The 230,686-nt window shown below is 52.0% G+C and carries 179 protein-coding genes (1 of these 179 running past the window's edge); 86 read left to right on the top strand and 93 right to left on the bottom strand.

The annotated features are described in order from the left end of the window. Nucleotides 1-79 precede the first annotated feature (79 nt). Nucleotides 80-943, top strand: coding sequence for an AraC family transcriptional regulator (locus tag ACQ4MZ_RS19080; protein ID WP_430847381.1), 864 nt, complete (start codon nt 80-82; stop codon nt 941-943). Here the strand turns inward: ACQ4MZ_RS19080 and ACQ4MZ_RS19075 are convergent. After that, a complete protein-coding gene (locus ACQ4MZ_RS19075) occupies nt 940-4,992 on the bottom strand; it encodes a hybrid sensor histidine kinase/response regulator transcription factor (RefSeq protein ID WP_430847378.1) in 4,053 nt (1,350 codons plus the stop codon). The genes ACQ4MZ_RS19080 and ACQ4MZ_RS19075 overlap by 4 nt on opposite strands. Nucleotides 4,993-5,139: 147 nt before the next feature. On the opposite strand from ACQ4MZ_RS19075, the gene ACQ4MZ_RS19070 reads away from it, so the two are divergent. The 10 genes from ACQ4MZ_RS19070 to ACQ4MZ_RS19025 all read left to right on the top strand — a co-directional run bounded on the left by ACQ4MZ_RS19070 (nt 5,140) and on the right by ACQ4MZ_RS19025 (nt 26,301). Then, a complete protein-coding gene (locus ACQ4MZ_RS19070; protein ID WP_430847376.1) occupies nt 5,140-8,775 on the top strand; it encodes a right-handed parallel beta-helix repeat-containing protein in 3,636 nt (1,211 codons plus the stop codon). Nucleotides 8,776-8,889: 114 nt separating this feature from the next. Next, nucleotides 8,890-13,179, top strand: coding sequence for a T9SS type A sorting domain-containing protein (locus tag ACQ4MZ_RS19065; RefSeq protein WP_430847374.1), 4,290 nt, complete (start codon nt 8,890-8,892; stop codon nt 13,177-13,179). 45 nt (nt 13,180-13,224) lie between these two features. Then, a complete protein-coding gene (locus ACQ4MZ_RS19060) occupies nt 13,225-13,860 on the top strand; it encodes an NUDIX hydrolase (RefSeq protein ID WP_430847372.1) in 636 nt (211 codons plus the stop codon). Between the two features lie 194 nt (nt 13,861-14,054). Then, nucleotides 14,055-15,389 carry a sugar porter family MFS transporter gene (locus tag ACQ4MZ_RS19055; RefSeq protein ID WP_430847370.1) on the top strand — a complete coding sequence of 445 codons (1,335 nt, stop codon included), beginning with the start codon at nt 14,055-14,057 and terminating at the stop codon, nt 15,387-15,389. 24 nt (nt 15,390-15,413) lie between these two features. Then, entirely contained in the window at nt 15,414-16,328 is a 915-nt protein-coding gene (locus ACQ4MZ_RS19050) for a carbohydrate kinase family protein (protein WP_430847368.1), read from the top strand. Nucleotides 16,329-16,360: 32 nt separating this feature from the next. Next, a complete protein-coding gene (locus ACQ4MZ_RS19045) occupies nt 16,361-19,522 on the top strand; it encodes a SusC/RagA family TonB-linked outer membrane protein (RefSeq protein ID WP_430847366.1) in 3,162 nt (1,053 codons plus the stop codon). 20 nt (nt 19,523-19,542) lie between these two features. After that, nucleotides 19,543-21,255 (top strand): RagB/SusD family nutrient uptake outer membrane protein, encoded by a 1,713-nt coding sequence (locus tag ACQ4MZ_RS19040; RefSeq protein ID WP_430847364.1) that lies wholly within the window; start codon nt 19,543-19,545, stop codon nt 21,253-21,255. A 79-nt stretch (nt 21,256-21,334) separates the two neighbouring features. Beyond that, complete coding sequence (locus ACQ4MZ_RS19035; protein ID WP_430847362.1) at nt 21,335-22,837, top strand: glycoside hydrolase family 32 protein; 1,503 nt, start codon at nt 21,335-21,337, stop codon at nt 22,835-22,837. Between the two features lie 81 nt (nt 22,838-22,918). Further along, nucleotides 22,919-25,639, top strand: coding sequence for a substrate-binding domain-containing protein (locus tag ACQ4MZ_RS19030; protein WP_430847360.1), 2,721 nt, complete (start codon nt 22,919-22,921; stop codon nt 25,637-25,639). Between the two features lie 71 nt (nt 25,640-25,710). Continuing rightward, on the top strand, nt 25,711-26,301 hold the full coding sequence (locus ACQ4MZ_RS19025) for a hypothetical protein (protein ID WP_430847358.1): 591 nt from the start codon (nt 25,711-25,713) through the stop codon (nt 26,299-26,301). Between the two features lie 93 nt (nt 26,302-26,394). On the opposite strand, the gene ACQ4MZ_RS19020 is transcribed toward ACQ4MZ_RS19025, so the two are convergent. After that, entirely contained in the window at nt 26,395-27,273 is an 879-nt protein-coding gene (locus ACQ4MZ_RS19020) for a helix-turn-helix domain-containing protein (RefSeq protein ID WP_430847356.1), read from the bottom strand. A 280-nt stretch (nt 27,274-27,553) separates the two neighbouring features. On the opposite strand from ACQ4MZ_RS19020, the gene ACQ4MZ_RS19015 reads away from it, so the two are divergent. From ACQ4MZ_RS19015 to ACQ4MZ_RS18995, 5 genes are read left to right on the top strand one after another with little or no spacing between them, the layout of a single operon-like run. Continuing rightward, on the top strand, nt 27,554-28,780 hold the full coding sequence (locus tag ACQ4MZ_RS19015) for an enolase C-terminal domain-like protein (RefSeq protein ID WP_430847354.1): 1,227 nt from the start codon (nt 27,554-27,556) through the stop codon (nt 28,778-28,780). A gap of 16 nt (nt 28,781-28,796) precedes the next feature. Then, nucleotides 28,797-29,561 carry an SDR family NAD(P)-dependent oxidoreductase gene (locus ACQ4MZ_RS19010; protein WP_430847352.1) on the top strand — a complete coding sequence of 255 codons (765 nt, stop codon included), beginning with the start codon at nt 28,797-28,799 and terminating at the stop codon, nt 29,559-29,561. A 22-nt stretch (nt 29,562-29,583) separates the two neighbouring features. Further along, a complete protein-coding gene (locus ACQ4MZ_RS19005; protein WP_430847350.1) occupies nt 29,584-29,919 on the top strand; it encodes an L-rhamnose mutarotase in 336 nt (111 codons plus the stop codon). Continuing rightward, nucleotides 29,916-31,172, top strand: coding sequence for an L-fucose:H+ symporter permease (gene fucP, locus ACQ4MZ_RS19000; protein ID WP_430847348.1), 1,257 nt, complete (start codon nt 29,916-29,918; stop codon nt 31,170-31,172). The genes ACQ4MZ_RS19005 and fucP overlap by 4 nt, the downstream gene beginning before the upstream one ends. A gap of 24 nt (nt 31,173-31,196) precedes the next feature. Further along, nucleotides 31,197-32,930, top strand: coding sequence for an alpha-L-fucosidase (locus tag ACQ4MZ_RS18995; RefSeq protein ID WP_430847346.1), 1,734 nt, complete (start codon nt 31,197-31,199; stop codon nt 32,928-32,930). Nucleotides 32,931-33,009: 79 nt separating this feature from the next. Here the strand turns inward: ACQ4MZ_RS18995 and ACQ4MZ_RS18990 are convergent, their stop codons facing one another. From ACQ4MZ_RS18990 to ACQ4MZ_RS18935, 12 genes are all read right to left on the bottom strand, one after another. After that, the gene (locus ACQ4MZ_RS18990) at nt 33,010-33,951 is read right to left on the bottom strand and encodes a sugar phosphate isomerase/epimerase family protein (protein ID WP_430847344.1); all 942 of its coding nucleotides are present in this window, start codon (nt 33,949-33,951) and stop codon (nt 33,010-33,012) included. A gap of 18 nt (nt 33,952-33,969) precedes the next feature. Next, a complete protein-coding gene (locus ACQ4MZ_RS18985; protein WP_430847342.1) occupies nt 33,970-36,846 on the bottom strand; it encodes a PQQ-dependent sugar dehydrogenase in 2,877 nt (958 codons plus the stop codon). Nucleotides 36,847-36,953: 107 nt separating this feature from the next. Further along, on the bottom strand, nt 36,954-39,899 hold the full coding sequence (locus tag ACQ4MZ_RS18980; protein ID WP_430847340.1) for a TonB-dependent receptor domain-containing protein: 2,946 nt from the start codon (nt 39,897-39,899) through the stop codon (nt 36,954-36,956). 204 nt (nt 39,900-40,103) lie between these two features. Next, nucleotides 40,104-41,363 carry a FecR family protein gene (locus tag ACQ4MZ_RS18975; RefSeq protein WP_430847338.1) on the bottom strand — a complete coding sequence of 420 codons (1,260 nt, stop codon included), beginning with the start codon at nt 41,361-41,363 and terminating at the stop codon, nt 40,104-40,106. 221 nt (nt 41,364-41,584) lie between these two features. Next, nucleotides 41,585-42,145 (bottom strand): RNA polymerase sigma factor, encoded by a 561-nt coding sequence (locus ACQ4MZ_RS18970; protein ID WP_430847336.1) that lies wholly within the window; start codon nt 42,143-42,145, stop codon nt 41,585-41,587. 201 nt (nt 42,146-42,346) lie between these two features. Further along, the gene (locus tag ACQ4MZ_RS18965; protein ID WP_430847334.1) at nt 42,347-43,660 is read right to left on the bottom strand and encodes a hypothetical protein; all 1,314 of its coding nucleotides are present in this window, start codon (nt 43,658-43,660) and stop codon (nt 42,347-42,349) included. A gap of 53 nt (nt 43,661-43,713) precedes the next feature. Beyond that, nucleotides 43,714-45,657: a T9SS type A sorting domain-containing protein gene (locus tag ACQ4MZ_RS18960; RefSeq protein WP_430847332.1), complete on the bottom strand. Its 1,944-nt coding sequence runs from the start codon at nt 45,655-45,657 to the stop codon at nt 43,714-43,716. A 136-nt stretch (nt 45,658-45,793) separates the two neighbouring features. Then, nucleotides 45,794-47,353 (bottom strand): glycoside hydrolase family 30 protein, encoded by a 1,560-nt coding sequence (locus ACQ4MZ_RS18955; RefSeq protein ID WP_430847330.1) that lies wholly within the window; start codon nt 47,351-47,353, stop codon nt 45,794-45,796. 70 nt (nt 47,354-47,423) lie between these two features. Next, nucleotides 47,424-49,103 carry a RagB/SusD family nutrient uptake outer membrane protein gene (locus ACQ4MZ_RS18950; protein ID WP_430847328.1) on the bottom strand — a complete coding sequence of 560 codons (1,680 nt, stop codon included), beginning with the start codon at nt 49,101-49,103 and terminating at the stop codon, nt 47,424-47,426. A gap of 17 nt (nt 49,104-49,120) precedes the next feature. Continuing rightward, on the bottom strand, nt 49,121-52,348 hold the full coding sequence (locus ACQ4MZ_RS18945) for a SusC/RagA family TonB-linked outer membrane protein (protein ID WP_430847326.1): 3,228 nt from the start codon (nt 52,346-52,348) through the stop codon (nt 49,121-49,123). Between the two features lie 247 nt (nt 52,349-52,595). Beyond that, a complete protein-coding gene (locus ACQ4MZ_RS18940) occupies nt 52,596-56,810 on the bottom strand; it encodes a two-component regulator propeller domain-containing protein (RefSeq protein ID WP_430847324.1) in 4,215 nt (1,404 codons plus the stop codon). A 102-nt stretch (nt 56,811-56,912) separates the two neighbouring features. Continuing rightward, nucleotides 56,913-59,273, bottom strand: a complete 2,361-nt coding sequence (locus ACQ4MZ_RS18935) for a right-handed parallel beta-helix repeat-containing protein (protein WP_430847322.1) — start codon at nt 59,271-59,273, stop codon at nt 56,913-56,915. A gap of 439 nt (nt 59,274-59,712) precedes the next feature. Here ACQ4MZ_RS18935 and ACQ4MZ_RS18930 point away from each other — a divergent pair, with 439 nt between their 5' ends. Continuing rightward, on the top strand, nt 59,713-60,036 hold the full coding sequence (locus tag ACQ4MZ_RS18930; protein WP_430847320.1) for a hypothetical protein: 324 nt from the start codon (nt 59,713-59,715) through the stop codon (nt 60,034-60,036). Between the two features lie 194 nt (nt 60,037-60,230). Here the strand turns inward: ACQ4MZ_RS18930 and ACQ4MZ_RS18925 are convergent, their stop codons facing one another. The 3 genes from ACQ4MZ_RS18925 to ACQ4MZ_RS18915 are packed head-to-tail and all read right to left on the bottom strand — an operon-like array spanning nt 60,231 to nt 64,084. Beyond that, nucleotides 60,231-61,994: a flavin monoamine oxidase family protein gene (locus ACQ4MZ_RS18925; protein WP_430847319.1), complete on the bottom strand. Its 1,764-nt coding sequence runs from the start codon at nt 61,992-61,994 to the stop codon at nt 60,231-60,233. Between the two features lie 11 nt (nt 61,995-62,005). Further along, complete coding sequence (locus ACQ4MZ_RS18920) at nt 62,006-63,202, bottom strand: FAD-dependent oxidoreductase (RefSeq protein ID WP_430847317.1); 1,197 nt, start codon at nt 63,200-63,202, stop codon at nt 62,006-62,008. A gap of 36 nt (nt 63,203-63,238) precedes the next feature. After that, entirely contained in the window at nt 63,239-64,084 is an 846-nt protein-coding gene (locus tag ACQ4MZ_RS18915; protein WP_430847315.1) for a heme-binding protein, read from the bottom strand. 641 nt (nt 64,085-64,725) lie between these two features. On the opposite strand from ACQ4MZ_RS18915, the gene ACQ4MZ_RS18910 reads away from it, so the two are divergent. From ACQ4MZ_RS18910 to ACQ4MZ_RS18895, 4 genes are all read left to right on the top strand, one after another. Further along, nucleotides 64,726-65,424 (top strand): FadR/GntR family transcriptional regulator, encoded by a 699-nt coding sequence (locus ACQ4MZ_RS18910; RefSeq protein ID WP_430847313.1) that lies wholly within the window; start codon nt 64,726-64,728, stop codon nt 65,422-65,424. Between the two features lie 361 nt (nt 65,425-65,785). Continuing rightward, nucleotides 65,786-66,943, top strand: a complete 1,158-nt coding sequence (locus tag ACQ4MZ_RS18905) for a sialidase family protein (protein WP_430847311.1) — start codon at nt 65,786-65,788, stop codon at nt 66,941-66,943. 25 nt (nt 66,944-66,968) lie between these two features. After that, on the top strand, nt 66,969-67,910 hold the full coding sequence (locus ACQ4MZ_RS18900) for a dihydrodipicolinate synthase family protein (RefSeq protein WP_430847309.1): 942 nt from the start codon (nt 66,969-66,971) through the stop codon (nt 67,908-67,910). A gap of 57 nt (nt 67,911-67,967) precedes the next feature. Beyond that, nucleotides 67,968-70,481 carry a sodium:solute symporter family transporter gene (locus ACQ4MZ_RS18895; protein WP_430847307.1) on the top strand — a complete coding sequence of 838 codons (2,514 nt, stop codon included), beginning with the start codon at nt 67,968-67,970 and terminating at the stop codon, nt 70,479-70,481. Nucleotides 70,482-70,499: 18 nt separating this feature from the next. Here ACQ4MZ_RS18895 and ACQ4MZ_RS18890 read toward each other — a convergent pair whose 3' ends face one another. After that, complete coding sequence (locus ACQ4MZ_RS18890; RefSeq protein ID WP_430847305.1) at nt 70,500-71,822, bottom strand: Gfo/Idh/MocA family protein; 1,323 nt, start codon at nt 71,820-71,822, stop codon at nt 70,500-70,502. A gap of 193 nt (nt 71,823-72,015) precedes the next feature. Here ACQ4MZ_RS18890 and ACQ4MZ_RS18885 point away from each other — a divergent pair, with 193 nt between their 5' ends. Continuing rightward, entirely contained in the window at nt 72,016-72,339 is a 324-nt protein-coding gene (locus ACQ4MZ_RS18885) for a hypothetical protein (RefSeq protein ID WP_430847303.1), read from the top strand. Here ACQ4MZ_RS18885 and ACQ4MZ_RS18880 read toward each other — a convergent pair. From ACQ4MZ_RS18880 to ACQ4MZ_RS18870, 3 genes are all read right to left on the bottom strand, one after another. Beyond that, nucleotides 72,282-72,668, bottom strand: coding sequence for a hypothetical protein (locus ACQ4MZ_RS18880; protein ID WP_430847301.1), 387 nt, complete (start codon nt 72,666-72,668; stop codon nt 72,282-72,284). The genes ACQ4MZ_RS18885 and ACQ4MZ_RS18880 overlap by 58 nt on opposite strands. A 76-nt stretch (nt 72,669-72,744) precedes the next feature. After that, complete coding sequence (locus ACQ4MZ_RS18875) at nt 72,745-73,509, bottom strand: LytR/AlgR family response regulator transcription factor (protein ID WP_430847299.1); 765 nt, start codon at nt 73,507-73,509, stop codon at nt 72,745-72,747. A gap of 3 nt (nt 73,510-73,512) precedes the next feature. Beyond that, the gene (locus ACQ4MZ_RS18870; protein WP_430847297.1) at nt 73,513-77,121 is read right to left on the bottom strand and encodes a histidine kinase; all 3,609 of its coding nucleotides are present in this window, start codon (nt 77,119-77,121) and stop codon (nt 73,513-73,515) included. A 284-nt stretch (nt 77,122-77,405) separates the two neighbouring features. On the opposite strand from ACQ4MZ_RS18870, the gene ACQ4MZ_RS18865 reads away from it, so the two are divergent. Then, nucleotides 77,406-78,110 carry a DKNYY domain-containing protein gene (locus tag ACQ4MZ_RS18865; protein WP_430847295.1) on the top strand — a complete coding sequence of 235 codons (705 nt, stop codon included), beginning with the start codon at nt 77,406-77,408 and terminating at the stop codon, nt 78,108-78,110. 4 nt (nt 78,111-78,114) lie between these two features. Next, nucleotides 78,115-79,122, top strand: coding sequence for an ankyrin repeat domain-containing protein (locus ACQ4MZ_RS18860; protein WP_430847293.1), 1,008 nt, complete (start codon nt 78,115-78,117; stop codon nt 79,120-79,122). Nucleotides 79,123-79,132: 10 nt separating this feature from the next. On the opposite strand, the gene ACQ4MZ_RS18855 is transcribed toward ACQ4MZ_RS18860, so the two are convergent. Next, nucleotides 79,133-79,510 (bottom strand): hypothetical protein, encoded by a 378-nt coding sequence (locus ACQ4MZ_RS18855; RefSeq protein ID WP_430847291.1) that lies wholly within the window; start codon nt 79,508-79,510, stop codon nt 79,133-79,135. Nucleotides 79,511-79,776: 266 nt separating this feature from the next. On the opposite strand from ACQ4MZ_RS18855, the gene ACQ4MZ_RS18850 reads away from it, so the two are divergent. Beyond that, nucleotides 79,777-80,973 (top strand): MFS transporter, encoded by a 1,197-nt coding sequence (locus ACQ4MZ_RS18850; protein ID WP_430847289.1) that lies wholly within the window; start codon nt 79,777-79,779, stop codon nt 80,971-80,973. Nucleotides 80,974-81,032: 59 nt separating this feature from the next. On the opposite strand, the gene ACQ4MZ_RS18845 is transcribed toward ACQ4MZ_RS18850, so the two are convergent. Continuing rightward, entirely contained in the window at nt 81,033-81,482 is a 450-nt protein-coding gene (locus ACQ4MZ_RS18845) for a hypothetical protein (RefSeq protein WP_430847287.1), read from the bottom strand. Nucleotides 81,483-81,704: 222 nt separating this feature from the next. Between ACQ4MZ_RS18845 and ACQ4MZ_RS18840 the strand changes: the two genes are divergently transcribed. Further along, nucleotides 81,705-82,736: an SDR family NAD(P)-dependent oxidoreductase gene (locus tag ACQ4MZ_RS18840; protein WP_430847285.1), complete on the top strand. Its 1,032-nt coding sequence runs from the start codon at nt 81,705-81,707 to the stop codon at nt 82,734-82,736. 6 nt (nt 82,737-82,742) lie between these two features. After that, complete coding sequence (locus ACQ4MZ_RS18835) at nt 82,743-83,540, top strand: helix-turn-helix domain-containing protein (RefSeq protein WP_430847283.1); 798 nt, start codon at nt 82,743-82,745, stop codon at nt 83,538-83,540. Between the two features lie 162 nt (nt 83,541-83,702). On the opposite strand, the gene ACQ4MZ_RS18830 is transcribed toward ACQ4MZ_RS18835, so the two are convergent. Together ACQ4MZ_RS18830 and ACQ4MZ_RS18825 are read right to left on the bottom strand one after the other, a co-directional pair. Then, entirely contained in the window at nt 83,703-85,358 is a 1,656-nt protein-coding gene (locus ACQ4MZ_RS18830; protein WP_430847281.1) for an arylsulfatase, read from the bottom strand. 332 nt (nt 85,359-85,690) lie between these two features. Continuing rightward, on the bottom strand, nt 85,691-86,686 hold the full coding sequence (locus tag ACQ4MZ_RS18825; protein ID WP_430847279.1) for a glycoside hydrolase family 43 protein: 996 nt from the start codon (nt 86,684-86,686) through the stop codon (nt 85,691-85,693). A 78-nt stretch (nt 86,687-86,764) separates the two neighbouring features. Here ACQ4MZ_RS18825 and ACQ4MZ_RS18820 point away from each other — a divergent pair, with 78 nt between their 5' ends. The 3 genes from ACQ4MZ_RS18820 to ACQ4MZ_RS18810 all read left to right on the top strand — a co-directional run bounded on the left by ACQ4MZ_RS18820 (nt 86,765) and on the right by ACQ4MZ_RS18810 (nt 90,361). Next, entirely contained in the window at nt 86,765-87,175 is a 411-nt protein-coding gene (locus ACQ4MZ_RS18820) for a DoxX family protein (protein WP_430847277.1), read from the top strand. A gap of 128 nt (nt 87,176-87,303) precedes the next feature. Continuing rightward, nucleotides 87,304-87,537, top strand: a complete 234-nt coding sequence (locus tag ACQ4MZ_RS18815; RefSeq protein WP_430847275.1) for a thioredoxin family protein — start codon at nt 87,304-87,306, stop codon at nt 87,535-87,537. Between the two features lie 259 nt (nt 87,538-87,796). Next, a complete protein-coding gene (locus tag ACQ4MZ_RS18810; RefSeq protein ID WP_430847273.1) occupies nt 87,797-90,361 on the top strand; it encodes a TonB-dependent receptor in 2,565 nt (854 codons plus the stop codon). Between the two features lie 97 nt (nt 90,362-90,458). Here the strand turns inward: ACQ4MZ_RS18810 and ACQ4MZ_RS18805 are convergent, their stop codons facing one another. Both ACQ4MZ_RS18805 and ACQ4MZ_RS18800 read right to left on the bottom strand, forming a co-directional pair. Then, nucleotides 90,459-90,764, bottom strand: coding sequence for a helix-turn-helix domain-containing protein (locus ACQ4MZ_RS18805; protein WP_430847271.1), 306 nt, complete (start codon nt 90,762-90,764; stop codon nt 90,459-90,461). Between the two features lie 2 nt (nt 90,765-90,766). Next, complete coding sequence (locus ACQ4MZ_RS18800; RefSeq protein WP_430847269.1) at nt 90,767-91,228, bottom strand: hypothetical protein; 462 nt, start codon at nt 91,226-91,228, stop codon at nt 90,767-90,769. Between the two features lie 176 nt (nt 91,229-91,404). Between ACQ4MZ_RS18800 and ACQ4MZ_RS18795 the strand changes: the two genes are divergently transcribed. Continuing rightward, the gene (locus ACQ4MZ_RS18795) at nt 91,405-94,710 is read left to right on the top strand and encodes a glycosyl hydrolase (RefSeq protein WP_430847267.1); all 3,306 of its coding nucleotides are present in this window, start codon (nt 91,405-91,407) and stop codon (nt 94,708-94,710) included. A gap of 147 nt (nt 94,711-94,857) precedes the next feature. On the opposite strand, the gene ACQ4MZ_RS18790 is transcribed toward ACQ4MZ_RS18795, so the two are convergent. Continuing rightward, a complete protein-coding gene (locus ACQ4MZ_RS18790; protein WP_430847265.1) occupies nt 94,858-95,541 on the bottom strand; it encodes a hypothetical protein in 684 nt (227 codons plus the stop codon). A 576-nt stretch (nt 95,542-96,117) separates the two neighbouring features. Between ACQ4MZ_RS18790 and ACQ4MZ_RS18785 the strand changes: the two genes are divergently transcribed. Continuing rightward, complete coding sequence (locus tag ACQ4MZ_RS18785) at nt 96,118-97,692, top strand: glycoside hydrolase family 43 protein (protein ID WP_430847263.1); 1,575 nt, start codon at nt 96,118-96,120, stop codon at nt 97,690-97,692. Here ACQ4MZ_RS18785 and ACQ4MZ_RS18780 read toward each other — a convergent pair. Continuing rightward, nucleotides 97,689-98,609 carry a sugar phosphate isomerase/epimerase family protein gene (locus tag ACQ4MZ_RS18780; protein ID WP_430847261.1) on the bottom strand — a complete coding sequence of 307 codons (921 nt, stop codon included), beginning with the start codon at nt 98,607-98,609 and terminating at the stop codon, nt 97,689-97,691. The genes ACQ4MZ_RS18785 and ACQ4MZ_RS18780 overlap by 4 nt on opposite strands. 69 nt (nt 98,610-98,678) lie before the next feature. Further along, nucleotides 98,679-98,807: a hypothetical protein gene (locus ACQ4MZ_RS18775; RefSeq protein ID WP_430847259.1), complete on the bottom strand. Its 129-nt coding sequence runs from the start codon at nt 98,805-98,807 to the stop codon at nt 98,679-98,681. A 234-nt stretch (nt 98,808-99,041) separates the two neighbouring features. Between ACQ4MZ_RS18775 and ACQ4MZ_RS18770 the strand changes: the two genes are divergently transcribed. After that, nucleotides 99,042-100,286, top strand: coding sequence for a hypothetical protein (locus ACQ4MZ_RS18770; protein WP_430847257.1), 1,245 nt, complete (start codon nt 99,042-99,044; stop codon nt 100,284-100,286). A 392-nt stretch (nt 100,287-100,678) separates the two neighbouring features. After that, nucleotides 100,679-102,007 carry a rhamnogalacturonidase gene (locus ACQ4MZ_RS18765; RefSeq protein WP_430847255.1) on the top strand — a complete coding sequence of 443 codons (1,329 nt, stop codon included), beginning with the start codon at nt 100,679-100,681 and terminating at the stop codon, nt 102,005-102,007. Nucleotides 102,008-102,009: 2 nt separating this feature from the next. Here the strand turns inward: ACQ4MZ_RS18765 and ACQ4MZ_RS18760 are convergent, their stop codons facing one another. The 5 genes from ACQ4MZ_RS18760 to ACQ4MZ_RS18740 form a co-directional block, all read right to left on the bottom strand. Beyond that, on the bottom strand, nt 102,010-102,282 hold the full coding sequence (locus ACQ4MZ_RS18760) for a SemiSWEET transporter (RefSeq protein ID WP_430847253.1): 273 nt from the start codon (nt 102,280-102,282) through the stop codon (nt 102,010-102,012). Nucleotides 102,283-102,323: 41 nt separating this feature from the next. Further along, nucleotides 102,324-102,725, bottom strand: coding sequence for a response regulator (locus tag ACQ4MZ_RS18755; protein ID WP_430847251.1), 402 nt, complete (start codon nt 102,723-102,725; stop codon nt 102,324-102,326). Nucleotides 102,726-102,733: 8 nt separating this feature from the next. Continuing rightward, complete coding sequence (locus ACQ4MZ_RS18750; protein ID WP_430847249.1) at nt 102,734-104,233, bottom strand: sensor histidine kinase; 1,500 nt, start codon at nt 104,231-104,233, stop codon at nt 102,734-102,736. A gap of 113 nt (nt 104,234-104,346) precedes the next feature. Next, nucleotides 104,347-105,093, bottom strand: coding sequence for an SDR family NAD(P)-dependent oxidoreductase (locus ACQ4MZ_RS18745; protein WP_430847247.1), 747 nt, complete (start codon nt 105,091-105,093; stop codon nt 104,347-104,349). 13 nt (nt 105,094-105,106) lie between these two features. Continuing rightward, a complete protein-coding gene (locus ACQ4MZ_RS18740) occupies nt 105,107-105,328 on the bottom strand; it encodes a tautomerase family protein (protein WP_430847245.1) in 222 nt (73 codons plus the stop codon). 179 nt (nt 105,329-105,507) lie between these two features. Between ACQ4MZ_RS18740 and ACQ4MZ_RS18735 the strand changes: the two genes are divergently transcribed. The 3 genes from ACQ4MZ_RS18735 (at nt 105,508) to ACQ4MZ_RS18725 (ending at nt 109,019) form a co-directional block, all read left to right on the top strand. Next, nucleotides 105,508-106,767: an Hsp70 family protein gene (locus ACQ4MZ_RS18735; RefSeq protein ID WP_430847243.1), complete on the top strand. Its 1,260-nt coding sequence runs from the start codon at nt 105,508-105,510 to the stop codon at nt 106,765-106,767. Nucleotides 106,768-106,879: 112 nt separating this feature from the next. After that, complete coding sequence (locus ACQ4MZ_RS18730) at nt 106,880-108,109, top strand: Tm-1-like ATP-binding domain-containing protein (protein WP_430847241.1); 1,230 nt, start codon at nt 106,880-106,882, stop codon at nt 108,107-108,109. 43 nt (nt 108,110-108,152) lie between these two features. Beyond that, nucleotides 108,153-109,019 carry a phosphoenolpyruvate hydrolase family protein gene (locus tag ACQ4MZ_RS18725; protein ID WP_430847239.1) on the top strand — a complete coding sequence of 289 codons (867 nt, stop codon included), beginning with the start codon at nt 108,153-108,155 and terminating at the stop codon, nt 109,017-109,019. 55 nt (nt 109,020-109,074) lie between these two features. Here the strand turns inward: ACQ4MZ_RS18725 and ACQ4MZ_RS18720 are convergent, their stop codons facing one another. From ACQ4MZ_RS18720 to ACQ4MZ_RS18710, 3 genes are all read right to left on the bottom strand, one after another. Beyond that, nucleotides 109,075-110,454, bottom strand: a complete 1,380-nt coding sequence (locus ACQ4MZ_RS18720; protein WP_430847237.1) for a sulfatase-like hydrolase/transferase — start codon at nt 110,452-110,454, stop codon at nt 109,075-109,077. A gap of 114 nt (nt 110,455-110,568) precedes the next feature. After that, nucleotides 110,569-112,971: an ABC transporter permease gene (locus tag ACQ4MZ_RS18715; RefSeq protein WP_430847235.1), complete on the bottom strand. Its 2,403-nt coding sequence runs from the start codon at nt 112,969-112,971 to the stop codon at nt 110,569-110,571. A 208-nt stretch (nt 112,972-113,179) separates the two neighbouring features. After that, a complete protein-coding gene (locus ACQ4MZ_RS18710; RefSeq protein ID WP_430847233.1) occupies nt 113,180-113,611 on the bottom strand; it encodes a hypothetical protein in 432 nt (143 codons plus the stop codon). A gap of 162 nt (nt 113,612-113,773) precedes the next feature. Between ACQ4MZ_RS18710 and ACQ4MZ_RS18705 the strand changes: the two genes are divergently transcribed. Together ACQ4MZ_RS18705 and ACQ4MZ_RS18700 are read left to right on the top strand one after the other, a co-directional pair. Next, nucleotides 113,774-114,079 carry a hypothetical protein gene (locus tag ACQ4MZ_RS18705; protein ID WP_430847231.1) on the top strand — a complete coding sequence of 102 codons (306 nt, stop codon included), beginning with the start codon at nt 113,774-113,776 and terminating at the stop codon, nt 114,077-114,079. Between the two features lie 113 nt (nt 114,080-114,192). Next, complete coding sequence (locus ACQ4MZ_RS18700) at nt 114,193-114,375, top strand: hypothetical protein (protein ID WP_430847229.1); 183 nt, start codon at nt 114,193-114,195, stop codon at nt 114,373-114,375. Between the two features lie 63 nt (nt 114,376-114,438). Here ACQ4MZ_RS18700 and ACQ4MZ_RS18695 read toward each other — a convergent pair whose 3' ends face one another. From ACQ4MZ_RS18695 to ACQ4MZ_RS18670, 6 genes are all read right to left on the bottom strand, one after another. Continuing rightward, on the bottom strand, nt 114,439-115,626 hold the full coding sequence (locus ACQ4MZ_RS18695; protein ID WP_430847227.1) for a tail fiber domain-containing protein: 1,188 nt from the start codon (nt 115,624-115,626) through the stop codon (nt 114,439-114,441). A 30-nt stretch (nt 115,627-115,656) separates the two neighbouring features. Beyond that, nucleotides 115,657-117,093 (bottom strand): T9SS type A sorting domain-containing protein, encoded by a 1,437-nt coding sequence (locus tag ACQ4MZ_RS18690; RefSeq protein WP_430847224.1) that lies wholly within the window; start codon nt 117,091-117,093, stop codon nt 115,657-115,659. Nucleotides 117,094-117,153: 60 nt separating this feature from the next. After that, on the bottom strand, nt 117,154-118,314 hold the full coding sequence (locus ACQ4MZ_RS18685; protein ID WP_430847222.1) for a tail fiber domain-containing protein: 1,161 nt from the start codon (nt 118,312-118,314) through the stop codon (nt 117,154-117,156). Nucleotides 118,315-118,615: 301 nt separating this feature from the next. Further along, entirely contained in the window at nt 118,616-119,596 is a 981-nt protein-coding gene (locus ACQ4MZ_RS18680) for a ThuA domain-containing protein (RefSeq protein WP_430847220.1), read from the bottom strand. A gap of 67 nt (nt 119,597-119,663) precedes the next feature. After that, nucleotides 119,664-120,860: a cytochrome-c peroxidase gene (locus ACQ4MZ_RS18675; RefSeq protein ID WP_430847218.1), complete on the bottom strand. Its 1,197-nt coding sequence runs from the start codon at nt 120,858-120,860 to the stop codon at nt 119,664-119,666. A gap of 108 nt (nt 120,861-120,968) precedes the next feature. Continuing rightward, a complete protein-coding gene (locus ACQ4MZ_RS18670; RefSeq protein WP_430847216.1) occupies nt 120,969-123,383 on the bottom strand; it encodes an ABC transporter permease in 2,415 nt (804 codons plus the stop codon). A 277-nt stretch (nt 123,384-123,660) separates the two neighbouring features. Here ACQ4MZ_RS18670 and ACQ4MZ_RS18665 point away from each other — a divergent pair, with 277 nt between their 5' ends. Both ACQ4MZ_RS18665 and ACQ4MZ_RS18660 read left to right on the top strand, forming a co-directional pair. After that, nucleotides 123,661-124,563: a helix-turn-helix domain-containing protein gene (locus tag ACQ4MZ_RS18665; RefSeq protein ID WP_430847214.1), complete on the top strand. Its 903-nt coding sequence runs from the start codon at nt 123,661-123,663 to the stop codon at nt 124,561-124,563. 86 nt (nt 124,564-124,649) lie between these two features. Beyond that, nucleotides 124,650-125,885, top strand: coding sequence for an MFS transporter (locus ACQ4MZ_RS18660; protein ID WP_430847212.1), 1,236 nt, complete (start codon nt 124,650-124,652; stop codon nt 125,883-125,885). A 41-nt stretch (nt 125,886-125,926) separates the two neighbouring features. Here the strand turns inward: ACQ4MZ_RS18660 and ACQ4MZ_RS18655 are convergent, their stop codons facing one another. Both ACQ4MZ_RS18655 and ACQ4MZ_RS18650 read right to left on the bottom strand, forming a co-directional pair. Beyond that, the gene (locus tag ACQ4MZ_RS18655) at nt 125,927-126,784 is read right to left on the bottom strand and encodes an alpha/beta fold hydrolase (RefSeq protein WP_430847210.1); all 858 of its coding nucleotides are present in this window, start codon (nt 126,782-126,784) and stop codon (nt 125,927-125,929) included. Nucleotides 126,785-126,902: 118 nt separating this feature from the next. Then, nucleotides 126,903-127,049 carry a hypothetical protein gene (locus ACQ4MZ_RS18650; protein WP_430847208.1) on the bottom strand — a complete coding sequence of 49 codons (147 nt, stop codon included), beginning with the start codon at nt 127,047-127,049 and terminating at the stop codon, nt 126,903-126,905. A 790-nt stretch (nt 127,050-127,839) separates the two neighbouring features. Between ACQ4MZ_RS18650 and ACQ4MZ_RS18645 the strand changes: the two genes are divergently transcribed. The 3 genes from ACQ4MZ_RS18645 to ACQ4MZ_RS18635 are packed head-to-tail and all read left to right on the top strand — an operon-like array spanning nt 127,840 to nt 130,180. Beyond that, complete coding sequence (locus ACQ4MZ_RS18645) at nt 127,840-128,637, top strand: glycosyltransferase family 2 protein (RefSeq protein WP_430847206.1); 798 nt, start codon at nt 127,840-127,842, stop codon at nt 128,635-128,637. Beyond that, nucleotides 128,621-129,469, top strand: coding sequence for a glycosyltransferase family 2 protein (locus ACQ4MZ_RS18640; RefSeq protein WP_430847204.1), 849 nt, complete (start codon nt 128,621-128,623; stop codon nt 129,467-129,469). The genes ACQ4MZ_RS18645 and ACQ4MZ_RS18640 overlap by 17 nt, the downstream gene beginning before the upstream one ends. A 3-nt stretch (nt 129,470-129,472) precedes the next feature. Then, nucleotides 129,473-130,180 (top strand): glycosyltransferase family 2 protein, encoded by a 708-nt coding sequence (locus ACQ4MZ_RS18635; RefSeq protein WP_430847202.1) that lies wholly within the window; start codon nt 129,473-129,475, stop codon nt 130,178-130,180. Here the strand turns inward: ACQ4MZ_RS18635 and ACQ4MZ_RS18630 are convergent. From ACQ4MZ_RS18630 to ACQ4MZ_RS18620, 3 genes are read right to left on the bottom strand one after another with little or no spacing between them, the layout of a single operon-like run. Then, entirely contained in the window at nt 130,177-131,031 is an 855-nt protein-coding gene (locus ACQ4MZ_RS18630) for a glycosyltransferase family 2 protein (protein ID WP_430847200.1), read from the bottom strand. The two genes, ACQ4MZ_RS18635 and ACQ4MZ_RS18630, sit on opposite strands and share 4 nt — an antisense overlap. A 30-nt stretch (nt 131,032-131,061) precedes the next feature. Then, nucleotides 131,062-131,442, bottom strand: coding sequence for a sugar 3,4-ketoisomerase (locus ACQ4MZ_RS18625; RefSeq protein WP_430847198.1), 381 nt, complete (start codon nt 131,440-131,442; stop codon nt 131,062-131,064). 19 nt (nt 131,443-131,461) lie between these two features. Beyond that, nucleotides 131,462-132,451, bottom strand: coding sequence for a glycosyl transferase (locus ACQ4MZ_RS18620; protein WP_430847196.1), 990 nt, complete (start codon nt 132,449-132,451; stop codon nt 131,462-131,464). A 267-nt stretch (nt 132,452-132,718) separates the two neighbouring features. Here ACQ4MZ_RS18620 and ACQ4MZ_RS18615 point away from each other — a divergent pair, with 267 nt between their 5' ends. After that, complete coding sequence (locus tag ACQ4MZ_RS18615) at nt 132,719-133,501, top strand: methyltransferase, TIGR04325 family (protein ID WP_430847194.1); 783 nt, start codon at nt 132,719-132,721, stop codon at nt 133,499-133,501. A 4-nt stretch (nt 133,502-133,505) separates the two neighbouring features. On the opposite strand, the gene ACQ4MZ_RS18610 is transcribed toward ACQ4MZ_RS18615, so the two are convergent. The 3 genes from ACQ4MZ_RS18610 to ACQ4MZ_RS18600 are packed head-to-tail and all read right to left on the bottom strand — an operon-like array spanning nt 133,506 to nt 135,226. Continuing rightward, entirely contained in the window at nt 133,506-134,174 is a 669-nt protein-coding gene (locus ACQ4MZ_RS18610) for a DNA alkylation repair protein (protein WP_430847192.1), read from the bottom strand. Continuing rightward, nucleotides 134,171-134,620, bottom strand: coding sequence for a VOC family protein (locus ACQ4MZ_RS18605; protein WP_430847190.1), 450 nt, complete (start codon nt 134,618-134,620; stop codon nt 134,171-134,173). Before ACQ4MZ_RS18605 ends, ACQ4MZ_RS18610 begins: the two co-directional genes overlap by 4 nt. A gap of 60 nt (nt 134,621-134,680) precedes the next feature. Beyond that, the gene (locus tag ACQ4MZ_RS18600) at nt 134,681-135,226 is read right to left on the bottom strand and encodes a RidA family protein (RefSeq protein ID WP_430847188.1); all 546 of its coding nucleotides are present in this window, start codon (nt 135,224-135,226) and stop codon (nt 134,681-134,683) included. A 372-nt stretch (nt 135,227-135,598) separates the two neighbouring features. On the opposite strand from ACQ4MZ_RS18600, the gene ACQ4MZ_RS18595 reads away from it, so the two are divergent. From ACQ4MZ_RS18595 to ACQ4MZ_RS18570, 6 genes are all read left to right on the top strand, one after another. After that, a complete protein-coding gene (locus ACQ4MZ_RS18595) occupies nt 135,599-138,919 on the top strand; it encodes a SusC/RagA family TonB-linked outer membrane protein (protein WP_430847186.1) in 3,321 nt (1,106 codons plus the stop codon). A 7-nt stretch (nt 138,920-138,926) separates the two neighbouring features. After that, the gene (locus ACQ4MZ_RS18590; protein WP_430847184.1) at nt 138,927-140,696 is read left to right on the top strand and encodes a RagB/SusD family nutrient uptake outer membrane protein; all 1,770 of its coding nucleotides are present in this window, start codon (nt 138,927-138,929) and stop codon (nt 140,694-140,696) included. Between the two features lie 305 nt (nt 140,697-141,001). Next, nucleotides 141,002-141,337, top strand: a complete 336-nt coding sequence (locus ACQ4MZ_RS18585; protein ID WP_430847182.1) for a PadR family transcriptional regulator — start codon at nt 141,002-141,004, stop codon at nt 141,335-141,337. Continuing rightward, on the top strand, nt 141,334-143,970 hold the full coding sequence (locus tag ACQ4MZ_RS18580; protein WP_430847180.1) for an ABC transporter permease: 2,637 nt from the start codon (nt 141,334-141,336) through the stop codon (nt 143,968-143,970). Before ACQ4MZ_RS18585 ends, ACQ4MZ_RS18580 begins: the two co-directional genes overlap by 4 nt. A 173-nt stretch (nt 143,971-144,143) precedes the next feature. After that, complete coding sequence (locus ACQ4MZ_RS18575; RefSeq protein ID WP_430847178.1) at nt 144,144-144,866, top strand: DoxX family protein; 723 nt, start codon at nt 144,144-144,146, stop codon at nt 144,864-144,866. A gap of 151 nt (nt 144,867-145,017) precedes the next feature. Further along, nucleotides 145,018-145,584, top strand: a complete 567-nt coding sequence (locus ACQ4MZ_RS18570) for an ExbD/TolR family protein (RefSeq protein WP_430847176.1) — start codon at nt 145,018-145,020, stop codon at nt 145,582-145,584. A 39-nt stretch (nt 145,585-145,623) separates the two neighbouring features. Here the strand turns inward: ACQ4MZ_RS18570 and ACQ4MZ_RS18565 are convergent, their stop codons facing one another. Next, entirely contained in the window at nt 145,624-146,823 is a 1,200-nt protein-coding gene (locus tag ACQ4MZ_RS18565; RefSeq protein ID WP_430847174.1) for an MFS transporter, read from the bottom strand. A gap of 205 nt (nt 146,824-147,028) precedes the next feature. Between ACQ4MZ_RS18565 and ACQ4MZ_RS18560 the strand changes: the two genes are divergently transcribed. Next, nucleotides 147,029-147,367, top strand: coding sequence for a hypothetical protein (locus tag ACQ4MZ_RS18560; protein ID WP_430847172.1), 339 nt, complete (start codon nt 147,029-147,031; stop codon nt 147,365-147,367). Nucleotides 147,368-147,386: 19 nt separating this feature from the next. Here the strand turns inward: ACQ4MZ_RS18560 and ACQ4MZ_RS18555 are convergent, their stop codons facing one another. Beyond that, nucleotides 147,387-148,073 (bottom strand): porin family protein, encoded by a 687-nt coding sequence (locus ACQ4MZ_RS18555; RefSeq protein WP_430847170.1) that lies wholly within the window; start codon nt 148,071-148,073, stop codon nt 147,387-147,389. 140 nt (nt 148,074-148,213) lie between these two features. On the opposite strand from ACQ4MZ_RS18555, the gene ACQ4MZ_RS18550 reads away from it, so the two are divergent. Next, nucleotides 148,214-148,591, top strand: coding sequence for a TfoX/Sxy family protein (locus ACQ4MZ_RS18550; RefSeq protein ID WP_430847167.1), 378 nt, complete (start codon nt 148,214-148,216; stop codon nt 148,589-148,591). A gap of 96 nt (nt 148,592-148,687) precedes the next feature. Beyond that, complete coding sequence (locus tag ACQ4MZ_RS18545; protein WP_430847165.1) at nt 148,688-149,614, top strand: DUF3078 domain-containing protein; 927 nt, start codon at nt 148,688-148,690, stop codon at nt 149,612-149,614. On the opposite strand, the gene ACQ4MZ_RS18540 is transcribed toward ACQ4MZ_RS18545, so the two are convergent. Then, complete coding sequence (locus ACQ4MZ_RS18540; RefSeq protein WP_430847163.1) at nt 149,615-150,526, bottom strand: ClpXP adapter SpxH family protein; 912 nt, start codon at nt 150,524-150,526, stop codon at nt 149,615-149,617. Between the two features lie 119 nt (nt 150,527-150,645). On the opposite strand from ACQ4MZ_RS18540, the gene ACQ4MZ_RS18535 reads away from it, so the two are divergent. The 5 genes from ACQ4MZ_RS18535 to ACQ4MZ_RS18515 all read left to right on the top strand — a co-directional run bounded on the left by ACQ4MZ_RS18535 (nt 150,646) and on the right by ACQ4MZ_RS18515 (nt 156,789). Then, nucleotides 150,646-151,002 carry a winged helix-turn-helix transcriptional regulator gene (locus ACQ4MZ_RS18535; protein WP_430847161.1) on the top strand — a complete coding sequence of 119 codons (357 nt, stop codon included), beginning with the start codon at nt 150,646-150,648 and terminating at the stop codon, nt 151,000-151,002. Between the two features lie 78 nt (nt 151,003-151,080). Beyond that, entirely contained in the window at nt 151,081-151,818 is a 738-nt protein-coding gene (locus tag ACQ4MZ_RS18530) for a porin family protein (protein WP_430847159.1), read from the top strand. 6 nt (nt 151,819-151,824) lie between these two features. Next, nucleotides 151,825-153,228, top strand: a complete 1,404-nt coding sequence (locus ACQ4MZ_RS18525) for an AraC family transcriptional regulator (RefSeq protein ID WP_430847157.1) — start codon at nt 151,825-151,827, stop codon at nt 153,226-153,228. Between the two features lie 75 nt (nt 153,229-153,303). Then, entirely contained in the window at nt 153,304-153,495 is a 192-nt protein-coding gene (locus ACQ4MZ_RS18520; RefSeq protein ID WP_106593716.1) for a cold-shock protein, read from the top strand. 243 nt (nt 153,496-153,738) lie between these two features. After that, nucleotides 153,739-156,789, top strand: coding sequence for a ligand-binding sensor domain-containing protein (locus tag ACQ4MZ_RS18515; RefSeq protein WP_430847154.1), 3,051 nt, complete (start codon nt 153,739-153,741; stop codon nt 156,787-156,789). 9 nt (nt 156,790-156,798) lie between these two features. Here the strand turns inward: ACQ4MZ_RS18515 and ACQ4MZ_RS18510 are convergent, their stop codons facing one another. The 11 genes from ACQ4MZ_RS18510 to ACQ4MZ_RS18460 all read right to left on the bottom strand — a co-directional run bounded on the left by ACQ4MZ_RS18510 (nt 156,799) and on the right by ACQ4MZ_RS18460 (nt 167,456). After that, nucleotides 156,799-157,446, bottom strand: a complete 648-nt coding sequence (locus ACQ4MZ_RS18510; RefSeq protein WP_430847152.1) for a response regulator — start codon at nt 157,444-157,446, stop codon at nt 156,799-156,801. A 91-nt stretch (nt 157,447-157,537) separates the two neighbouring features. Beyond that, entirely contained in the window at nt 157,538-157,975 is a 438-nt protein-coding gene (locus ACQ4MZ_RS18505; protein WP_430847150.1) for a hypothetical protein, read from the bottom strand. Between the two features lie 88 nt (nt 157,976-158,063). After that, nucleotides 158,064-159,386, bottom strand: coding sequence for a T9SS type A sorting domain-containing protein (locus ACQ4MZ_RS18500; RefSeq protein WP_430847148.1), 1,323 nt, complete (start codon nt 159,384-159,386; stop codon nt 158,064-158,066). Nucleotides 159,387-159,471: 85 nt separating this feature from the next. Continuing rightward, the gene (locus ACQ4MZ_RS18495; protein ID WP_430847146.1) at nt 159,472-160,197 is read right to left on the bottom strand and encodes a hypothetical protein; all 726 of its coding nucleotides are present in this window, start codon (nt 160,195-160,197) and stop codon (nt 159,472-159,474) included. Nucleotides 160,198-160,287: 90 nt separating this feature from the next. After that, nucleotides 160,288-161,610 carry a T9SS type A sorting domain-containing protein gene (locus tag ACQ4MZ_RS18490; protein WP_430847144.1) on the bottom strand — a complete coding sequence of 441 codons (1,323 nt, stop codon included), beginning with the start codon at nt 161,608-161,610 and terminating at the stop codon, nt 160,288-160,290. Between the two features lie 77 nt (nt 161,611-161,687). Continuing rightward, entirely contained in the window at nt 161,688-162,887 is a 1,200-nt protein-coding gene (locus ACQ4MZ_RS18485) for a tail fiber domain-containing protein (RefSeq protein WP_430847142.1), read from the bottom strand. A gap of 77 nt (nt 162,888-162,964) precedes the next feature. After that, on the bottom strand, nt 162,965-163,690 hold the full coding sequence (locus ACQ4MZ_RS18480; RefSeq protein ID WP_430847140.1) for a hypothetical protein: 726 nt from the start codon (nt 163,688-163,690) through the stop codon (nt 162,965-162,967). 257 nt (nt 163,691-163,947) lie between these two features. After that, a complete protein-coding gene (locus ACQ4MZ_RS18475) occupies nt 163,948-165,075 on the bottom strand; it encodes a hypothetical protein (RefSeq protein ID WP_430847138.1) in 1,128 nt (375 codons plus the stop codon). Nucleotides 165,076-165,159: 84 nt separating this feature from the next. After that, nucleotides 165,160-166,365, bottom strand: coding sequence for a hypothetical protein (locus ACQ4MZ_RS18470; protein ID WP_430847136.1), 1,206 nt, complete (start codon nt 166,363-166,365; stop codon nt 165,160-165,162). A gap of 289 nt (nt 166,366-166,654) precedes the next feature. Then, nucleotides 166,655-167,059, bottom strand: a complete 405-nt coding sequence (locus tag ACQ4MZ_RS18465) for a DUF1801 domain-containing protein (RefSeq protein ID WP_430847134.1) — start codon at nt 167,057-167,059, stop codon at nt 166,655-166,657. Between the two features lie 28 nt (nt 167,060-167,087). Next, complete coding sequence (locus ACQ4MZ_RS18460; protein WP_430847132.1) at nt 167,088-167,456, bottom strand: VOC family protein; 369 nt, start codon at nt 167,454-167,456, stop codon at nt 167,088-167,090. Between the two features lie 86 nt (nt 167,457-167,542). On the opposite strand from ACQ4MZ_RS18460, the gene ACQ4MZ_RS18455 reads away from it, so the two are divergent. Next, a complete protein-coding gene (locus ACQ4MZ_RS18455; protein ID WP_430847130.1) occupies nt 167,543-168,031 on the top strand; it encodes an energy transducer TonB in 489 nt (162 codons plus the stop codon). A gap of 48 nt (nt 168,032-168,079) precedes the next feature. Here the strand turns inward: ACQ4MZ_RS18455 and ACQ4MZ_RS18450 are convergent, their stop codons facing one another. After that, nucleotides 168,080-168,529, bottom strand: a complete 450-nt coding sequence (locus ACQ4MZ_RS18450) for a carboxymuconolactone decarboxylase family protein (protein ID WP_430847128.1) — start codon at nt 168,527-168,529, stop codon at nt 168,080-168,082. Between the two features lie 67 nt (nt 168,530-168,596). Continuing rightward, nucleotides 168,597-169,169 carry a Crp/Fnr family transcriptional regulator gene (locus ACQ4MZ_RS18445; RefSeq protein WP_430847126.1) on the bottom strand — a complete coding sequence of 191 codons (573 nt, stop codon included), beginning with the start codon at nt 169,167-169,169 and terminating at the stop codon, nt 168,597-168,599. A 178-nt stretch (nt 169,170-169,347) separates the two neighbouring features. Between ACQ4MZ_RS18445 and ACQ4MZ_RS18440 the strand changes: the two genes are divergently transcribed. The 5 genes from ACQ4MZ_RS18440 (at nt 169,348) to ACQ4MZ_RS18420 (ending at nt 175,870) form a co-directional block, all read left to right on the top strand. Next, entirely contained in the window at nt 169,348-170,559 is a 1,212-nt protein-coding gene (locus ACQ4MZ_RS18440; protein ID WP_430847124.1) for a PQQ-dependent sugar dehydrogenase, read from the top strand. A gap of 175 nt (nt 170,560-170,734) precedes the next feature. Then, nucleotides 170,735-171,409 carry a response regulator transcription factor gene (locus ACQ4MZ_RS18435; RefSeq protein ID WP_430847122.1) on the top strand — a complete coding sequence of 225 codons (675 nt, stop codon included), beginning with the start codon at nt 170,735-170,737 and terminating at the stop codon, nt 171,407-171,409. Beyond that, a complete protein-coding gene (locus ACQ4MZ_RS18430; RefSeq protein ID WP_430847120.1) occupies nt 171,406-172,677 on the top strand; it encodes a sensor histidine kinase in 1,272 nt (423 codons plus the stop codon). The genes ACQ4MZ_RS18435 and ACQ4MZ_RS18430 overlap by 4 nt, the downstream gene beginning before the upstream one ends. A 63-nt stretch (nt 172,678-172,740) precedes the next feature. After that, complete coding sequence (locus ACQ4MZ_RS18425; RefSeq protein ID WP_430847118.1) at nt 172,741-175,179, top strand: TonB-dependent receptor domain-containing protein; 2,439 nt, start codon at nt 172,741-172,743, stop codon at nt 175,177-175,179. Nucleotides 175,180-175,192: 13 nt separating this feature from the next. Next, on the top strand, nt 175,193-175,870 hold the full coding sequence (locus ACQ4MZ_RS18420; protein ID WP_430847116.1) for a phosphatase PAP2 family protein: 678 nt from the start codon (nt 175,193-175,195) through the stop codon (nt 175,868-175,870). 5 nt (nt 175,871-175,875) lie between these two features. On the opposite strand, the gene ACQ4MZ_RS18415 is transcribed toward ACQ4MZ_RS18420, so the two are convergent. Beyond that, entirely contained in the window at nt 175,876-176,358 is a 483-nt protein-coding gene (locus ACQ4MZ_RS18415; RefSeq protein ID WP_430847114.1) for an MEKHLA domain-containing protein, read from the bottom strand. Nucleotides 176,359-176,361: 3 nt separating this feature from the next. Continuing rightward, entirely contained in the window at nt 176,362-178,191 is a 1,830-nt protein-coding gene (locus tag ACQ4MZ_RS18410) for a thiamine pyrophosphate-dependent enzyme (RefSeq protein WP_430847112.1), read from the bottom strand. A gap of 220 nt (nt 178,192-178,411) precedes the next feature. On the opposite strand from ACQ4MZ_RS18410, the gene ACQ4MZ_RS18405 reads away from it, so the two are divergent. Further along, nucleotides 178,412-179,269 (top strand): TylF/MycF/NovP-related O-methyltransferase, encoded by an 858-nt coding sequence (locus tag ACQ4MZ_RS18405; protein WP_430847110.1) that lies wholly within the window; start codon nt 178,412-178,414, stop codon nt 179,267-179,269. Between the two features lie 42 nt (nt 179,270-179,311). Here the strand turns inward: ACQ4MZ_RS18405 and ACQ4MZ_RS18400 are convergent, their stop codons facing one another. Further along, nucleotides 179,312-180,448: a glycosyltransferase gene (locus ACQ4MZ_RS18400; protein WP_430847108.1), complete on the bottom strand. Its 1,137-nt coding sequence runs from the start codon at nt 180,446-180,448 to the stop codon at nt 179,312-179,314. A gap of 201 nt (nt 180,449-180,649) precedes the next feature. On the opposite strand from ACQ4MZ_RS18400, the gene ACQ4MZ_RS18395 reads away from it, so the two are divergent. Together ACQ4MZ_RS18395 and ACQ4MZ_RS18390 are read left to right on the top strand one after the other, a co-directional pair. Then, nucleotides 180,650-181,420 (top strand): class I SAM-dependent methyltransferase, encoded by a 771-nt coding sequence (locus ACQ4MZ_RS18395; protein ID WP_430847716.1) that lies wholly within the window; start codon nt 180,650-180,652, stop codon nt 181,418-181,420. Nucleotides 181,421-181,468: 48 nt separating this feature from the next. Next, nucleotides 181,469-182,932: a lipopolysaccharide biosynthesis protein gene (locus ACQ4MZ_RS18390; RefSeq protein ID WP_430847106.1), complete on the top strand. Its 1,464-nt coding sequence runs from the start codon at nt 181,469-181,471 to the stop codon at nt 182,930-182,932. Here ACQ4MZ_RS18390 and ACQ4MZ_RS18385 read toward each other — a convergent pair. Further along, complete coding sequence (locus ACQ4MZ_RS18385; RefSeq protein WP_430847104.1) at nt 182,922-183,890, bottom strand: methylenetetrahydrofolate reductase; 969 nt, start codon at nt 183,888-183,890, stop codon at nt 182,922-182,924. The genes ACQ4MZ_RS18390 and ACQ4MZ_RS18385 overlap by 11 nt on opposite strands. 449 nt (nt 183,891-184,339) lie before the next feature. Here ACQ4MZ_RS18385 and ACQ4MZ_RS18380 point away from each other — a divergent pair, with 449 nt between their 5' ends. Continuing rightward, nucleotides 184,340-185,686 carry a Gfo/Idh/MocA family oxidoreductase gene (locus ACQ4MZ_RS18380; RefSeq protein WP_430847102.1) on the top strand — a complete coding sequence of 449 codons (1,347 nt, stop codon included), beginning with the start codon at nt 184,340-184,342 and terminating at the stop codon, nt 185,684-185,686. Nucleotides 185,687-185,746: 60 nt separating this feature from the next. Here the strand turns inward: ACQ4MZ_RS18380 and ACQ4MZ_RS18375 are convergent, their stop codons facing one another. Next, nucleotides 185,747-186,196, bottom strand: a complete 450-nt coding sequence (locus ACQ4MZ_RS18375) for a DoxX family protein (protein ID WP_430847100.1) — start codon at nt 186,194-186,196, stop codon at nt 185,747-185,749. Nucleotides 186,197-186,271: 75 nt separating this feature from the next. After that, entirely contained in the window at nt 186,272-186,853 is a 582-nt protein-coding gene (locus ACQ4MZ_RS18370) for a Crp/Fnr family transcriptional regulator (RefSeq protein ID WP_430847098.1), read from the bottom strand. A gap of 147 nt (nt 186,854-187,000) precedes the next feature. Here ACQ4MZ_RS18370 and ACQ4MZ_RS18365 point away from each other — a divergent pair, with 147 nt between their 5' ends. The 4 genes from ACQ4MZ_RS18365 to ACQ4MZ_RS18350 all read left to right on the top strand — a co-directional run bounded on the left by ACQ4MZ_RS18365 (nt 187,001) and on the right by ACQ4MZ_RS18350 (nt 194,921). After that, nucleotides 187,001-187,879, top strand: coding sequence for a tetratricopeptide repeat protein (locus ACQ4MZ_RS18365; RefSeq protein ID WP_430847096.1), 879 nt, complete (start codon nt 187,001-187,003; stop codon nt 187,877-187,879). A 362-nt stretch (nt 187,880-188,241) separates the two neighbouring features. Beyond that, nucleotides 188,242-191,373 carry a SusC/RagA family TonB-linked outer membrane protein gene (locus tag ACQ4MZ_RS18360; protein ID WP_430847094.1) on the top strand — a complete coding sequence of 1,044 codons (3,132 nt, stop codon included), beginning with the start codon at nt 188,242-188,244 and terminating at the stop codon, nt 191,371-191,373. 18 nt (nt 191,374-191,391) lie between these two features. Beyond that, nucleotides 191,392-192,900 (top strand): RagB/SusD family nutrient uptake outer membrane protein, encoded by a 1,509-nt coding sequence (locus ACQ4MZ_RS18355; protein ID WP_430847092.1) that lies wholly within the window; start codon nt 191,392-191,394, stop codon nt 192,898-192,900. A 233-nt stretch (nt 192,901-193,133) separates the two neighbouring features. Further along, a complete protein-coding gene (locus ACQ4MZ_RS18350) occupies nt 193,134-194,921 on the top strand; it encodes a M43 family zinc metalloprotease (protein WP_430847090.1) in 1,788 nt (595 codons plus the stop codon). Between the two features lie 93 nt (nt 194,922-195,014). Here ACQ4MZ_RS18350 and ACQ4MZ_RS18345 read toward each other — a convergent pair whose 3' ends face one another. Together ACQ4MZ_RS18345 and ACQ4MZ_RS18340 are read right to left on the bottom strand one after the other, a co-directional pair. Further along, a complete protein-coding gene (locus ACQ4MZ_RS18345) occupies nt 195,015-196,217 on the bottom strand; it encodes an epoxide hydrolase family protein (RefSeq protein ID WP_430847088.1) in 1,203 nt (400 codons plus the stop codon). Between the two features lie 99 nt (nt 196,218-196,316). Further along, nucleotides 196,317-197,198: a helix-turn-helix domain-containing protein gene (locus ACQ4MZ_RS18340; RefSeq protein ID WP_430847086.1), complete on the bottom strand. Its 882-nt coding sequence runs from the start codon at nt 197,196-197,198 to the stop codon at nt 196,317-196,319. Between the two features lie 392 nt (nt 197,199-197,590). Here ACQ4MZ_RS18340 and tnpA point away from each other — a divergent pair, with 392 nt between their 5' ends. Then, complete coding sequence (gene tnpA / locus ACQ4MZ_RS18335; RefSeq protein ID WP_430847084.1) at nt 197,591-198,058, top strand: IS200/IS605 family transposase; 468 nt, start codon at nt 197,591-197,593, stop codon at nt 198,056-198,058. 198 nt (nt 198,059-198,256) lie between these two features. Here the strand turns inward: tnpA and ACQ4MZ_RS18330 are convergent, their stop codons facing one another. Next, nucleotides 198,257-201,430, bottom strand: coding sequence for a metallophosphoesterase (locus ACQ4MZ_RS18330; protein WP_430847082.1), 3,174 nt, complete (start codon nt 201,428-201,430; stop codon nt 198,257-198,259). Nucleotides 201,431-201,763: 333 nt separating this feature from the next. Here ACQ4MZ_RS18330 and ACQ4MZ_RS18325 point away from each other — a divergent pair, with 333 nt between their 5' ends. Beyond that, complete coding sequence (locus ACQ4MZ_RS18325) at nt 201,764-202,273, top strand: hypothetical protein (protein WP_430847080.1); 510 nt, start codon at nt 201,764-201,766, stop codon at nt 202,271-202,273. Nucleotides 202,274-202,318: 45 nt separating this feature from the next. On the opposite strand, the gene ACQ4MZ_RS18320 is transcribed toward ACQ4MZ_RS18325, so the two are convergent. From ACQ4MZ_RS18320 to ACQ4MZ_RS18285, 8 genes are all read right to left on the bottom strand, one after another. Continuing rightward, on the bottom strand, nt 202,319-202,918 hold the full coding sequence (locus tag ACQ4MZ_RS18320) for a dihydrofolate reductase family protein (protein WP_430847078.1): 600 nt from the start codon (nt 202,916-202,918) through the stop codon (nt 202,319-202,321). Nucleotides 202,919-203,064: 146 nt separating this feature from the next. Further along, nucleotides 203,065-203,796, bottom strand: a complete 732-nt coding sequence (locus tag ACQ4MZ_RS18315) for a helix-turn-helix domain-containing protein (protein ID WP_430847076.1) — start codon at nt 203,794-203,796, stop codon at nt 203,065-203,067. Between the two features lie 120 nt (nt 203,797-203,916). Further along, nucleotides 203,917-204,888, bottom strand: a complete 972-nt coding sequence (locus ACQ4MZ_RS18310) for an aldo/keto reductase (protein WP_430847074.1) — start codon at nt 204,886-204,888, stop codon at nt 203,917-203,919. Between the two features lie 104 nt (nt 204,889-204,992). Then, nucleotides 204,993-207,122: a cation:proton antiporter gene (locus tag ACQ4MZ_RS18305; protein ID WP_430847072.1), complete on the bottom strand. Its 2,130-nt coding sequence runs from the start codon at nt 207,120-207,122 to the stop codon at nt 204,993-204,995. Next, nucleotides 207,123-207,698, bottom strand: a complete 576-nt coding sequence (locus ACQ4MZ_RS18300) for a hypothetical protein (RefSeq protein WP_430847070.1) — start codon at nt 207,696-207,698, stop codon at nt 207,123-207,125. It abuts the gene before it with no gap. Nucleotides 207,699-207,766: 68 nt separating this feature from the next. Beyond that, nucleotides 207,767-209,614 (bottom strand): chloride channel protein, encoded by a 1,848-nt coding sequence (locus ACQ4MZ_RS18295; RefSeq protein ID WP_430847068.1) that lies wholly within the window; start codon nt 209,612-209,614, stop codon nt 207,767-207,769. A gap of 183 nt (nt 209,615-209,797) precedes the next feature. Beyond that, nucleotides 209,798-211,264 carry a sensor histidine kinase gene (locus tag ACQ4MZ_RS18290; RefSeq protein WP_430847066.1) on the bottom strand — a complete coding sequence of 489 codons (1,467 nt, stop codon included), beginning with the start codon at nt 211,262-211,264 and terminating at the stop codon, nt 209,798-209,800. A gap of 1 nt (nt 211,265) precedes the next feature. Further along, nucleotides 211,266-211,970, bottom strand: coding sequence for a response regulator transcription factor (locus ACQ4MZ_RS18285; protein WP_430847064.1), 705 nt, complete (start codon nt 211,968-211,970; stop codon nt 211,266-211,268). A gap of 138 nt (nt 211,971-212,108) precedes the next feature. On the opposite strand from ACQ4MZ_RS18285, the gene ACQ4MZ_RS18280 reads away from it, so the two are divergent. The 8 genes from ACQ4MZ_RS18280 to ACQ4MZ_RS18245 all read left to right on the top strand — a co-directional run bounded on the left by ACQ4MZ_RS18280 (nt 212,109) and on the right by ACQ4MZ_RS18245 (nt 219,503). Then, nucleotides 212,109-213,395, top strand: coding sequence for a spondin domain-containing protein (locus ACQ4MZ_RS18280; RefSeq protein WP_430847062.1), 1,287 nt, complete (start codon nt 212,109-212,111; stop codon nt 213,393-213,395). 2 nt (nt 213,396-213,397) lie between these two features. Then, entirely contained in the window at nt 213,398-213,865 is a 468-nt protein-coding gene (locus tag ACQ4MZ_RS18275; protein WP_430847060.1) for a YHS domain-containing (seleno)protein, read from the top strand. Nucleotides 213,866-213,880: 15 nt separating this feature from the next. Further along, on the top strand, nt 213,881-214,321 hold the full coding sequence (locus ACQ4MZ_RS18270) for a YHS domain-containing (seleno)protein (protein ID WP_430847058.1): 441 nt from the start codon (nt 213,881-213,883) through the stop codon (nt 214,319-214,321). Then, the gene (locus ACQ4MZ_RS18265) at nt 214,321-214,716 is read left to right on the top strand and encodes a DoxX family protein (protein WP_430847056.1); all 396 of its coding nucleotides are present in this window, start codon (nt 214,321-214,323) and stop codon (nt 214,714-214,716) included. Before ACQ4MZ_RS18270 ends, ACQ4MZ_RS18265 begins: the two co-directional genes overlap by 1 nt. 63 nt (nt 214,717-214,779) lie before the next feature. Continuing rightward, nucleotides 214,780-215,286, top strand: coding sequence for a DinB family protein (locus ACQ4MZ_RS18260; protein WP_430847054.1), 507 nt, complete (start codon nt 214,780-214,782; stop codon nt 215,284-215,286). After that, entirely contained in the window at nt 215,274-217,052 is a 1,779-nt protein-coding gene (locus ACQ4MZ_RS18255; RefSeq protein WP_430847052.1) for an NRDE family protein, read from the top strand. The genes ACQ4MZ_RS18260 and ACQ4MZ_RS18255 overlap by 13 nt, the downstream gene beginning before the upstream one ends. Before the next feature lie 92 nt (nt 217,053-217,144). Continuing rightward, nucleotides 217,145-217,585 carry a hypothetical protein gene (locus ACQ4MZ_RS18250; RefSeq protein ID WP_430847050.1) on the top strand — a complete coding sequence of 147 codons (441 nt, stop codon included), beginning with the start codon at nt 217,145-217,147 and terminating at the stop codon, nt 217,583-217,585. A 184-nt stretch (nt 217,586-217,769) separates the two neighbouring features. Next, nucleotides 217,770-219,503 carry a tetratricopeptide repeat protein gene (locus ACQ4MZ_RS18245; RefSeq protein WP_430847048.1) on the top strand — a complete coding sequence of 578 codons (1,734 nt, stop codon included), beginning with the start codon at nt 217,770-217,772 and terminating at the stop codon, nt 219,501-219,503. A 23-nt stretch (nt 219,504-219,526) separates the two neighbouring features. Here the strand turns inward: ACQ4MZ_RS18245 and ACQ4MZ_RS18240 are convergent, their stop codons facing one another. The 3 genes from ACQ4MZ_RS18240 to ACQ4MZ_RS18230 form a co-directional block, all read right to left on the bottom strand. Beyond that, nucleotides 219,527-220,771, bottom strand: coding sequence for a hypothetical protein (locus ACQ4MZ_RS18240; protein ID WP_430847046.1), 1,245 nt, complete (start codon nt 220,769-220,771; stop codon nt 219,527-219,529). Between the two features lie 171 nt (nt 220,772-220,942). After that, a complete protein-coding gene (locus tag ACQ4MZ_RS18235) occupies nt 220,943-221,350 on the bottom strand; it encodes a Dabb family protein (protein ID WP_430847044.1) in 408 nt (135 codons plus the stop codon). Between the two features lie 243 nt (nt 221,351-221,593). Continuing rightward, nucleotides 221,594-222,028 carry a hypothetical protein gene (locus ACQ4MZ_RS18230; protein ID WP_430847042.1) on the bottom strand — a complete coding sequence of 145 codons (435 nt, stop codon included), beginning with the start codon at nt 222,026-222,028 and terminating at the stop codon, nt 221,594-221,596. A gap of 452 nt (nt 222,029-222,480) precedes the next feature. Here ACQ4MZ_RS18230 and ACQ4MZ_RS18225 point away from each other — a divergent pair, with 452 nt between their 5' ends. From ACQ4MZ_RS18225 to ACQ4MZ_RS18215, 3 genes are all read left to right on the top strand, one after another. Continuing rightward, a complete protein-coding gene (locus tag ACQ4MZ_RS18225) occupies nt 222,481-223,095 on the top strand; it encodes a hypothetical protein (protein ID WP_430847040.1) in 615 nt (204 codons plus the stop codon). Nucleotides 223,096-223,520: 425 nt separating this feature from the next. Beyond that, complete coding sequence (locus tag ACQ4MZ_RS18220) at nt 223,521-224,000, top strand: hypothetical protein (RefSeq protein WP_430847038.1); 480 nt, start codon at nt 223,521-223,523, stop codon at nt 223,998-224,000. A 165-nt stretch (nt 224,001-224,165) separates the two neighbouring features. Then, entirely contained in the window at nt 224,166-224,636 is a 471-nt protein-coding gene (locus ACQ4MZ_RS18215; RefSeq protein WP_430847036.1) for a hypothetical protein, read from the top strand. 124 nt (nt 224,637-224,760) lie between these two features. Here the strand turns inward: ACQ4MZ_RS18215 and ACQ4MZ_RS18210 are convergent, their stop codons facing one another. From ACQ4MZ_RS18210 to ACQ4MZ_RS18190, 5 genes are all read right to left on the bottom strand, one after another. Further along, on the bottom strand, nt 224,761-225,822 hold the full coding sequence (locus ACQ4MZ_RS18210; protein ID WP_430847034.1) for an endo-1,4-beta-xylanase: 1,062 nt from the start codon (nt 225,820-225,822) through the stop codon (nt 224,761-224,763). A gap of 2 nt (nt 225,823-225,824) precedes the next feature. Beyond that, the gene (locus ACQ4MZ_RS18205; protein ID WP_430847032.1) at nt 225,825-226,913 is read right to left on the bottom strand and encodes a Gfo/Idh/MocA family protein; all 1,089 of its coding nucleotides are present in this window, start codon (nt 226,911-226,913) and stop codon (nt 225,825-225,827) included. A 146-nt stretch (nt 226,914-227,059) separates the two neighbouring features. Continuing rightward, the gene (locus tag ACQ4MZ_RS18200; RefSeq protein WP_430847030.1) at nt 227,060-228,112 is read right to left on the bottom strand and encodes a glycoside hydrolase family 43 protein; all 1,053 of its coding nucleotides are present in this window, start codon (nt 228,110-228,112) and stop codon (nt 227,060-227,062) included. 23 nt (nt 228,113-228,135) lie between these two features. Beyond that, complete coding sequence (locus tag ACQ4MZ_RS18195) at nt 228,136-229,950, bottom strand: RagB/SusD family nutrient uptake outer membrane protein (protein ID WP_430847028.1); 1,815 nt, start codon at nt 229,948-229,950, stop codon at nt 228,136-228,138. 7 nt (nt 229,951-229,957) lie between these two features. Beyond that, nucleotides 229,958-230,686, bottom strand: the 3' end of a protein-coding gene (locus ACQ4MZ_RS18190; protein ID WP_430847026.1) for a SusC/RagA family TonB-linked outer membrane protein. The gene runs 2,508 nt beyond the window's last position; only the last 729 of its 3,237 coding nucleotides appear in the window; its start codon lies off the right edge, out of view; its stop codon occupies nt 229,958-229,960.

Below are 230,686 nucleotides of genomic sequence, written 5' to 3'. Positions count from 1 at the left end.
TTTTTTGAATACAAAACTATCTGTACCACCTGCGCCCGAACAGTGCTATTGCATGGTTTTTTCGGTATTTTTACAGGTTATGAAACAAAAGATACTGCATCAACCCTTCGAAGTGCACGTAGCCGACATGGATTGCTGGAACGAGCGGCCCTTGATCTACCACTTCTTCGAAATCGTGAGGATCATAGACGGAACGGGCACGCGCGAGATCAACCGCAACCGCTTCGAATATCGTCCGGGCAGCATTTTCCTCTTCACCCCACTGGATTGCCGCGGTTTCGACGTAGAGACGCCCACACGGTTCTGTTCCATCCGGTTTTCGGAAGCGTTTTTTTCCGAATACAAAACGGAGCTGGACAAAGAGCGGGTAACCGCGTGGCTGAAACAGCTTGAAACGATTTTCGCGCATCATAACCGTTTCGAAGAACTGCTGATCCGCAATGAAAGCGATTGCCAGATGATCGCGTCGCTGATCTCCCACCTCGTTACCGAATACGAGCAGCGGCAGGCAGGCCATGAAGAAAACCTGCGGCATTTAGTGACGCTGATCCTCAACATAATCACCCGAAACGTGCACGACGGCCGTATGGCTGACACCGCGGGTACCAGGGCCCTTATCAACCGCGTATTACTGCATATCCAAAGGCATATCGCCGATCCCGAAAAGCTCCGCATCGAATACCTGGCCAGCCAATTCAATCTGTCGCCGAACTATGTGGGTGAATATTTCCGCAAATACACGGGGGAAAGTCTCCAAAACTATGTCACTTCGTCGCGCATTAAACTCGTGGAACAGCGCCTCACACAGAGCAACCTGACAATCAGCGAAATAGCAAGCGAACTGGGGTATACCGACGAAAGCCACCTCAGCCGCCAGTTCCGCAAGCACCACGGCACCAGCCCGACGGCCTTCCGGAAAGGGCTCGTCACAGCGGCAGCTTAAAGAATGCCATTGGCCGCAAACTCCCGTGGCGTCATATTGTACAGATCCCGAAAGCATTTGGCGAAATAGGAAAGGTTATCAAACCCCACCGCGTAAGCTGCTTCGGACACGGCAATGCCATCGGAAAGCAATGCAGCCGCTTTTTTCAGCCGGTAGTTACGGATCAGCTCCACTGCCGAAAGGTCGATCAGTGTTTTCAGCTTGCGGTTCAGACTGCTGTTGCTCATTCCTATTTCGCGGATCAGCTCGGTCACACCGAAATCGGGGTCGTCGAGGCGGGAGTCAAGAATTTGGTATAACTTGTTCAGGAACGGGTCTGTGACTCCCTCCGGGCTCTCCGGCAGTGCCAACGGCTCCGCAAAGCTCGCCCGCAGACGCTCGTACAGGCGCGCCTGCCTGTCGAGCAGGTTACGTATGCGCAGGCGCAGCTCGGGCATATGGAACGGTTTGGTAATGTAATCGTCGGCACCGAGTTCCAACCCCTCCACCCTGCTTTCCAGGGCCGATTTAGCCGTCAACAACACCACCGGGATGTGGCTCGTTTCCATATTGGATTTAATGTGTTTACAAAAAACATAACCGTCCATAACGGGCATCATTACGTCGCTGATAATCAGGTCGGGCATAATTTCGGTGGCCATAGCGAGCCCTTCCTCGCCATTCCGGGCATGGTAGAACCGGTAATTTTCAGCCAGGCTATCGGAGACAAACTCTGCAAGGCCTGCATTGTCCTCCACCAGCAGGATTTTGGCTGACTGCCCCTCCTCGTGAACGGCCTGGCTATTTCCATTCATCTTCGGAACAACACTTTCCGTCGAATGCTGCGCCTCGCCGCGGCGGTAAGGCATAGTCACTGTGAAAACGGTATCGAACCCGTCGGCTCCGCTTTTTGCAGAAACAGTCCCGCCCTGCAATTCGACGAGCTCCTTCACGATCGCCAGGCCAATGCCGGTACCCTCGCGGTAGCCGGTCTGCCCGGCTTGATAAAACCGGTCGAAAATACGCCTTAGCTGCTCTTCAGGAATTTTTTCACCCGTATTGGCTACGACGATTTCCGCGCCTTCCGATTCAGTCGCATTCAATGTAACCCGTATCCGCCCGCCCTCATTGGCGAACTTCACCGCATTGGAAAGCAGGTTCGTCACGATCCTTTCCAGTTTTTCATGGTCAAACCAGAAATAACTGTTTTCGAGATGGTTTCTAAATTCCAGTGTCACATTTTTAGCCTTTGCCGCCATTTGGAAGGTGCCGGTAAGTGCTTCTATATAATCCCCCATGTCCGCCCAGGCTGCATCGACACGCGTAGTACCGGCTTCGAGTTTGGAAAGGTCGAGCAGCTGGTTGATCAGCCCGAGCAGTTGCCGCGCATTCCGTTCAATCAATGACAGGCGCTTGCTATCTTTTTCCGGTCGCTGCTCTTCGAGCATTTGGCCGGCAGGCCCAAGGATCAGCGTCAGCGGCGTCCTGAATTCGTGGGTAATGTTAGAGAAAAACTGCGTTTTCATTTCATCCAGCTCGCGCAGCTGCTGCGTTTCCCGCGCTTTAAGGTCTATTTCTTTTTGTTTGAACAAAATAGCCTGCTGCATTCGCACACGGTTGACATACATCTGCAACAGCCCGTAAACCGCTGCGAGAAAGACTACGCAATAAATCACATAAGCCCACCATGTCTGCCACCACGGCGGCTTGATGCGGATATGCAGTTCCCTGACCTCGTTGCTCCACATCCCGAGCGTGTTGGAAGCATTCAACCGCAGTACATAATGCCCAGGTCGGAGGTCGGTATACTTGGTGACAGGCGTTTCAGTCTCAATCCAATGCTCGTCGACGCCTTCGAGCTGGTACCGGTAACGGATTCTGTCGCTGCGGTTGTACTGCATCGCCGCAAATTCCACGGTGAGAAAATTCTGCCAATATGCCAGGTCAAGGCTCTGCATGGCCGTCACGGGTAATTCCCCGGCCGACAAGCGAGGTTCCAAGGGGGCGTTATTAATTGAAATACCCGTAACATAAACCGGCGGGCGGTAGTGGTCCTCGTGCGGTTGCTTTGCATCGAAAGCAGTGATTCCTTCTATCCCGCCCAGGAAAATGCGGTCGTCCGGCAATGCAAGTGCGTGAAACCGGTTGAATTCATCTGCCATCAGGCCATCCTCACGGGTGTAGGTACGCGTCTGCAAAGTCTTTTTGTTTACCTGGGACAGTCCCTGGTTGGTAGCCACCCACACATTGCCCTGCCGGTCGGGAATGGCGGCATATACTACGTTATTGGGCAGACCATTTTGCTTTGAAATGCGCTCACAATGCCCGGTGCATTTGTCGAAACGGCAGAGGCCACTACCAAATGTCCCTATCCAAAGCAGGTTCTCGTCTAGTGGGTCGGCGAAGAGACAATACAGATTATTACTGCTCAATGAGCCCGGTTCCTGTCCGTATCGGCTGATCGCGCCGGAGACCTTGTCGATCCGGTACAGCCCCCGCGCAGTTGTGGCTACCCAGAGATATTGGCTGTCCGCGACGATTTGGATAATACCCGATTCGACTCCTGATCGGCTCTCCCGGGGTTCCGTGAGGTTAAATTGGGCCGCACCCGGCTGGGCCGCACCCGCCGGCTGAGCGGCATTTACGCGAATCGCGTAGGGAAATTTCGTCCAGACACCATTTTTGTAAGAAAATAACAAGCTGTCATGCACAGCCCACATTCTTCCATCCGGATCCTTCGCCAGGCCGATCGCCAGCTCCGACCGCTTAATATCCTTGATTGTTACGGGGAACGGAATGATCCTGATCGTGCGGCTGCTCAAATCCAGTTCGAAAAGCGGCGTCCGCCCGGCACCGAACCACATTTTCTGCGGGCCGTCAAATGCGTAGCGGAAGTTGTAGGAAAAAAGATCGTCAGGCAGCTTGGCCATTTCAGTCGGCGGCACTTTCAGGAAGTCACGCAAAAGGTCGGAAATGAAATCGGAAGAATAGGGTTTGGTATTAAAATAACTGGCCATCAGATTGTACTTCCGGATGCCCCGCCCATTGGTACCCGCCCAAAGGACATCGGAACGATCGACAAAGAGGCTCTTGAATTCGTCCACATCCGCCTGGACGGGAAATTCATCAAGGCTGTCGTTCTTGCCCAGCCGGTACAAGTGGTTCATCCGAAAAAAATAAACATTGCCCTTGCTGTCGGTCACAATCGGGTGCCGGTACTGGGCCTGGGCGTCCAAAACCAGTGTGCGGGCTTGCCCCTGGCCAGTCATCGGGTCGAGCAGCGCCATTCCGGTGTTGTAGAGTACCAGTAAACGGCCGTCTTTCAGGTCGGTCAACGCATTCACTTTTTTGTCGGCGCCACCGGCAAGTATGGGTGAGTAGAATGGAATGAAACGGTCCGTGCCGTGTATTTGCAAAAAGATCCCCTGGTTGCTAACCGCCCATATATTCCCCGATCGATCCTCCTTCACGAACCGTACATGGGCCCGTGCAATGGCACTGGTGTCACCATTTGCGGTGTGATAGCCTTTAATTTTTTGGGTATTTAAATGAATATAATCCAATCCACCGCCGTCCGACATCAGCCAGAGCCGGTGTTGACGATCGACGTACATATCTCTGAGAAAGCGCTTTCCGAAATGCTTCTGGTAAAATACCTGACGCGAAAAGTTGACGAACGTCTCGCGCACGGGATCAAAAAGGTCGATCTGCCCCTCGTCGGTCGTGATCCAGATTTTGCCATCGACGGTGATCTGCAAATTTTCCAGTCCTAGTGAAGAAAGCGATAGCTCCTGCGTGTCCGACGGTTGAAATACCTTGAAAATTCTGCCGCTGCCACGGTGGCCGTCATACCGACACAACCCATCGCGTGTGGCGAGCCAGATAAACCCACGCTTGTCCTGCACAATACCGGGCACGAAACCCTGCGGCAGGCCCTCTTTGGCGGTAATGCTTTCGGGGACAGGAAAGCTTGCCGACTGCGCCAATGCTACCATCGGCAGACACCCGCTGGCAGCTAGCCCATGCAGCACACAAACGATTAACCAGCGGATCATGTAGAAGTTCTTCAAATGGCGGCGCTTTGAGGCTAATTTACAATAAAACAGCCTTGTATGACGAAAAATGAATAGTTTCTGATCAAAAATTGACAATCGCCGAGCGCTTCCATGTTCCATATTGCGGCCAAAAAGTGACTACTCATCATTCCGGACCGCGCTATGAATACACAACTACTACGACCCCTTTTCACACTGCTTTGCGCACTGATGATTGCGACCGTCGTCCATGCGGCGGTGATTTACAATCACAACTTCAACAATAAGAACTTCTCGGCACCTACCTCGATCAACGCCAACATGACTGCCGTGTGGAGCGGGATTGGAGATACTCCTTACAGCCGCAACGACGGCAGTGACCCGGGAATGGCTTTGAACGCGCATAACCACGTGTATGTCCTTACGATTACGATGAAGGAAGGCTTTCAGGCGGAAATCACCAGTATTTCGTTTCGGCGGTTTTCGGGCGACAATGCCACGATGCAGATCAAGGTTAATGAAGAAAATTACGGCACGTCATTCACCGCAACGAGCTCCCTGACACTCATTACCCGTACCAAAACGGTATCCGAGCTGCGGAATAAAATCGTGGTCAAGATTGCCGTTACAAACGGGGGTTATCCCAATTATTACTCGCACATCGACGATTTTACAATCAACGGTACTGTCTCCGCTTACGACCCCGCTGCCGAAGCGACGCCCGATGCCAACGGTATACTATATGTCGATGCCAATATCGGTACGCCGGGCGACGGCAGCAGCTGGAACAATGCACTTAAACGGATGTACTACGCCACGCGGGCAGCCGCAATGAAGCCGACCATCAAGCAAGTGTGGGTAGCAGGCGGTTCCTACGAAACCGAAGCAGCAAATACGCCTTTGACACTCACCAACGACGTCGCCTACTACGGTGGCTTTTCGGGCTATGAAAGCGATGTCCGGGAGAGAGCGACTGCTTCGAACGCGACGGTATTAACGGGACAGGGAGGCGCCGTCATAACCGTATCCGGTGCGGGCGCCACAACGCGGCTCGACGGCTTCGTGATTACCGGCGGCACCGGTGTGGCTGTCGGTGACGACCGACGGGGTGGAGGTCTGCACGCGACCAACTCTTCCCCGGTGATTGCCAACTGCCTTTTCGGCGATAATGCCACTGACCCTTCTGCCGCGGACGGAAAGGGAGGTGCGATTTACCTGCTCAATTCGAGTCCATTAATCGTCCAATGCCTTTTTGCTTCCAATTCGGCCCAAGGCGCTGCTTCCGGAAAAGGCGGGGCTATTTTTATCGACAATTCATCGCCTACGATAAGAAACTGCACATTTTCAGCCAATGAAGTAGGCGGCAACGCCACGCCGGGCAACGGTGGCGCATTGTATGCAATCGGCAGTTCATCGCCGGTTATTGAAAACAGCATTATCTGGAACAATACCGATGCTGCTTCGCCGGGAGGTGTCAGCAGCATCGGCGGCAGCGGAACACCAGCCGTCTCCTACTCGCTCATCCAGGGTGGTTTTGCCGGCGGAACCAGCATTCTCGATACCGATCCGCAGTTTGAAAATGCGGGCGAAGGCAATTTCCGACAGCTGAAAGGCAGTCCCGTCACCGATGCCGGCAACCCCGCCACCGATCTTTCGGTCTTCCCCAGAAATGCCGACGATACACCGGTCGCAATCGACGGTGAGAGAAGGCTTACCAGTACCGCCATAGACCTCGGACCCTACGAAGTGACCCCGAGCGCGATCTGGTATGTCAATGCCGCCAGCACCGTTACTGCCCCATCGGGCGACAGCTGGGCCAATGCATTTGCCGATCTTCATGCAGCTTTTAATAGCGCTTCGGACGGTGATCAGATCTGGGTAGCACGTGGAGAATACGAAACAGGCGGCATCCAGCTTGCATTTATTCATGGGGTAAAAGTTTACGGCAGTTTCACCGGTACAGAAACCACGCTCAGCGAACGTCCCCTGCCGATTGCACACGGAGACCCGGCTACGGCCACCGTGCTCACTTCTTCGGTTGGCCCGGCGATTATGAACTTCAACAACGGCCTCACCCATGACGACATTTTCGACGGGTTTACCATCAGCAATGTGATTGGCAACGACGGCGGCGCGATGCGCAACGTAGGTGTTTCGTTGACCATTTCAAACTGCGCGTTCCTGGATAATTATGCATCGAATGGCGGAGCTATCTACAATCACGGTGCTTCCGTACTGATTACCAACACGCTATTCAGAGGCAATGGCGCGTCGTTCGGCAACGGCGGTGCCATTGCCAATACCAATGGCTCGAACACCGTTTTGATCAATTGCCTGGTGACGAACAACTCAGGTCAGTTTGCCGGGGCCATTTTTAACGAGGGTTCCCAGTTAACGCTCCTTAACGCCACGGTTGCAGGCAACAGCCAGAGCAACGGCGGAACGATTAGCGGCTATAATGGCCCTGTAACCGTCCGCAACAGCATCATTTACGGCAATGGCAGCGGCATTACCAGCCAGGAAAGCACGATTTCGGTCACTTACAGCCTTGTGGAAGGCATGAATGCGAGCGATACCGACCATAATCTCGCTGGTACCATCAATCCTCAGTTCGCCGGAGAAACCGACTGGACGCTCCTGCCCTGCTCACCGGCCATTAACCGGGGTACCAACGAAGCTTTACCCGATCTGCTCAGCCCGCCAACGGACCTGGCCGGCAATGCGCGCATCTACAACTCGCAAACCGATATGGGTGCGTACGAGCTGCAAGCGGTCGTGGGCCCGGGTACACTACCCGCGAGCGGCGAGCAGGCTACGCTCCCGGTATATGCAGGCGTGACCGCCATTACCAGCGACTGCAAGACCTTCGGGCTCATCGAACCCACCGGTGGTCCCGGGACGCTCGGCAATGTAACGGTGAAGGCATTCCTGGCAGCAGGCAATACCGTGTCGGAAGGAGAAAAAGTGTTTGTCAAAAGGCATTACGACATTACCCCCTCCGGGACAGACGGCCCGGCCAAAGTGACCCTGTTCTTTTCCAAACAAGACTTTGACACCTACAACCAGGCTTACGGCAACGCCAACAATGCCTCCCTCCCCGCCAACCTGAAAGTGGTACAATACCATGGTACCAGCCCGTACGGCTTCCCAGGCACCTATTCCGGCCCTACGCAGCTGATCACGGACGTAACGGTAACCGAAAGCGAAGACCACACCATGTACCTCGTTTCGTTCGAGGTAACCGGGTTCAGCGGGTTCTTTGTTTCGGGCCAATCCGAAGCGGCGTTGCCCGTTACGCTCGTGTCCTTTCAGGCTAAAAAACGGGAGCATGAGGCGTATCTGCAATGGCAGACCAGCTCGGAAATCAACAGTGACCGCTTCGAGATCGAACGCAGCACCGACGGAAAGCACTGGCATTACCTGGGGCACGTGATGTCGAAAGGTGGAGAAGCAGTTCATACCGACTATTCCTATACCGATGCCCTTCCACTAGCCGGTACCAATATGTACCGGCTCAAAATGATCGATCGGGATGGCTCGATTGCCTATTCGCGCGTCGCCGCGCTGGAATTTGATGCGGAAAGAGTGGCGATTTATCCTAACCCGGCCTTAAATGTATCCGAGGTAAGTTTGAAAGGAGTAAAACCTGAAAAAGTCGGTGCAATCAGGCTGTTCGATACAGGCGGAAGGCTACTCTTGCATCCGGCATTCCGCCAGGGTAGCATCGAAATCGGCAAACTACCTTCCGGCATTTACGCGATTGAGATACAAATGACCGATGGCAGCCGCCGGAACTTCAAACTCTCAGTAACACACTAGTTTTACCAACGCTTATACTCAACGTTCATAACAGGGGCAGGCAGGATTGATTTCATACAAAAGTTTCAGATATTGCCGGTTACTTACCGAAACCGGCCCTCTGAATCACCTTGTATGAATAAATTCTACGCTTGCCTCTTCTTCCTTTTTCTGGGAACGGGCTCTTATGCCCAACAAATTGAAATCACGGCCACGTTTCCGACTATCTGTCTCAATGCGGCGTACGAGCTACCCGTGAACATTACCGGGCAATTCAATGCGAACAACGCCTTTAATATCGAACTCCAACCGGGCTACAACAACAGTACCATCACCTTACCGGCAATTTTCCAGGACGGCAAGATCAGGTTCACCGTTCCGGGGACAGCCATTGAGAAGCCTACGGCCGCGAAACTGAGGATAGTATCGACGTCCCCCGCCGTAGCCTCGGAATGGAACAACAGCACACGATTGCTCGACAAAGGCAATGTGACGCTTACCGTCGCGGGAGAAGACACGGTAAACCGGTACGACAATCTTGCGATCCGTCTTCAGGGCCGCAGCAATTCCTATTCCGAAATTGTATTGAGTAATGGAAAAATGTATGCGTCCTCCGGTGAACTTTCCCATCCTGTCCTGGATTTGGCCCCCGTGCTCCTGCCCGAAACGCCGGAAGTGCTGACGATCAAATCCGCCAAAAACGGGTGCGGCCTGATGGCCGCAGACGGTCAGGTGAGCATCGGGATCAACACGAACTCATTGAGAACGACATTCATAGGACCGGTTTACACTTGCCCCGGCACCGATATCAAATTGAATGCCTCGTTCGATGGCGGTGTGCTGCCGGCGACGATGCGTTACAAGATCCGGATCACGGAATCGAGCACAGAAGGCCAGGCTATCCCTGGCGCCCGGTATTACGATCTGCCAGCCACCATTGAAAATAACCAGCTCACCGCCCGCATACCGGACGATTTCAAAGTAAGTCGGCGCACGTTTTTTACTGCCAGGGTCGTTACCGAAAGCCCGTTCAATGTCGGCTCACCCGGAAGCGCGGTGTTTGCCATTACACCCAAACCGCTGGTCAAGCTGGCAGTCCCCGACCCGACAACCATTGAACCGGGAAAGCCCGTTTTCATTAAATACACCTACGCCGGCCCCTTCCCGGCGAGCATTACGCTCAGCGACGGCACCCAGATCTACGAGACAACGGTGTTCGATGACTCGATCAGTTCAACCATTGAAAGAATGCCCTCCAAAACCACCGACTATACGGCCGTTTCGGTCGAATCGGGTTGCGGCGTACATACAATGCAAAACCAGAAAGCCGCCCGCGTGAACGTTAAGGACGGATTGGTACTGAGCGGATTGAAGTCTCAGAAAATATATTGTGAAGGAGAAACCGTACGCCTGAAATATACTTCCAATGTTGCCATCCCTGAAAATGCGGTGTTTACAGTGATCTTTACCGACCGATCGAAAAGCGAGACAGTGGTAACCGCGCAGAGAACAGGCGGCGAATTAGCATTTAAAATACCCGCGTTCAACCTGGGAAATAGCTACCGCGGCGATGCTTTTTCGTTTCAGGTACATTGCAGTGCACCCGCATTGACATCCATTCCTGTCACTTCCGTTACAATTCAAACGAAACCGGATGTCTTGTGGACGTCGGCGGAAACCACTTCTTTTCCCATGCCTGCTAACCCTACTGTCCGGTTCTCCATACTGGGCGGACCGCCGTATTCGGTGGAATCTATGGATGGAAGCGTGCAGCATTACCTTTACGTCACTACCGGATACACCACGCTTTTTGTCCCAAAAACGGGGGATTACGGGATCAAATCGATTAGCAACTCCTGCTTCACGAACCCTTCACCAACGAAAGTCCGGCTGAATGTAGCGAACGAGTCGCCTGCAACGCCTTATATTTCCGTCAATGTAAAACAGCCTTACCATTGCGCAGCGGATACGCTCGAACTCGACATTCGCTCCGGCGGGGACTTCGGCGCTTCCAATGCATTTGTAGTGGAAGGTTCGGTGTACGGTTGCTGTGATTTTAAAACCCTGTCGGCGGCACCTGCTAACGGGAAATTGCGGTTTGTGATCCCCGGCCTTTCCCTGCGTAATCCGGAAGAGGAAATCACTCTCCGCGTTTCATCCACCAGCCCGGTGGTACACAGCCGGCTCTTTGTCCTCGACCTGGCCTACCCTATCAACGAGGTAAAACTCCGCTTCCCGGGTCAGATCGACACTGAGCCACTGATCACGCTGGCGCGTCCGGTAAGGGGTATTGTCGAGGTGAACGACCAATCGCTGAAATCGCTTGTGATTTCGGACGGGAAGAAAGATTCGACCGTTATATTCCCGGAACGTGCTTTCTATTACGACGTCTACGTTTCGCCAAAGGTGGGCGACAACGTTTATACCATTAAGTCTATCACATCGGTATGCGGCACGAAGCCGGTGAATGTTTCTCAAAACGTTCATATTATGCCCTACCGCATCGACTATCCGGTTTCCTACGACAGGCCTTATGTGTGCACGGGCAGCGACTTCTACGTGCCGTTCCTCGTAACCGAAGGCGCGCGTACCAATGCCACTTTCGAAGTACAGCTGCTAAAAGGGAATATTTTCGGCAAATACAGCGTACTGAGTCTTCCATCCCGCCCGGCTTCCGACGGTATTGTGGCCACGATCCCCGACACCGTAACCGCAGGCGATTACTTCATCAGGGTCGCATCCAGCGACGGCGCCCATTCGCTGGGGCGTGCGTTCCAAGTAAAATCGCCTCCCAGCGCGGTCATCACTGCACCTGGTTATCCGGAAAATCAACCCATAACCGTTACCGCGGGCGAACGGCTGGATCTCCGCATTCTCATTAAAGGCTCCACCCCCGTCCGTGTGATTGCAGACGGGCTCGATTACACCGAATATGACTACCCCGAGCTCGCCCCCTCCTATTATCCGACCCGGAACACCGATTATACGATCAAATCACTCAGCAACGGTTGCGGTGACGGAAAAATATCCGGTTCGGTCCGTATACTGGTGCCTCCCGTGCTTACTGGCAATGTGATCGGCAGCAATTTCTGTAAAGGCCCGACGCTTCCCATCCAGTACGCGCTGAAAGGTGAAGCCGACCTCGCAGACAGCTACATTTATTTCGAACTCAAAAACCAGGAAACGGGCGTTCGCTACGTACTCGACTCGACGAAAACCCTGTCTGGCACTACAAATATCCCGATGTTTCCCGGTGTCCGGGGCGGTTGGTACAAGTTCCGGGTAACGGCGCCGAAATATGGCCTTATAAGTGAGTCCGATTTCCTGGTAAAAGACATCCCGGAACTGGTGCTATCCGGAAGTACGACAATCAATCCGGGAACGGACGCCTACATTTCTTTGACCGCCGCCTTCGCCGACCATCAATGGGTCAATTACAAGCTCTCCGACGGGACATCCGGCCAGTTCTTCGCCATTAGCAGGGAGGCGGTCGTAAAAGTCTCGCCTAAGCAGACGACCACCTATTCCATCGTGTCCGCCAGCAACGCCTGTGGCACCGGCAAGGCCTCAGGGCAAGCAACGGTAACCGTCAATGCGCCAGCCGATCGGACCATCAATGTTACAGGCATCAACAATCTCTCCTACTATTCCACAGGCTGCGCAGGCGATTCGATCCAGGTTAATTTCTCGACTACTGGTGCATTTTCTGCCCAGAACAGGTTTACCGTTCAGCTATCCGATCCGGTGGGTACTACCTTTACGGACATTGGTTCGGGAACTCGGTCGCCCATTACGGCATATCTGCCGGCGAACCTCGCGAGCAGCAAAGACCGCCGCATCCGCATTGTCGCGGCGGAGCCCGGCACTGCCAGTAGCTACTCTCCTTATCCTGTGAGTATCCGTATCCGGGCTACCGCAAAATTCAATACAGATGTTATTTATTACCAGGCAGGAAGCACCCCCAAAGCGGTGATACTGCTTACCGGTGACGGGCCATGGCAATACAGATATGCCAAAGGCGGGAACCGGGTAAGTTTGTCGGGCGCGCTGCCACAGGACACGATCATGCTTGATGGGGCGAATGCGGGTGACGAATACAAGTTGGAATATGTCGGCAATGTGTGCGGCGACGGTAGCATACAATCCCCCTCGACGGTACGGATCGAAGTGATTTCAGCCGTTAAGAACGATCCGGTACCGGTTACCGTGTTTCCAAACCCCGCGAGCGACGCGATCATGATCACCAACACAGGCCAACGCGGGAAATTCGTTGAAATGTTTAATGCGGCGGGTACGTTGGTATTGAGAAAAGCCCTCCGCGGCGAAAGGGAAGTAATCGACATCCGCACTTTGCCGGCTGGCAATTACTTCCTCAAAATCGGGGATGGCAAACAGACAAGCAGTTTCAGGGTATTCAAATATTGATAGTACCTTAGAGGCGACTATTAACCCGGTAATTTTCAAAACACCATGTCCGCAAATCCCTGGCTGGCAGCTGTCAAACGCATTCTCGCATTATCTCAAACCGGCCTGGCCTTTCAGCCCGGCGAATACGACCGCGAACGTTACGAAGAAATCCGGCAGATCAGCATCGACCTGCTCGCCCATATCAGCAACGCACCCGTTGAACAGATTATCAGCCTCTTACCCCACGAAATCGGTTATGTGACGCCGAAAGTGGATATCCGCGCGGTGATTTTCCGGGGTACCGACGAGATCCTGATGGTGCAGGAAAAAATAGATAACGACCGCTGGACATTGCCCGGCGGCTGGGCGGATGTAGGCTACACGCCTTTTGAAGTGGCCGTGAAGGAAGTTTTCGAGGAAACAGGCCTGCACGTAGAAGCGGTACGGCTGCTGGCGGTATTTGACAAAAGCAAGCACGACCACCCCGAAGAACCCTGGTACGTTTACAAATTCTTCATCCTATGCCGGATTACCGGCGGTGAAATTCTCGAACAAACCAATGAAACTTCCGGCGTGAGCTGGATGAAGTTCGGGGAGCTGCCCGGACTGGACCTGTCGCTGAACCGGGTTACCTATACCCAGATCGCCGAGTTACTCCCCTTTGCCGCCGATCCGGGTTTGCCGGTTTTATGTGACTGAAAGGTGATGAAACATTTCCTGAAAACTTTGAAGCAAATTTAAAAACAGCTCCTTTTTCAATTGATATAAATACCTCAAAAACAAATAGTTAAAAACAAATCCGTTTTCATTTAAAATTTAAAAACATTTGGTACGGATTCTAAAATAGATCGCCCGGAGAGCCGGTAGCTTCGTCAGAAATTAATTCAACAATCATGACAAGCAAAAAGGTAATCTTCTGGGCATTCACAGTCGCGCTGGGCGGTTTTTTATTCGGTTTTGATACCGCGGTCATATCGGGCGCGGAGAAGTCGATCCAGCAATTGTGGGGCCTCACTACGGTGCAGCACGGGTTCACAGTTTCCATCGCATTGATCGGCACCGTCCTCGGGTCGCTCACCGGCGCCATCCCATCCGAGCGTTACGGGCGCAAGTACACGCTCTTCGCCATTGCTGTCCTTTACCTGTTGTCATCGATCGGTTCAGCACTCGCTTCCGACTGGATTTCCTTTCTCATTTTTCGCTTCCTCGGCGGCATCGGTGTCGGCATTTCGTCGGTTACCGCTCCATTATATATTTCCGAAATATCCCCCGCCAATTCCCGCGGCCGGCTGGTGGCCATGTTCCAGTTCAATGTCGTTCTGGGCATTCTCATCGCCTACCTGTCCAACTTCCTGCTCGTGGGCATAGGCGACAACGACTGGCGCTGGATGCTGGGCGTGCAGGCGTTCCCGTCGCTGGTTTTCCTGATCGCCATTCTTTTCGTCCCCGAAAGCCCCCGCTGGCTGATCGTGAAGCGCGGCAGAGTCGATGAAGCGCGGCAGATATTGTCCGTCGCCAATGGCGGTATCGACGTGAGCGGCATTGTGTCCGACATTCAGAATTCAGCTAACACGAGCACCCAGCCTAACAGCAGCGTTTCCATTTTTTCTTCCCAATACAAGTTACCCCTGGTACTGGCGCTGCTTTTTGCCTTTTTTAACCAGGTTTCGGGGATCAATGCCATCATCTATTACGCACCGCGCATTTTTGAAATGGCGGGTCTGGGTAAAAGCTCTGCCTTACTGTCGTCTGCTGGTGTGGGTTTGGTCAATTTCTGCTTCACATTCATCGCCATTAACCTCATCGATCGTTTCGGTCGCCGCACGCTGATGTTCATCGGGTCGTTCGGGTTGATCGCCACACTGGGGCTGGTAGCACAGGCATTTTATAGCGGTAACTTGGGCGGCTATGCAGTACCGGTATACCTGTTCATTTACATTGCTTTCTTCGCATTGTCGCAGGGCGCGGTGATATGGGTATTTATCTCAGAAATTTTCCCTAACCAGGTACGTGCTGCGGGCCAGTCGATGGGGAGCTTCATGCACTGGCTGCTGGCGGCGGTAATCGCATTCACATTCCCCTACATCGCCGAAACGCTCGGCGGCGGCAACACTTTCATGATCTTTTGCGGCATGATGGTACTCCAACTGCTGTTCGTGTGGAAGCTCATGCCCGAAACCAAGGGGACTTCCCTCGAACAGATCGAAAAGACATTAATCCTTCACTAAAATCTCCACTTTAAACAATACCATATGACACCGAAACTGACTGTTTTTGGAGAAGTGCTCTGGGACGTGCTACCTGATGCACGCCTGGCCGGCGGGGCTACCATGAACGTCGCCGCACACCTGCAGCGCTACGGCATGGACGTGGCCTTCATCAGTCGCGTCGGGCACGACGAGCTGGGCGCGGAGCTGCTCGCATTCATGGCTGAGCAGGGCCTCGATACCCGGTGGGTACAAACCGGCGAAACGCATCTGACCGGCATTGCCAAGGCCAATGTGTCAGACAGCAACGAGGTTACCTACAAAATCCTGCACCCGGTGGCCTGGGACTACATTCAGTTCGACGCCGCCGCTGCACAGCAGGTTTCCGAAAGTGATTTCTTCGTGTACGGCACGCTCGCCGCACGTGACCACACTTCGCGCGAGACACTACTGCGCTACCTGGGCTCCGCCCCTGTACGGGTATTCGACGTGAACCTGCGCCCTCCGCATTACTCGCGCGAACAAGTACTGGAACTGCTGGGCTTTGCCAGCATTGTCAAAATGAACGAGCATGAGCTGCGCGAAGTAACCGGCTGGCTCACGACCTTCGAAGATGAAAAGCAGGCCATGGCCTATATTCTCGACCGTTTCAAACTGGATATGTTCGTGCTGACCTGCGGGGCAGAAGGCGCCATGGTATTGACCGGCGGCGGCGAATTCCATCAGCATCGCGGCTTTACAGTGGAAGTGGCCGATACCATCGGCAGCGGCGACGCATTCCTCGGCGCTTTTCTGTACCAAACCGCCACGGGGCATCCACTCTCCGATTCCCTTGAATTTGCCTGCGCCGCCGGTGCGTTCGTAGCCGGTAAGGCTGGCGCCTTGCCCGCATTCTCGGAAACCGACATTCAGGATTTCATTCATGCTCAACAGCAGTCGATGCTGCCTATAATCCACTGATTACCAATTCACGCTCTTTAATCGAAAACATTATGAGAAAAATTTTACTGCTGGTGGCCCTCGCGGTCGCCTGCGTGATGCAACTGCCCGCCCACGCGCAAAACAGGGCGCAGATCAAGGGCGTCGTCAAGAGTATCGACGGCGAGCCGCTCCCCGGTGTGAACGTCCTCGAAAAAGGGACTTCCAATGGTGCCGTTACCGATGTTTCAGGAGCTTACAGCATCTCGCCTAATGCAAATGCCACATTAGTGTTCTCCTACATCGGCATGCAAACGAAGGAAGTAGCCGTGGGCAACCAGACGACTATTAACGTTACCCTCGATTACGACCAGAAAAGCCTCAACGAAGTGGTGGTAGTAGGTTATACTTCTTCCAAAAAAGAAGACCTGACCGGCGCCATTGCCGTGGTGGACATGGCCCCTTTGAAAAACATCAGCTCCGGTAACCCGATGCAGGCATTGCAGGGCCGCGTGCCGGGTTTGTATATTGAAAAAACCGGCTCGCCGAATGGTACCAACTCCCGCATTCTGATCCGCGGTGCGAATACCCTCGGCAATACCGACCCGCTCTACATCATCGACGGTGTGCCTACCAAGCGCCCGGAGGTGTTTCAGGGGCTGAACCCGAACTCGATCGAGTCGATCCAGGTGCTGAAAGATGCCTCGGCGTCATCCATCTACGGATCACGGGCTTCCAACGGGGTGATTATCATCACCACCAAAAACGGCGCGAACAGCAACGGCAAAATCAACATCGACTTCAATACTAGCATTTCGACGCAGTCGGAGAAATATGCGCGATTCAAAATGCTGAATGCGGTAGATCGCGGACGGGCATTGTGGCAGGCTTCGGTGAATGATAAAGTGAATCCCGAGGACGGTTACGGCGCATTGTACCAGTTCGACTGGAATAAAGACTTCACCAATCCCATATTAAATGGTGTAAAAGTACAGCCGCTCGTGGGTGGCAACGCCAACATGCCTGCCGGCGATACCGACTGGCAGAAAGTAATGTACAAGACCGGAATCGTGACCAACAACGAGCTCACGATCTCGGGCGGCAATGGTACTTCTTCATTGCAAATCAACCTGGGTTATTACAAAAACACCGGCATGCTCCGCTACACCGATTACGACAAGATCAGCGGGCGCATTAACGGGCTTACCAGCGCGTTCGACGGCAAACTGAAAATCGGGGCGAATATGCAGCTTGCCTCTTCCAACGAAACCCTCGCTTCGACCGACATTGGCGGGGCTGCCACGCCCGGCCTGGCGGTTACCCTGGCGCCCACCATTCCGGTATATGCCAAAGACGGCTCGTGGGGCGGTGCCATCGGCTCGGGTTACTCCGACCGCAACAACCCACTCCACATGCAGGAGATCAACAAATGGGACAATGCACACCGGCTTACGCTGTTCGGTAATGTGTTTGTGGAAATTCAGCCATTCAAAAACTTCTTCCTCAAAACGAGCCTCGGTGCCGATAATGCGGCCTACCGCTTCAAAAACATCGAACAATCCTTTGAAGAAGGCTCATTCGGCCGTGCCAACAACAGCCTGACGATTGACCAGAACCGCTACCTGAGCATTACCTGGTCCAACACGGCCCGCTACAACCTCGACCTGGGTAACAACCATTTCAAGTTCCTCGCGGGTATCGAAGCCATTAAAAACGACTCCGATTTTGAAATAGCCCGGAAAGAAGGCTTTGCCGTGCAAACCAAGGAGTATTTTGTATTGAATGCGGGTACTGGCAATACCAACGTGACCGGCTCCGGCTCGGGCAGCAGGCTGCTTTCGCAGTTCGCCCGCATCGACTATGGCTTTTCGGACCGCTACCTGGCCGCGATCACCATTCGCCGCGACGGCTCTTCCCGCTTCGGTTCCGCCAACGCGTACGGTATTTTCCCGGCGGCTTCGGTGGGCTGGCGCATCGATAAAGAGCAGTTTTTCAAAGGCGTAACCAAGATAAGCAATCTGAAACTGCGGGCCGGGGTCGGCAGGGTTGGTAACCAGGAAATCGGTGACCTCGCCCGCTTTGGATTGTACGATACACGTTACGGCGCACGGCAATCCCAGTTCCCGAACGGTCATAACAGCTTTTTCGACCAGTTCTATAATATCGGCACCGCCTACGACCTGAACGGCGCCAATACGGGCAATTTGCCTTCCGGCTTCGTGTCGATCCAGGGCGCTAATCCTAATTTGAAATGGGAAACGACCGATGAAGCGAACTTCGGGCTCGATTTCGGACTGTTCGACGGCATGATCCAGGGCTCGTTCGACTACTTTACCCGCAAAACCAGCGACATCCTGATCACTCCGCCGGTAGCTTCCGCCGTGGGCGAAGGCCAGCTGCGCGTATTGAACGGCGCGGCCAAGTCTAACAGAGGTTTTGAGTTCTCGGCAGGCTACTATGCCCGTCCGAAAGGCGATTTTACCTACAACGTGATGGCTGGTGTGAGCCGCTTCCGCGACAAGATCACCGCCCTGCCCGAAGAAGTGCGCGCTGCGTACCCGGGTAATGCGATCCAGACGATCCTCGGCCATTCGCAATTCGATTTGTTCGGTTATAAAACCAATGGCCTCTTCCAGAACCAGGCCGAAGTGGACGCCGCTCCCACGCAGGTAGGCGCAGGCCCGGGCCGCATCCGGTACGTGGATACCAACGGCGACAAGCGCATCGACGACCTCGACCGTGTGTTCTTCGGTACTACTCTGCCTGCATTCGAATACAATTTGAAAGTGGAGGCGTTTTACAAGTCGTTCGACTTCTCGATCTTCGGGTCGGGTATCGCGGGCCGGAAGGGTTTCGACATTTATACCTTCTATAACAACTTCATCCGCGGCCGCGAGAACGTAGGGCCGGGTGTGTTCGATGCCTGGTCGCCGACTAATACCGGTTCCAAAATTCCTGCATTGTCGCTTTCGGATGCCAACAACGAGACGCGTTCGTCGGATTATTTCAATGTGAATACTTCCTATTTCAAACTGCGCAACATCCAGCTGGGCTACGCGCTGAATCCGGAGCTGATCCAGAAGATCAAACTGCAACGCGTGCGGATGTACCTGATGGCCGAAAACCTGTTCCTGATCAAATCAAAGCAGTTCAGCGGCCCGGATCCTGAGCGGACGGACATCAACGCCATCCCAATACCACGGACTTTCACATTCGGTTTGAACATTTCTTTCTAATCCTGAAAAAGCGCATTGTTATGAAAAGCAAATACCTATTCGGTCTGATCGCCAGCGGCGCGTTGCTGATCACCACCTCCTGTAACGACTTCCTCGACTACCAGCCGCAAGGGTTGCTGTCGTCGGAGAATATCAAATCGGCCTCCGCAGCGGAATCGCTCGTGACGGCGGCTTATGCCGGCATCGGCAACGACGAAATGATCGGTCCCATGACGAGCATGTGGGTGTACGGCAGCGTGCGCTCGGATGACGCCTACAAGGGCGGCGGCGGTGTGTCCGACGTGGCGGAAATCGATTTTTATGAGCACTACAACCTCACCCGTCCCGACTTCGGCTGGATGCACCCCTACACCTGGGAGAATTTTTACAAAGCCATTTCCCGCGCCAATGCGGCGCTCACAAGCCTGAATGCATTGACCGACGCGGAATTCCCGCTGCGTGCCACCCGCATCGCCGAAATGCGTTTCCTGCGCGGCCACTCACATTTTATGCTTAAAATGCTGTTCAAAAATGTGCCTTACATCGATGAAAAACTGTCGAGCGACGACATTCTGAAAGAGTCGAACGTACGGTACAACAACGACGAGCTCTGGAACAAAATCGGGGAAGATTTCCAGTTTGCCATCGACAACCTGCCGCAGAAGCAGGCGCAGATCGGTCGGGCCAACAAGCTCTCAGCCTCCGCTTATCTGGCCAAATTGCGCCTTTTTCAGGCCTACGAGCAGGATGCCAACCACAAAGTGACAGGCATTAACAAAAACCGTTTGCAGGAGGTGGTAACCCTGACCCAGGCTGTAATCGCGTCGGGCCAGTATAGCCTGCAACCCGATTTCGCCGAGAACTTCATTGCCGAAACCGAAAACGGACCCGAATCCATTTTCGCGATCCAGTATTCGATCAACGACGGTACCGCCGCAGGCCGCCTCAGCTACGTTACCGGCCTCAATTACCCGCATGGCGCGCCGCAATACGGCTGCTGCGGCTTCCATCAGCCGAGCCAGAACCTTGCCAATGCTTACCGCACCGACGCCAACGGGTTGCCGCTTTTTGAGACATTCAATGACAAAAATGTGGATTTCAACACCGAGACCGTCGACCCGCGCGTGGACCATACCATCGGTATCGACGGCCACCCTTACAAATACGACGCAACCAAGCCATTCAGTAACAGCTGGGTACGTGACCCGGGCGTGTATGGCTTCTTTCACACCATGAAAGAGCAGCAGTTGGCCACCAGCAAGTCGTACCACAAGGAGGGGCCATTTATCGGCAGCTCCAAAAATATCGACGTTATCCGCTACGACGACGTGTTATTGATGCAGGCCGAGGCATATATCGAGCTAGGACAGCACGCGCTGGCGCTGCCACTCATCAACCAGATCCGCAAACGCGCGGCGGCAAGCACCGGACGGTTGAAAAAGACGGACGGCAGCTTTGCTTCGAAGTACAATATCAAAGAATATTCTGCTTCCGGGTGGACGCAGGATTATGCCAGAAAGGCGCTCCGCTGGGAAAGAAGGCTGGAATTCGCGACCGAAAGCCCGCGTTTCTTCGACCTCGTGCGCTGGGGCATTGCCGAGCAGACATTGAATGCTTATCTTGAAAAAGAGAAAGTAAGAAGGCCATTCCTCGCAACAGCCAAATTCACTGCGGGAAGAGATGAATACCTGCCCATTCCGCAGCGGGAGATCAGCTTTACGAAGGGGCTTTATGTTCAGAATCCTGGTTACTAAATTTAAATATGCCACGAAGACACGAAGATACACGAATGGCCTTCGTGCTAATTCGTGGCTTCGTGGCATAAAACAGACTATGAAAAAACTCTTAATACTCGCCGCCCTGCTAACTTCGCAGCTAACACAAGCTCAGGACGTCCCTGAAAAGTACCGTCCCCAGTTCCATTTCTCCCCGAAAGCGCACTGGATGAACGACCCCAACGGGATGCTGTTTCACAACGGCACCTACCATTTGTTCTATCAATATTATCCGGAGGCCAAAATCTGGGGCCCGATGCACTGGGGCCATGCCACGAGCAAGGATATGGTGCATTGGAAAGAGCAGCCCATTGCACTCTATCCCGACAGTCTCGGCTACATTTTCTCCGGCAGCGCCGTGGCCGACGTGAACAATACCTCCGGCTTCGGGAAGGATGGGAAAACGCCGCTGGTAGCGATTTTTACGCACCATAACCCTGTTTTGGAAAAGCAGAAAACCGGTCGCCACGAGTACCAGAGCATTGCATACAGCCTCGATGATGGTGCTACCTGGACCAAATACAGCGGCAACCCGGTACTACCCAACCCCGGCATTACCGATTTCCGCGACCCGAAAGTGCGCTGGTATGAGCCGCAGAAAAAGTGGGTAATGACACTCGCCACCAAAGACCGCATTACCTTCTACTCCTCTCCCGATCTCAAAAGCTGGTCGAAGGAAAGCGAGTTTGGCGCGGATGCAGGCGCGCACGGGGGCGTGTGGGAGTGCCCGGATTTGTTCCCGCTCACACACGAGGGCAAACAAGTGTGGGTGCTCATCGTGAATATCAACCCCGGCGGCCCCAATAAGGGCTCGGCAGGGCAGTATTTCCTCGGAGATTTCGATGGGAAAACATTCACCGCGTATTCCAAAGAAACCAAATGGCTCGACTGGGGTGCCGACAACTACGCCGCTGTAACCTTCTCCAACACAGGCAACCGCACGCTCCTGATGGGCTGGATGAGCAATTGGCAATATGCCAACCAGGTACCTACCGACCCCTGGCGCAGCGCCAATACCATTTCCCGCGAACTGGGCCTTAAAGCCGTGGGGAAAGAACTGTACCTGACTTCCATACCCGCCAAGGAACTGGAAGGCATCAAAGGCGAGGGTTATTCCAAAAAGAACCTGGCCGTGAAAGCGCCGGTCGACCTCGCGCCTAAGAGCGGAAATGCGTCGGGTCTGTTCTGGCTGGATCTGAAAACCGCAACGGCCAGCGATTTCCAACTCATACTTTCCAATAAGGAAGGGAATGAGCTCCTGATCGGTTACGACAAGGCAAGCAATCACTATTACATCGACCGTACCAAATCGGGTAAGATTGATTTTGAGGCAGGTTTCGGGCAAAAACACATCGCCCCGAGAATGTCGAAAGATGGCAAGATTGCATTGACGCTCGTTGCCGACGTAGCCTCCGTCGAACTTTTCGCGGACGGAGGACTGACTGTGATGACCGACATTTTCTTTGCCGACACCCCGCTTTCGGGGCTGAGTATCAAATCTGTAAAAGGCATTCAGATAGAGGAAGTACAATACAACACATTGAAACCCTCGATCGAGTAGCCCCGGGCAGTAAAATAGAGCTGTCGGGTGGCAATCCCCGGCAGCTCTATTTTGTATTATATTTGAAATACAATTTATTCTATGAGACTCGCGCTGATCGCTTTCCTGTTGCTGACGCTGTTTACCGGCTGTGCCGAAAAACAGGGAGATGCGTATGTCATCGGGTTCTCCCAATGCACCGGCGACGACGAATGGCGGCGTGCCATGCTCGACGGGATGCAGCGCGAGCTCGCATTTCACAACAATGCAAAGCTGATTTTCAAGGATGCGCATGCCAACAGCGCAGTGCAGGTAAAGCAGATCGAAGAATTGCTCCGGAGCGGCATTCAGCTACTGATCGTTTCACCCAACGAATCAGACCCGCTTACCCCGGTGATCGAAAAGGCCTACAAAAGAGGTATCCCCGTGGTGGTGGTTGACAGGCGCACTTCATCGCCTTACTATACCGCGTACGTCGGCGGCGACAATTACCAGGTCGGCAAAACCGTGGGTGAATATGCCAGTACATTGCTGGGCGGCAAGGGCAAAATGATCGAAATTACCGGCCTGCCCCGCTCCTCGCCCGCCTCCGACCGCCACCGCGGCCTCGTGGACGCGCTCGCGACCCGGCCCGGCATTCAGCGTGTGGCTACCTTGAATGGGCAATGGGAAAAGGATATTGCCAAAAAAGAACTGCGTAAAGCCCTTCCAAACTTCCCCGATCTCGACCTCATTTTCGCTCAGAACGAAGTAATGGCCATGGGTGCCCGGGAGGTTTGCAATGAAATTTTCCCAGAACGGAAGATCCGCGTGATCGGCGTCGACGGGCTGCCGGGGCAATTCGGGGATATTCAGATGGTGTATGACGGCCATATTACCGCCACCGCCTTATATCCCACCGGAGGCGAGGAAGCAGCGCGGGTAGCGATGAACATCCTGCAAAAACAGCCGTATCAGAAAGAAAACCTGCTTCAAACGGCCATTATCGATTCGTCGAATGTGCGGATGATCAAAATGCAGACCGACAAGATGATCTCCCAGCAGAACGACATCGAACGCCAGCAAGCGCGGATCGACGAACAGCTGGAAATTTACCAGACCCAGCGCGGGTTACTGTACGTTATGACTGGCCTGTTTATCGTTTCGATCATCCTCGGCTCGGTCGCATTGTATTCGTTAATCGAAAACAAGAAGATCAATAAAGAGCTGAATTCCAAAAACACCGAAATCCTCATCCAGCGCAACCGCATTCAGGACATCGCCGAAAAAGCGCAGGAAGCGACCGAATCCAAATTCAGGTTTTTTACCAATATTTCGCATGAATTCAGGACACCGCTGACGCTCATTCTGGCGCCGGTGGAAGAACTTCTCAGGCAGAAAAACGAGAGCCCGGCGGTTAAAAAGAACCTTTCCCTGGTTCAGAAGAATGCGAAGCGGCTGCTATGGCTCGTAAACCAGCTCATGGATTTCCGCAAGATCGAAAGCGGCAAGATCCGCTTGCAGGTTACGGAAAACGACATCGTCGCATTCATCAGCGAACTGATGCTGCCCTTTGAACAGGTGGCCAAAAAGCGAAGGATCGATTTCCGGCTGATCACCACGCTGAACCGGCTGAACGTCTGGTTCGACCGCGATATGATGGATAAAGTGTTGTTCAACCTGCTTTCGAATGCATTTAAATTTACCGCCGACTGGGGGCATATTTACATTCATATCAGCCATTCGGCCGATGAAGTGACATTCAAAGTAGAGGATAACGGCTCGGGACTCAGCGAGGCCGATATGGCTGGTGCATTTGAAATGTTTTACCAGGGCAAAAATTCCATCAAAGGTACGGGGCTCGGTTTGCCGCTTTCGCGCGAATTTGTGGAATTACACCAGGGCACCATCACCGCCGACGGCAAAAAAGGCGAGGGTGCCACTTTCACCGTTACATTACCGCTTGGGAACGCTCATTTCCAACCAGAAGATATCGCCGATCCTACGGTCGGAACCATCGAAAAATCGGTCGCCTGGACGGACACCGGCATGGAAACGGCCATTCAAACCGACCTCACAGAACATAAGGACCTCCCTACCCTGGTGGTGATCGAGGATAATGAAGATCTGCTCGGTTTCATGACAGGCCTTTTACAAAACCAATACGAAATCATCACCGCCACCGACGGTAAGGTTGGGTTGGATCAATGCTTCGACACCGTCCCCGACCTCGTCATCTGCGACGTAATGCTGCCCGGCATGGACGGCTTGCAGATCACCTCCGCCCTCAAAGCCGATATGCGCACCTCACACATTCCCGTGATCCTGCTTACCGCCAAAAATACGCCCGAGCAGCAGGTCGAGGGTATGCAAGCCCGTGCGGATATGTACATGACCAAGCCATTCAGCCCCCAATTCTTGCAGGAAAGCATGCGGAGCCTGCTGGCTAACAGACAATTGCTGCAATCCACACAAGTTGGCCGGAACATCGGCGACACCGAAACCGGATTATCCCGCCTGGACAAGAAGTTCGTCAACGAGCTCCGTGCGCTCATCGTCTCGCGCCTCGACGACCCCACTCTCACCGTGGAATCCATCGGCAAGGAAATGGGCCTGTCGCGGGTGCAGCTCTTCCGCAAAACCAAGGCATTGCTCGGCGGCGGCACCAACGACCTCATTCTTAATCTCCGCCTCGAAAAGGCCTGCGCCTTGCTTCGCAACCCCGATCTGACCGTCGCTGAGATCGCCGACCAGACCGGATTTACCTCGCAGAGCTATTTCTCCACGGTCTTCAAAACCCGCTTCGGGGTGTCACCGAAGGATTGGCGATTGGTGAAGAGTTGAAACGTACATGGTGGTATCGCAGATAAATACTATTTTGCCGCCCATTTAAACACATCTGTTATTAAACCACTATGAAACGTTTCCTCTTTTCTCTCGCAGCCACGTTATTTCTGTTTGCAGGAGCATCCAACGCCTTTGCGCAAGGCCTTTCAGTTGAAAGCCTGCTCGACAAGGCAGTATCACTAACACAAAAAGGAGACAAAGCCGGAACGGCTGACGCGCTTACCCAGGGAGTTTCCGCTTTGGAAAAAGAGGCCAAATCCTCCGACGGCAGCCTGAAAGACAAGCTACTGGGCAAGGCTGGCGACCTTAAAAGTATGATCCCGCTGGCTTCGTCGGGCAAACTGTCTGGCGGTGCGCTGGGCAAGGTGGTTAACGCCGTAAAAATGCTGATCGGCGCCAATAGGATCAGCGGATTGCTCGGAAAAGGCGAATCCGGCCTGTTAGGCAATGCGGCGGGGCTCACCAGCAGCCTTGGGCTGATCAAAGCGGGAAGCTCGATTTTGGGTGGCTCCAACCAAACCAAACTGAACGGGTTACTTGGCGAAGCTACCAAAACTGTTTCCGGTCTTGACAAAAAAGGCCCTGCGGCCAAGTTGGCGGCTGCGGCATCGTCGAAGCAGTTGGGCAGCATTGTAAGCCTCGTCAGTTCCGCGCTGTAATTTCGACGCTTGCTTCATGCAAGCCTGGGGCCAAGTAGTCTCGTAATGTTCCTGATAACGTTTATCGCTACCCGTCAATCCCTGGCGGGTAGCTTAGTTTTTAGCCATACTCCCGCTCCGGTATTCCTTCGGCGACATTTTGTTGATTTTCTTAAAACACCGGTTGAAATAGGAAATATTGGTGTAACCGCATTCCAGCGCAATTTGCGTTACCGGCAGGTCCGACTGCTGCAACAGCTTGCAGGCAAATCCGATACGCACCTCATTGAGAAAATCGGAGAAGGTACGGTTAGTCAGCGCTTTGAAAAACCGGCAAAAAGAGTGCAGCTGTAAACCTGCTACCGACGCGGCCTGTTGAAGGGTAATATCTTCCTTGAAATTCTGCTGGATAAAGTGCATCAGTTTCGGCACGCGACCGGACGTCTGGCTGGTGTAGCTGGCAATAGGGTCCGGGAGATTGAGCCAGACGAGCTCTTCCGGGTCGAGCAGCTGATCGAGGATTTGCAGGAACGACGCCAGCATGCCTACCTGGCGATTTTGCTGGGCCAGCATTTGCTTTAAAATGTGGATGATGAGCCCCTTTTTTTCTCCGCAAATGCGGATTCCCCGCTCCGATTCCCTGAAAAACTGGCGTAACTCCTGGGTATCGGTCAATGCGCTCAAATGCTCGCAGATCATCTCCGGGTTAATATAAAGTGCCAGTGAAATGGCCTCGGAAGCCGGTTGGTCCGGTTTCGATTCGCTATACCAAACGTGGGGCACATTTGGACCGACGAATGTGAGATCACCTTCCTCAAACCGTTCGATCGAATGACCGATGATGCGGGTACCCGAGCCGGAAAGCACGTACACCAGCTGGCATTCCTTATGGAAGTGAAAATCGGTCGAAAAATACGGCCTGACGATCTTCTTGACCACAAAAGGCTTCTGCGAGGGCGCAAATTCCGGCAGCAGCGTGTAAGTCGCTTTCATCGGTTGGGAAGTTTGAAAAGTTACGCAAACATAGTATTACAAGTTATCAACCCGCCATTAACTTACAGGACTTATCACTCATAATTTTGTACAAATTCAGCAACAAACCAAGTACGCAAAATGTTGGCATCCAAATTTCCTGAACCCTTTTTAACGTCAAATTAAAATATAACACCGATAAACGCTCTTTTTAAGCACTATTACAAGGATTTACCATTTCACTCTATCAGACCGGCCACTCCTAATCAATACTGGTATCATATTGACATTTCGAAAAAACATGTACATTACCTCCATTGAAGTAAAAGACAAGCGGTTCGACCTTCCCGACGGGGTCGGTTCGGATGCGACACACACTACCCCGCAATACGCCTACGCCGTTTGCTGCCTGCGTACCGACTCCCCAGTTACGGGCATTGGCCTGGCATTCACCCTCGGCGCAGGTACCGATCTGGTTTGCAAAGCCATTGAGTATATTTCTGTGGCATTAAAAGGCCGGGAAATCGAGGAACTGATGGCCGACTTCGGCACCGAATACCGCCGTATGGTCGATTCGCCTTCCCTTCGCTGGCTAGGGCCTCACAAAGGCGTGATACACCTTGCGTTGGCGGCCGTCGTAAATGCGTGTTACGACCTGTGGGCCAAATCGCGGCAAGTACCTTTATGGCAGTTACTGCTCGACCTCACGCCCGCGCAGCTCGTGAACACGCTCGACCTTAGCTATCTGGAAGAAGTCCTCACCCGCGACCAGGCCATTGCATTGCTCGAAAAGCATTTGCCGACACGAAACGAGCGCACCAACGTACTTTCGACCGGTTATAAGGGTTACGATACATCGGTGGGCTGGTTCAACTATCCGGATGAAAAGATCGTCGCGAATACCCGTAAGGCGATGGATAACGGTTTCAATGCCATGAAGCTCAAAGTAGGTTCCGACGATCCGGGGCGCGATATCCGCCGCGCGACGCTGATCCGCCGGACCGCAGGCGACGCTGCGACCATTATGGTCGATGCCAACCAGAAATGGAACCTGCCGCAGGCATTGCATGTCTGCGAAAAACTCGGCGATATTAACCCTTTCTGGATCGAAGAGCCCACCCACCCCGACGACGTGATAGGCCATCAGGCCATTGCACTCGCCATTGCGCCCTTCAAGGTGGCTGCGGGCGAGCATATTCCTAACAAAGTAATATTCAAAAACTTTTTACAGGCCAGGGCGATGGACTTCTGCCAGGTAGACGCGGTGCGTGTCGGCGGCGTGTCGGAATTCCTTACGGTCAGCCTGTTAGCACGTCAAATGGGTGTACCCGTGGTGCCGCATGTAGGCGATATGGGGCAGATCCACCAGCACCTGGTACTGTTCAATCACATCGGCATGGGGCACGAGCATTTGTTTTTAGAGCATATTCCCCATTTGCGACCGTATTTTGTAAACCCGGCAGCAATCGCCGGCGGCTATTACCAGGTGCCTCAGGTACCGGGCAGCAGCAGCGATTTGAAAAACTGACACAACCGACAGCATTATGAATCTGACCCATAAAACGATATTCATCACGGGCGGTGCTTCGGGCATCGGGCGCGAGTGCGTAATTGCCTACCTGCGTGCCGGCGCCCGCGTGAGCGTGCTCGACCGCGATGAAAACGCCTTAAACAAGCTGAAAGCGGAGTTTAGCAGCGACGTCCTGCTTGCACTGCCGGGCGATGTGCGGCAAAGGGAGGACATTAAATCTGCGATTGAAAAAACGATAGCCGCATTCGGTAGCCTCCACGTGATCCACAACAATGCCGGCGTTGCAAGCCCATCGAAGCCGCTGCATGAGACGTCGGAGGACGAATGGGACAGCCTTTTCGATATTAACCTGAAAAGTGTTTACTACACGACCAAATACGGCTTGCAATACCTCCGACAAACCCGGGGCAACATCCTAAATACCAGCAGCATGGTGGGCGAAATCGGCCAGAATAACCATGCCGCATATGTGGCAAGTAAAGGCGGAATGAACGCGCTGACTAAGGCTATGGCGCTGGATTATGCCCGCTTCGGCATTCGCGTGAATGCGGTGTGCCCTGCGGGCGTGTGGACGCCCATGCTGCGGCAATGGGCGGGCGAGCAGCCGAATGCGGGCGAAATAGAACAGTACCTCGACGACATCCATCCGCTGGGCCATTGCCCCGAAGGCGACGTGATCGCCGATGTGGCGGTATTCCTCGTTTCGGACGCGGCGCGGTTCATTACCGGATGCATTATGCCCGTAAGTGGCGGGGCAGAATTAGGTTATAGAAGATAGCATGGCAACAAAAAGAACCTGTATGGCCCTGGACCTGGTCGACGACGCCGATCTCATCGCGCTGTACGAGCACCATCACGCGCCCGGGAACATCTGGCCGGAAATCCCGGCCGGTATCCGCGACGCGGGCATTACCGATATGCAGATTTATCGCATCGGGCGGCATTTGTTTATGATCGTCGAGCACGACGACAGTACCGACCTTCCCACCGCATTCAACAAAATGGCTACCCTCCCACGGCAGGACGAATGGGCCGCGTGGATGGGTACCTTCCAGCAAAAACTGCCCGAAGCCGCAAACGGCGAGCATTGGGCCACGATGAAACCGGTGTTTTTACTCAACGACCATTTGCCATGAAAAACAGCAAAGCCGTAGTGGTCCCGCTCCTGGTCGTGATGAGCCTGATGTTTATCTGGAACCTCAGCCGGAATATCAACGATGTACTGATCCCGCATTTAAAACGCGCCTGCCAGCTCACCGACTTCCAGTCGTCGCTTGTGCAATCGGCGTTTTTCGGCGGCTATTTCCTGCTGGCATTGCCGGTGGGGCAGTTTATCGGACGGTTTGGCTACAAGGCAGGCATGGTTACCGGGCTGCTCACCGCGGCCGCCGGTGCATTCCTGTTCTTTCCCGCCGCCGACACCCGTTATTACCCGCTGTTCCTGGCCGCATTGTTCATCATGGCGGCCGGATTCACCTTCCTGGAAGTGACCGCAACGCCGTACATCTCCGTCCTTGGTGATCCGGACCGTGCTTCCAGCCGCCTGAGCCTTGCTTCGGCAGTCGGCTCGGTGGGTGCTACGTTGGGGCCCTTCATCGGCAGCCGCTTTTTGCTGCACGCGACGGAAATAGCTCCGGAGACCGTCGCCGGGTTCGATGCAGGGCAGTTGAGCAGCTATCTGAACGCCGAAGCCCAACTCGTCAAAACGCCCTATCTGAGCCTTGGTGGGCTGTTTCTGGCGATAGGCCTTTGGTTATATTTTATTAAACTACCCCATATAGAAGGCGAAGAAAGGCACGCAGGCGGCATCCGCGACATCTTTAAATTCCGCCACACCGTGCTCGGGGCGCTGGGGGTGTTCTGCTACCTCGGAGCCGAAGTGGGCATTGTGAGCTTTTTGATCCGCTACGCAAAAGTTTCGGGCATTCCGGGACTTACCGAGCAAAGCGCCGCCTTGTTTATCACATTGTATATGGCTTTGGTGCTCGCCGGACGACTGGCGGGAGCCTATCTGCTCCGCAAAGCCAACCCGCCGGCGATCCTGGCGTTCTGCTCGGTGGCAGCGCTGGCGTTGGTGGGCATTTCCATGACGAGTACGGGGTATATCTCGGTGTATGCATTGTCGCTGGTTGGGTTATTCACCTCCGTGATGTACCCTATCCTGTTCACGCTCAGCATTAAAAATTTAGGGATTTATACCAAAACAGGCTCCTCGCTGATCATTATGAGCATTGTAGGCGGGGCTGTGATCCCGCCTGTCATGGGACTGCTGTCCGATGGTTTTGGAATACAAAAGGCCTTTGTAGTGCCCGTACTATGTTACGCCTACCTCGTGTATTACGCACGCGTGGGCCACGTGACAGCGCAGGCAAGCGCAACGCAAGTTTGAAGCATGGATTTGAATTTTTAGATAATGAAAAAGAACATACTGACATTACTGCTATCGGCAGCACTAGCCCTGCCGGGATTCTCTCAAACCGAAATACCCAAAGCACAGCGCCTGAAATGGTGGCAGGATGCAAAAATGGGCCTTTTCATACACTGGGGACCGGTTTCGCGCATTGGGAAGGAGATCAGCTGGTCGCGGGAGGGATACGGCAAGGCTAAATACGACTCGCTTTACCGCGATTTCAATCCTACCCGTTTCAATGCCAAGGAATGGGTGGCTCTCGCGAAAGCTTCGGGCATGAAATACATGGTACTCACCGCGAAGCATCACGACGGCTTCTCGCTTTTTGACACTAAAACCAATAACTACAATATCATGCACACGCCATTCGGCCGCGATGTGTGCAAAGAGCTCGCCCAGGCCGCGCACGAGGCCAATATGCCCATCGGCTGGTACTTTTCCGTGGCCGACTGGAAAGATCCCGATTGTCGCAACCCGCAAACCAACGACGTTTTCGCCGCGCGTGTGCTCGAACAGGTGCGCGAACTCCTGAGCAATTACGGGAAAATCAGCCTGCTCTGGATCGATTACGAAGGCTGGCCGACGCCGGTGGAACCCAAAAAAGTGTACGACCTCGCACGTAAGCTCCAACCGGAGATCATTATCAACAACCGCCTCGAACCATTCACCCCCGACGAGTCACACGCCTACGTGGGCCAGTACGCCGATTACGCGACGCCCGAGGGTTTTGTAGCCGGCTATGGCAAAGTGCCCTGGGAAACCTGCACCAACATGGGCCATCAATGGGCATGGCGGTTCGGTGACACACCGCGCAGTTTGAAAGAATCGGTGCATACATTGCTGCGATGCGTGGGCGGAAACGGCAACCTGCTCTTCAATATCGGCCCCGACAGCACGGGCGTGTTCCCTCCCGATTTTGCGGCAAGAGCGCGCGAAATGGGCGACTGGATTGCTAAAAACCAGACAGCCATCTACAATACCAAAGGCGGTGTGTTTACTCCGGCTCCCGATTACGTGAGTTCCTATCGCGGCAAACAGGTATTCGTGCACTTGCTGAATGCGGATAAGACGACGCTCGCCTTACCGGCCATTCCAGCCAAAGTATTAAGCGCGAAGTTGCCGGACGGCACACCGGTTCAGTTTACCCAAAACAACAAAAGCATTAGCCTCAGTTATCCTTCCGGAAAGATCGACGCGGTTGCCACCATTGCCGTGCTGACGCTCGATAAAGACGCCTCGACCATCGCACCAACCGTGCCGTTGCCTGCCACCGGCTCTCTCGCTTACGCCCGTAAGGCCACAGCTTCCAGCTCGGTAAGCCAGTTCTACCACGATCCGGCAGCCGCATTTGACGACAATCCCAAAACGGCCTGGAAGATCGGGCGCCGGAAAGACGTCGATTTCTCGAAATATTATGGCAAAAACCTGCATTACCAGTCGCCCGAAATCATGGCATTGTACGAACCGGCGGGCTGGCTGGAAGTGGATCTGGGAAAGCCGGAAACGGTCGGGCGCATTAAACTTGGGGAGTCCCGATACGGGCAATCGGAAATCAGGAAGTTTGAGGTGTTGTATTTAAAAGGAAACGAATGGGTGCCGCTGGCACAGGACACCAAAATGGGTGATTGGGACAAGACCATCACCCCTGTAAAAGCGCAGAGATTCAGGCTGGCCATTCAGGAATACCACGGCTATTTCGGAGTGAACGAGTTTCAGTTGTTCCCTCCTGCTCCATAATCGAAATATCGGGTCCTGGACGCAAAAAAGCACACGTCCAACGAAGCGACGTGTGCTCAGGATTCCTGGTCTGAAATCGTCAGGCCAGGATTTTTTGCAGGTTTTTATAACAAGTTTCCACCGTTTCGATGCCCGGTGCGAGGTCGTATTCCACGAAGAAATGTTTCAACCCGGCAATTTGCGCGGATTCGAAAATGCGCTTGAACTCGACTACGCCGGTTCCGACGACAGTAATGGTCGACAAATCGGCCTTGATATCTTTCACGTGCCAAAGCGGGAAGCGGCCCGGGTGTTCCTTGAACAGCGCGACCGGATCTTTTTTAGCTTTCGTAGCCCAGGCGAGGTCGAGTTCCATTTTCACAAGGTCCTTATCGGTTTGTGACAGAACCAGTTCGTAAGGCGTTTTGCCGCCATCCACGGGATCGAATTCGGTGGCGTGGTTATGGTAGGCGAATTGAAGGCCCGCTTTTTTTGCAGCTTCCCCGGTTTTCTGGAACACTTCAATGGAACTCTTAATTTCGTCGGTCGTGCCCACGGGCGTGCTGGCGCATACGAGGTAGCTCAGGCCAGCCGAGGCCGCATCGTCCACCAGCTCCTGGTAGTTGTCCCGAAGATTTTTCATCGGCGGAATGGTAATGGGCTTGCCATCGGAGCCAGTGGGCAACTTGCGTCCGGGAGGCATTTTGAACGGTGCGCCCAGCGCGTGGTGCGCACGCCAGGTCATACCAAGACCTTCCACCAACGCTTTAAACTCCTTCGGCTCATAGCCATAATACTTACCCCGCGTGCTGAATGCGGATTCGATCTCCTTATACCCGATTTTGGCGATTTGCTCCAAAGTACCTTTCGGATCGGTATTCATTTTTTCAAAAACTGTGAAAAGCTGGATACCAGCCGGCTTTTCGGCGAGTATGATACCTGCCTGGCGGGCTGCTTCTACAAGCGAAGGCAACATGAAAGTACCGGCGGCCAATGCGCCCGCGCGGCTGAGGAAGTTTCTTCTGTTTATGTTATTGCTCATTGTTTCAATGTTTTATAATTAATTCTTAAACTTGATTCTGGAGAAAGACATCAACGGCTCGATGGGCTTGGCCTCTGCGTTTCTGAACACGAAATAGACATCCTGCTTACCGGTAGTAGGTTGCAGGCCGATGCGCACCGGCGGCTGGGCGAAGCGGTTACGCGGCGCTGCGGCAGGCGCTTTTGGGGCGGCAACACCTGCCGTCGAAGAGCCGCCAGCGGCCGGGGTTGCTTCTTTTTTAGCGCCATTTTCCAGTTCGGCCATCATTTTGGTCATATCCACGGGCTTGGCAACAGTGAGTTTTTGCTGGCCGATCAACGTGCCGGTCGGTGAGCCGAGACGAATTTCGATGGTGCCTCCCACACTGCCTTCGCGTTGCTGGGCGGCGGCATTCAGTTCGAGGGTGTCAATACCGGTAAGGTCGATGGACGGGAATGCGATATAGCTGTTTTCAAACGCGACTACGGCAAACCCTTGCCCTGCTACGCCCAATGCTTTGGTCTCTACCCCTTTGGTAACCGGTGCTTCGGCTGCATTGAGCTCAGGACTGCGAAGGACAATCATTTCCTCGGTCGTTTGGGCCGGTACCGATTTGGCAGTCCCCACAGGACGATCGGTATAAGCCGCGCGGATGATTACCGAACCTTTGCCATTATCCGTTTTCGGTATCTGCGGGGTATATTTCCCTTCCAAAGGCAATGTCGACAGTGTCTTTTCCGTACTGTTCAAAATGTATTTGACGATCACCTCTACATCGGCCACGGGCAGCGCCGGGTGTGCCGCCATCGCCACTTCGCCCCACACACCTGAACCGCCTTCACGGACTTTCTTCGCGAGCTTATCCAGCGCGCCGGGATCGGCTTTGTATTTGTTGGAAATGTCCGCAAATGAAGGCCCGACCGACTTGGTATTCGGCTGGTGGCAGACTTTGCAATCGCTTTTGCTCATCAATGTCTGGGCTACGGCAAATTGCGTAGTCGCATCCACGCTGCGCTGGCTCTGTGCTACTTCGGCATAGTCGAAACCCTCCGCGGTGTAGTCGATGCTTACAGCCACCTGATCAGCCTTGATTTTACCGTCGGCGGTACTACCGTCCTCCTTGTCCGAAATACCTACCGCGTAACCCACCGGCTTGTTCGGGAAGAAAAAGGTACTGTTACCATCCAGCTTGATCGCCACTTTCGGCGGCTCGTTGCCCGCGATAATGCGTACCGACTGGCTGTTGCTGGCACCTTTGGAGTCGGTCACCGTGAGGGTAGCTGTGTACACACCCGCCTTATCGAATTTCACCTTCGGATTTTCAGTATTAAAAATCTTCGGTGCTACGCCCGGGCCGGATACTTTCCAGCTGTATTTCAATACGTCGTTATCGAAATCTTTGGTGCCTTTGGATGACAAAACCGTTTCAAACGGCACAGTACCGCCCTTTTTCTCCACCGACGCTGCCACTACGGGTTTGCGGTTGCCGCCGTTGTATTCGATACGCACCAGCCGCGAGTTGTCGCTTTTGCGGAACCAGTTGCTGCCGTATTCGAGGATATACAAATCACCGTCCGGCCCGAATTTGATATCGATCGGCTGCACCGGGTGATAGCTCGGCAGCACGCGCTCCATTGATTCATAGTCGCCCTGTGCATTCATTGTGATGGCCATGATCCAGCCCCGGGAGAAATCGGCGGCGATCCATTTGTTCTCATAATAGGCCGGCCAGGGTCTTTTTGGCGCTTTGAAATCGGAACGGTGGTAAACGGGACCGCCGGTCGCGCTGCGCGAGCCTGAGCCCACGAGCGGGAACTTCTCGGAAACGCCGTATGGATAGTAAATGAAGCTCGGTGCGGTTGGGAACAGCTCTTTCAAGCCGGTATTATTCGGCGAAGTGTTCACGAGGTTTTTCGGGTCTTTTTTCTCGCCTGGTTTATTATTGGCATAATCAAAAACCGGAAATGCCTGATCATTACCCACAAACCACGGCCAGCCGAAATTTCCCGGCTTGCGCGCCTGGTTCAGCTCGTCGTACCCTCTCGGCCCGATCTCGGAATCTTCATTGGCATCAGGGCCTACTTCGCCCCAGTAAATGTAGCCGGTCTTGCTATCCACTGAAATGCGCCATGGATTGCGGTGGCCCATCGAATAAATCTCCGGGCGGGTTTTGGCGGTGCCTTTCGGGTAAAGATTACCTTCCGGAATGGTGTAGGAACCATCCGGTTCGGGATGAATACGAAGGATTTTACCTCTCAAATCATTGGTATTACCCGCATGTCCCTGGTCATCCCAGCTTTCGCGACCGGGGCGTTCGTCGGTTTGGGCGGCCTTATCGTTACCGGTGTTGTTGCCGACGGTCAGGAAGAGGTTACCATTTTTATCCCAGGTCATACCGCCGCCCGTATGACAGCATACCTCCCGCTGGGTGGTAACTTCGAGGACTACCTTTTTAGAGCTTTCCACCAGTTGGTCATCCACCAGATCCCAGCGTGCGAGAATGTGCTTTTTCTCGGTCGGGTGGGCATAGTAGAGGTAAATCCAGTGATTTTTAGCAAAGTTCGGGTCGAGGGTAATGCCCATTAACCCCTCCTCCGCCTCGCGCGAGACGCCTTCCTTGCTCACGTACTTGGTGTTCACCGGAATAGTCGTGATCAGCTCGGTGGTTTTCGTCGACGGATTATACTTCTTCAAAGCGCCTTTCCGCTCGATGATGTAAGAGCTCCCGTCGGGCAACACTTCAAATGCCATCGGTTCATCGAGGTTGTCGGCCAGGACTACGGGTGTAAAACGACTTTCGTCAGGCTTGGTAACAGTGTCCTGCATCGTAAATGCAGCGAGGGCAGCAACCGTGATCAGCTTGGCTGACCAGCGGACCGTAGAGATGAGGCTTTTGCGCGGGATAGGTTTAAGCATAGATATTGTACATCAAAGTGAACCATTTAATATATGACTTTCATTGAATGCGCATCAAAAGCGGAAAGCAGGGGATTCCTCCCCCACCCTCCTTTCATCCATCAGTATTAAAACTCGTAAGACAACGAGAGCCAGAAACTCCTCGGGAGAATCGTGCGTCCCGGCATCATTGTTCCTTTTTCCACGGCGGCGAAGTTGCGGAACTGGTCTCCGCGCACGTCACCTTCCGTCAAAACTCTTGCATTGAGCAGGTTATCCACCCAGAAACGGGCATTGATCGCCTTGGTAAAATTGTATCCTGCGCCCCCTTTCATGAGCACATAGGCTGGTAGCTTGTAGCTGTCGCTCGGAGACGTAAAGCGCGATCCGATGTAGTTTCCAGCCAGATAAATATTGAACTTCTTGTAATCGTAAGTCGCCGACAATTCGGTATTGAAAACCGGCACACGTTCGGTGCGCTTGCCTGTAAAGCTGTAAGTGGTATCGCCCAGGATGGCCACAATCGCCGAGTTGGTGTTGGTATTCGCGGTATAATCGGTGTATTTCGAATCCTGCAAGGTACCTGTCCAGCGGAGGCTCAGCGCCTTCGTCAGCTTATATGACGCTTCGAATTCAGCACTGTAAGTACGGGTTGAGCCGAATGCGACAAGTACCTGGTTACCCGAGGAAATGGTCGGCACGGTAATGGACAACGACACATTCTTGATCGCGGAATAGCTGGCAGAAGCAAACAGTGAAAAGTCGTTTTTGGCATATTTCACCCCCACTTCACCCAGGTACACAGGACGTTTCTTGATCTTCGCGGGATCGTACGCGGTAGCGTTGTAATCCGCGATCGTAGGCGCATTATAAGCACGGGTAGCACGTGCGAAGAGGGCCGCTTCGTTGTTGATTTTATAGTTCAAGCCCGCCGTAGCTGCCCAGTTGGTGATCGTTTCGGAGTAATCGGTGTAACCGGCGATCGTCAGGCCGGCTCCTTTGGTATAATCCGGTGTGCCGTCCGCTTTGAATGCGTAGAACGGACGTTTCCCGTCCACATTCTGGTTATCGATGCGTGCACCGAGGTCGAGGCGCCATTGGGGATTCAAAGTGATCTCGTCCGATGCGTAGGCAGACAACGTACGCGTATCGCCTATGACCGTAGTCAGGTTGGTAGCCGTAATTTTCGCAGCCGTGGGCGAGGCCAGCAATCTTTTGGGCTTTTCTTTAAACTCCTGCTGATAAGAAAAGTTGTAATTAGGCCCATCGTTGCGGTTGAACTGGTGGATACCTACACCAAAGCCTACATTATGGTTGCTCATCGACTTTTTAAAATCCAGATAATCCACAATCTGCACATCCTTACCCTGCTGGCCGATGCCGGTCACATTCACAATGCGGTCCCCCGCTTTCAAACCGGCCTCTGAGCCATCCAGGTAGTAGTAAGGTGTCGATCCGTTGTAGGTTATAATGCTGGCCGGAATACCCGCTGTCACGGTCCGGTTGGTATGCTGGTAGCGGAAGTTGTTGTTCACTTCCCAACCGTTGTCAAGCAGGTAGTTGAACTGGAAACCGCCAGAGCCCTGCCTGGTGTGGATGCCATCGGCGAAATCGTAGTTACGCGTCACGCCGTTGGCATCGGTATAGCTGAATTTGGTATCGACCGTCGCCAGCGACTGGGTGACCATATCAAAATTGTCGGTTTTGGCAGGTTTGCCACTTCCGTCGTACGGATAGAAACTGGTCAGCATCCATTGCACCTTGTCGTTCAGGTACTTTCCATAGACTCGCACGAAACCTTTCTGGTTTTTGAAATTGAAAGTCATATTGCCCTTCAACTGACCGCCCTGGTTGGCTGTATAACCCGGAGGCACAATGCCTTTGTCGGTGCGGAAAAAGCCGCCGATGTTGTAGCGGATCCGGTCGTTTACCTTGCCGCCGACGTTACCGTCGAGGCGGTAGAGGCCTTGTGAAAGACCGGTCGTTGCTTTGAACTTGCCATAAGTCTTATCCGCGCCGGTATAGCTCAGGTTGTTGATCACCGCGCCCGGCGTATTGGCCATCACGATCGACGCATTGCCGCCGCGCACGGCTTCGATGTTCTTAATGGTCAAATCGGTTTTATAATACTGGTCCACGGAAGGAATGGAATTGAAACCCGTGGGCAAAACCGGCAGACCATCTTCCATGATCCCTAGAAAAATGTAGCCGCCCTGCTGCGGGAAACCGCGTACCCACACGTTACCGGGCCCGTCGCCTCCGGTACTTTCCACTGTCAGGCCTGGAATGGCTTTCAGGAGGTCGGTACTGTTCAACGGCGCACGGGTTTGAATGTCCTTATTATTGATCGTGGTGATCGCCACACTGCTTTCGATCTTCTTCTTCGGGTTACCGCCCGTCACGACGATTTCCTGCAATTGCAGAATGTCGTCCTTCATTTCGATATTCAGCTGGACATCCTGGCCGGCCACCTGTATTTCCTTTTTGATAGCTGTAAAACCGATGCTCGTCACATTCAACGTATAACTACCATCGGGAATGTCGGTAAAGCTGTAAGTTCCGTTAATGTCCGTCACGACGCCGAGGTTGTTGTAGCTGAGTATCAACGTTACGCCGCTGAGCGTCTCGCCCGAGACGTCGGTGATCTTCCCCGAAATGGTGTATCCAGTCGCCCGGCTCCGGATGCCCGTGGTGGGGCCGCCCGCTGATTTATCCGAACGGCTGATGATGATCAGGTTGTCGGTCACGCGGTAATGCAGCCCGAGGGGTTTCAAGGTTTCATCCAATACTTTATATAATGGCTTCTGGGCCGCCTTCACGCTCACTTTCCGATCGCTGCCGATCATTTTGGCACTGTACACAAATTTCCCGTTCACCTGCTTTTCCAGGTTGCCCAACACGTTTTCGATTCCCTGCTCTTGAATATCCACGGTTACTTTTTGGGACAAAAGCGCCTGCGCCTGGCCATCCGTCGCTTTGGCCGTACCAAGCGCCCACAATCCCACAAGTAAAAACTGGCACAGCGATATCCGCATGACTTTGAAAATAAATTGAAACTTAAAAGCTTCTTTCATACATTTGACTGTTTTATTGAGGTTAGATTTTGATAAAACAATCCCCGTTATCCTTCTTTGGACGGATAGTATTTGCGGTCGAAAACAAATATGGGGATTCATGAGGGTCGGGCATGTTGGTAGCATTGTCCGACTCTTTTTTTGTACTCACTTTCTTCTATATACGCATCGGCATCCGGGTTTTGAATGGTTGAAAAAGGGTTTCTAGCTTTTACAGCCTTTACTATAAATGACGATCTTCCCGTCGACCACTTCATACCGCGCCTCGATCACCTCGCAGAGAATGCTCAGTTTGCTGAACATCGGCTGGCCGGCCAGCGATGCCGTTACGGGGCATCCCTTCATGACGTCACGGTCGAAAATGATGTCGATCTGGTAAGCCTCCTCGATGTCGGTAAGCACGGACGAAGCTGGTGCATTTACAAATTCAAAGGTTTTAGGATGGTCCGAAGGCACGATTTCCGGGTTATCGCTCAGCGTTCGGCGCATTTCGCTGCTGGCATGCTCAAAGATCAGCTTCTGATTGGGCGTCAACACCATGCCGTTGGGCGTTTGGGACTGCACATTCCTGCGTGCCGCAAATTCTTTTTGCTTGAACACCGACACTTTCCCTTCGCGCACCTCCACCAGCGTCTTGTCCGAAGCATCCCTGGCCCGCACAAAGAAGCTGGTACCGAGCACTTTGGTCACCAGGTCCGTCGTATGCACGAGGAACGGCCTTTTAGGATCCTTGGCTACCTGAAAATACGCGTCGCCCGACAAATAGACCGTACGCTGATCGGCCGGAAATGTTTCAGCGAAGCTCAATCTGGACTGTGGGTACAACACCACCTGCGTGCCGTCCGTCAGTTTGATCACCTGCTGCTTCCCGGAAGTATTTACCCGCTCGACCAGCTCTTTACCCGATACAAGCCCGTTATAACCATTATTGGAACGATAATACTGCCATCCGACCCATCCCAACCCAATCACCACCACTGCACAAGCCGCCACTTTCACCCAAATATCCGCATACCAGGGCCTACCCGAAGGCATCTTCCGCACGACACCTGACCTATTGACAATACCTGACTCTCCAACAACATCCGGCCCATTGACAACACCTGACTCATTGGCAATACCTGACCCACTAACAACACCGGACTCCCTGACAATACCTGACCCTCTAACAATACCTGACCCATTAATTCCTTCCACAGAATGCCGCTGCTTCTCAATCCGAACGCGTTCCAAAAGCCCCTGAATTTCGAGGTCGATTTCTACCTCGTCGATATCGGTGCGGTAGTGCCGGTAAACACTGTCGAGCAATTTGCGGGCACCTTGAATGTCATCCGCCTGGGCGGGGTTCTCATCGAGATATTGCTGCCAGAATACCGCATCTGCGGCTCCCCGATGCCGCACCCAGCCCTGAAAACGGGCATCGAGGACGAAATCTTCAAGCGTGTATTCCTGGTACTGATCCATGTTATAATTGTTTTCTAACTATACATAGGCAGCGGGCGTGTTGGAATAATCAAAATATTTCAAAATTTTTTAAAAGAGTTGAATGGCACGAAGGCCGACCTTCGTGCTTACTATTCGCAGGCCTCTGGCCGGTCGGTATCGCCAAAACGACATTGCGTTAGGGACCGGCCGGAGGCCTGCGAATAGTGCATGCAAAGCGGGAGCTTTGCACCAGCGTGCGCTTACAAACGATCTTTCAATTCCTGGATGGTACGATAAAGCAAATTGGCAACGGCCGGCCGGGAGATCCCCATCACTTGTGCGATGGCCTCATTATCCATATTTTCGAAGAAGCGAAGGTAGATCACCTCCTGCTGGCGGCGGGTAAGGAGGTTGATTTGCTGGTTGAGGGTTTTGAGCATCGCCTCGTTGGTCTCGATTTCGATGATATGCTCTTCAATGGAGGCGTCACCACTAACTTCGGCGGAAAAATCGAGTTCCTCACCCTCGCTGATCCATTGCTGGCGCTGGCTTTCCCGGTAAATTTTCCGGCGGAGTGATTTGAGCAGGTAAAACTTGACGAACGCCGTATCCCCGATCGTTTCGCGTTTGGCCCAGAGCTCCATGAAAAGGTCCTGAATACAGTCTTTGACAAACTCCCTGTCACGCGAAAACTTTGCTCCGTAGCTAAAAAGGCTTTTGTAGTAATGCCGGGCAATCCGCCCGAAAGCCTCATCATCCCCCGCGCGAAACGACTTCCACAAGTCGGCGTCATCAGCATTGTTGTCGGGATGGGATTGCATTCAGGGAAGGTACGTCAGTTCTATCGGGACTGCAATCCTACACCTTTTTATATAATTAAACAATTTTTATTTTGGGTGAAAGGAGGAAAGGGAGAATGGAGGAAAGGGGGATGGGAGTTTTGTCAAGTATAATCAGGTATTGTCAGATGTGATGCTCGTACGATCCCTTTCCTCCATCCTCCCCTTCCTCCTATCCTCCCTTTAATCCCTACTCAAATACGGTGGCAGAATGGGGCGTATCGTCGGGTTGTCGAGCAGGCTTCGCAGACGGATGGAGTCCGGATACGGTATTTCGAACTGCGGCTGGACCAGCACCGACGGGTCGCCGGTTTTAAGGTACTTGCGCACGTTTGCCTCCTGCTTCATCGACAGGTCATAGGTCTGGTGTACAGCGAGCATATCGCGCTTGCGGCGTGTGATGTGGCCCATGATAAATACGACGAAAAAAACTGCCCCGAGCCACGCTACACGCTTGTTTTTAAACGTAATCTCGATAAAACGCGCCGCGAACCAGGCATTCCCGATCAGTCCGGGAGTGAATAGCTCGGAGTGGCGCGAGGATACGCCCCCCATCTCCTGTCCGCGCCCGTACGCGATGGCGACCGTCTGCGCAAGCGACCACATTACGCACCCGGCCATGAACAGGTCTGCGCGGGAGAGCGTCCGGTTCCGTAAAAGCCAGGGAACCATCGCCAGGCCGGGTATCCACAAAACGATCGCAGCAGGCCAGCTCTTGGACACAGGCCAGGCTAATATGAAGCGCAATGCTTTTCGCATATCCGAGAGATTGCGGGCGCGGTAAACGTGGTTTGCCTCGATCTGCGGCATAATGGAATATCCTAACACCGCCAGGCCTACCAGCACAACCACCAGCCCCACATGTTTCCCATTGATTTCCCGTTTTTGAAAGGCCTGCAATGCATACACGCCCGCAGCGGCGAGGGGCGTGAAGATACCTGATGCCATAGTAAGCACGCTCAGCCACGACAGCGCGAGCACACCGGCCATCGCCAGGAGGCTGTCCGGGTATTGCGCGGCCAGAATAATCGCAAAAAGCGTGAAAATGATCAGGAAATAAAACTGGCTCTGGAAGCCTACCAGCACGTTTTCAAATGCAAACGGAAGCGCAAATTGAGCGATGATAGCGATCAATACCAGCCAGCGGGGACCGTACAAGGCTTTTTGGCGCATTAAAAACAGCAGGAAAGTGAGCGGAATGAAGGCCGCCACCAGGATATTCACCCGCGCCTCGATAAGGTTGTCCCAAACACCTGTGATATTAAAAATCAACAGCGACAGCAACCGCGTCGGCAAAATGCGGTGCTCGTTGTGCGGGTCCCAGAGATAGTCGATATGCAAGCGGCCTTCGATCCACGGCCTCAGGAGATGATCCCCTTCCGCATCCCACTGATCCCAGAAGGGCAGCGGGATGGCGTAGGTTTCGACAAGGTACAGACGCGCTGCCGCGATGAGCAGCAGGGTCGCAAGCAAGGCAAGGATGTTTCTTGTAGACATAAAATGTTTCAGGGATTGTCTGCGCTACCGGAAATTCCGTGCCAGCCAGTCGCTTATCTGCTAATAGTTATCTTCCGGGCAGCCGATGTACCATCCACATTCCGGATTTGAATAATGTAAGTTCCCGGCACCAATTTGCCCACCGAAATGCCCTCACCGTCGATTTGGGCGGTTTCGTGCACAAGCTGGCCGGCAGTAGTACGGATTTCCACAGCCGCAATTTGGTTGGAACCGGTTGTCTTGATAAAAATTTTCTCAGTTACCGGGTTCGGAAATGCCACAAGTCCTGCCCCATTATCCCTCAACAAGTTACGGATGCTACTGTACGCAAAAGTGCCGTCCTGATCGACCATTTTTAACCGGTAATAAATGTTCCCGGCCGCCAGCTGACTGTCCCAATGTGTGTAGTGGAGCACTGCATTGCTTTCCTTCGCCGCCTCTCGCGTCCCGATCGTCGTCCAATCCTTCGCGTTCAGGCTTTTTTGTATTTCAAAATGGGAAGTGTTGGTTTCCACGGAAGTAGTCCATTGCAGGAATGCCTGGTTTTCGACTTTGGAAACTTTGAATGAGGCCAGAGTAACGGGCAGCGCCGGACCTTGTTGGAAAATGTAAACGGTTCCGGGACTAAATACATCGAGTTCTCCGGCTTCCCGCGCGAGGCCAAAAGCGCCCACAAAAAGGGTGGTGCCGCTTAATGCCACGGATTTCCCGAAGTTATCACCTCCGACGCGTAAAGAAGGCGATAACCTTTGGACGGGTATCCACTGGCCGCCATTGGCAACATCCCTTTTGAAAAGGTACACCCCTCCGGCCCCAGATACGAAATTTTGGCCCTGACCATCTAAATCTTCATAACTGCTACCCACCGCGGCGAAGTCGCCGCTAATCTTTACACTGTTTCCAAACCATGAATCGGCAGTTCTCGTCGTGGCAGTGAGCTTGCGTACCTGACCCCAGGCATCTGTGCCTCCCTCGTCTTTCGAAAAGATATAGGCTGCCCCGGCGTCGCCTAGGTAGTTTAATTCGTCCTGGTCTTCATCTTCAAACGGCGCGCCGACGATGATGTTATTCCCCGAAATATCCACATCAGCTCCAAACCAATCCTGTTCCGCACGCACAGTCGGCGCGATCTTCTTCACTTGTCCCCAGTTACCGACTCCGCCCTGGTCTTTTCGATAAATATATGCGGCCCCTGTATAAGACAATGGTACTAATTCGGATGCATCCTGCCGCTCGCCGGGTGCCCCCACAACGAACAAATCACCTTCGATGGCTACCGAAACACCGAAGCTATCGCCCAATTCCCTGAGTGCCGGAGCAATTTTCCTGACCAAACCCCAATTATCTGCACCGCCTGAGTTCTTTTCGTAGATGTATGCGGCACCTGCATTATCGACAAAATTTGCGTCGTTCACATCGAAATCGTCGTTACGAGCTCCAACTACCACGAAATCTCCGCTGATGTCCACCGCTTCTCCGAAACTGTCACCGGGATTAATGGTGCGCGTCTGAATGCTCTTCACCAATCCCCAGGCGCCTGCACCTCCCTGGGCACGCTTAAAAATGTGCGCAAGACCCACGTATTGACCCTCGACTGCCATCGCACCTGTTTCGCCTACCACTACGTAATCACCGCTGATTGCCGCCGAAGCACCGAACCTCGCGTAGGCATTACGCACCGGGGCTGTGAGTTTTGCAGCGGGCTTCCACTCACCAGCTTCTTTGATGAGTACATAAACACTTCCTGCCATCGGCTTATAATCGCCGCCGGAAGCGTCGTAAGCATCGTTGGGAGCGCTTACGACCGCGTAGTTACCCGAGATACTAACACTTTGACCGTAATCCATGCTCGGGATGGCCGCAGAATTACCATTAGGATATTTCGCCAGCAGTTTCTGGACCTGGCTCCAATCCTGGGCCCTGGACAACGTTGGAACAGCAAAAAAAATCGCGTAGGCGAGTATGCCTGAGCGCAGAGAAAGTAAAAATTCAGTCATATAACAAAACCGGATAGAGTTGGATGAGTAGTATGGCCAAAAATAGGTTGTAACTATTACATTACAAAAAGGCTATACAACAGAAAGCGGGTTGGCTCGATGAACCAACCCGCCGTTTTTTCGTCATATAACTGGACTACATTTTGTTAACTACCGTAACAATGCTGCGGCCTTTTACTAAAAACTTACCACCTGAGCCGCTCACCTTCACGGGGGCCAGATCGCTTTGAGCGGAAGTCTCGTAAGCCTTCGCCGCACCCGCTTGCTGTCCTGATCCGAGAGCCAGCTGAACTTCTTTTTCCTCGTTATCGCTGTTTACGATCACGGTTACCAGTTCATTATTGGTATTTAAATAGGAAGAAGCCAGTAAACCATCGGTGCCCAGGCTACTGGAAGCCTCCACGCGCCTTGCGCCGGGACGTACGAAACGGCTGAAATTACCCAGTGCCCACAACATTTTGGACGACTGGTACTGACCGTCGGTTTTGCTTTTATCAATGTAAACCAATCCATCCTTGTAATCATAAGGTGAAACGGAAAGCCACCAGTGCCAGGCCGTTGCATTCGCATTGACGAGGTCGCTATGGATTACTCTGGCGATGTACAGCCCCGAAGTGATGCTCAGATCCCGGCCTTCGCCCTTGATTTCCCCCTCATTATCACCCAATATGCAGTATTCCGACTGCCAGTATTCCAGCCCCGGCACCGTCGCCACTGCATTTGCAAGCTGCGTGCGCTTTTCGACGGCCGCTCTGTATGGGGAAGTGGTGAAATAGCTATGTGCCGAAATCGCCGGGACTACATTAGGCAGGTTACCAATGTAATCGGCACTGCTTTTGTCAAAAAAGGCGGAAATCTGGCTTGCGCGTCCCGGACGGTTATGCTCCGAATAGAGGTACTCGATTTGCCCGGCTTCCGCAATATTGATTTGGGTCGGGAGGTTTTTCTTCAAAAGTGCCGCACTCAGAGACCGCGTGATGGCTGCTACCTGGTTATTGAAATAGGGCGTTCCTTCCTGCCCTCCGTCGCTCCAATCCCACTGCGGCTCGTTCGCCGGGCTCACATATTGGAAAGTGATACCCGTTTTCTTGCGGATGCCATCGATCACGTCGGCCAGATATCCCGCGAACTTATCGAACTGCTGTGAAGCAAGGTTCGGCTGGCCGTTGGTAGCGTAGCCCTTCCCATTGGTGGTGAACTGCACCGGCGGCGTATTCGGGAAAAGCAGAAATTCCTTGACGCCGCGCTCTTTGGCTGCATTCAGAAACCACATTTGCCCCGCTTGCTTGTTCCAATCGTAGCCGCCGTCTGCGGCGAAAAAAGATTCGGCGCGGCGCCATTCGTCACGGATACCGCTGGCTTCGCCCTGCTCGGTGGTACCTCCGCCTGCATTAAACCGCCAGAGTGACAGCCCGATGCCCTTCATATGACCATCAGCGAGGGTATCGGTACTGAAAAGCAGGTCGGCGATGCCGTTTTTCTTCGCCAGCGGCCAGTTGCCGGCAAACTGGCACGCCCAGGCGTCGGAGCCCCCGAAATTTCGGATTGTCTGGTACTTTTTCGACGGATCAATACGGATCGTTACGGCTGGCGCCGGTCCCCCGCTTTCGACAACGGGATCGCCGCCATTGCAGCCAATGGACGCAGCCATAAGGATTCCAAGGAACAACGTTCCAAGGTGTTGGGAATTTAGCATGAAATGGTCTGTCAGGGAATGGATAGAAAAAGAACTCCCGGCGGCTGAGGCACCGGGAGTGAAGATTGCATTAATAACCAGGGTTTTGTTCGAGCTGGTTGTTCGACGCCTGGATCTCGTTGCGCGGGATCGGGAGCCAGTATTGCTTGTCGGCAAAGGCGCGACCTGTCAGCGCTTCCTTCCGGGTATAGGTAAATGTGCTGCCGCTCTTACCCACTTCCACTCCGTAAGCAGGTTTGTTTTCGACAGTGCCGGCGATTTTCCAGCGGCGTACATCATAGAAACGGTGCTCCTCGAATGCCAGCTCAATGCGGCGTTCGTTGCGGATACGCTCACGCATCTGCGCTTGCGTAAGGCCCGCAGGTAATGCAGGCATGCCCACACCCGTGCGCTGGCGGATCGCGTTCACAGCCGCGTATACGCTCGCATCCGGACCGGAAGCTTCGTTTTGCGCCTCTGCGTAGTTCAGCAATATCTCCGCATAACGGAAGTAAATCCAGGTTTGCGTACCAGCCACATCCCACGGATTGTCGATAGGCAGGTTATCATTCATGAATTTTTTCAGGTAATAACCGGTCTTCGAAGTATTCCAGTTTGAAGGACCGTCTTTGCTATCCTTACCGCCCGGCGTGAATGTTTCGACCGTGCTGCCGCGGTATGGTGCGCCGTTGTACAGAATGGTAGCATAAAAACGCGGATCACGGTTTTTATACGGGTTTTTTGCGTCATAGCTGGTATTGGCGTCGGTAATGCGCGTGCCGTCCATCATTTCGTAGTCGTCCACGAGGTTCTGCGTCGGTACATTGCCACCCCATGCGTTGTAGCCGTTCGGGCCATTCGAAATTTCCAGACACACGTGGCGTGCGCCTACCGCGTACAAGCGGCCGAAGATGATCTCCTGATTGTCGGTAGTCGTGAAAAGATTGCCGTAGCCGCCGGTATAGAGGCTGTATTTGTTCAAATCCATCACTGCTTTCGCTGCCGCGGCCGCCTGTTGCCAGGTGCCTGCATTGTAAAGCGGGCTGGCAGCGTATAATGCGAGGCGCGCCTTTAATGCCAATGCAGCGCCTTTGGTAGCACGGCCCAGCTTCCAGGTGCTATTGTCGTTTGATGCAGGCAGCAATGCAGCAGCTTCGTCCAGCTGCGAGATGGCGTAATCGAGACCAGCCTTGATCTCCGCCCGCTGGAAGAGCTCGGGGCCTGTGAGGTTGTCGCTCACTTCATAAACTTTATCCCCCAGCAGAACCACTTTGCCGTAGTTGCGGATCAGGTCATGGTAGCGGAATGCGCGGATAAACTGCAATTCACCCTTCAACCGGTTGCGGCGACCGGCGCTCATCGGCACGGCGTCGATATTCGCCAGGGCGTAGTTAATCTCGCGGATGCTGCGGTAGCTGCGGCCCCAGAATGTACCCGCGATGCCGGTGTTCTCCGGCGCGATCTGGCCCCGCTGGATCAGCCAGGTATTATCATCGTTGTTGTAGATAGATTCATCGGTAACCGACGACCACATGGCGTATTCAAAACCGCGGCCGAAGCCTGGCAATGTCCCTTCCGCTTCCTTGTCGGTCAGGCGAACGCCCATGTAGCGGTTGGTAACGTACGCTTCAAAAAGTACGGAGTCGGAGAGAATGGAGGCGTCGGACACACGGTCGGTGGGCACGACGTCCAGGAAATTCTGGTCGCACGCAGACAGCGAAAGCATCATCGCCGCGGCCAGGGCTGGTAATGTGAAGCTCTTTATTTTCATGTTAAGCATGATTTCCATTAAAATTTGATGTTGAGGCCCAGGTTCAGGATTCGCTGCTGCGGATAGAACTGGCCGCTTGGATTGTTACCTTCCGGATCGTAATCCTTCACGCCGGTGATCGTAAACAGGTTGAATGCGCTTGCATACACGCGCAGCGACGAAATTTTCAGCCTCGTCAATGCGGCCTTAGGCAGTGTATAGCCCAGTTCCACGTTTTTCAGACGGACAAACGACGAATTATTCAACCAGAAATTATTGGCATACAAACCGCCATTGATCGACGAAGAAGCACGGGTGTCGACACGAGGGTATGAACCATCGGGATTGCTCGGGCTCCAACGGTTGTCGGCCCAGCTGCTGTAAAAGTTTCCTACCTGCCCCGATTCAGGCAACACATACTGGCTCACCATGCCCTGACCGGAGAATACCACCGCCAGGTCGAATGCATCGTAACCTGCATTGAAAGTCAAACCATACGTCAGCAAAGGTACATTTCCGTATTTGCTGCGCACCTGGTCGTCGGCCGTGATCTTCCCGTCCTTGTTGTAATCTTCGAGGATCAGGTCGCCCGGCTGCGCGCCCTGTACGTGCGGGTACGCATCGAGATCCGCCTGCGAGCGGAAAATTCCAAGGGTATTGTACAGCAACTCAGTATAAAGCGGTCCGCCTGTCTGCCGCTGGTAATCCAACGCGCCCGGTGCTTCGTCGATGAAGATCACCTTGCTTTTGGCGTAGGTAATGTTTCCTGAAATGTTGTAGCGGAACTTGCCGTTGTGGTTGTAACCCAATGTCGCTTCCACTCCGGTATTATTCACTTTTCCAAGGTTCTCGTCCGGTACCAGCGGCGTGTTGTCTTTGGTTTTATAAGGATTTACGATACCCGAAGTATTTGGAATAGAAGCATTTCTCGCCGCAAGAATATCCGATCTTTTCTGATTGAAATAGATCACCTCGATATTGAAGTTTTTCAGGAATACCGCATTCAAACCAATATCCAGCTTCTTGGAAGTTTCCCAGGTGATGTTCGGGTTGGCAAGCTTCGTAAGGTCGATACCTGGCGATATCACATTGTTGCCCAGCACATACTGGTTCACGAACGAATAGTTGTTGTAGAACTGAAACTGGCCCACGTTATCGTTACCCAATGTTCCGTAAGAAGCACGGAATTTCAGGTCGTCGATGAAGTTGACGCTGTTTTTAAACCAATCCTCTTCCGAAATGCGGTAACCCGCCGAAACCGAAGGGAAGAAACCATACTGCTTGCCTTTCGGGAAAACCGACGAGCCATCCACACGCGCCTGCACTTCGGCGAGGTACTTCTCATTAAAGTTGTATGCCAAACGCCCGATGTAGCTGCGACGGGTGAAGTTGAAGCTGCTACCTGAGTTGTTTTTGTCGGTTGCAGCCGCGCCACCCTGCGAGAGCTCCGGCGTGGAAGAAGTCGGGAAGTTGATCCGCGTTGCACCGAATTTGGCCTCGTTACGCTTGTTCTGCTCGAAGGCCACAAATGCATTGATATTGTGTTTGCCAAACGTTTTGAGGTAGTTCAAGCGCAAGTTCTGCGTGATGTTGGTGATGTTAAGCTGCGATTGGTCGATTGACGCCGCACCTGCCGAACCACCGGTAACAACGCCTGTGTAAGCGCCGGTTGCCTTGTTGTAATTATAAAGCGTGTAAGGAATGCTGAACGACTTCGAAAAGTTGAACGACTTGTCCACCGAATAAAAACCATCCACCGAAAGACCGTCCACAAATGGCAGGTTGTAGCTCGCGCGCAGGATACCGTTGAAAATTGAAGTGGGGTTGCTTACGGTACCACCCATGTTGGTTCCCAGTACCACAGGGTTCTGGTTCTCGACGCCGGTCGAATAGTAGCCGTTCGGATATTGCGCAATCACCGTAGGGTAAGCACGGTAAATCGAACGGAAGGTATTTCCTGCCGACGAAATCGGGAATGCACGGTTTTCCTGACGACCGGAGAGCCCGAGGCTAACTTTGAAATCCTTGGTCACATTGGCGTCAATGTTCGAGCGGAAATTATACTGTTTGTACTTCGTCGCACCGTTTTTGTATAAACCATCCTGGTAAATCGTGCCCAGCGACACGTAGTACTTTACGTTGTCTGTACCGCCATTGATTGCCAGATTATGCTGGTTTTGCAACGCGAAGTTTTTGAGCGCTTCCTTCTGCCAGTCGGTATTCGGGTAGTTCAATGGGTCGGAACCGTTGCGGAATTTCTCGATTTCCTCCGCCGTATAATGCTGGTTCATCCCGCCCGACGGATTGTTATAGTAATCGATTTCGTTCATGATCGTCGCATACGTAGGCGCATCCGCGAGCTTGGGAAGTCGTGTAGCCGACGAAAAACCCTGGTTGAAGCTGTAAGAAATGACCGGCTTGCCCGTTGTACCGCGTTTGGTGGTGACGAGGATTACCCCGTTGGCCGCACGGCTTCCGTAAACCGCTGCCGAAGCATCTTTCAGGATCGAAATGCTCTCGATATCGTTCGGATCGAGGCGATCGAGCCCTCCTACCTGGCCGGGAATACCGTCCACGACAATGAGTACGTCGTTATTACCTGTTGTCGCAAAACCGCGTACGGTGTAGCTCGAACCATCGTAACCCGGCTCACCGCCGCGGTTGTTGGCTACGAAGCCCGAAAACCGGCCTGCCAGGGAGTTCGAAAGGTTGGGTTGCGGGCTTTTCACAATGTCCGCTCCTTTCACTTCCGAAACAGAGCCCGTCAATGTGGCCTTTTTCTGCGTACCATAACCTACGACCACGATCTCGTCCAGGGTTTTATCGTTGGGAGCGAGCTTCACGTCCAGTTGGGAGCGGTTGCCTACCACGATTTCCTGGTTCAGATAACCGATGTAGGTAAACACGAGCGTACCGTTGCCATCCGGCAGGTTCAGCGAATACTTACCGTCCACGTCGGTAGTAGTACCGGTAGAAGTACCTTTCAGGATCACACTTGCGCCGGGCAGGCCTTCGCCTGTTTCGGAAGTGACCGTTCCTTTCACGTTAAAAGTGCCTTGTGCAAACGCTGAAAGGGAGGTTAAGGCGAAGAGCAGCAAAAAACACGCGGTGCACAAACTCGCCCGGAGGGCGTTGCCAATGGCAGGCAGACCGGTACCTTTTTGCGGGGTTGCTCCGAGAATTGGCCGGATCGGCCAGTTGACGGTGTAAAGGGCCACCCGGAGGGTTGTCCGAACATCATCACCTCTGTAAAAAGTTTTTTTCATACAGCTGTAAAAGTTGAATAATTGATGCCGATCAGTTCACTGAAGCAGCAGGCCGGCGATCTTGGTTTAGTCATAAACCAGAGCGACCGCCCGCCGCTTTTATAAATTGATCAATCAAAAGTAGGACTATTTCAACCCGGCCATAGGGGGACATTTTCGCATTAAAGAGGGGGTGAATTCACAAAAAATGCCCGATTCTGTTGGAATCAGGCATGAAAAGCTGGGGATACTCCAATAAACGTCCGGCTTACACAGCCTTTTTCCGGAAAAGGTCCTTATCGATCGTGCTGCGCTCGTGGAACGGCTTTCTGAATTTTTTCACATAATCCGAAGGCTTCATTCCAAACAGTTTCTGGAAATGCTCACGGAAATAGCGGATGTCGTTGATGCCGACGCTGAATGCCGTTTCGCTGATCGTGATATCAGTCGTGATGAGCAGCTGGGCGGCCTTACGGAGGCGTATGAACCTCACAAAACTGGTCGCCGACTGCCCTGAAATCGACTTAATGCGGTTATAGAGCGTAGAATGGCTCATCCCGATTTCCGCTGCAAGCACTTTAACATTGAAACCTGGGTCGGTGATGTGGTTCTCCACAATGCGGATACACTCGGTCAGGAACTCCTTATACTCGACTGAAATCTTGAAATCGCTCGTCTGCAGGGTGATTTCATTGTAAAAATACCTCTGGAGATCGTTGCGGTTACGGAGGATCGACGCCACTCTTGCCACCAGAATGTCCTTATCGAACGGCTTGCTGATGTAATCGTCGGCTCCGCCCTCAATGCCTTTCAGGCGCACGTCCTGCGAGGTGCTGGCCGTCAACAGGATCACCGGAATGTGGCTCAATGCCATATCGAGCTTCATTTGCCGGCACAGTTCGATACCCGAAGTACCTCCCATCATCACATCGCTGATCACAATATCGGGTAAATGCTTCCGTACGAGTTCCAGCCCCTCCTCCCCGCTCCCGGCGTCGAACATTTTGTACTTTCCCGAGAAAATGGAAGCCAGGTACTGCCTGATTTCCGGGTCGTCGTCGACAATCAGCATTGTGTGACTTTCGGTCGAAGGCTCCTTCATATCCAGCAACTCGCTTTGCCAATCGGGCAGCGCAGGTGCTTTCACCGGCATTACCCCATCCGAAAGCTCTTCAAGCAATACCGAACCCGGTATTTCGCTTCCGCGGGCATGGGAAACAAGGTCCGGGTGAGCCTTCCAAAGTAAAACGTGAAACGTAGTCCCACGGTCGAGCTCCGATTCATACCGCAGCTGCCCGAAGTGGTTCTCCACGAATGTTTTAGCCAGGTACAATCCAATTCCAAAACCACCCTTGGCCGTAAAACGGCGGTCGGCATATTGGTGAAAAACCTTGAAAATATCCTCGCCTGCATCCGCCGGAATCCCCGGCCCGGTATCGCTCACCGTAATTTCAACCTGATCGCCAAGGTCGAACACCTTTACGTGGACCGTTCCCCGCTCGGGGGTGAATTTCAATGCATTGGAAATGAGGTTAAAAATAGCTATTTCAGTTTTCTCCCAATCACAAAGCACTTCCAGTTCGGTTTCGGGTAGTGTCAGCTCGTAATGAATGTGTTTTTGCTCGGCCTGGTGCAGGAAGCATTGGAATACCTCGGTAACCAGTTGCGGAAAGTGATGCGCGGCGGGTTTGAGCTGGTCGGTCTGCTGGTCGGCTTTGCGGAAAAGCAGCAGCTGGTCGACGAGGCTGAGCAGGCGTTTGGCATTGCGATAAATGATGTGCATGTTGGCGGTGGTCGCCGACGAGACGTCGGCAGATGGCGACACCGACGAGACGTCGGCGCCAACGGCGCTTTGCATCATCTCCCGTATAGGATTGATAATCAATGTAAGCGGCGTACGGAACTCATGTGAAACGTTCGTAAAAAACGACAATTTCTTCTCGTTCAGCTCCATTTGCTGGCGCGTCTCCATGTGCGCGAGCTGCACTTCATACTTCATCTTCTCCTGGCCCAGCTTGTATTGCTGGTAATAGTACAACACGACCCCGATCGCCAGGATGTAGAGGAAATAGGCCCACCAGCTCTGGTACCAGGGCGGCATGACACGGATCGGCAGCGAAGCAAAGTCTTCAAACCAGATGCCGTCCTGGTTGGCCACCTTCACCTTAAATTCATAATTCCCCGAAGGCAGGTAGCGGTAGGTTGCCGAGCGCTCGTTTTCCACGTAGTTCCAGTCCTTGTCCAGGCCTTCCAGCATGTAGGCGTAGCGCGTGAGCTCCGGATAAGCGTAGTTCAATGCCGTATAGTCTATTGAAAAAACAGGTTGGTCGGGTTTGATCGAAAACCTACGCTGTTTGCCCAGGTATTCAAATAGCGAGATCGCCTCATTTTCCTTGTCTTTTCCGAATATCCTGATCCCGCTGATCATTACCTTCGGCTGGTAGCGCGATGCCCGCACCTGTTTCGGATCGAAGAGGTTCCAGCCCTCCGTACCGCCGAAGCTCATGAAACCGCTCTTGGTATTCAATAACGCAGAACCCGGATTGAATTGACCGCCTTGCAGGCCGTGGCTGGTATCGAAATTCTCGATCGAACCTGCCTTTAAGTCGATCCTCGACAATCCCTTGTTGGTACTCACCCATACTTTGTCCTGGCTCTCCGGCTGGATCGCATTGATCACATTGCTCGCCAAACCGCGTTTTTCATCGAAAAGACGGACTTTTTTCGCCCGCGTATCGAACAATAGCAGCCCATTCCCTTCCGACCCGATCCAAAGCCGGTCGAGACCATCCATATATAACGAGAAAACAATGCGATTCGACAAATAAGGCTCCTTACCCGCCGCATTGAACCACGCGGCAAACTCCATCGTACGGGTATTGAGGTAATTGAGCCCGCCTCCGTAAGTACCAATCCAGAGGTTCCCGTATTGATCCTCCGTAATGGCCCGGACATCGTTCGCATTGATCGAACTGTTGGACGGAATGAAATTGCGAAATTTCCCGGTCCGCTCGTTGAGCAAGCTCAGCCCTCCCCCGTTCGTCCCGACCCAGATATTCCGGCGTCGGTCCTGGTAAATCACCCGCACATCGTTTTTACCCAGTGAATGCGGGTCCGACGGATCTGCTGCATAACGCTTGAAGCTGTCTGTGGCGGGGTCGTAGCGGACCAGCCCTTTGGAATAGGTACCAAACCACAACCGGTCCTGCCTGTCGCGGTGCGCGGCGATGACGGCCCCGTCGGGCAACTGGCCGGGCTGGCCGGAAGCGGCGTAATGCTTGATTACTTCACCTGATGCAGTCGTTTTGTAAATACCGTCGCCATCCGTACCGATCCACAGGTTACCGTCTTTGTCGGCACACATTCCATAGTACCGCAAATAGCTTTCGGCTCGGGAATCAATGGTTTTTTGTTCAAACTTCCTGAATTTCTCGGGTATGGCGCTGATCAGGTACGTCCCCTCGCCATACGTGCCGAGCCACACGTTGCGGTCCTTATCAATATAAAGCGATTGCACCGAGCGCTGCGTAATGCCCTTATTATCCTTGTCATGCACTTGTTCGAAAACCAGTGCATCCGGCGCTCGCACCGCCATCTGCGACAATGCGAGGCGGTAGACCCCGCCATCCTGCACACCGATCAACAGGTTCTGCTGGCGATCTTCGATCAGCGAAAGGTAGATATCGCTGTGATGAAACGTATTGATATGCAAATCATAAAAGCGGTTTTCAGCTCTTTTGAACAAGATCAGCCCCCGGGAAGACGCGATCCACACATTCCGCAAATGGTCTTCATAAATGGCATTGATCCGCGACGCCGGCACATTATCCGTGTCCACCCCGGCCTTCACCAATTTGCCGGAAGGGTTGTATTTCCACACTTCGATCCCACTATCGCGCGAGCCGAGCCAGAGCATTCCCTGCGAATCCTCGAACACATTCAGGATGGAATTCGTGAAAAGTCCGGGCAGTGTTTGCTGGCTATGATGTATAAACTGATGAGTTTTAGTATTGAATGAAGCAAACCCGGAGCCATTCAAGGCAAGCCAGAGACGGTCGCCATGCCCTTGACTGATGTCGCTCACATCGTTTCCGACGCCACTTTTGTTTTGAAATGGCTTGTACCGGTTGAAACGCTGGCGGGCGGGCACAAACTCGGCGATCCCGTCGCGGGAGGAAACCCAAATCGTACCGTTTTTATCCCGAATGATGGATTTGACATAATTACCCGGCAAGCTATGCGGGTCGTTGCGGTCGTATTTGAAGTTTCTGAATGCAGTACCATCAAACCGGCTCACGCCGTCGCCTGTTGCGAACCACATCAGGCCGTCGTTGTCCTGCGCAATGCTGTTCACCACGCCAAACGACAAGCCTTCCCGAATCGAGTAACGAAGCACCCGCCCGGCGGCGTTGTCCACAGCATGCCCTGCCAGAGCTGCGCAGCACAGGCAAAGTGCTATTGAATTTGAAAATATGCGTTTCATCACCCGCATAACCCGCTTTTCTGACATATTTCCGAACGAAGTGGTTCTTACCCGCCCCGTTTTTTACAGGCGGAACTTCAAATATAACAGAATCGGCGCCGACTATTTAAAGGATACCTTCAACTTCTGGATGGACTGGTTCCTGAAAAATGCCACCTCTCCCTCTCCCATCCAGTTGATCTCCTGAAAAACGTCCATCAGCTCCGTCACGTTGGCGATGTCGCGATGATTCAGGACGCGGATCACATCGCCCGGCTTCATGCCTGCGCGCGCGAGAATGCTGTTTTCCGATACCGCTTCCACTACTACACCCTTCTCATCCGGTAACCCATATGCCGAGCGGTCCCCCAGCCCGTTGACATTCCGTAACTTGCCGCCCAGCCATGCCGTTTCCGATGTGGTTTTGCCATCGGCTACATTTTTGATCGCCGGCAACGGAACATGCGCCGCCTGGCTTTTCAGCTCGGGCGAAACGACACCAAACTGGTCCATTGGAAAATTCACAAACCCGATTTTCAATGCCGGACTGCCCGGTTTCACCCGGTAATCGCCTCGGGTAGCATCTTCAAACATCGGGTCGCCAGCCACGCTATGGGCATCGGTACCATTCAGACGGGCCTTTTCCAGCGCCTGTTGGTCGGGAAAGAGGTTATAATCGACCTCCTTGCCCCATTCATTCACCCGGATAGGCGCGTACGGCTTGGTCACGATGTTTTTCCGGAACACATCCCCGCTTCGGGCAAACCATACATGGGGATGAAAAGAGTTGTTGACCATAATATTGTTCTCCACCACCCGCTGAAACCCTTCGCGCAGCTTCAAACCGCCGTTCAGGCATAAATTATTGTAAATGTGATAATTGGAACTTCCATCATCGAGATCGATATCCCAGCCATGATCGCAGCGGAAACGGTTGTTGCGGATGACGATCGTCTTGCCGGCATCGAGCAGGATCAGCTCGGAATGCGCAGCTGCGAGGCTATCCATCCTTTCGCGCACCGGATGCCAGAACCGGTCGCGGCCCCAGGAATTGAACGACCCATGATCGCCCGTTTCAAGCACAGTATCAAATACATCGTTGAATTCGATCACATGCCCGCCCCACGTGCCCTCGCTCACGTTAATGCCCGCACGCGGGATGTTGTAAATCGTGTTATGGCTCACGGTGATCTCCATACTCATCGAAATCTCCACGCCGGCAATCTGCTTCTCCACACGCCCCAGACCGTGCATCAGGTTATCGTAAACCCTGCATTGGGCCGGGTAATTGTTGGTTTTCGGGCCGGGCGTCTTATCCATCTGGTCGTAAGGCACCGATTGGTTGTATTCAAAAGCCGGCGAACGCACCGCGGCGGGGTCGCCTACGAAGCAAACCGCGCTGGCGCCGGTTTCCTCGAAATGGCAGCCCGACACTTCGCCTCCCCGGTTATAATTGCTGAAAAACACCCCGTTGCCGCCTGTCGCATTGAAATGGCATTTCCGGATGGCGCAGTTTTCAGTGCCTTCCAGCAACACCGCTCCGCCGCGGTAAATAGCCCAGTCGCTGCGGAGCAGCGGTTCCCTGGTTTCCATGAAAGTGCGGAGGGTATGCGTGAGTTCGAGCCCCTCGATATGTATATTCCGTACGGGCTTCCCCACCGATCCTCGGAATTCGAACAAATGTCTGATCTGCGGTGTAAGCACCACGGGCACGTCCGGCGCGTATGCGTAAAGCGTGTGCGACGCGGCGTCATAATACCATTCGCCGGGTGCGTCGAGCTCTTCCAGCAGGTTTTCGATGAACCGGTATTTATCGTGCATACCCATCTGGCGGTTGTTCTGATAACCTCCTTCGAGCGCCAGGGTGGTGTCGCTGCTTTTGCCGGTTACCCGGTAATGGTAGTCGCCCCATTCGTGCTTGTGCATTGCATGAACGAATGCGCCTTCCGGTTTCTTCCAGGACTTGATTTTGGCCGCAGACAGTACATCCGCCGAATACCCGCCAAAATGGCTCGCCGCCGGGTCGAAATTCGGGTAACGCGCCATGTGCAGCTTTTTCTTACCGATAAAAAGCTGGTCGAAAATGTAGTTGCCATTAATCGTCGCCTTCTTGACATTCCCTTTGTATTCCAACCATTTAACGGCAACTGCTGCTGCACCGCTAATGGTTACTTTCTCTCCCGGGTAGGACTTGAAGGTAAGCGTCTGTCCCTCGCTCCGGGAGTCCTCCGGCCCGAAAACCAGGGGTCTGGAAAGCAGGTACGTACCTTTCCGTAGAAATACGGTAACCGTCCCGCGCATGCCACGTGCTTTGTTGCGCGCAGCTTCAAGCGTTGCCAGCGGCTTCTCCCGCGACCCGGGGTTTCGATCGTTACCATCCGGCGCCACGTAAATGTCCGCGGCGAATAATGAGCTCGTAAATACCGTACAAAACACGACGGTTATCAGGCTGACAATAAGAAACCTGGTTCTAAAAAAGGTCATAAAGAGCGGGAAAATGTTCTGCTATTCTGTACAAATCACACGTAACAAAGCAATCGATCGACTGATATCTACCTAACACGAAAACTCATTAATACCTGCCGATGGGTAAATAGCTGAATAAGAAATTCCATCATCAGCCTTATATCTAAACCTTGTTGCCCAGGGCTATTTGTCAATTTGCAGAACTTTCATCAACCTGAATTATGAATGAAGCACTTATCTTTTTAGAGCAGAGAATCTTCTGTCAGTTATCGCCGACGTTCTTTCGGGCTTTATTACATCCTTTTCCTTTCTTTTTACGCTTCTGCTCTTATTTCGTCCGCGCATTAAAATAGCCGGTCAGATCGCAACGCATGTCAAATCCTACGGCGGTCGATCGAACAAATGGTATTGCTTCAAAATCATCAACAGATCGCTTTTCAGGGCATTTGACCTTCGTGTGGAAGTTACTCAAAAGATCCCCATGACCGGCCCGGAGGGCAAAACGAACCACCGGACTGTCCCATTGGCGCTGGTAAAAGATCAGTACAACTACGTGGCACCGTTCCGTGTTGGCGAGAAATCCGAATATGCACTGTGGTTTCTGACCACCGACGACATTTTGACGATACTTAATGAAAATGAACACCACATCGTCGAACTGAGAGTAATCTGCAAACATGAACTTACCGGCTTGGGAAGCGTATTTGTAAGAACATATTCAAAACATGATATCAAGGAAGGCACTTTCAAATCGGGCAACACATTTGAAATTGTGAATTGAAAGCCGTATCATTACATTACTTTTAAGCCAACAAGGTTAAAACTCAATCTGCTATGAAACTAGACATTATTGTGATCTAAGCCCTTCCGGGGACAAGATTAAACTGAAAACGCAAAGGGCGCCTGATACGAGGCGCCCTTTGTCATTCCAATGTCTAGCTGACCCTCCCGGTAGCCGCCGGGATTGCTCAACTCCTACCAGCCCATATAATAGGTATCGCTCAACCACGTCGGACGGGTCAGGTGAAAATGCGATTCCAGCATTTTCTCCGCCTCGCAGAATGCTCCTTCCACCCATCCCTGCTGATCGGAATAGGCTTCGCCTACGACATAAATATTTTCATCGGTATCAGGCTTGCGCATGTAGGGCATGACGTTCCAGACCGCAACACCGGCTTTCCAGGCATGGTACCCGGCACCAAATGGGTCGTCGGACCAGTCCCTGAAATAGGTCACGTATGGTTCAGGGATTTCAACATCCGCGCCGTGCAGCTCACGCAGCTGGTTCATAATTTCGTTCACCATCAGTTGGGTAGCCTGCTCTCTTTCGAGCGCTTTCAGCTCCGCGAGCGAGGCCGATTCTGCCGCACTGACTTTGAAAAGCACGGTATCATCCGAAAGTGCCTTCCAGAATGTCTCCGTTTCCATATCCCCGTAGCTGCCCAGCAGCATCGAGTTGTTGTTCTGCGGATCGGTACCGAAATAGTAGCACTGGCGCATCGGAAGGTCGGTGATCGAATGCCCCGAGTCGATACCCAGCTTTTTCCACCACGGCTCCCGGAAGCCCATTAGTATTTTGAATGCAGGCTCCATGATCACCGAGCGGATGTTGTGATCGAGGGCCGTGTTTTCATTGGAATTGAAAAAGAAGTTCTGCTGATCGAGCAATTCCAGCGACTTCCGCGGCATACCCAATATGATGTGATTGGCGTAGGCATGCCAGATCTGGTTAGCCGGTATATTCAGGAACGTCAGCTCATAGCGATAGTGCTCCCGCTGATCGTGGCCTTTCGAGAAGGTCAGCAGCTTGTTTTCCGACCAGATACACGCCCCCGGAATGCCCATGTATTGGTTCGCCAGCGCATACGCAATGCTGTCGTAGCCTTCCTCGATGGTTTTGTAGGTAACATCAGCCGAAAAATCGCCTACCATATAAGGAAATGCTTCCGCCGCATTCCAGTTGATCGTGTTGGAATAATACCCGCCCGCATTGGCCACAAAACTGTACCCTTCCTCCGAAACCTGGTCCTTGATCAGATTCCAGAAGCCGAGGTCGTTCACTTTGCGCCCGTCGTAAGGCGATCCGGGGAAATGGTAAGTGAGGTTAGGCTTCACCTGGTCCCAATCCCGGCTGGTCAGTTTGAATCCGTAATCATATTGCGTCGGCCCTTTCGTCACCAGGCTTGAATAGTTGCTCACAAACCACGGATCGGCCATGAGCACGTCGTAGATAATCTTGTTGAAAAGCTGGTCGGAGCTGAAACCAATGTCGTCGTCGTTGAGATAATAGCGGGTTACCAGCTTCTCACCCTTGTCTTGCGCCACATTCCAGGCATTCTGTTTGAAATGCTGCTTGCGGAGGTAAAAAAGCAGGTCGGCAGGGTTACCCATCGGGAACGGAACGGGCGTCATATGGTCTTTGAGCACGGGGGTACGTTTGCTCAGGTCTTTTTCGGTCAGCGGGTAACCTTCAATGAGCGTCGTCACGATTTCCTGCGAAGTGAGGTAACGCATGCCCCCCAATTCGCCCCAGAAGTTCATTCCCGGCAGGATCACCGATTCGAGCCGCCCGCCGAGCCGCTCGCTCATATCGAAAATTTGCACCTGGTCGCCGGCGTACTTACCGACGTCGGTAAGACGGAAGGCACTGTACAAACCCGATGTTCCCGCGCCGATGATCGCGACTTCCATCTGCAAGCCGGGCTTCATCCCATTATTTAGCGGCGTGTTTTTATTCATGTTGATGGTTTTTAAATGGCTTTGAAATAATTGTAACCCAGCTTGAACGGCGAAATATCAAACGTGGAATGGCCGTCCAGAGCCAGCTCGGTCAGTATTTTGCCTAGAAACGGCGTAAACTTCGCCGCCCAGCCTGTGGCATACACCACAATGTTCTGGTTATTAGGCACGTAAGGCGGTGCAAAATCAATGAGCAGTTCCTTGTTCGGGATCTTGCTCAACGCAATGAGACAGGTGGAAGTGAAATACGGCGTCGGATCGAGGCCCGTCATGTGGTCGCGGACCCACGCCGACGTGTACGCGAGCTCCTGCGGGTTGGGCACGAGCGTGCGCTGCTCGGGGCTCGTGAGCGGGTCGATCACAAAATCGGGCGCTACGCGGATGTACTCCGGATGGTCCCAGTCCACACCAGGGAAACCATAAAACTGGTTGCCATTTGAGCCGATCGCATTCTGGAATACAAACCAGGTCGGGTACTGGATCTTCGGATCGGTCTTTTTGAAATAGCACGAGGACATATTCCAGTAAGTCGCCTCGATCGTAAAGCCGAGCAAATTGATAACGCTGTCGATATACGGGCCAGGTACCAACACCAGTTTTTCACTCGTAAAAACGCCTTTCGGTGTCGTCACGGTAAACAACTTTCCGTCCTGCCCGATGCCTGTCACCGGCGACTCATCTTGCAGGACCGTGTAAGGATCCCGCTCGCAAGCCTGGTACAGCGTTTCGATCGTAGCGCGGAAATCAATGCTGGCGCCGTCGGCCTGGAAAAGGCCCGTGTAAGTTTCGGGCAAGTTCCGGAAATGGTATTGCGCTTCGATTTCCTTTGCGGTAAGACTTGTATAAGGCACATTCAGCGCTTTGAGTGCCTGCTCCGCTTCGGCAATATTCCCCTCAGTGGAATGCACCGACGGATCACCAAACCAGAGCGTGCCGACCTTGTCGAGCAAAGTTCTGGGTGTCAGGGTTTGGAGCTCATCCCAATAGGGCTGTGCGTCCAGCGCCATTTGCACCATATATTCCTCCGGGTATGGAATGCGGTATTGCCGCGAAACACCCGCCGAGCTGCCCAGCTGGTTTTTGAAGTTGAATTGTTCCAGAACCAGTGTTTTCGCTTTTCGTTTTCCCAAATGGTAACCGGTGGAAAGGCCAATAGCCCCTCCCCCGACCACGATCACATCAAAGTGATGATCTGTTGGTTGCCTCATGAATATTCAATTTATTGTGAAGGTTTTAAGAAATGCTTATTGTTTCACGAGCGTATTGATGTTCACGTGTGGCCACTGGATCAGCTTGGACGGATCATGAAACTGCGGGATAAATTCGATAATGGAATTCTGCGAATATTGCAGTTGCAGAAACGAGCCGCCCGTATTCGGGTTCTTCACGGTTTCGATCCAGAAAGTAGCCTCGAAGCTCGTCGTGTTGGCATTTTGAACGATGAATGGAATGTTGGTAATCCCTCCTTTGTTGGCTGTGCTGACCGAAATGGTGGTCGTAGAAGTAATCGTCTGACCGGCAATCGCGTCGCGCAGGGTGGCATTCGGGTTCACCTTATTAAAGCCTTCCAGGGGCGTGAGATAAGGATCGGTGTAGCCCAGCGGCTTGGAGCCCGGACCGGTAATGGGCAAAGTACTGATATCCGGGATATCAGGCGCACCCGGCGTCACCGACGAACCGCCCAATGCCAGCAACGAGTCTCCGTGAGGTACCGATGCCTGCCGTGCAATGCTGAACTCATCCGGGCAATCCTGCAACAGGAGCCAGGTACCATTTTCGGCGTGGAGCAAACTACCGTCGACATTACTGTGAATGGAGAGGCTGTATAGCAACGTCGGTACCTGTTGCACAATATGCGTTCCACGGTTGGGTGTGGGCGTGCTTAACGGCGTCACAGTAAGTGTTTCGGTATAGGGCTGCACAAGGAGCAGGAAACCGCCTTTCTGATTGGGAACAGCAACCAGGTTCCAGCCTTTACGGCCCACCCAGGTACCGATCAGGTCGGTCAGCGGCCCGAACATCGAAACGGTTTCATCGGGGGCGCCGCCTAAACGAATGGTTTGAAGGGCATTGCTAGTAACTTTTAACATGGTGTATGATGGTTTAGTGAAAAAGAGAATGCGTACCGGGCACTCATGGCCTGTCAATCCGATCATTACCAACCTGCCATAACTCATCCGCTCCGGATTTCACCACGTTATATTATAGAACTAGTTTTATAATATTTGACAAACTAGTTGAAATAATAATCAATCAAACTAATACTACTTTCGAACTTATTTAACGGTCGAAGGCTTTTGCGGTACGGCAGTTTGGCAGCCCGCAATTCGTGGTCAGGTGTGGTCAAGGATAGTCAGGTGTGGTCAGATATAGTCAAGGGTAATCAGGTGCGGCCAAGTAGAGTCCAGTGTTGCCGGTGTTGTCAGGTATAGTCAAGTGTTGTCAGGGGTTGTAAACCAATCGCGTGACAATACTTGACTACACCTGACAACGAATGACAACATTCGACCATACTTGACAACTCCTGACTACACATGACATCCCCTGACTACGCATGACCTCCCCTGACCACCATGACAACGCCTGACTACACCTGACAACACCTGACCATTATCGCAGCCTCGCGCCACCCGGCCGGCCGTTAAAATTCCACGCCCCACATTATGTCCTACAAAAGGAATTATTAGTTTTACACCCAGAACCCATTTTTCGCCGCCTGGCCAATGCATGTATGAGTGATCTGAAAAAAGATATCCGGCCTTTGGAGGCTTCCACGATGACCGACCTGGTCGAATCCAGGCTGCGGGAGTATTTGAAACGGAAGTCATTCGTACCCGGCGATGCCTTGCCTAAAGAGCAGGAATTGGCTGACGCCCTTGGGGTGAGCCGGAACGTGGTGCGTGAGGCACTTAGTCGACTGCGGATGCTGGGAATGATCGATACGCGCAAAAAACGGGGTATGGTGCTCGCGCAGCCCGACATTCTCGGCTCGCTCGAGCGGGTGCTCGATCCGTTGATTTTGGGCAAAAACACATTGAAGGATATTTTCGAGCTGCGGCTGGTGCTGGAAATGGGCCTGGCCGACCTCATCTATCTCCGCAAAACCCCCGACGACATTACCGCCCTGGAAAGCATTGTAGCACAGGAGATCAACAAGCATCAGAAAGCCTTCCAGGTAGAACACGAAATCGCTTTCCACGGCAAGCTCTATCAGATGACGGGCAATGATACTTACATGCGTTTCCAGAAAATGTTGCTACCGGTTTTTGAATATGTGCTCGATTATGAAATCCGGACCAATGGCCAGGCCCACGTCGGCGAAGTCACGCACCGTGACTTGGTTGAAATCCTGAAAACAGGTGATTCAGAAGATTTCCGCCGAGGAATGAAAGCGCATTTAAAGCCCCATTTCGATCGGTTGACGGCCTAATAACAGCATTCCCTGAATCCCGCCAAGGAGAGATTGTTTTGCCGGGCCGCCCATTGTTGTTGCATGCCCAGGGCATTTAATGCCAACCCGTACCCACATTGTTGCTACCAATATTATATCGCCACGCGATTTTCCGCAGATCGAGGCCGTCGCGGTCTTCGATTGAAGCCTAAATGCCGTCAGGCATGCAACATTCGTAGAAAAGAGCACATGCACGGCTCAGAAATCCCCGTCAGGGATGCAACGACAGGCTCAACGTGCATATCCAGCCCAACAATTTGCATTATTTTCTGAATAAATATTTGGATGTTCAGTCACAATGCTTTTACATTTACTAATATGTAGAACATAACTACTAATTATGATCAAAAAAACATGGCTGGTCCTGTTCGTCCTGGCCGCCACCCGTACATTTTCACAAGACATTCCCGAAACGCACACATTGTTCCGGGGAGGTGAGGATGGCTATAATAGTTACCGCATTCCTTCGCTCATCCAGGCTAAAAATGGCGCACTCATCGCCTTTTGCGAAGGCCGTAAAGAGGGAGTCGGCGACGCAGGCGACATTGATCTGCTCATGAAACGCTCGACGGATAACGGCAAAACATGGAGCCGGCAAGTGGTTGTATGGGACGATGGCGCCAATACCTGCGGCAATCCATGCCCGGTGCTCGACGAACAAACTGGGGAAATTCTCCTGCTGATGACCCATAATCGCGGCGATGCGTCTGAAAAAGACATTATTACTAAAAAATCCGAGTCGACCCGGACGGTGTGGCTCTCCCGCAGTTCCGACAACGGTGCCACCTGGGCGAAACCGGTTGAAATAACCCAAACCACCAAGAAACCCGAGTGGGGATGGTATGCAACCGGCCCTGGCATTGGTATTCAAATCCGTAAGGGACCGCGAAAAGGCCGCCTTGTGATCCCCTGTGATTTCAGCTACGACGATCCCAACGGCAAAGTTCGCAACGGCCCGTTCGAATATGGGGCGCACGCCATTTACAGTGACGACCATGGCAAAACATGGCAGCTCGGCGGCACAATTACGCCCAATATGAATGAATGCCAGGTCGTTGAAGTCGACGACGGCAATGGCACACTACTGATGAACATGCGCTCCTACTTTGGCCGCGGAAGGCGGGCCCAATCGCTGAGTTATGATGGCGGTGTGAGCTGGACCGCGCCGGAAGACATTCCGGAGCTCGTCGAACCGGTATGCCAGGGGTCGATCATCCGCTACCGGCGCCCGAATGCAAAAGGCCTCGGTGCAATGCTCTTTCTCAATCCCGCGAGCACCACCAAACGCCATAACCTGACGTTACGGGCCAGTTTCAATGAGGGAAAAACGTGGCCGGTCATACGAACCATTTTCCCTGGTCCGTCGGCCTATTCATCTATGGCCGTGTTACGGGACGGCAATATCCTGTGCCTTTATGAAGCTGGTAAAACCGGTGCTTACGAGCAGATCGTACTGCAAACAATTACCCCAAAATGGCTGTTCGGACCTTACAAATAGCTGAATTTCAACACTTCCATTCCATATGCTTACCATCCAACACACCGACGGCCTCATTGCCGCGCTTTTCACACCTTTACATCCGGACGGCTCTGTGCATTACGAACTGCTTCCCACATTGGTCGAGCATTTGATCGCCACCGGCGTTTCGGGCATATTCATATGCGGCAGTAATGGCGAAGGCCCCAACCTCACGCTCGAAGAACGCATGCGGATAGCTGAAACCGTGATCAATGCCGGTAAAGGTCGCCTGAGTATGATCGTACACGTAGGGCACGCGAGCATCGCGGAGGCGCGCAAGTTGGCAGGTCACGCGCAGGAAGCGGGTGCGGACGCTATCTCGTCGGTCGCAGCATTCTATTTCAAACCCACCTCGGTACAAAACCTCGCCGATTGTATGTCCGACATCGCGGCCGGCGCACCGAAATTGCCATTCTATTACTATCATATTCCTTCACTCACCGGCTTTTCCGTGGACGTGCTCGACTTCATGCGCATTGCCGAAAAGCAAATCCCCAACTTCGCCGGTGTAAAGTACACCGCGGCTACGCTTTGGGAGTACCAGGAATGCCTGAATTTCGATAACGGCAAATATGATGTGTTATATGGTTTTGATGAAAACCACTTGCCCGCATTGTCGATGGGCGCCAAAGGCTGCATCGGAAGCACTTTCAATTTCGCTGCCCCATTCTATTTAAAAGTAAGGCAGTATTTCGAAGCTGGCGAGATGGAAAAGGCACGGAAACAAATGCTGTTTTGCGTAGAAATGGTCCGTACGGTAGTGCAATACGCACCGATCCCCGCCCAAAAAGCGGTGATGAAAATGCTCGGCTTCGATATGGGTCCATGCCGGCTACCGCTCGAAGTGCTGTCCGATGGCCAATACCAGGCGCTGCACCGGCAACTGACCGACATCGGTTTTTTCAAATTCCTGCCCAACGGAGAAGCCACCCCTGACCACCCATGACTATACCTGACTGAATGACTGAATGATTGAATACATGAGTGAATAATTAAAGACCCGATGAGCCGCTTCCTTTTCTTTCTGACCATTTTCCTGCAAGCTGTGATTTCGAATGCCCAGCAGCCGGGGCCTTCGCCTCTGCAATGGAAAGACCTGCCATCCCTTCCCGACGATGTGGGATTTGCCGGTGCTTATGCAGGCGTGAGTAACGATGCGCTGGTTGTCGCGGGGGGTGTCAACTTCCCGGGCAATGCCGGGCCATGGGGTACCGCGCCTAAAACCTGGTACGACGGCATTTTTGTATTGGAAAATCCTTCGGGGAGCTGGAAGAAAGTGGGTAGACTGCCGCACGCAATGGGTTACGGTATTTCGCTGACCACGCCGGAAGGCATTTTCTGCCTCGGAGGCGCCGACGGTACCCGGCATTACAATCAGGCGTTTTATCTCAATTGGAAGGACGGCCGCATTGCCACCACGCCGCTCCCTGCATTGCCTGTCGCGCTTGCATACGCTTCCGGCGCATTGCTGGGCGATAAAATACTTGTTGCAGGCGGTACCAGCGCGCCGTCCGATACCAATGCGCTCAACCGTTTCTGGGAATTTGATTTATACAAAAAACAATGGAGCGAACTGCCGGCTATACCCGGCAACGGACGTATGCTGGCCGTCGCCGGCGCGCAGGACGGCCGATTCTACCTTTTTAGCGGAGCAGAACTGCACTATAATGCAGCCACAGGCGCGGTAAAACGTAATTATTTGAATGAATGCCTTGCCTATAACCCGGTAAGCAAAACCTGGAAACGCATCGCAGACTTGCCCAATGCGGTGGCGGCTGCACCCTCGCCGGCATACGCGGCCGGGCAGTCGCACCTGCTCGTGGTGGGCGGGGACGATGGCGCACATGTGCAACGGGTGACGGAGCTGCGCGAAAAGCATCCCGGTTTCCGCAATGAAATCATGGCCTACCACAGCATTACCGATACCTGGGCCTCGCTCGGGACATTTCAGGGAGGGAAAACGTCTGTTACGACGCCGCTCGTGACCTGGAATGGGCAACTGGTGATCCCTTCCGGCGAAGTTCAGCCGGGTATCCGCACGCCCCGGGTAATCGCGGGCAGCCCGGTGGTAAATACGGGTACGTTCAACGGCATAGACTGGGGTGTGGTGGCGGTTTATTTTCTGCTGGTACTGGGCATCAGCATTTATGTTTCCCGCAAAATGAGCGCCAGCACCGACGATTTCTTCCTTGGCGGCCAGAATATCCCCTGGTGGGCGGCCGGACTAAGCATTTTCGGGAGCAAACTGAGCGCCCTCACTTTCATCGCCATTCCGGCCAAAACTTATGCTACTGACTGGACATACATTTTTGCCAATGCAATGATCGTCGTCGTTGCGCCGATTGTGATCTGGTTTTTCCTGCCTTATTTCCGCAAACTAAAAATCACCAGCGTGTACGAGTACCTCGCATTCCGGTTCAGTAAAACGGTAAAGCTGGTCGGCAGCCTTACATTTGTAGTTTTTCAGGTAGGAAGGCTAGGCATCGTGATTTACCTTCCTGCGTTAGTTCTGAGCACCGTTACCGGTATGAACCTCATGCTTTGCATTATCCTTACCAGCCTCATTACCACTGCCTATACCATCTCCGGCGGCATTGAAGCCGTGGTTTGGACGGAGGTAATGCAGGTGGGTGTGCTACTGGGCGGGGCGTTCGTCAGCTTATTCTTCATTGCCTATGCATCCGGGGGTTTCGATGCGCTGTTCGGACAGGCGGGCGACGCCGGCAAGTTTCATATGGTCAACAACGGCTGGGCCATAACCGAACCGGTGCTATGGGTGGTTCTGGCAGGTAATTTCATGACGCAGATTGTTACCTATACGTCCGACCAGGTGGTGGTACAGCGCTACCTCACTACGCCCACCGAAGCGGAAGCCCGGCGGTCGATCTGGACCAATGCGTTGCTCGTCATTCCCGCCACATTGATTTTCTTCCTCGTCGGGACCGCCTTGTGGGTGTATTTCAAACAAAATCCCCAACTCCTCAACCCGATAGCGCGTACCGACGATATTTTCCCATGGTTCATCTCTACGCAATTGCCTGCCGGCCTGCGGGGGTTGGTGATAGCCGGTCTTTTCGCGGCCACCATGTCGACGATCAGTTCGTCTATGAATTCCATTGCTACGGTCGTCACCACCGATTTTTTTCAGCACTTCGTTCCCCACTCCAACGATCTGCGGCGCTTCCGCTTTGCCCGCTACACCACCCTCGCATTGGGCGCCGCGGGGATCGGCATTGCCGTCTGGCTGGTTTTTATGGAGAACAACAGCATTTGGGACCAGTACCTGAAACTGATCGGCATATTCGGCGGCTGCCTGGCGGGAATGTTTGTAGCCGGTATATTCGTCCCTTCCATCAACAGCACGGGAGTCCTCGCCGGTTTTTTCCTTAGCGCAGTGCTACTCTATTTCGTTCAGGCCAATGGCTGGGTACATTTCTTCCTGTATCCCGGTGTCGGCATTTTCGGATGTGTGATTTTCGGGTGGCTGGTAAGCAAAGCCTTCCCCCGGCTTTCCTGAGCCCGCTTTCGGAAAAAGTTACGCGCGCGGCATTTTATAGCCATTGTGGTATTCACTGGTAATCAATTTATTAGCCATAGAGTCATCAAACTCACCTTTTTGAGCATTCCAATGGAGTGTAGTACCCATGCGGTAAGCGATATTACCCATTTGTGAAAGTATCGCCACTTCTGCACCCGCCTGTATGGGCGCACGCAGATCATCCATGCGCCTCGAGCGGATCACCTCCACGAAGTTTTTGGCGTGCTCATCCAAGCCATTGTCGGACGACTTCGTAAGCTGAACCGCCTCCATACGTTTTTCGTAGGGTACCACTTCCCAACCCTGCCGGTCGACGATGAGTGTGCCGTTCTCACCCAGGAATGCGATGCCGTGCTGGCGGTTGTAGATACCCGCGCCGTAGCCGATCACATGCTCCCATTGGATGTTAAAATCGTCGTATTCGAAGAGGGCAGTCAACGTGTCGGGCGTTTCGGCGCCGGGGTTACGCAGCATGGCCCCGCTTGCGCTGACGCGTTTCGGCGTGGCACCGGCCTTCATACCCAGCAATGCGTAGTCGAGCAAATGCACACCCCAGTCGGTCATGATGCCTCCTGCGTAATCCCAGAACCAGCGAAATGAGCCATGAAAACGATTGGGATTGAAAGGTCTTTTCCTTGCCGGACCGAGCCATTGGCCATAGTCGACGCCCACCGGAGCTGCGCCATCCGGCTGTTGTAAAATGGGATTGCCATAATTAAAATACCCCCACACTTTCACCAGTCCCACTTTACCGAGCTTTCCCGAATGCACAAAATCAACTGCGTCCCGAAAATGCTTCTGGCTGCGCTGCCATTGCCCTACCTGCACAACCCGGTTGGTCTTTTGTTGCGCAGCTACCATCGCCCTGCATTCGGCGATGGAATTCCCGATCGGCTTTTCAACGTATACATCCTTACCTGCATCGCAGGCCTCGGCCATCATGAGGCAATGCCAATGATCGGGCGTACCGATTACCACTGCATCGATGTCCTTGCTATCCAGAACCTTCCGGTAGTCGCTGTAAGTCTGGACCTGCATTCCCCTCCCTGCCAGTTCCGCCGCTCGCTTGTCGAGCACATTGCGATCAACATCGCATAGCGCCACACATTCCACGCCCGGGTTTTTCATCACCGCGTTAACGTCCGCCCATCCCATGCTGTTGATCCCGATCGCCGCTACCCGTATCCTGTCACCCGGCGATCCGATGGACGTCGATCCGCGCGCACCTGCGTACGTAAAGTTGGTGATAACGGGCGAGACAGCAGTACCTCCGGCTATGGCCGTGGCAGTATGGATGAATTTTCTTCTCGAAATGGTCATGACAACTCCTTTGGACGATGAGCACAAAACAAAGCGGGTCTTCCCGCATTTTTACCGCTGTTTTTAGACAAAGTATCCTTGCAATATTTCAAATGTCAATCTGACAAATCCCGCCGGAAGTGATCTTCTTTGATCTGCTCTTGGCCGAACCGGGGTAAAACTCACCGACGCCGACAGAATCAGCTTCAAGAATGTGAAACTGATCACGAAGCAATCGGAACCCGTCATTTTCACCGACAATACTACCAATATTTCCTTCGATGGCCTGCAATACAACGACCACGCCGAGACGCTCATTTCGGACACCGGTGAACGCAGCCAGAACATCAGCATCGCACATATCGATACTTCGAAGGCCAAAAAAGTTAAAGGAATTTTCAAAGAGAAGCCCAGGACAAGGGCCTGGTCATTCATGGGGGTGAATAATAATTTTCGAATCGCCGACAATAAAAGAAAATTCTACGCTGGCCGAATGCTGTCCAGGTTTAAAACCACGGAGCGTTTGCGGCCCGAATAATTGTATTTGACCGAAACACGGTCGCCGGCCTGGGGAATGCGAATAAGCTGCTCCCGCAATACATGGACCTCGGTCACAAAATTGCGCCCCCGCGCCGGCTTCACATGGATCTGGAAGGTATAGTAGGTTTCACCCTGAAGGTAGGATCCGCGATGCTCTTCCGAAAGCAGCACCACCGCGTCCGCGACCTGCCCGTCGCGGATTTCCTTACCTCCCAGTAGGAGCATCGTGCGTCGGAACCGCAGCACGAACCACACTCCTCCAACGATCAGAAATGCCAGTAATAAAATGAGCAACAATTGCCCTGCATGTATCGCCAATATCTCCATAGCCAATAGAATTCGATGGCTTCAAAGAAAAGACGCAATGTTCCAAAGTACGACAATTGTGATTTAACGGACAGTTTCACTTATCGAGTGGCTGGTTTCCGAGAGGCAATTGTAAAAGCACTTCCTCTTTCTTTCGCCTTGATATTTCTACGCGGCTTCCGTCCAGTAGTTCTACCAAATCGTGGTCAGCCATGAGTTTTGCAATAAATTTCGGGTTTACCAAATGTGACTTGTGCGTCCGTATAAAACCGAATTCCGTCAGCATTTCCTCATAGTATTTCAAAGTCTTGCTGGCCAGTACCGGCTTGCGGCTTTTAATGAAGATATTGGTATAATTCCCTTCCCCCTGCAAACGGACGATCTGATCGAGTGTGAAGAAAGACACGCCATCCTGGTAAGGTACGGCGAGCCGGAACTCGCTCGCACGCTTGTGCGCGATGTTACGCACGAGGTTGTCGAACAGCACCGGGTTCTGATGTACGTTCTGCTTTTTCAGGAAGCGGTCCACCGCGGAGCGCAATTCATCGGGGTCGACCGGTTTGAGCAGATAATCCAGCGCGCTGAACCGGATCGCCTGTACCGCATATTGATTATAAGCCGTCGTAAATATGACCTCGAAAGCAGGCTCCTTCAAAGCCCTCAGAAAATCGAAGCCGTTTTTACCAGGCATTTCCACATCGAGAAAAACAATATTCGGCCGGAACGTTTTGAGTATTTCAAGCGCAATATCCACTGATTCAGCCTGTTTCACCTCTCGTATCTCTTCCACATAAGTTTCAATGTAATGCGCCAGCACGTTTCTTGATTTCGGCTCGTCGTCAACAATAAGTGCTTTGATCATTGTCTAAGTCTGATATAAGTAGGTAGATAATTCAATTCTGACAAGCGTCCCGGTCGGGTTGCCGGCGGCATCGTACCGGTCGATCACTTGCAGGGAGGCATGGTTGCCCTGACGGGCAAGGACGTCGATCCGGTCTTCACAGATACGTATTCCACGCGATTCGTGTTCCCGTGTGCGGGAGGAATTTGCCCTGAGTTCTGCGGACTTTTTCCGGCCGATGCCATTGTCCTCTATTTCGCAGGCAAACTGTTCGGGTCCGATCAGGAAAAACCGGATACTCATATGCCTTTCCCCTTCTTTATGCATTAACCCGTGCCACAAACCATTCTCCACAAAAGGCTGCAGCAGCATCGACGGTAACCGCACATAGTCATCTTCCAGCTCGGGATCCAATTCAATCGAATAAGTAAATCCCTGTCCAAAACGCATCAGTTCCAGTTCGAGATAGAGTTCCAGCACGTCCCGCTCTTCGGCGATCGTCACCAGGTTCCGGCCCGAATTATTCAACACCAGCCTGAACAGCTTGGCGAATTTGTTGAGGTACTTGCTGGCCTCGGCGTATTTCTTAGTGACAATGCATTCCTGGATACTATTGAGACAATTGAAAATAAAATGCGGGTTCATCTGTGCCCGCAGGGCCATCAACTGGCTTTCGGCAAGCATTTTATTGATCCGGAGCAACATAATTTCCTGCCGTTCGGCCTGCGCACGGGCCATCGCTTCGGTAATCTTGTTGGCGCTGATGGCGGCGATCGTCGAGATCACCCGCACATGGTTTTGGTTATAGAAATTCCTGCGCGGATGTTCCGAGTCGATCACCCCGATTACCTGCCCTTCATGCAGGATCGGCACCGCCAGCTCCGACGCCCTCGCCTGATCGTCGACAATGTAACGCGGGTCTTTGGAAGTATCACCGATGATCTGCGGCATACCCGTAGCCGCCGCGGCACCTACAATCCCCTCGCCGACGGGTATTTCGATCGGATTGAGGATTTCGTATTCCTTCGGACTTTTCGGCCCGTAAGCCGCTTTCTGGATCAGCTTGCCGCTCTCTTTATCGAGCAGGTAAACCACGCAATCTTCAAAATGCAGCTTGGAAATACAGTTGCGGGCAATATCCCAGCATATTTCATTCACGGAGTTATCGCCGTAAACGCTGTTGGCAAAATACTCAATCGTGTCGTCGAGATCCTTTTTCCGTTGTCTTTTAATGTAAACCGTATAAATCCAGTACAAAATACCCATAATGGCCGCTGTACAGGCGATCAGGAACCACCAGGTCTGCCACCAATGCGGTAGCACCCGTATTTTGAGCGTCTCGGCAGCCTTCATCCACCGGCCATTCTCATCGGTACTCCTTACTTTAAAAACGTAGTCGCCGGGTAGCAGGCTCGTGTAAGATGCCGTGATATTGCGCCCGGCCAGTACCCAATCATCGTCCAGCCCCACGAGCTGGTAGCTGTATTGCAGCGAAGGAATGTCTCGGTGACTGAGCGATGCATATTGAAAGGTAACAAATGATTCGTCCGGTTTCAATTCCAGCAAATCACCCTTGAGGTCCCGGATACGCTCTTGTCCGAAAATTTTAACGGAAGTAATACCAGGCGGCTTTTGCACGGGTACCGAAGCAAAATGCCGTGGATTGATCACCACAACATGATCGAGCATTACTGCGTAGATTTTGCCGCCCGCCACTGTTACGTAGTTCCAATAGTCCTGTAACGTCTTACCCAGATCCAATTCCACCTTACTGACGTTGTTGCTGACAGGGTCGTACGCAGCCAGTCCCTCCCGCGTAGCTGCCCACACTACGCCGTTGTCGTCGATATCCAGTGAAGAAACCTGATCATATGGCAGGCCGTTTTTGGTACTAATACTGGTGATAACCTGACCGTTGACATCGAGTTTCATCAGCCCGGCGGATGTCGACGCAGCCCAAATGTCGCCTGTCTTGCTCTGGCGCATGGCGTATATAAATTCATCGGCAATGGCGGGCGTATTCAATTGTGTGAAACGCCCGGTCGCCTGGTTATAACGCAATAGGCCTTTACCCTCAACAGCAAAAAGGATGTCGCCGTTGGAGAGCAGGACAAAGGCCTGCGAATTGGCAAATTCGAACAACCCGTATTTCGGGTCGGTACCGTCGAAACGGACGCAAACTTTCGTGACCGGATTGTACCGATAGAATGCGTCGCCATCGATTTCGAACCAGATATTACCTTGTTTATCCAAAAAGACGAAAGGCGCCTGATACGACGACAGTCCTTTCTTCATCTGATCGAAACGCTGCAAAACCGTTTGCCCCGGCGCAAGCGAATAAATGCCGTCGAATCCGGCAAACCACCAGGTCTCACCCACTTTTGCTGCCATTACAGAACGATTATTTCGCAACCTTTTGCTCGGCGTGAGGTATTTCTGATAGGTACGATCAACCGTATTATAAAACACGACACCGTCTTCCTTGCACGCGATGATCGTCTTACCCTCGACGGTAATGGAGTTGGCATGGGCGAAACTCGTTTCCAGGAAGAAATGAAAACTGGGCAGTTTGTAAATGGCCTCAATGGGATTCTTGGGCAGTGTTTTGCTCACACCATTAATCGTACCCAGCCACACGTTGCCCTGCGAATCGGAAATAGCATCCCTAAAATGCCCGTAGGCGATCGTATAAGCCTGGTCCTGACTGTACTCCAACTTACGAAACGGTTGACCCGGTTCTTTCAGGAACGCCGCAAACAGCCAGGTAGAAACCCACACTCTGTCCTGACGATCAATAAAAATAAAGTTGCAGCCTTCACCGATCTGCTTACCGTCCAGCTCATAATGCTTGTCCAGTTTACCAGTCCGGTAGTCCCAGTAGTTCAGCGTTGGCTCCGTATCACAGCCATACCATACATTACCGCTCCGGTCGAGTGCAATGGCATTCACATGCTCCGATTCAAGCAGGGGGCTTTTCAGGGGATTATTGCCTTTGAAATAAACCAGTCTGGATTTACAATCGACAAAAAAGGGTCTGTTCCCGCCCACCCACAGTCCGCTCCGCAGCGTGTCATACACCATAAAAGTGAGTTGGAAATGCGAAAAATCGAACTTTCGGGCTTCGGGGAATACCTCTGTCAGGGGTTTCAATTTTTGATGGTCATACAAATAAAGTCCGTCGGATGCGCCGATCCATATGCGGCCCTGTCCGTCAGCGCGGATGCGCACAATATATTTTTGCGCCAGCGATTCAAACCGGGGATCCCTCGAGAACCTGCCCGTTTTTTTGTCGAACAGCAGGATGCCTCTCCGCAGCCCAATCATAAGGGTATCTTCCCCGTTAAAAGGCAGAATGGCGTTTACGAAGTGCTTTTGTCCGCCATTCACATCATGGAACCGCTGCACGACCGCACCGTCGTAACGATCGAGCCCCGCAGAAGTACCAATCCACAGAAAGCCTGAAGAATCTTTATATAAACATCTGATTTGCTTGGCACTGAGCCCATCCTGCCATCTGATGTTCTGAAACAGCGTCTGCGCCCCAAGTTGTCCGCCCAAAAAGACAAGACCTACAAGGGGTAATACACTAACCAGCTTTTTAAGGAAGAGCATCACTGCCGACAGGATTTTCATTGATGATTCGCATTCAATATCTGCGATCTCGAGACCAAATACGTCAATTCTATACAACTGTACTACCTCATTTATTTATCGGTAGAAACCCTTAACCGCCTCAAAATCGTTGAAATGGCATTTTTCAACACACCGGATAATCAGTGATTTACCGGTAAATAGTCAATAGTTACCGTTGCATCATTAAAACTGGACGTTACTTGTCCCGATATGCACTTTTGCGGCTCTATTCCCAACGCCATGAAAAATAATCCTCATCACACTCAACCTCATCCTATACTGTTATGCTGATCCTGCTTCTGATAACCGGCGTATGCCTGACACTCGTCGTCGCAAGCGTGTTCCTGCTCCGCCCTGCTACCGAGTCTTTCACCCCTTCGCCATCCTTTGACGTTTACGAAATCGACAACAAACTGGTTTTTTACAAGGGAAAAGACGGCAGCAAATCATTGATCCCCGACGCACACGCCAGGACCTTCCAGATCCTGACGGCCGGTCCGGTGGGACAATCGGGGCCTTCGCTTTACGCACGCGATTTTGAAAATGTCTATTTTCAGGGCAAATGCATTCCGGGTGCTAACCCCGTATACTTTCAGATCCTGGGCACCGATCTTGGGCGGGACGATCGGCATGTGTTTAAAGCAAACGACCTGATGTCCTCCGACGCCAGGAACTTCAAACGCCTGGACGAGCGATTGAGCAAGGACAGCCAGCGTGTTTATTTCGACGACCAGGTGATCTCCGAAGCTGCCAGCCATTTCAGGTACATCGGTAAATGGCAAAGGACCTCATTTTACAAAGATCACAGCAAGGTCTTTGTCAATGGCAAGGGCTACCGCGTCGCCGACATCGACACTTTCGATTATGCGGGAAATGGCATTTTTACCGATCGTTACCAGGTATACAAATTCAACGGAGACGGCTTTCAAAGCAATTCCGGGCAACCTGTATTCCGGGCAATGATGCAATTCCAGCCCGCTTTTGGGTAAAGATATGAACTATCTGAAAATCGTTACCATCTTCAATTGGGTGGTGATCGCCCTGCTGTTCCTGCTCGTAATGGCCGAAACGCTGTTCCCTACCAAAGGCGGCGGGGATGCGGCTTCCGGGATGGGAAGAGCTATCTACTACCTGGCAATCATCGCCCTGGTTGTGTTGGTCTCGCTCAATCTTCTTCCATTTAATTGGAGCAAATACACCGCATTCATCCTCGTTGCAGTGCCGCTTTTCTGGGTGGCGTTCGGGTCTTCCATTAGCAATTTCAAAAGAGGTATCACCAACATGATTGAGGCGAAACCGTTTTTTGAAGACAAAGAAAGGGACAGAATGGCCATTGCGATTTTTAATGCAAAGCCGGATAAATTGAAAAAATACATCACGGACGTACAGCCGCGGCTCCGGGATAACGCTTACGGTTATCCGTTACTTGAAATGGCCGTTGCAAACGCGGGCTCTGTCGACCACGACGGCGAACGGCGCCTGGAATGCATTCGAGCGCTCTTGCAGGCGGGCGTGAGCATTAAAAGTGACGATCCCGACGTCGAAAAAATCCATTTCTCGCCCGCGACGTCCGGAAACGCACCTGTACTTCGCCTACTACTGGAACACGGCGCCGATGCCAATGCTAGGGTGACCGATTACGGCAGCGGCAAACCCGACGTAGTCCCTATCATCTTCGAAGCACTGTCAACTTCCTACGGGGCATATGATTGCGTAAAAGCACTGCTGGACCACGGTGCCGACCCCAATGCCGTCAAACCGTGGGACGGCGACCATGAAAAAATGTCAGTACTGCTCTACGCCGCCGAACGGCAATACTGGGGCGTATGCAAGATGCTCATCGAAAAAGGTGCCGACCCGCGTTATACCACGCCGGACGGCACCTCCATACAAACTTTTATCGAGCAGGGCGATAGTTTTTACCCCGAAAACGAGCAGGCGCTGGCCGACTTTGAGGCCGTTCGGGCGATAATGGAAGGGCCGCCGGCAACCAGTCGCTGACCACACTGCCCTATTTCATCCGTTTCGCAGTAGCATCGAACATGCTCATCATACTTCCTTTCAGATTGTCATCATCCACCTTCGAAAGATCAACAGTCACGTCGTAGCCCTGGGCCGAAAAACCGATTGTAATCTTGTCGGCCGCCTCGTCGACGCTGGTAATGGCTATTTTTTCGGCGCTGGGGTCTGTTGCGTTGGTGATTTGGCCAGTGAGTTTGCCGTCGGTCCGGGCCAGGTCTGCAACGAGTTTAGCATCGCCATTGGGTGTTCCGAAAACGGTGATCTCCCATTTACCGGCAAAAAAGTCGGCGGGTGCCGTTTGCGCAATGCTCGTGCAAACTGCGCCCAGCAGGCACAGGATCATCATCATAGAGTTAAGCCTTCTCATAATCGATACGTTTTTAGTGAAGAAATGAAACCATCCGGCAAGGGGATGTCGACCTCCCGCGACCGTCGTACAGCAAATGTAAAGAAGAAGTTTATTTATTGTCTATATTTAAGACAATAATATTTTTCCAATTACTTATTTATTTAATACAAACAAGCTTCAAAGGTGCCGGACAGCAAATTTGTCTGGATTACCCCTTGTAAAAGTCTGTTTTACACACCTGTGCCACGCCTCAAACTGGTTAACTTTACGAGAAACATCGCACCATGAAAATGAGACCCGGCGAGTTTATCGCCCTTTCGGCCTGCACGATGACGCTCACTGCCCTTGGCATCGATATTATGCTGCCCGCATTCGGTGAGGTACGAAGGCATTTTGGCCTGAACGCCGACGCTACCGATACAGCGCAGATCATCTCCTTCTTCTTTATGGGACAGGTAGCCCAGATTTTCTTCGGCGCGCTCTCCGACCGTTTCGGGCGCCTGGCCATCCTGCGAATCGGGTTCCCGTTATACATCGCCGGAGGTGTCATAGCCGCACTGGCCCCCGACCTGCCCACCATGCTCGCTGCACGCTTTTTTGCCGGTATGGGTGCTTCCGCTGTATTTATGACGACCATAGCCGGCGTGCGCGACCGTTTTGTGGGGGATGAAATGGCACGTATCCTGTCTCTGATATTTACAATTTTTCTGTTCACACCGGTGATCGCCCCGTTTTTGGGACTGGCTATTATGTCTGTGGGATCCTGGAAAATGGTATTTCTCACCCCACCATTGTTCGCCGTAGCTGTGTTCCTATGGTCGCTACGCCTCGAAGAATCGCTTCCGCCTGCACAACGCACGCCGCTGAACCGCGCGCGCATATGGCGCTCCATCGTACAGGTGATCGGCAACCGCACTTTCCTGCGCTATACGACGGTTACTACGCTGCTTTTCACAGCATTAAGCTCCTACGTATCCAGCTCCGAGCACATTGTGGGAGAGATTTATGGCAAACCCGAGCTTTTCGCCTGGATTTTCGCAGGGATGGGTGCAATGATGTCCATGTGTGCATTGCTGAACTCCCGGCTGTCGTCCCTGTTCGGTGCCCGGCGGACAATCAAATGGCTTCTGGTAATTTATACCGTTATAGGCGCTGCATTACTTGCATTCACCTGGGCATTTGGCGACCCACCGCGCATGCCCCTGTTTTTCATCGCCGTGACCCTGATGCTCGCGATCAATTTGGCCGTGGAGCCCAATAGCAGTGCATTAGCCCTGGAACCAATGGGTAATATGGCGGGAATGGCTTCGGCTATTTATGGTACCTGCTTTTTCTTTGTAGGCGCTACGCTCGGCTCCGTAACAAGCCATATGATGGCCCATGGGGTATTTCCGCTGGTAGTTTGCTTTTTCGCATTTGGGTTAATCTCCGTGCTGCTGGCATTCAGCGATCAATCGCAAACCGCTACTGAAACGCCTTAGCCACGTTTTGCGGTTCCACTGGGGCAGTCCTACTGGGGCAGTCCCACTGGATTCCATATTTAATCAGTGGAAAATGCCGAGTTGTCGCCCGAAGAATCGGAACAGGAATCGCCACTGCCAGAATCATTCGTTCCGAAATCATCGCAAGTAAAATCGCTGCCCTCGGCACATGAATCGGAGAAATCACCGGCGCAGGTGTCAAAATTCACAAAATCACTGTCTGTTGGATCGACCGGACCGTTGCCATAGGAATCGCCGGCGCCGGCACCGCCGAATTCACCTCCTCTGAATGCTAATGTTCCCTGAAATGTGTGACCTGATGGAGATGTATGGTCTGCATCGTAGTCCGAAGTAGTGGACTCGCGGAAAACACCCGGATTCTCCCCGATAGAATACCCCCTATCAGGCGGGACTACTTTTTTTCTGTAAACAATCGTATTCTGCCTGCCGGCGCGCAAAAAAAGTAGCACCAAGGCAATGATAACCAGCACTATAACAACATCGAGCATAGGAGGTAGATTTTGGTTGAAACCCAATTTAACTATCCCAAAACCCGAACATTAATCCGATTACCAGACGGAAACAGGAAATTATCTTCCGTTGGTGAGCTGCTTTTAGCCACCAATCTTTTTATTCCGGTGGTCTTTAAAACAAATAAAATCGGCCCTTAAAACAAAACCCTCCGAAGCCTACCCGGCTAATTTTGTTCCATCACAAACCAGTAGATTTTTATGGAACACTCAGCATCAACCACCATTCAGTCAACCCATTACCAACAGCCGCTAAACTCGGGCTTCGGCGCCCTTTCGACCGCCGAAGATGTGATCAGCGGCATCGACCTCACGGGAAAAACGATTATCGTTACGGGCGGCTATGCGGGCATCGGCCTTGAAACCGTGAGAGTGCTGGCCGAAGCAGGCGCGCACGTAATCGTACCCGCCCGCGACCTCGCCAAGGCTACCCGTAATGTAAGCGGCATTCCTAATACAATTGTCGAGTCGCTGGACCTGATGGACCCGGATTCGATTGACAGTTTTGCCCGAAAATTCTTGCAAACCGGCCGTTCGCTGGATATATTGGTCAATAATGCAGGTATTATGTGGGTACCGCTCCAACGCGACGCCCGCGGGTTTGAATCGCAGCTGTCGACCAACCACCTCGGGCATTTTCAATTAACGGCTCGGCTCTGGCCTGCATTGAAACAGGCCGGTCATGCGCGGGTGATCAGCGTGTCGTCGTTTGGCCACCATATTGCGCCGTTTGATTTCGAAGATCCTAATTTTGAAAACCGGGAGTACGAAACGCTGGCCGGCTACGGGCAATCCAAAACGGCCAATAACCTCTTTGCTGTGGAACTCGACCGCCGCGGAAAGGCGTTCGGCGTCCGGGCGTTCGCACTGCATCCGGGTTCGGTCAACGGTACAGATCTTGGCCGCGTAGCGCCGATGGAACTTTTTCAGCAAATGGGTACCCACGATGCCGATGGCAATATGTACCCGGAAGTGGCCCAGAAGCTGAAAACCATCCCGCAGGGCGCTGCCACCACCATTTGGTGCGCCACCAGTCCGCAGCTGGAAAACCTGGGCGGATTGTATTGTGAAAATGCCGATGTTTCCGAGATCGATAATGGTAACATCGAGCACCGCTACGATCAGCCGTGGACATTGCGCGGTGTAAAACCCTACTCCATCGACCCGGAAAATGCCCGCAGGCTTTGGACTTTGAGCGAGCAAATGACAGGCACTAGTTTTGAAACCAATTGATCAACCGTGGCACACGAGGCGCATTACATTCATCCCGAACTGAAAATCTCCGGTTTTACGGAACATTTTCACAAAAGCGACGTGCTTTTTGAGGAGCATTTGCTGGTCTGGTTTATTTCAGGAGAGACGAAGATCATCCAGGGTGGGCAAACACATTTATTCGGTGCGGGGGATACACTTTTTTTCCCGAGACACGAACTGGTGACAGTGATCAATTATCCTAAGGATGGTATGCGCCACCAATCGGTCGTAATGCATTTAACCTCTCAGCGACTGGAAGCCTATTATGCCAAGAATAAAGTGGAAGTGAAACCGGTAGCCAGACCCGGCTTCCGGACATTTGACAAACACCCGTTGCTGCAAAGCTGCCTGGCGTCGTTAGTTCCCTATTTCGACCTGCGTGACCCGCTGCCAGAAGCGCTGGCCGCCATTAAAATAGAAGAGGCCATTACCATTCTGAGAACGCTCGCACCCGATATCGATCATTTACTGGCAGATTTCGGGCAGCCGGGCAAGATCAACCTCGCCGATTTCATGGAACAGCACTACATGTACAATCTGCCCATGAGCAAATTCGGCTACCTTACCGGCCGCAGTCTTACCACGTTCAAGCGTGATTTTAAAAGGACTTTCCAGACCACGCCGCAGAAATGGCTCACCGAAAAACGGCTCGACCTGGCGCATTACCTCATCAGGGAAAAGAAACGGCGGCCGTCGGAAGTCTACCTCGAAGCAGGGTTCGAAAACCTTTCGCATTTCGGGTTTGCATTCAAGAAACATTTCGGATATGCGCCAACGGAGTGAGCATCCAAATGGCCAAATGGCGCGAAGGTCTTCCTTCGTGGCCTGGCATTCGCAGGCCTCCGGCCGGTCAATACAGTAGAAGTTGCTGTAATGACCGGCCGGAGGCCTGCAAATAATGTGTGCAAAGCAGGAGCTTTGCACCAGCGCGGATTTGCACCGGCATCAGAAAGTAGGTGGTCTGCGGTTAGGCCGCTCAGCCGGCGCGCCGATCGGATTTGCGGGTTTGATTTTCTCATAATCCACAACCCCGGTTTTTTCGGCCCAGCGGAAATAATCGGCCGAGAGCTGATCCACTACATTCGGGTTCGCCGAAGCTACGTCGGTGGTTTCTCCGCGATCTGTTTCCAGGTCGTACAGCTCCCATTTATAAGCCGGGTAAGTTGAAACGATTTTCCATTTGCCTTTCCTTACGGCGCGGTTACCTGCTCGTTCCCAGAAAATCGGTTCGCCGCCGCGGTCTACCTCACCAGCATTGCCCGTAAGCACAGGTACGAGACTTTTTCCTGGAAGCGGGTTGATATTAATGCCCTTCTCCGTAGCCGGATACGCCGCTTTGGCCAGATCATAGAAAGTCGGTGCAAGGTCGATCAGGTGACCGGTACCTTTTACGATCTGTCCGCCTTTGATCTGCTTCGGGAACCAGGCAATGAAAGGTGCGCTGATCCCCCCCTCGTGCATATTGTTTTTGTATGCCGAATGCGGCGTGTTGGAAACGTACGCCCAGGGCTGGTCCTGGTACACATACGAACCTGCCGTTCCGGCCGGGCCGGTGTTGCGTTGTGGTCTGCGGGGCGACGCGCCCGCATAGCCGCCCTGCGCGCCGTTGTCGGAAATGAAGATAATCAGCGTGTTATCGTCCTTCTTCAACGCTTTCAGCTTCTCACGGAGCTTGCCTATGTTCTGATCCACCCGGTCGACCATGGCAGCATAAATCTCCATCTTACGTTCCCAAAGCAGTTTTTCATCATAAGGCACATTGTCCCAAGGCGTTACGTCCTTGTCGCGGGCCGCTATGGCTTGTTTCGGATCGGCGATTCCCAGTGCTTTCTGGCGCTGGATCCGCTCGCTACGCAGTGAATCCCAGCCAATGCTGTACCGGCCTTTGTATTTGGCAATGTCCGATTCGGGTGCTTGCAGCGGCCAGTGCGGCGCGTTGTAAGCCAGGTACAAAAAGAATGGTTTGGCCGTCTTGCTTTGCTCTTCCAGGAAGCCGAGCGCATGGTCGGTGATCTCGTCGGTGAGGTATTTGTCCGGCGGAAGGTTGATACGCTTGTTGTTCTCCACCAGCTCCACCGCCGGGCCTTTGCCGTATTTACCAATGTCATAATAGTTGCTGGCACCATTGATAAAGCCATAAAAACGATCGAAACCACGTTGGTTAGGCCACGCGATGCTATCATTGCCAACATGCCATTTGCCGCTCAGCAAGGTGCTGTAACCCGCATTGCGCAGCACCTCGCCAAATGTGAGCGACTCCTTGTTGAGATAGCCCTGGTAAGCCGGCAAGCCCAGGTTCACATTGAAATACCCCACTCCTGCCTTATGCGGGTACTGGCCCGTAATGAGCGACGCCCGCGTAGGCGCACAAATGGAATTGTTATAAAACTCGCGAAAGCGGATCCCCTCGCTGGCAAGCTGGTCGATATTGGGAGTTTTGATTTCAGAACCATAAGCGCCGATGTCCGAGTAGCCCAGGTCGTCGACCATAATCAGGATGATATTCGGGCGGGTGTCCGGGCCCTTCGGAGCAGGTTTCTTTTGCGCCGTGACGCCGGAGAAGGTCATCAGTGCCAGGGCTAACAATGTAGAGGTCTTCATGAATTTTGGAAAATGATGTAACAAGAGATGTTTGCTACAAAAATATATTTATTCTATATATCCTATATACTATATTTAAAATAACTTACACTAAGTGGTTGCTGTGGTATGACGACCTGTTGTTACATGCTTGTGGCATTTCGAACCGATTGCTGAATTTGTTGCTGCCCATATTACGTGCCTACGGTACTTGGCCAGATGCCCGGTATGCGCCCCGGGGTATTTCGATATTAAATCGCGTTAGCGATGTAACATTGGTAGAAACCAGGCTCTGAACAGCTGTGGGGCAATGCCGTCAGGCATGTAACAACAACGCATACCCCAACGGCATTTCATTGAATACCTTCCGTAGTCATCACGACCCTCCGCATCGAACCGTCGTTTTCGTAAAACAGCCGATCGACGCAAACAGACCTGCGGTGGCTACCGCCTTCAGGTAATGCACCATTGTGATAGAAAAAGTAATCTGCGTCGTTGAATTCGATGATCGCCGGGCGGTTTGTTGCACAGTTTCCGGCGATTTCGTTCAATATGCCTTTGAACTCCCATGGGCCTTTGATGTGCCGGCTTGTGGCATAGGCCACTTTTTCAGGATAACCATAGCCGTAGGCCAGGTAGTAAATGCCTTTCTTTTTATGAATGTGCGCACCTTCGGAAAAATCCGGGAGGCTTACCACAGTAATTTCACTGGCGAGTTCAGTCAAATTACCTTTCAATTCGGCGAAATAGCATTGCCCGTTGCCCCAGAACAGGTAGGCACGACCGTCGTCATCTATCAGGACCGTCGGATCGAGATTTGCTTTGTCGTTTTGGGTTGTAGGCAGCATATCATGGGTCACCAACGCCGAGCCTTTGGCATCCACAAACGGGCCGGTGGGATTGTCGGAAACGGCCACACCAATCGCCTTGAAGGGCCCGCCCTTGTGCGTTACCGACACGAACCAATAGAACTTATCCCGGTATCTAACCACCTTTGACGCATAAGCATCGCCGCTGGCCCATTGGAAATCAGTGGCCTTCAAGAGTGAAGGATGTTCGACCCAACGGAGAAGGTCGCTGGATGAAAAACAAAGCCAGTCGTGCATTCGGTAATCGTCGACGCCAGGTGGCGGATCGTCGTGGCCGGTGTACAAGTAAATCGTTCCTTCGTGGACAACCACCGTTGGATCGGCAGTGTAGTAGTTTCGGATAATAGGATTACCTTCTTTTATCATATGCCCGGAATAATGTTGATGGAGGCATCTGGATTCAAAAACCATTCCCAAAGACGTCTTCGCCTTGCCAATGTCGCCGTCCGGAGCGTCCAGTCTGGCTGCGGATGTGTCCATTTCAATAGGATTACGAATGTGCCGCTGACAATTTCAGGCCAGTTTTGTGTCATCAATCACTCAAAAACAATCAAGGTCATGACACAAAAAACAACAACCACGATCTACTGGATAGGTACCACATTAACATCACTCTGGTTCGGCGCAAGCGGCTTTTTTGAACTTACCAAGAATCCTGTCGTGTGGGATATAACCGTGCAGCTCGGTTATCCGGCGCATTTCATTTACCTGCTGGGCGTTTTCAAGCTTTCGGGCGTGGCGGTGCTCCTTACCCCCAACAGATTGCACCGGTTGAAAGAATGGGTATTTGCGGGGATATTCTTCGACATCATTTTTGCATTCGTGTCCAAACTCGCTGTGATCGGCTTTCCGGCAACCATCGACGCGATCGTCGCATTTGTGATGGTATCCGTCACTTACACGATGTTCCGCAGGCTTGAAAAATACTCCGGAAATGCATTCGGCCAGGGTCAGGTGTTAGTGCAATAGGTAAAATGGATTTGATACCGAGCCCATCTGGTCTAGCTGTTTCTGTCAAAACTGCACCAGAACAACAGTCCAACACCGACCTACCTTCGTACTGCGATTTCGCACTGAACCATTTTAAATCGAAGACAATGAAAAAGGCCATTTTCTTTCATGCCGGCTGCCCGGTTTGCCTCAGCGCAGAGCAGGACATATTAAACCTCATCCCCGCCGACCAGATAGAAGTAGTGCATCTCGGTGTGGACAAAGGCAAAATTGCCGACGCCGAACGGGCTGGTGTACAGTCGGTACCGGCATTGCTCACGCCGAACGGCAACGTGCTGCACATTAATTTCGGCGCGTCGATCCCAGATCTTAAATATTGATTTACAATGCGTTGTGAGCAGCCCGGGAGGAATGTCCCGGGCTGTTTTGCTTTTTATTTAAAAAAATATTACTCTACTATTTCTATATACTAAATAATATCCATAGCTTTGCCGGAGAAACTTACGATCCCTATACATGAAACCACCGATTATACCTTACTGTTGTCGACCGAAGCTCCGTAATCAGCATTAGGAACGGCTGTTTAGCAGTAACCACCACGCATAACACCATCGAAAACAGTAAAGCAATTCCTCATTTATGAAGACATTTTTAACGACCCTATTCAGTTCAGCAATTCTACTCATCTCATTTGTCGCACAAGCCCAGAACGCACCGATCGTGAATGCGACGGTCTCAGGAAAAGTTCTGGATGCTTCCAACGACTCCCCGCTTATCGGAGCAACCGTGACGATCAAAGGAACAACTAACGGAGCAGCCACAGATGCCAATGGTGAATTTCAGCTTGTAACGGGTCAGAAGCTTCCATTCACACTGGTAGTTTCATTTTTAGGATATATCAAAAAAGAAACCGTGATCGAAGGCAGCGGGGTGACGATCAAGCTCGATCCTTCGGCCGGTAACCTCGAAGATGTCATCATTTCTTCACGCCGGCGTCAGGAATCAGCGCAGGAAGTGCCTATTCCTATCTCGGTAATCCGGGGTTCGGCCGCGGAAGATGCGGGCGCGTTCAATGTGAACCGTTTGAAAGAACTGGTACCGACCGTTCAGCTCTATGTTTCCAATGCGCGTAACACTACATTGAACATCCGGGGCCTTGGCTCGACTTACGGCCTCACCAACGACGGTATCGACCCGGGTGTAGGTTTTTATGTGGACGGCGTTTACTATGCACGTCCGGCTGCCACTGCGCTGGATTTCATCGACATCGAACGCATTGAAGTACTGCGCGGACCTCAGGGAACGCTTTTCGGAAAGAATACCACCGCGGGCGCATTCAACATCACTACCCGCGGCGCAAGCTTCGACCCGGGCGGCAGCTTCGAACTCAGCTACGGTAACTTCGGCTACATTCAGGCCAAAGGATCATTCACCGGCCCGATCAACGAGAAACTCGCGGCCCGCGTCTCTTTCACCGGAACTCAGCGTAACGGCCTGTTTTTCAACGAACATACCCAGCAGCGGATCAACGACATCAACAACATCGGTGTACGCGGCCAAATTCTCTACCAACCCAGCAGCAAGGTTAACATTACCGTGATCGGTGACGTTTCAGACCAGAAACCCAATGGATACGGCTGGCCCGTGGCCGGTGTGGTGCCTACCAAACGCGCAGCTTACCGCCAGTTCGACGCGATTATCGCTGATCTGGGTTACAAACTCCCCTATTCTAGCGCTTTCGAACGCAAAGTGGACCTGGATACGCCTTCCAAAGCGGATAACAGACTAGGCGGTGTGTCGGCTAATGCAGATATCAAAATCGGCAATGGAACGCTTACGGCTACTTCGGCATGGCGCTTCTGGAAATGGGTACCACTCAACGACCGCGATTACCTTGGACTACCGGTATTTACCATTTCTTCCGGCAACTCGGCACATGACCAATGGTCACAGGAAATCCGTTATTCTGGTAAAATCTCTCCGAAACTCAGCGGTGTGGTTGGCTTGTTCGGCCTTTGGCAAGACTTAAAATCGGACCCTGTACAAACAGAAGAAGCGGGCTCGGCCCAATGGCGTTTCGCGCAAAGCACAACCAGCGAGCTTTGGAAAACACCCGGTTTGTTCGATAACTTCGGTATCCGCACCACCAACCGCATTAAAAGTACCAGTCTGGCCATCTTCGCTCAGGCCGACTGGGCGATCACCGATAAGCTGCACGTATTGCCAGGTGTCCGTTACAACTACGACAAAAAAGTGGTTGACTATAAGAGAGAAACTTACGGCGGCCTCCAAACCACCGACCCGGCGCTGCTGGCATTGAAAAAACTGGTTTATACCGATCAGGCATTCAATACCAACTACGATCAGGGGAACTTCTCGGGGCAGTTGTCGGTCCAATACAAAGCAAGCAGCAAATTCAACGCCTATGCTACCTATTCGATCGGTTATAAGCCTATCGGTGTGAACGTGGGCGGTTTGCCGACGGCTAACGGCGCGGTTCTCCTCGACCTGGCCAATGTGAAGCCAGAACACGTGGATCACAAAGAACTGGGTATCAAAACCAGACCGACCGCTAACTCGGTATTGAACCTGACACTTTTCCGTTCCGACATCAACGATTATCAAACGCAGGTTCAGACTCCCGAGCCCGGCGTAAACCGCGGCTACCTTGCCAATGCAGAGAAAGTGCGCGTACAAGGTGTGGAAGTAGATGGTAATATCCGTTTCAGCAACCTGTCGTTCAATGCGGCGGTAGCCTATACCGATGGTAAATATGTGACTTTCAAAAACGCGCCGGTACCTTTGGAAGAAGTAGGCGGTGAGCAGGCGTTCAAAGACATTTCGGGCGGCAGATTGCCGGGTATCTCCAAATGGTCGGGTTCTGTGGGCGGCGAAGGAACCGTGAAAGGCACATTCCTGGGCTTGAAAGGCAACTACTTCCTGGGTATCGATGTGTTTGCGCGCTCAGAGTTCTCATCCAACCCGTCGCCATCCAAATACCTGAACATCGAAGGCTACTCGCTGACTAACAGCCGACTAGGCTTCCGCGCTTCGAACGGCATTTCGTTCTTCGTTTGGGCCAGAAACATATTTAACAAGGATTACTACGAACTGCTTCTGGCGGCACCAGGCAGCTATGGACAATATGCCGGGGTAGTAGGCGACCAACGCACCTACGGCGTGACATTGCGCTACTCGTTCTAAGGTTTCGAGGAATACGAATATTATAACACTGCTGATCGGGGCTTTCCATTTGGAACGTCCCGATTTTTTTGTCTTAGCCCCAAAAGACGCGGCGCCGTTAAACCATTACATCATCAGGCTCGGCTCTTTTCGTTTTCAAGGGCTCAATGGGACCACTCGTGATTTGAAAAATCGAAGCGCCCAGTTTCACTTCAAGCAACGCCAGTGTTTTGATCGTAAAATTATGTGTCCCGGTCATCCATTTACTCACCTGCGATTCCTTTTTACCCAGCATTTCAGCCAGGTCTCGTTGCGTCAATCCTTTTGATTCGAGTATTGCATGGATCCGGTCTGAAAGATCGAAACTGGTATCAACGAATTTATCAATGGCTGGATCTGGAATAATTTTGTCTAATGCGTTCATAACTATATGTCTACAAAAAGTTCACCTTCCAATGTCATCAGGTCGTCGGAATAATAAATGGCTTTTTCCCGGATCTTTTCAATCAGTTTATTGTCGATAGCCATCATCAGCTTCATAGCGCTCCACGTTTCCGAGCCATCCTGCGTTTTCTGGCCTTTCTTTTCTCCTCCACCATCCAAAATGATAATGCTATGACTACACCTTATGCAGTAGATCCTTAGTCTGGAAAACGTTACAGGCCCGGCATTGACATTGTTTTCAGCCCGGAAGAACCTTGGCTGTGCTCCGCGGGTTTGGATGTTGTGCAGCCAGCGCTTAATCAACCGAATGTCTTCGAAAAATCCTTTTTCAAAAAATTCATCCACAAACTGGTCGGTTTTCGTGACCGGACTACCTTCAAATCTGATGGTATAAATAGTTACCTCCTCCGATCTGGAATACCACTCGAAATAGATACGATTCACTTTTAAGTTAAGTTCAAAGATAAAACATTTCCTGACAAAAAGGAATGTTGAGTGAGATCGTTTCTATGGGCAATATCTAAAAATTTCCTCTTATTGTCTAATGAGTAGATATTAGTCCCGCGCCGCTTCACCATCCGAACAGGACCAGTTTTCCGGCAGTAAATCAGCATATTACTATGAAAAAACTCGCACTACTCGCGTGGGCGCTTCCCGCGCTCGCATTCGGACAATCCACTACTCTCCAACAAGGCTTCCAAACCCCGCCCGATGCCGCCAAACCGCGGGTATGGTGGCATTGGATGAACGGAAATATCACAAAAGAAGGCATTACCAAGGACCTGGAATGGATGAAGCGTGTAGGCATAGGCGGTTTCCAGAATTTCGACGCAAGCCTCTTTACACCCAACGTCACGCCTAAAAAGCTCGTGTTTATGACGCCGGAATGGAAGGACGCATTCAAACATACCACCGATCTAGCTGAAAAATTGGGCCTCGAAATGGCTATCGCAGGCTCGCCCGGGTGGAGCGTGACCGGTGGCCCGTGGGTACCGGCGGCCGATGCGATGAAGAAATACGTTTGGACCGAAACCCGCGTCGCCGGGGGACAGGCATTTACCGGCAAACTACCCCAGGCCAAGCCCGTAGCAGGTAAATTTCAGAACGTCCCGCTCCCCGCCGAGGGTGGCATAACCGGCCCCACCGGCGAAGTGCCGGATTACTATGCCGATGCAGCGGTGATCGCCTACCGCTTGCCCACAGCCGACAAGCTCATGACTTCACTGAATCCCAAAGTGACTTCCAGCGGAGGTACCTTTTCCGTGGCGGAACTGACTGATGGCGACCTGGGTAAAACCAGCCTGCTGCCGCCAATGGAAGTGGGTCAGGATATGTGGATCCAATACGAATTCGATAGCCCGCAGACATTCAAGGCATTGACCATCGTGGGCGCGAGCTCGGGCGGGGCGCTGGCCGAGTTCAACGGCGCGCCTGATAACCGGACATTGAAGGTTAGCGATGATGGAATAAATTTCCGGGACGTGGCGCCGATTAAAGGCAGTACCGTTCCCCAAAACACGCTGGCATTTGCCCCGGTAACCGCCAAATGTTACCGCATTGCATTCAAGACATTGCCGCCGCCCTCCAATCCTTTCGCTGCAATGTTTGGCGGTGGTAATGCGCAGCCCGCCAAGCCGGAGGGCGTGCAGGTTGCCGAAATCGTGCTTCATAATACCGACCGGATAGACCAGTTCGAAGAAAAGGCAGGATTCAGTCCGTGGCGGGAAAATACGGACTCTTTCATTCAACCCAATGCGGACGCGATTCCCCTCACCGACGTGGTCGATCTGACTTCCAAAATGACTGCCGACGGCAGCCTGAACTGGACGCCGCCAGCTGGTAACTGGGTGATTGTACGGCTGGGTTATTCCCTTACCGGTCGCAAAAACCACCCTGCATCACCGGAAGCTACCGGCCTGGAAGTGGATAAACTCGATAAAGAGGCAGTCACCAAATACATTAACACCTACCTCGACATGTACAAAGACGCCACCGGCGGTCAAATGGGCGCCAAGGGGCTGCAATACATGGTGCTGGACAGCTACGAGGCGGGGCACATGACGTGGACGAAAGCAATGCCGGCGGAATTTAAAAAGCGCCGCGGCTACGACCTTATCTCCTGGATCCCCGTGCTCACCGGCGTGATCGTGAAAAGCGCAGCGGAAAGCGACAAGTTTCTATGGGATTTCCGCAAAACGATCGGTGAGCTAATCGTCGAAAACCACTATGAAGTGATCGGTGACGCGTTGAAGGCCCGCGGCATGAAACGTTACACGGAGTCGCACGAGGGCGGGCGCATATACCTGGCAGATGGCATGGATGTGAAGCGCAAAGCGGATGTCCCGATGGCGGCGATGTGGACGCCCGGCAGCCTGGCCGGTGGCGCTGACGAGGAGATCCGCAGCGAGGCAGATATCCGCGAATCGGCGTCGGTGGCACATATTTACGGGCAAAACATCGTCGCGGCGGAGTCGATGACTTCCGTCGGTAACGCATTTACCTGGCACCCCGAAAAGTTGAAACGCACCGCCGACCTTGAAATGGCCTCGGGCTTGAACCGTTTTGTGGTCCATACCTCGGTGCACCAGCCGCTCGACGACAAAAAGCCGGGCTTTTCGCTGGGTCCGTTCGGTCAGTATTTCACCCGTCAGGAAACCTGGGCCGAGCAGGCGACGGCCTGGACAGGTTACCTGGGCAGAAGCTGCTTCATGCTCCAACAGGGCAAGCCGGTGGTGGACGTGCTTTATTATTATGGAGAAAACTCCAATATCACGCAGATTTCGACCCAAAAACTGCCCTCGATCCCGGCAGGCTACGCATTCGACTTTGCCAATTCGAGCGTAATCAGGAATGCGCTTAAAGTGGAAAAGGAAATGATCGTGACGCCCTCGGGCCAGCAATACCGGTTGCTTGTGCTGGATTCTACCGCGCGGAATATGACTTTGCCGGTACTTCAAAAGATCGGGGACCTGGTGGCTGCCGGCATGAAAGTGGCTGGCGTAAAGCCTGAGCGCTCCCCCAGCCTGGCCGACGATCCGGCGGCGTTTACAATGCTTGTGAACAAAATTTGGAATAACCCGAATGTTTCTACGCAGTCACTGGAGACGGTTTTGAGTAGTATCACCCCCAAGGATGTGATCATTACGGGTGAAAAAGCGAAAATCCTGTACGTGCATCGCCAAACCGCCGATACCGATATTTACTGGCTCGACAACCGCAGCAACGATGCCAACGAAGCACAGATCAGTTTCCGGGTCATTGGTAAGATCCCTTTGCTGTGGGACCCCGAAACCGGCAAAACCAGTAAAGTCTCCTATAATATCTCCGGTGGACGCACCACCATTCCATTGAAGTTCGATTCCTGGCAGGCATATTTTATCGTTTTCAACGGGAAAGCAGCCAGCAGCTCCTATACGGCACCCACTTTCTCCGAATCGGAAATCGCGGACGTTACCGATGCGTGGACGGTACGCTTCCAGCCGGGCCTGGGCGCTCCCGCACAGGCGCAACTCACTGCACTGGCGTCGCTTTCAGAGAATACCGACCCCGGTATCAAGTATTTCTCCGGAACGGCTACCTATGAAAACACCTTGAATGCGCCCTCCATTCAGAAAAATGTGCGGTACTGGCTCGATCTCGGGGATGTTAAAAACCTGGCGGAAGTGATTGTCAATGGCAAGAACATGGGCATTATCTGGAAAAAGCCATTCCGCATTGACATTACGGATGCATTGAAACAAGGCTCCAACAGCATTCAGGTGAAGGTAACAAATACATGGGTGAATCGCCTGATCGGCGACACGCAACCCGGCGTTACGACCAAGATCACCTATACCACTATGCCCTTTTACAAAGCCGATGCTCCCCTATTGCCCAGCGGCTTGCTTGGACCGGTGAAACTGGTGGCGGCAACGCCCGTGAAATGAGCGTTGGTGTAGTCAGGAATGGTCATGTGTAGTCATGTATTGTCAAGTGTAGCCAAGTATTGTCAGGTATTGTCCAACACATGACTATACCTGACCACACCTGACTACACCTGACCACACCTGACAACTCTTGCCTACGTCTGACCGTCAACAAGTCCTCGGACAAGGAGCACTCAAATCGTAATAACCACTATCGTCGTCAATACCCAGCGCTCCGCTTCGGTCGCCCTTATTGGAGATCGCCTGGAACATTAGCCCGAAAGCATATGAACCCGTCAGATCCCTCTGCACTGCTTCATTGGCAGCCGGGAAATAGCGGTGGAGCACAAAGCGAATGTAGATCTTCGGCATTTTCTCAAATCTGAAAAGCGCCGCCAGCAGTTCCTTCACCGGATAATTGTACCCATTCAGAAAGCCGTACTGTGTGCGGAACAGCGGGCTGGCAATCTCGCCGGCATGGCCTTTTTGCTCCCAATACTTGATCCATTGCCTGGCCAGCACATCCGGCACGTTTCCTCCCGGACCATCCCCTGCTTCACGGAAATCGGCCGGCGTATGCGCATAGTAAGGTGTTATAATCTGTCCGGCGCTATCGACGCCAAAAAGCACCAGTTTGAATGCCCTTTCCTCGGTTTCAAAGCCAAACCGCACTTTGACAAAGGTTATACCCGGTGTGGATACGAGGGTTTCGAAATCATCCCCATCAAAATAATCCCCCAAAAGGAGTTTACTCCCTTGATTAAAAAAGCCAAAGGGCTCGCGGCTGTGTTCCAGCGCCTGCCACTGGGCAGCCCATTTTGCAAAAACTTCATCACTGATAAACTTCGGCATGCTTGCTGAGATTAATGGTTTAAAAAGATATTTGCTTTCCGATCATGCAGCGCAACCCGCATCCGCACAATGGAAAGCAATATACCTAAGGGCAAGGAGGCATTGTAACTAATTCGTTGGAAATATAGAATTAATTCGATTTATCGGTTAGGTTACTGGTTATCGGTTGATTGTTATCAGGCGTCCCGGACTACGCGTCCCGGACTACGCGTCCCGAACTACGCGTCCTGGGCTACGCGTCGCGGGCTACGCGCCTTCGGGCCACGATTCGAAGAACCCGTTTTGAGTTCCCCGAACCATTCGTTTTGCCCTGGTTTTTAGTTTGATGAGTCAGACGCAAGCGCCAATCAGGTTCTTTTCAGCACCCCGTCCTGATTGACATTTCAAAATTACACAAACCCTCTCCCGGGCGTAAGCGTGTAAACACGCGAATGCCAAAACAGGTGTTTTCCGGGGCCAGGGGCGACAATCGGATCGGCTAATCGCGGTTTCAAGGCTTTAATGTCAGTAATTCAGACGGGTTTCTTATCCGGAAATAAATGCCTTTCTTCGTAACGCCATCAATGGAGACATATCATGAAATTCCTAGCCGCCATATTACTGCTCACGCCACTTTGTTCCGTCAAAATTTCCGCTCAGAAACCTGCGCCAACGAGGGTCATTACCTACCGTAACCCGGTGATAGCCGGCGATTTTGCCGACCCTTCGGTAATACGTGTGGGCGATACCTATTACGCAGTCGGCACCTCCTCGGAATGGGGGCCTGCCTACCCTATTTACAGTTCCAAAGATCTTGTGAATTGGGAATACGTCGGACCGGTTTTCGCGGAATTGCCCAAATGGACGATGGGAAGCTACTGGGCTCCGGAGCTGTTTTTCCGAAATGGAACATTCTATGTTTATTATACCGCCCGGCGGAAATCCGACAAACGGTCGGTGATCGGCGTGGCGACTACCAGGGATATTACAAAAGGGTTCAAGGACCATGGCCTGATCATCGAATGGACCAGCGAGGCCATCGATGCCTACGTAGTGGAAGACAAAGGGAAGCTTTTTATCACCTGGAAAGCCTATGGCCTCGATAAAGACCGGGCCATCGAGCTGCTCGGCGCAGAATTGTCACCCGACGGCCTGAAAGTAACCGGCAAGGAGTTCAGCCTCATCAAAGCCGATCCGGCAGGCTGGGAAGCGGGCGGCGCAGAAGGGCAGGCTATATTTAAAAGAGGAAATTACTGGTATATGCTCTATTCGGGCAATGCCTGCTGCGGCGACCGCTGCGATTACCAGGTAGGGCTCGCGAGGGCCGAAAAATTGCAGGGGCCATGGGTCAAATATGCAGGTAACCCGGTCCTTTTCGGGGATGATGCCTGGAAATGCCCGGGGCACGGCACCGTCGTTGTCACGCCTGATCGCCGGTATTTTTACCTGCACCACGCCTACAATGGTATTGATTTTACCTTTGCGGGACGCCAGGGTGTTCTCAGCGAGCTGATATGGGACGAAACGACCCGCTGGCCTGCATTCAGGTATGGCAAAACAACGCCCGCGCAAGCGGAATCGCCCGCCGGTGCGGGGCTGGTACCGCAGCAAAACCTCAACTTTTCGGTTAACTATGAGCGCGATACGCTCAGGCTACCCTGGGTATTCGATGCCAGCCTTCCGAAGCCAAAATTCGGTGTCAGGGCCGCTGCGCTGGAAATCGAATGCGAAAATCCCGCCCGGACAGGCAATTTCCTGGGGCACACCATTAAAAAAGGCAGTTATACCTATGCAGCCGAGTTCGTGATCAAGGACAATCTTTTTCAGAATATTGTCCTTTACGGCGATGCTCAAAACGCGATCGGCTATGGCGCCGGCCAGAACCGCGTCGAGCTGTGGCAGGTGAGAGACGGCCATTATGAAACGCTCCAAACGCAGGAAATTCCTGATAAATACAAGAATATCAGACTGGAATTGCAAAGCCGTTACGGACGCTACTACACGTTCAACTGGGGGGTAAAAGGCCAGAAAATCGACTCACTCACCAGCTCCGTACAAATAGAAGCCCCCTGGTTGCCTCGCTGGGACAGGGCTCCAAGGGTAGGCGTCAGCGTAACCGGCGCCCCTGATCAGAAAAGTGAAATTAAAGCGATTGAAATGAAATACGATTAAAAGTACTGCTGCATCAGCTTCGGGTACGCAGGTATCACCACCTCTGGCTCCTCGATTTCGGGGTGCCATTTTTTCTCCCATTCGAAACTGTAATAACCTTTATAATTGGCTTCCACGAGCACACTTATCGCCTCTTTCAAAGGCCCCTCGCCCTTGCCGACCTGCACATACTGGATTTTGCCGTCTTTCAGAATGCCATCCTTGATGTGCGTGTGGCGGATGTATTTTTTCAGTCTGCCATAAACCTCCTTCGGTGGCTCCTTCGTCACCGACCACATATTGAATATGTCCCAAATCAGGCCGATGTGCTTATGCTCCGATTTACCCATTACCGTTGCCAGAATGTCCTTACCCGTCACATCGCCATGAGATTCCAGCAGCACTGTTACGGAAGTGTTTTTGGCATAATCGCCCAGTTCGAGCAGTCCGGTACTGATGAGCTCCACCGTTTGAGCTACTTCCTGGTCTTTGGGTAAATCATTGGGAAACACACGGACGTACGGGCAATTCAGCTGCTGCGCGAGATCGATAAATCGCTTTGCTTCATCCAGATTCTTCGCCCGCATCGCCGGATCGGCCATATGCAATGCGGCAGACGATCCCAAATCTACAATTCGCAAGCCTTTATCCTCGGCCATTTTCCTCGATTGGGCAATGCGCTCCGGGCTGCTGAACTCGCTGCATCGGGGCAAATCCATACAGTCCAGCACACCGCGGACCTCTATCCCGTGGTATCCGCTATCGGCAGCATATTTAACAATCGTGGCCCAGTCCCATTTCGGGCAGGCGAGTGTGGAGAATGAAAACCGCGGTTTGGCCTTCGCCAGCGCAGGCAGGGAGTTGATTAATGGTAATGCCAGGCTGGCGGAAGCAGCCGCGAGGAAATCCCTGCGGGTCAGGAAAGATGATGGATTCATAAGGTTCAGGAAAATGTCCTGAAATATATCGGCTATTGCGTAGATTGGCAAATTTCGCCGCATCCTTCCCTATTTCACAGCCTCGTCGGTCAATTCGGCTTTCCGCAGTTCGAGTACGATGCGGATGCCTATCCCGGCAATTGCCACCGCAATCCCGAGCTGGACCAGTCCTGCCCACATGCTAATCGTCCATTCCATTATTGTATCGATTTATGTTTCAGCACAAAATAAAAACGACCAAATGTGGCATTAAAGTGTTATCAATTAACCGGTTATCAAATTTACTAAACGGTAAAAAATGAGCGTTCACAAAAAAATTACCGTGTCCCTATTGCAAATTTTCAATTCATATTTAACTTTGAATTACAAAGTACTTTTTAAACTATCATTCTCACACAGAAGAAGCTGACCACCATTCTCAATCCTTGTTTTATGCGTGAAGAAATCCTGTTGAACCAAACCAATGCCCTGCAACTGGAAAAGCTGTACCGGGGCAACAAGCCGGGCTTTAAGGCCGCTTTTAATGCATTGTACCCTGAGCTGAACAGTAATCCCCTAGCCGAAGGATGGTACCAGCGACTGAATTACGGTTCGAATGAGTTTTTTTGGGGTACACCTGGCGAGCGGGCTTTTGTAGTGGTGGCTTCCGTGCTCGCGGCGTTGCTGGCCAAGCTGCCCGAGCTGCTTTCCGTCAGCGAGGAATTTTATTATCCCCGTAATGTAGGATTTATCGTCGCTCCGACACTGATGGCCTATTTTGCCTGGAAAAACGGCGTTTCGTGGAAAACCCGGGGCCTGGCGGCCCTGCTCCTGATAGCTTCGGTGGTGTTTATCAACTGGCTGCCGAAGCATGAAACGAGCGATACGCTGATCCTCTCGTGCCTGCACATGCCGCTCTGGCTGTGGTCGCTGCTGGGAGCGGCATATAGCGGCGGCAAATGGAAAAACGGCGCCAACTGGCTCGAATTCCTGCGTTACACGGGTGAGCTGATTGTGATGTCGGGACTCCTCGTTCTCGCCGGTGGGCTCACAACGGCACTTACCATCAACCTTTTCGGACTGATTGGATGGGACATTCAGCCACTTTTCTCCAAATACATTGTTATCTGCGGGCTGGCCGCCGTACCTGTTGTTGCCACATTTATTACCCGCGTGCAGCCCACATTGGTGAACAGGATACCGCCCGTAATCGCGAAACTTTTCAGTCCGGTAGCGTTGGTGATGTTGGTAGTATACCTGGCGGCTACGCTCATCGCCGGCAAAAGTCCTTATCACGACCGCGAATTCCTCGTGCTTTTCAATGGATTGCTCGTTGCCGTGATGGCGCTGATCTTCTTTTCGCTGGCCGAAACCGATCACTCTGGCGGCAATCGCGGGCAAATCGTGGTGCTCTTTCTACTATCCGCCGTGACACTGCTGGTTAACAGCATTGCATTATCTGCGGTCTTGTTTCGCATCGCGGAATGGGGGCTTACGCCGAACCGCGCTGCCGTGCTGGGTGCCAATGTGCTGATGCTCGCTCATTTGTTTTATGTAGGCCTTAAACTTTTCGCCGTACTCAGCAAAAAAACCGGCCTTTCGGCAGTAGGCGCATCGCTGGCAATATTCCTTCCGCTGTATAGCATATGGAGTGCGGTGGTGATCTTCGTTTTCCCGTTTATTTTCGGGTTCAAATAATTTATTACCGGAAATCCAACCGGTATTATGTTTTACTTCAAATTGACCGAAAAAGCAGCCGGGGGTACCGTTTGCTTTTTCGATTTTACAGGGATCTGAGAAATTTGCGATTGACGCCAAATGAATCAGCGGACAGACGATTTGCATGATTGCACAAGGGCGAGATGCAGCGGAGCCAGTAGTTGGTACATTTATTCATACCACTTGAACATTGCCATTCCACCTCAAAACAAATCTGGCAAGCATGGGCAAGACACTCGATTACCTGTACAGCTGGATCGAAAAAAATAAGTAATCCCCCGGGCACATTTCTCCGTAGCGCCAGCCGGCATCCATCGTTTTCCCCATTCAAAGTAGAGTAAAAGAAACCAGGGCGCGCCTTCAAAGGGCATATGAAGAAGTTCTGTTTCCTTTTCTTTCGGCTATTGCTCCTTGGAACGGTTGCAGTTGCGCAATCGGGCAAGTCGTCTCATTTCCCGGACGGCACAAAAATACCCTCCTGGTTTTCAGACACATCCAAAATCGATTCAAAGCGTCTTGGCAGGCAGTTTGTCATAACAGAACACGGCGTTTCCGGCGACAGCAACACGGTGCAAACCACCGCGATCCAGCGCGTCATCGACCGGGCGAGTGAGCAGGGCGGCGGTGTGATCGTGATCCCCAAGGGTACCTTTTTGAGCGGGGCGCTGTTTTTTAAACCTAAAACACATCTCTATGTAGCCAAAGGCGCTGTATTGAAGGGCTCCGACAAGATCGCTGACTACCCGCTGATGCCCTCACGCATGGAGGGACAAAATCTCGACTATTTCCCTGCATTGGTCAATGCCTACGGCGTGAACGGCTTTACGATTTCGGGCAGCGGCATTATCGACGGCAACGGGCTGAATTACTGGAAGGCATTCTGGCAGCGGCGGCAGGAGAACCCCAACTGCACCAACCTGGAAGTATCGCGACCGCGGCTGGTCTTCATCTGGAAAAGCAACAACGTGCAGGTCCAGGACGTGACACTTCAAAATTCGGGTTTCTGGACGAGCCATTATTACCAATGCAACAATATTAAAATACTGAATGTCAGGATCACCGCACCGCATGAGCCGGTTAAGGCGCCGAGTACCGACGCGATCGACCTGGATGTATGTAATAATGTGCTTGTCAAAGGTTGCTACCTCGCTGTGAATGACGACGCCATTGCTTTGAAGGGTGGAAAAGGACCTTATGCGGATACCGATCCGGGCAACGGCGCCAATACGAATATCCTCGTCGAGGATACCCATTTCGGATTTTGCCACGCGGCGCTTACCTGCGGCAGCGAGGCCATTCACAACAAAAATGTAGTGATGCGCAACTGCCGTATCGAGAACGCCATGCGGGTGCTCTGGCTGAAAATGCGACCGGACACTCCTCAGAAATATGAATTCATCAGTGTAGAAAACGTCGATGGCAATGCATACAGCCTCATTTACGTGAAACCCTGGAAACAATTCTTCGATCTAAAAGGCAGAAAGGACGTGCCGCTCTCCTACTCGGACCATATCAGCCTGAAAGATATCAAACTCAAATGCGAGATATTCTTCGACGTAAGTCCGGGCGAGTATGATAAACTATCGGAATTTAATTTCGAAAACCTGAACATTACGGCGAAAAACGCCGCTTATGATAAGTCTGTCGTCAAGGGTTTTACGCTCACGAACGTCAAAGTGAACGACAAAATGATCCAATAGCATCATTTTTGAGACTTCCCCTTTTTTCTAAATACAAAATAGCAGATCAGCAAGCCTGAATTCAGCAGCACTGAAAAGCCGTTCGACAATATAATGGGCAATTCCTCTTTCAGGATACCATAATAGGTCCACAATGCCACGCCGGAGATCAGGACTACCAGCATCAGCGGCGAGAGATTTTCTACGTCCTTTTTCCGGAGCACTTTGATAAACTGTGGTAGCATGGATGCGGAAGTGAGCACGCCGGCGATGATCCCGATCACAGTTTGAAACATATTCAAATGATTTCGTGGGTCGATGATGTAAAATTCCCTCCTCAGCCGCCCAGGTACCGGCAGGCGAGCTGGTAAAGTTCGGCGACAAAAGAGTCGTAGGCGATGAAAATCTCAGGTTTGGCAATGAAATCCCTCGCTCCCGCCCGGATACACTTTTCACGTGTGGACACGACCGATGACGTGGAGGTCGCAAATACAGCGATGTCCGGGTAGGTCGTTTTCAGCTCATCTATAATGTCGTAACCGTTTTTGCCCGGCATATTCAAGTCCGACAATATCAGCTCCGGCAACTCCCGCGGTGAACTATGAAGCCACTCCGTAAGTTGATCGCCATTCCCGAACTCCCCGAGGATTTCGAATTCTCCGGAAGCCCTGAATGCCTCGGACATAAAGAAACGCTCATCTTCATCATTTTCAACAATGGCCAGTTTGAATGTTCTCATGCGCGGGCTTAGATCTTGGGTAACATAATATGAAAACTGGCACCTTTTCCCTGTGTCGATTCTGCCCATATTCTACCACGGTGCCGTTCGACCACCTTCTTACAAACCGCCAGGCCCACGCCGTTTCCCGGGTACTGACTGGCAAAATGCAGTCTTCTGAAAATTTCGAAGATTTTTTCCAGGTTTTCGGGTGAAATGCCAATGCCATTGTCTTCCACAACGAATCGTACGCTGCCATCTTCCATCCAGGATTTCACTTCCACCTCCGGCTTCTTGCCATTCGTGAATTTGAGCGCATTAGCCAGCAGATTCTGAAAAAGCTGCACCAGTTGCAAACGATCCCCGTAAATAGACGGCACCTCGCTCTGCACACGTATATGCGCACCCGACTGCTCGACGGCGTCGTTCAAGTTCTGGATCGCTTCGCCGATCACCTCTTCCACGTTCAGCTTTTGGCGTTGAAGCCCTATTTTACTGATCTGGGAGTAATGCAGCAGATTGTCAATGAGCTCGTGCATACGTTGCGCGGCCAGAATCCCCTTTCCAATACTCGATTTCAGAAGATCGAACTTTTGCTGGTCGACATGCTGGTTCATCAGGTATAAAAAACTTCTCACAGTTCGTACGGGCTCCTTCAAATCGTGCGAAACAATAGCTGTGAACTGCTCCAGCTCGCGGTTTGCAGAAGACAATTCGCTGTTGGCCACCGAAAGCTCCTGTGCGAGCTGCCTGTACCTGTCTGAACTCTCCTGTAGTGCCTGCTCACTCATTTTGCGTTCGGTAAGGTCGCGCGTCACCTTTGAAAAGCCACTCAGCCGGCCTTCGGCATCATACACTGCCGTAATAACCACATTCGCCCAGAAACGAGAGCCGTCTTTCCGTAAACGCCACCCTTCCTCTTCATATTTACCGGTCGCGACGGCAACTTTCAATTCCCAACCAGGCTTTCCATTGAGAATGTCCTCTTCGGGATAAAAAATAGCGAAATACTTCCCGATTATATCTTCCGCGCTGTAACCTTTAATACGCCTGGCGCCTTCGTTCCAGCTGACAATGCGGCCATCCGTATCGAGCATAAATATCCCGTAATCGGCCACTTGCTCCACCATCAACCGGTAGCGTTCCTCGCTTTCGAGCAGATCGAATTGCTTTTTCTTTTGCTCCGTGATGTCACGAAGTAGTACACAGAAACCCAGAAGAACCTCCGAATCATCGAAAACCGGGGAATAAGAAATTTCTGCCCAATACCTGGTGCCATCTTTTCTCAACTTCCAGCCTTCGGTTACACATTTTTTCCTTTCCAACGCCTCGTCCAGTTCGGAGCGGTACTGGATTGGATCACTCTGGTTGTCGCCGATAACGTTGAACGGTTTTCCTTCTATTTCAGCTTCGTCATAGCCTGTAATAGCGCTCGCAGCCGCATTGCAAGTCGTTATCCTGCCTGTTTCGTCCAGCAAAAAAAAACCTTCTGCGATGTTGCGAAAAATCAGGTTACTGCTCAAATGCATGGATGGGTAAGGTATAAATCAAGTCGGGAACGAATGCAGCAAATTCCGTGCCAAAAAAATCAGGCGTGCCGGAGCTGAGCCAGCACGCCTGAATGACATTCACATCCATGGTTTTAACCAATATGGTGACCGGCCACGTGGCCGCCGTCGAGGTTGATCACCTCACCGGTGATAAAGTTGCTGCCCGCCAGGTACAATGCAAGCTGCGCAACGTCTTCCGTTTCACCGATGCGGTCCACAAGGTGCAGGCCCGCAAGACTGTCGGCATCGCTGACGCCGGTTTTCGCTTGAAGCGGGCTGCGGATAATACCCGGGGCGATCGCATTGACACGTATGTTATTTCTGCCAAACTCGGCTGCGAGCTGCCGCGTCAATGCGTGAATGCCTCCCTTGCTAGAAATAGGCGCCGTCGCAGGGAAGCCACCGATCGCGTGGTCTACCAGCACGGTACCGATGTTAATGATCGAACCTTCGCCCTGCTGCAGCATTTGCCGGATGGCTGCCTGGCTGGTAAAATAGGTACCTTTCAGGTTGATGCCCAGGAAATAGTCGAGATGGACTTCGTCGACTTCGAGGAAGCTGCGCGGCTCGAATACGCCGGCATTATTGACGAGCACATCCACACTGCCGAACTTGCTTACGGCCGTATCAACCAGCAATTGGCCTGTTGCACGCTGACTGATGTCGCCTGCCACCATAACCAGGCGGTCGTGATTACCCAGCTCTTTATACGTCGCTGTGAGATTATCCCCGTTGGCCGAATTGATAACCACGTTATGCCCTTGTTCGAGAAACAGGCTGGCTATTGCCCTGCCGATGCCGGTGGAAGCACCGGTTACGATGATGGTTTGTGTTTTCATGATGTAAGGTCTGTTACTGTTTTCTTTGAGCGGTGATCCCTTTTTCGCGGAGCACGGAAACCTGCTCCCCGGCATACCCCCAATCATCCGGTTCCACTTCCTGGATCACTACATGAGTGAGATGGGGATCCTTGTCGAGCACATCGGTAATTACTTGTGTTACGCCGGCGATGAGCTCCTGCTTTTGTTGCCGGGTAACGCCTTCGCGGGTTACCTCAATTTTTACATATGGCATGATTACTGCATTTAAAAGGATTATTAATGTATTCGACGTCAACCCATTACTGTGTTTTGACAATACAAAGGAACCCTGTTCACGGCAGACCATTACGTGACATACATCACAAGTATTCCTTTCGCGATTTGCATAGCCGGGCAATTAATGAGAAATTGCGCCCCCAATTTTCCAAAACAATGGCAACTCCTGTTTTCTGCGGCATCGATTTCGGCACTTCCAATTCCAGTCTCGCAATAGCAAACCCAAACGACGTTTTCCTGATTCCGGTAGAAAACGACCATAAAACAATCCCCAGCGCGATGTTTTTTGCGCGGAAAGATAATGAGGCATTCTTCGGACGGACGGCGATGGAACGCTTCCTGGGGCGTCATCCGGGCAGGTTAATGCGAAGTCTGAAACGCGTGCTCGGAACACCGGCTATGCGCCAGGGCACGATGGTCAATGGCGAACTGATGAAGTTCGACCAGATCGTCGCAGCCTTCCTCGACCAGATGAAGAAAAAGGCGGAGGCCGATTGCGGTACCAAACTGAAACACGTAGTAATGGGCCGCCCGGTGCATTTCGTCGACAATGACCCCGCCGCCGACGAACGGGCAGAAAGCGAGTTGAAAGCGATCGCCAAAAGCCTGGGCTTCGAACACGTCGGCTTTCAGTTTGAACCCATTGCCGCCGCCTTTGCGCACGAGGCGCAGGTGACAGGTGAGAAACTGGCCATGGTGGTCGATCTCGGCGGCGGCACTTCCGATTTTACCATTATCCGCCTTTCAAAAGACAATGCCCGGAAACACGACCGCAGCGGCGATATTCTTGCGAATACCGGCGTGCGCCTCGGCGGGAACGACTTCGACAAGGATCTCAGTCTTGCCCGCATGATGCCCGAGCTAGGTTTCCGCACGACTTACGGTGCCAAAAACCTCGAAGTGCCCTCCTATCACTATTTCGATCTTTCGGAATGGAGTAAGGTCAACTTCCTTTATACCAACCGTACGATCTTCCAGGCGAAGCAGCTGCTCCGTGAGACCCATTCGCCTGAAAAATACGGACGGCTGATTAACGTCCTGGAACAGGAAAGCGGTCATGCGGTACTTGCTGAAACCGAAAATATCAAGATTGGCCTTACGCAAAGTAGCACGTACGTGGCCTCTCTTCCCTTTATCGACGAAAATCTGCACATCAATGTCGAACGCGAAGTGTTTAACGAAGCGATAGGCACCAAGACGCAGCGCATCGTCGACGCGGCCAAACAATGCCTGCAAAGTGCGGCGATAGCGCCTGACGCGATCAGTCTGGTAATCATGACCGGCGGTTCTACCGAGATCCCGCTGATCCAGGAGCGCTTCCGCGAGCTGTTTCCTGCCGCCGAATGGTCGGAAGAAAACAAGCTTTCCAGCGTAGGATTGGGGCTTGCCTACGATGCCCGAAGCCGGTTTTCCTGAACAAATGCCGGCGCACTGCCGGTGATCCGCCTCACGCCGCTGCCCCCGACCACTTCAATCTCTTTCCGGTCAGTGTTTGCTTCGGATACCGATATCTGGTTATACTTGCATTATGTCAATTTCAGATAGAAGCATCTTAATACTCGGCTGTTTCGACACCAAGGGCGATGTGTTTTCCTACCTGCGGGAATGCATTGCCGCACAGGGTGAAACGGTGATAACCATAAACACGGGCGTTTTTGGCACTACCAGTGCATTCCCTGTCGATTTCGAAGCCGATGCCGTTGCCGCTGCGGCAGGTCACGATATCACCGACCTTCGCCGTGACCGCGACAGGGGTAAAGCGATCGACATCATGGGGCGGGGCGCTTCCAGGCTGGTTTCTCAGCTTTATCATGAAGGAAAAATCAAAGCCGTCGTCGGAATGGGCGGCGGGGGCGGCACCTACATCGCACTTTCTGCCATGCAGGGCATTCCTTTCGGTATACCGAAGGTTTGCCTTACCACATTGGCGACGAAAGACCTCTCCCGACAGATCGGCGACAAGGACATTATGCTGATCCCCTCCGTGGTGGACGTGGCCGGTATGAACCATATTTTAAGACAGTTGGTAGCACAGGCCGCTGCGGCCGTTTCCGCTATGGCCAATGTCGATACCGCGGGGCAGCATACAAAAGCGCGGAGCATCGCCATCAGCATGTTCGGGAATACGACGGCGTGCGTCGACAAATGCACCGAGCTCCTTACCGGGGCCGGATATGAAGTACTGGCCTTCCACGCAACCGGTGTAGGTGGTAAAACCATGGAATCGCTTATCCGCGAAGGCTGTTTCGACGCCGTGCTCGACATTACCACCACCGAACTGGCCGACGAACTTTGCGGCGGCATTTGCAGCGCCGGCCCGGAAAGGCTGACCGCCGCGGCAGAAATGAGCATTCCGCAAGTGGTAGTCCCCGGCTGTATGGATATGGTCAATTTTGCGCACCTCGATACCATCCCGCACGCATTCGCGGACAGGCACCTGTACAGCTGGGCGCCCGACGTAACGCTCATGCGTACAGACGAGCGCGAGAACGCGATCCTGGGCGAGCGCCTCGCGCGCAAGGTAAGCCGGTCGTCGGCTCCGGCAGCGATTGTGCTTCCGCTGAAAGGCATCTCGCAGATTGCCGCCGAAGGAGGAATTTTTCATAACCCGGCAGCGGACGAGGCCCTGTTTACCGCAATCAGGGCCAATATATCCGGTAATGTATCCGTAAAAGATGCGGATATGCACATCAATGACCCGGCATTTGCACATTTGCTGGTGGAAACGTTGCTGGGTTTAATGCAAAAGAAACAGTAAAACATTAATCAGTCTAATCATCTAATAATCAAACCGAAACAATATGCCTAACCCATGGACAGGTAAGGGAAACCCTTATACGAAACAGGAAGTAAGAGATCGCCTGCAAGCGACGATAGATCAGGGCAAAGCCATCATTGCGGCCGGTGCCGGCACGGGTATAAGTGCCAAATTCATCGAAAAAGGCGGAGCAGACCTCATTATCATATATAACTCAGGACGTTTCCGGATGGCCGGGCACGGCTCTACGGCCGGCCTGATGGCCTACGGCGATGCCAATGCGGTAGCGATGGAAATCGGTGAGTTTGAGGTATTGCCTGTGGTGGAGGAAATACCAGTGATCTGCGGCGTTCATGGCTCCGACCCCCGTCGCCGGATGTGGCATCATTTGTTGAAAGTGAAGGAAATGGGCTTTTCGGGCGTCAACAACTTCCCTACCCATAGCATTGTGGACGGGCATTTCAGGCAGGTACTGGAAGAAACCGGGATGGGTTTTGCCAAAGAGGTCGAGATGATCAGGCTGGCAACGATGATGGATCTTTTCTCGATCGTGTACGTGGCCACGCCTGAAGAGGCACGCCAGATGGCCGAAGTAGGCGCGGATGCCATTATTGCCCATGTCGGCACCACCGTGGGAGGTTCTATTGGCGTAGTAGATGCCACTTGCAGCATGGACGAGGCCATTGAACGCACCCAGCTTATCGGCGATGCCGCACGGGAGGTTAATCCCAATGTATTCGTACTCGCCCATGGCGGGCCGGTCAATACCCCTGCCGATGTCCGGGAAGTACTCTCCAAAAGTGACATCCACGGGTTCGTAGGCGCATCCTCGCTCGAACGCATGGGCGTAGAGCAGTCGCTTACCGACCTTACGCGCGACTTTAAGCGGTTGACGTTGGGGAATTCTTAGTGACGGTCGGCCGCCGGTTGCATGAACAAATCAAGCAATTGGCGGCCGGAAGAAGTTATTTGAGCTTCGGAAGCGATTGCCACCAGGCAACCAGCTTCCCGCTTAGTTGTTTCGTGATTTTCATTTCCGTTGCCTGAAGATTGGTCGTTTCGGCAGGGTCCCTCACAATGTTGTAAAGTTCCGTTTTGCTACCATCGGCATCCATAAGTAGCTTCCATTCGCCCGACCGCACCGCGAGGCGAGGACTGCGGTCGTTGCCTTTGGGGTAATTATAGGCAATGTCATTTCGCCCGTATTCCCAGAACATTTCCCGTTTTCTGAGCGAAGGTTTGCCCAGCAAGACCCCCGACCGGTCGATTCCGTCGCCGTGATAATTTTCGGGAATTTTTATGCCTGCGAGTTTAGATAATGTAGGCAAAAGGTCCGTAGCATGCAGTTCCGAGCGGTTGTCGGTCTTGTTGGCGGGAACATGACCTGGCCAGCTGACAATGAAAGGCATTCGAATGCCGCCTTCGTACAGCGATAGCTTTGATCCCCGGAAGCCTCCGCTTCGGGTGCCACCGAAAGTGGGCAATGCACCATTGTCGCTGGTGAAGATAATGATCGTATTCTCAGCGAGTCCCAGATCTTTCAGGCCATCGAGCAGCCGCCCGATTTGCACATCATATTCTTGAAGTACCCCTTTAAATGCAGCTTCCTCCTGCGGGTTCATTGGAAATTTGCCGGTATATTCGGTTTCTACCTTTGGGACCCAGGGCGTATGCACGTCGTCTGGCCAGAGATTGATGAAGCACGGCTGGCCTTTGTGCCGCCTCATAAAATCCAACGTTTTGTCCACGAAGTATTGGGTCCGGTCCCACCTTTTTATACTGTCCTTGTCAGACCATATCCAGTTCGTCGCGGTAAGTGCAAGGTCGGGTTCGGGGCTTTCATAAGTGCTCGCATGCTCGTCGAAACCATATTGTGCGAAGCGGGGCGCATTGGTCACGTCTCTTCCGCCCCCCATATGCCACTTGCCGAAATGTCCGGTGGCATAGCCTGCGTCCTTGAAAAAACGCGCCATCGAAGGCGCTTCCGGGGTCAGGTAGTCGATCTGTTCGGCGTCTTTATTATGCTTTTTGGTATCCAGAAAAGTTGTAAAGTTCCATTTCGCAGGATGCATGCCAGTGAGAATACTCGCCCGGGAAGGCGAACAGATCGGCGCGCCGCTGTAATACTGGGTAAGTTTAAGGCCGCTGGCTGCGAGCCGGTCAAGATGAGGCGTGGGAATAAAACGCCCGCCATAAACACCGATATCGCCATAACCCATGTCGTCGGTCAGGATCACGATGATGTTCGGCGGGGATTGTGCTCTCTTTTGCTGGGCATTTGCCGGCAGCAAACTGAATATCAATACAATATAAACTATTGATCTGACTAGTCCGGTTCGTCTCATAAGATGGCATATGGCTGCTAAACTCCCCCGAACTACCTGCAAAACCATTCCGGGGGAATCAAAGTTTGCTAATATACCAAATCCATAGAATTAGGACAGATCGAATTCAAGATCTTACTCGCTCCTCAAACTCCTGACCGGGTTCATCAACGCAGCACGGATGCTTTGGAAGCTGACAGTAAACAATGCAATAGCAATGGACAACGCCCCTGCAAGAAGGAATACCCACCACCTGATATCGGTATGGTAGGCAAAATCCTGCAACCAGTTTTTCATGCCATACCAGGCAATGGGCGACGCAATGAGAATGGCAACAACAACCGGTTTGAGAAAATCCTTCGAAAGCAGTCCCACAATACTTGGTACCGAAGCGCCCAGCACTTTTCTGACGCCGATTTCCTTCGTCCGAAGCTCAGCCATAAACATCGAAAGCCCCAGCAAGCCCATGCAGGAAATGAGAATGGCAATACCTGCAAATATACCAAACAGCAGCTGCTGGGTTTGCTCACGTGCGTAAAGTTTGCCGAAGCGCTGATCGAGGAATTCGTATTGAAACGGAACGTCCGGGAAACGGTTCTTCCAAACCGAACCGAGGTGTGCAAGCGCACCCTGAATATCCTTGCCTGCCACCTGCACGGATACGCGTCCTAGATGGTCCGGTTGGTAGAACATCACGATGGGCGCTACTTTTTGATGCAGTGATTCAAAATGGTAATCGGTCGTGACACCGATGATCTGTCCCCGCATTTCACCATAACCAAAGCGGTTACCAATGGCTTCCTCCGGGTTTTTCCAGCCCAGCAAACGGGCTGCGGTAGCATTGAGTATAAAGCCGTTCGTCCGGTCGGTCGGATATAGACGGGAGAAATTCCTGCCTGCGGCCATTTGGATCTGGTAAGCGGGAATGAAGTCCTCGTCGACCGAAAGCGACTTAATACTGATTTGCGTAGGCGCCATCGAATCGCCTTTCATCACATATGCATCCCACGAATCGAGCAGCCGGCCCGATGGAATCCGTGACGAACGCCCCACCTCCCGAACTCCCGCATGTTCCTTAAACCGCTGGCGGATCGCCTCGACATCGATGGTCGAGTCATCGGGCATGCTGAACGTGATCACCTGGTCTTTGGCATAACCCAGTTTGTAATTCTGAATAAACTGCATTTGGTTGTATACAACTGTCGTGCTGATGATCAGCGTGGCGGCGATCGCAAATTGAGCCACCACGAGCGTCTGCCGCAGTTTTCCGTTTTTAAGAGCCGACGCAATCTTGCCTTTCAATACCGCGATAGGCTGAAAACCGGTCATGAAAAATGCCGGATAACTGCCTGCTACCAGTCCGGTGAAGATCGTGATGCCCAGCAGGATTGCCAGGAAAGTCGGGTCCAGCAAGGCATAAACGGAAAGCTGTTTCTGGGTAAAATTATTAAACAAGGGCAGGCACAATACCATGGCCACAAAGGCAATCACTACCGAAATTACAACCAGAATCACCGATTCGCTCAAAAACTGGTTCATCAACTGCGTGCGTACCGCGCCAATTACCTTGCGCATGCCCACTTCTTTCGCACGCGTCGCCGATTTGGCAGTTGCCAGGTTCATATAATTGATGCAGGCGATCAGCAAAATAAAAATCGCGATCGCCGAGAACAGGTACACATATTGAATATCCCCATTCGCCTCGATTTCGGAATCCAGGTGAGAACGCAGGTGAATGTCGGTGAGCTTCGTCAGCGTCAGCACCGAGTATTTCGAAGCCTTGCGATCGATGTGCTTATTCTGAAATGCGGGAAATGCGGCTGTCAGCTTCTGCGCGTCGTAATACTTCGGCAGAAGCAGGAATGTCGAGAAAGAATTGTTGGCCCAATTGGTACGAAGCCCCTCGGCACCGTAAACACGATTGTCGTTCAGAGTCGAGAACGAGACCAGGAAATTAGGATGAAAATGCGATTGTGAGGGAAGTGGCTCAAAAACACCCGTTACCGTGTAATCGAACTGGTTGTCCAGCCGCACTACCTTTCCGAGAGGATCTTCGTTCCCGAAGTATTTTTCGGCCATGGGTTTGGAAAACATGATCGAAAAAGGGTTTTCGAGCGCTTTATCCGGATTTCCACGGTCTATTTTAAAAGTAAATACCTTGAAGATATTCGCCTCTGCGGCAAACATCTGGTCCTCCGAAAACCGTTTGTCGCCGTATTTCACCAGTGCCCCGGTTTCCAGCAGCCGGACGACCTGCTCTACCTGCGGGAAATCCTGCTTCACAAGGGGGCCGAAAGGCGGCGCCGCATGCCCGAGCCGCAGCGATTCCGTACCATCATTGGCCAGAAAAGTGCGGTTCAGCCGGTAAATACGATCTGCATGTTCATGGAAGCGATCGTAGCTCAGCTCATCTTTCACATACAAAGCGAGCAGCAAAAAGCAGGTCAGTCCCAGTGAAACGCCGGAAATATTGATGAAACTGAAAGCCTTGTGCTTCGTCAGGTTCCGGAAGGCGATTTTCAGGTAATTTTTGAACATGTTGTCGGTATTTAGGCCCGGGTAAAACGGGGAAGGATGTCGGTTTTGTTAGATACCAACAAATGCATGCCATTTCAATACCGCATTATAAATCAAACACTTACCTAAAACACCCTGTCCGAAATCGGACGATGGTGTCGCATTTTACCGGACAACAAGATTGCCCTCTTTTTGTCGGACAGGGCGTACCTGTCCCGGGACAAAGCGATTAGCAGAAAGCCGCGGGTTGTTTATACCCGCGTAATGCTTTGATCCAGGCGTAAAATACCTGGAAAAATCTGGGGGTAATACGGACTGTCCGCTGCTTTCGGACCATATTTTGCGGACTTTGGGAATTCCCTGTGCCTGGACCCTGCGTCGCCGAGGCCGCTACCAGAATGTCCAGCGCCCCGTTAGTGAGCAGGTAAATATCTTCGTGAAGTTCGTCAAGCAGGTTGGCCGCCCGTCCGCGGAAATGGTGCCGGTCCGCGATTTGTAAAGTGGTTTTGACGGCGAAGTCATAAATTTCCTGCGAAAGTTGGTCACAAAGCTCGCACATATCTGCTCTCCGTTGAGGCAGGATAATGTTTCTGGCCTTCATTTCCTGGATTTTACGCTGGGTTTTCGCGACCAGTTCGGCCCGGATTTCATTCAAATTCATATTATGGGTGCTGTTAGAGGAGTATTCCAGAGCGCATAAACGCTCTCAGAAATATTAGCAATATTTTAATAGGATCAAAGGTTTTAATTTTTTTCTAATCAGTAACAGTCGGCTCCACCTCCGCTATCCCCTACTTTTAGCACCTCATCATTAGACCAGGGAATGTTTATAGGCTATTTGCCGCACGGAGCGGAAGATACTTTTTTAGAAAAACTTCAGATGGCGGGGTGCCATCAAATCATCAAAGAAACAAAAGCCGGCACCCGATCCGGCCTGTTGGAAGCAATCAAAGGATTGAACGAAGGCGATGTGCTGATCCTGTGCCATAGCAGCCATGCTGGAACGGAAACAGACTTTCTGCATGTATTGGTGCAAGTTGGCTGCAAATGTGCCCATTTTGTGTCCATAGACGAGGATTTCGATACGCTGCGCGACACAACACTTCACTGCGCGGCAACCTCGCGCTAGGGCGATAATCCAATCGGTTTTCCGGCGATGTATACTTTTACGACCGTTTCCCCAGACCAGCATTTCAGTCCGCTTACCGCTCTGGCTGTACCCACTGCAAGAGCCGGAATTTCATGTTCCATGTAGTCATGCCCTACGCGATTGTATATGTCGCGAACGAGGGCTCCGAAGGCGTGATGTCCGCCCCGCAACACCAGCTACCGATTGTGGTAGCGGGTGTATACGAAGGCAAAGACGATATTGCGGCGCGTGTCCGGCTCAATGGCTTCGGGCACGGCAGCTTAGCAATGAATTAAGAAGTTATCCGGCCAACCAAAGGGCCGGCCGGTACATTAGAGAGCTGTTTTGAAAGGCCGGGATTATCTGGAAGCCGATACTTCCTCTTTCCGCGGCGTGCCCATAATGAGCTTTTCAATGGAAGCCATTTTGGCGTCCATGGCTTCCAGTTTTGCTTTCAGCCGGTCATTTTCTTCCTGCAATTGCCGGGTACGTTTTTCCAGCGCCTGGATGGCAGCCATATTCACGCCATCGATGTCGGAGGAGTTGATCGTGGTGTCATTTCCAATACCGTCCAGGCCGAACGCGGCATAGAAGTCCTGGGCCATCGGCCCGATATGCCGGGTAGTGGCGGGCTGACTTTTGTAGTTCCAGCTGGTAAGCGGCAGCTGCGCCACTTTACTGAGGATATTTTCGGTATTCAACACTTCGAAATTCTCTTTTTTGCGCCTGTCGCTGACGGCACTCCAAGCTCCTCCGCCTGCTGAAATTTCGACTCCGCTCGTCATACCCTGATTAGTGAATACACGTGCCCCGCCTGCAAAACGCATTGTCAATTGGTTATTGGCCGTGCTGTAAGCACTGTCGGAGGAAAACCCTGCGCTTGCATCGCTGATCACGACAGCCCCCTGATTTTTCGCTCGCGCGTTTTTACCCAGCGCCATTGCAAAGTTAGCGCTGGCACTGTTCTGCAACCCGATCGCGACTCCGAACGCACCTCTGGCAATAGACGGCCCGATTACAATCGAAGCCAGCCCGCCGGCGATCGACGAAGGTCCCATAGCCAGGGCGTCGTCAGCAGTTGCCTGCGCGCCGCTTCCGATCGCGACGGCCCCAACACCGGTTGTTGTGCCATTGAATGCCAGGGATCTGTCGGCCGCGGCGGTTCCATTGTTACCCAGAGCCACTGACTCGTCGCCGGATGCAGTCGTCGCCAGACCTACGGAGAAAGAATGGTCACCGGAAGCACGGGTATTCTGGCCGGCCGCAAACGAGTAATTCCCAATGTTGGTCCTGTTCCAATAGGTACTCCCGAAAGAGCCTACGTGACCTACGCGAAACGCAGCCTTATCAACATACCACATCATCCGGCGCCCTTCGCCCTCAACGGGTGTGGGTTTGACTCCTGAAACATCGCCGGAAGCGGCGAAAACAACGCTACTATCGGCCACGTCCAATCCGGCCCGGGGCGTTGTGGTACCAATGCCGACCTGGGCATTGGCGTAAAGAGAAGCTGCAACAAAAAGAGAAGTTATAAGAATACGTTTCATATCTGATGGATAATAAGGGAGGAAGAAAGTTTATTCGACGACCAGTTTGTGATTTACAACACCCTGACTGGTAGTGAGTTTAAAAAGGTACATTCCCGAAGCGACGCCATTCAGGTTCACCTGTACGCTGCCGTCGGAGAGGGATGATTTACGCACGGGCACCTGCCGTCCCAGCATATCCCAAAGGCTGATCTCATTGACCGGAACGCCGGATGAAACCGTCACTACGCTCGCCTTGCGCGCCGGGTTCGGGTATACGCCCGCGTACTGGCCCACGCCGCGCGGTTGCAGTGACACAGCCCTCGACAAGCTGAAAGTGCCATCCAGATCAACCGAACGGAGACGGTAGTACACTGTTTGCAGCTGGCTGCCGAACGAGCGGTCCGTAAAACTGTACCGCTGCAAGGCATTGCTGTTACCCGCCGCTGCCACCGTGCCGATCTTCTGAAAGGTTCTGGCATCGAGGCTTCGTTCTACTTCAAAATGGGAGGCATTCTCTTCGCTGGTCGTTTGCCATTCCACCAATGCATTGCCTTCAACCGCCTTTGCATTGAAACTGATCAACGTAACGGGAAGCCCTGCTTCCGGCACGGCGCCGAGCGTGAACGGGCTCCATGACGATATCACCTCGCTCGTTACAAAGCCCGCTGTCAGCGTCCCGGTTACATTATGCCCTTCGTTGAGCCAGTTACCTCCCGTAAGGTGGGCAACACTGAAAACATTCGGGTTTTCGGAAACCGTAATGGACGGATTTTTATAGTCGTCATAAGTAACAATGACCTTGCCCGTTGCGGTGCCTCTTGGCGCAAGGTCCCAGTATTCTTCGTTGTTGTAAGCTTCGAGGGCTATGGAAGACGCACCGGTGGTAGTGAATGTGCCGGTGCCTGCGTCGGCAGCGAAGTAACGGACGCTCATCCCTGCGCTGTTATCGGTAAGCTCTACCGTAATCGGCTGGTATCTGACACCGTCCCCAACCGGGTACACGAAACTGCCTGTCCCGTTTTTTACCACGTAGCCATTCACGTGCCTCGTATCGGATACGCCCACCACCGATGCGGTATCCCCGACAACGAGCGCACCCAGGTCGCTGGTAGCATCCACGGCCCCGTTGGAGAGCGTAACCCTGCCGCCTACTTTGATATTATTCTCCAATACAATACCCGCCGAATTGTCGATATTCAACAGGCGTGTGAAATAGGGCTGGGTACCGCTCAGGGTTTGCAAAGCGGCACCATCCAGCGTCAATGAGCCGGTATCCGCCTCGGTCATTGCCTGGTTATTGACCAGGTTACCGGAAACAAAAAGGTTGCCATTATTGGAAAAAGAACCTCCGGTCACTTGCAAATCGCCTTTGACCTGCAAAATACCGCCTTTGACGGTAACCGTCCCGCCGGCACTGGACAAGCCCTGCGCGACGGCACTACCACCGAGCCCGGCAAGGGCCGCCAGAATATATATAGCTTTCATTTGAAATAGATTTGATTAAAAACAGGGAATTGAATAGGACAAAATATGCGGAAACTGCTTTCAGCCCGCAATTATGCGCCGGCGTGCCATTAATAAGCCGCCTGCCAGCCCTACGGCCAGCAAGCCGAGACCTGCAAGACCCATCCACGAATTGCCGCCGTTGTCTTTCATCTGCTGGCGAAGCGCTGCGTTATCTGCCTTAAGGCTTTCCAGTTCAGCTGCGAGGTTGCGGGTACGCTCTTCCAATGCTTTGATACCTGCCAATGCTACACCGTCGGCGTCCACGGTACCAATGCTGCGATTGTCATTACCCAGTCCGAAAGCCGCGTAAAAATCCTGCGCCATCGGGCCTATGTGTTTGGTGTTTGCCGCATCTGCTTTGTAGCTCCATCTGGTTATAGGAAGCTTCCGCAGTTTTTCCAAAACGTCGTCGTACGAAATCTCTTCGAAGCGATGTTTTTTGTTCACGTCCGATACGTTCGTCCATACGCCGGAGGTTGACAAATAGGCACCCGTCGATGTAGAAATGACTGCGTTGGATTGTCCCCAGTTACTCACCGAAGCTCCGCTCTGAAATGTCATACCTGTGGTGAGGTTGGACGAGGTAAATATCCGGAAGCCGCCGCTCACCCGCCAGCTGGCAGAGTGATTCACCCCGGCCCGGATCGTATCTACTGAAGATCTGTCCCCGAAAACAAAACTTCCCTGCCTTGCATTGGTATGTGCGTGATAACCCATCGCAACAGAAGCAGCTCCGCTCGCAACATTGTTCTCGCCTACCGCGAAAGACGATTGTTGTGCGGCTGTCGTTCCGATGCCAAAAGCAGTTGCATTGCTCGCTGATGCCCGTACATTGCTGCCGATTGCGACGGAAAAGTCTCCGACATTGGCGGCATCCCACTGCGTGCCGGTCACCGATCCAGCGCGGAAAGCGCCCTTGGCCGGATACCACATCATGCGCGTACCAGCCCCTTCGGCAGGGATTGCAGTGCCTGACACGTCCCCGTCATAGATACCACCCAGCAGAAACGTCCCGTCCTGAAAGACGACCATGTTTTTGTTTTGTGCAGCATCCCGCCCCACCAGGAGTGTGTCCGTCTTTTGCGCATACACACCCACAGGTGCAAGTACAGAGCAGAGCAATGCATTCAGGACCGGCCGCCGCAGGAACGACCTCGCCGGTGTTTTTTCAAATGACTTTAATGTAAAATTTGCATTCATAGTTAAAGATGGATTAGGTGTTGTTATAAAAAATACAACTAATTCCAAAAATACAACTATGAATATGAAATACTTCTAAATAATATCGCAATCTACTTGTAGAATACATCTACAACCCGACAGCATTATCTGACGCCTCGAATCAGCCGTTTGCCGAAGAAACACTTAGAGTTTGTAACTCGTTGATTTTCCGACAGAAACGCTACCAACAGAATCTCCCGCGACCGTTTAATAATTATTTACACAAAAAGCGCCGCGGAACGACGTTCCTCGGCGCTTCGGCATTATTTATCCTGTTGAGTCACTGCACAAACTTGCGCTGCTTCGTTTCTGTCTCAGTCGGAAAATCGGATGGAATGGGAATGTCGACTTTACCGGTCGCCGCCCATTGGCTGCCGCGTTGCAGGCAGGTGATAAAGCCAACGCACTCCACGGAATAGTCGGCGTGACCCAGTGCCATATGAAAAATGCGGCCCTTACCGTAGCGGAGGGCGATCAGCATGGGCTCATTGCGGTCGGTACCGTTGTTGGTTTTAGGGGAAAATGCCGTGGCCAGGATCTGCATGTTTTCGGCCGGGCCACGCAGGCGATCGTACAACTCGTCACGACTGTGCAGCCAGTTGGCTGGCATACCCTTCGTAATAGGGTGATTAGGCTCACGAACAGTGATTTTAAATTCCATCTGCGCGCCGTGCGAACCGGCTTTACCCGGCTGCATATCCCGCACCTCTTTGCCGTTCTGATCAAAGTATACGTACGGGCCGTCCTTTTCGGTCCGGTCGCCCCAGCCGCCGAGGCCGATCATCTGGTTGTAGGCAGGCCATTGCGGGAACGAGTTATTGGCCGCGTGAATGACCACCAGTCCGCCCCCATTTTTCATGAATTTTTCAAAATCCTTCTGTACCTCCGCTGTCCAGGGCGCAGCATTCCAGCCAAAGTTGCAGATCACGACATCGTAATCGGAAAATTTGGGGTGAAAAGCGGAATCCATTTTAGGCTGCTTCAACGCCTCGGTCTGTGGGCCGTTTTTTACCGGATACTCCTGCGCGAGTTTATCACCCTGCCAGGTATAGCGTGTGCGCTGGACATCTACAGCAAATTTTTTACTGTCTTCGAGATAGTACTTCATCATGGCGGTGATCTTCGGCCACTGTTCGTGGTTGTTCTGCCCATCCACGATGAGCACTTTCAGCGGCGATTTCTGTGCCAATGCCGAAGCCGATGCAGCGCCGGCACCCAGTAATGCAAGCAGAAAAATCAGGAATTTGTTATTGAATGTCATAAACAGACGGGTTATGGGATAATGCGACCAGCCAAGTTAAATGAATACGCGTTTCAAACCAAGCAGCCTACCGGCCCATTACCGGCAGACCGCTCGGAACACGTTCGGGAACGGATTTATCGAAAGAGTCGTCATTGAGTGTATTCAAAAATTCCACAATCCTCGAAATATCCTTGAAATTAACGTCCATATGGGTTGCCAGCGGATCGACCTGCCCTTCTTTGACATTCGGGTTGAGCAGCTTGCCGCCGGCGATATCTTCGTAAAACATCAACACCTGGTCGAGAGTCGCGAACTTCCCGCTGTGCATATACGGCCCGGTGAAGCGAAGGTTACGCAGCGTCGGAGTTCTGAACGCGTATTTTTTATCAGCACCCGAATCACTCTCCTTCCGGTTGTCGGTATCGGGCACGCCCAGGGTGTGCAATTTAAAATCTGAGAACATCGGTCCGGAATGACACTTGGCACAACCCGTAACCAGAAATGCATTGAGCCCCTCCTTTTCACCGGTAGACAATGCATTACTATCACCGCGCATGTACTGGTCAAAACGGGTGTTTGTCGCCACGAGCGTGCGCTCGTAGGCGGCGATAGCACGGGCGAGGTTCAACTGACTGACGGGCGACTGCTCCTTTGGAAACGCCATTGAAAACAGCCTCCGGTATTCGGGAATGCGCGACAGCCTGGTTACTACTTCATCGAGGATACCGTTTTCATGGAAGGCGTTACCACGCATTTCTTCCAATGTTTTGATGGGCTCCAATGCCTGCTGTTCGAGCCCTTTGGCCCGCATATCCCAAAACATCGGCGCGGATGCGGGGTCATATGCTTCATTATTTTTAAGGCCGTTGAATGCCGTATTCAGCACGCTCTGGGAGTTTCTTTTGACAAATGGAATGTCGTTCGGGTCTGCGAACCGCCGACTCTGTCCGCGACCGACGCCGTTCACACCAATGGAAGTTTCGAGAAACTCGGCGTAATTGAATTCGGGCTGATGGCAAGTGGCACAAGCTACATCCTTGTTCCCAGAAAGTACCGGGTCGAAGAACAGTAATCTGCCCAGCGCAACCTTTTCGGGTGTCGAAGGATTATCCGCAGGGTCAGCGGCCGTCGCCGGCAACGCTCCGAGGTCCGCGATCGTTTCCACTCGGGCTGCTTCCTTGTCCGATGCGGTCTCCTCCTCCCGGCCACAAGCCCAAAGCATAGCGGCGGCACCTGCGGTTAAAATACAATTCCTGAACGCTTTAATCGATACTCCTGCCATTCCAAATTTAAATATCCGAACTCAAACCCACCCATATAAGGCAGGCGGGAACGGAAATTTACCATTCACCCGGCATGAATAAGTATGATGCTGGTCATAACCGGAATTTTAATCCGCCCGCAAGTTCTTCACAGGATTCAGCAGGGCAGTTTTCACAGCCTGGAAACTGATTGTGATAATGGCCAGCAGCAACGCCGCAAGCGCTGCCATCACCGGCACTTCCCAGCCGATGGAAATGCGGTAGGCAAATGCACCCAGCCAGCGATCCATTGCCCACCATGCCAGCGGCAACGATATCCCGATGGCTATGAGCACGAGCAGCAGGAAGTCCCGAGACAGCAGGAATGCCACGTTTCCGACCGACGCACCAAGCACTTTGCGAACACCTACCTCTTTCACCCGGAGTTTGGCGGAATAGGCCGAAAGCCCGAAGAGGCCAAGACAGGAAATGAAGATCGACAATGCGGCAAAACCCGTAAAAACCTGACTCATGCGGTTCTCGGTGACATAAAGCTTGTCCAGGTTTTCGTCCAGGAAAGAATAAGTGAATTTACTGGAAGGCGCCAGTGTGCGCACACGGCTTTCGAGGAACGCTATCACGGCCGGCAACGAACCGCCTTTCACTTTTACCAGCACGTAGTTGATGCGGTAGGGATTATACTGGATCACCAGCGGCTCCACGCCCGCATGCAGGGACGCGAAATTGAAATCCTTTACGACGCCCACTACAGTACCCGTATCGCCCTCGGCGATGAATGCCTGTCCGACCGGACTTTGCAGCCGGTATGCTTTTACAGCGGCCTCATTCAGGATAAATTCATGATTTTTAATTTCTGGAAACTGACTACGGAAAGCCCGTCCTTCTTTGAGTTGAATGCCCAATGTAGTGAGCAGTCTTTCGTCCGACCAAAGCATTCTCGAATTTTCAGGCAGTTGGTCCTGCTCGGTACGGTGCAGCGGGAACGCCGCGTAATTTCCGAACCGCTCTCCCGGAAGTGTAGAGGTAATCGAAAAACTGGCAATATTGGCGTTTTTCGACATTTCATCGGCGAGCACACCATATTTCTCGCGCATCTGATCGTACATCGTCACGGCCACTACCTGATCCTTATCAAACCCAAGATCCTGGTGGTGAAACAGTTGCATTTGACGGTAGACAATCATCGTACCGAATATCATAAACACCGAGACCGTGAACTGGAAGACGATCAACCCTTTCCGGACCACATTGACCGACGAGCCAGACAACCGCTTCCCTTTCAACGATACCACCGGGTTGAAACGCGCTACAAACCAGGCCGGATAGAGGCCGGCCAGCAACGCAATCCCAATTATAAGCAATGCTACGATGACCATGTTAGGAATTGTCAGCATGCTATCGAAGACAAAACCGCCGGCCGCTACATGGGTATAATATGGAATAACGAGCCTGAACAGCAGTACCGCCACGACCGTTGAAAGCAGCGTAACCATCAGCGATTCGCCCAGGAACTGCCGCAGCAGCTGGCCTCGTGTGCCGCCTACCACTTTCCGCAGGCCGATCTCCTTCATGCGGTTGAACGCGAGTGCGGTAGAAATATTAATAAAATTAACAGTCGCCACCAGCAAGATAAAAATCGCCGCCACCGCAAATATGTAAATGTAAGTAATATCACTATTGGGATACATTTCCTTTTCGAGCTTCGAATGCAGGTGAATGTCGCGGATGGGCTGTAAATGCAGGTGTTTCGTAGTAAGAATCTTCTCCTCGGAATCGCCGGAAGGCGCATAGAATTTGGTTGCGAATGCAGGCAATGCGGCTTCCACCTGCGCGGGCGTGGCGCCCTCGCGAAGCAATATATAATTGTAAAATCCCGCCCAACCGATGTTTTCCATCGATTGCTTATCGATGTAACGCTCGATGGTAGGCATGGAAACAAGGTAATCGAACTGGAAATGGCTCGGGAAGCCGAACTCCTTCACGATGCCTGTGACCAGCAACGAAAGCCTTGCCCGGTCGTCGGTGATCGTCTTTCCTATCGGGTCCGCATTTCCAAAGTATTTTTTGGCCATAGCCTCACTCAGGACAATGGTATTCGCACCTTTCAACGCCGACGCCGGGTCGCCGGCAACAAATGGCAGATCAAACGTGCTGACTACTTCTTCGTTGGCAAAAAAGCCCCCTTTCTCTTCGAACCGCTTCACATCGCCCGCGGGACTTGTGTAGCTGAAAAGCTGGTAAGGGAATAACCGGTGCAATCTCACACCCGCCTCGATCTGCGGTAATGCCTGCTGCAATGCCGGAACCAGCGGAGGCGGTGTGGCAGCCCAATGCCGGCTGTCCTCCCCGGTAGTTTCATATGTTACCCGGTAAATGCGGTCGGCCTTATCAAAACCTTCCTCGTAACTCAGTTCATGACGAATATGGAACGTGATCAGCAACACGCCGGCAATACCGACGGCCAGCCCTGTAATGTTGACAATAGAAAAAGTCTTGCTTTTCCAGAGATTGCGCCAGGCGATTTTGATGTAGTTTCTGAGCATGGTTGGACGGACGTTTTACCGGAAACAATGAGTGTACCGCAACCGGCTGTCAAAAAACAAATGCCAAAATACATATACATTGATTTTCAGGTAATTATAAATCAATATATAGACTACAATGTCCATTATCGCACAAATGTGACCGCCGGCGGCCGACTGCGAATCATGTTGGAATTAGCCGCCGATCCGGCTCCGGAGAAGCCTCCTGTTTATAGCGAATCACCGGGAACTTAACCGACGCCCTTTGCATTTGATTTGTATAATACTTCAAATCCCCATGCATACCGAAACGCTGCAACAGTTTTACGAACGCACGAAACAGCCGATGCCCGCGGAGCTGGTCTCGCAGACGAATGTGAGTCATTTCAATGTAAAACAGCGTACCTGCCTGAACAGGATGACGCCCTACAACCGACGCGACTATTATAAAATATGCATGATCATCGGGGACGGCGTACACCTTGCAGCCGATAAGGAAACACCGATTGAAGGCGCTGGCATTATTTTCTCCAACCCCAGCGTCCCCTCGTCCTACCACGCGATCTCAGAGTCGCAGACCGGATTTTACTGTCTTTTCAACGACACATTTCTACTGAACAGCATCCGGCAGGAAATCCGTTACCGGAGCGCGTTGTTCAATCCTGCCATTCAGGCGGTGATTCCGCTGGATACTGCTGGCCAGGAGCGGTTCCGTTCCCTTTTCAGTGAGATGGAGAGCTTGTTATCAAGCACATACACCTACCGGTTCGATATGATCAGGAGCCTGCTGCAAATGCTTATCCTGGAAGGTATCCGGTTACAGGGCCCTGTCGTCAGCGAAAGCCCAAACGAACGCCTGATCTCCCGCTTCTTCGGATTGCTCAATCAGCAATTCCCCGTCGATTCGCCTGAAAACCCGTTGAGAATGCTCACCCCGGCAGCCTACGCCGACCAGTTGAGCATTCATGTCAACTATTTGAACAACGTGCTCAAAAAATCGACCGGAAAAACCACGCGGGAGATTATCCACGAGCGCATTGTGGAAGAAGCTAAAACACTGTTGCTGAACACCGACTGGGACGCCGCCCAAATCGCTTACACCCTCGGCTTCGAGTACCCTTCCCATTTCAACAAGTATTTCAAACAAAACACCCGGACCACCCCTCTGCTTTTCCGCGAGCAGCTTCGGCAAAGCCACTGACATTTGATTTGTATAAGTATTGCTTTGATTCATATTACCTGCGGATTTGCTTGCAGCCCTACCTTTGGAGCATTAATAGCAAGCATATGAAAACACTTAAAGAATCCAATAAAGCGGTCAGCACGGCCCTGGCCCTCGCGCTGATCCCGATCACCGGTTTTGCGCTCGACGTGTTTATCCCCTCGCTCCCTGCCATGAGCGCCCGGCTGCACGCTACACCTGAGGCCGTTCAATTATGTATATCTATTTTTCTTGCGACTTATGGCATCAGCCAGTTGTTGATTGGCGGGTTACTGGACAGCTACGGCCGCTTCTGGCCTAACATTTTCGCGTTGGCGGGTTTCAGCGCCGCCAGTTTTATCATTGCAAATACCGAAAGCCTGCAAGTGATTTACGCGATGCGGGCAGTTCAGGGTGTAATGTCAGCGGTAATCGTGGTAAGCAAACGGTCCTTTTTCTTCGATCTTTTTGAAGGCGATAAACTGAAACATTATACCAGCCTTTTTTCCGTGATCTGGTCGGCGGCGCCTATCATCGCCCCGTTCCTGGGCGGTTACCTGCAAACCCATTTCGGCTGGCAGTCCAACTTTTACTTTCTGGGCTTTTTCGGACTGGTATTCCTGGTGCTGGAACTCGTTTTCAGTGGTGAAACCATCGCTTCCAAAGCGCCGCTACGCCTGACAACCATTGGCACCGCCTACCGCTCCATGCTCGGGACGTGGGATTTTACGTCCGGCCTGCTTATTCTGGGGCTATCGTATGCAGTTCTGATGATCTACAACATGTCGAGCCCGTTCCTGATCGAGGAAGTGATGCGTTACCCCGCGACGGTCACCGGCAACTGTTCCATGATTTCGGGGCTGGCCATGCTGGGCGGGAGTTTACTCTCCAAAGCACTCATTGCCAAACCATTCTATAAAAGACTATTCACGGCGGCCGTCGTTCAACTAGCCGTATCAGGCGCGCTCATTCTGCTCACTTTGCAACTTCACAACCTATACACGCTGATGATATATGTGATTTTGCTGCATTCGGCATCCGGATTCATTTTCAACGGCATGCTCGCCTATTGCCTCACCCGCTTTTCGAAGTTCGGCGGCATGGCCAGCGGCCTCACCGGCGGGGGGTACATTCTTTCGACTTCGGCATTCAGTTACATCGTCGTTAAAACCATTCGGATCGACAGCCAGGTATGGCTCGGGGCGGGTTATGCAATATTAATTCTAGCCGTATTAACCCTCATTATCCGCACGAAATGGATTGAACGCGGAGCAAAAAACGAGGTTTTGGAAGAGCGGGATGTCACATTGGTTATGGAGTAAAATCAGGATAGGGAATCTTGCATGGGCAGTCTGGAATGCGGTCAGTTGTCTGTTTCCCTATCCGCATTTTCATTTAAAAAGTCGATCGCAATCCGGCAAAGCATATCACCTTTCGATTCCGGCATGCCGTGGCCCACATTGGGGTAAACACACAGCTGGCCTTTTTTAAGTGACCGGTAAATTTCAATGCTGTGCTCTAACCGGATCATATCGCGGTCGCCGCGGATCACGAGTACCGGAATGGCAATGCGAGAAAGCTTTTCGTCCGGCACTTTAATTTCCCTTGCCCACATTTTCTGGTTATCCTTCCAAAATTTGACCCATTTATCGGGCTGAGGGTTCAGTTTCTGGTAGTTCGCCAGCCAGTCTTTATCTTCCTTTACCGCTTCGACCGTATATTCTTTTAATAAATCACGCCCTTCCTGCGTCAACCCGGCTGCCTTCGAATTGGAAGCGCCGCTTATTACCTTTTTCACTTTATCAGGCCTGTCCGCAGCAAGCAAGAGCGCTGTATTGCCGCCCATGCTCCAACCCATTATGTAAACGCTGTCCAGTTTGAGCTGGTCGATGAACGCGGAGCCATAATCGGCCAACAATGCACCACTTAGACTATCGGCTTGCTCCGAACGCCCGTGGCCGGGTGCGTCGTACGCAATAACCCGGAAATGCTTTGATAACGCTGGAATAATGCCGGCCAGATTTTCAATGGATCCCAAACCCTGGTGCAACAACAGCAGTGGAATACCTTTTCCATATTCCTCATAGTATATTTTTATATTTCGGACATTCAGATACTTACCATTATTCGAGCCGTACCTGACCGGCACCTCCGCCTTTTCCGTCCGTTTGTAACAGGAAAATGCCACGCAAATGATCAGCGGGTAAAGAAGTTGTTTCATAGCTATCCGGTTTTAAGCAACTATACGCAAACCGAGTCACATCTGAGGCAATCCTCCCAAAGGCAATTCCGACAGGCTCCGAAGGTAGTTGAAGGATATTAGCATGACAGCCTGCATCTCACGTGACGAGCGCAAAGAAAGCGCGCACAGACACACGTATATGCACGAAGCGTCCTTTCAGGGTATTAACTATTTTCGCCTGATCGCGATCGACTCCCAATGCTCCGGGACGAGGGGCGCACGGCGATCTTTCGGATCTCATCATTATTATACAATTTTTGCAAATCCTATCATTCAAAACGGCTCCATTCAAGACTCTGCGAGTTGGGTTACACAGCAATCCAGCCATCCGTTTATTGACTGTTCTGCCTTCGGATACAGAGAAACACAAAGTCGAAATTAAGCAATCCCTGCTGGCTAAACATACGTCACCGGAAGTACATTCCCCGAGTGTGTACGGCCCAGAAATGCCCCTCAAAGCTTCGCAATTGCTAAAAGAGGCTATCAAACTATCCTCTTTACTCCTCAGAGATAACCCTCGAAAAAGTACTACAACGCAGGCGTGTCAGCCGAGCCGCTTGCGCCAGGGATCTTCCTGTCTGCACGCTACCACCATCGCCCGAAAAGATTAAAAATAAATTAGAAAAATGGCGAAGCACCTTGCTGTAATTCTTATATTTTTTTGATCTTTATGACGTCTCAATAAGAGAAGACGGATCAATCCCTAACAAACGTAAAGCATGTCCCCTATCAACCATTTACTTCCTAGCCTGTTACCGCCATTCCGGCCTAAATACAGGCATACATACAGCAGTACAGGTAACTGGCGGTTTCCAGAATAATCTTCAAACTCCCCGGCCAGGACTACCTATTCTTCCCTTTTTTGGAACGGCAACCTCTTTAACCGAAAACTACCAATCGGTTACAACCATGGATATTCCATGTGTGTCTCGTGTTTGCTATATCCTGTCGGAAGGAAGAACGCAGTCGGAAATCAGGCCGCATATACAATATCCGATACCAGGTATATCAGGGAACAATAACTCAGATTATTGATGGATTCCGCTCCGGCAACATCGCTCATCATCGCCACTTATAACTGGGCGGAAGCGCTGCATTGCAGCCTTTTGAGTGTTATCAGGCAAAAAACTTTACCTACGGAGGTGGTCATCGCCGACGACGGTTCCGACGACCGGACGAAAGAGGTGATCCGCAAGATGCAGGATGGATTTCCTGTGCCGATCATCCACGTGTGGCACGATGACCGGGGTTTCCGCAAAAGTCAGATACTCAATAAGGCGATCGGACAATGCTCGGGCTCGTACGTGATCCAGGTGGACGGCGATGTGCTGCTGCATTCTTCATTTATACACGACCATTTGGCAGCGGCCGAGCGCGGGGCTTTCATACGCGGCACCCGCGCGCGCCTCACTCCCGCGAAGAGCGAAGAGCTGCTCCGGGGCGCCAGTACGAACGTCAGCTTTTTTTCAAAAGGAGTTTACAACCGGTTCAATGCCTTGCGGTTACCGATACTGCAATCGCTCGGGCAGCGCAGGGAAATGAATTGCAGAAGCGTCCGCGGCAGCAACTTCGCCTATTGGAAAGACGATTTCCTGCGCGTGAACGGATATAACAATGACCTCAGCGGATGGGGCCATGAAGACGAGGAACTGGCCGCGCGCTTTATCAACAACAACATTGTCAAGAAAATCGTGAAACTGGGCGCGGTACAGTACCACCTGCATCATGACGAGTTGCCCCGGTCGAACGAGCCTTTTCATCGCCAGATCATCCAACATACCCTGCTTACAAAAGTCAAAAAATGCCTTAATGGATATGAAAACCTTCTCTAAAAGCTCGCTGATTATTTCCACTTACAACTGGCCGGAAGCACTGCGGCTTTGTTTGCTCAGTGTATTGGGACAGTCGGTACTGCCCGACGAGGTGATTATCGCCGACGATGGATCCACCGGACAAACCGCGGACGTAATCGAAGCCATGAGGCCTCTGTTTCCGGTGAAACTGATCCACGTCTGGCAGGAAGACAACGGTTTTCAGCTATCCAAAATCCGGAACAAGGCCATTGCCACGAGCTCTTGCGATTATATTATCCAGATCGACGGCGACCTCATACTACACAGGCATTTTATCAAAGACCATCTCGCGTTAAGCAAACGCGGCTCGTTTGTGGCAGGCAGCAGGGTATTGATGACCAAAGAGCTATCCGAAAAAATGCTCGGCAAGCGGCAGGCAAGGGTAACCCCGTTCCAGTCGGGACTAGGCAATTTCACTAACCGGTTCAGTGTCGCCTGGCTGAGCAGGTATATGGCGGATCGCTATAAAACGCACGATATTTTCGCGCTGCGTGGGTGCAACATGGCTTTCTGGCGCGAAGACCTGATCCGTGTGAACGGCTACAACGAGGTTTTTCGTGGCTGGGGCCGCGAAGACAATGAAATTGCCGTAAGGCTGCTCAACTCGGGCGTCAGGAAACGCGCCGCCAAATTCGGCGGAGTTGTGTTTCATATTTACCACCCAGAGGTGGACCGTGCCCGCTGCCCTAAAAACGAAGCTTACCTGACCGAAGCATTACTGAACAAAACCGTGTATTGCTGCCAAGGGCTCCACCAATATCTTGACCATGTAGAATCGGTTGGGCTGGCCGAGGGAGAATTTGCGCTTTAATGCATGAGTAATACCTCATTGATCTCCGTCATCCTGGTGACTTACAATGCGCAAAAGTTTTTGCAGAGATGCCTTGACAGCATTTACGACCAGCATTATCCCCATATCGAGATCATCGTCATGGATGGCGGCAGCACCGACGGCACACCCGCGGTACTTCAACGAAATGACGACAAACTTGCATTCTGGAAAAGTGAGAAGGACGGCGGCATTTACGAAGCCATGAACAAAGCCCTCGACCATGCAAACGGGCAGTGGATCTATTTCGTCGGTGCCGACGACATCCTGACCCCCGAATTCTCTCGAATGGCCGAAAAGCTGAGCGACCCTCACACAATCTACTACGGCAGTGTGCTCAAAGCGGGGCGAAAGTACCTGGGCGAAATGGCGCCCTACAAGCAGGCGAAAACAGGGATCAATCATCAGGCGATCATTTACCCGGCAGGCGTATTCGCCACACGCAGGTACGATACGCGCTACCGCATTTCAGCCGACCATGTGTTTAACATGCAATGCCACAGCGACAAACGCTATCACTTCACTTTCAAGGATTTCAATATTGCCATCTTTAATGACACCGGCATATCGTCACTGCAAAACGACCTTGTTTTTGAAAATGAGAAAGCGGGACTGATCTTAAAGCATTTCGGTCTGGCTATTTATCTGAGATTCTTATTCAAGAGGCTTAAAGAGCGGCTTTTCAACCACTAAAAACGCTCCTGCATTACCATTCCCGCGTTCCGGTCGGCAATAATCCTGGGAGGCAGATCCAGCACCTCCGTTATCAATCGGTTACGCCATTTTCTTTTTGGAATAACCTTAATTAATGCGAGTGCAAAACGGCACAGTGCCAGCTCCCATGCACTGTTTTTTTCCCTTGCCAATAATTGCTTCATTTCAGCAAGATATTGCCCGCGCTGGTTATAGCTTTTCTGGTTTTCGCTCCGAAACCGAAAGCCGCCCAGCATAAACGACGTCGTATACAAGCGTGCATGTCTGAAAAAACGGAGCCAGAGTTCGAAATCTGCCGCTAATGCATGATTTTGATCGATAAAACCGCCCGCCTGGTCCCACAGGCTACGCCGCCAGAAGACCGACTCCTGTTGAATAAACGCGCCGTCGGATAATTGCATCCGCAACCGCGACCAGCGCTGGCCATACGGGAGGTCGTCGTAAAGAAAGGGCCGCCCCGGTTCGTCGAAAAACGTATTGGCGCCCATGATCCATTTCACGTCCGCAAACCGGTTGAAAATGTCGGCGACTGTGAAAAGGGCTTGGGAATGGTACATATCGTCGGCATTGAGCCAGGCCATGATGTCACCCGAAGACCGCCCGAAACCCTTTTGCAGGGCGTTATACAAGCCATTGTCGGGTTCGCTCACCCACCAGGCCAGCTGCCCTTCATACTTCCGGATGATTTCCACCGAACCATCGGTACTGCCGCCGTCGACGATGATGTACTCCAGATTGGGATATTCCTGCCCCAGCACCGAAAGAATGGTACTTTCCAGGTATTTCGCCTGGTTGAACGAGGGCGTCACAACGGTAATTTTCGGCAGCATATTCAATGCAGTAAACGCGCTAGAAGCCCATTAGGTAAGTGAAAATTCATACTGCCGGGGCTGCTGCACGCGTTCCTCGTGCTCGAACGGCTCGGAAGCGAGTACCATCAGAATGGATTCGTCAGTAATTTCAAGCATTTCGTACCGGTCGTCCGGCGTCAGCAGCAGGCATTGGTCCGCTGAATTAAGGATAAAATGCTGCTCTTCGCTGCCCGTATGGTTGGAGATCAGGCAACTTCCTTTCAGACAAATCACCGCCTGCTTCATATGCTGGCGCTTTCCGCCGATTTTGAAATGGTCAGGTCCATTGACGTAAAAAATGCGTTTGATCTCGAACGGAATTACCCGCTCGATCACGGTCAGACTCCCGCGGGTGTCCGTAAAGGTTTTCAGATTGATTAAATGAGCCAAGGGGTGTTTACGATTTAGGTTAGGTTAATGCATTCTTTTTTGTATAATTCTTATAGCGCCCCCGCAACCCAAACTGTATACGTCGCGACAAGCTGACTTTGATCCATTTGAGAACCATCGGTTGCTCATGGACAACTGCCGCAGGATCGATCAGCAGGATCTGGCCTTCCGCAGAGGAGAGCGCTTTGATATAGGTACTGTAAACAAGTCGTATGATACTTTCCGGGAGCCGATATTGTTCAGCGGTGAGGCGGAAGCTCTTGCCGATGCAGTACCGGAAATCGTGGAAATGGTAGAATACGAGGGGGACCTTGTAAGCATCTGCCTTTCGCACAAACAGCCGTCCATTCACGCTTTCACAAGTATAGTCGATGGCGTTCCAGGGCGCCACACCCCCGCCGGGATGTTCGAGCACGTGTACGCCCGTGAAGCGCTCCATCCAGTCATCGAGGTATTTCTGGTCCCCGAATTTGCCTTCTTCAAACCGTGCATAGCACCATTCCAGGCAGGCGTTCATCCACCAGTCCAGCACCGCAAGCCCTTCCTTTGTATTCCTGAAAGTGACAAACTGCACACAATAGATGCCGCTGTTTTCCGACTGATCATATGGTGCAGCGTACCGATGCGCGGTGATCAGCACGGACTTTTCGCCCATTTCGTCCGTCAGGGCCTTCGGATCGGCAAAGAACAGGAGATCGGCGTCGAGATAGGTGCAATGATCGAGCGAAAACGTACGAATGCAGTGCCAGATCGTGAAAGAGGTACAAGTCCAGCAATACTCGCCCGCCGTGCGGCTGCTTTTTACGGCGAGCAGTTCCGGCGTTTCAAATGCATGCAGGGAAATAATCGTCGCATTCGCCAGATTAAGGCGTCGCAGCAAGGCGTCGCAGGCGTCGTCGAACGCGAAAATGTACAAATGAAAATCACCCCCTTGCCGGAGCAGCGAATTGTACATCGCCAATCCCCGCGAGAGGTAGCCCGAGTTAAAAAGGGTACAAAAATTCTGCATTAAAGTATGTTAGGGGTAGAAGAGGGTAACTTCTACTACAAATATCAATGTTAAATTGCGGAATGTAGTTATCCTTCCGGTAGATAAAATAATATATAACCGATCATTTTTCTCAAAACGAGGTTAAAAATAAATCCCAGAATTAATTGACATTCAGACACATAAAACACAACCTCGCTCATTATCACAGAGTTGACAGTGCTAATATCGTATTATAACCGAGTTACTGAATAATGTCATAAATTGCGTGTGATCTAAAAGAATACTATGGGCTTCTTTAAACCAAAGAAAAAAAATCCTTACGGCTGGTTTGGCGACTATAAAAAGTGGGAAGCACTCACCGCCCTGTCGGGAGGCTATGAAGCCGAAGCAATTTTGGACAAAACAAAGAACGCCCTTCTGAAGGTAAAGAATGGCCAGGCGGTTTACGAACGTGATTCGGTGTTGTTTGATAAAAAAGTTTACCCCTACTCGGTCATTTCGGCGCTTCTTTATACAGCCGTTGAATGTGGTAACCATTTGAATGTTCTGGATTTCGGGGGGTCGTTAGGCAGCACCTATTATCAGGTGAGGGACGTGATCCCCGCCGCCGTACAACTGCACTGGAGCGTGGTGGAGCAGGAAAATTACGTCCGGTGCGGACGGGAGTTCTTCGAAGATGAAATCCTGAAATTCCATTTTACGATCGAAGAAAGTACGAAGGCGCGAAAGGCCGATGTGCTGCTGCTTTCGAGTGTAGTGCAGTATCTCCAAAAACCGCATGATTTTCTGGAAGAAATCAAACAGTATGATTTCAAATATATCCTCATCGACCGGACAGCATTCATCAACGCCGATCGTCCCGACCGGCTAACGCTGCAGGTAGTGCCGCCTGAGATTTACGAGGCGCATTACCCCGCCTGGTTTTTCAACGAAAAACGCTTTCTCGAACATTTCGAAGGCTACGAAATCAAAATGGAATTCGAATCGTTCGTGGCGGGTGAGCAGGAAATGGAGATCGACCATGTGAAGGCGGGTTACGACAAAGGATTTTTTCTGATCAGACGCTAAGCCATTACTTGCTCTGCCTGCTCACCATTTCATTGATCCAGATCGGCGCAAAAGGTGAGGTACAGCCTTTTGAAACCGGATAATCACGGTAAATACCCAGCTTTTCACCGATCGCCAGCGCACGTGCGCGAAGCTCAGGAAAATGGATCCCGATCTGCGCCAGGGTAGTGTTCATGGTCCATTGTACCTCGGACGGAGCTGTGGCCATTTCCGACTCAATCCGATCGAGCAGGCCCGGAACGTCTATCCCCGCGGGATCGCGCGTCACACGCCCGGCTGTGAGGCTCCATCCCGCACGGGCGGCCCACGGATAATCCGATTCCATCCACGCCTCCCGAAGCTCCTCTCTTTGCGGGTGCTCCTTGGCAATATAGGACGAAAACCAATCGGCCACCCAACCGTAGTTTACACCATGTACCAGCCGGTCGAGCTCGCCGACTGACAGCAATTTGGGCTTCATGATCAGCATTCCCAAAAGCTGCGCTTCGATATTGCCGGTGTCCCACAAAGCCAGACCCAGTTCATGGTCAGACTTGATTTTATTCGCTATGGCCCTGATATCGCCCATTTTCACCCCGAACTGATTTTCGTGCGCGCCATTTTTCTTATTCATGGCGCGCACTTTTTCAGATCCGAGCGATTCAAGCTGTGCTAATACTTGTTCGACGGTCATTTACCCTGCATTTTTTCCGGATCATCATAGTTGACCATCCAGTTGATCCCAAATTTATCGGTCAGCATTCCAAAATACGCCCCCCAGAACGTGTCCGCCAGCGGCATCGTCACCTGCCCGCCCGTCGAAAGTCCGGCAAAAAGAGTATCGGCTTCACCACGGCTTTCCGCATTGACGGAGATCGAAAAATTGTTTCCAGGCTTGTAACCTGCCGCCCATTCACCGCCGGTATCGCTGCCCATCAGGATCGTCTCCTTGCTGATCGGCAAGCTGATGTGCATGATCTTGTTCGAATCCTCTTCGCTTATAGTCTTGCCATCCTCCCCCGGCGGCATTTCCCCGAACCGGCCTACATACGGAAACGCTCCGCCAAAAACGGATTGGTAAAAATTAAAGGCCTCTTCGCAGTTGCCGTTAAAAGTGAGGTAAATGTTTACGGTAGCCATGGTGGTGGTTATTTTGGATTAATACACTCAATAATAAGGTTTTTCCAACAAAAAAGACACTTATGGCTCTATTTCGACGATCATTTCGATCTCCACGGCGATACCCGAAGGCAGCGATGCCACGCCAATTGCGGAACGGGCGTGCTTGCCGCTCTCGCCGAAAACTTCTACCATAAAATCAGTAAAACCATTGATAACCTGGGGTTGCTGTGTCAGCGTCGGCGTGGAGTTCACTAGGCCCAATACTTTAATGACCCTTTTCACTTTTTTCAGATCGCCGATCTCATATTTCAATGAAGCCAGCAATGCGATACCGCAAAGTTTGGCTGCTTCTTTTCCCTGCTCTACGGTGAGGTCGTCCCCCACTTTACCCAGAATCTGGCCGCCGCCGGGTTTGTCGGGTCCATGGCCAGAAAGGTAAATGAGATTACCCACGCGCACCGCACGCAGGAGGTTTCCCTTCCCGGGGTTCAGTTTCGGCAGTGTTATACCCAGCTCGGCGAGTTTTTTCTCGGGATCGGGGCGGCCGTTTTGCGCCAGTGAATGGAAACTAACGGTCAGTAACAGGAGCAGCATGGCTGCCAGCGAGGTTGATTTAAATTGCATAAGGTTTAGTTTAATAATTAAATGCGGCTAAAATTAACAATCATTCCCAGAGAACCCGCAATCGCAGGCCTTCATTCGTAACCGCCGTGCCTCTGCAACAACCCTTCGCGGCATGAGCTATCGCCAGCGCCAAAACACTCTTCTATTTTATTTATACTATTTTTTCATCACATAATTAAACAAATACAGTATTTGTTCAGTCATTCTTGACTTTTCATGTCATAAACTCCCCTTAACCCGTCTCGCAATCCAGATTATGATATTGTTAAATAGCAATGCATGGCCGCCGTAAATAATGCGGATTGACCAATTTTGTCGCCTCAAAACCGGAACTAACTCAATTCATTCACCATACCCAAAATCTACACCCATATGTATCGATGTAACGAAAGGTGGCCGCTCGGTGCGGGAACCTTACAAAAATCGATTGCCCATGCGGCGCTGCTCGCGATCATCGGCGGCACGAGCTGGGCAAACCCGACTCCCGATCCTAAAACCGGCATTCTATCCGGTAACGTACACAAGAGCATTGTGAAGGCCGACCGCCAGATCAAAGGTCGCGTAACCGACGGCGATACCCCCAACGGTATCCCTGGCGTGAACGTGGTTATCAAAGGCACCCAGGCAGGTACGGTCACCGACGCAAATGGCAACTATACTCTCGAAATTCCGGAAGGTGGCGCCGTGCTGGTGTTCTCCTATGTAGGTTACACAAGCCAGGAAGTTGCGACCGGCACACGGTCGACCATTGACATTGCATTGAAAGCCGACAGTAAATCGCTGAACGAGGTAGTAGTGGTTGGATATGGTACGCAAAAGAAGGTAAACCTGACCGGCGCCGTTGATCAGGTGGGACAAGAAGTGCTGCAAAACCGGCCCGTTCCCAATCTCGCGCAAGGCCTGGTGGGCGTCGTACCTAACCTGAACATCCGGATGTTCGACGGCAAGCCTACGCAGTCGCCCCAGTTCAACGTCCGTGGTACGACCTCCATTGGCCAGCAAGGAAGCGCACTGGTACTGATCGACGGGGTGGAAGGTGACCCGCGTATGCTGAACCCGCAGGATATCGAGAGCATTTCGGTACTCAAAGATGCGGCTTCGGCCTCCATTTACGGTGCCCGTGCGGTATTCGGGGTGGTATTGATTACTACAAGGCCAGCGCCTGAAGGTAAAATGCGGGTTTCCTATTCGGCCAACTACTCTATTAAAGCGCCAACGGAAGTACCCGACAATATCGTGGATTCCTATCCATGGGCTCAGGGTTTCAGCGATGCATGGTCACGCTGGAATGACAACGGCAACACGCCGACGGCCATCAACAAAACTATCGCATTCTCCCCTGCCTACCTGGCGGAGATCAAGCGGAGATACGAAGATCCGTCGCTGCCCCGCGTGGAAGTGAACCCTACAACGGGAGAGTATCAATACTATTACAGTACTGACTGGTACAAAGAGCTTTACAAGAAAAACCTTAGCGCACAAGACCACGCATTGTCTATTGCCGGCGGCACCGACAAAGCGACGTACCTGCTGAGCGGACGCTTTAACAATCAGGACGGTTTGTTCCGCTACAATACGGATAAATACAGCATGTACAACTTCCGCGGTAAAGGCGGTGTGCAGCTGACCCCGTGGTTGCGTGTGGACAACAATACCGAGTTCTCGTCGATGAAATACCACCAGCCGCTGAACGTCGGCGAAGGGAGCGGTATTTACCGCAACATCGCCGATGAAGGCCACCCGCTCGCGCCGTTGACCAACCCGGACGGAACGCTTTCATTCTCGGCAGCTTACACAGTGGGCGACTACTACTACGGTCGCAACGCCCAGGATCAGACCCGCCGGTTCCTCAAAAACCAGACAGCCCTGAAAGCACAATTCTTCCAGAAAGCACTGACACTCAAAGCCAACATGACGTTCCAAAGCACCGACCTTGCCACCAGTCAGATCCGCGTGCAGGTGCCATACAGCCGTACGAAGGGCGTGATCGGCTACACCGGTACCAACACCAACGACATTACGGAAGGACGTAACACGATCAATTACCTTGCTACCAACTTCTACGCAGACTACGTGAAGTCGTTCAACAATGTGCACAACTTCACACTGCTGGGTGGTTTCAACTACGAGCGGTCGCTCACGACCAATCTGGCCGCACAACGAAACGGCATTGTATACAGCGGCGCGGACGATATTAACCTCGCATTAGGACAAAGCATAACCACTCAAGGTGGTTACCGGAAATGGGCCATTGCCGGCGGTTTTTTCCGTTTGAACTACAACTTCCGCGAACGCTACCTGCTTGAGGTGAACGGTCGTTACGACGGCTCTTCCAAGTTCCCGACAGATCAGCAATGGGCGTTCTTCCCATCGGTATCGGCCGGATGGCGGGTTTCCGAGGAGCCATTCTGGAAAGTGGACCCGAAAATCCTTTCCAACGTGAAAGTCCGCGCTTCTTATGGATCGCTGGGCAACGGTAACATCGACCCATACACATTCAATGAGAAATTCAATATTTCGCAATCGGGACGTGTGATCAACGGAATTCGTCCGCAGACTACGAGCATGCCGGGCGTTGTACCGAACGGGCTGACCTGGGAAACAGCTACTACCGCCAACGTTGGTCTGGATTTCTATGCGCTGAATGGCCGTCTCCAATTCTCCGGAGATATGTACCAGCGTAAAACGACGGACATGTTCACCGTCGGACCGACATTGCCTGCGGTTTTTGGAACGACTGTTCCAAAAGGCAACTATGCCGATTTGAAAACCAACGGATGGGAGCTATCCATTAATTGGGACGATCAGTTCAATGTAGCTTCGAAGCCCTTCCACTACAATGTGCGTTTCACATTAGCCGACTACAAAGCGACCATCACCAAATACAACAACCCCGACAAAAACCTGACCGACTACTACGAAGGCCAGCGTGTGGGCGAGATCTGGGGGTACAAAGTGGCAGGCCTGTTCCGCTCGGAAGCTGAAATCACCGAATCCCCTTCGCAGGCAAACATCCCGAACACCAATACCCGCAAAAACTACGTGGGTGACCTGAAATTCCAGAACCTGGACGGCGATAACGTGATTTACCAGGGCTTGAACCGCGTGGGCAATTCGGGTGACAAAACCATTATCGGTAACTCCGAGCCGCGTTACAGCTACGGCGTAAACCTGTCGGGTGACTGGAACGGCTTCTTCCTCGGCGCATTCTTCCAGGGGGTATTGAAGCAAAACTGGTATCCCTCGTCGGAAGCGCGTTTCTGGGGACAGTACAACCGTCCTTACAACGCCTATCCGCGCTGGCAAAAGGATAATATGTACCGCGAAGAGCTCGGTAACTTCGATGCTTACCTGCCACGCCTCGTAGGATATGTGGCGCAAGGCTCGGGCCGCGCGTTGCAGGTGGCCAACGACCGCTACATGCAGAATGTCGGCTATATCCGTTTGAGAAACCTGCAAATCGGATATACCATTCCCGAACGCATCACCTCGAAAATCCACGCCCGCGACCTGAAAGTTTATGTTTCAGGTGAGAACATTTGGACGTGGTCGCCGCTATACAAGTGGACGCGCGACACCGACGTGACCAGCATTTACGGATCTGACCGAGACCTGGGCGGCGGAAGCTCGGGTGATGGATACAACTATCCGATGCTGAAATCCGTATCGATCGGCCTGTCACTCAATTTCTAATGCAATTATGAAAACGAAAAAAATACTTAGCTATACCCTTGCTGTGATGCTGCTCGCCACGGCAAGTTCCTGCGACTTGAATGAAGTGCCGGTGGATACCGCTACCAACGAAGCTGTTTTTAGCTCGGAAGCTGGTTTGGAACTTTACGCCGCCTCCTTTTATGACCTGCTTCCCGGTACGGATGTAGGCGTTTTCCAGATCGACGACAACTCCGACCTGGTAGCCCGCAATGGCGTAGACGATTACCTGGCTGTAAATGCGTTGAGCCCGATCACCAGCAGCGGATGGAGCTGGTCGCAACTGCGAAACATCAACTATTTTATTGAAAACACGGAAAAAAGCACCGTCGCTACCAAAAACCATTACCTCGGTTTGGCGCGCTTCTTCCGGGCTCTGTTTTATTTTGATAAGGTAAAAAGGTTCGGTGATGTACCCTGGATCGACAAGACGATCGACGTAAAGGACGACGCCACTTTGTACGGCCCGCGCATGAACCGTTACGAAGTAATGGACAAAGTGCTTGCGGACCTCAACTTCGCGATCGAGAACATTACGCTGACTTCCGACCCGTCGGTGACGCGCATTACCAAAAATGTGGCCCGTGCATACAAAACACGCATTGCATTGTTCGAAGCATCGTGGCGGAAATACCATACCGAGGACAACAAGCAGGCAACTGCCAATACCTGGTATGAAGAAGTGGTGAAGGAAGCCAATGCGATCACCGGTTTCACGCTGCACTCGACCTCACCGGACAGAGCTTACCGCGAATTGTTTATCGCGAAAAGTGCATTCGCCGACGAAACCATTCTTTCCGTGGCATTGAGCGCCAGCTTGCAGGTATACAGTTCGGCCAATCGCCGGTTCATCAGCCCTACTTACGGCAACCGTCCCAGCCTGACGCGCCGTTTTGTAAATACCTACCTTAACCTGGACGGAACTCCTTTCACCAGCAAAAAAGGTTATGAAACCACTCCCTTCGTGGAAGAGGTTAAAAACCGTGATTTGCGGTTGAAACAAACCATCCGCACGGGCGACTACACCCGTACCGAAAACGGCGCGCCTGTCATTGCCCCGCCGAATTTCACTCAGACCTACACTGGCTACCAGCCGATTAAATGGTGCTATGACGAGCGTTTTCCTTTCGACGACGAGAGCCGCAATGACAACGCACATATTATCATGCGGTGGGCCGAAGTGCTCCTGAACAAAGCGGAGGCTTTGACCGAGCTCGACAAAATGACCGACGCGGAATGGACCAACACTATTGGCGCATTGCGGAAGCGCGCAGGGATCACCGGCGCAACATTGACGAGCCTTCCTACGACAGCCGATCCTTATATGGTAGCGTTCTTTGACGGGAAGTTTACCAATGCGGTGCTGCTCGAAGTACTGCGTGAAAGAGGTACGGAAATGGTCTTCGAAGGCCTCCGCCCCGACGATCTGAGAAGATGGAAACTGGGAAACCTGTTTCAGAGCGCACCGATGAACGGCATGTACGTCCCCGCCCTCGGCGAATACGATCTGAATGGCGACGGGAAGAACGACGTGTATTTCTACCAGGGTACCAAACCCACTTCCACCACGCCAGGTATCGCATTTGTGGACGTGAGCCCCTCGACTGCCGTAGGCCGCATCCAGCTATCGAAAGGCACCTCCGGCGAAGTAATGTGGAATCCCGGGCAACGCGAATGGGCGGATAAAAAATACCTCTATCCCATTCCGGAACCTGATCGCATCAGAAACCCTGCCCTGGGCCAGAATCCGGGGTGGTAGGGTGCCGTGTTGTTAGGAATTGTCAGAAGTAGTCATATGTTGTCATGTATTGTCAGATGTAGTCATGAATTGCCAGTCATTGTCAGATCTGGTCATGACTAGTCATATAGTGACTGCTGAAAGCGAGGTTGCCGCCACGGCAACCTCTTTTTTGTTCCCCGCCAGTCCCATTGCCCCGGTCTTTAGCCCGGGGGGATAAAAAATAAGATTGTTAATTCTAAAAATATTTTACATACAAAACATGATTTTATGTTTTAATAATACATACATTTAATGAATTAATAGACTAAAAGACTGTCAACCAGATGAAAGGAACCAACCTTGGCGAGTTTGAAGAACTTGTATTGCTTACTATTGCGGCGCTCGCTGCCGAGGCGTACAGTGTGGCGATTTGTGATGAACTGGAAAGGTATACCGGCCGTTCCGCCAAGCTCGGTGTGGTACATGCCGTGCTCAACAGGCTGGAAGAAAAAGGACTGGCTAAAAGCCACCTGGGCGATGCCAGTGCCACACGGGGAGGCAAACGGAAACGCTTCTATGAAGTGACGCATGCGGGTAAGGTAGCGCTTACGCGCGCGAAGGAGCTGCGCGAGGCCATCTGGCGGAATATCCCCGGTTTTAACCTGGAAGGCTCGATATGAACAAGGATCCGCAACCTCCGCAATGGGCCATGGCTTTCCTGAGGTGGTATTGCCGGCCCCGGCTGCTCGAAGATCTGGAAGGCGATCTCTACGAGTATTTTATCCGGAATGTGCGCCGGAAAGGCCTTCGTTATGCACGACTGGTCTATTGGCTCGATGTAATCAAGTTCCTAAGGCCTTATACCATCCGCAAAATAGAACCTCTCACTTTTCTAACGCATTTCATGATGATCGGCAGCTATTTTAAAACTTCGAGACGTAACCTCGTCCGCAACAAACTCTTTTCATTCATCAACGTCGTCGGCCTTGCCGTGAGCATGTCCGTCGGGTTGCTGGTGATTGCCATAGTGAATGACCTGCGCTCTTATGATGATTTTCATGACAAGAAGGACCGCATTTACCGGGTTATTACCCAGCATCAAAACGACAGCAAGCCGCCGATGGACCTGGCGTCGACCTCCATCAGGACGGCCCAAAGGCTTGCCGGCGACGTTCCGGGCGTAGAAAATTTTACAATGTTGCGGAATGGCTTCTCCGGGGATGCCAGGGTGGGGCAAAACACTTTCCCCCTCGAGGGCACCTGGGCCGATCCGTCATTTTTCAAGATATTTACCTTTCCACTCGTCGCAGGCGATCCGGCAACGGCCCTCCAAGAGCCCTACTCGCTGGTTTTGACAGAAAAAACGGCAAAGCGGCTGTTCGGCAGTACCCAGGTTTTAGGCAAAACTGTACGCTTCGATACGCTCGACTACCAGATTACGGGCGTCGCCAAAGATGTTCCGCACCTTTCCCACATCCATTTCGATGCCCTTCTGTCGTTCGCCAGCTGGGACGCAACGATAGGCAAAAAGCAGAATGAATTTTATGATTGGGGTAATGTATGGTCCAACTATACCTACATAACCCTCTCCCGAAACGGCAGCGCGGCAGGCGTGCAGCGGGTACTCAATCAAATCAGTAAGGAAGAAAACAAGGCCTTGCTACACAAAAAAGTGACATTGTCGCTCCAACCGTTGAAGGATATCGCCCTTGGCCGGAAGCTGTCCAACAATATGGGGCCGCGCATGGAGCCCCTTACGCTCTGGATATTGGGCGGACTGGCTTTTGTGATCATTTTGTCGGCTTGCTTCAACTATACCAATTTGTCGGTCGCACGGTCGCTCAGGCGCTCGCGCGAGGTGGGTGTACGTAAGATCATAGGCGCACGCAGGAGCCACGTTTTGGGACAATTCATGACCGAAGCAGTGCTGATCTCCTTCCTCGCCCTAGTCTTTTCTTTCGGTTTGTACCTGCTTTTACGACGTGAATTCCTGGCGCTCGACCCGCATATTCCCGAAATATTCAAACTCGGCCTTTCAATTCGGTCCGTACTTTCATTTATCGCGCTGGCAATCATTACCGGCCTGGTCGCAGGATTTCTTCCGGCGGTTTTCTTTTCGAAAATCAATGCATTGTCTGCCATGAAAGATGCTTCCGGGCTCCGGATTTTCAGACACATCGGGCTACGCCGCGTGCTGATTGTGGCGCAGTACACCCTCTCGCTGGTATTCATTGCCACCACGCTCGTGGGATACAGTCAGTACAAAGGCTTTCTGAATTTCAACCTCGGCTTCACGACCGAAAACATCCTGAATATCAAGCTTAACGGTACCGACGCAGCGACATTGAAAAAAGATCTTTCTGAAATCCCCGGGGTGACGCAGATCTCTCACTCCAGCATGGTCACCAGCGTGGGAAGCATGTATGGTTTTGATGTAAAATATCGTCCGAGCAGTACGTCGCCCGGAGATTCTGCATTGATTTGGGTCAATACGGTGGATGAAAACTACCTCCCCATTCATCAACACAAACTGATTAGCGGCAATAACTTCACACTGCGGCCGGAAAAAGGAAAAGAAAGCGAACTGATCGTCAACCAGCAGGTTTTGAAGCGGTTCAATATAGGTGAACGCGACCCTCGGAAGGCATTAGGACATGTCTTGTCGGTCGACGGCCAGGACCTGACGATTATAGGGGTTATGAAAGACTTTCATTACGGAACCGTCGAAAACAAGATAGAGCCGGTGATGTTCCGCTATTCTAAAAGCGAACCATGGGGCTATCTGAACCTCAAACTGGCATCCACCGACCTGGAAAGCACGATGTCGAAAATTGAATCGGCCTGGAAACGATTCGACAAGATACACCCGCTGAAAGCGAATTTTTACGATGACCAGATTGAAGAGGCATACAGCCAGTTTTCCATGATGATAAAAGTGATAGGCTTTCTGGCATTCCTGGCTATTTGTATTGCTTCATTAGGCCTTTTCGGCATGGTCGTATTCACCACCGAAACCAAATTGAAGGAAATCAGTATCCGCAAAGTACTGGGCGCCAGCGAGCCGGGATTGGTATACCTGCTTTGCCGCGGGTTTATCGTGCTGCTGGCCGTTGCGGCGTTTATAGCCCTGCCAGCGACTTACCTGCTATTCGACAAAGTACTACTTACCCGCTTTGCCTATCATCAGCCCATCGGCGTCCCCGAAATGCTGGGCGGCGCATTGATTGTGATGCTGCTGGCCCTGGTCATGATCGGCGCGCAAACTACCCGGGCCGCCCGCAGCAACCCGGCAAAAGTCCTGAAAAGCGAGTAACATCCATCCGGATATGCTTAGCAATGACCATGAAAGCCGGTCCTGTTTTACCTGGCCAGGACCGGCTTTCACAAATAGAAAATGCGGTGCCATTTTCACGAACTAAAAAAATCTTCAATTAAACTTTGTATTACAAAGTACTTTTTAAATATTTAAAGAAAAATTCAACCGCTATGGCTCTTATAAACCGTCTGGCAGCTTTTTACCTGGAAGCAAAAGGGAACAAATGGTTTCGTTACTTCGCCATCTTTTGCCGCATTGGTGTGGCCATGGCATTTATCCCGTCGGGTATGGTGAAGGTGATGGGAGAACGGTTTACGGCGCTGCCTTCCAATCATCCGCTCGGCCATTACTTTGATGCGCTGCATTTGACCGGCTACTATTATACATTCATCGGCGCGGGGCAGTTGATCACGGCAGCCTTGCTGCTCATTCCCCGTACGGCGGTACTGGGCGCGCTGATGGCCTTCCCTATTATGTTCAACATCTTCGTACTGGTGTATGCCACCCGTTTCGAAGGCACACGCATTGTCACGCTGATCTTGCTCGCGAACAGCTACCTGCTTTGCTGGTATTTCGACAGGATCCGGTATATTTTGCCGTTCAAAACAGCCGACCTGGACTTGCCGGTATACAATGCGGGCAACAACAAATTTCCGTTCGCATTCTTCGGCCTGGTGATTACCATCGTTGCGACGGTTATTATCGGCAATGCTTACCTGTACGACATCCGCCCCGGCAACTCCGCCGAGGAATGCACAAATGGCTGCCCAGGCAACGATGATCCCGAGGCCTGCCAACAATTTTGCGACTGCATTTACACCCAGGGCAAGCCGCTGGATGTGTGCTTGAAGGAATATGAAAACGCGGCCGGGAAAGGAAAATCGCCCCGGTAAATCGAATATCTTAAACTGCTCCGCCAGCCCAGAGTGGCGTTTTAAAACCAGGTTAAAAAACGGTAACTTAAATTTGTTTTTATATTAAATTAAATTATACATTTAGTCGGTAAGGTTAACAGGAACTTTCAACCACTAACCAATCTGACCAATGGCAGCGATAGAAGTAGCCGGCAACGCCCATAGCACGGGCACCGGCAGAATGAGAAACCGAATATCCACGCGTGTCGACATGACCCCCATAGTAGACCTCGGCTTTTTACTGATCACGTTCTTTATGCTCACTACCACCATGAGCAAACCGACGTCGATGTCAGCATTCTTTCCCGACAAAGGGACCACCGACGGCCTCCCCATCCGGGGCTCCGGGGCCCTGACTATTTTCCTGGGCAGCCATGATCAGATCTATTACCTGGACGGTATCTCTCCGGACGATGAAAAGGCCTCGGCCTCGCTCAAGACCACCGATGCGGGAATGGGATTGCGGAACGTCATATTCGCCGCCCACAGGCGGGTAAGTGCACTCGAAGGCAAGCGCAGCGACGACCACAATGCACTCGTGATCGTCATCAAACCTACCGCGGTTTCCACTTACAAAAATATGGTGGATGTAATGGATGAAATGGCGATCACGAAGTCGCGGCGCTATGCTTTGGTCGATTACCTGACGGACACGGAAAAGAAACTGCTCGGCGACAGGCTCGCAGAAGAGAAATAGCACGTTTACACGCTACCGTAACGGGAGCCGATCGCCCTCCTATTGAGCAACTTGCGACTTTCGTTCAATTACGGCATACCATTGCAGGATCACAAACGCAGCGATGAGCAGCGGAGCGGCGATCAGGTTCACTACGTTCCATCCCCAATGGTCGAGCGCCGCGCCAGCCGTGAAGGACGATAATGTAGCGACGGCATATACCATGAAGTCATGGAAAGCCTGGCTCTTAGCCCTGTCGCCCATTGCGTAGGACTTTGTAAGCAATGCGGTGCCGCCAATGAACATGAAGTTCCAGCCCACGCCCAGGAAGATCAGCCCGGTGGTGAAATGGAACAGTTCCGTGCCCGACAGCGCGAGCGACAAATGCAGGACGAATATCAGGATCCCGCATGTGATAACCCTGACCGCCCCGAAACGCTGAATGAGGTCACCCGTAAAAAAGGAGGGCACAAACATACCCAGCACATGCCACTGAATGACGATCGACGAATCATCCGCATTGTAGCCGCAGAGCTTCATCGTGATTGGGGTGGCGGTCATGACCATTACCATCACAGCCGAGCCGACAGCCGAAGAAGTAATTGCGGCAATGAATGCGGGACGTTTCAGAATCTCCGAAAACGGACGCGCACTATGAGCGGGCTCCGGAACCGCAGCCTGACGCGTGTCGTAGCGGATGCGCGAAACCGCCGCTACGGCCAGAAGCGACAAACCCATAATCGACAAATAGGAATACAGGAAGGGGATCTCACCGATGTCTTTGGTAAGCCTCGCAATGGACGGCCCGGCCACGGCGGCAAAAACGCCCCCGGAAACAACCCACGAAATGGCCTTGCTCCTGTCGGCCTCCGGCACCGACTCTGCGGCTGCGAACCGGTAATACTGCGAAAAGCCCTGGTACGCGCCTACAAACATATTACCGACCACGAAAAGCCAGAAGTTGACGAGATAGATCCCGAGTGACGTCAGCGCTCCGGCCAGAAACCCCAGCCCGATCCCGACCATAAAACCCCTTTTCCGACCGTATTTTTTCATCAACAGCGAGGCGGGCACCAGTGCGGATGCCGTGCCGATGCTCACTATCGCGACAGGTAGTGTGGTCAGGGATTTATCGGCCGCCAGATTGTACCCTACGAGCCCCGACAATGCCGCGACCAATATTCCTGCCGTTTGAAAAAGTGCCTGGCCGGCAACCAGCGGGAAGACATTTGCCAGAAAATGGCCTTTCGGATTAGTCATATCGGAATTTTATCATTTAGTTGTGCGAAACCTTCGCAATTTGATCGTAATGCCCCAAACGTCCGTACCTTTCAATAGGTTATTTCACTTCGCCTTTGCCGTTTTGCTATTTTTAAGCCAATAAGGAAAACAATCCGTTATACATATCCCTTCCCCGGACGAAGTCCGGGCCATCGCGGCGATCTCCGCCCCCACGATCCGCAATTTGCGCATTACTCAGTGCTATTGCGAACTTTCCACGGCATTTATCAACTGCACAGGCCCGGTTGCCAACTGGTGCACGTTTGCTACCTGGGCGTCAAAGCAGGCTGGCCAGAGTATCCGGCGCGAAGACCTGTTCCGAAGCATAGAAGCACGGCTGAACCTTGCCCGGTTGGAGGAGTTGAAACTGCTTTGGCGTGTTGCCGGTGAACTGGGAATCCATAATGGCTTGCAGGCAAAATTGCACGACATTATCCGCAACACCTGGCCGACGGGCATTATACAGAAGCAGTTATACGGAAATTCATTTCCTTATTTAAGATATTACAAAAAAAAAAATTAAACGTACGAAATTTAGGGAGCTATTTCTTAATAGGTATGAGAATTCCCAGGTGCATTGAAATGCCTTTATTATACAAATCTGAACCCGCTGTCATTCTTCTCAATCCAAAATGATATCTCGCTTCTGTAAATATCCGTCCAAATTGTAATGGATAAGCCACCCCGGCGCCACCTGCCAAACCAAAATCAAATGTGCGGTAACCGTTGGGTTGCCTCATATCGTATTCGGTATAACTATCTTCTATTAATACCCCATCCTTGTAACTACGGGAAGTTGATTTTATTTCCTGTGGCCCTAAGCCGAATCGAAATTCGGGTCCCAGCGAAATAATACCTTCAAATTTACCCAACCGTGGTTTATATTGAAACAGCAAAGGAACCTCCACATAGCCCAGTAAGATTTTTCCAAAAACGTGGGTTCTTTGCCGGGCACTATCCAGGTTCCATTGCCCATCAATATCAAACTTTGAGCCGCGTTGTGAAAACCCAGGTTCTATTTGCAGGCTAAAATTTCTGCTGAAAGGAATATTGATTAACAATGCTGCATTCAACCCGGCTTTCGAATCAAACTTAACCGGGCGCGGCGCTCTGAAATTGGAGAGATTGACACCGCCCCGGAGCCCTACACTAATTTGAGAAAATGCGTTGCTGTAAAGAAACAAAAACAATGCCGCCGAAAGAATGGAAAACCGTATCATTTTTTTCATGAACTAATAGAGGTTTATGAGTTGATTTATCCCAAAACGGAAAGATATAGTTATTCGATATTTATATTAACACAAACTTTCCAGCTTTTGGATTTGCAGAAATATAGCTACCTTATATCGGACTATTTTATCATTCATCTATGGCATTCAACGAAACATTAAGCGATCGTATCCGTGAAGCATTGTCGGAGCAGGAAAACGTAATTGAGAAGCGAATGTTTGGGGGCGTTTGTTTCATGGTCAACGACAAAATGTGCGTGGGGGTGATCGGCGAAGATATGATGTGCCGTGTGGGCGAAGAAGCCTTCGACTCGGCCATCGAACGCCCGGGGTGCCGCGAAATGGATTTTGCCAGCAGGCCTATGAAGGGATACGTGTATGTGAGCGACGAGGGCATGCGTACGCGCGAGGATTTCCAGTATTGGATCAATCTTTGTATGGCCTATAACCCGCAAGCGAAAGCGTCGAAGAAGAAAAAAGCAATAAAAAAGTATAAGTCCGCCCCAAATAACACTTGAAGGCCCTTTTCAGGCAAATTTTAATGTGCAAAAACTTGCTTGAAAAGCCCTGGCTCAAATATATTCGCCCGATTATTAAATAGTATTTTTTCGGGTATGCGTACAAGGACGGTAATTCCGGTTGTAGTTTTTTCCTTTATTTTCTCACTATCAGCAGCATTTGCACAAAACAAAGCCGATTTCTCCAACACCATCAACGCCGGCCGCTTGAAAACCGCGAAAGACACGGCCTGGCATAAGATCGAATTCGGCGCAAATCTCAACCAGGGGTCTTTTAGCTCCAATTGGACAGGCGGTGGCGTCAACTCCGTAGCGCTCGGTGTGTTTTTCAATGCATTGAACGAAAAGAAGAAAGGCAAGAACTCGTGGCGCAATGACTTTCAGTCGCAATATGGTATTGTGCGTAACAAAGGCCAGGAAAGCCGGAAGAACGTCGACCGGATTTTCTTCGACACCAAATACAACCGCGAACTCTCCCCGAAATGGAGCTTCTTCGCCAACATCAACTTCCTTTCCCAGTTCGCGGCAGGTTATGAATACAGCGCCGCCACCGATACGGTCGCTTTCAAGAAAAAGGTCTCCGGCTTGTTTTCGCCTGCTTACCTCACCGAAGCGGTCGGTATCGAGTACCGCCCTGCCCCCTATTTCTTCGTAGATCTCGCGCCGGGCGCATTGCGGCAAACAATCGTCGCCGACCGCGGCCTGTACGTCAATACGCCTGACCAGAAAAACTACGGTGTCCCCATAGGCAAGCGCGTGCGTACGGAAGCCGCGCTCATCCAGCTTGTAGCCAACTTTGATAAAGACGTCGCCAAGGATGTCAACCTGAAATTCCGGTACCTGATGTTTTCAACCTTTCAGGACCCGCTGGAGATTGACAACCGCCTGGACGCCCAGCTGACGGCCAAGATCAACAAGTATGTGAATGTAAACCTGGGCGCCATCGTGGTTTACGATAAGGACCAGAGCACCAAAATCCAGTTTGCCCAGGCATTGAGTATCGGCTTCCTCTTCGCGCTCTGATCAGGCAACCGGAGCTTTCCAGAGGGTACCGTTCGGAGTTGCGTAGGTTTGCAAGAGGTTTTCCTTAGCGAGCGTGCGAAGTTGATTTTCAACGTCGCCGAAGCTCTGGCCTGTAAGTACGGCAAATTCCTGAGCAGTGAGGGTCGGGTATTTGCTGAACAAATCCTGCCATTTTTTGCTGTACCCGGCCTTTGCGGCGCCCGGATGCATTTTGGCTATCGCGGTTTCGAACACCTCATAAGGTTTAAATCCGTACACTTTCTCATGCTGACCCTCCCGGTTGAAAACCAGGATCGTAGGAAATCCCCGGACGGCCCATTGAGCGGCCAGTTGCAGGTCCTCCTGGAAGAGCGTGACGGCACGGGTTTGGTAATCCTGCTCAAACAATGCGACGTCCAGTCCGGCATACCCGGCGGCATCCGACAAATGCTCCCACCGGGTGATGTTCTTCTTTTCCAGGAACACCATTTCGCGGATCCTCCGCAAAAACACGATGGCCTTGTCATCGTCCTGTATTTGCGCCGCTTTGAAGGCTACGGAAGGCGGGTAAGACGAATGCAAGGGGTCTTCCAGCCACACATCCCCTACGATAGGCATTTTGTAATAATGGCTCACCTCATCCCAATGCGGGGCGACGTCGGACGGTTTGCTGATTCCCCCGCTGTTATAGGACCAGTCGGGCAACAGACCGCCCATCCGGTATTCGAGATCCACGAGCTGGCCATATTCCAGTTTCAGTTTCCGTAACTGCGGCTCGATCCCCCAGCACGTAGAGCAGATCGGGTCTGTGAAGTAAATGATTTTGACCGGTTTGGTTCCCGGTTCGACAATGCCTTCGATATTTTCAACAGGCGCTGACGGCAGTTCACAAATGCCGCTTTCGGTGTCGCAGAGTAGTGGATTGTTTTTCATACCCGAAATTAGCCTTCGTATAGTTTCCGATTGTTATGCATTTCCCTTTGGTAACCGGTTACCTCTTGGAAACTACCCGGCCCCATTTTACCTTTGCGCCCGACCAGCCCAGGCAGAAAATGAAGAAACAAGCAACTTGCAACACCTCAGCGCAATGCAAGAAAAAGATCCTCGCCATCAAGGATGCGATGGAGATCCTTTCGGGAAAATGGAAGTTCCATATTTTGGGGACTCTGCTGCTCAACGATAAAATGCGCTTCATGGACCTGCTGCGCGAAGTAGACGGTATCGCGGCCAAAATGCTTTCCAAGGAATTGCACGATATGGAAATGAACCAGCTGATCATCCGCCGGGTGCTCGACACAAAGCCCGTCACCGTCGAATACGAGCTCACCGAATACGGCCGGTCCGTGGAGCCGATCATCAACGAAATCGCCGGCTGGGGGATGCTCTACCGCAAGGGCGTGGTGGCATGACAAACCGAAATAGACGTTCGGTTACTTAAAGTTTTTTTGTTAATTGCCATCCATTCATTGTGTCAAATTTACTTAGCCATGCGATCATTCCGACAAATTCTCAAAGTAGCGCTATCTGCTGCTGCCTGCTGTCTGATAAGCCACACAGCCCAGGCCCAGTTAAGCCTGGGATTGAAGGGCGGCGTCAATTTCAGCACCATGAATGCCCAAAACAGTAATATCAGCAATTTCGAAGACCGCATCGCGCCCAATTTCGCCGTGGTTTTCAACTACCGGCTTGGGCCGGCATTCAGCATCCAGGCCGAGCCGGGGTTTTCATCCCGCGGCGCCACTGTCCGCCCGAATCAACCGGAACCAGGCATCATTATAACACCCGGTTCTCTCTATCAAAGGACAATGAAAGGCGTGGTCAAAGTCAACTATTTCGAATTGCCGATTGTAGCACAATACCGGCCTCACCTTACCGAAAAACTGGAAGCCATCATTTCGGCCGGCCCCGAAATCCGCTTCCGTACCGGCCCGCAAAAATTGGAGACGACCACGGCCACTTACGTAAGCGGAGAGCAAAAATCGGTGGTTACAACGACCAAATCCTACTCGGGCAACGATGCCGTAAGCACGTTCGATGCGGGCTTGACAGCCGGCGCAGGTGTAGCGTATCCGATTGGCCGTATCAAAATCTTTCTGGAAGGGCGCTATCACCTGGGCCTGTATAACCTCGCGTCCAATACCGATGATAACCGCAGCGATGCGGTCAAAATTCACAATCGTGGCGCCTCGGCGGTCCTGGGCGTGACGGTACCTATCTTTAAATAATTCACTATGTTGCCTGAAAACCTGATGTCCGCACCCATATCCATCGCAGTTCTCCCGTTCACCAACCTGAGCAACGACCCCGAAGAAGCGTATTTCAGCGACGGCGTCACCGAGGAGATTATCAATGTATTGAGCCGCGTGCCCGGCTTGCGCGTTGCCGGTCGGACGTCGTCTTTCAGTTTCAAGGGCAAAACATATGATCCTCAGCGGATCGGAGAGCGTTTACAGGTCGGGCACATTCTGGAAGGCAGCCTGCAAACTTCGGCCAGTCAGCTGCACATTACCGCAAGACTGCTGAATGTTGTTGACGGGACCGAGATATGGTCAGAAAAATACGATCGGCAGTTGGAGGACATATTCGATGTACAAGAGGAGATCGCGCAGGCCATATTGCGTGCGGTGAAGATCGAGCTGTTGGGTGAAGAGCCAGCATTGGCATTCAAGCGCTATACCAACAATAAAGAGGCTTACCAGCTGTATCTCCGGGCACGGTTTTACCACAATAAGTTCGGCGGAAGCGACGACTACCACAAAGCCATCGGGTATTTCCGGGCAGCGCTGGAAATCGACCCCGCTTATGCGATCGCCTATTCCGGCATTGCTTCCTGCTATCTGAACATGTGGTTTTACCGGCATATGCCTGCCGCGAAGGCTTTACCGCTCATGGAGGAGGCGACCCGGCAGGCGCTCGCACTCGACGACGCCATTGCGGAAAGCTACCTTGCGCTCGCACGCATGCAAATGCTGTACGAGTGGGATTTTACCGCTGCTTCGGCCTCATTCCAAAAGGCATTGGAGCTCAACTGGAATACGGCCGACCTGCATGGCCAGTATGCATTGTACCTCGCGCTCACCGACCGCCCCACCGAAGCCGAAGAAGAGGCAGCCCTGGCGCTAACCCTTGAACCATTCTCGCTGATCAACAATTTTTATGCCGCCTATGTCTACTGGATTTCAGCCCGGTTCGACCTTGCCGTGGAACAGGGGCGTAAACTGATGGCACTGGACCCTTCTTTCTGGGGCGGCCATCTGATCACGGGCCTCAACCTGATCACCCTGAAACAATATCCGGCCGCCCAGGAGGCCCTTGAAGCGGCATTGGAGATCAATTACAACGGCATTACACTCAGCGCATGCGGTGTGCTTTTCGGATTATCGGGCGAAATGGAAAGCGCGAGGGATATTCTCACGCAAATGAACTCGCTGCATCGAACCAGCGTCGTGGCCAATTACGACATGGGCATAGTTAACGCGTCGATTGGCGAAACTGAGACTGCCCTTGCGCATTTCCACGCGGCCATCGACAAACACGAGCCGCCGATGCTGTTCTTCAAATACATTATAAGGGATTGGCTTTCAGGAAATTTACACGATAGCCGATACGAAGAACTGGCCATTATCCGTCATTAATTTTACAAATACCATATTTCCGTTACAACGTCGAAATTTTATCCTACCTTTGAAGCTTCACAAAAAAGTAAAAGTATGAACAAGGGTAGGGTTAAGTTTTTTAATGAAACGAAAGGTTTCGGTTTCATTACTCCGGAAGATGGGGGAAATGACATTTTTGTACACACATCAGGCCTGAAAGACAATGTTCGTGAAAATGACCTTGTAACTTACGAAGTAGAGAACGGCCGGAAAGGACTGAATGCTGTAAACGTTACGTTAGCCTGAGCAACTGCTTGACTCGGCACACGAAAAATCCTCCTTCCCGGAGGATTTTTCGTTTAGGGACTTCACACACTACAAGTAAGCCGCAACCTTGCCTGTTTCATCGAAATATGTAGAATAATTTCTAACTTGTCGATCATTCAGTACGCATTAGCCTTACCAGTGAATAAAAGCACCCGTCCTTTTTATCTTTTACTGTCTTTCCTGTTCTGCAATCCGCCCTGTACCTGGTCCCAGAACACGCGGTTGCCAGTATTAGAGAAGTTTCTTATCGAACACTATACAGACGAAGACGGTCTGCCGCAAAACAGTATTTACACCATCGCGCAGGATGAACTGGGTTACATGTGGTTCTCGACTCAGCGCGGTCTCGCGCGGTTTGACGGCAAAAATTTCAAGATCTTCGACGATTTCGGCAAAACGTATTCCTCGGCAATCATTGGCTCTTTCCATATTGACCCGCGCCCGGCACCCGTCGGCTTTTTTGCACTGAACGACGACTGGGAATTCATTCATGTGCATCAGGGCAAGGCAGCGCTCGACTCCGGGCTGCACCCATATATCAAACAGCACCCGTCCCTTTTCCCCAGGAAACACGAAGGACAAATCGTGGAACGCCAACCGAGGTTGTATTATGGAAACCCTTATCCAAACTATGCGGTATTTCCTGCTGGCAACCACCGCTTTTTTGTTTTCAATGGCAGCACGCTTGCATATTACAAGCAAAGGAAGCGCGCGGGGAGCATCGGTTGGACGGACGAAGGCCCGTGGTATTTTTTTCGGATGGCGGACAATCTCTATCACCTTAAAGACGGCAAGCTTAACCGGTTCTCCATCGAGTCGGGACCACTGAATCCTCGTCGCGCCATTTTAAAAGGAGCATTGGCCGATGATCCTTTATACCGGGAAGGCAAGTACATATTGTATTGGAGCAATGCTACACAACAGACGTTTATACAAGCAGGTCCGTCTGTATACCGACTCGTGCCGGAACGGAACGGCGATTTAAGCTCCGAATTGATCATGACCGGCTATGATTTCGGAAAAGAGCGGATCAATGCTATCTATTATGACGCCAAGACCCAACGCATTTTCTTAGGCACCCAACTCAGTGGCCTTTTTGTCCTTACCCGGAAAAAGTTCACTACGTTGGCCTCCTCCTACCCCAACACCGACCAGGTTTATTACGGCCAAACACTCATCGATAAAAACACTGTGTTATCCAACCAGGGCATCGCCTACACCAGCGATAACTTTGGAAAAGTCACAAGCAGGCAGCTTCCGCTCATTACCAGCAGCGTCTTCTGGGACAAATCCAGCATTCTGAAAGATCACAACGGCTTCATTTGGTGTAAACGAGCAACCAGGCTGATGATGCTCTCGCCTGACGGAGCGGCCATCAAACTCACCTGGACACTACCTTCGGAAATCACCCAGCTCTACGAAGGGCCCGACCGAACCATCTGGATCGCAACACGCACTGAAGGACTGTTTACTATCAATGCGCCTTTCACCGCTAATAGCCGGCCTTCACAGTTCCTCAAAGGGCCCCTCACCAATGTATCGTGGGTGGTGGAGCGACCCGTCGGGACGCTCTGGGTTGGTACAGGACAAGGCCTGTTCAAGGTTACGCGAAAAACGAAGCAAGTCTCGGAGGTCAAGGGATTGGCAGGGATTTACATACGAAGCCTGTATATCTCACCAAACAATGCTGAACTATGGATTACGACCTACAAAGACGGTTTTTTTCTGTTGAGAAATGGGAAACTGACCCACTTTCCGCTCGACCGCAAAGGGTATCTGGCCAATGCGCACTGCATGGTCGAAGACCGGAACGGTTTTTTCTGGATTCCTACCAACCGGGGATTATTTCAGGTATTGAAAAAAGACCTGCAGGATTATGCCGATAAACCGGCAGAACTCTATTATCACCACTACTCAAAAACCGAAGGGTTCAACAGCAATGAATTCAATGGGGGGTGTGAACCCTGCGCTGTCAGGTTACCTTCCGGAATTGTGTCCCTGCCTTCTATCAATGGCCTGGTGTGGTTCAAGCCTGAACGAATACCAGCGGAAATGCCCGACAAGAAAATTATCATTGACCGGATCGAGATAGACCAGACAATCGTGCCTACCCCTCAGAAGCATATTTCCTTCCTGCAAAGTCAAAAGCAGCTGAAACTGGAAGTAAATACGCCGTTTTTCGGAAATGATTATAATGTCGAATTTTCCTATGCCCTCTCGGAACGTGGCAGCATGCCTACCGCCGCTGACTGGCTCGCTATCGACGCACCTGTCGCTAACAAAGCGACCATTAACATTTCAACGCTGGGTAAAGGGCACTATACTTTGTATGTCCGGAAAAAGAATGGTTTCGGGATCAATAATTACGGCTACGAAACCCTCGACATTGACGTCCCACCATTCTGGTACCAAACGTGGTGGTTTTATCTGTCGGTTTTGCTGGCTGCCTTTCTGGCTGCATTTTTCTACCTGAAATACAGGATCCGGTCGGTACAGCGGAGAAGCCGGCTTCTGGAACTTCAGATCAGTGAGCGTACCAGCCAGTTGCAGGGCACGCTGCGTGACCTGGAAAGTTCTCAAAACGAGCTTCTGGACCAGATGCACCTGCAATCGCGCCTGATGGCCTCCATTGCCCACGACGTCCGCTCTCCACTCGGGGCCGCCATCATTGTTGCGGGCGAAATGCAGAAAATGATTGAGCGGCAGCAGTTCGATATGGTGTCGCTTTTTGGCAAAAACATTGAAGATGCATTGCGCATGGTGAAGGGTTCGCTGGAAGACCTCCTTGCTTACGTAAAAATCCAGGTCTATAAACACGAGCCCAAAAGCGAAACAGTGTCGCTGCACGAACTGCTGGAAGAAAATATGCAGCTCTACGGCAAGAACACAAAAATCAATTCCAATACATTCCTGAACCTGATACCCACCGATACTTTCATCGAAACCCATCAGCAACTGCTCAAAATCGTGATCCATAACATCATCGACAATGCCAACAAATACACCGACAGTGGGGAGATCAGGGCGTACATTGCCCATCATGACAGCCGGTTACAGCTGATCATCGAAGATACCGGGCGAGGGATATCCAAAGAACTGCTTGAGTGGTTTATGGAAGACAAAGCATTGCCGCCATCATCTCCGCAGACCGGGATCGGACTGGCGATGATCAAGGAACTGGCGCCCTCGGTGACCGACCGCATTGAAATGGAACGGCTCGATCCCGGGACGAGAGTTACGCTGACGTTCCGGACATTTTCGAAGAGTACCTGACCAAAAATGTCAGGGCCGTTCGGAAATTTCGGGCTCTCTGATCTTGGCAGCGAGATCGATCACATTATCGACGCCCAGTTTTTCAAATATTCTTGCCTTATAAGTGCTGACCGTGTTGGATTGAATGTCGAGATGGGCGGCTATTTCCTTTACCCATTTTCCGGCAATCAGCAGTTCGGTAATCTCCCTTTCGCGCCCTGAGAGGCTTTTAATCCCGAATGGTCGCGTCCGTTTTTGCTTGCCATACGTCGCCACGTCCAATAACCTCTCCTGTACGGCCTGGCTTACATAGCGGCTCTTTTTGACCACTGTTAGAATAGCTTTAATCGTCTCGCTCTTTTCGGCGGTCTTGGAAAGAAATCCGTTCGCACCGGCGGCAATGAATGCGAGTGCGTTCTGCTGCTCATCGGCCGCGGAACACACCAAAATTGGCGTCTCCGGCTGAAACTGCCGGATCTTGCCTACCATTGCGGTCCCTTGTCCACCGGGAAGTTCGATATCGAGCAGGATGAGGTCGTACGGATTAGCCCGCATGCGGGCGATGGCATGATCGAAGCTGTCCGATTCATCGATGCCGGCGTGGCTGTAAAGCTCTTGCAGCACAATCTTCATACTCATCCGAACCAGAAAATGATCTTCAACGACAAGGATGTTCATGAGTTAAGCGTATAATAGAGGTTTTTCAAATAATATGCAATTGTAGTAATAATTCGCAAATCATCATTTCAAAATTGATTAAAATCAGTTTTCAGACTTTCCGACGGTTTTCAGGACCCGCTGCAATATCCGAAAGGAGTATTTGCTGAATGTCGAAACTGACAAATCGCAACCGTTTCGAGGCGCGGTGCAATGCTTCTGCAACCTCTACCGCATCGGATTTTCTGGAAATTAACGCAGTGATACCCGCTCTCGCGAACGCATAAATATATTCAAATTCGTCACCCAGATACACGACCACCGCTGCCTGCGGATTGGCCTTTTTAAATGTATCGAGCAAAGCCATGTTCTTTCCGTCGGCAACGCCAGCGTCGAGCACCAGGGTGTTCACAGGCTGCCCGAAAGTTAATGCAAGCGTATTGTGAAGCGTTTCCGCTTCGAAGATGGTAATATCAGGAAATTCACCGATGATAATGGTGCGCAAACCGATGTTCAGAGTGGGGTTATCCGTAACGATTAAAATCGCCATATTATAAACGCGAGGTTATTCTTTTTATGGGGCGGGTATTCTCCCGAGCTTTGGTAAAAAGCCCGGGAGAAACCGGATCGTGATTGCGCTACCTTGTAACGGCTACTTTGTGTGTGCTGATAGTGCCGTCAAACAGGGTCAGGGTTACGAGGTAAACGCCAGGCGCCAGTCTGCTGACATCGATGCCGTCGTTCGACACTTTTTGAACCCGGATGAAACTCTGCCCGGCGGTATTTTTCACCGACACTTCCTTCACTTCCGCAAAACGGTCGATCAGTAACTTGTCCGACACCGGGTTAGGATAGGTCCGGATTGCTTCACCCTTCATCTCCACATTACGGATTACGCTATACGCATATGTATCGTCCTTGTCTACCATTTTCAGACGATAGAGGTTCGCTCCCGACAACGGGGCATTATCCGTAAATGTGTAGTTCACAAGAACCTTACTTTCGCCCGTAGACGCTACCGAGCCGATCATGGCCCACTTTTTGCCATCCGCGCTGCGCTCGATTTCGAACCGGTCGCTGTTGGTTTCTTCCGTCGTTGCCCAGGCGAGCAGCGCCGTTTTGCCTTCCGCAACAGCCGTAAAGCGCGTGAGCGTCACCGGCAACGGCAGCGTAAGTGCCGCGAACGTGTACGCCGTATAAGTGTTCGGTGCGAGCGGTGAAATGGTGGTGATGGAACCGGCCGTCAGGTCGCTGGTACCGCCCAGTATAGAAGTAACATCCACTTTGGAAGGAATAGCCACCCATTGCGTTCCGTCCCATCCCACGATCGTCAATTTGTTGAGCTCGCTGCCCGTCAACGTGCCGATCGCACTGCCGGCATCCCAGGTCAAAGTCAGCGGTGTAGCATTCGCTCCGTCGATATCCCAGTACTCGATGGTGCTCACCACGTCCACATTTGTTCCCATGCTGCTGGTTGGGAAAGGCCCGCCAGTCGGCAGCGGCGCATAGTTGGAACCTGTAAAAAGGTTGCTCGTAACGGCCGTATTGGCATCGGCGTGGAAATAAGCGCCCATAACCCCGTCGGCCGCAGCGCCGAACTGCCCTAAAAAGCCATTGTCACCGACCGGAAAGATAAATGCGCCTGCTCCATACTTGCGTACGTACCCATCCACATAGCCTGCGTCCGAAGCGCCCGTGGAGGCCAGATTATCCCCGGCGAAGTTGAGCACGCCGAAGTTCCCCGCTGCCCGCTCGGTCAGGATGACGCCCGGCTGGGCTCCACCACCGCCGGTCACGAAGTTGTGGTTACTGAAAAATGTCATCTCGGCTCCGCCAAAAATTGTCGTATTTCCCTGGCTGCCCTCCTGCGCATGCCCCAGGTGCCCGACTAAGAGCAGTGCAGCCGAAACCGCCATGCTGCGCCATCCGCTTCCGGGTGGATTGGTATATTGTTGTTTCACTGGTCCGTCTGTTTAGTGGTATTAGAAGAGCCTAATGACCTGTTGCGTTTCAATGGAAATTGCAATAATCTCTATTGAATCAATCCTAGTTTTTATTACAATCGACGCGCGTACCCGAGAAAAAAATGGAACGTACATCTACCGAATCAGGCTTCACTCCGCTAACATGACCAGAATCTATTTGAAACGTGACGATATCACCCGCAGTAAAATAATTGGCAGATGTCACTTCCTGCCAGGCGCCAACCCCGTAACTCAGTTCCGAAGAAACACTATAACTTAAAAGTCCCTTGGAAGTGGAAAGCAATTGCAGGGTAGTATTTCTGTCACCGGTAGTCCCGGCAGCGACATTATAAGTTCCAGCCGATCCGTGAAAAATGTAGAACCCACTCTCAGGGATGGTGTACTCACCGGTTGTGCTGTTATAAGCACCTGACGCGGAATAAGCAACATTGCCGGCGATCAATTTGGTAGGCGAAAATACACCGACATCATTCACAGGCGTGGTTGTATTAGCCCCACTCGCGTCGAAGCTCGCGCAGCCCACCGCGCTTGTTTGCCAACTGGCACCGCCATTGGCATCGGAAGTAAGAACTTTCCCTGCTCCCTGGGTACCATCCGTAATGGTCACCTGTCCCGTCGTTTTGTTGATTGAAGTTTTTCTTCCGGGCGTGGAGGCTTCTACTTCCAGGTTATTATTAGGATCGATTGTTGTAGGATTGCTTCCAATTTTGACTTGTGCGAAGGAAACCGATGACGCAGTAAGACCCAAAGCAAATATGAATGCTGAAAATAATGTAGTTCTTTGCATAGTAGATTTTGTTTTTGATATAGGTAGTTTAACAGGAATGATGGAAAACAGAGGCCTGGGCTATAAGCTATATCCCAGGCCAACTTTGCGCTACCTGGAAACGGCTACTTTGTGTGTGCTGATAGTGCCGTCAAACAGGGTCAGGGTTACGAGGTAAACGCCAGGCGCCAGTCTGCTGACATCGATGCCGTCGCTGGACACTTTTTGAACCCGGATGAAATTCTGCCCGGCAGTATTTTTCACCGACACTTCCTTCACTTCCGCAAAACGGTCGATCAGTAATTTGTCCGACACCGGGTTAGGATAAGGCCGGATTGCTTCACCCTTCATCTCCACGTTACGGATTGCGCTATACGCATATGTATCGTCCTTGTCTACCATTTTCAGACGATAGAGGTTCTCTCCCGATAACGGGGTATTATCCGTAAATGTGTAGTTCACAAGGACCTTACTTTCCCCTGTGGACGCTACCGAGCCGATCATGGCCCACTTTTTGCCATCCGCGCTGCGCTCGATTTCGAACCGGTCGCTGTTGGTTTCCTCGGTTGTTGCCCAGGCGAGCAGCGCCGTTTTACCTTCGGTAACAGCCGTAAAGCGCGTGAGTGTCACCGGCAACGGCAGCGTAAGTGCCGCGAACGTGTACGCCGTATAAGTGTTCGGTGCGAGCGGTGAAATGGTGGTGATGGAACCGGTCGTCAGGTCGCTGGTACCGCCCAGTATAGAAGTAACATCCACTTTGGAAGGAATAGCCACCCATTGCGTTCCGTCCCATCCCACGATCGTCAATTTGTTGAGCTCGCTGCCCGTCAACGTGCCGATCGCACTGCCGGCATCCCAGGTCAAAGTCAGCGGTGTAGCATTCGCTCCGTCGATATCCCAGTACTCGATGGTGCTCACCACGTCCACATTTGTTCCCATGCTGCTGGTTGGGAAAGGCCCGCCAGTCGGCAGCGGCGCATAGTTGGAACCTGTAAAAAGGTTGCTCGTAACGGCCGTATTGGCATCGGCGTGGAAATAAGCGCCCATAACCCCGTCGGCCGCAGCGCCGAACTGCCCTAAAAAGCCATTGTCACCGACCGGAAAGATAAATGCGCCTGCTCCATACTTGCGTACGTACCCATCCACATAGCCTGCGTCCGAAGCGCCGGTGGAGGCCAGATTATCCCCGGCGAAGTTGAGCACGCCGAAGTTCCCCGCTGCCCGCTCGGTCAGGATGACGCCCGGCTGGGCTCCACCACCGCCGGTCACGAAGTTGTGGTTACTGAAAAATGTCATCTCGGCTCCGCCGAAAATTGTCGTATTTCCCTGGCTGCCCTCCTGCGCATGCGACAGGTGCCCGACTAAGAGCAGTGCAGCCGAAACCGCCATGCTGCGCCATCCGCTTCCGGATGAGCTGGTATAAAGTTCTTTCATTGTTTCGCGTTGGTTAAATGACAGGCATTATGGCAATGCTTGCAGCGTTGCGCTATGCCCGAAAATGAATGATGTCCCTATCGGCTCACGGATTTCGCGCTTTCGCCGCCTGCGTTAAGCATTTTTTCCACCTGGGTTACCCGGCTGTCGAGTTCTGAGTAAGCTGCTTCTTTCAGTTTCAACTCCGCGCTTAGCTGGGCTTTTTCTTTTCTCAGCAATTCTACTTCGTCGCTGAGCTCTTGTACCGATTTAACCAGCATAGGAATCAGCTTGCTGTAATCCACCACCCAAGGGTTCATTTTCGCGTCGGCCCCGCCTACGCGGACGGCTTGCGGATATAGCTTATACAGCTCCTGAGCGAGTACACCCGTAGAAAGCGTCTTTTGAGCGTCTGCTTTGAAATTATAGTCATATACCTTGATAGATTTCAGCGTTTCCAAGCCGAATTTCGAGGTACGGATGTTTTCTTTCAGACGAGCGTCGGAAGTAGTATTGTATTGGATACCTGCCGCAGAGTGCGTGATACTACCCATTCCAACACCTCCAACACCGAAATTGATCATCTCACCAGTTGTGGTACCTGCCGGCTTCGAAACATGTAGCGGTGCGACGGTCCCCGCACGCTGGATTCCCACCCAAACGTCACCTCCCGGCGTACTGCGCACTTCAAAGCCGTTGACATTGGAAGTACCGTTCCAAATGTTACCGGTTTGAGTACCGGGATTTGCAATCACTTTCATATCTCCTCTGATATCCAGGCGCGATTGCGGCGCTTCTGTATTGAGCCCGATGTAGCCCGTTCTAGTACCCGAACTTTGCATAAAAAATGCGTTCTCCTGAAGAACCAGGCCGTCATCTATTACCTGCAATCGAAGATCGGTCGCCGAATTCGACCGCAAAAAGGCATACTTGCTCTGTTCCGGATCGATGTCAAACCCTACGACAGCGCGTCCTGCATTAATTGCAATGGAGGCCGCAGAATCGATATTTGAACCACCCAGCGGATCGAACCGCGCCACTACGTTGGCTGCCGATGGAAGGTCCAGGTTCGAAACCGCCTGCACATGTAATGTAGTCGGCGGGTTCGAATGGTTAATGCCCACATGGCCCGATTGTAGCACAACTGTGTGCGTGCTGTTTTGACCTTCCACGTCCAGGTTAGCTCCTGGCGTAATGGTGGTCGGATTCGATCCGATTTTTACCTGGGCCATTGCCGTCGTCGTCAAAGCTGTAACGGCAGCAAAAGAAATGGCAGATAGTAATTGTTTTGTTTTCATAATCTGTTTGTTTTTGAAATGGCAATCACAGGAACGACTGCGCATAAACCAGGGTAAGGTAGCTGTTATGTAAGCTCTTAATCAATCTTCGTAACGGTCATGTATGCACGCCCGCAGGTACCGGTCCAGATCGGGTTCACCGGCGGATTGCCGTCGGTCTGCATGGTGTATCCTTCCAGCGAAATACCGTCGCCGGCATTTAATTTTCCGGTGTAAACCACAGATTGCCAGTCTCCGGCGGTGAGGCCCATTGGGCTGGTACCTTTGAAGATCGGGCCGCCGTTTTCTGAAACAACCCAAATCCTCGTCCAAAGTGTCACGCCCGCTCCCGTTGTGCTGATACACGACAAACCGACCTGCACCGAGTAGGTCCCGGCCACAGGAACGATAAACCGCTTGCTACCAGCATCCCAGTCAGCAGCTCCCAGTGTAGGAACAAGCGGAAGCCGCTGGTCTATCTGGTCGTGGGTAGTGAAGGTCGGAATCGTGGCCAGGCCCGTGATAGCACCGCTGAATGCTGTTACCGGAATCGCAAGTTCCGACTGGCTTTGCCAGGTTGCTACACCGTTCGCATCCGAGGTCAACACCTTTTTATCGCCTTGCGAACCGTCGGCGATGGTCAGTTTACCAGTAGTTTTGTGAATACTGATTTTCTTGGCAGGATCCGCACTCTCAACTTCGAGGTTGTTGTTCGGATCGATCGTCGTCGGATTGGAACCGATCTTTACCTGCCCAAAAGTGGCAGCACTTGTTGCCAGGGTCATGGTGATCGCCAGGGCTGAAAAGAGTCGAATTGCTTTCATGTAGTGATTTGTTTGTGAAACTTTGGTTGAGTTTGAAACAGAACAAACCTACTACCCCCGGATTATTTCAATGTGTCGACATGAGAAATAGTTATCGTAGACTAAGCCCTACAAATTAGAATTTATACTACAATTCATTAAGAATAATTCGTATAGTCCACTTGTGCCTGTCCACAAAAATACGAGTGGAGCGCAATGCAAAAAGTCTGCATTCCGGCGGGATGCAGACTTTTTAAATCTTTAAAATGTACTATTTATCAACCCGCCCCGACATAACTCCGGACATCAAAAACATTAAAGCCCAATACCACGGGATTACCCGGTTCGGATTTGAACTGGATTGTCGTGGATCCGGGGCCGGTCGTGATGGTATTCGATACAGCCGTTGAAGTTATTGGGCAGTAAACCGGCCAGTCTCCCATTGCTACCAGGCTTTTGATGAGGGTTTGTTCCGTCTGAGTGAACTCGGCATCCGACGTGAGTGTAAGTGCAATTCCGTCGGCGGCCAGTATGGACCCTACCGCGTAGGTAAGGCTTCCCCCAGCTCCGAAATAGGTTTGCCAGTCGGAACTATCGATCCACGGCGGGGTCGATTGCGACGCCCATGCCTGGTGCAGTAACGCGGAATTATACCATTGTCCCGGCGTGACGGCCATCGTCGTGAAATGGTCGAATTGTATGGAAACAGTGATCCTGCTCGATGCAAACTTCCGACTGATGTGAAACGCGGCTGAACTGCCCGTCCATATACCGAAATAGTTCGGATCGTCGCCCGGCACCCAGGAATTGGAAACATCCGGGTCTTCATCGGCTGAGTCGAAGAAGAAATTCGTCCCCGATGAAGCGCGTAATGTATTTTGAAGGTCTGAAAAAGAAGGCGAAAAGTCGGCGGGCTTCGCGTCGGGGCCTTCATAGGGCTCCAATACAGCCTGCGCGCCGCTGATCAGCAGCTGGGTGGCCAGATCGGAACGCCCGATATTGGCTACCGAGGGGGCATTCACCACTGCCCATTGAAACCACACAGTCGGCAAGGTATTGGCGGGCGGCGGAGGCGAAAGCGTTTTCAGATAAGCCTGCCATTGCGCATAAGTTTCAGCCCCGATGTCTTTCACAAAGGCGCCTTCCGGGAACGACAGCGCGTTCACTACGGCGGCATACTGGCTAAAAAACGTCGGCTGCTGATAGTACCAGCGATTGTATTTGAGCGTTGCGGGCGGTACTACGTTGAAACAGGCCCAGAAAGTCTGGTCGCTCACAGGCACACCCGGTGGTTGCAGCAACTGGAAATGTTGGACGGATAAGTTGAGACTGGCGGCCAACCGGTTATACCATCCGTCGGTAATGGTTGTCATCGCTTCGGCGGGCGTATCGTAGGTAGTTATCATATTGCTTCCTGAATGATGGTTTCCGGGCACACGGTAAAGTCAAAAGGGAGAAGGCTGGTTTCACCCAGCCTTCCATAGAAAACATTATACAGCAGCGAGGCTCTCGGCGGCAAATGCTTTGGCCGATTCGAAGAGCGAAATGCCCAGGCTCGAAGAGTGGCCTACAAACTCGCCAGCCGGCAATACGTTCACACCCAGCACCACAGGTACACCCGGAATGCTGCTGGTGGTGATGGTCATATTGCCCGCCTGGTTGAATTCAACGCGGTTGGTAGAAGTACTGCCGCTGTCGCCGGAATAGAATGGCCAGAAACCCGACGAGCCGCTGGAAGTAATCGTCTGCTGATCGACAGAAGAATACTTGGCATTGGACGTAACGGTAACGGACATACCCGACGCTACAATCACGTTCGCGGAGAAGTATTGCATGTTACCGTTCGGCCCGAATGTGTTGTTCCAGTTGATCGACGACTTGTCGCTCCATGGATTACCGGTTTGGTTGGCATATGCCAAGCCCATTGCCGAAGAATAGTACCATGCGCCCGGCGTGTTGGAAAACACCAGAATGTGTTCAAAACTGGCGTCTACCGTGATAGTGCTGGAAGCAAATTGCTCACTAAGCGTCGAAGTAGAGCTGCTACCGCCCCATAGGCCGAAGAAACCGGACTTCGAGCCGCCTGCCCAGGACGTGCTTACATCTTTGTTCATCGTACCGCTATTGAAATTGAAAGAGCGGGAAGGCGCGCTGGCCAGTTGGTTGACCATATCGGCGTAGTTCAGCTGCCAGTCGAAGTTAACCGGCAGGCCTTTTTCATTGGTATACACCAACGTGAGCTCATTCTGGGCCGTAGCAATCGGGTCGAGCAGAATGGCCGCATAATCCGAAGAACCGATATTGGCCACTTCCGGCGCGTTGAACATCGCCCAGTTTCTGAACATGGTCGGGATTTGATTCATGCTTGGCGCAGGTTGTGTTTGCACATACGCATGCCACGCGGCAAAGTTTTCTGCTCCGATGTCTGCTCTCACGTCGATCTGCCGCGAAGGTACCAGCGCAGAAAGCAAGCCTCTGTAATTATTATAAAACTGATTACCACCGCTGGCAACAAACTGGGCAGTCAATGTTTTGGGAGGGATATTGTTGTAGTACGCCCAGAAAGTCGGATTTGCGGCCGTGCCGCTGGCGATCGGAGGTGCTGGCTGAATGATCTGAAAAGAGTCCTGGCTCTGGCCCAATCCCTGGATCAAACCATTATACCAGCCGTTTTGTAAATCAAGAAAATTGCTCATTGTGACGTATGAATAATCCCCTGTTGTAAGACGGCAGGATCCGTCCCTGTAATCAATCCCCTTACAGGTAAGCCCGTTTTTTCAAGTGGTTGCTGAGCTCCACCGTACAAAAGCTTTTGCCTGACAAAGGTTCGTAGAAATAATTCTTCAAAAACGACTACAAACACGTGTTTTCAAAAACACGTGTTTACACCTGGTTGGAATGAAAAGGAATGAAAAGGGGCATAAAACACCCAGAATAGCCTGACAGAAGCCAGACTTTAATACACAATTACTTCTACATCAAAAATTACTTCCCGAGCCTTGCTTCGACTGTCGCCGCGATCCACTCCCGCACAATGCCGGGCAATATCTGCGTCGCCGCCTCCACAGCCTCCATATTCTTGAAAGTTGCGATCGCCCGGTCGTGTTCCCGCCATGCCAGCAAACCGGAAATATCCTGCACGATCCTTTCTTTCGGCTGGTCCTTCACCTTCGCCCCACGGTGAAAAACCAGCTGGATTTGCTTCGGAGGCTGAATTCTCATGGTAATTCTGTCTTCTGTCCCTACCGAATAGTTAGGGCCGTTCCATTTGATGTTTTCTTCCAACAATGCACTGGCGTCCAGAATAATTAGTCGCAGTGCCTCGATCTCCTGCCGGAGCGGATGGTGAAGTTCGTCCAGAAATTGGGTAACGTCTTTGTTAAGGGGCATTGGTCAGGTATTGATATATGATAAGAACCTATTCTATAAGCTTGCAAAACCGGATCGTATTCCCATCCGCGTCCGTAACGTAAAACTCCCTCCTGCCCCAGGTTTGATTCACCGGCCCCTGATGCACCGGCGACCCGGCACGACGCGAAATGTCCAGCCCGCGCGCCAGGTATTTCGCGAACAATGCATCCACATCCTCCACCCAGAAATAGACGACCGACCCAAACAGCCGCTCGCTCTCCGATGTGGTGATCTGCATATTCCAGCCGTCGCGACCCAGATCCACCACCGGTGAATCAACATGATCGTTCGGATCCGTCATCACGAAGTCCAGGACCTCGGTATAATGCTTGATGGCTTCGGCCATGTTTGAGACTTTGAATAATGGGACAATCATAGCGGTCATGGATTTTTTAGTTCAGCAGCACTTGAATATGGAGTATAATAACCTTAATATTATATTCAATTAAATTATATATAATCATGAATCACCCTTATTTTTTCCTATCATTCCTCCTGCTAACCACCTGCACTCTTACGAGCACTCAGGCGCAGGTACGCAAGTCTTCGTTGCCAGTTGACACCGGTGTTCTCTACGCCGATCAACCGATTGTATTATATGACATTCCGTCCAAGATCTCCCGACCGGAAACAGAAAAAGTATTCGGCGGAGTTGAACAACCACCTGAATTCCCAGGTGGAACCAAAGCAATGTACAAATTTATTGAAGCCAATCTTCGCTTGCCCTCTGAAGCGCAAAGCGCAGGAATTTCCGGCCGTGTTTTTACGATGTTTACAATTGAAATAACGGGCGAGATTACAAACGTTTCTGTGATAAAAGGCCTGGGATTTGGCTGCGACGAAGAAGCAGTTCGCCTGGTGCAGTTAATGCCCCGATGGAAACCGGGCAGAAAGTTAAGCCAAATTGCGAAGGTAAGATACGCACTACCAATCTCGTTTACGGCAAAATAATCGGCCGGAGGCGTGCTTCCGGCCGATTATCCGCCGAAATTCCGGCTTTTAAAGTGCCACCGTCTTCGTAGAAATCCCGATCCGGTTCAGGAAATTGATGTGGCTGATACAGACCATCATATCACCAATTTCGCTGGTTGTGAAATGCGTTTTCACAGTTTCATAGGTCGCATCGGCCACGCCGTCAATGGAAATGTGCGTGATTTCCTCTGTCAGTTGAAGGGCCGCTCGTTCACTTTCCGTGAACAGCGGGCTTTCCTTCCATGCTGAAAGCGCGAATATCCGTCGCGCCGATTCGCCGATTTGCACGGCTTCTGCGGTGTGGTAATCGATACAGTAAGCACATTTGTTGATCTGCGAAGCGCGGATCTTGATCAGCTCGATCAGCGTGCGGGGAATGGATGAAGCATAGATTCTTTTTTCAATGGCCGCCATATGGGTCCAATAGGATGGCTCCTCTTTCCAGACGTCCAGCCGATGTTTAACAACTTTTGACATGATTGACATAATTTTGTTTTGATATGACAAAATTCGCCAGTCGCGCAGAGGATCTTCTTAAACCAGTTTAAGAAACGAATTTCTTGCGGATTTCACTCAGATATTCCGGTGTAAAGCCCAGAAACGAGGCCAGCAGGTACTGCGGCACCCGCTGCATAAAAGCGGGATAACTCCTCCTGAAATCCTGGTAGAGTTCCTCCTTCGACAGTTCGTACGTCTTCCGTATCCGCATTTGGGAAGCGGCGTAGGCCCGCTGGAACATCAGGTGGAAGTACTCATTCAATTCAGGAAGCGCCGATAACATTTCGTGCTGTCTGGCGGCAGAGATGACGAATGCTTCGGTTGCTTCGACGGCGCGAATGGAAAATTGCGCCATACCGCCCTGCTGAAAGGCCATGAAATCGCTCGTCCACCAATTTTCCAACGCGAAATCGATGGTTTGCTCCACGCCGTTCCGGCGCAGGTAAAACAAATGCACGCAACCTTTCGCGATAAAGAACTTCTCATGGCACCGCTGCCCTTCTTGCAGCAACAGTTCCCTCTTTTTAAAAGCCCGTACTTCGAAAAAATCAACTATCGGGGCCAGTTTCTCAGGCTTTATGGAAGTGTATCCGGTAATATGGGTAATCAGTTGCTGCATCAATACTCGTCCGTTAGTATGGGGATAAAATTACGTCATTACACGGCCCATTCACTCACTTTTAACAAAGCCGGAAACGTTTTCTCCGGGCTTTGGCGTTCGTTCTGGAATGAAAATAGTAAATTCGCAACTGTCCGCCCTGACAAATCCCGGGCTTTAAGACTAAACTTCCTTAAAAATGAAATTTGTAATCCACGCGTTCGTCGCCGGCGCATCCCTGGTCCTTGCGCCATCCCTTTCGATCGCCCAGCAAGCTGCTACTGGTGCTCCCGTCGAAACCAAGAAACCCAATTCGGAATACAAGTCTGCATTTGCAGGCCAAACCCGCATCGGATCAGTCGTGACCAAAACCCCGTATGAAGGAAAAGTACTGACTTCTTCCCTGGAAAGACCGTGGGGGATCGCAGTATTGCCCGATGGCAGGTTCCTGGTGACGGAAAAAGGCGGCACCATGCGCATTGTGTCTGCAACCGGTGAAGTCGGAAAGCCCATCGACGGCGTCCCCAAAGTGAATAGCGACGGCCAGGGCGGCTTGCTCGGGATTACCCTCGACCCTGCTTTTGCCCAAAACAGAATGGTATACTGGGCTTTTTCGCAACCTCTCGAAGACGGCAATCTCACGGCCGTAGCCAAAGGCAAGCTTTCTGCGGACGGCACAAAGCTGGAAAATGTAAAAGTCATTTATCAGGCAACACCTGCCTATAAAGGTACGCTCCATTATGGCGGCCGTGTGAAATTTGCGAAAGATGGCAACCTGTTCGTATCCACCGGCGAACGTTCCGACCTCGTTACCCGCCCGCAAGCGCAGGATCTCAACTCCGGTTTGGGCAAGGTAATCCGCATTACCACCGAGGGAAAACCTGCCAAAGGAAACCCGTTTATTGGTAAGGAAGGCGCACGTCCTGAATTGTATTCTTACGGTCATCGCAACGTTCAGGGACTCGCGATCAACCCGGTTACCGGAGACTTGTGGGAAACCGAGTTCGGCCCGAGAGGTGGTGATGAGATCAACCGCATATTGCCCGGCAAAAACTACGGCTGGCCAACGATCACCTACGGTATCGAATACAGCGGCAAGCAAATCGGCGATGTGATTCAGCAAAAAGAGGGAATGGAACAACCGGTATATTACTATGATCCTGTTATTTCCCCGAGCGGTATCACTTTCTATGACGGCAAACAGATCCCTGAATGGAAAAACAACTTGTTCATTTCATCGCTCAGCGGTATGCACGTTTGCCGTATTGTACTCAAAGACAACAAAGTAGTAGGCGAAGAACGACTTCTTTCCGGCGAAAACCAACGTTTCCGCGACATTACCGAAGGTCATGACGGAGCACTTTACGCCGTTACCGATCAGGGAAGATTGTATAAAATAGGTAAGAAATAATGCGGCCGGCCAATCGGCCGGAGAACAGACAGAACGAATCCGTTACCTGCGATGTGACACTGAGCAGATAACGGATTTTTTATAGCTCATCCCAGGATATCCGCCGGTCCGTTCCAGTGAGCGCAGGTCTTTTTTCTTCAAAAAGAATTCCAAATTGTTGCATTAAATTGCCCGCATGAAGATCCTGATCATCGAAGACGAACCCGGCCTGGCCGAGAGCATCGGCGCCTACCTCACGGCGCAGGACTACCTGTGCGAGTATGCGGGCACGTGGGCGCAGGCACGCGAGAAAGTGGAGCTGTACCGGTACGACTGCATCCTGCTGGACCTCATGCTGCCGGGTGGCGACGGAATGGACATCCTGGAAACGCTCAAAAAGCAGGGCCAGCAAGATGGCGTGATCATGATTTCGGCCAAAGGCGATTATGAGACCAAGATCAGGGGCCTGCACGCAGGTGCCGACGACTACCTCGCTAAACCCTTTCACTTGCCTGAACTCGCCGCCCGTATTTACTCGGTGATCCGCCGGCGAAACTTTGCCAACCATAACCAGGTCGTTCAGAATGAATTGAAAGTCGATTTGCTGAGCAAAACGATCACCGTACATGGTCAGGCGGTGGTACTCACGAAAAAAGAGCTCGATCTTTTGCTGTTCTTTATCGGAAACAAAAACCGGGTGATCGCCAAAAGCGCATTAGCCGAGCATTTGTCGGGTGACATTGCCGACATGTTCGATAACCACGACTTCGTGTACGCGCATGTGAAGAACCTGAAAAAGAAGCTCAGTGAGGCCGGGTATGGCAATTATCTCAAAACGATTTACGGAACCGGCTACAAATGGGAAGGATGAAAAAGCTGCTCGATCAGAGCCTGCGCCCGCTGGTGATCTACGCATTTACGGTGCTGGTAATCAGCATTCCAGTCTATTTCCTGATCATCGATTTGATTTGGGAAAACGAGCTGGACAAGCATCATTACGCCATCCGCGAAAAGCTAGAAAAACGCCTCACCCATCTTAATCTACCCGATACCGCGGTGGATAATATGATCACCGTTCTCGATAAAGTACAGCCCGGCTTCTCTTTCAACGAAACGGCCGCTCCCCGGCCCGACAGCCTTTATACCATTATCCGGTTCGACAGCTTCATGAACGACCGCGAGCAATTCCGGTGCCTGACGACCGACATCCGCGTCAACCATAAACTGTACCGTGTACTGATCGAAACCAATATGGAGGAGGTCGACGAGACCATCATGGCCATTGGCGGAGTCACGGTCTTTTTCATTATGCTGCTGCTGGCGGGATTTATTTATCTCAACCGAAAAACGGCCCTGCGCATCTGGCAGCCGTTTTACGATACGCTGGCAGGCCTTCGCACCTTTCGCCTGGAGACCGGCAAGGCCGTGCCGCTACCCGTATCGGACGTGACGGAATTTGCCGACCTGAATGCCAGCCTGGATACCCTGATGCAAAGCAGCCTGGCATCGTACCGCCAGCAAAAGGAATTCACTGAAAATGCCTCTCACGAATTACAGACGCCACTGGCCATTGTCAAATCCCGCCTGGACATGCTCTTGCAGAGCCAATCGCTGGACGCCGGCCAAATGCGTATCGTCGAGCAAGTTTACCAGGCGATCAACCGCGTTTCCCGCATCAACAAGAACCTGCTTCTGCTGGCGCGTATTGAACATGCGCAGTTTGAAGAAAGGGAACAGATCCAGCTCGATGAAGTGCTCGTAGCCGTTGCGGAACAGTTTACCGACCGTTTCGAAAACAATGCATTGCATTACACCGAAAACATCAGTCCCTTTACCATTGAAGCGAACCCGGTACTGACCGAAATCCTGCTCACCAACCTGCTTGTGAATGCGGTGCGCTACACACCCGCGGGCGGGGAAGTGCAAGTACATTTGAGCGGCAACGTGCTTACAATTTCGAACACCGGCGCGGGGGCGTTGCAAATGGAGAACCTTTTCAGGCGGTTCGCACAGGCGTCGGGCGAGCATGCGGGCAGCGGGCTCGGGCTCGCGATCGCCCGCGAGATATGCGATCGTTATGGCTGGCTGATCGGCTATGATTTCACACAGGGTATGCACTGCTTTTTCGTCCGATTCTGAATTCGAAATTTCTTCCAAATCGGTTCTCATTTTTGCCATCAGATCATCAAAAGCAACGTCTGAATGGCCTTCAAAAGAATCCTCACCAGCCTCTGCCTCTTTCTAATCCTGTTCGAACTTAAAGCACAGGTAAGCAAAGTAACGCTCTCCGGCCAGGTGACTTCCGTGACAAGCGGACAGGCTCTCCCATTTGTCAATATTGTTCTTAAAACTGAAAAAGACAGCGCATTTGTAGCAGGTACCATCACCAACGAGCTCGGGCGGTTCAGTCTGCCCGACGTGAGGAACGGCCATTACCGAATTGAATGTGTATTGCTGGGGTACAAGGCATTGCATAAGCCCGTTACCGCGGGTACTCTGAGCCCCTACCTCGACCTCGGTGAATTCCGGATGGCCGAAGACTCTCAGAACTTGCAGGAAGTAACCGTCACCGGTCAGCAGGCCGAGGGTGTCGACGACAAGCTCGACCGGAAGACCTTCAACATCGGCCGCAATGTGAGCCAAAGCGGCGGATCGGTATTGCAGGCGCTGAAAAACCTGCCGGGCGTGACGGCCGGAGAAGACGGGAAGGTCCTTCTGCGCGGCAGCGACAAGGTAGCCATCCTGGTGGACGGTCGCCAGACTGCCCTCACCGGCTTCGGCAGCCAGACCAGCCTCGATAACATCCCGGCCTCGGCGATCGAGCGGATCGAGATCATTAATAACCCGTCGGCCCGCTACGACGCGAATGGTAATGCGGGGATCATCAATATTATTTATAAAAAGGAAAAACAGGAAGGTTTCAACGGGAAAATAGGCATGACCGCCGGGCTGGGCGCATTGTGGGTGCGGAAGGAAAACTTGCCTGATATCCGCCCGCAATACCGGAATACCCTCAAACTGAACCCTTCGCTCGCCCTGAATTACAAGAAAAGGAAGGTAAATGTGTTTTTCCAGGGCGATTACCTGCATACCCCAACCCTCAACAAGAACGAGTTTGTGAACCGGTACTACGACAGCGGAGATACCATCAGGCAGCAAACCAAGCGGAACCGCAGCACCAACGTGGTTACTGCCAAAACCGGGGCCGACTGGGCCTTCGATGAAAGCAATGCATTGTCGGTCTCCGCATTGTTCAGCAGCGAAAAGATTCTCGACCGCGGCGACGAACCGTTTTTTAACGCAAAACTGACCCAACGGAACCGGCTTTGGCAATTTCTGGAAGACGAATTGAAAACCACCGTAACCGCCAGCGCATCCTACCAGCACAAATACGCACAACCCGGACATCTGCTCAATATTAGCCTCAACTACACTTTCCACCGCGAAAACGAGCAGTACTTTTTCACCAACATCATGCCCGATTTCACAGGTAAAGACGCTTTCAAGCTGCTTTCGGATGAAAATGTGTTCGATTTCAATGCCGATTACATCCGTCCGCTGCGGTACGGAAGGCTGGAAGGCGGCTTGAAACTGCGCAGGCGGTTTATCCCAACGAATATGCAGTTTTTCCCGGGCGTCGCCACGCCGGGCGTCGCCACGCCGGGCCTAAACTCCCCTATCGACAGCCTCGCCGGCGGCTGGGCCCATTACAAGGAGACGATCCCCGCTGTCTATGGCAATTACGTTTTTGAAAACAGGAATTTCGAGGTGGAAGCAGGCTTGCGGGTCGAGTATATCGACCTCCGTTACGACGTCAACCCGACCCACCCTACCTACCACTCCGATGGTTACACCTATGCAAAGCCGTTCCCCAACGTGCGGTTCGCTTATAAAATCGACGACCGCAATAAGGTATCGCTGTTCTACAACCGCCGCGTGGACAGGCCCAATGAGGTGGATATCCGTATTTTCCCGAAATACGACGATGCCGAGATCATTAAAATCGGCAACCCTGCCCTCAAACCGCAATTTACCAGCTCCTGGGAGGCCGGCTACAAAACCAGCTGGAACAGCGGCTCGCTATATGCCGCACTTTACCGCAAGCAGATCAACGGAACCATTACACGCATCGGCACCATCGTACCGGGCAGTACTTTGATCTACAACATTTTCCAGAATGCCGGCAAGAGCTATAATGCGGGCGGGGAGCTGGTATTCCAGCAAGACCTTGCGCCCTGGTTTTCGGTAAACGTGAATAGTAATATTTATAAAAATACGGTCAATGCATTCTCGGTCGAAAACCTGTACCCTGTAAAATCCATTTACAGCGCCGCCAAACAAACGCTCACCTCCGGCAGCGCCAAAGTGAGCGCCGTGCTGAAAGGCAAGAAAACCGAGGTACAGGTAGTGACCATTTACCAGGCTCCCGACATCGTACCGCAGGGCCGCACAGGTTACCGTCTCTCGGTAGATGCCGGCGCCAAGCGGCAGTTACCCAAAGGTGAAATCTTCATCAACGCTACCGACCTTTTCGGCACGCTGGTGATCCGCAAAACCGTGTATGGTGACGGCTTCCATTACAACAGCCACGATTATTACGAGACCCAGCTAGTACGGGCCGGTTACAGTTTCAAATTTTAAAATTGCATACCCTATGCGCCTCCTCATCATTTTCCTCCTCTTTTCAACATCTTCTTTCGCACAGTCATTCCCGCCCGTCGACAGCCTGCCCGTACGTAAGCCGCTGACTTTGCAACAGTTTTACGCACCCGCCTCGCTAATCATCGGCGGTCTCATCGCCAACGGACATTCGGAAGAGTCCATTAAGAACGAGCTCGCCGAAAGCAGGAATCGTCACATTCCGCGTTTCCACACGCATATCGATGATTACATGCAATTTTCACCTTTGGTAGTCGCCTATGGCCTCGATGCATTCGGTGTCAAATCCAAAACCGATGTGCTCAACCGCACAGCGATCCTTGTCAAAGGCGAAGCCATGGCGCTCACTACCGCGACTATCCTGAAATCGGCCACACATACCCTCCGCCCGGACGGGAGCACCTACAACTCCTTCCCGTCTGGGCATACCACCCAGGCATTCGCAGCGGCCACGTTTCTGAATGAAGAATACAAAGACCGTTATCCATGGATGCCCTATGCGTCGTACACCGTGGCGTCGTCTGTGGGCCTGCTGCGCGTGGCTAACAACCGGCATTACATCAGCGACGTCCTCGTGGGCGCGGGAATCGGGTATTTGTCGATGAAAGTCGCCTACTGGACGCACCGGTACAAATGGGGCAAACCCCGCGCCAAATCGCAACCGGTATATTGATTAGCCTAATTTCGCACCGGCCGGAACCATTCGGGACGTTTGACTTCGTCTGTCCAGAAAAGGGCGGCCTGTCCCCAGACTTGTCCGTCCGGGTTTCGCAGTTGCCACACCACTCCGTCGTAAATCATAAAACTGCGACCGTATTTATCGACCCTGGGGCCGGAATAGTTGTAAACAATGCCATCGCGCAAGACGATTGTCAGCATTCGCTGCCGCTCGGGTCTGTCCTGCTCGGAAGCGCTCAATCTGGACGGTATAGTAAGTATTTCCTCCTCGGTGTATTTAAATGAGGCCAGCGCGTGACCGTTGGCATATATAAAATGCGGGTCGGCGTCGGTATTATGTACCAGAATGCCATAAGGAGCTTCCTCATGGAGCCATTGGCAGACATCGCCAGCTTCGGGAGAAACATAGAGGGGCTGGCCGGATAGCTGTTGGAAATTTTCGCTTATCTGCCGGATCAGTGTATCTTTTTGTGTGCGGTTCATGTATTACAAATTTTTCAGCCGTGGATTTTTACCTAATAGCTGGTTGGGGTCAACCGGCACTTCGATAAGCAAGGACCTCACCGGCCCCTCCTCTAAGTGCCTGAGTATTTCGTCGAGGTTGCCCAGGTCGGGCGCGAGCCGTATCGCGCCCCAGTTGTTGGCCCGTGCAATCGCACAATAATCGACCGCATTAAGCCTCGAATGATAATGCGCCGTTCCGACATCTGGCAGAACCTTTCTCAGCCCCTGCTCCACGATGCCGAACGTCTCATTATTGAGCAGAAACACTACCAACCCGAGATGACTCACCTCGCCCATAGAGCCCGAAAACAGCCGGAAACAACCGTCCCCGGTGAATAAAAACACCTGCCGGCCCGGATCTGCCAGTTTAGCACCAATAGCAACCCCGAAGGCCCCGCCCATGGCTGAGCCACGGTACAGCGAAAAAAAGCGGATATTATTGTTGGGCCGCTGGGTCACATATTGGCGATCCTTATAAGCGAGGCACGTATCATCGATTCCAATGGAACCTTCGGGCCACCAGCAGTCGAGGCGTTGGTAGAGGACGGCCATATCGACGTACTCACCACCCGCGCGCGCAAAGGGCAGATCGTTTAAATCCCGGGGTGCCTTCTCCATCGGAATGTTGGCAAACGGGAGCTCGGCCGCGGCATCGGTCAAAGTTTGCAGCCACCAGTCCAACGGACCATTCACCTGATAATAACGCCCTTCCACGACATGTTGCAAACTATTGCCAACCAATCCGTAAGCCTGCGGGATATTGCTGAAATGAAATGTAGCGGAAGCAGAAATCTTCTTGAAATTGACCGTGTATTCGTCAGGACACGCCCCGATCACCAGCAAAACATCGTGCTCGCCCAACGAATTATACAGCGAAATAGCCCTGTCATTACCTCCGAAAGAAATATAGCCATAGCCATAAAGGTTATCGCGGCTGATGGCATTAGCACCATTGATACTCCATATGGTAGCTGCCCCGAGCGTCTCGCTGAGCCGGGTCGTGAGATCGGCAGCGTACTGGTAACGCGCCATTTCCTCGCCAACCAACAGAACCACACGTTTCCCCTCCGTCTCCCTCCGGAATGCCGTCAGAAAAGCCTCTGTGGAATCATTCTCCCTGGCACGGATATCGGGGATGGCGGGAAGGAGTCCCGAATCCATTTGAGAAATATTGAGCCCTTCATTGTCCAGTACCAGCACGACCGGCTTGGAGCGGTCGAGCTGTTCTTTCGCGAGCAACAGCTGTCGATGTAAAGTCGTCCTGTCGTCCAGTACAAAGACGGATTCAGGCAGTTCGGCCCGGAGTTGCAAAACCATATTGCTGCCATATTCCGTCGTGTCCTGCAATGGAGAAAATCCGGCGGTACTTCCGTTCGATACCGGTATAATATATACGGCGGGAATATCATGAAGTTTGGCGTCACTCAATCCGCAGCATATAAGCTTCGTAGCAGCCCCGGTTGTCGCAACCGATGCCGCGATCCTGCCGCTACCCAAATAATGTCCCAATGGAACAAAGCCCGCAGTATACTCGCCGATGGTCAGGAAGGAGGGCGCTCCGGTATCGGCCTGATCGAGCGGTTCCAGGTGTTTGAGCAGATGGATCACTCCTCCACCGTTCACTCCGGCATACAATCGAATGCCCCAGTTGCTTAATGTTGTAATAATGATCTGATAGCTGTCCGGATTATACTGTTCGTCCGGTTCAATGATACAGGACGCCGATTCGCGCGCTTCAAGGCCCATGATGTTGTAGTTGTTGAGTAAATGATCTGAAATGACTGTCTGTCTGATGTTGCGGCGATGTCTCAAAAGTAACCATTAAATTAGAATTAGTTTGCCAAATGCCTCATATTTTGTAGTAGATATTAATCTATAAAATAGAATAAATTCTATAAAACAAATATATAAAGCCCTTCGCCCGCGCCACTACCGGTGGCAGCCCTCCATGCGGCCAAAAGTAGCGAACAAGAGTTGATACCGACCCTACGATAACCGGACTGCATCCAGTGCTCAGTAATATGCTATTTTTATGTCCTTCGAAATGGCTAAGAATCTGATAACGAGTTTGGAATTACTGAGAATCTTTCCTATCGTTGATGCAAAAATGCGAACAATTCATTTTCACCATATCTGCTATTTTATGATCAATTCGCTTCTATTGAGACCTTTTGGATTACAAGTATCCCGAATCAAAAAGGAGGAAAAATTTACGGATGATGAAATCTTCCTGGCTTTGTACGAACAATGCAGGCCGTACACTATGACGTCCATAGAACGCATGTACGCCTTGTTCAACGCCGTGAAATATGTGGTGAAAAATAATATTCCCGGCGACTTTGTGGAATGCGGCGTTTGGCGTGGGGGAAGCTCGATGATGACCGCCCTTACCCTGCTGCACCTGCGCAGCACCGACAGGCAACTGTTCCTCTACGATACCTTTGAAGGGATGTCGGAACCCACCGAGCATGACAGGACTTTCCGCGGTGAAGACGCCGACCTGCTGCTAAAAAAGGGCGCCAACCATAAAGAAACATCGGTATGGTGCCTTGCAGACATTACCGACGTGAAACAAAACATGAATATCACCAAATACCCTTCCGCAAACATCCATTATGTAAAGGGGAAGGTTGAAGATACAATCCCTTCCACATTGCCGGCCAATGGCATTGCATTGCTCCGTCTCGATACCGACTGGTACGAATCCACCGCGCATGAGTTGCTACACCTCTATCCCCTGCTGGCCGTCTCCGGCGTGCTGATCATTGATGATTATGGTCATTGGGACGGCTGCAAAAAAGCCGTAGACGAATATTTTGCGGACAAACCGCTTCTGTTGAATAGAATCGACTACACGGGCAGAATTGCGGTGAAATCGCAATCACTTTGAAATACCTGCGAAAATCCGGTCGGTACAAGCGTTGGAGACCCGTTACAATCCCGCGAAAACTGACTGGATTTTTGCTTCCATCGAACGGGCACTGAAATTCGCGACAATCGTCTGCCTTGCCGCAACGCCCAGCCTGCGCCTGAGAGCGCGATCGCGAATCAGCGTTTCAAGCGCCTCCGCCAAGCCCTCGTTGTCCCTTTCCTTAACGAGCAAGCCATTTGCCCCATCCTGAATCGCCTGCGGGATACCCGCATGATACGTGGACACGACCGGCTTTTCCATACTCATCGCTTCCAGAATGGAATTCGGCAGGCCTTCCATATCTCCCCTGGCATCGGTCCGGCTGTTGAGTACGTAAATGTCGGCATCTTTCATATGTTCGTTGACTTCATTATGCGGCTTGGAGCCCAGCAGCGATACTTTGTCGCTTAAATTCAACCGATCGACGAGCTCCCTGCACAGCGGCATCTCCGGGCCGTCACCGATGATACGCAGTTCCAGGTTGTCGTGCCGGTCGCAAAGTGTGCTGAATGCTGTAATTAAATCCGGCACCCCCTTTTTGGCGACGAGGCGGCCTACATGCTGAATCACGATCTTGCTACGCTCCGGCGTTTCCGCAGGAATGAATTTCTGCTCGTCGGTACCGTAAGGAATCAGGTGTACCTTGCTGCTGAACTTACTCAGGCCGAGTGTGTCCACAAAATGCGGGCTTACGATAATGACTGCCTTTGCATATTCGATCACCTCCTGAATACCGCAGGCATATGCCGGGACGTTCAGCATTGCCGGGGCCGCGTCGATTCCATGGAAACTAACGACCATCGGGATACCCAACTTTTTCGCCACTGGCAGCAGTTCGATCCCGGAAGTTCCGAAATGGGTATGGATCGCATCGATCCTACCGTTTCGCAGCAAATCCGAAACCCATAACCGGTTTTGAAAGCTCAGCCTGTGCATTTTCCTTGTCAACACGCGTAATACTTTCGTAATCAGCATATCGAACAGGCCCTGGTATCGGGCCAGAAGATTTTTTTCTACATCGGTTGGGAACTTGTCTTCATGCTCGTAGCGATAGGCGAGCAGCGTTACATGGTGATACCGCGACAAGCCGACTACCTGGCGATGCACAAACGTTTCACTCAGCGGAAAAAATGATTCATTGAATACCAGAATGTTCATAGCTCCAAAAATACGGCCGTATGCCGATCGACTAGTGTGTAAACAAAATACGAACAAATTTAAACACTTCCGATTGATGTTAGCGAGCCGTTTGATCACCCAAACCTGCCGTTCGCTTTGCAATGGTGAGATAAACAATGGCTGGCATGCAATTCGCTCGAAAAGAGTTATAACTTGCAACATCGCTAGCCGGGCCGAACGATTCGGGCATTAGCTAACAACCTATATACTAAAACACTATACTTTTATTTTGGCATGACTGAAAGAGAACCAGGAGTCGAACGCTTGTATCCATCGATATTCGGACGAATGGCAACCCGCTATTACTATCTTCGCCAACTTCGTCAGGCTATTGAGGATGTCATTCAGGAATTTGTGGCGCGCGATTCGCGAAGTTTAACTTTGGCCGACTATGGCTGTGGAAACCGGCCTTACGAGTCGTTGGTGGCCCCCTACGTTCACAAGTACATCGGGATCGACCTACCCGGGAACAAGGTGGCTGATATTCTGATTTCTCCTGAGGGGCGAATCGAACTCCCGGATGAAACGCTGGATGTCGTGTTGTCCACCCAGGCACTCGAACACGTTGTCAATCCGGCAGAATATCTAAAAGAAGCCCTGAGGGTACTCAAAACCGACGGACAATTGATCCTGAGCACGCATGGCTACTGGATGTTCCACCCCGACCCTACCGATTTCTGGCGATGGACTTCCACCGGCCTGAAAAAAATTGTCACCGATGCAGGGTTTGAAGTAATCCACTTCCGGGGGATCATCGGCCGGTCCGCCATGGGCCTTCAACTCTTCCAGGATGGCTTCACATTTGCTCTACCTCCGTTCTTACGACCCGTACTGGCGATCCTGTTTCAACCTCTTATTTACCTGTTCGATCAGATACCCTCGCAAGGCGGCAAGGATAAAGATGCCTGTACTTATATTCTTGTGGCGAAAAAAAACGCTCCGAAAGGCTAGTGACTTATTTCTCAGTCCTGAGGGGACGTGTAATGAAACTTACAGAAAATGCGGGTTGATCAGGAAATCAAGAGGGGGACTTTTTTTGTTTTTCTTTCTAAATATAGCAGCATACTCATCGGGCTGGTAATCAATTCAATACTGGCCCGATTTTTATCCCCTGACGAATACGGTGTCGTGGGTGTCGTCACCGTATTCATTACTTTTTTCAGCATCCTCGGCGACATCGGCGTAGGATCGGCGATCGTTCAAAACCGGGATCTTACGCGAAAGGACATTTCCGATATTTTCAAAATCAACATATTACTAAGTGCCTGTCTCGGACTGGCATTCTACCTGCTTTCTTACGGCATTGCCTGGTTTTACGAAAGCGACGTCTACATCAGGATCGGCCAGCTCCTCTCTGTCAGCGTGTTTTTCAGCTCTTTATCGGGCGTTCCAAGAAGCCTGTTAATGCGGGAGAAATCGTTCAAATTGTTGGGCGGGATAGAAATCATAACCAGCGTTACCACGGGAATCCTGGTCGTATTCCTTGCCATGAAAGGTTACAGCTATTATTCGATCATCTGGCGTTCGATCCTCTCGAATCTGATAATCTGCATAATGTACTTTTATTTTTCAAGACTGAGGCTCCTGGAAGGTTTCAGCTTCGGTGGTTTCAGAAAGATAGCGAGGTATTCGGGTTTTCAATTTGCGTTCAATATCATTAACTACTTTTCCCGCAATCTCGACAACATCCTGATCGGTAAGTTTATGGGCAACCAGAACCTCGGAATTTACAGCCAGTCCTACCAGCTCATGATGTACCCGGTCGCGAACCTTACGCATGTGATCACCCCCGTGCTCCACCCCGTGCTCGCAAGATTTGTCGATCAGCCGAAAATCATTTTTGAAGAATACCTGAAAGTAGTGAATATCCTGGCGATGCTGGGAATCCCCATTTCAATATTCGTTTTCTTTTCATCCAAAGAGATTGTCTATCTTGTACTGGGCTCCAAATGGACAGACGTTGCGCCCGTCCTGCAAGTATTCGGTGCCTCCATCTGGCTTCAAATGGTCAATTCAAGTGGCGGTGCTATTTTCCAATCTATGGGCCGGACGGATATGCTGTTCAAAATGGGCATACTCAGCACTTTCACCACCATTTCGGCGACGCTCCTTGGAATTCTTTATTTTGAATCGCTGACTATGACCGCCCTGTGCATTTCGGTGGCCATTGCCACCAATTTCATCATTGTATATTACGTTCTGATCAACAGGATTTTAGGCAGCAGTTTCACCCGGTTTCTGAAAGTAATTGCAAAGCACAGCACGCTGGGTGTCGCACTTGTCATACTACTTTACTTGGTGCAGGTTTTCGGCGATTTCAAGGCGGACGATGCGGGCTTCATCTATCTGTTTCTGATCAAGTTGGCCATTCTGGGCATAACCTTCTTTGCATTCCATTTCGAAATGGTTATGGGTTTGGCTAAAAAGGTTTTGTCTAACGTGGCCCCGAGGATCAGGCCGTAGGCCTGAGAACCGATTGTGCCCGCTCCGATTTCCGCACACCCTTGTCTTTCAGCATTTGGCTGATCTGACCTGCCATGTAAATCGATGCTTCGATTTCCGCTTTGCGAATGGCGACGCTTTCGATATTGAAGCCAAACGGTATGGAACGTTCCATGCAGAATGCCGTGAGCTCGGAAGCTATGTCGAGGCAGATATTGACCGATCGTTCCAGAATATCTTCCGAACTCCTGAGGTCCTCCTTTAACTCCTCCGGCACGTTGATTCCCAGCCAATCCATAAACTGTAACGTTTTTTCAGAGCCGCAGGCTGTGATCGTGAAAATGATCGTCGGCGGGGTTATTTGCTCGCGGTCGCAACGCAGGGCGAGGTCTTCAATTACCTGCCTGGCGTATTCGAGGTTAAATACACATTGGGAAATGAAATACGATACCCCGCATTCCATCTTATCCAGAATCCGCGTATCCTCGTCTTGCAGGATCTTATGACGTTCGGGAATCGTCACAGCACCGATTACCGAGGTTTCCTCATTCTTGCGCCAGATTTTATACGCTTCGGGCAGGCTCGTTTTCACAGGAAAGTCCGGCGCGGGCACTCCTACAAACACAGGATAGAAATGCTGCTCCTTCAATTCTTCCAGCCATTCCGACAGCTCCTCCGCCGAAAATTTGCCGGCGGGACGATAGATGATTTTGGGAACGTCCAGACTACCGAGGTATTCCGAGGCGAAATGCAGTGGGTCGAGCGAATTCAGGAACGGGAACGGCCTTTCTTCCTTCGTACGGGCCGATTCATCCTGCACATCATATACCACCAATGCATCAATATCCAGGGTAGCCAATCGCTCGATGGTCTTTTGAGCGATTTCGGCCACGCGTTCAACAGTGGTGTCGGCTTTGGGTGGCGTGATGCCGTAAAGCACCACTCCTGATTCTCGGGATTTGATCTTGTTCAGAAACATGACTTACTTAATGGGCATCCTGCCGCTTCTCTTAAAAGAATATCTGCAACATGGACGTCGTCCTGCGGTTACCTGTACCTCTTTCGTCCATTCTTCAAACTAAACATCATTTTCCGGATTTATTACTACCGGATTTCCCTGTTGCCTATTTTTTTTATTATTCAGCATTCCGATCGCGCCACCCACGATCATGAAAGCACTTCAAGCATTCGGATTGATGGCAGGCTTTAATGGCCACCCGCCTCAAAAAGTATACGTTCTTTAATGGTACCGCCGACAACCGATAGAGGATTGTAACTGAAGGGGGATTTTAGCAGTAGCAGACGAAAGATTGCTACTGCTTTTTTTCTAAGTCTTCGAACGACACAAAAATGTGCGGATTCGCCCCGACAGAAAGGTATATACCGGCCATGTATTGCTTAGTAAACCGAATCAATACACTACAAGTCATGGCTAACAGACGTGAATTTTTGAAAACTACCGCAGCAGGCTCGCTGGGGATCGCCATCGGCGGAACCGCTATGGGTTTCAGTGCGAAAAGCTACAACCGCATTATGGGCGCCAACGATCTCATCCGCGTGGCGACGATCGGAGTCAATAGCCGGGGCAAAGGCATGAGCAGCACCTTTGCGGGGCAGAAAAATACCGAAGTAGGTACCGTTTGCGATGTAGACGAGCGGGCCATCCCGAAAGCCATCCAGGCTGTGATGGAGGCCAGACAAACCGCCAAACCCAAATCCGAAAAAGACTGCCGCAAGGTTCTCGAAGACAAATCCATTGACGCCATATATATCGCCACGCCGGATCACTGGCACGCGCCACTGACGATTATGGGCTGCCAGGCCGGCAAACACGTGTATGTAGAGAAGCCATTGAGCCACAATCCGCGCGAAGGCGAACTCGCGATCGAGGCTGCGCGTAAATACAAGCGCGTGGTACAGATGGGCGCGCAGCGCAGGTCTGCGCCTGTGCTCACGGAAGGCATCAAACAGCTGCATCAGGGCATTATCGGGCGTGTCTATCTGGCCAAAACATGGTATACCAATAAAAGGAAGGCCACTTACCTGAAACCCGGCACCGTCCCCTCCTGGCTCGACTATGAGCTTTGGCAGGGTCCCGCGCCACGCATGCCCTACAAGGAGGGCCTGATCCATTACGACTGGCACTGGTTCTGGCATTGGGGGACCGGCGAAGCGCTCAACAACGGCACTCATGAAGTGGATGTGGCACGCTGGGGCCTGGGCGTGGACTTCCCAACGCGCGTCAGCTCAGTGGGCGGCCGGTACGAGTTCAAGGACGATTGGGAAACTCCCGATACGCAGATCATCACAATGGATTATCCAGGCCGTATTTCACTGTTGTGGGAATCGAGGAGCTCCAATGGCCGCAAAATCGAGGGGCAGGACCGGGGCATCATATTTTACGGCGAAAATGGCAGCCTCGACACCGGCGGCGACGCCTACAAGGTGTATGATCTCGACGGCAAGCTCATCAAAGAAGTAAACTCTCCCACCGAGGAAGCCGGCGTGCAGGGGCGGAACCTGGTCAGCCCGAGCGTGGGCATGGACAACCTCCACGTAGCCGATTTCCTGGACGCGATCCGCAACAATCGCAAACCGAATTGCGACGTGGAGCTGGGTTACAAGAGCGTTGTTGCGATGCAGCTCGGCAACATCGCCTGGCGGGTAGGCCGCGACCTGAAAATCGATCCGAAGAACGGGCATATTATCGGGGACAAGGAAGCGGAAAAACTCTGGTCACGCGAGTACGCGAAGGGCTGGGACCCGGTCGTCTAGCTGTTCAGTCCCTGCAAATACGCATTTGCAGGGACTCATTCTTCCTTGGCTGCTGCGCGATTATCCCACAGGCGACAACTTCCTGTCCACGGATAATCGCCCGCTACCCTGCACGATAACTGCCAATGCCAGCCCGATCACCAGCAAATGGTATTCATAGCCCTCGCCCTGCTGGTTACCGAACCAGTTCATGAAGAAGCCGTTCTGCACGTGCTGCCCTACGAAAATAATGCCGGCAAACAGCCCGATAATAGCCACCGACCAAAGCCGCGAGGCGAAGCCGACGATCAATGCAATCGCACCTGCAAACTCAATCAGGATCACCAGGAAGCTGATCAGCCAGGGTATTTGAAGGGTTTCGGTAAAAAACTGCATTTCACCGTCGAAACCAGGGCCACCGAACCAGCCCAGTACTTTTTGTGCACCATGCGGGAAGAGGATCAAACCTATGGTCAGCCGGAGGATAAGGCCGGTCCAGTCGTTGTTCGTTTTAAAAATCATTGCTTTCATTACATTGTCAATTGTTGTTTGAGGCAGCAAAGGACCGGAAAGCGGCGGTCGAAAAAATTAAAGTAGTTGAAGAAATCAGCCCTCCATCAATTTTTTGCGGAGCATACTGAGAAACACAGGCGTAATGCCGAGGTAAGCAGCGATTTGCTTTTGCGGAATGCGCTGCCCGAATGCCGGGTACTTGCGGATGAACTCCCCATACCGCCCCGCGGCGTCCAGCGAAAGCGACTGATCGATCCGCTCTATATGGGCGATGAATGCATTTTGCAGGAGTATTCTAAAAAAGCGCTCCATTTTGGGCACCTGCTCGTAAAGCTGGTCGAGATCCGGCTTCGTAATTTGCAGCAACTCGGTATCCTCCAGTGCTTCGATGTGATAACGGCTTTCCCGACCCGTCAGAAAGCTGAGCAAATCGCCCACCCACCAGCCTTCGATCCCGAACATCAAAATATGCTCAAACCCGTTTTCATCAAGCGAATACACTTTGACACACCCTTTTATAATGAAATTCTCCGACCTGCATACCTCGCCCTGTCGCAAAAGAAATGCCTTTCGCTTCAACACTTTCGGTTGGAACAAGCATAGCAATAACTTCTCCTCGCTCGCATCGAGCTGAACATGGTTTCCGATATTTTGAAGTAACAAGCTGGTATTCATCCAGGGCATTCGTTTGCTGCCTAAAACTAGCTCTTTTGAGGCTTCCCGTCAAATACAAGGCTTTGATTGTCAAAGCAGCACCTAACCCAAAGAAGTATACATCTGACGCTCAATACTTTTATCATAAATTCATCAACTCCCCATTCCATGAAGCCGTTCATCGCCATTATAATATTCGCGGCGCTTGCCTGCATGCCCCTGTTTGCACAAACTTCCGACAATGCGGAAATTCAGCGGATGTACGATGAAGACCAGTCCGCCCGGAAAGTCGCCAACATCAACTGGACCGAGCTGAACAAGGCTGACGCGCTAAGACGCCGGAGAGTTGACGAACTGCTGGATTCCAGCAAAGTCCGCACTGGACAAGATTTTTACCGGAGCGCCATGATCTTCCAGCACGGCACCGATACCCTAGCATCGGCCAAAGCCATCAAATTAATGAAGCAAGCCCTTGATCTGGATAGCACCGTGAACAGATGGCTGCTCGCCGCCGCCATCGACCGGCACCTGATGCGAAAAGGAATGCCGCAGATTTATGGTACGCAGTATATCATGATGGGCCAGAATGGGAAATGGCAGCGTTATCAGATTGATACGACGAAGGTTACCGACCAGGAACGCCGCGCTTATCATGTCGAAACACTGGCAGAGCAGCTCGTAAAGGAACGCAGGATGAACCTGCGTCCGATTCTCGAATATCACCAAACCAGCAAATCGACCGATGAAACGGCAGCATTTATACGAGCGGAAGTTCAAAAAGGGGCAAGCTCATTGTACGATGTAAGTGAGGCAGCCATCAATTCATTCGGATATAAATTAATGGATAGCCTTTCGGAAGCCGTCAAAATATTCAAGCTGAATACGGAGCTTTACCCGACGGGCTTCAACACTTTCGACAGTTATGGCGAATGCCTCTTAAAGTTAGACCGGAAAAAAGAGGCGATCGCAGCCTATCAGAAATCACTTTCCCTCAATCCTCGGAATACCAATGCCAGGTCTGCCCTTGCAACCCTCCAGACCAGGTGATACCACGCTCCCAGCCCACGCCCTGCTACCCAGCATATTGACCTCCCGGCACCTCTGTCCAGGGTGCATTTTAATCTTAATTTAAGGCGATTTTAACGGCGTTTAAATCTGCACAGGCCTTTTTTGGACTATATTTTTTAAAAATATTAATATCCCCCCCTCCCCCTGACATCAAACCGAATTACGCCTGCTGAGCGGCATTAGGCGCAGGCATTGCCATGTTCGGAAATTACTAAAACCTGAAATTATTACTAAACCTGTTTGAAAATCATGACAAATATCCGCTCCCCGTCGCGCCCGTTCGGACGCCCCTCCACCCATTTTTTACACAAAACGCTTAATAAACACTAACTAATTTCTACATGAAAAGTTATGTACAACCGCCCGTCCTGCGGTCGGGATGGATTATGAAAGTAATCCTGCTAAACCTATTGCTCCTGATCTCGCTGTGCCCGCACGCCCGCGCAGCTACCGACAAGAAAATCACCGGTAAGGTAGTGGACTCCAAAGACTCCTCCCCGCTTCCCGGCGTGAATGTGCTCATCAAAGGGACCGGTATCGGTACTTCGACAGATGCTTCCGGAAATTTCGAAATCAATGTCCCCAATGAATCCAGCATACTGGTATTCAGCTTTGTAGGGTTTTCCAGCCAGGAAATCACCGTGGGCAACCGGTCGGTGATTGACGTAAACCTGGTTACCGATGCGAAGGCTTTAACAGAAGTGGTCGTGATCGGGTACGGTACCGTCCGTAAATCCGACCTGACCGGCGCGGTGGCGACCATTAAAGGCGAGCAGCTGGTCGACAAGCCGGTACCAAACGTTTCCCAGGCGCTGCAAGGTAAAATTGCGGGCGTCGAGGTGAGCGTCAACAGTAATGCGCCCGGTGCCCCGGCCAAGGTGCGCGTGCGGGGTATCGGCTCCATCAACTCCAACATCGACCCGCTCTACGTTGTGGATGGGGTGATCGGCGTAGATGGAAACTCCATCAACCCGAACGACATCGCCTCTCTGGAAGTCCTTAAAGACGCCTCGTCCACGGCCATTTACGGTGCCAGGGGTGCCAATGGGGTGATCATGATCACAACCAAACGCGGCCGTGCGGGAACTATGAAGGTTTCCTATGATGGAAATGTGAACATCAGCGAGCTGTACCGCCACGTGAAAACCCTGAATTCCGACGAATTTGTGAAGGTTTACAACGAAGCCTACGCCAACGGTACCAAATTCGACCCGGCCGGCGGGACCTGGGCGCCTCCCGCGGCCCTCAACCACGCCAACTTTCCGCTCTTGTTCGATGCCAATGATAAGCCGTTGTACAATACCAACTGGGAAAAAGAGGTTTACAAACCGGCCACCTCGACTAACCATTCGCTTAATTTCCAGGGAGGTAATGACAAAACGCTATTCAGTTTGTCACTGGGTTATCTCAACCAGAATGGTCTGATGGCAACTTCCGCTTTCAAGCGCTACAACCTCCGGTTCACGGTGGATACCGATATCAACAAATGGTTGAAAGTGGGTGGAAGCCTGTCGCTGATCAACAGCAGGCAGCGCATGGTGTCCGACGGCAACGGCGGCTTGAACGTGCCCCGCATGGTATCCGAAGAAGTGCCGATCCTGCCGGTGAAATATCCGGATGGCACCTGGGCCGGCAACAACGACATCGCCGGCCTGGAAGGCGGCCCGAATCCCGTGAATATCGCCCACAACCGGTACACGATCAATAATACGCTCCAATCCCTCGGCAATACCTATTTGCTTTTCCACATTGCCAAGGACCTGGATTTCAAAACCGATCTCGGATTTAACCTCCAATCACAGAAAAACAACTTCTTCTCCTCCCAGAACCTGGCGCATATGTCGGCCGACCAGGGTGGTGTGGCCAACATCCGGGGTTACCTGAACACCTACTGGCAGTCGGAGAACTACCTGACCTGGAACAAAACCATCAACCAGCGCCACCGCATTACCGCATTGCTCGGGGCATCGTGGCAGCAGTACAACCAGGAGACCGATTTTGTTGAAACGCAGAACTTTATCGACGATATTTTTCAATGGCATACACTCGGCTCCGGCTCTGTAAGAAGCTCCTCTACCTCGGCCGATTACAAATGGGCTATGAATTCGTACTTCGCCCGCGCGACTTATAACCTCGACGAGAAATACCTCTTCACAGCGACAGGCCGCTACGATGGTTCATCGAAATTCGGTGCGAACAACAAATATGCATTCTTCCCGTCGGTAGGTGCCGCATGGCGTGTGTCGGAAGAAGGTTTCCTGAAAGGCAACAAGACGATCACTAATTTGAAAGTACGCGCGAGCTACGGGCTTTCGGGCAACCAGGAAATAGGTCAGTACCAATCCATTGCACAGATCCAGCCGGGTACCACCAACGCCACCAGCACGGTGCTGAACGGCGCATTGCAATCGACCTTATTGCCGAGCTATCTGGGTAACCCTAATCTGAAATGGGAAAGGTCTTTGCAGTTCGACGCCGGTGTCGAGTTGGGTATCCGGGAGAATATCGACCTGACGGTGGATTATTACAACCGCGTCACCAAAGACCTGCTGCTCCAGGCGCCGATCCCATGGTCCGCCGGTGAAGTGAATGCGAATGTGTACCAAAACGTGGGTTCAGTGAGAAACTCCGGTTTTGAAGTGAGCTTGAATACGACGAACATCGAGACAAAGAACTTCTCCTGGACTACCAACTTCATATTTGCGACCAATGCGAACAAGATCCTGAAACTTAACCGCGGCAATGCCGATATTTTCCCCGGCCCGAACTTCCTTGGCCAGACCAACATCCTGCGCGTAGGCGAGCCGATCGGGTCGTTGTACGGCATGACACGGATCGGAACTTACAGCACCGACGAGGCAGCTCTCGCCGCCGAACATAACCTGAAACCAGGCGACAGAAAGTACATTTACAATGCCGACGGAAGCAATTATTACAGCATTATCGGCCGTACCACGCCCAAATGGACCGGCAGCTTCAATAGTACCATGAAGTATAAAGGCTGGGATTTCTCTTTCAATATCCGTTTTGTGGAGGGCTTGAATACCGCGGCTACGTTCAAGCACTCGGTGGAAGACAGGCAGACCATTGCAAACAGCCTTGCTACCGTGCTGGATGCCTGGACGCCCGACCACCAGAACACGATGATCTCACAGGTGCGTAACTACAAATTCGCGCAGGATTCGCATTTCGATACCTGGTGGGTGGAAAACGGCTCGTTCATCCGCGGCCAGAACTTTATGCTGGGTTATTCATTCAACGACCCTGTCCTTGAAAAACTGAGAATCGACCGTCTGCGCCTGTATGCTAGTGTCCAGAACCTGTTCGTGATTACGAAGTACACCGGTTACGACCCTGAGGTGGACACCTTCAACTCCGGCTACGGCGCTAATACCGCCTTCTCGCAAAACCTGGATTTCTTCGCCAACCCCCGTCCGCGGGTTTGGAACCTGGGCCTGACACTTACTTTTTAAACCGCAACTACAAAAGATATGAAAGTGCTGAAAAATATGATGCTGGCAGCATCACTGCTAACCTTAGGCTCCTGCTCGGATTTCCTCGAAGAAACTCCGACGGGCTTCCTGACACCGGAATCAGAGGCATCCAGCAGCAAAGTGGCCCGGGCTTACGCAAATTCCGCATATGTCAACTTGCAGGGACTTCTGGCAGGCCAACCGGCCTCCTACGGCGGTAATACTTACAACCTGCTCGAATTCATGACCGGGAAGGCGAATAGTGATCTCGGCCAGACCGGATTCGTGAACTACCAGAACCTGAGTTACACCAATACTTCTTTTTATTTCGACACCTGGTGGCAGCAAATGTACCTCGGGATAGGAGCCTGTAACCTGGCTCTACAAAGTATTCCGGGCATCAACGCAGCCGGGCTTACCGACGAAGCGAAGAACAACATGCTGGCGGAAGTCCACACATTGAGGGCGTTGTACTACTTCTACCTGGTGCGGATGTACGGCGCAGTTCCCGCGGTAACGGCCACACCGACCAACCTCGACCTGAATGTCGCGAGAACGCCTGCGAAGGAGATTTATGACAAAATCATCATCCCCGACCTACTCGCGGCCGAAGCATCTACATTACCCTGGTCGAACACAACCGGAAATGTATCCATGTCAGCCGTTGAATCGATCCTGGCGGATGTGTACCTCACCTACGCGGGCGCGGCGATCAACGGCGGCCAGCAATATTATGCGGAATCGGCGAAGCGATCGCTCAATGTGATCCAGAAGGGCGGCTTCTCGCTTTTCAAAAATTACACGGATATGATTAACCCGGCGAACAAGAACCTGGGCGAATTCATTTTCCAGGTGCAATATGCCGCAAGCGTGCCACTGACCAACCCGCTCACGCCGTTAACAATCCCCAACTATTCGGGTATTTCCAAATATGCGGATGAATACGGATCGGTGTACCCGACGCCCGAGTTTATCAAGTCGTTTCCCAAGGGCGATAAGCGCGTGGAGGAAAAGCAGTTTTTCTACACCACGGCACCGAGCATCAAAACCGGTCAGCCGGTGAAGTTCAAGAACACCTACATTTACAAGTGGTTTGATGCGAATGCGATCACCAGTACGATTAAATCCGATTTGAACTACACATTGTACCGCCTCGCGGATGTGTACCTCATGTATGCGGAGGCGTCCAACCGCGCAGAAGGCGCACCCAACGCGAAAGCAGTCGAATATGTAAATGCGATTCGCGCGCGGGCGAACCTGGCGCCTGTTTCGGGTTTAAGCCAAACGGCATTCGAGCAGGAAGTATGGGCTGAGCGCTATTTTGAACTATGTTTTGAAAACAAAATGTGGTTCGATATGCTCAGGACGCGGAAAGTGCGCAACGACATCACCGGCAAATGGGACGATTTCGTAGGGCACAAAACCGTCTTCGGCGCCACCTTCAGCGAAAAACAGCTGCTTTTTCCGGTACCGAGACAAGAGTCGGACGTGAACCCGAACCTGCTGCCCAACAATCCCGGATTTTAACTAAAAAGTCGTCATCGGTTGGGTGATATTATTTAAACCTGATTTACAGGTAAAACGGAAAACCGCCGGCTCACTGAGTCGGCGGTTTTTGTTTATAAACTCCTGCAACGTGCTGTTACCGAGGCTTGTCTGAACAATACAGGCAGCCTTACGAAGCGTAATTATATTCATGTGGAATATAATTATATTTATACTAAAAATTCATTGCCGAGTGAACCCAAGCATCCATAACCATGAAGAACATTACCAAGCTTTCGCCTTCCGGGGTTTGCTGCTTTGTAATTGTTGCAGCATTATGGCTTCCGATCGCCGTTCTACACGCCCAACCGACAGCCAGCCCCATTTGCTCTTCTACGCCTCAACATCAGAAACTGCTCCTTTCCAAATCACAGAGGCAACTTTTTGATAATGCACAGCAAAAATTGAAGGCCTATATGGCCTCTGCCGAAGCCGCCCGCACGAACGCCATATCCGAGGTATACACCATTCCCGTCGTCGTACATGTCCTGGAACCCATCGGAGGTTCGTTGATCACCGACCTGCAAATTCACGAAGGGATTGCCGAATTGAACAAAGCATTCCGAAACCAGCTCGCCGAATCCGACGGAGTGGATACGCAAATTCAGTTCCAGCTCGCGGTACGATCTCCACAATGCACACCGACTACGGGAATCGACAGGATTTATACCAACAATGCGGCCTACACCTCCTATGGTGTCACTGTACCCGGTGGCCCCGGATTGCCCTACGATCAGGTTTACGCGATGGGTTATTGGAATAATCTCGAATACTATAATGTGTGGCTTGTCAATTACATGGACCAGGCTGCCGGACTGGCAGGGTATCCAACCGGCGCTTCTTCACCGAGTGACGGCGTACTGCTCGTGGCCAACTATTTCGGTACCAAATTGCTCGCTCACGAGTTCGGGCACGGTATGTTCCTGGGACACACGTTCTCGCGGGGGATCGGCGAGGGTGACCTTGACACCATAGAATGCCCGCTAAACGACAATTGCGCGTCACAAGGCGATAATATCTGTGATACGGAGCCCGTGAACCAAAGTTCCAATTACCTCTGTCTGGGAAACCCCAATCCTCTTAATGCATGCAACAATAACAGCCCCTACGGTAACGTCCTCAAAAACTACATGGGTTACAATTCCTTTGCCTGCCAAACCCAGTTTACCAACGACCAGCGCATCCGTATGCGCAATGCGATCGAAACGCTCAGGTCGGGTTTGATCAACAGCAAGGGGCTCGACCCCATCGTGATTCCGGTGAGCATCCCCAAAGGCACCGCCGCGACGCTCACTGCCACAGGCTGCAATGGACTGATACAGTGGTACGACGCTCCTACCAATGGTAACTATCTCGGCGGCGGCAACAGTTATACCACACCCATCCTCGAGGAGTCGCGAACCTATTATGCTTCATGCCTGCGCGCCGACTGCCCGAGCGACGTGCGGGTAGCGGGTGAAGTAATCGTCGGGCCGGGGCTGCCGGTTACGCTCGTGAGATTCGGTGCTGAAGTTTTGGAACAAAACCAGGTAATGCTCAGCTGGGCCACCTCGTTCGAGTCCATGCATGACCATTTCGATGTCGAATCAGCACGCGATGCCAGAACGTTCCGAACGGCAGGACGGGTAACCGCACCGTTCGGCGTTGCCGCCCGTATTTCGGAATACCGGTTTACCGATACGCCGGAGCCGTCCACAGGCATATTGTTCTACCGGCTGAAACAGGTGGATGTGGACGGCAGCTACGCCTATTCCAGAATCGTAAAAGTGAGCATGCCAGACACGCAATTGATTATCAACCCCAACCCCGCCGAGAGCAGCATTATGATCCATGGGGTATCTCAAAATTGGGATATCGAAGTCGTTAATGCAGCTGGTGTGGTGATACAACGAGCCCGAAACCAGCAATATGTCGACTCCAAACTGCTTCCCGCCGGGCTTTACGTGGTACGTGTGAAGACGCAAAGCGGGTATACCGTTTCCAAAAAGTTCATCAAAAAATAAGCCAAACGCCGGCAGAGCAGTTCAAAACAAACTCTCCGCCGGCGCTACAAACTCATTCCCCCTTCCTCCTTTCTCCTTTTCCTCCCTACTCCATCAATCAATACTGTAAAAAAAACTTCTCAGCTCTGCGGCGAAGCTATCCGGCACTTCCAAAGCTGCAAAATGCCCTCCTTCACTCATTTTGCGGAAACTGACGACATTCACAAAACGGTCTGCCCATTCTTTCGGGAACTGGGCTTCCCTGGGGTACAGGGCCACACCGGCCGGTACTTGCGATTTCTGTAACGGCTGCGCTCCGCCCCATTGCGCTATGGCATCGGCTTTGTACATCCGCACCGATGTCGCAACAGTCTGTGTTACCCAGTAGATCATGATATTGGTAAGCAACGCATCGCGCCCGCCAAATGCGGCTTCCAGGATTTCCGGCGACGCTCCCGCACTGCCGAAACTCAGTATCCAGGCCGCCAGCCCGGTCGGCGAATCGTTCAATCCGTAGGCAAGTGATTGCGGTTTGGTAGCATGTACCATCGCATAGGCGCCTTCGCTGTACCACCATTGCTGCACAAACTGTGCGAACTGTTTCTCGGCTTCGCTCATGGTAGCGGGGTCCTCCTGTCCCATCGGGTAACCTACGTCGGTGAAATGCACGCCGGACACTACATCCGGGTATTTCGAGGCCAATGCCTTGGTAACGCCCATGCCCACATCGCCGCCCGCGGCGTAGAATTTATCATAACCCAGGTTCCCTGTCATCAACTCTTTCCAAAGGTCCGCGACGGCCTCACTTGTCATAGCTACTTTACCCGAGAACCCGAAACCCGGAATGGAAGGGATCACGAGGTCAAAGCCCTGCTCGCCTTCGGTCAGTAGCGGGATGATCTTGTGGAAACGGTAATAGCTATCCGGCCAGCCGTGCGTTAGGATAAGCGGCTTCGCGTTTTTACCCTTCCCTTTGATATATTGAAAATGAACTTTCACGCCGTTCACATCGGCGATGTACTGCGGGTACTTATTGAGTTCGGCTTCCTGCTTGCGCCAGTCGTAGCTGGTGAGCCAATATTGCACCAGTTCCTTCAAATAGGCTTCGCTGGTGCCGAAATGCCAGCCGGAGCCTTCCGCTTCGCCCGGCCAGCGGGTGTTTTGCAAACGGCTTTTTAAATCATCCAGTACTTGTTGCGAAACCGATACTTTAAATACCTCCATGTTTTTCATAGTTGCGTTTTTGTTGGTTTGTGAAAAAGTGATCATCGGGCTCAGCATGAGCGATGTGAGCATCAGAAAGCGAAGTTTTTTCATGGCGTCCTGTTTGTTTGGATGAAACAAAGGTATCGCCAGGAAGCCGCGCGCCGTTAGGAAGGATTTCGGGAAAGATAGTAAAAAACTCCACTGGACAAATCAGCTCTTGCGGTATTCGGTAGGCGTCATGTTCGTGAGCTTTTTGAACGACTTGTTGAAATGCGAAGCATCTTCAAAACCCAGCCAGTAGCAGATTTCCTGAATCGATAAGGCCGTTTGTTTCAGCAGACTTTTGGCCTCCATCACCACATATTCATCGATGAACGCCTTGGCCGGCTTGCCCACTTCCGCCTGCAAAACCTCGCTCAGGTATTTCGGGGTGATATGCAGTTCCGTCGCGTAAAAAGCAACTTCCTTATGCTCCGGGAAATGCGTCGCAACGAGCTTTCGGAAAGCCTGGGCTATCTTTTCTTTGTTGGAAACGCCATTGCGGTTACCACCCTCCGGCGTCCGGCTTTCCGGGCCGGTATGGAACGACTCCGCCAGCATAAGCAGTGCATGGACCATCCCGGGAACGGCGCTTTTATCGTCCTTCAATTCTTTCAGCAAGGCGAATAAGGAAGCCATTTTCCGCGTCTGATCATCCGATAGACGGATCACATGCCTGCCTCCATGAAAGAAAAATGGCAGCGAATGCAGGAAAGCATTGTTTTTCATCCCCTCAAACAACTCCTCGGTGAAATACACGGTATCGTGCTCGGCAGTATAGTTTCCCGTCCACTGACAAACCATCCCCGGCCCCACGGTCGTAAGGCACCCGGCCGTCACCAGGTAATCGGTGCTGCCGATCTTGAAAACGTCGCCTTCGCCTGTGTAAGTAATGCCTAACCCGAAAGAGAACGTCCTGAACGGGAAGTTGACATGAGCGTTTTTGTAGGTATGCCTGTCGGCCAGAAAGAACGGAACATTGAAACTGTGGGCATTCTGATGTTTGAGAAACTCATAGAGATTAAAGGACGTCAAGTTGAATTTTTTCTGCATAACATGCTGGTTTCGAAGTTCCTGTTCGTTGCCGTGTGAGTGATTTACCCGCATCCAAAATAGTGAAAATTTTGTTTTACCATTAAGAGCCAGGGCTTTCGTCCACGAAAAATTGCTCGGATATTATTAGAGGAAAAGCCACCATAACGTATGACTTCCGGCAAAGCCATGCGCTCTTTGCATGCTCGCACCTGCGCTCGCCGACAGAGAAGAGAAGAGGTTATGACGAAGTTTTTGCATATTGAGTAAGTGAATTTGCCTGAACGGCCGGCTCGCCATGCCGCAGAGCGGCTTCCTGTTTATAGAAAAACAGCACGCTCCCTCTGGTTCGGCCCCGGAGGGCCGCCTAACCCACTTGTAACGATTGTTTACCACACTATAATTGAATGAATATGGCTAACACCTACTCCCAAATCTATCTCCAATTTGTATTCAGCGTTAAACACCGGCAATGTCTGGTCCCTAAACGTCACAAGGATGAACTACATCGCTACATAACCGGACTGGTGCAAAACAGAAATGCTAAAATGCTCGCGGTGCATTGCATGCCCGATCACGCACACTTATTCGTAGGATTTAAGCCGGCAATGTCGATTTCGGATTTTGTAAAGGAAATCAAGGTTGAAACCAATCAGTTTATCAATCAAAAGCGGTGGACAAGTCAAAAATTTGAATGGCAAGAAGGCTACGGCGTTTTTTCATATTCTCAGTCGCACATAGAAAATGTCGTCCGGTACATCCACGGCCAGGAAGAGCACCACCATAAACGAACATTTGGAGAAGAATACCGGGATCTGCTGCGAAAATTTCAGGTATCGTTTGAAGAGAAATATTTATTTGATTTTTTTGACGCGTGCTGATCCGGGGCGACGTGCATAAGGAGGCCCCTCCGGGGCCGAAACAAACAACGTTCAACTTTTTGCTAGAAACAGGATGGCCCTCCGGGCCAATTGTTGTGCCGTTCCACAGATTCAACACCAACAGCTACGAATATTGCTCCTATATTACCCGGCGCGCCGGGGATGATTCCACCGCAATCCGGCACGCCAGTCCGGTTCTCATTTTTTGACCACCTTATAATGCTGCACGCGGCCTTTGTGTTGGCTTGAAAGGATAAAAATACCGGCCGGCAGTCCCGAAAGATCCAGTTCTTTCAGAGTACCGGGCGTAGACATGTACCGCCGAACCACGCCTTTCGAGTCGGTAACCCGCAAGGTTTCATATTCAAGCAGCTTGTCGAACACAATCCTGTCCTGGTCGACGGGATTGGGATATACCGTCCATTCCGACTGTTGATCACGATTTTCCGTTATAGGAGCTACGCGCGTCGGCACAGTCAGTATTTCGGGGCTTAACGTAATATCCATATCGAAGTACAAATCCGAGCTCGTTGCGCTGGTCTGATGCAGCTCTACGGCAATGGTATTCTCTCCCAACCTGAAATAGCTACCGTCGTTCGGCACCACGATTGTCTGCCAGGTATACTCCGGAGAGGCATTGGTTGCAAAGGTCGAAAAGGTAACCCCGGTCGGGTTTATATTCACATCGCCCGGGCTCAGCGCTTTGCCATTGATATAAATGACTACTCCGTCATCTCTTTTGAAATTGATAATGACCGATTTATGGTAAGCCATTTGCTGCGAACTTATCCGAACAGAGTTCCGGAAATAGGAAGTAGTCCAGCGGGTTGCACACGGGGCAGTAAGGCAGCCTTCGCGTAAATAGGAAGCGCGTCCACGGGCCTCGTAGCAATCCAGTTCGGCCTGGCAGGCCGGAATGAGCGTCTTTTCCCCGTCTTCCCGGTTAGGGGAATAGCCGAAGGGTGCCGGGCCCGTCAGCCAGTTTGCCCCATCGTCGTAATTAGGCGGATCTTCTGCATTGAGCTCGTCGGGGTCTTGCCCGCCTTTCCAGTTAAATATGCCATTGTCGGGAGGCACCATTCCCCTGGCAAAATAACGCCAGCTGCTGCCCGCATGCAGGATCACCACCGTACCGCGGGGATTCTGGTTGTATACCTGGCCACCTATGCCGCCGCCGCCATTCAACCGCCCTACCACAAATTCGCCGGAATAGAATGGATAGGATTGGGTCGGGTAAAAGAATACCTCCGGCTGATTGAACCCGTACCGCCACTTGTATTCGAGCGGTGTGGGTTGCTGATCGGTGATATTCGACTGCTTTACATCATACAGCCAAATGCCGTCCTTATTGAAATCCGACGCCGCTTTGATCGTGTTATGAACGCCGGTCGTGGGATCCAATACATAATTGGTCATTAAACTGTTTATTTTAAAGAAGCGCAAGCTGAAATGCCCTATCTGCTCGTAAGCGCCATCGTTATAGCGCAGCGAAATCAGGTCCGTATCCTTATAATAATGCCGCACGGTCACCTGCTGCTTTCCGGTCAGCTCGGGATTGGGCTTGACGGACCAATAGCGGTTCATTACCCGCCAGTTGGAGCTGAACGACCGCGGCCTGTCCGAACGCACGTAGTTGGTACCCGGGCCGAGCGCGCCCACTTCGGTCCTGCCGGGCTTTCCGCCCAGCTTCACTTCAAATGGGGCCACTCCGGCCTTACCGATCGTCAGGTCGTGCTTGTTGATGGATAGCAGCAGATTGCCTTTGCTATCGACATAATGCGTGAAGTTCTCGGCGCCGGGCTGCGCATCGGTACATTCGCAGATCGCCGTGCGCGTCGTGTCGTCGGTCTCCGGCACGGTGAAGCTGTCGAGGTCTTTAAAAATCGTAAACTGGTCGACCAGCTGCTTATTTGCGCCGATGTATTTGGCTGTCAACCGCTTGTTCTCGACCTCAATGTACATTGAACCGCCCGACGACAATGCCGAGGCGGTCATGAGCCGGCTGACCAGTCCTGGATTTTTGACATTGCTGCTAAAATTCGGTTCCCCCTTTCGTCCCCCGGCGCCGTTTACGACATACACAATGCCCTCATTTTTTGGCGATGCGCTGTTTTTGTAATAAAAGCAGGAATTGGCTGTGCCGTCGAAACGTCCGTTGCCCTGCGCATTGCTGCCTACGGCCGGATTGTGGGTTGCCATTGCGAAATCTGTGGAAATCGTAGTAAGGTCGCGCATGAGGCGTGAGCGCTCGTAGCCGTGACTATGCCCTGCCAGCACCAGGTCCACCTTGTACGCATCCAGAATGGGCACTAGGTTAGTCCGGATCTGAATGAGGTCACGCTCGGTGTCCGAGTCGTGCGAGCCGCCGCTGAATGGCGGGATATGCGTGAACACGATCACCCAGTTGATATCAGGGTTGGCATTGGCTCTGGCGAGGTCCTTTTTCAGCCATTGGGCCTGCAAGCCATTAGGCGCCAGGATTTTCGTATAATCATCTCCCAGCTTTTCAAATCCGTAGGTGTCGAGACTGATGAAATGGATATTGCCATAATCAAAAGAATAATAAGCCTCCGTCATCGACGGTTCTCCCCCGCCTTCTCCGTTGGTGAAATTGTTGACGACGCTGTAATAATGGATGTTCTTCTCGGCCCTCACCCGGTAAAGCGACGCGCTGTCGACGGTTCCGTCGAAATAATCGTGATTACCTGGCGTAGCGTAAAATGGCGTTTGCCGGAGCATAAAATCGTACCGCTTCCTGCCACGGTCAAAAACGTGGTCCTGGTATTGCTCCTTCCTGCCCTGCTCATAGGCATTATCGCCCAGCCAGAGCCAGAGATCCATGGGTCCCGTTTTGTTCACCGTCATATAATCCTTCCAGGAATCGATCACGCTATCCTGGCGGCTGGCCGTCACGGGTTGGGCAGCGGTGTAGCCAAAATCGCCCAGTACCCACATTTTCACCTTCTTTTTTACACCTGGTAGCGGCGGCGTCCTGAAAAAGTTATCGGGTGTTTTTTCGAGAATAACGGGAAATGCCGGAGGCACCCAGCCGCCGATGTAGTAACGGTACTGCTGGTCGGGTTTCAGGCCCGTCAGCGTGACGGTATGATCTGTGGTTTCGGCAGGTTCCTCCACCATGGGCGACCCGTTCCCGAGCAATTCGTACTCCGGTTCGGCTGAATAAACAACCCGCCCGATGTTCGCGATATCGGTCTGCCAGCGGATGGTTATGGAAGCGGTGGTAGCAAACTCATTTAGCTTTTTTGAATACGCCATTTGCAGATACGGGCCGCGTGTTATGACGGGTGTCTGAGCGAAACACACTGAAAATAACAGGAGGCAAAATGAGAGCACTGATAGAATCGGTCTCATAAGCATCAGGATTTAAAGATGGAAGAAGAGGGACTTTAACGCGCAAATAATTGTATAGAAAAATTGCTATTTATTCTTTATATATCCAAATTAAATTCAATATATTTACTCCTATTAAACCCTAATTATCAGGCAGTTACATCTGTTTGAAATATCGCCTCTATCTGTACTCGCCTCCCGTTTTTGTGCGGGAAAGTGAGGTGGTAAACGCTGGCGTTTACCAACGTGTTTCGAAACGTTTGCCTGTCCCCTTCCTTCCTCGGAATCATGATGAAAACAATACCCTTCTCCGGCAAAACCTGCCTTTGGATACTCTTGTTAATAGCATCAATAATGGCTTGTAAAGGCCCGGACGGCGACACCGGCCCGGCTGGCCCCCAGGGACCGCAGGGAACGCCTGGTCAAAACGGTGCAACAGGCCCCGCCGGACCGGCCGGAGCAGCCAATCTCATTGTCTCGCCGTGGATTAAAGTGCCTAATACGGCCTGGCAACGCGAGGATTCAACCTATTTCATGGTGACGCACGCCGACAATAATATAACCCAGGCTGTCCTCGACAGCGCGCTGGTCATGGCCTATTACCGCAATGCAGGCCGGTCGAATGTGGTATTTTCTTTACCCTCTGCCAATGAAGAACTAACGCTTGGCTTTTTTATGCAGGTCCAAAATCAGGCGGGGGCCATCAACTTCGATATAACCTACTTCAAGCCGAGACTCACTCCCATTGACTTCGACCTCGAATTTCGCTGGATCATTATACCGCCCGACAAGCGGGGACGTATCCATGCCGCCGATCTTAAAGATTATGGGTTCGTCAAACAGCAACTGGGCCTGACTGACTAGCCAGGCCCGGTTAGGTGCGGATATCATTATACGTGGCCGAAGCAATTATGCCCCCTCCCCCGGTAGCGCCCCTGCCGGACGGTAGGTATTGATGATCATGCCCGTCGAGGTGACTTTAGTGTCGACCAGCGACAGGGCTCCTGCGGGCACACCATTTTCGAACAGACGCTTTCCGCCGCCGAGTACAACGGGCGCTATCCATAGCCGGTGTTCATCGATCAGCCCGGCCGAAATCAGCGTTTGCAAAAGGTTGCTACTGCCCCAGATATGGATTTCCGGGCCTTCCGATGCCCGCAAGCGCCCGACTGCCTCTACGACATCCCGCAGGATCTGCGCATTGTTCCAGTCGAGGTGGTCGAGGGTGCGTGTGGCGATGTATTTCTTTGCTTTGTTGAATGCTTTGCCGATCGGGTCATCGTCGTGCAGGGGCCAATAGGACGCAAAAATATCGTAAGTACGGCGCCCCAGCAGCATTTCGAATTCCCCTGAGATGATTTCGCTGATAGTTTCATGCAGCATATCGTCCCCGTAATGCATGAACCAGCCGCCGTGTTTGAAATCGCTGCTGGGGTCTTCTTCGGGACCGCCCGGTGCCTGCATCACACCGTCGATTGAAAGTTGTGTAATGGCGATGATCTTTCCCATGTCGTTTCTCTTTTGTGTTTTCAGTTGAATTGTGACACAACAAAGGTACAGGGTCAGTCTATTCCAAGTCGGGTGCAAACCTGCCAAAAGAAGGGGTAGATCACGCCTGGCCGGCCGCGCCTGGCCGATGGGAGTCCCGGATTAATCTAGGCCGACCATTCAGTAGGTGCTTTTCCGAATTTTTTCTTGAACGAATGGGAGAAATGCGAAAGGCTTTCAAACCCCAGGTCGAGGTAGATCGCCGAGGGTTTCCTGCCCTTGGTTTCGATCAGGTACCGGGCCTCCGCGAGCCTCCTTTCTTGCAGCCAATGCCGCGGCGCCATACCGAATATCCGTTGAAAGTCGCGCTTAAAGCCCGCCAGGCTCCTTCCGGTGAGCCTGGCAAACTTTTCTACCGGGACATTATAATGAAAATTACTCAGCATGAATTTTTCCAGATCCATTTTGTAGGGTTCCGAAAAATCGAACAGCAATTCTTCCAGTTCCGGCATAGTGTGCATCAGCAGATGCACAGCTTCCTTCACTTTAAGCATACCCAGTTTCTCCGTAACTGCTCCATGCGGGTTGCGGATATATGGCATCACCGATTCAAAGAACGCCCGCAGGAAATCGTTTACCGGGACCAGTACATTGGGCGGCCCGGAATATTTGTGCCCGGTCTCTACCTGCTCTTCCAGCGCGATCGTCCGCAGCAGGTCCTCGTGCAGACATATCACCACCGTTTGGTAATCCTCACCATCGAGGGGCGTCTTGGTAATCTCCCCCAACTGGTTCTTTTGTACCAGCAGCATTTCACCGGCGCCCATCGAGATTTTCTGCGTGGCCGTTTCCAGTGAGAAACGGCCCGAAACCTGCAATATCAGCGTATTATGTTCCATAAAAGCGACTTTATCCTTTCTCTGCTTAGAGAAATAGGAATAAAAGATCACCCCGGGGATTATTTCTGTTGGATTTGTCACGCGGTAAAGATATAAAAAGCAGGGTTTGAAAGTATCCCGTTATCGTTGCAGATAGGTTCCGCCGACGATTGCTCCCGGAGCAAAGTGCGTGTTAAGCACCTCCATTTCCGCGGGGGTGAACGTAATTCCCATCGCTTCCATGTTTTCGGGAAGCCGTGCCCGCCGGCTCATGCTCACCAGCGGCATGATGTGCTCGCCCTGCGCATTCACCCAGGCGATCGCCAATTGCGCGGGCGTGTACCCTTTTTCTTTGGCCATTTGCTTCAACACCTCCACCGTTGCCAGATTTTTGATCAGGTTCTCGCCCTGGAAACGCGAAAAATGATGCTGGTAACTGCCTGCCGGAAGCGGGGCCTTCATATCGCCGGTCAGAAGCCCCTCCGCGGTATTGGCAAAAGCCACCACGCCAATGCCCAGTTCCCTGGCCGTCGGCAGCAAATCGCTTTCAATCTGCCGGTCGGCAAGCGAATACCCTATTTCCAGCGCGGTTACCGGATGGATGCTGTGCGCCTCGCGCAATTGGGCAGCGCTGATTTCCGAAACGCCCAGGTGACGGACCTTGCCTTCGGCGATCAGGTCGGCGACGGTACCGATCACATCTTCCACCGGTACACTGCCATCGAGGCGGCATGGCTGGTAGAGGTCGATGGTATCTATCCCCAAACGTACCAGCGAATAGTTGATGAAGTTCTTGATGGCTATCGGACGGAGGTCCAGTCCCAGCCATTGATTATTGTAAAAAACGGCCCCGAACTTGACGCTGATAAAAGCCTCGTCACGGCGTCCCCTGATGGCTTTACCCACCAGTAACTCGTTGTGTCCGGCGCCGTAGAAGTCCCCGGTGTTAAGGAAGTTAATACCATTATCCAGCGCCATTTGAATCGTAGCAATGCTTTCGGATTCGTCGTTTGCCGGACCTCCCCAAACGGGCGACATGCGCATACAGCCCAATCCGAGTTTGGAAACAAGCGGACCATTCTGGCCCAGGTTCATTTTGGTTATCGTGGTCATCTTTTTTGTTGATTTTAACAATGCAAAGATGACCTGTTTCCACACCGAGCCGATTTCCTCCATGGCTCAATTTACTTGCTTGTACGGATCAGCCGGCACAATGCCTAACCTGGGAAAATCTTGCCGATCATCCGGCCGATCTCTACAAAATCGTCGTGATTGCTTACCGACCGCTTCTCGGTTTCATCCGAATTCTGCTGCGAGAATGGGTAAATCAGCAGGAAGTTGTTTTCCAGCGCGTACTGGTTCAGAAAATCGGGCATCTGGCCCATTCTTGGGAAAAAGGACGCCATGCCGCGTTTGGCCATGAACAATATCAGTCCTTCATCCGCCGCGACCGAAGCGGCTGCCTGCTCGGCTTCCCCCCAATAGTCGATCGTGTGCAACGACAGCTCGATAGCCGACTTTCCCGCCACCCTTTCGATAATGCTGATGATCGGCGCACTTGCGTAGAACGCCATTTCCGAACCCGACGACTTCCCGATGTTCCATACGCGCAGTAGCGCATGAAAAAAGCCGGGTTCCTTATCTGCTCTGGGCGGGATCAGGACAACGTATCTCTTAATGGTAGAAATGGGCTGAGCCGCATGGTAAATCAGCGTATTCACATTTTCATTCTGCAAATAGCCGTTGGTGAGATTGTAAACGAACGAGGGCGTTAAGCCTTTGCCCGGCTGCAAGGCTACAATCAGATCCGTTATCTTCTGCTCTTTGATCACGTTACTGATGCCGGTAGGCACATCACTGTCGTACCGGGTAAGCGGCCGGATTTCAACGTCGGCTGCCGCAGCCACGGTTACCGCCGTGTGGAGCGTCTTTTCCGCATTCCTGACGGACGACTCGTTTTTCTCGTCGTTGATTACGTTCAATGCGAACAGCCTGTCTTTGTTATGCCCCGCCTTGATAAGCAGCCCCAGGTTCACCGACTTTTCTACCGCATCTTCATAATTGACCGCGATCAGGATGTTCTCGATCTCCGAATTCGCACCCGATGCCGTAGCCTCATTATCGGCCTCCGCAATCCTGGCCGCGCTCGACATCGACACGAATGAAGAAATGGTACAGGAAATGAGGATCAGCAGGATACTGCCATTGAGCACGTGCTCACTCAGCAAGCGGACCGGCTCGCCACTTTCGGTTTCGGAGAGGATGATATTATAACCGACCATTACCGCTGCCAGCGTGGCCGCTGCGGAGGCCGAGCTCAACCCGAAAATGATCATCCCTTCATCCTTTGTCAGCCTGAACGTTTTTTGCGTGAACACCGCCGCCAGGTATTTCCCGCCAATGGAGGCCACGAGCATTACGGCAGCAACACCCAGGGTTTCGAGACTTTTAAAAAACACCGTAAAATCGATCAGCATACCTACGCTGATCAGGAAGAAGGGGATAAAAATAGCATTGCCGACAAATTCCACGCGGTTCATGAGCGCGGAGGTGTGCGGGATGAGCCGGTTGAGTGCCAGTCCGGCAAAAAATGCGCCAATAATGGCCTCGATACCCGCCAGTTCCGCCAGTACAGCCGCCAGGTAGATCATCACCAGTACAAATATGTATTGGGATATCTTGTCATCGACCTTTTTGAAAAACCATCTTCCTATAATTGGAAAAACAAATAACACCGTGAGGCTGAATGCCGCTACCGAAAGGCCCAGCCGGAGCCAGAATGCGCTATTTACCTCGCCCTGGGTCATCCCCACCACTACCGCCAGCACGAGCAGTGAAAGCACGTCGGTCAGCATGGTTCCCCCTACGGTGATATTGACGGAGAGGTTCTTGGCCACCCCCATCTTGCTCACGATCGGATAGGCAATGAGCGTGTGCGAAGAAAAGAGACTGGCAAACAGCACCGAGGTAAGCATCGAAAAATGCAGCACGTAGTACCCTCCCAGCAACCCCAATATAAACGGGACGGCAAATGTAAACACGGTGAACGTAATGCTCTTGCCCATATTCTTCTTGAAATCGCCCATATCGATTTCAAGCCCGGCCAGGAACATGATGTACAACAGGCCGGTGGTACCGGTTACCACCACACTGCTGTCGCGGGAGAGGAGATTGAGGCCGTTAGGACCTACCACGGCACCGGCGATCAGCAGCCCCAGCAAGTGGGGGACTTTGATCTTGTTGAGTAGCAGCGGCGCGCTCAGAATGATGATCAGTTCGAGCAGAAACTTCAATACCGGGTCCTCGATCGGTAAACTGCCGATGTGGAGGTTAAGCAGCGTCATCATCTAGCGGTTGGTTAAGCGGTTTAGCTCAATGGAAAATTTCGCGGTGCAGGACTTGTCGATGCTCGTGGTCTGCATTCCTTTGATCAGGTTCTTGTTATCGCGGGTCAGTTCCACGCTCAGTTCCATATTTCTGGCCGCCGAGGAATCGCTGGTATACTGCAGCTGAATGCTGGTGCTGTCGTATTTCGCAGAAAACACCCTGACGACCTTGTTATTATTGATCACACGCGTGTAGAGCCCGGTGGAGTCACTCACAAATTCCCAGGTGTTGGAACGCAGGTCCCCGATCACATATTCGCTGCAGTTGGATTCCCGGCATACGGATTTGGCTGCCCAGAGTCCGGCAATGTCATCAGGCCAGCGCTGGATCACAACAGCCGTGTCCGGCCGTGTAAGCAGGCTATCGCGCATGCGCAAAAGCGACTGATAATCAGCTTCCTTAATTGCAAATTCTTTCTCCCGCGCAAGTAAGCTCTGCTCGCGCACATCGAGCTCGTGCGCTCTTTCCTTGTCCTGGCAGCCGATTAACAGGCCGACGGCGATAAGGGTAGCAAGAAGGTATCTGTTAAATGCCATAGCAGGTGGTTCAGGTGGGAAATGCAGGCTGGCAAGTTAAAAAAGTATTCTTTTAAACAAAGGCAAAATCAACCCGAATGCGCTTGTAGCAGGCTACGGTAGCGGTCGAGCAGTCTGGATTTTGCAATGAAACCGATATAACGGCCCTGAGAATCAACGACCGGCAAATGCCAGGAACCGGTTCGGTCAAATTGGGTGACGATCCGCGCAACGGGCTCGTTTTCCGCGACGATCGCCGGGGGCTGGCGCACCAGCGATGCGACCGATAAATCAGCTTCATGTCCCGTCGTAAACAGGTAAGGATAAAGCTCCTTCACGAGGATCAAGCCGCGAAAAATCCCTTCCCCGTCCACCACTGCCAGGTAATCATGCCTGTTCTCATGTAATGCGTCCACGAAGTTTTCAAATGGCAGGTCAATATTTACAACGGGTACATCCTTGTCTATAAAATCCAGCGTATTCAATTGGGACAGCAGGTTCCGGTCGTGCTCCCGGGTGAATATTTTGCCTTCGTCGGCCAGCCTTTGCAAATCGGGGGAAATGGGAGAAAACCATTTGGAGATCAGGAACGACATTACACCCACCACCATCAGCGGAATAAACAGGTCGTATCCCGAGCTGGATTCCGCAATCAGAAATATGGCCGTCAGCGGGGCATAAAGCACGCCGCTCATGACGCCCGCCATGCCTACCAGTACCAGGTTGGCCACCGGCACATCGGAAATACCGATGAAATTGCAGAACAATGCAAACACGAACCCGAGCGTACCACCCGCAAAGAGCGAAGGCGCAAAATTTCCCCCGTTACCGCCGCTGAAAATCGTAATGGAACTGGCAAAGGCTTTCAGAAGACAAACAATCGTGAGAAACACGACAACCGCCCACCGCTGCCCGCCGACGATGCCGAAAAAACTGTTTTCCATTAGCTCGCCTACCTGCCCGTTGACCATCGCCTTGACGGTTTCATAACCCTCCCCGAACAATGGCGGGTACAGCACGCAAAGGACCGACAACATCCCCCCGCCGATCATGGCTTTTCTCAACCTCCCGCCTTTCAGCCTGGCAAAAAAACGCTCGACCTGATGTCCGATCACCACAAAATACCGGGCGTAAAGTCCACACAATGCACCCAATACGAGGTAAAATGGCAGATTGTGGTAATTAAACGGATGCCGGCTGCTGAAATGGAAGAGCGTTTCCTCATTGAGCAGCATCCTGGAAAGTACATTGCCGCAGACAGCGGCCAATACGAGGGGGATAAAATCGGTGAACACCACACCGGTAAGCAGTATTTCAACGGCGAACATCATCCCGGCGATCGGCGCGTTGAAAGCAGAAGCGATCCCCGCCGTCGCGCCCGCCGCCAGTAGTAATGTACGCTCGCGGTAGTCGAGTTTGTAGGTTTGTGCGAAATTAGACCCGATTGCCGAACCGGTTACCGCGATGGGGCTTTCCAGACCGGCAGAACCGCCAAGCCCCACGGTAATGGCACTTTGCACCACCTGGGAATACATTTTCACCGGAGCCACTATGCTGGAATTTTGAGCGATCTCGTGCAAAATGGCCGGTATGCCTTTGCGATCGTTACCGCCGAAGAACAAGATTACGACGAGGGATGTGAGCACAATCCCCAGGAAAGGGAATACCGCGTAGAAGAAAATCTGCGTTTCGAAATGGACCTTGTGGGTGATCAGGTTATGAATCGCGTGTACGAGCGATTTGAGGACTACGCCTGCCAGGCCGGCACTGCACCCCACCAATATCCCCGATAATATCAGAAACTGCGACCTGGTGAGAATGCTTTTAAGCCAAAAGATGATGACTTCATAGAGTTTGAACTTTCGTAAACTATACGCCGTCAACCCCCTTTTGAATTTCAGGAATGAGCGGAATTTTTTAATAGTCGCCTGTTTCACAATAATCAGCTTAGTCTCCTTTACAATACGCCCCGGTTAGCCCGGTTAAAGTAAAGGTAAAAATCTGAGCGGGGCAACCTTTGCCGGGCAACGTTTGCGGGGCAACCTTTGCGGGACAACCTTTGCAGGGCAACCTTTGCAGGGCAATCTGCTGGAATGCATTTAAAGCAATAGTACCTGTGATTATGCCCGCTGCATTACAAATTCAAAAGCGGCGCCTTTTCCGCTGTCGCTGACCACCTCGATCGTGGTTTGGTGCAGTTCGAGTATCTTCCGCACGATTGCCAGGCCGAGCCCCATCCCCTTCTGCCCCGACGGATACATTTCCGCCTGCTTGTAACGTTCGAAAATCTGCTCCTGATAAACCTTTGCTATGCCCACGCCCGTGTCGGCAACCCGGATTTTGACTCCGTTGCCGAACGCTACGAGGCGCACGGTAATCTGTCCGCCGTCAGGGGTAAATTTGAATGCGTTGTCAAGCAGGTTCTGAAACACCCGCTCCGTCAAGGCGATATCCGCTAAAACGGGCGGCAAAGCGGGAACTGTTTCCAACGACAACCGGATGTTTCGCTCGTCCGCATTCAATTGGTAGGATCCGAGAATGTCAGAAACCAGTTCATCCAAGGGGAATACCTCTTTTTGTACCGACACCACATTCGCTTCCAGCTTCGAATATTGAAACAACTGATCCACCAGCCCCGAAAGCTTGCGCGTTCCTTCCTGAACAATTGACAAATACCGCTCTTTCTCCGGCTCCGAAAGCGTATCTTTTTTGATCATCATCGTCTCGACATACCCCTGCATAATCGAAAGCGGCGTCCGCAAATCGTGCGAAACGTTGGCGATCAGCTCCTGCCGAAGCCGGTCGGTAGCGGTGATCTTTTCGATGTTATCGACGATCACATCGGCCATATCATTGAATGTGGAGGTCAATACCCCCAGATTCCCCGTTGCGTACCCATGCACGCGCGCAGCGTGATCGCCATCCCGGAACCGTTTCACAACCCCTGCAATGCTGCAAATGCTGTCGGTGATCAGAAAGAACGTGACAATCCCCACGACAAATGCACCGAGCAGTGCAGCGAAAAATATATAGGCCGACAATCGGAAGTTCAGGTCGTCGGTCAGCGAAGCGAGAATCTGCTTTTGGGTCTCGCTCGCGAGCACCGCATACACATACCCGACCCTCACGCCGTTTTCGAGCACTGGCGCCACCGAAAAAATACTGGCTTCGCCGGGATGTTTCGGATTGTCGCCCATAGGTTTGCCGGCATCCGAGGCCAGCCATTCCCGCACCTTCGCCATATCGACCTTCTTCATCTGCACCGAGGCCTGAGGTACCACGTAGTCGGTGATATTCCCCAGCGTATCGAGCAGGTATACTTCCACACTCGGGTTGGCTACCATGGTGGAATGGATGATGTCGTGCGTGACCGTGGTATCAGGCTTGCCATTTTTAATAGGCTGGGTAAATGTGGCCAGGTGCTGGGCAATGCCGCCGTACAACTGCTGGTGGGCCGTCATATAATACGATTTTGAAAACCGGGACGCGATCATGACAAATATGATGCCCAGGATAATCAGGAGGCTGGCGAAAACGCCGCTTATTTTCCAGAAGAGAAGGTTTCCTCCGATGGTTCTGACTGACATTTCAAAGATCTTCGTTAAACCGGTAGCCAATGCCCCAGGTAGTTAATACAAATACAGGATTGGAAGCATCGGCCTCGATTTTTCCTCTCAAACGGTTAATATGCGTATTGACCGTGTGCTCATACCCCTCGAAATCGTAGCCCCAAACGAGACTCAGCAGTTGCTTCCGGCTATAACTTTTCCCCGGATTGGAGGCCAGTAAAACAATCAATTCAAATTCCCGGGGCGACAAATCCAGCCGCTCTCCTCGCAGCATTACTTTACGCTTATCGATATCGATTTCCAACCCCGCAATGCTGATGAGTTGCGGCACCGGTGCTGCATAACGGGCTTTTTCCTCGCTTCTCCGGAATATCACCCGCACCCGGGCAATGAACTCCCGTACGCTGAATGGCTTGGTGAGGTAATCGTCGGCACCGGTTTCGAGGCCCATCACCTTATCTATTTCCTCCGACCGCGCGGTTAGCATCATAATAGGCGTCTGCCGGTCGGCTTGCCGGATTTTTCGGCAAATTTCCATGCCGTTCAGGCCGGGTAGCATTACGTCGAGTATAATGAGGTCAAAATTTTCGTCCTGCGCCCGCGCGAGGCCGTTCTGCCCGTTTTTTTCCGAAACCACTTTGCAGCCCAGGTCCGAAAGGTGTATCGAAAGCAATTCGGTAATGTTTGTATCGTCCTCGACGATCAGCACATTTTTGGTGTCCATATCCGCTGATTTTCTGCAAAGTTTACAAATAAAACAGCGCGGAATGCTGCTGTGATACTTTTGTTATAATTCCGTGACGCCGCCGGGATACCGTGTTTGTTGCTTTGCATCATCCAACGATTCAAAACGGAAACAGACATGATCAGATCATTCCTCGGGCTGTCGCTGACCGCCTTCATTTTCGGAGCCTGCACCGACGACCACGGCCCGCAGCCTACCGGCAAAACCTTGACCATTGAAAACGTGCTCGACTCGAAACCGCTCGTGCAATCGGGCACTTTCAAAGGTACCGGCACTCCGCCGGTAATATTGCCGGGACAATCGGTTTCGTTCTCATTTTCAGCGGCTAAAAACCAGCGCCTTACCTTCGCCACCATGTACGGTTGGAGCAACGACCTGTTTTTCGCCCCTGCCAATCCTGGGATCAGACTATACGACGACAGCGGCACTCCCGTTACCGGCGACGTTTCCGCGCAAATCAAACTCTGGGACAACGGTTCCCGCGTGAATCAGGCGCCCGGCATGAGCGTAACCCACCCGGGCACTGCCGAAGCTACACCCCGCAATATCAAGGAAGTGGCAGGAATGGACGACTACGGCCACACATTTCTGCCTGCCTCTCAGCTCATGAATGTGACGCTGGCTTATGACGGCAATTCCATGTTTACCATTACCATCAAAAACCAGTCGGGCGGCACCGCGAACGAAACGCCTTTCAGCCCGGGAGCATGGGCGATTTCTTATGTCGCCGGGGGAAACCAGCTTCTGCCTGAGCCTGTTTATTCCGAGGGCAAAGCCACGACAGAAGCATTGACCCGCATTGCCGAAGCCGGCGACAACGCTCCTATGAGTACCTGGCTCGCCTCGCAAACCGGCATTTTCACGCCACTTTCGCCAGTACTGGTTGTTATTTACAATGGTAGTGAAAACCCATTTTTCAAATCCGGTGAAAACGACCGGGGCGAAGGCTTAAAAGAACTCGCCCAGAAGGGCAATGCCGACGTCCTGGCCGCGGCATTGAAAATGAAGGCGGGTATCAAAAATGTCTATGTGCTTAAAGAACCTGCTAGTACGGTATTGTTGCCTAAAATCGGCGGAAATGCGGGCGGAAAGGTTTCACAGCCGCTTATGCTCGCATCCGGAGACCGTATCGCCATTGCTACTATGTACGGCTTTTCCAACGATTGGTTCTTTGCAACGAGCGGCACCGACATCGACGGCAATGCCAGCGGAGATGTCTCGGGGTCGGTGGGACTGTATGACAACGGCACGGCGATCGACCAGTTCCCCGGCGCAGGCATTACGCAGTTCAATCTTGCGGGCACACCATTGAATGAGAGTAAAGCCATCGCACCAGTCCCCAACCCGAACAAGTTCACGACGCTTCCGGCGATCAACAATATTATTAAAGTCACATTACAATAACAATGAAGAGACCAATCAATATCCTTTTACTCCTGCTCCTGATAGCGGGCACCACCTTCGCACAGAATGTAGAGATTCGTAAAAAACAGTACAACCTCGAATCGTCCGGTCTTGCGATACAGGGCTATGACCCGGTGGCCTATTTTACCATGAACAAGGCTATCGAAGGCAAAAAGGATCTTTCTGCCAACTATAATGGGGTTACCTACCGCTTCGGCTCGAAGCAAAACAAGGACGCGTTCATGCGTAACCCCGGACGCTATGAGCCGCAGTTCGGCGGCTGGTGCGCCTATGCCATGGGTAAGAAAGGAGAAAAAGTAGAGATTGATCCGGAAACGTTCAAGATCGTGGACGGGAAGCTCTATCTATTTTACAACAAATTCCTTAATAATACGCTCAAAAGCTGGAACCAGGACGAGGCAAGCCTGAAAACACAGGCCGATCGCAACTGGATGAAATTTGTGCCTTAAAAACTTGCAACACCTATGAAAAAAGTATTATTCGCAGCGACATTCATGCTCGCCGCCCACCTAACATTTGCACAGAAATCCGAAATTTTCGCGCCGAAGGGAAAGGCCATCAAAGGGTATGACGTCGTCGCTTTTTTCAAAGACGCAAGACCCGTTCAAGGTGCCGATAGTCTTACCTATCATTACAAGAACGCCGATTGGTTATTCGCTACCCGCGCGAATCTGGAAGCCTTCAAAGCGGCTCCGGACATGTACGTGCCGCAATATGGCGGCTACTGCGCCTACGGCACTTCCGAAGGGCACAAAGCGCCCACCGAAGCAGAGACGTGGACGATCGTCGGCGACAAGTTGTATTTCAATTATAATATGAAAGTCAAAAACAACTGGTCGAAAAAACGGGAAGAACTCATCGAAAAAGCAGATATGCAATGGCCATTGATCAAAGACAAGCAGTGATGAAAACGCAAACGCACCCGAAATGGTCCTGGTTGCTGCGGCTGGTAGCGGCAGTGATTATGTTGCAGACCCTCTATTTCAAATTTTCCGCAGCACCCGAATCCGTCTATATTTTCTCGACAGTCGGCATGGAACCCTGGGGACGTATATTCGTAGGCGTATTAGAGCTGATCGCCTCCATTCTGATCCTCATCCCCCGCACCACTGCCTACGGTGCCCTGATCGGCATCGGCGTGATGACCGGCGCCGTTTTCATGCATCTCACGCGCCTTGGCATCGTGGTGCAAAACGACTCGGGCAAGCTTTTTGTTATGGCATTAACCGTGCTTATCACCTGTTTGGTGCTCGTATACTGGCACCGCAGCAGCATTTCGGGTGTAAAGTTCCGCAGCTGACACGCAAACCCCATCTTCTCAAAACGGGCATTGTTTTTGTCCCCCCATTTCAAAACGAACGACATGAACAGGCAACTTACAAAATCAATCGAAACCGCACTGGCACAGATCAGCACGATGCTGGACGCATTATCCGACGAGCAATACAAGCGCAGCCTGCCGGTACTCTCGGGTGCTTCGCTCGGCGGGCACGTACGCCACGTGATCGAGTTCTTTACCGAGCTCGATCGCGGTTATCAAACAGGCAATGTAAATTATGACGCCCGGCTGCGGGACAAGGCCATTGAGCAACGACGGGAACTCGCTTTGGCCACATTACGCCGGATTTCGGCTTCGATGGGCAAGGAAAACAAAGCCCTTCTGCTAACCACCGCCACCGAGGCTGGTGATACCGGTTTCCAGGTTGTCACCAACTATGAACGGGAGTTGGTTTACAATCTCGAACACGCGGTACATCATATGGCATTGATGAAAATAGGCATCCGGGAACTCACGGCGCTGCAACTGCCGGAGAGTTTCGGAGTAGCCAGCTCCACCATCCGATACCGCCAGGCCCAATGTGCACTGTAACTTACATTCCAACCGGGAAAGGTGCATTCCTGACATCCAACCGGGATGAACGCACCGATCGTGCGCCCGCGGAGCCGCCCGTAACGCGCAGCTTGCCCGGCGCGCTCACCTACCCGAAAGACGCCCAGGCCGGCGGCACGTGGATCGCATTGAAAGGACGGGGCGACGCAGCGGTGTTGCTCAACGGAGGCTTCAAAAATCATGTGCGCATGTCTTCCTACCGCAAAAGCCGGGGCCGGGTTATGGTGGAAATTGTGGAAGCAGCTTCTCCGGCTGATTACTTTGAAACCATGTCTTTAGAAGGTATCGAACCCTTTACGCTCATCCTGTTCACGGAAGGCAGGCTCATGCGTTGTACCTGGGACGGTATCCGGAAGCACCGAAACGAGCTTGACGCGCATCAGCCGCATATCTGGTCTTCTGCGACATTGTACCATGAAGAAGCCCGACAAATGCGGGTCCGAAAGCTGCAACAATGGTACGGCAGCACGGCCGTCAATATGAAGAGCATTCTGGATTTTCACACACAAAACGATATCACATTCGATGCCTGCCAGAGCTTCCACGGACATCGGGATGCCATGGCTACCGTGAGCGTCACGTCCATCGATCTGACCAGCCCCGAGCCCGTCATGCACTACCACGACCTTCGGACCGGAACAACATCAGTGACGCGACCGGCCCCCGTCATCCCACACCGGGACACTTCGTTCCACAGCCTCCGCTGGAAGGCGAAACGCTTCCTGATCCGCCTCCGAAACTGGGAATACTGGCCATTGGAATGTGTTTACCTGCCCATGGTACTACCATGGCTCTGGCTCAGCGTAAAGGCGCGTGCGGTCTGCTTTTTCGGCGCAGCCAATCCCTCGATGCGGTATGCGGGTTTTGCGGGAGAACGCAAGAGCAGGATTTACGCACTTATGCCCAAGGGTTCGTACCCTGAAACCCTGCTATGCGAAGCGGGAATCCCGAAGCGAAAAGTACAGATGCTATTGAATAATTCTTCCCTGAAATTCCCATTAATTGCCAAACCCGATATCGGCGAACGCGGTGTGCAGGTGAAGCTTCTAAAAACCGAAGGCGACCTGGAAGACTACCGTCTGCACAGCCGGGTCGACTTCCTCTTGCAGCCCTACATCGATTACCCGAATGAAGCCGGCATATTCTACTATCGGATGCCCGGCGAACAAAACGGGCACATTTCAGGAATCGTCGGGAAAGCGTTTTTGAGCGTTACGGGCGACGGGAAATCGGATATTCTCACACTGCTCATGCAAAGTGAACGGGCTATTTTACAGCTCCCCGCTCTGCATATGATCCTGGGAGAACGAATAAGATCGGTTCCTGCTGTGGGCGAAAGAATGCGCCTGGTTCCCTACGGCAACCACAGCCGCGGCTCGAAATTCACCGACGAACGCCATCGAATTACGCCTGCACTCACGAATGCGATCGACCGGATATGTGTGCGAATACCTGGTTTCCATTTCGGTCGGCTGGATATCCGTTTCAAAAGCTGGGAAGAACTCGAAGCCGGACAACATTTTTCCATCATCGAACTCAACGGTGCGGCGAGCGAGCCGACGCACATTTACGATCCGAAACATTCGCTGTTCTTCGCCTGGAAAGAGATTTACCGGCATTGGAAAATACTTTTAGAAATCAGCATGGCAAATGTGCGCGACGGCGTACCGCAGATGACGTTCAGGGATGGGTGGGCGATGGTAAGGGAGCATAAGGGGTATTTGAAGTTGATGCAGAAGGCGTAATTTTAACGTTAGGCATTTTAAAGAAGGAAGCGGCCCATTGCCTTACAACGCATTATACACCAAATGCGTCTAAGTTATAAATCAGTTACATCATGCAAAGACTAATTCTTCTCTTTCTGCTCCTCTTATGGGCATTTACCGGTTGTAAACGCGATAAAAACGCAGAACCTGAGCCGCAGCCTATGCCAGAGGTTGCGGGCATCGTCGGTAAATGGCACCTGGTAGAATCCCGATACACGTCGGGCGACTCAACGGTAGTGAAAGACATGACCAACGAGCCACAAAAGGCCTTTTCAATACGTTTCGACGGCGTGATGCTATACGACGGATACGGGTCTTGCTGCGCAATATCTGAATATGAGATAAACGGAAATGTATTTAAGGTAAAACCGCAGAAAGATGTGCCCTACAACGAAAATTGCGGCCTCGTCGATTGCCTGGCCTGCCCGAAACTGATCATTACGCAAATAGGCGACGAAATGACGATTGAGTCATGCCTGGGCGCAGTCAACAAGTATGTGAGGAAAAAATAGAAGCGTATACCATCCAGAGCTATTCATCAAACTTCTTTGCGGGCGCTCTACCGACACCCATTAACCGTTCACTAAGAACCCCTCAATCCCCTCATTACCAGTTTGATATTTTCTTAATTTGCACGTACCGCACTTCGCGGGTTACTTTCCTTCTACATGATCTGTGACTCAAACTTCTGCACTCATGAAGCATGGCCATTGTTACCTCGCATTGATTGTACTCCTTTCGTCTTGCTTCAAAAAGAAGGAGCAAGCGGAAAAACCGGCGTCGGACAGCACAGCGCGGATTACGGTTTGCTACAACCCCAAAACCACCGATGCCGAATGGTATAGTTCCGGCAAAAAAGCGCCCATGCTCGACGGATTGAAGGGCATCGATTTCAAGATTACCACATCCAGTCCTGAGGCACAGGCTTACTTCAACCAGGGCCTGATGCTCTCCTACGGCTTCAACCACGCCGAGGCGGCCCGGTCGTTTTTCCAGGCCACCCGGCTCGATTCGACCTGCGCTATGGCTTACTGGGGTTATGCCTACGTGTTGGGTCCCAATTACAATGCAGGGATGGAGCCCGACAACTTTCAGCGGGCCTGGGCCGCCACTCAAAAAGCACAAAAACTGGCAACCCAATGTACTCCCAAAGAAAAGGCGTTGATCGAGGCATTGACCGCGCGGTACACGGAAGTCCCTCCCGCCAACCGGGCACCGCTGGATATCGCATTCGCTGCCGCTATGAAAAAAGTGTACGACCAATTCCCTTCCGATCCCGACATCGGGGCATTGTACGCCGAAGCGCAAATGGACCTGCACCCGTGGGATTTATATGACAAAAAAACAAAAGCGTCCAAGCCCTGGACGCCGGCGCTACTGGCCGTCCTGGAAAACCTGTTGAAAAAGAACCCGCGGCATCCGGGCGCGCATCACCTGTACATACACGCCGTGGAGGCCTCCGCCACGCCGGAAAAAGCGCTGGCCTCGGCAGCGTTACTCGATTCGCTCGTTCCGGGTGCCGGCCATCTGCTCCACATGCCGTCGCATATTTACATCCTCACGGGCGACTATCATTTAGGCTCGCTTTCCAATGTAAGTTCAGTCAAAGCAGACAGCAACTACATCACCGCCTGTCACGCGCAAGGCGCCTACCCGCTCGCCTATTTCCCGCACAATTACCACTTCCTGGTGGCTACCGCCGCCCTTGAAGGCAACTCCAGGCAGGCCTGGCGCGCTGCGCGGAAAGTACAGCATTATACCGCGAAGGAGGTAATGCGCCAGCCGGGATGGGGCACACTTCAGCACTATTATACCATCCCCTATTATGTAGCAGCAAAATTCTCGATGTGGGATACCCTGCTGGCCGAGCCCAGCCCGGGTAAGGACCTGATTTATCCGCGGGCAATCTGGCATTACGCAAGAGGAATGGCCTTTCTGGGTAAACACGACCTGCCCCATGCACAGGAAGAAATGAAGTCGCTCAACGCATTGGCTTCCGACACGACGCTCAAAGACATCACGGTCTGGAACATCAATACTTCGGTCGACCTCGTGCAAATCGCCTCCAATGTATTATCGGCCGGTATCGCCGCACAGCAAAACCAGCTCGACAAATCGGCGGCCCTGCTCGGGGAGGCCATCGCCCTCGAAGATAACCTCAACTATAACGAACCGCCCGACTGGTTTTTCTCCGTCCGGCATCACCTCGGAGCAGTATTGCTCAAAGCCGGAAAGAGCGCAGAAGCGGAACGTGTCTATCGTCAGGACCTACTGACCTGGAAGAAAAACGGCTGGGCATTGATAGGTCTCCATAATGCTTTGGTACAACAGAAAAACACCGGCGAAGCGCAGGCGGTCAAATCCGCGTTTGATAAAGCCTGGCAGCATGCCGACATTAAACTTGCGGCGTCGTCCAGCATTGCAGATTAAGGTTTTGAAGCAGGGATGGGTTTTCAAAATGCAAAGCCGATCCCTGCTTTGGCTTGGAGTTCGCCATAATTTACTTTGAAAAACCGTTTTTGCAGGCTCAATCCTGAATAGCTAACCGTCGCGTCGAAATAAAGTTTGTTGAACAAACGTTGCTGATAACCAGCTAAAATCCCTGCCGAAGTATCCCAGGAACTGAAAACGCCACGTTGTGGATCAACCGGTACAACAAAACGGATAGCGGATCGGGCATAATTGTATGCAAACAGAGGGCCTGCATACAGGCCCGACAGATTATCGGACGCTTTCCCCCTTCGTAACTGGCGTTTTTGCAGATAGTACCAACGAAATTGCGCTTCCACGATCGCTGAGAAAGAACTGCGTCCAAATGAAGAATTGGTTGTTTCATTCCAAATGCCCAGATTAACGGATAAAGGGCTCTTTCCCAACTTCCGCTCATAGCTCACCTCGCCTCTGATCGACTGATTTTTAAGGCTGACATTCACATCTGGCAGTCTGATCTTAAAATGCTGTTTCACAAAATAGTCACAATGTAAAACATCGCATAACGGGCCCGTGCTGTTTCGCTTCCAATCACCGAAGGCAAGTCCGAGGAGCGAGCGGGATGCGATCACGGCGTTTCCGGTGCGGACGCCAGGCAACGGCACGTTACCGGTTCCATATAATGATAAGTATGGTGTGACATAATACAAACCCAGCGAAAAATCGAGGAATCCGTTCGACAGGAACCGACTTTGAAACCCATATGCGACACTGAAATGTTGCCTGGGCCGCTCACTCTGTATGGCGGCGAGTGACCTTTCATACGCGACCCCCAGATAACTTCCACTGAAATTATTGGCACTTTGCTGTCGGGCAATCCGCTTGTTCATTTCAAAATACCACCTGCTTCCGATACTCGCAAACATATTTCTGCCACTCAATTGCCGTTCGAAACGATCGATGGTGATAACGCTCCCCAGCCGGTTTGTCCGCGAAGTTAGTGCCGCTTCTACGGACATGGCTGGCAAGAGTTTGTATTCAAACGTGGCGCTAAACCCAATCCCATTATAAGTCGTTGAGGAGTACCCCAGCTTGAACATCTTCCGCGTAGGCACTTTGGTCATGAATACATTCTCATAGCGGTCGATAAACCGCTGCTCCACCACAGGGCTATGCTCTTCCGTAAATGTGACGGATGTAGTGTCCTGAGCCCGGGAACCCGAACCCAATACAACCAGCAAAACAAATACACTTAAAAATCGAAGCATCGATGGTTCCAGATGTAGCCTGCGGTGATTGCAGGTTCATCACAAAGAGGCAACGAGTTGCTTAAATCGTTGTATGGGCCTAAAAATTTCGTTTGGACTGTCACAAACCGAGGCCGATCAATATCTGGAAAAAGCCGGCTCGTTTGACGAAGTTTTTATCGCGTCAATAACCTAAACATCCATCGCGTCGTACACGATCACCTTGTCCCACAGATGGCTGCAATCTTTGATAAATTTCTGATGGATCGGGTGGTCCTGGTAGGTTGCCTGGCCGGCAAGGTCTTCGAAAAACATCAGTTCGGACACCGCCCAGCTATTATCCACGACATCCCTTTTCTCGGTGCTCGCCGCCACGCCAATGCGAAGTTCCTTGATCGCCTCAATCTTTCGCAATGTCTTCAGACCTTCGATGATCCGGTCACGATCGGCCACCGAACCAGGATTTTTAAGCCAGAAAAACACGTGATGGACCAACGGGGTTTTACTTTTCGCCGGGGTAGCCGGGGCCGCAACCGACGCTGCAGCGCCTGCTGCAAGCGTGACAGAGCTTGCAATGAATTTACGACGGGAATTTGTCATAGTAAGTGTTGAGATATATTGGAAAATTAAAAATGCATAGTCCTCGGCGAAAAACAACCTGACTTTCTCGCTACAAACAAGGGCTCACCGGTAAGGCGCGCGATGAACGGCTATGAAACAAAATCCACGGCCGCGAATAGATTGATGAAGCGGTCGAAGATAGGAAGGAAAGCTGGCTACTGAAAGCCCGGAGGGTCATTTTCGAAGTTAAACACCGGTTTTCATTCAAACGATATTAGACGTTTATCGATGAAATATCAAGGTTCTGGAACTTATAAGTCCATCTTCGCTACTTGTAGTTTGCATTGTGGCAATCAGTTTTTCGTCAATGAGGTTTGCCGTTCCTTTGTACGTAAAAATTACGCCGGAGCTGGCACGGGTATAGTTAAGTACCATTTTGCCCGGCTCGTCAATTTTCACATTGTATACCGGTATTTCAATTGCAAAAGAGGGGAGAAATTCATCCATTGTCAAAACACTATCACTGGTAGCAATGTTTAACATATTCGGACCACCTCGTTCAATTTTCCAAAATGTCTGAAATTTGAAGATACCCGAGTCTGCCGGTTCTGTCCTCCAATCTCCAATAAATGGCGTCGCCCGATCAGGCTTTGGATCTTTCGAACAAGCGGTTAACAATGCCAGGCACGTCGCAAAAAGATAAATTAGCTTTTTCAAAGTGGAGTGTATTTTAAGGATATGCCCGAAATATACTAAGGTTTCAAAAGCTACTTTTTGTTGAGAGAAAATTTTTGTAACTCCGAGGTAACTGGCGCAAAAAAGCCACTTCCCATCCGGGATGAGCGGTAGCAGATATAAATTGAGACTGACTCATGCCCGGCCGCCAAAAACTTTCGATGAATCTGCAACGGTAGAAGGGTTCTCCATTGCCAATCGAGTGATACCATGACGATTTCCGCTGGACTTCGCATAGCAGGTATTAAGATCTACCCGCGATGCGCTATTGGACCGGTGCATGCAGCGTTTTGACCGTTTAATAAGTCGAATGAGGAGAAAGTACTTAACTCCCAATTATAATTTATATTAAAGCGTAAAAGTAATTCGACAGACCCTCTTATTATAAGGAGTTCTTTGAGGACTATGTCGGTTGTTTACCCTCCTCAAAATTTATGAAAAGATTTTTACCCATTCTTCTTGCACTGGTATCCAGTTGCTCTTTAAGGCAATATACACTTCAAGTTGCAGATCCACTTCAGTTATACGGCCAAGGAGGTGTCGACCTGGCACCAGTTACTGAATTGCGAATTGACGACACTCTCACTGTCATTACAAAAAGCAAAAAAAGACTGGCGAAAACATCGAAGGCGTATTACAAATCAACTGCCTATTGGACGATGGGCGCTTCACGCAAAACAAAAATTATTCGAGTTAGGCGGTTAAGCCGGAAAGCATACAAACGCAGTTATGCATTATACACCTTCTCTAATGAGACATCGGAACGTGCCAGCGGGAACACCAGCCGCCGAGCAAGTACAAGCAAACCCTATAGAAGCACTCCGAGTACCGGCGCCACCATTTACACCGGTCCACGTGGCGGCCATTACTACATAAATTCAAAAGGCAATAAAGTGTATGTAAAAAGCGGAACAGCGCACTCGTCCCGAAGCTCTGCCCGCCGATCATCATCATCGAGTTCATACCACAAATCCTCTGGATCCTCCTACCGAAAGTCTTCTGGCAGTTCCTTTCGGGGATCCACGGGCAGTTCGTACCGCCGAAAATAAGCGTTCACTATAAACCTCCCCTAATTCATGAAAAAGCTATCCTACCTAATTTACTTCTTAATGTTCTTCACTGCTACCGCTTGCTCTTCCGACGACGTCGATCCGGGGGGCGGAGGATGCGGCACACATAACGGAAAGTCGCTACACAAAGGCCCCCAAGGTGGCTGCTATTACATTAATTCAAACGGGAATAAGACGTATGTTTCAAGGAGTGAGTGCAACTGTTGACTTTTAATATCCCTAATCATGAAGTTTGGATTTCGAAAGCCGTCTATAAAGAAGAGAATTGCAGCAAGAACAAGTGTGAAACGAGTTGTTCGCCTTAGCCTTGGTTTGAAAACCCAGAAGAGAGCATGCATTAAATAGTTGAAAATTTTTCTATTTTTAGGACGGTATAAATATGACCGATGTGCCGCCGAAACACAATGTCAAACCTCACCACCCGGCTTATTGTTAGCAGAATCAACACCATGAAACCGAAATCTCTTACAGGAATTTCCAGTCTGCCGGGCTCCGTCGTGGCAATTCGATTTATTGTGATATTTATTAGCTTTGTATGGTCTTCATTAATAATTTCAACAATTAATTCATCAAGTTTTCATTGGCCGGATGCAGTCAACCTCCTCTATCCAAGCGTACTTGTAGCATGCATGTTATACGCCCTAATGAAGTTCTCAGGCATCTTTTACAATGACGAAAATGTGATAATTCAAAACTTCTATGGGAAAGTGATTTACCCGAAATCCGAATTCCTTGACATCCGAATTGTATCATCATTTTTCTCGCTGTATCAGATCTGCTTTCGAGATGGTCGCAAATTCTTGTTTGGCGAACCTAACCGTTATCTGGCATTCGCTGACAGTACGGCCAGCAAAGTAGAAGAAATGAAGAAAAAATTACTTTGAGTTTGTCGAAGATTCGAATAATAAAATAGAGTCTATAACAGGTTTAATGCCTTTAAGTTGTCAGCAGATAAAATTGCCAACACAAACCCTCATAATAAGACCCGTTTTGCCATTTATCCAGATTGATTGCATCAGGATTACGATTAGTTTAAACCTCACCTCTCAATGGCCCGATATTTATTTCCGCTGGTTTTAGTTTTTATCCTCTCATGTAAAAAAGACAAGGATCCGGTTCCCGATCTGACTCGTGATCTCGTTGGAGTCTATCAGACAAAAAACACTCAGGAGGTCCTTGACGATATTAACGTGACTATCACAGTTCGCTGGACAATTGATAAATTGTCTGAAAAAGAGATTCGGCTGACGCACGAGGAGGAAACGGTTTTTGATGGGGACGGATGGCAGGATTATATTGATTCAATACCACCCAGGAAAGTAATTTTCGACAAGGTTGAACTGACTGAGCCTGACAAATTCCAAATAAAACAAAAGGTAGAGTCGACGATCGATGGCGTAGTTCAATCCTCGGACATCGAGATTACAGCAGAGCTCGCGGGCAAGCATCTGGCCGCCAACATTAAGGAGACATTCAAAGGAAGTAGTTACCAAGGGGATGTTTTGCTGAAAAGGCAGTAAGGCAACAGCCCCCTCAATCCCCTCGCCTCATTCCTAAACACAATCGCCATTATCAAAAAAGCTCCGCAACGGCATGCGGAGCTATCTCAAAAATCAATTTACACGGGCTATTGGATAGCCGCATTCAGAAATCGACGATTTTGTTAAAAAACGGCTTTGGTTGCAGTTTTTCATCAAACAGCAGCGGGTAATCCTTCCGGCCGCGCACGGGAAAGTTATCCAGCCAGGTCGTTTTGTCCGACACATTCCAGAAAGTAACGCCCGTAAGTGCACCGCGGTTTTTACGGAATGTATTGAAAAGCATTTCGTACTGCGCGGCCTGCCTGGTAAAAGCTTCCGCCGGCACGGGGGCATTGTCTGCCTCCGTACGCTCGCGCCGGCCGTGTTCTTTTACGTGCACCGACACGTCCAACTCGGTAACCTGCACCGCCAGCCCCAGGCTTGCAAACCGGCTGATCGACTCTTGCAATTCGCTTTCCGAAGGCTCATATACAGACCAATGCCCCTGCAAACCTACGCCATGTATGGGTACATTCTTCTCTTTCAGTTTTTTGACTAACTGAAAAATCTTCTCCCGCTTGGCACGGTTCTCGGTGTTGTAATCATTGTAAAAAAGCTTTGCGACAGGGTCGGCGGCATGGGCATATTCGAATGCTTTTTCAATATAATCCTCCCCGATGATCTCATAAAATTTCGACGCGCGGTAAATGCTCGTCCCTGTGTCGGGTACGGCCTCATTTACCACGTCCCAGGCGTAAATCTGCCCTTTGTAACGCCCCACGACGTCGGTAATGTGCTGTTTCAGGCGTTCGAGCAGCACTTCGCGTGTCACTTGCCCACCCGCGGTGTCGGTGAAAAACCATGAGGGCGTCTGGTTATGCCAGCAGAGCGTGTGGCCGCGCACTTTCATGCCGTTCTTTTTCGCAAATGCAACGATCGCATCGGGCGCTTCCCAGGCATAGCGGCCGGGCTCCGGGTGGATCGGGCCCATTTTCATCGCGTTTTCAGGTGTAATACTGTTGAACTGCTTCGCGATGAACTCCGCCTCCGGCCCCGAGAGGTTCCTCGGAGCCACGGCCACGCCTACCGGAAAGTAATCTTTGTAGGCATCCTTCAAAGTCTTTTGCTGCGCCAATGCGGCGGTCGACGCCAGTAGCGCGGCCAGAAACAGGGGAGTTTTTTGCATACCTATATTTTTACACTTTTACCCGTCGCTACCGATTTATAAATGGCTTCCACCACGCGGATATCGCGCAGGCCTTCTTCACCGGGGGCGATCAGGTCGGTGTTGTTTATGATGGCGAGGCAATCCTCATCCATTTGCTTGGCTTGCTGGCTTTTGATGGGGAAATTAATGAGGGTGCCGTCCGACATGCTTCCTTTGTTGCCGTTGTAACCGGACTGCGGCTCCATTTTGAGCCAACCTTTTTCGTAGTTCACTTGCAGGTAGTTCATATTAATCCCAAAACTGGTCTGGCATGCTGCCTTCGCCCCGCTTGGAAAGTCGAGCATAAACATCATCGTTTCTTCTACCTCCTTATAAATGTCGGGACGGGTCGTCGACGCCTGTGCGATCACGCTCACGGGCTCCTCACCCGTAGCCAGGCGCGCGCCCTGCAATGCGTACACGCCCATATCGCCCATGCAGCCGCCTCCCAACGCCTTTTTCTGCTTCCAGTGATCAGTGCGGGCGTCGAAGTACCCGGCGGCGCTGTTGACCATCTTCACTTTTCCGAACTTCTGTTCTTTTGCCACTTTCATGTAAGCCTGGATATTCGGGTCGTGCTGGCAACGGTAGCCGATCGCCAACTTCACCTTGTTGCTTTTGCAAGCCGCGATCATCGCCTCGCAATCGGCCACGGACGGAGCCATCGGCTTTTCGCAAAACACGTGCTTACCGGCTTTCGCGGCCCGTACCACGTACTCGCGGTGCATGGACGGCGGCAATACGACGTACACGATGTCGATGTCCGGGTTCTTAGCGATCTGGTCGAAGTTCTGGTAATTGTAAATGTTCTTGTCGGGAATGTTGTATTTGGCTTTCCATGCCTCGGCTTTCGACGGTGTGCCGGTAACGATGCCGGCGAGATAGCATTTTTCCGTCAGTTGCAGCGCGGGGGCGAGCAGGTCGGTGCTGTAATACCCCAGGCCCACGAGCGCGATGCCGAGTTTATCCTTTTTCGGGGAAGTAGCGGCGATCAGCGGGTTTCCTGACAACAAAGTAGCGGCCCCGGCCAGGGTTAATGTCGATAAAAAATCGCGTCTTTCGATTTGCATAGCTTGGATGATTGAATGCTTTTTGGATGAGATCATCGGCACGGATGCGCCGGTACAGCTTTAAAAGCCGGTACCGGCGCCCGTTTCACTAAAATATTGGCATTATTTCCGTTTGTTGAAGCACAATCGACACGATCGTGCCGGCATCAGGGTACAATCGGGACGATCGCGCCGGTCGCGTCACGCACGAGCTCGCGTACCTTCATGTTACGCAAGTGGGTTTTTCCCGATAATTCCGAATCATGGTAAAAAATGTACCATTTGCCTTTGAACTCGACAATGGAATGGTGGGTCGTCCAGCCCTCTACCGGTTTCATAATCACTCCCTTATAGGTAAATGGCCCGTAAGGCGAGTTACTTTCCGCATAGCAAAGCAAATGCGTGTCGCCGGTGGAATACGAGAAATAGTATTTGCCATTGAACTTGTGCATCCATGCGCCTTCAAAAAACCGGCGGTCGTGATCTCCGCCAAGTAGCGGCTTACCATGCTCATCCAGAATCTGTACATCACGGGGCGTTTCGGCAAATGTGCGCATATCGCCGCTCATTTTGGCCACTTTGGCGCTCAATGCAGGCTCCTGATCGTGGCCTTTCCCCAGATCAGTGGAAAGCGTTTTGTCATACTTCCCCGAATACCAGCGCTGCAATTGCCCGCCCCAGATACCGCCGAAATACATGTAAGTCTGCCCGTCGGTATCGGTAAAAACGGCCGGATCGATGCTGTAACTACCCGGAATCGGCTCAGGTTCTGCTCTGAAAGGCCCCGCAGGCGATTTGGAAGTAGCTACGCCAATGCGGAAAACGTCCTGCTTGTCCTTGACCGGGAAGTACAAATAGTAAGTACCGTTTTTGAATGCGGCGTCAGGCGCCCACAACTGGCGCCCCGCCCAGGGAATGTCTTTCAAATCCAGCACCACGCCATGGTCGGTTACCTTGCCGCCAATAGCGTCCATCGAATACACGTGGTAATCCCGCATATTGAAATGGCCGCCCTCATCGTCCTGCGGCACATTGGCCTCGATATCGTGGGAAGGGTAAATGTAAATTTTGCCGTTAAAAACATGTGCGGACGGATCGGCGGTGAACAGGTCGGTGACCAACGGTTTCACTTTGGCTTGCTGGCAAAGGCCCGTTTCCAGGCCAATGCTGCCAATTGCCGCCAGGGCCATGAAACCGGCCGATAAAAAGCTGCGGGTCATATGAATAGGCTGATTAATAAGGTTTAATATCCGGAATTTTGTGGAAAAGCAGGACCGTCCACTACTCTATCGATCTGCGACTGAGGAATTGGCCTTAACATATTGAAATCCTTCACGTAAGGTGCCGCTTCCTGGTTCCACTCCTGCACGCGGCGTACGAGCGATCGCGTCCGCACGAGGTCGTGCCAGCGCTGCCATTCGCCGAAAAATTCGCGGCTGCGCTCGTCGAGGATAAAATCCAGGGTAACATCCGCTGCTGTGATGGTCATCGCTGCGACGGCTGCCGCATTCTGAGCGGTGGTATTGCTCTTGCGGTATGCCGCACGCTGCCGCACGACGTTGATCAGGCTGGCGGCCTTCGCAGCGTCACCGGCTTTGAAATACGCCTCCGCACCGGTCATGTACACGTCCGAAAAGCGGTACAAAACGCAGGGACGCGTCGAGGGATCGTTGAAATTAGCCCCTCGGCTCGGGTCCATGAATTTTTTCAATGCCGGGAAAATTCCATTGTTCCACATGCTCGGTGGCACCACAATGCCCTTGAATGGCCGGGTACCGACAAATTGCGGCGCGCCAGGCACCTCGTAGTCAGGCAGCCACACGGCGGTATCCTGTCCAACAACGGTAGTATAGCCGATCCCGCGGCTGTTGTTGGCCGCATTGGCCGTATTGGTAACGGAAGTATTGGAAATGTAAACGGTATAAAACGAGTTGGCGAAACGCGAATCCACATCCCGATGGGTAAATGCCTGATCGAGGAAGTAGTTCTTGCCAGCGTGCGGGCCGGTGGGCCATTTGTCGGAGTTAGGACGCATGCGGACATACGGACGACCGTAGTATGAATCACGGATCATGCCCGAAGTACCGCTATTGACAAACCCACCCGCGGCGTTCTTGAAGGAATTGATACCGCTGTTGTTGGGATAATTCCAGTTTGTAAACCATGGCGAAAGATTCTGCGCCGCGCCGCCGCCGGCTGCTCCACCGACATTGTAATAGCCATATTTAGGATCGAGGACGTGATCGCTCACAAACATGGTTTCCTTTCCATAGTCATTGGCGGGTACGAACGCATCGCCGTAATCCTGCCAGAGATCCAGCCCGTAAGCCGACTTGCTGGCGATGATCTCGTCACATAATGCAGCTGCTTTGCTAAAATCCGCCGCGGTATTGTTCAGCCAGCCCCGGGTGAGGTATGCTTTGGCGAGCAGGAACTGCGCCACGGGTTTGGTAGCCGCTTTGCCCAGGAACGGCGCAGTAGGCTGGTTGGGCAGATCAGCCGCAGCTTCTGTTAAATCTTTAATAATCAACTCATACGCCTGCGCCGCGGGCTGGCGGGACGCCGCCTGCGAGGGCACGGTGATAAACTCGGTATGCAAAGGCACGTCGCCCCAGGTTTGCACGAGGTAGAAATACCAGAAGGCCCTGAGGAACTTGGCCTGTGCGAGGTATTGCTTCCGGGTCGCCTCGGGCAGGTCGATGGTCTGCCCGTATTGCAGCACGCCGTTCAGGGTATTGATATCCTGGAACGCAACGCCCCAGGCCGAACCGAAGTTACTGCCGTTCAATCCATTATAAGTGTAAGGAATGGGCGTTCCCGCGCTGAGCCCCTGGATAAACTCGTCGGTACCGGCCTGCATTTCGACGGTAAAACCTTCGGTCCCCCACTGGCTGCGGATATCGTTATACACCCCGGCGATGCCGCCGAGCACGCCCGACGGGCTATTGAAATACGAGGGGACGATCTGGGATTGCGGATGTTCTTCGAGTACTTTTTCACAACCGGAGCTCAGCAATGCGACCATGCCGGCGGTGATGAATATTTTGATGGATTTCATAGTCGGATCAGAATTTAAGGTTTACGCCCACGGTGAATTGCCTTACCGGCGGGTTATTGAGGTTTACGGCGATTTGTCGCTCCGGCGCGCCGCGCTCGCTGGCCCCCTGGGGGTTGAGCGTCGACTGTCCGCTGGCATAGCTATTTCCTTCCGGATCAATCGCCAGGTTATCCTTCACGAGCGGTGAATAGATGATGAACGGGTTGGTGAGGTTCACGTAAATGCGGGCCGACGAAGCGCCGATCTTCTTGATCACATCGCTCGCGAACGTATAACCGAGGTTGATGCTCCGGCATTTGATGAACGAGCCGTCGTAATACCCGAGCGTCGATCCGAAGTTGGCAACCGCACTGCTGGCGTCGGGTGCCGGGAATGCGTTGGTCGGGTTGGTATCGGTCCAGTAATCCGTTTTCACCTGGTTAACACGGCTCTGGTTGAAGAATGCAAACCCGCCCGAACCTGTGGAATTACCTGTCAGATAAGGCACAAGCACTTTCATGCCCATCCGCGCATAGGTAACGATCGAGGCATCGAAGTTTTTGAAGCTGAAACGGTTGGTAAGGCCGCCCTCCCATTTGGGTTGGAAATTACCCAGGATCTGGCGGTCGCTCGCGTCGATTTTGCCGTCCGCATTCAAATCCTCGACCCGGATTTGCCCCGGATATTGCACAGGCGACACCTGCTTGGCCAAAGTACCGTTCTCCGCGTCGGCAAGCTGCCAGATGCCCAGTTTTTT

It is taken from the genome of Dyadobacter sp. BHUBP1, assembly GCF_050587785.1.
Classification (GTDB): domain Bacteria; phylum Bacteroidota; class Bacteroidia; order Cytophagales; family Spirosomataceae; genus Dyadobacter.
This window is presented reverse-complemented; position numbering and strand designations above follow the sequence as displayed.

Excerpts from the sequence above, each read along its gene's own strand:
- ACQ4MZ_RS19055 (WP_430847370.1), top strand. The coding sequence starts at position 14,055 with ATGACAAGCAAAAAGGTAATCTTCTGGGCATTCACAGTCGCGCTGGGC.
- ACQ4MZ_RS18270 (WP_430847058.1), top strand. The coding sequence starts at position 213,881 with ATGAAAAAAGTATTATTCGCAGCGACATTCATGCTCGCCGCCCACCTA.
- ACQ4MZ_RS18965 (WP_430847334.1), bottom strand. The coding sequence starts at position 43,660 with ATGTCTACAAGAAACATCCTTGCCTTGCTTGCGACCCTGCTGCTCATC.
- ACQ4MZ_RS18590 (WP_430847184.1), top strand. The coding sequence starts at position 138,927 with ATGAAAACGAAAAAAATACTTAGCTATACCCTTGCTGTGATGCTGCTC.
- ACQ4MZ_RS19040 (WP_430847364.1), top strand. The coding sequence starts at position 19,543 with ATGAAAAGCAAATACCTATTCGGTCTGATCGCCAGCGGCGCGTTGCTG.
- ACQ4MZ_RS18600 (WP_430847188.1), bottom strand. The coding sequence starts at position 135,226 with ATGCAATTTAAATCAACCTCGCTGGCAGCCATGCTGCTCCTGTTACTG.
- ACQ4MZ_RS18760 (WP_430847253.1), bottom strand. The coding sequence starts at position 102,282 with ATGTTTCAAACTGTGATCGGGATCATCGCCGGCGTGCTCACTTCCGCA.
- ACQ4MZ_RS18910 (WP_430847313.1), top strand. The coding sequence starts at position 64,726 with ATGAGTGATCTGAAAAAAGATATCCGGCCTTTGGAGGCTTCCACGATG.
- ACQ4MZ_RS18935 (WP_430847322.1), bottom strand. The coding sequence starts at position 59,273 with ATGACCTTTTTTAGAACCAGGTTTCTTATTGTCAGCCTGATAACCGTC.
- ACQ4MZ_RS18615 (WP_430847194.1), top strand. The coding sequence starts at position 132,719 with ATGGGCTTCTTTAAACCAAAGAAAAAAAATCCTTACGGCTGGTTTGGC.
- ACQ4MZ_RS18510 (WP_430847152.1), bottom strand. The coding sequence starts at position 157,446 with ATGAACATCCTTGTCGTTGAAGATCATTTTCTGGTTCGGATGAGTATG.
- ACQ4MZ_RS18345 (WP_430847088.1), bottom strand. The coding sequence starts at position 196,217 with ATGAAAAAACTTCGCTTTCTGATGCTCACATCGCTCATGCTGAGCCCG.
- ACQ4MZ_RS18840 (WP_430847285.1), top strand. The coding sequence starts at position 81,705 with ATGGAACACTCAGCATCAACCACCATTCAGTCAACCCATTACCAACAG.
- ACQ4MZ_RS18870 (WP_430847297.1), bottom strand. The coding sequence starts at position 77,121 with ATGAAAATCCTGTCGGCAGTGATGCTCTTCCTTAAAAAGCTGGTTAGT.
- ACQ4MZ_RS18450 (WP_430847128.1), bottom strand. The coding sequence starts at position 168,529 with ATGTCAAAAGTTGTTAAACATCGGCTGGACGTCTGGAAAGAGGAGCCA.
- ACQ4MZ_RS18920 (WP_430847317.1), bottom strand. The coding sequence starts at position 63,202 with ATGAGGCAACCAACAGATCATCACTTTGATGTGATCGTGGTCGGGGGA.
- ACQ4MZ_RS18640 (WP_430847204.1), top strand. The coding sequence starts at position 128,621 with ATGAAAACCTTCTCTAAAAGCTCGCTGATTATTTCCACTTACAACTGG.
- ACQ4MZ_RS18950 (WP_430847328.1), bottom strand. The coding sequence starts at position 49,103 with ATGAAAATAAAGAGCTTCACATTACCAGCCCTGGCCGCGGCGATGATG.
- ACQ4MZ_RS18695 (WP_430847227.1), bottom strand. The coding sequence starts at position 115,626 with ATGAAACGTATTCTTATAACTTCTCTTTTTGTTGCAGCTTCTCTTTAC.
- ACQ4MZ_RS18235 (WP_430847044.1), bottom strand. The coding sequence starts at position 221,350 with ATGACAAATTCCCGTCGTAAATTCATTGCAAGCTCTGTCACGCTTGCA.
- ACQ4MZ_RS19045 (WP_430847366.1), top strand. The coding sequence starts at position 16,361 with ATGAGAAAAATTTTACTGCTGGTGGCCCTCGCGGTCGCCTGCGTGATG.
- ACQ4MZ_RS18895 (WP_430847307.1), top strand. The coding sequence starts at position 67,968 with ATGAGCCGCTTCCTTTTCTTTCTGACCATTTTCCTGCAAGCTGTGATT.
- ACQ4MZ_RS18220 (WP_430847038.1), top strand. The coding sequence starts at position 223,521 with ATGTCAAACCTCACCACCCGGCTTATTGTTAGCAGAATCAACACCATG.
- ACQ4MZ_RS18855 (WP_430847291.1), bottom strand. The coding sequence starts at position 79,510 with ATGAGAAGGCTTAACTCTATGATGATGATCCTGTGCCTGCTGGGCGCA.
- ACQ4MZ_RS18905 (WP_430847311.1), top strand. The coding sequence starts at position 65,786 with ATGATCAAAAAAACATGGCTGGTCCTGTTCGTCCTGGCCGCCACCCGT.
- ACQ4MZ_RS18775 (WP_430847259.1), bottom strand. The coding sequence starts at position 98,807 with ATGGAATGGACGATTAGCATGTGGGCAGGACTGGTCCAGCTCGGGATT.
- ACQ4MZ_RS18780 (WP_430847261.1), bottom strand. The coding sequence starts at position 98,609 with ATGAATCCATCATCTTTCCTGACCCGCAGGGATTTCCTCGCGGCTGCT.
- ACQ4MZ_RS18810 (WP_430847273.1), top strand. The coding sequence starts at position 87,797 with ATGAAGACATTTTTAACGACCCTATTCAGTTCAGCAATTCTACTCATC.
- ACQ4MZ_RS18280 (WP_430847062.1), top strand. The coding sequence starts at position 212,109 with ATGATCAGATCATTCCTCGGGCTGTCGCTGACCGCCTTCATTTTCGGA.
- ACQ4MZ_RS18430 (WP_430847120.1), top strand. The coding sequence starts at position 171,406 with ATGAAAAAGCTGCTCGATCAGAGCCTGCGCCCGCTGGTGATCTACGCA.
- ACQ4MZ_RS18685 (WP_430847222.1), bottom strand. The coding sequence starts at position 118,314 with ATGAATGCAAATTTTACATTAAAGTCATTTGAAAAAACACCGGCGAGG.
- ACQ4MZ_RS19015 (WP_430847354.1), top strand. The coding sequence starts at position 27,554 with ATGTACATTACCTCCATTGAAGTAAAAGACAAGCGGTTCGACCTTCCC.
- ACQ4MZ_RS18470 (WP_430847136.1), bottom strand. The coding sequence starts at position 166,365 with ATGAGCAATTTTCTTGATTTACAAAACGGCTGGTATAATGGTTTGATC.
- ACQ4MZ_RS18945 (WP_430847326.1), bottom strand. The coding sequence starts at position 52,348 with ATGAAAAAAACTTTTTACAGAGGTGATGATGTTCGGACAACCCTCCGG.
- ACQ4MZ_RS18580 (WP_430847180.1), top strand. The coding sequence starts at position 141,334 with ATGAACAAGGATCCGCAACCTCCGCAATGGGCCATGGCTTTCCTGAGG.
- ACQ4MZ_RS18770 (WP_430847257.1), top strand. The coding sequence starts at position 99,042 with ATGCGTGAAGAAATCCTGTTGAACCAAACCAATGCCCTGCAACTGGAA.
- ACQ4MZ_RS18880 (WP_430847301.1), bottom strand. The coding sequence starts at position 72,668 with ATGGAGATATTGGCGATACATGCAGGGCAATTGTTGCTCATTTTATTA.
- ACQ4MZ_RS18355 (WP_430847092.1), top strand. The coding sequence starts at position 191,392 with ATGAAAGTGCTGAAAAATATGATGCTGGCAGCATCACTGCTAACCTTA.
- ACQ4MZ_RS18690 (WP_430847224.1), bottom strand. The coding sequence starts at position 117,093 with ATGAAAGCTATATATATTCTGGCGGCCCTTGCCGGGCTCGGTGGTAGT.
- ACQ4MZ_RS18340 (WP_430847086.1), bottom strand. The coding sequence starts at position 197,198 with ATGCAGAAAAAATTCAACTTGACGTCCTTTAATCTCTATGAGTTTCTC.
- ACQ4MZ_RS18815 (WP_430847275.1), top strand. The coding sequence starts at position 87,304 with ATGAAAAAGGCCATTTTCTTTCATGCCGGCTGCCCGGTTTGCCTCAGC.
- ACQ4MZ_RS18900 (WP_430847309.1), top strand. The coding sequence starts at position 66,969 with ATGCTTACCATCCAACACACCGACGGCCTCATTGCCGCGCTTTTCACA.
- ACQ4MZ_RS18610 (WP_430847192.1), bottom strand. The coding sequence starts at position 134,174 with ATGACCGTCGAACAAGTATTAGCACAGCTTGAATCGCTCGGATCTGAA.
- ACQ4MZ_RS18440 (WP_430847124.1), top strand. The coding sequence starts at position 169,348 with ATGAAATTTGTAATCCACGCGTTCGTCGCCGGCGCATCCCTGGTCCTT.
- ACQ4MZ_RS18980 (WP_430847340.1), bottom strand. The coding sequence starts at position 39,899 with ATGAAAGAAGCTTTTAAGTTTCAATTTATTTTCAAAGTCATGCGGATA.
- ACQ4MZ_RS18530 (WP_430847159.1), top strand. The coding sequence starts at position 151,081 with ATGCGATCATTCCGACAAATTCTCAAAGTAGCGCTATCTGCTGCTGCC.
- ACQ4MZ_RS18720 (WP_430847237.1), bottom strand. The coding sequence starts at position 110,454 with ATGAGACGAACCGGACTAGTCAGATCAATAGTTTATATTGTATTGATA.
- ACQ4MZ_RS18495 (WP_430847146.1), bottom strand. The coding sequence starts at position 160,197 with ATGCAAAGAACTACATTATTTTCAGCATTCATATTTGCTTTGGGTCTT.
- ACQ4MZ_RS19080 (WP_430847381.1), top strand. The coding sequence starts at position 80 with ATGAAACAAAAGATACTGCATCAACCCTTCGAAGTGCACGTAGCCGAC.
- ACQ4MZ_RS18710 (WP_430847233.1), bottom strand. The coding sequence starts at position 113,611 with ATGAATTTGAATGAAATCCGGGCCGAACTGGTCGCGAAAACCCAGCGT.
- ACQ4MZ_RS19010 (WP_430847352.1), top strand. The coding sequence starts at position 28,797 with ATGAATCTGACCCATAAAACGATATTCATCACGGGCGGTGCTTCGGGC.
- ACQ4MZ_RS19025 (WP_430847358.1), top strand. The coding sequence starts at position 25,711 with ATGAAACGTTTCCTCTTTTCTCTCGCAGCCACGTTATTTCTGTTTGCA.
- ACQ4MZ_RS18665 (WP_430847214.1), top strand. The coding sequence starts at position 123,661 with ATGCATACCGAAACGCTGCAACAGTTTTACGAACGCACGAAACAGCCG.
- ACQ4MZ_RS18740 (WP_430847245.1), bottom strand. The coding sequence starts at position 105,328 with ATGCCATATGTAAAAATTGAGGTAACCCGCGAAGGCGTTACCCGGCAA.
- ACQ4MZ_RS18310 (WP_430847074.1), bottom strand. The coding sequence starts at position 204,888 with ATGACCACGATAACCAAAATGAACCTGGGCCAGAATGGTCCGCTTGTT.
- ACQ4MZ_RS18915 (WP_430847315.1), bottom strand. The coding sequence starts at position 64,084 with ATGTTAAAAGTTACTAGCAATGCCCTTCAAACCATTCGTTTAGGCGGC.
- ACQ4MZ_RS18195 (WP_430847028.1), bottom strand. The coding sequence starts at position 229,950 with ATGAAATCCATCAAAATATTCATCACCGCCGGCATGGTCGCATTGCTG.
- ACQ4MZ_RS18520 (WP_106593716.1), top strand. The coding sequence starts at position 153,304 with ATGAACAAGGGTAGGGTTAAGTTTTTTAATGAAACGAAAGGTTTCGGT.
- ACQ4MZ_RS18955 (WP_430847330.1), bottom strand. The coding sequence starts at position 47,353 with ATGCTAAATTCCCAACACCTTGGAACGTTGTTCCTTGGAATCCTTATG.
- ACQ4MZ_RS18305 (WP_430847072.1), bottom strand. The coding sequence starts at position 207,122 with ATGATGACGCTGCTTAACCTCCACATCGGCAGTTTACCGATCGAGGAC.
- ACQ4MZ_RS18465 (WP_430847134.1), bottom strand. The coding sequence starts at position 167,059 with ATGCCCCTTAACAAAGACGTTACCCAATTTCTGGACGAACTTCACCAT.
- ACQ4MZ_RS18940 (WP_430847324.1), bottom strand. The coding sequence starts at position 56,810 with ATGAAACGCATATTTTCAAATTCAATAGCACTTTGCCTGTGCTGCGCA.
- ACQ4MZ_RS18360 (WP_430847094.1), top strand. The coding sequence starts at position 188,242 with ATGAAAAGTTATGTACAACCGCCCGTCCTGCGGTCGGGATGGATTATG.
- ACQ4MZ_RS18505 (WP_430847150.1), bottom strand. The coding sequence starts at position 157,975 with ATGGCGATTTTAATCGTTACGGATAACCCCACTCTGAACATCGGTTTG.
- ACQ4MZ_RS19070 (WP_430847376.1), top strand. The coding sequence starts at position 5,140 with ATGAATACACAACTACTACGACCCCTTTTCACACTGCTTTGCGCACTG.
- ACQ4MZ_RS18975 (WP_430847338.1), bottom strand. The coding sequence starts at position 41,363 with ATGGATCAGTACCAGGAATACACGCTTGAAGATTTCGTCCTCGATGCC.
- ACQ4MZ_RS18315 (WP_430847076.1), bottom strand. The coding sequence starts at position 203,796 with ATGGAACATAATACGCTGATATTGCAGGTTTCGGGCCGTTTCTCACTG.
- ACQ4MZ_RS19030 (WP_430847360.1), top strand. The coding sequence starts at position 22,919 with ATGAGACTCGCGCTGATCGCTTTCCTGTTGCTGACGCTGTTTACCGGC.
- ACQ4MZ_RS18805 (WP_430847271.1), bottom strand. The coding sequence starts at position 90,764 with ATGAACGCATTAGACAAAATTATTCCAGATCCAGCCATTGATAAATTC.
- ACQ4MZ_RS18735 (WP_430847243.1), top strand. The coding sequence starts at position 105,508 with ATGGCAACTCCTGTTTTCTGCGGCATCGATTTCGGCACTTCCAATTCC.
- ACQ4MZ_RS18210 (WP_430847034.1), bottom strand. The coding sequence starts at position 225,822 with ATGCAAAAAACTCCCCTGTTTCTGGCCGCGCTACTGGCGTCGACCGCC.
- ACQ4MZ_RS18420 (WP_430847116.1), top strand. The coding sequence starts at position 175,193 with ATGCGCCTCCTCATCATTTTCCTCCTCTTTTCAACATCTTCTTTCGCA.
- ACQ4MZ_RS18660 (WP_430847212.1), top strand. The coding sequence starts at position 124,650 with ATGAAAACACTTAAAGAATCCAATAAAGCGGTCAGCACGGCCCTGGCC.
- ACQ4MZ_RS18535 (WP_430847161.1), top strand. The coding sequence starts at position 150,646 with ATGAAGAAACAAGCAACTTGCAACACCTCAGCGCAATGCAAGAAAAAG.
- ACQ4MZ_RS18785 (WP_430847263.1), top strand. The coding sequence starts at position 96,118 with ATGAAATTCCTAGCCGCCATATTACTGCTCACGCCACTTTGTTCCGTC.
- ACQ4MZ_RS19035 (WP_430847362.1), top strand. The coding sequence starts at position 21,335 with ATGAAAAAACTCTTAATACTCGCCGCCCTGCTAACTTCGCAGCTAACA.
- ACQ4MZ_RS18730 (WP_430847241.1), top strand. The coding sequence starts at position 106,880 with ATGTCAATTTCAGATAGAAGCATCTTAATACTCGGCTGTTTCGACACC.
- ACQ4MZ_RS18540 (WP_430847163.1), bottom strand. The coding sequence starts at position 150,526 with ATGAAAAACAATCCACTACTCTGCGACACCGAAAGCGGCATTTGTGAA.
- ACQ4MZ_RS19050 (WP_430847368.1), top strand. The coding sequence starts at position 15,414 with ATGACACCGAAACTGACTGTTTTTGGAGAAGTGCTCTGGGACGTGCTA.
- ACQ4MZ_RS18385 (WP_430847104.1), bottom strand. The coding sequence starts at position 183,890 with ATGTTTCTGAACAAGATCAAATCCCGAGAATCAGGAGTGGTGCTTTAC.
- ACQ4MZ_RS18655 (WP_430847210.1), bottom strand. The coding sequence starts at position 126,784 with ATGAAACAACTTCTTTACCCGCTGATCATTTGCGTGGCATTTTCCTGT.
- ACQ4MZ_RS18725 (WP_430847239.1), top strand. The coding sequence starts at position 108,153 with ATGCCTAACCCATGGACAGGTAAGGGAAACCCTTATACGAAACAGGAA.
- ACQ4MZ_RS18995 (WP_430847346.1), top strand. The coding sequence starts at position 31,197 with ATGAAAAAGAACATACTGACATTACTGCTATCGGCAGCACTAGCCCTG.
- ACQ4MZ_RS18330 (WP_430847082.1), bottom strand. The coding sequence starts at position 201,430 with ATGAGACCGATTCTATCAGTGCTCTCATTTTGCCTCCTGTTATTTTCA.
- ACQ4MZ_RS18960 (WP_430847332.1), bottom strand. The coding sequence starts at position 45,657 with ATGACTGAATTTTTACTTTCTCTGCGCTCAGGCATACTCGCCTACGCG.
- ACQ4MZ_RS18415 (WP_430847114.1), bottom strand. The coding sequence starts at position 176,358 with ATGAACCGCACACAAAAAGATACACTGATCCGGCAGATAAGCGAAAAT.
- ACQ4MZ_RS18865 (WP_430847295.1), top strand. The coding sequence starts at position 77,406 with ATGCTGATCCTGCTTCTGATAACCGGCGTATGCCTGACACTCGTCGTC.
- ACQ4MZ_RS19060 (WP_430847372.1), top strand. The coding sequence starts at position 13,225 with ATGTCCGCAAATCCCTGGCTGGCAGCTGTCAAACGCATTCTCGCATTA.
- ACQ4MZ_RS18370 (WP_430847098.1), bottom strand. The coding sequence starts at position 186,853 with ATGAATACCAGCTTGTTACTTCAAAATATCGGAAACCATGTTCAGCTC.
- ACQ4MZ_RS19065 (WP_430847374.1), top strand. The coding sequence starts at position 8,890 with ATGAATAAATTCTACGCTTGCCTCTTCTTCCTTTTTCTGGGAACGGGC.
- ACQ4MZ_RS18265 (WP_430847056.1), top strand. The coding sequence starts at position 214,321 with ATGAAAACGCAAACGCACCCGAAATGGTCCTGGTTGCTGCGGCTGGTA.
- ACQ4MZ_RS18390 (WP_430847106.1), top strand. The coding sequence starts at position 181,469 with ATGCGGGTTGATCAGGAAATCAAGAGGGGGACTTTTTTTGTTTTTCTT.
- ACQ4MZ_RS18595 (WP_430847186.1), top strand. The coding sequence starts at position 135,599 with ATGTATCGATGTAACGAAAGGTGGCCGCTCGGTGCGGGAACCTTACAA.
- ACQ4MZ_RS19005 (WP_430847350.1), top strand. The coding sequence starts at position 29,584 with ATGGCCCTGGACCTGGTCGACGACGCCGATCTCATCGCGCTGTACGAG.
- ACQ4MZ_RS18245 (WP_430847048.1), top strand. The coding sequence starts at position 217,770 with ATGAAGCATGGCCATTGTTACCTCGCATTGATTGTACTCCTTTCGTCT.
- ACQ4MZ_RS18645 (WP_430847206.1), top strand. The coding sequence starts at position 127,840 with ATGGATTCCGCTCCGGCAACATCGCTCATCATCGCCACTTATAACTGG.
- ACQ4MZ_RS18845 (WP_430847287.1), bottom strand. The coding sequence starts at position 81,482 with ATGCTCGATGTTGTTATAGTGCTGGTTATCATTGCCTTGGTGCTACTT.
- ACQ4MZ_RS18300 (WP_430847070.1), bottom strand. The coding sequence starts at position 207,698 with ATGGCATTTAACAGATACCTTCTTGCTACCCTTATCGCCGTCGGCCTG.
- ACQ4MZ_RS18290 (WP_430847066.1), bottom strand. The coding sequence starts at position 211,264 with ATGTCAGTCAGAACCATCGGAGGAAACCTTCTCTTCTGGAAAATAAGC.
- ACQ4MZ_RS18435 (WP_430847122.1), top strand. The coding sequence starts at position 170,735 with ATGAAGATCCTGATCATCGAAGACGAACCCGGCCTGGCCGAGAGCATC.
- ACQ4MZ_RS18790 (WP_430847265.1), bottom strand. The coding sequence starts at position 95,541 with ATGCCGAAGTTTATCAGTGATGAAGTTTTTGCAAAATGGGCTGCCCAG.
- ACQ4MZ_RS18320 (WP_430847078.1), bottom strand. The coding sequence starts at position 202,918 with ATGGGAAAGATCATCGCCATTACACAACTTTCAATCGACGGTGTGATG.
- ACQ4MZ_RS19020 (WP_430847356.1), bottom strand. The coding sequence starts at position 27,273 with ATGAAAGCGACTTACACGCTGCTGCCGGAATTTGCGCCCTCGCAGAAG.
- ACQ4MZ_RS18490 (WP_430847144.1), bottom strand. The coding sequence starts at position 161,610 with ATGAAAGAACTTTATACCAGCTCATCCGGAAGCGGATGGCGCAGCATG.
- ACQ4MZ_RS18715 (WP_430847235.1), bottom strand. The coding sequence starts at position 112,971 with ATGTTCAAAAATTACCTGAAAATCGCCTTCCGGAACCTGACGAAGCAC.
- ACQ4MZ_RS18545 (WP_430847165.1), top strand. The coding sequence starts at position 148,688 with ATGCGTACAAGGACGGTAATTCCGGTTGTAGTTTTTTCCTTTATTTTC.
- tnpA (WP_430847084.1), top strand. The coding sequence starts at position 197,591 with ATGGCTAACACCTACTCCCAAATCTATCTCCAATTTGTATTCAGCGTT.
- ACQ4MZ_RS18825 (WP_430847279.1), bottom strand. The coding sequence starts at position 86,686 with ATGGACACATCCGCAGCCAGACTGGACGCTCCGGACGGCGACATTGGC.
- ACQ4MZ_RS18485 (WP_430847142.1), bottom strand. The coding sequence starts at position 162,887 with ATGAAAACAAAACAATTACTATCTGCCATTTCTTTTGCTGCCGTTACA.
- ACQ4MZ_RS18250 (WP_430847050.1), top strand. The coding sequence starts at position 217,145 with ATGCAAAGACTAATTCTTCTCTTTCTGCTCCTCTTATGGGCATTTACC.
- ACQ4MZ_RS18745 (WP_430847247.1), bottom strand. The coding sequence starts at position 105,093 with ATGAAAACACAAACCATCATCGTAACCGGTGCTTCCACCGGCATCGGC.
- ACQ4MZ_RS18875 (WP_430847299.1), bottom strand. The coding sequence starts at position 73,509 with ATGATCAAAGCACTTATTGTTGACGACGAGCCGAAATCAAGAAACGTG.
- ACQ4MZ_RS18705 (WP_430847231.1), top strand. The coding sequence starts at position 113,774 with ATGTTTATAGGCTATTTGCCGCACGGAGCGGAAGATACTTTTTTAGAA.
- ACQ4MZ_RS18680 (WP_430847220.1), bottom strand. The coding sequence starts at position 119,596 with ATGACATTCAATAACAAATTCCTGATTTTTCTGCTTGCATTACTGGGT.
- ACQ4MZ_RS18570 (WP_430847176.1), top strand. The coding sequence starts at position 145,018 with ATGGCAGCGATAGAAGTAGCCGGCAACGCCCATAGCACGGGCACCGGC.
- ACQ4MZ_RS18365 (WP_430847096.1), top strand. The coding sequence starts at position 187,001 with ATGAAGCCGTTCATCGCCATTATAATATTCGCGGCGCTTGCCTGCATG.
- ACQ4MZ_RS18260 (WP_430847054.1), top strand. The coding sequence starts at position 214,780 with ATGAACAGGCAACTTACAAAATCAATCGAAACCGCACTGGCACAGATC.
- ACQ4MZ_RS18400 (WP_430847108.1), bottom strand. The coding sequence starts at position 180,448 with ATGAACATTCTGGTATTCAATGAATCATTTTTTCCGCTGAGTGAAACG.
- ACQ4MZ_RS18460 (WP_430847132.1), bottom strand. The coding sequence starts at position 167,456 with ATGATTGTCCCATTATTCAAAGTCTCAAACATGGCCGAAGCCATCAAG.
- ACQ4MZ_RS18350 (WP_430847090.1), top strand. The coding sequence starts at position 193,134 with ATGAAGAACATTACCAAGCTTTCGCCTTCCGGGGTTTGCTGCTTTGTA.
- ACQ4MZ_RS18205 (WP_430847032.1), bottom strand. The coding sequence starts at position 226,913 with ATGCAAATCGAAAGACGCGATTTTTTATCGACATTAACCCTGGCCGGG.
- ACQ4MZ_RS18890 (WP_430847305.1), bottom strand. The coding sequence starts at position 71,822 with ATGACCATTTCGAGAAGAAAATTCATCCATACTGCCACGGCCATAGCC.
- ACQ4MZ_RS18650 (WP_430847208.1), bottom strand. The coding sequence starts at position 127,049 with ATGATGAGATCCGAAAGATCGCCGTGCGCCCCTCGTCCCGGAGCATTG.
- ACQ4MZ_RS18525 (WP_430847157.1), top strand. The coding sequence starts at position 151,825 with ATGTTGCCTGAAAACCTGATGTCCGCACCCATATCCATCGCAGTTCTC.
- ACQ4MZ_RS18860 (WP_430847293.1), top strand. The coding sequence starts at position 78,115 with ATGAACTATCTGAAAATCGTTACCATCTTCAATTGGGTGGTGATCGCC.
- ACQ4MZ_RS18565 (WP_430847174.1), bottom strand. The coding sequence starts at position 146,823 with ATGACTAATCCGAAAGGCCATTTTCTGGCAAATGTCTTCCCGCTGGTT.
- ACQ4MZ_RS18575 (WP_430847178.1), top strand. The coding sequence starts at position 144,144 with ATGGCTCTTATAAACCGTCTGGCAGCTTTTTACCTGGAAGCAAAAGGG.
- fucP (WP_430847348.1), top strand. The coding sequence starts at position 29,916 with ATGAAAAACAGCAAAGCCGTAGTGGTCCCGCTCCTGGTCGTGATGAGC.
- ACQ4MZ_RS18605 (WP_430847190.1), bottom strand. The coding sequence starts at position 134,620 with ATGGCTACCGTAAACATTTACCTCACTTTTAACGGCAACTGCGAAGAG.
- ACQ4MZ_RS18480 (WP_430847140.1), bottom strand. The coding sequence starts at position 163,690 with ATGAAAGCAATTCGACTCTTTTCAGCCCTGGCGATCACCATGACCCTG.
- ACQ4MZ_RS18475 (WP_430847138.1), bottom strand. The coding sequence starts at position 165,075 with ATGATAACTACCTACGATACGCCCGCCGAAGCGATGACAACCATTACC.
- ACQ4MZ_RS18275 (WP_430847060.1), top strand. The coding sequence starts at position 213,398 with ATGAAGAGACCAATCAATATCCTTTTACTCCTGCTCCTGATAGCGGGC.
- ACQ4MZ_RS18850 (WP_430847289.1), top strand. The coding sequence starts at position 79,777 with ATGAAAATGAGACCCGGCGAGTTTATCGCCCTTTCGGCCTGCACGATG.
- ACQ4MZ_RS18405 (WP_430847110.1), top strand. The coding sequence starts at position 178,412 with ATGTCCTTCGAAATGGCTAAGAATCTGATAACGAGTTTGGAATTACTG.
- ACQ4MZ_RS18750 (WP_430847249.1), bottom strand. The coding sequence starts at position 104,233 with ATGCATTTGAGCAGTAACCTGATTTTTCGCAACATCGCAGAAGGTTTT.
- ACQ4MZ_RS18700 (WP_430847229.1), top strand. The coding sequence starts at position 114,193 with ATGTTCCATGTAGTCATGCCCTACGCGATTGTATATGTCGCGAACGAG.
- ACQ4MZ_RS18215 (WP_430847036.1), top strand. The coding sequence starts at position 224,166 with ATGGCCCGATATTTATTTCCGCTGGTTTTAGTTTTTATCCTCTCATGT.
- ACQ4MZ_RS18455 (WP_430847130.1), top strand. The coding sequence starts at position 167,543 with ATGAATCACCCTTATTTTTTCCTATCATTCCTCCTGCTAACCACCTGC.
- ACQ4MZ_RS18635 (WP_430847202.1), top strand. The coding sequence starts at position 129,473 with ATGAGTAATACCTCATTGATCTCCGTCATCCTGGTGACTTACAATGCG.
- ACQ4MZ_RS18630 (WP_430847200.1), bottom strand. The coding sequence starts at position 131,031 with ATGCTGCCGAAAATTACCGTTGTGACGCCCTCGTTCAACCAGGCGAAA.
- ACQ4MZ_RS18795 (WP_430847267.1), top strand. The coding sequence starts at position 91,405 with ATGAAAAAACTCGCACTACTCGCGTGGGCGCTTCCCGCGCTCGCATTC.
- ACQ4MZ_RS18985 (WP_430847342.1), bottom strand. The coding sequence starts at position 36,846 with ATGCTTAAACCTATCCCGCGCAAAAGCCTCATCTCTACGGTCCGCTGG.
- ACQ4MZ_RS18425 (WP_430847118.1), top strand. The coding sequence starts at position 172,741 with ATGGCCTTCAAAAGAATCCTCACCAGCCTCTGCCTCTTTCTAATCCTG.
- ACQ4MZ_RS18445 (WP_430847126.1), bottom strand. The coding sequence starts at position 169,169 with ATGCAGCAACTGATTACCCATATTACCGGATACACTTCCATAAAGCCT.
- ACQ4MZ_RS18755 (WP_430847251.1), bottom strand. The coding sequence starts at position 102,725 with ATGAGAACATTCAAACTGGCCATTGTTGAAAATGATGAAGATGAGCGT.
- ACQ4MZ_RS18670 (WP_430847216.1), bottom strand. The coding sequence starts at position 123,383 with ATGCTCAGAAACTACATCAAAATCGCCTGGCGCAATCTCTGGAAAAGC.
- ACQ4MZ_RS18830 (WP_430847281.1), bottom strand. The coding sequence starts at position 85,358 with ATGAAGACCTCTACATTGTTAGCCCTGGCACTGATGACCTTCTCCGGC.
- ACQ4MZ_RS18200 (WP_430847030.1), bottom strand. The coding sequence starts at position 228,112 with ATGACCCGCAGCTTTTTATCGGCCGGTTTCATGGCCCTGGCGGCAATT.
- ACQ4MZ_RS18375 (WP_430847100.1), bottom strand. The coding sequence starts at position 186,196 with ATGAAAGCAATGATTTTTAAAACGAACAACGACTGGACCGGCCTTATC.
- ACQ4MZ_RS18765 (WP_430847255.1), top strand. The coding sequence starts at position 100,679 with ATGAAGAAGTTCTGTTTCCTTTTCTTTCGGCTATTGCTCCTTGGAACG.
- ACQ4MZ_RS18970 (WP_430847336.1), bottom strand. The coding sequence starts at position 42,145 with ATGCAATCCCATCCCGACAACAATGCTGATGACGCCGACTTGTGGAAG.
- ACQ4MZ_RS18225 (WP_430847040.1), top strand. The coding sequence starts at position 222,481 with ATGAAAAGATTTTTACCCATTCTTCTTGCACTGGTATCCAGTTGCTCT.
- ACQ4MZ_RS18620 (WP_430847196.1), bottom strand. The coding sequence starts at position 132,451 with ATGCAGAATTTTTGTACCCTTTTTAACTCGGGCTACCTCTCGCGGGGA.
- ACQ4MZ_RS18380 (WP_430847102.1), top strand. The coding sequence starts at position 184,340 with ATGGCTAACAGACGTGAATTTTTGAAAACTACCGCAGCAGGCTCGCTG.
- ACQ4MZ_RS18240 (WP_430847046.1), bottom strand. The coding sequence starts at position 220,771 with ATGCTTCGATTTTTAAGTGTATTTGTTTTGCTGGTTGTATTGGGTTCG.
- ACQ4MZ_RS18585 (WP_430847182.1), top strand. The coding sequence starts at position 141,002 with ATGAAAGGAACCAACCTTGGCGAGTTTGAAGAACTTGTATTGCTTACT.
- ACQ4MZ_RS18555 (WP_430847170.1), bottom strand. The coding sequence starts at position 148,073 with ATGAAAAAAATGATACGGTTTTCCATTCTTTCGGCGGCATTGTTTTTG.
- ACQ4MZ_RS18255 (WP_430847052.1), top strand. The coding sequence starts at position 215,274 with ATGTGCACTGTAACTTACATTCCAACCGGGAAAGGTGCATTCCTGACA.
- ACQ4MZ_RS18550 (WP_430847167.1), top strand. The coding sequence starts at position 148,214 with ATGGCATTCAACGAAACATTAAGCGATCGTATCCGTGAAGCATTGTCG.
- ACQ4MZ_RS18990 (WP_430847344.1), bottom strand. The coding sequence starts at position 33,951 with ATGAGCAATAACATAAACAGAAGAAACTTCCTCAGCCGCGCGGGCGCA.
- ACQ4MZ_RS18820 (WP_430847277.1), top strand. The coding sequence starts at position 86,765 with ATGACACAAAAAACAACAACCACGATCTACTGGATAGGTACCACATTA.
- ACQ4MZ_RS18285 (WP_430847064.1), bottom strand. The coding sequence starts at position 211,970 with ATGGACACCAAAAATGTGCTGATCGTCGAGGACGATACAAACATTACC.
- ACQ4MZ_RS18325 (WP_430847080.1), top strand. The coding sequence starts at position 201,764 with ATGGCTTGTAAAGGCCCGGACGGCGACACCGGCCCGGCTGGCCCCCAG.
- ACQ4MZ_RS18925 (WP_430847319.1), bottom strand. The coding sequence starts at position 61,994 with ATGAATAAAAACACGCCGCTAAATAATGGGATGAAGCCCGGCTTGCAG.
- ACQ4MZ_RS18675 (WP_430847218.1), bottom strand. The coding sequence starts at position 120,860 with ATGGCAGGAGTATCGATTAAAGCGTTCAGGAATTGTATTTTAACCGCA.